At 73.2% G+C, this 223676-nt stretch carries 207 protein-coding genes, 1 tRNA gene, 1 pseudogene and 4 CRISPR repeat arrays (1 of these 213 running past the window's edge); of the genes and pseudogenes, 104 read left to right on the top strand and 105 right to left on the bottom strand.

Annotated features, from left to right (window positions below; all coding sequences use genetic code 11):
- The 6 genes in view from hisB to hisF are tightly spaced (at most 34 nt apart) and all read left to right on the top strand, a layout consistent with a single transcriptional unit that may run on beyond the window.
- On the top strand, positions 1–29 hold the 3' portion of the coding sequence (hisB, locus tag ACIQ9P_RS01825; protein ID WP_402348066.1) for an imidazoleglycerol-phosphate dehydratase HisB. The gene continues 565 nt to the left of window position 1, outside the view; the window shows 29 of its 594 coding nt (coding positions 566–594); its start codon lies off the left edge, out of view; its stop codon occupies positions 27–29.
- Positions 26–178, top strand: coding sequence for a hypothetical protein (locus ACIQ9P_RS01820; protein ID WP_266268853.1), 153 nt, complete (start codon positions 26–28; stop codon positions 176–178). Before hisB ends, ACIQ9P_RS01820 begins: the two co-directional genes overlap by 4 nt.
- Positions 179–212: 34 nt before the next feature.
- Positions 213–848, top strand: a complete 636-nt coding sequence (gene hisH, locus ACIQ9P_RS01815; protein WP_402348062.1) for an imidazole glycerol phosphate synthase subunit HisH — start codon at positions 213–215, stop codon at positions 846–848.
- A gap of 20 nt (positions 849–868) precedes the next feature.
- Positions 869–1594 carry a bifunctional 1-(5-phosphoribosyl)-5-((5-phosphoribosylamino)methylideneamino)imidazole-4-carboxamide isomerase/phosphoribosylanthranilate isomerase PriA gene (priA, locus tag ACIQ9P_RS01810; RefSeq protein WP_402348059.1) on the top strand — a complete coding sequence of 242 codons (726 nt, stop codon included), beginning with the start codon at positions 869–871 and terminating at the stop codon, positions 1592–1594.
- Positions 1591–2031: a Rid family hydrolase gene (locus tag ACIQ9P_RS01805; protein WP_402348056.1), complete on the top strand. Its 441-nt coding sequence runs from the start codon at positions 1591–1593 to the stop codon at positions 2029–2031. Before priA ends, ACIQ9P_RS01805 begins: the two co-directional genes overlap by 4 nt.
- Positions 2028–2798 carry an imidazole glycerol phosphate synthase subunit HisF gene (gene hisF / locus ACIQ9P_RS01800; RefSeq protein ID WP_402348053.1) on the top strand — a complete coding sequence of 257 codons (771 nt, stop codon included), beginning with the start codon at positions 2028–2030 and terminating at the stop codon, positions 2796–2798. Before ACIQ9P_RS01805 ends, hisF begins: the two co-directional genes overlap by 4 nt.
- Here the strand turns inward: hisF and ACIQ9P_RS01795 are convergent.
- The 4 genes from ACIQ9P_RS01795 to ACIQ9P_RS01780 form a co-directional block, all read right to left on the bottom strand.
- Positions 2758–3672, bottom strand: coding sequence for a Crp/Fnr family transcriptional regulator (locus tag ACIQ9P_RS01795; RefSeq protein WP_402348050.1), 915 nt, complete (start codon positions 3670–3672; stop codon positions 2758–2760). The genes hisF and ACIQ9P_RS01795 overlap by 41 nt on opposite strands.
- Positions 3673–3828: 156 nt before the next feature.
- Complete coding sequence (locus ACIQ9P_RS01790) at positions 3829–4614, bottom strand: VOC family protein (protein WP_402348047.1); 786 nt, start codon at positions 4612–4614, stop codon at positions 3829–3831.
- A 145-nt stretch (positions 4615–4759) separates the two neighbouring features.
- Entirely contained in the window at positions 4760–5407 is a 648-nt protein-coding gene (locus ACIQ9P_RS01785; RefSeq protein WP_402348044.1) for a TIGR03085 family metal-binding protein, read from the bottom strand.
- A 30-nt stretch (positions 5408–5437) separates the two neighbouring features.
- Entirely contained in the window at positions 5438–6073 is a 636-nt protein-coding gene (locus ACIQ9P_RS01780) for a hypothetical protein (RefSeq protein ID WP_402348041.1), read from the bottom strand.
- 256 nt (positions 6074–6329) lie between these two features.
- Here ACIQ9P_RS01780 and hisI point away from each other — a divergent pair, with 256 nt between their 5' ends.
- From hisI to ACIQ9P_RS01695, 17 genes are all read left to right on the top strand, one after another.
- Positions 6330–6701 (top strand): phosphoribosyl-AMP cyclohydrolase, encoded by a 372-nt coding sequence (hisI, locus tag ACIQ9P_RS01775; RefSeq protein WP_402348039.1) that lies wholly within the window; start codon positions 6330–6332, stop codon positions 6699–6701.
- Between the two features lie 38 nt (positions 6702–6739).
- Positions 6740–8254, top strand: coding sequence for an anthranilate synthase component I (locus tag ACIQ9P_RS01770; RefSeq protein ID WP_402348036.1), 1515 nt, complete (start codon positions 6740–6742; stop codon positions 8252–8254).
- A gap of 53 nt (positions 8255–8307) precedes the next feature.
- Positions 8308–8754, top strand: coding sequence for a hypothetical protein (locus tag ACIQ9P_RS01765; RefSeq protein WP_402348033.1), 447 nt, complete (start codon positions 8308–8310; stop codon positions 8752–8754).
- Between the two features lie 20 nt (positions 8755–8774).
- Positions 8775–9407, top strand: a complete 633-nt coding sequence (locus tag ACIQ9P_RS01760; protein WP_402348030.1) for a TIGR02234 family membrane protein — start codon at positions 8775–8777, stop codon at positions 9405–9407.
- 145 nt (positions 9408–9552) lie between these two features.
- Positions 9553–9810: an HGxxPAAW family protein gene (locus ACIQ9P_RS01755; protein WP_402348027.1), complete on the top strand. Its 258-nt coding sequence runs from the start codon at positions 9553–9555 to the stop codon at positions 9808–9810.
- A gap of 89 nt (positions 9811–9899) precedes the next feature.
- Positions 9900–10346 carry a DUF2752 domain-containing protein gene (locus ACIQ9P_RS01750; RefSeq protein WP_402348025.1) on the top strand — a complete coding sequence of 149 codons (447 nt, stop codon included), beginning with the start codon at positions 9900–9902 and terminating at the stop codon, positions 10344–10346.
- Positions 10347–10643: 297 nt separating this feature from the next.
- On the top strand, positions 10644–11450 hold the full coding sequence (gene trpC / locus ACIQ9P_RS01745; RefSeq protein WP_402348022.1) for an indole-3-glycerol phosphate synthase TrpC: 807 nt from the start codon (positions 10644–10646) through the stop codon (positions 11448–11450).
- 10 nt (positions 11451–11460) lie between these two features.
- A complete protein-coding gene (trpM, locus tag ACIQ9P_RS01740; protein WP_402348018.1) occupies positions 11461–11610 on the top strand; it encodes a tryptophan biosynthesis modulator TrpM in 150 nt (49 codons plus the stop codon).
- A gap of 69 nt (positions 11611–11679) precedes the next feature.
- Positions 11680–12957, top strand: a complete 1278-nt coding sequence (trpB, locus tag ACIQ9P_RS01735) for a tryptophan synthase subunit beta (protein ID WP_402348015.1) — start codon at positions 11680–11682, stop codon at positions 12955–12957.
- 2 nt (positions 12958–12959) lie between these two features.
- Entirely contained in the window at positions 12960–13769 is an 810-nt protein-coding gene (gene trpA / locus ACIQ9P_RS01730) for a tryptophan synthase subunit alpha (RefSeq protein WP_402348012.1), read from the top strand.
- Positions 13770–13993: 224 nt separating this feature from the next.
- Positions 13994–14311, top strand: a complete 318-nt coding sequence (locus tag ACIQ9P_RS01725) for a hypothetical protein (protein ID WP_402348009.1) — start codon at positions 13994–13996, stop codon at positions 14309–14311.
- A 136-nt stretch (positions 14312–14447) separates the two neighbouring features.
- Positions 14448–14897, top strand: coding sequence for a MauE/DoxX family redox-associated membrane protein (locus ACIQ9P_RS01720; protein WP_402348006.1), 450 nt, complete (start codon positions 14448–14450; stop codon positions 14895–14897).
- Between the two features lie 54 nt (positions 14898–14951).
- On the top strand, positions 14952–15815 hold the full coding sequence (locus tag ACIQ9P_RS01715) for a DsbA family protein (protein ID WP_402348003.1): 864 nt from the start codon (positions 14952–14954) through the stop codon (positions 15813–15815).
- A 158-nt stretch (positions 15816–15973) separates the two neighbouring features.
- Positions 15974–17023, top strand: coding sequence for a prolipoprotein diacylglyceryl transferase (lgt, locus tag ACIQ9P_RS01710; protein ID WP_402347999.1), 1050 nt, complete (start codon positions 15974–15976; stop codon positions 17021–17023).
- 135 nt (positions 17024–17158) lie between these two features.
- Positions 17159–17917: a VIT1/CCC1 transporter family protein gene (locus ACIQ9P_RS01705; protein WP_402347996.1), complete on the top strand. Its 759-nt coding sequence runs from the start codon at positions 17159–17161 to the stop codon at positions 17915–17917.
- Between the two features lie 432 nt (positions 17918–18349).
- On the top strand, positions 18350–22951 hold the full coding sequence (gene gltB, locus ACIQ9P_RS01700; RefSeq protein WP_402349809.1) for a glutamate synthase large subunit: 4602 nt from the start codon (positions 18350–18352) through the stop codon (positions 22949–22951).
- Entirely contained in the window at positions 22944–24404 is a 1461-nt protein-coding gene (locus ACIQ9P_RS01695; RefSeq protein ID WP_402347993.1) for a glutamate synthase subunit beta, read from the top strand. Before gltB ends, ACIQ9P_RS01695 begins: the two co-directional genes overlap by 8 nt.
- Positions 24405–24549: 145 nt before the next feature.
- Here ACIQ9P_RS01695 and ACIQ9P_RS01690 read toward each other — a convergent pair whose 3' ends face one another.
- A complete protein-coding gene (locus ACIQ9P_RS01690; RefSeq protein WP_402347990.1) occupies positions 24550–25452 on the bottom strand; it encodes a hypothetical protein in 903 nt (300 codons plus the stop codon).
- Between the two features lie 315 nt (positions 25453–25767).
- On the opposite strand from ACIQ9P_RS01690, the gene ACIQ9P_RS01685 reads away from it, so the two are divergent.
- The 3 genes from ACIQ9P_RS01685 to ACIQ9P_RS01675 all read left to right on the top strand — a co-directional run bounded on the left by ACIQ9P_RS01685 (position 25768) and on the right by ACIQ9P_RS01675 (position 29195).
- The gene (locus ACIQ9P_RS01685; RefSeq protein WP_402347987.1) at positions 25768–26634 is read left to right on the top strand and encodes a helix-turn-helix domain-containing protein; all 867 of its coding nucleotides are present in this window, start codon (positions 25768–25770) and stop codon (positions 26632–26634) included.
- Between the two features lie 89 nt (positions 26635–26723).
- Positions 26724–28181: an aldehyde dehydrogenase family protein gene (locus ACIQ9P_RS01680; protein ID WP_402347984.1), complete on the top strand. Its 1458-nt coding sequence runs from the start codon at positions 26724–26726 to the stop codon at positions 28179–28181.
- 141 nt (positions 28182–28322) lie between these two features.
- A complete protein-coding gene (locus ACIQ9P_RS01675; RefSeq protein ID WP_402347981.1) occupies positions 28323–29195 on the top strand; it encodes an SAM-dependent methyltransferase in 873 nt (290 codons plus the stop codon).
- Here ACIQ9P_RS01675 and ACIQ9P_RS01670 read toward each other — a convergent pair.
- Positions 29189–29359, bottom strand: a complete 171-nt coding sequence (locus ACIQ9P_RS01670) for a hypothetical protein (protein WP_402347979.1) — start codon at positions 29357–29359, stop codon at positions 29189–29191. The two genes, ACIQ9P_RS01675 and ACIQ9P_RS01670, sit on opposite strands and share 7 nt — an antisense overlap.
- Positions 29360–29435: 76 nt before the next feature.
- Between ACIQ9P_RS01670 and ACIQ9P_RS01665 the strand changes: the two genes are divergently transcribed.
- Together ACIQ9P_RS01665 and ACIQ9P_RS01660 are read left to right on the top strand one after the other, a co-directional pair.
- Positions 29436–29903, top strand: a complete 468-nt coding sequence (locus ACIQ9P_RS01665; RefSeq protein WP_402347976.1) for a MarR family winged helix-turn-helix transcriptional regulator — start codon at positions 29436–29438, stop codon at positions 29901–29903.
- 74 nt (positions 29904–29977) lie between these two features.
- Positions 29978–30904: an LLM class flavin-dependent oxidoreductase gene (locus tag ACIQ9P_RS01660; protein WP_402347973.1), complete on the top strand. Its 927-nt coding sequence runs from the start codon at positions 29978–29980 to the stop codon at positions 30902–30904.
- Between the two features lie 8 nt (positions 30905–30912).
- Here ACIQ9P_RS01660 and ACIQ9P_RS01655 read toward each other — a convergent pair whose 3' ends face one another.
- The 5 genes from ACIQ9P_RS01655 to ACIQ9P_RS01635 all read right to left on the bottom strand — a co-directional run bounded on the left by ACIQ9P_RS01655 (position 30913) and on the right by ACIQ9P_RS01635 (position 36261).
- The gene (locus tag ACIQ9P_RS01655; RefSeq protein ID WP_402347970.1) at positions 30913–31845 is read right to left on the bottom strand and encodes an AraC family transcriptional regulator; all 933 of its coding nucleotides are present in this window, start codon (positions 31843–31845) and stop codon (positions 30913–30915) included.
- 44 nt (positions 31846–31889) lie between these two features.
- Positions 31890–32816 carry an NADP-dependent oxidoreductase gene (locus ACIQ9P_RS01650; protein WP_402347967.1) on the bottom strand — a complete coding sequence of 309 codons (927 nt, stop codon included), beginning with the start codon at positions 32814–32816 and terminating at the stop codon, positions 31890–31892.
- A 219-nt stretch (positions 32817–33035) separates the two neighbouring features.
- A complete protein-coding gene (locus ACIQ9P_RS01645) occupies positions 33036–33224 on the bottom strand; it encodes a hypothetical protein (protein WP_402347964.1) in 189 nt (62 codons plus the stop codon).
- Between the two features lie 228 nt (positions 33225–33452).
- On the bottom strand, positions 33453–35279 hold the full coding sequence (locus ACIQ9P_RS01640) for a bifunctional metallophosphatase/5'-nucleotidase (protein WP_402347961.1): 1827 nt from the start codon (positions 35277–35279) through the stop codon (positions 33453–33455).
- 364 nt (positions 35280–35643) lie between these two features.
- Positions 35644–36261, bottom strand: a complete 618-nt coding sequence (locus ACIQ9P_RS01635; RefSeq protein ID WP_051742222.1) for a response regulator transcription factor — start codon at positions 36259–36261, stop codon at positions 35644–35646.
- A gap of 704 nt (positions 36262–36965) precedes the next feature.
- Between ACIQ9P_RS01635 and ACIQ9P_RS01630 the strand changes: the two genes are divergently transcribed.
- A complete protein-coding gene (locus tag ACIQ9P_RS01630) occupies positions 36966–40112 on the top strand; it encodes an AAA family ATPase (RefSeq protein WP_402347958.1) in 3147 nt (1048 codons plus the stop codon).
- Between the two features lie 130 nt (positions 40113–40242).
- Here the strand turns inward: ACIQ9P_RS01630 and ACIQ9P_RS01625 are convergent, their stop codons facing one another.
- From ACIQ9P_RS01625 to ACIQ9P_RS01615, 3 genes are all read right to left on the bottom strand, one after another.
- The gene (locus ACIQ9P_RS01625; RefSeq protein WP_402347955.1) at positions 40243–40839 is read right to left on the bottom strand and encodes a hypothetical protein; all 597 of its coding nucleotides are present in this window, start codon (positions 40837–40839) and stop codon (positions 40243–40245) included.
- Positions 40840–40927: 88 nt separating this feature from the next.
- Positions 40928–42571, bottom strand: a complete 1644-nt coding sequence (locus ACIQ9P_RS01620) for a VWA domain-containing protein (protein ID WP_402347952.1) — start codon at positions 42569–42571, stop codon at positions 40928–40930.
- Positions 42572–42600: 29 nt separating this feature from the next.
- Positions 42601–43731 carry a substrate-binding domain-containing protein gene (locus ACIQ9P_RS01615; protein ID WP_402347949.1) on the bottom strand — a complete coding sequence of 377 codons (1131 nt, stop codon included), beginning with the start codon at positions 43729–43731 and terminating at the stop codon, positions 42601–42603.
- 274 nt (positions 43732–44005) lie between these two features.
- On the opposite strand from ACIQ9P_RS01615, the gene pyk reads away from it, so the two are divergent.
- Positions 44006–45436: a pyruvate kinase gene (pyk, locus tag ACIQ9P_RS01610; protein ID WP_402347946.1), complete on the top strand. Its 1431-nt coding sequence runs from the start codon at positions 44006–44008 to the stop codon at positions 45434–45436.
- Positions 45437–45479: 43 nt separating this feature from the next.
- On the opposite strand, the gene ACIQ9P_RS01605 is transcribed toward pyk, so the two are convergent.
- Positions 45480–46250, bottom strand: coding sequence for a transcriptional regulator (locus ACIQ9P_RS01605; protein ID WP_402347943.1), 771 nt, complete (start codon positions 46248–46250; stop codon positions 45480–45482).
- Between the two features lie 119 nt (positions 46251–46369).
- A tRNA-Leu gene (locus ACIQ9P_RS01600) sits at positions 46370–46442 on the bottom strand.
- Between the two features lie 100 nt (positions 46443–46542).
- On the opposite strand from ACIQ9P_RS01600, the gene ACIQ9P_RS01595 reads away from it, so the two are divergent.
- Positions 46543–47247, top strand: coding sequence for an ANTAR domain-containing response regulator (locus tag ACIQ9P_RS01595; RefSeq protein WP_402347940.1), 705 nt, complete (start codon positions 46543–46545; stop codon positions 47245–47247).
- An 80-nt stretch (positions 47248–47327) separates the two neighbouring features.
- On the opposite strand, the gene ACIQ9P_RS01590 is transcribed toward ACIQ9P_RS01595, so the two are convergent.
- The 6 genes from ACIQ9P_RS01590 to ACIQ9P_RS01565 form a co-directional block, all read right to left on the bottom strand.
- Positions 47328–48044 (bottom strand): ABC transporter ATP-binding protein, encoded by a 717-nt coding sequence (locus tag ACIQ9P_RS01590; RefSeq protein ID WP_093862446.1) that lies wholly within the window; start codon positions 48042–48044, stop codon positions 47328–47330.
- Complete coding sequence (locus ACIQ9P_RS01585) at positions 48041–48886, bottom strand: ABC transporter ATP-binding protein (protein WP_402347936.1); 846 nt, start codon at positions 48884–48886, stop codon at positions 48041–48043. The genes ACIQ9P_RS01590 and ACIQ9P_RS01585 overlap by 4 nt, the downstream gene beginning before the upstream one ends.
- Positions 48887–48893: 7 nt before the next feature.
- Entirely contained in the window at positions 48894–50825 is a 1932-nt protein-coding gene (locus ACIQ9P_RS01580; protein WP_402347933.1) for a branched-chain amino acid ABC transporter permease, read from the bottom strand.
- A gap of 5 nt (positions 50826–50830) precedes the next feature.
- A complete protein-coding gene (locus tag ACIQ9P_RS01575; protein WP_402347930.1) occupies positions 50831–51760 on the bottom strand; it encodes a branched-chain amino acid ABC transporter permease in 930 nt (309 codons plus the stop codon).
- Between the two features lie 132 nt (positions 51761–51892).
- Positions 51893–53125: a branched-chain amino acid ABC transporter substrate-binding protein gene (locus ACIQ9P_RS01570; RefSeq protein WP_375969910.1), complete on the bottom strand. Its 1233-nt coding sequence runs from the start codon at positions 53123–53125 to the stop codon at positions 51893–51895.
- A gap of 547 nt (positions 53126–53672) precedes the next feature.
- Positions 53673–54086, bottom strand: a complete 414-nt coding sequence (locus ACIQ9P_RS01565; protein ID WP_045940274.1) for a PaaI family thioesterase — start codon at positions 54084–54086, stop codon at positions 53673–53675.
- A gap of 389 nt (positions 54087–54475) precedes the next feature.
- Here ACIQ9P_RS01565 and polA point away from each other — a divergent pair, with 389 nt between their 5' ends.
- The 6 genes from polA to ACIQ9P_RS01535 all read left to right on the top strand — a co-directional run bounded on the left by polA (position 54476) and on the right by ACIQ9P_RS01535 (position 62150).
- Positions 54476–57157 carry a DNA polymerase I gene (gene polA, locus ACIQ9P_RS01560; protein WP_402349803.1) on the top strand — a complete coding sequence of 894 codons (2682 nt, stop codon included), beginning with the start codon at positions 54476–54478 and terminating at the stop codon, positions 57155–57157.
- Positions 57158–57245: 88 nt separating this feature from the next.
- A complete protein-coding gene (locus ACIQ9P_RS01555; protein WP_402347926.1) occupies positions 57246–57929 on the top strand; it encodes a hypothetical protein in 684 nt (227 codons plus the stop codon).
- A 165-nt stretch (positions 57930–58094) separates the two neighbouring features.
- Complete coding sequence (locus tag ACIQ9P_RS01550; protein ID WP_402347924.1) at positions 58095–58838, top strand: hypothetical protein; 744 nt, start codon at positions 58095–58097, stop codon at positions 58836–58838.
- 258 nt (positions 58839–59096) lie between these two features.
- Positions 59097–60260, top strand: coding sequence for a DUF3103 family protein (locus tag ACIQ9P_RS01545; protein ID WP_402347921.1), 1164 nt, complete (start codon positions 59097–59099; stop codon positions 60258–60260).
- Positions 60261–60373: 113 nt separating this feature from the next.
- Positions 60374–61147: a GNAT family N-acetyltransferase gene (locus tag ACIQ9P_RS01540; protein WP_402347918.1), complete on the top strand. Its 774-nt coding sequence runs from the start codon at positions 60374–60376 to the stop codon at positions 61145–61147.
- A gap of 220 nt (positions 61148–61367) precedes the next feature.
- Positions 61368–62150 carry a hypothetical protein gene (locus ACIQ9P_RS01535; protein WP_402347915.1) on the top strand — a complete coding sequence of 261 codons (783 nt, stop codon included), beginning with the start codon at positions 61368–61370 and terminating at the stop codon, positions 62148–62150.
- Between the two features lie 178 nt (positions 62151–62328).
- Here ACIQ9P_RS01535 and hrpB read toward each other — a convergent pair whose 3' ends face one another.
- Together hrpB and ACIQ9P_RS01525 are read right to left on the bottom strand one after the other, a co-directional pair.
- Entirely contained in the window at positions 62329–64842 is a 2514-nt protein-coding gene (hrpB, locus tag ACIQ9P_RS01530) for an ATP-dependent helicase HrpB (RefSeq protein ID WP_402347912.1), read from the bottom strand.
- 3 nt (positions 64843–64845) lie between these two features.
- On the bottom strand, positions 64846–65700 hold the full coding sequence (locus tag ACIQ9P_RS01525) for a class I SAM-dependent methyltransferase (protein WP_402347909.1): 855 nt from the start codon (positions 65698–65700) through the stop codon (positions 64846–64848).
- A 414-nt stretch (positions 65701–66114) separates the two neighbouring features.
- On the opposite strand from ACIQ9P_RS01525, the gene rpsA reads away from it, so the two are divergent.
- Positions 66115–67605, top strand: coding sequence for a 30S ribosomal protein S1 (gene rpsA / locus ACIQ9P_RS01520; protein ID WP_402347906.1), 1491 nt, complete (start codon positions 66115–66117; stop codon positions 67603–67605).
- A gap of 250 nt (positions 67606–67855) precedes the next feature.
- A complete protein-coding gene (locus ACIQ9P_RS01515) occupies positions 67856–70096 on the top strand; it encodes an MMPL family transporter (RefSeq protein ID WP_402347903.1) in 2241 nt (746 codons plus the stop codon).
- A gap of 67 nt (positions 70097–70163) precedes the next feature.
- Here the strand turns inward: ACIQ9P_RS01515 and ACIQ9P_RS01510 are convergent, their stop codons facing one another.
- Positions 70164–70589, bottom strand: coding sequence for a MarR family winged helix-turn-helix transcriptional regulator (locus tag ACIQ9P_RS01510; RefSeq protein WP_402347900.1), 426 nt, complete (start codon positions 70587–70589; stop codon positions 70164–70166).
- Between the two features lie 61 nt (positions 70590–70650).
- On the opposite strand from ACIQ9P_RS01510, the gene ACIQ9P_RS01505 reads away from it, so the two are divergent.
- Both ACIQ9P_RS01505 and coaE read left to right on the top strand, forming a co-directional pair.
- Positions 70651–71289 carry an MBL fold metallo-hydrolase gene (locus tag ACIQ9P_RS01505; RefSeq protein ID WP_402347897.1) on the top strand — a complete coding sequence of 213 codons (639 nt, stop codon included), beginning with the start codon at positions 70651–70653 and terminating at the stop codon, positions 71287–71289.
- A gap of 79 nt (positions 71290–71368) precedes the next feature.
- Complete coding sequence (coaE, locus tag ACIQ9P_RS01500) at positions 71369–71962, top strand: dephospho-CoA kinase (RefSeq protein ID WP_402347895.1); 594 nt, start codon at positions 71369–71371, stop codon at positions 71960–71962.
- A gap of 59 nt (positions 71963–72021) precedes the next feature.
- Here the strand turns inward: coaE and ACIQ9P_RS01495 are convergent, their stop codons facing one another.
- The gene (locus tag ACIQ9P_RS01495) at positions 72022–72741 is read right to left on the bottom strand and encodes a hypothetical protein (RefSeq protein ID WP_402347892.1); all 720 of its coding nucleotides are present in this window, start codon (positions 72739–72741) and stop codon (positions 72022–72024) included.
- 77 nt (positions 72742–72818) lie between these two features.
- Here ACIQ9P_RS01495 and ACIQ9P_RS01490 point away from each other — a divergent pair, with 77 nt between their 5' ends.
- On the top strand, positions 72819–73700 hold the full coding sequence (locus ACIQ9P_RS01490) for a LysR family transcriptional regulator (protein ID WP_402347889.1): 882 nt from the start codon (positions 72819–72821) through the stop codon (positions 73698–73700).
- A 98-nt stretch (positions 73701–73798) separates the two neighbouring features.
- Here the strand turns inward: ACIQ9P_RS01490 and ACIQ9P_RS01485 are convergent, their stop codons facing one another.
- Both ACIQ9P_RS01485 and ACIQ9P_RS01480 read right to left on the bottom strand, forming a co-directional pair.
- On the bottom strand, positions 73799–74206 hold the full coding sequence (locus tag ACIQ9P_RS01485) for a hypothetical protein (protein WP_402347885.1): 408 nt from the start codon (positions 74204–74206) through the stop codon (positions 73799–73801).
- 165 nt (positions 74207–74371) lie between these two features.
- Complete coding sequence (locus tag ACIQ9P_RS01480) at positions 74372–76012, bottom strand: alpha/beta fold hydrolase (protein ID WP_402347882.1); 1641 nt, start codon at positions 76010–76012, stop codon at positions 74372–74374.
- Positions 76013–76376: 364 nt separating this feature from the next.
- Here ACIQ9P_RS01480 and ACIQ9P_RS01475 point away from each other — a divergent pair, with 364 nt between their 5' ends.
- Positions 76377–76847, top strand: a complete 471-nt coding sequence (locus tag ACIQ9P_RS01475) for an SsgA family sporulation/cell division regulator (RefSeq protein WP_402347879.1) — start codon at positions 76377–76379, stop codon at positions 76845–76847.
- A 34-nt stretch (positions 76848–76881) separates the two neighbouring features.
- On the opposite strand, the gene ACIQ9P_RS01470 is transcribed toward ACIQ9P_RS01475, so the two are convergent.
- The 4 genes from ACIQ9P_RS01470 to ACIQ9P_RS01455 all read right to left on the bottom strand — a co-directional run bounded on the left by ACIQ9P_RS01470 (position 76882) and on the right by ACIQ9P_RS01455 (position 80374).
- Entirely contained in the window at positions 76882–77049 is a 168-nt protein-coding gene (locus tag ACIQ9P_RS01470) for a hypothetical protein (protein WP_402347876.1), read from the bottom strand.
- Positions 77050–77859: 810 nt separating this feature from the next.
- Positions 77860–78876, bottom strand: coding sequence for a hypothetical protein (locus ACIQ9P_RS01465; protein ID WP_402347874.1), 1017 nt, complete (start codon positions 78874–78876; stop codon positions 77860–77862).
- A 95-nt stretch (positions 78877–78971) separates the two neighbouring features.
- On the bottom strand, positions 78972–79706 hold the full coding sequence (locus ACIQ9P_RS01460; RefSeq protein WP_402347872.1) for a class I SAM-dependent methyltransferase: 735 nt from the start codon (positions 79704–79706) through the stop codon (positions 78972–78974).
- Positions 79707–79978: 272 nt separating this feature from the next.
- The gene (locus ACIQ9P_RS01455; protein ID WP_402347869.1) at positions 79979–80374 is read right to left on the bottom strand and encodes a MerR family transcriptional regulator; all 396 of its coding nucleotides are present in this window, start codon (positions 80372–80374) and stop codon (positions 79979–79981) included.
- 63 nt (positions 80375–80437) lie between these two features.
- Here ACIQ9P_RS01455 and ACIQ9P_RS01450 point away from each other — a divergent pair.
- A pseudogene (locus ACIQ9P_RS01450) lies at positions 80438–81646 on the top strand (MFS transporter); the annotation flags it as partial.
- A gap of 219 nt (positions 81647–81865) precedes the next feature.
- Here the strand turns inward: ACIQ9P_RS01450 and ACIQ9P_RS01445 are convergent.
- Positions 81866–82444: a Uma2 family endonuclease gene (locus ACIQ9P_RS01445; RefSeq protein WP_402349800.1), complete on the bottom strand. Its 579-nt coding sequence runs from the start codon at positions 82442–82444 to the stop codon at positions 81866–81868.
- Positions 82445–83034: 590 nt separating this feature from the next.
- A complete protein-coding gene (locus ACIQ9P_RS01440; RefSeq protein WP_402347866.1) occupies positions 83035–84120 on the bottom strand; it encodes a DNA alkylation repair protein in 1086 nt (361 codons plus the stop codon).
- Between the two features lie 396 nt (positions 84121–84516).
- On the opposite strand from ACIQ9P_RS01440, the gene ACIQ9P_RS01435 reads away from it, so the two are divergent.
- Positions 84517–84975 (top strand): RICIN domain-containing protein, encoded by a 459-nt coding sequence (locus ACIQ9P_RS01435; protein ID WP_402347863.1) that lies wholly within the window; start codon positions 84517–84519, stop codon positions 84973–84975.
- A gap of 594 nt (positions 84976–85569) precedes the next feature.
- Complete coding sequence (locus ACIQ9P_RS01430; protein ID WP_402347860.1) at positions 85570–86238, top strand: DUF1963 domain-containing protein; 669 nt, start codon at positions 85570–85572, stop codon at positions 86236–86238.
- Between the two features lie 131 nt (positions 86239–86369).
- On the opposite strand, the gene ACIQ9P_RS01425 is transcribed toward ACIQ9P_RS01430, so the two are convergent.
- Both ACIQ9P_RS01425 and ACIQ9P_RS01420 read right to left on the bottom strand, forming a co-directional pair.
- Entirely contained in the window at positions 86370–86561 is a 192-nt protein-coding gene (locus tag ACIQ9P_RS01425; RefSeq protein ID WP_402347858.1) for a DUF397 domain-containing protein, read from the bottom strand.
- Complete coding sequence (locus ACIQ9P_RS01420) at positions 86558–87412, bottom strand: helix-turn-helix domain-containing protein (RefSeq protein ID WP_402347855.1); 855 nt, start codon at positions 87410–87412, stop codon at positions 86558–86560. The genes ACIQ9P_RS01425 and ACIQ9P_RS01420 overlap by 4 nt, the downstream gene beginning before the upstream one ends.
- 225 nt (positions 87413–87637) lie before the next feature.
- Here ACIQ9P_RS01420 and ACIQ9P_RS01415 point away from each other — a divergent pair, with 225 nt between their 5' ends.
- Complete coding sequence (locus ACIQ9P_RS01415; protein WP_402347852.1) at positions 87638–88054, top strand: ATP-binding protein; 417 nt, start codon at positions 87638–87640, stop codon at positions 88052–88054.
- Between the two features lie 263 nt (positions 88055–88317).
- Positions 88318–88656 (top strand): hypothetical protein, encoded by a 339-nt coding sequence (locus ACIQ9P_RS01410; RefSeq protein ID WP_402347849.1) that lies wholly within the window; start codon positions 88318–88320, stop codon positions 88654–88656.
- Positions 88657–88724: 68 nt separating this feature from the next.
- On the opposite strand, the gene ACIQ9P_RS01405 is transcribed toward ACIQ9P_RS01410, so the two are convergent.
- Positions 88725–89393, bottom strand: a complete 669-nt coding sequence (locus ACIQ9P_RS01405) for a DNA-binding response regulator (RefSeq protein WP_402347846.1) — start codon at positions 89391–89393, stop codon at positions 88725–88727.
- Positions 89394–89460: 67 nt separating this feature from the next.
- Here ACIQ9P_RS01405 and ACIQ9P_RS01400 point away from each other — a divergent pair, with 67 nt between their 5' ends.
- Positions 89461–90351, top strand: coding sequence for an oxidoreductase (locus ACIQ9P_RS01400; protein ID WP_402347843.1), 891 nt, complete (start codon positions 89461–89463; stop codon positions 90349–90351).
- Positions 90352–90582: 231 nt separating this feature from the next.
- Here the strand turns inward: ACIQ9P_RS01400 and ACIQ9P_RS01395 are convergent, their stop codons facing one another.
- The 6 genes from ACIQ9P_RS01395 to soxR form a co-directional block, all read right to left on the bottom strand.
- Complete coding sequence (locus tag ACIQ9P_RS01395; RefSeq protein ID WP_402347840.1) at positions 90583–91191, bottom strand: RICIN domain-containing protein; 609 nt, start codon at positions 91189–91191, stop codon at positions 90583–90585.
- A 37-nt stretch (positions 91192–91228) separates the two neighbouring features.
- The gene (locus ACIQ9P_RS01390; RefSeq protein ID WP_402347837.1) at positions 91229–91810 is read right to left on the bottom strand and encodes a hypothetical protein; all 582 of its coding nucleotides are present in this window, start codon (positions 91808–91810) and stop codon (positions 91229–91231) included.
- 311 nt (positions 91811–92121) lie between these two features.
- Positions 92122–92859, bottom strand: a complete 738-nt coding sequence (locus ACIQ9P_RS01385; protein ID WP_402347834.1) for an AAA family ATPase — start codon at positions 92857–92859, stop codon at positions 92122–92124.
- Between the two features lie 62 nt (positions 92860–92921).
- Positions 92922–93398: a cupredoxin domain-containing protein gene (locus tag ACIQ9P_RS01380; protein WP_402347831.1), complete on the bottom strand. Its 477-nt coding sequence runs from the start codon at positions 93396–93398 to the stop codon at positions 92922–92924.
- 40 nt (positions 93399–93438) lie between these two features.
- Entirely contained in the window at positions 93439–94290 is an 852-nt protein-coding gene (locus ACIQ9P_RS01375) for a M23 family metallopeptidase (RefSeq protein ID WP_402347828.1), read from the bottom strand.
- A 95-nt stretch (positions 94291–94385) separates the two neighbouring features.
- Entirely contained in the window at positions 94386–94895 is a 510-nt protein-coding gene (gene soxR, locus ACIQ9P_RS01370; RefSeq protein WP_402347825.1) for a redox-sensitive transcriptional activator SoxR, read from the bottom strand.
- A 54-nt stretch (positions 94896–94949) separates the two neighbouring features.
- Between soxR and ACIQ9P_RS01365 the strand changes: the two genes are divergently transcribed.
- Both ACIQ9P_RS01365 and ACIQ9P_RS01360 read left to right on the top strand, forming a co-directional pair.
- A complete protein-coding gene (locus ACIQ9P_RS01365; protein WP_402347822.1) occupies positions 94950–95654 on the top strand; it encodes a transketolase in 705 nt (234 codons plus the stop codon).
- A 22-nt stretch (positions 95655–95676) separates the two neighbouring features.
- The gene (locus ACIQ9P_RS01360) at positions 95677–96570 is read left to right on the top strand and encodes a transketolase family protein (protein ID WP_402347819.1); all 894 of its coding nucleotides are present in this window, start codon (positions 95677–95679) and stop codon (positions 96568–96570) included.
- Between the two features lie 37 nt (positions 96571–96607).
- Here ACIQ9P_RS01360 and treZ read toward each other — a convergent pair whose 3' ends face one another.
- From treZ to glgX, 4 genes are all read right to left on the bottom strand, one after another.
- Positions 96608–98326 carry a malto-oligosyltrehalose trehalohydrolase gene (gene treZ / locus ACIQ9P_RS01355; protein WP_402347816.1) on the bottom strand — a complete coding sequence of 573 codons (1719 nt, stop codon included), beginning with the start codon at positions 98324–98326 and terminating at the stop codon, positions 96608–96610.
- A complete protein-coding gene (locus ACIQ9P_RS01350; RefSeq protein WP_402347812.1) occupies positions 98323–100875 on the bottom strand; it encodes an alpha-amylase family glycosyl hydrolase in 2553 nt (850 codons plus the stop codon). The genes treZ and ACIQ9P_RS01350 overlap by 4 nt, the downstream gene beginning before the upstream one ends.
- Positions 100876–100992: 117 nt before the next feature.
- Positions 100993–101739, bottom strand: coding sequence for a hypothetical protein (locus ACIQ9P_RS01345; RefSeq protein ID WP_402347809.1), 747 nt, complete (start codon positions 101737–101739; stop codon positions 100993–100995).
- Between the two features lie 134 nt (positions 101740–101873).
- Complete coding sequence (gene glgX / locus ACIQ9P_RS01340) at positions 101874–104021, bottom strand: glycogen debranching protein GlgX (RefSeq protein WP_402347806.1); 2148 nt, start codon at positions 104019–104021, stop codon at positions 101874–101876.
- A 551-nt stretch (positions 104022–104572) separates the two neighbouring features.
- Between glgX and ACIQ9P_RS01335 the strand changes: the two genes are divergently transcribed.
- From ACIQ9P_RS01335 to ACIQ9P_RS01320, 4 genes are all read left to right on the top strand, one after another.
- Positions 104573–105853, top strand: a complete 1281-nt coding sequence (locus tag ACIQ9P_RS01335) for an SAV2148 family HEPN domain-containing protein (RefSeq protein ID WP_402347803.1) — start codon at positions 104573–104575, stop codon at positions 105851–105853.
- A 164-nt stretch (positions 105854–106017) separates the two neighbouring features.
- Positions 106018–107265 carry a Dyp-type peroxidase gene (locus ACIQ9P_RS01330; RefSeq protein ID WP_402347800.1) on the top strand — a complete coding sequence of 416 codons (1248 nt, stop codon included), beginning with the start codon at positions 106018–106020 and terminating at the stop codon, positions 107263–107265.
- 192 nt (positions 107266–107457) lie between these two features.
- Complete coding sequence (locus tag ACIQ9P_RS01325; RefSeq protein ID WP_402347797.1) at positions 107458–108078, top strand: RICIN domain-containing protein; 621 nt, start codon at positions 107458–107460, stop codon at positions 108076–108078.
- Between the two features lie 273 nt (positions 108079–108351).
- Complete coding sequence (locus ACIQ9P_RS01320; protein ID WP_402347794.1) at positions 108352–109053, top strand: exonuclease domain-containing protein; 702 nt, start codon at positions 108352–108354, stop codon at positions 109051–109053.
- On the opposite strand, the gene ACIQ9P_RS01315 is transcribed toward ACIQ9P_RS01320, so the two are convergent.
- The 3 genes from ACIQ9P_RS01315 to ACIQ9P_RS01305 all read right to left on the bottom strand — a co-directional run bounded on the left by ACIQ9P_RS01315 (position 109025) and on the right by ACIQ9P_RS01305 (position 113101).
- Positions 109025–109675 (bottom strand): hypothetical protein, encoded by a 651-nt coding sequence (locus tag ACIQ9P_RS01315; RefSeq protein ID WP_402347791.1) that lies wholly within the window; start codon positions 109673–109675, stop codon positions 109025–109027. The genes ACIQ9P_RS01320 and ACIQ9P_RS01315 overlap by 29 nt on opposite strands.
- Before the next feature lie 101 nt (positions 109676–109776).
- A complete protein-coding gene (locus ACIQ9P_RS01310) occupies positions 109777–110670 on the bottom strand; it encodes a phosphotransferase enzyme family protein (protein WP_402347789.1) in 894 nt (297 codons plus the stop codon).
- 175 nt (positions 110671–110845) lie between these two features.
- Positions 110846–113101, bottom strand: a complete 2256-nt coding sequence (locus ACIQ9P_RS01305) for an MMPL family transporter (protein ID WP_402349797.1) — start codon at positions 113099–113101, stop codon at positions 110846–110848.
- Positions 113102–113659: 558 nt separating this feature from the next.
- Here ACIQ9P_RS01305 and ACIQ9P_RS01300 point away from each other — a divergent pair.
- The 9 genes from ACIQ9P_RS01300 to ACIQ9P_RS01260 all read left to right on the top strand — a co-directional run bounded on the left by ACIQ9P_RS01300 (position 113660) and on the right by ACIQ9P_RS01260 (position 123294).
- Complete coding sequence (locus ACIQ9P_RS01300) at positions 113660–115849, top strand: MMPL family transporter (protein WP_402347786.1); 2190 nt, start codon at positions 113660–113662, stop codon at positions 115847–115849.
- A gap of 300 nt (positions 115850–116149) precedes the next feature.
- Positions 116150–116356, top strand: a complete 207-nt coding sequence (locus ACIQ9P_RS01295; protein ID WP_030312377.1) for a cold-shock protein — start codon at positions 116150–116152, stop codon at positions 116354–116356.
- 157 nt (positions 116357–116513) lie between these two features.
- Positions 116514–118190, top strand: a complete 1677-nt coding sequence (locus ACIQ9P_RS01290) for a DEAD/DEAH box helicase (protein WP_402347783.1) — start codon at positions 116514–116516, stop codon at positions 118188–118190.
- Positions 118191–118394: 204 nt separating this feature from the next.
- Positions 118395–119126, top strand: a complete 732-nt coding sequence (locus tag ACIQ9P_RS01285) for a ricin-type beta-trefoil lectin domain protein (RefSeq protein ID WP_402347780.1) — start codon at positions 118395–118397, stop codon at positions 119124–119126.
- Positions 119127–119384: 258 nt separating this feature from the next.
- Entirely contained in the window at positions 119385–120110 is a 726-nt protein-coding gene (locus tag ACIQ9P_RS01280) for a ricin-type beta-trefoil lectin domain protein (RefSeq protein ID WP_402347777.1), read from the top strand.
- Positions 120111–120154: 44 nt separating this feature from the next.
- Positions 120155–120901 (top strand): ricin-type beta-trefoil lectin domain protein, encoded by a 747-nt coding sequence (locus ACIQ9P_RS01275; RefSeq protein WP_402347774.1) that lies wholly within the window; start codon positions 120155–120157, stop codon positions 120899–120901.
- 41 nt (positions 120902–120942) lie between these two features.
- Positions 120943–121701: a ricin-type beta-trefoil lectin domain protein gene (locus tag ACIQ9P_RS01270; protein WP_402347772.1), complete on the top strand. Its 759-nt coding sequence runs from the start codon at positions 120943–120945 to the stop codon at positions 121699–121701.
- 42 nt (positions 121702–121743) lie between these two features.
- Positions 121744–122499 carry a ricin-type beta-trefoil lectin domain protein gene (locus ACIQ9P_RS01265; RefSeq protein ID WP_402347770.1) on the top strand — a complete coding sequence of 252 codons (756 nt, stop codon included), beginning with the start codon at positions 121744–121746 and terminating at the stop codon, positions 122497–122499.
- A 42-nt stretch (positions 122500–122541) separates the two neighbouring features.
- Complete coding sequence (locus ACIQ9P_RS01260; protein ID WP_402347767.1) at positions 122542–123294, top strand: ricin-type beta-trefoil lectin domain protein; 753 nt, start codon at positions 122542–122544, stop codon at positions 123292–123294.
- Positions 123295–123300: 6 nt separating this feature from the next.
- Here the strand turns inward: ACIQ9P_RS01260 and ACIQ9P_RS01255 are convergent, their stop codons facing one another.
- Positions 123301–123948: a TetR/AcrR family transcriptional regulator gene (locus tag ACIQ9P_RS01255; RefSeq protein ID WP_402347764.1), complete on the bottom strand. Its 648-nt coding sequence runs from the start codon at positions 123946–123948 to the stop codon at positions 123301–123303.
- A 145-nt stretch (positions 123949–124093) separates the two neighbouring features.
- On the opposite strand from ACIQ9P_RS01255, the gene ACIQ9P_RS01250 reads away from it, so the two are divergent.
- From ACIQ9P_RS01250 to ACIQ9P_RS01230, 5 genes are all read left to right on the top strand, one after another.
- Complete coding sequence (locus ACIQ9P_RS01250) at positions 124094–124762, top strand: FMN-dependent NADH-azoreductase (protein WP_402347761.1); 669 nt, start codon at positions 124094–124096, stop codon at positions 124760–124762.
- 5 nt (positions 124763–124767) lie between these two features.
- Positions 124768–125088 (top strand): DMT family transporter, encoded by a 321-nt coding sequence (locus tag ACIQ9P_RS01245; RefSeq protein ID WP_402347758.1) that lies wholly within the window; start codon positions 124768–124770, stop codon positions 125086–125088.
- Between the two features lie 75 nt (positions 125089–125163).
- Positions 125164–125394 carry a type II toxin-antitoxin system VapB family antitoxin gene (locus ACIQ9P_RS01240; RefSeq protein ID WP_402347756.1) on the top strand — a complete coding sequence of 77 codons (231 nt, stop codon included), beginning with the start codon at positions 125164–125166 and terminating at the stop codon, positions 125392–125394.
- 228 nt (positions 125395–125622) lie between these two features.
- Positions 125623–125898 (top strand): hypothetical protein, encoded by a 276-nt coding sequence (locus ACIQ9P_RS01235; RefSeq protein ID WP_402347753.1) that lies wholly within the window; start codon positions 125623–125625, stop codon positions 125896–125898.
- Between the two features lie 8 nt (positions 125899–125906).
- Positions 125907–126218, top strand: coding sequence for a hypothetical protein (locus ACIQ9P_RS01230; RefSeq protein WP_402347750.1), 312 nt, complete (start codon positions 125907–125909; stop codon positions 126216–126218).
- Between the two features lie 3 nt (positions 126219–126221).
- Here ACIQ9P_RS01230 and ACIQ9P_RS01225 read toward each other — a convergent pair whose 3' ends face one another.
- The 11 genes from ACIQ9P_RS01225 to ACIQ9P_RS01175 all read right to left on the bottom strand — a co-directional run bounded on the left by ACIQ9P_RS01225 (position 126222) and on the right by ACIQ9P_RS01175 (position 136130).
- Entirely contained in the window at positions 126222–127013 is a 792-nt protein-coding gene (locus ACIQ9P_RS01225) for a sirohydrochlorin chelatase (protein ID WP_402347747.1), read from the bottom strand.
- A 10-nt stretch (positions 127014–127023) separates the two neighbouring features.
- On the bottom strand, positions 127024–127935 hold the full coding sequence (locus ACIQ9P_RS01220; RefSeq protein ID WP_402347745.1) for an ABC transporter permease: 912 nt from the start codon (positions 127933–127935) through the stop codon (positions 127024–127026).
- The gene (locus ACIQ9P_RS01215; RefSeq protein ID WP_402347742.1) at positions 127922–128725 is read right to left on the bottom strand and encodes an ABC transporter ATP-binding protein; all 804 of its coding nucleotides are present in this window, start codon (positions 128723–128725) and stop codon (positions 127922–127924) included. The genes ACIQ9P_RS01220 and ACIQ9P_RS01215 overlap by 14 nt, the downstream gene beginning before the upstream one ends.
- A gap of 161 nt (positions 128726–128886) precedes the next feature.
- Positions 128887–130065 carry an aliphatic sulfonate ABC transporter substrate-binding protein gene (locus tag ACIQ9P_RS01210; protein WP_402347739.1) on the bottom strand — a complete coding sequence of 393 codons (1179 nt, stop codon included), beginning with the start codon at positions 130063–130065 and terminating at the stop codon, positions 128887–128889.
- Positions 130066–130320: 255 nt separating this feature from the next.
- Positions 130321–131661 carry a sulfate adenylyltransferase subunit 1 gene (locus tag ACIQ9P_RS01205; RefSeq protein ID WP_402347736.1) on the bottom strand — a complete coding sequence of 447 codons (1341 nt, stop codon included), beginning with the start codon at positions 131659–131661 and terminating at the stop codon, positions 130321–130323.
- Positions 131661–132599, bottom strand: a complete 939-nt coding sequence (gene cysD, locus ACIQ9P_RS01200; RefSeq protein ID WP_402347733.1) for a sulfate adenylyltransferase subunit CysD — start codon at positions 132597–132599, stop codon at positions 131661–131663. The genes ACIQ9P_RS01205 and cysD overlap by 1 nt, the downstream gene beginning before the upstream one ends.
- Positions 132596–133195 (bottom strand): adenylyl-sulfate kinase, encoded by a 600-nt coding sequence (cysC, locus tag ACIQ9P_RS01195; protein ID WP_402347731.1) that lies wholly within the window; start codon positions 133193–133195, stop codon positions 132596–132598. The genes cysD and cysC overlap by 4 nt, the downstream gene beginning before the upstream one ends.
- A gap of 69 nt (positions 133196–133264) precedes the next feature.
- The gene (locus tag ACIQ9P_RS01190) at positions 133265–133966 is read right to left on the bottom strand and encodes a phosphoadenylyl-sulfate reductase (protein ID WP_402347728.1); all 702 of its coding nucleotides are present in this window, start codon (positions 133964–133966) and stop codon (positions 133265–133267) included.
- Positions 133947–134126, bottom strand: coding sequence for a hypothetical protein (locus ACIQ9P_RS01185; RefSeq protein ID WP_030391290.1), 180 nt, complete (start codon positions 134124–134126; stop codon positions 133947–133949). Before ACIQ9P_RS01185 ends, ACIQ9P_RS01190 begins: the two co-directional genes overlap by 20 nt.
- Entirely contained in the window at positions 134123–135847 is a 1725-nt protein-coding gene (locus ACIQ9P_RS01180) for a nitrite/sulfite reductase (RefSeq protein ID WP_402347724.1), read from the bottom strand. Before ACIQ9P_RS01180 ends, ACIQ9P_RS01185 begins: the two co-directional genes overlap by 4 nt.
- Positions 135848–136046: 199 nt before the next feature.
- Positions 136047–136130: a putative leader peptide gene (locus ACIQ9P_RS01175; protein WP_310593185.1), complete on the bottom strand. Its 84-nt coding sequence runs from the start codon at positions 136128–136130 to the stop codon at positions 136047–136049.
- Between the two features lie 320 nt (positions 136131–136450).
- Here ACIQ9P_RS01175 and ACIQ9P_RS01170 point away from each other — a divergent pair, with 320 nt between their 5' ends.
- The gene (locus tag ACIQ9P_RS01170) at positions 136451–137746 is read left to right on the top strand and encodes a YihY/virulence factor BrkB family protein (RefSeq protein WP_402347721.1); all 1296 of its coding nucleotides are present in this window, start codon (positions 136451–136453) and stop codon (positions 137744–137746) included.
- 331 nt (positions 137747–138077) lie between these two features.
- Positions 138078–139196 carry a ribosome small subunit-dependent GTPase A gene (rsgA, locus tag ACIQ9P_RS01165; protein ID WP_402349794.1) on the top strand — a complete coding sequence of 373 codons (1119 nt, stop codon included), beginning with the start codon at positions 138078–138080 and terminating at the stop codon, positions 139194–139196.
- Between the two features lie 86 nt (positions 139197–139282).
- Here the strand turns inward: rsgA and ACIQ9P_RS01160 are convergent, their stop codons facing one another.
- Positions 139283–139690: an ASCH domain-containing protein gene (locus ACIQ9P_RS01160; RefSeq protein WP_402349791.1), complete on the bottom strand. Its 408-nt coding sequence runs from the start codon at positions 139688–139690 to the stop codon at positions 139283–139285.
- 148 nt (positions 139691–139838) lie between these two features.
- On the opposite strand from ACIQ9P_RS01160, the gene ACIQ9P_RS01155 reads away from it, so the two are divergent.
- Positions 139839–141410 (top strand): DNA-3-methyladenine glycosylase 2 family protein, encoded by a 1572-nt coding sequence (locus ACIQ9P_RS01155; RefSeq protein ID WP_402347718.1) that lies wholly within the window; start codon positions 139839–139841, stop codon positions 141408–141410.
- Positions 141407–141916, top strand: a complete 510-nt coding sequence (locus ACIQ9P_RS01150) for a methylated-DNA--[protein]-cysteine S-methyltransferase (RefSeq protein WP_402347716.1) — start codon at positions 141407–141409, stop codon at positions 141914–141916. Before ACIQ9P_RS01155 ends, ACIQ9P_RS01150 begins: the two co-directional genes overlap by 4 nt.
- A gap of 49 nt (positions 141917–141965) precedes the next feature.
- On the opposite strand, the gene ACIQ9P_RS01145 is transcribed toward ACIQ9P_RS01150, so the two are convergent.
- Both ACIQ9P_RS01145 and ACIQ9P_RS01140 read right to left on the bottom strand, forming a co-directional pair.
- Positions 141966–142514, bottom strand: a complete 549-nt coding sequence (locus ACIQ9P_RS01145; protein WP_402347713.1) for a GNAT family N-acetyltransferase — start codon at positions 142512–142514, stop codon at positions 141966–141968.
- A gap of 49 nt (positions 142515–142563) precedes the next feature.
- Positions 142564–143079 carry a MarR family winged helix-turn-helix transcriptional regulator gene (locus ACIQ9P_RS01140; protein ID WP_402347710.1) on the bottom strand — a complete coding sequence of 172 codons (516 nt, stop codon included), beginning with the start codon at positions 143077–143079 and terminating at the stop codon, positions 142564–142566.
- Between the two features lie 142 nt (positions 143080–143221).
- Here ACIQ9P_RS01140 and ACIQ9P_RS01135 point away from each other — a divergent pair, with 142 nt between their 5' ends.
- Complete coding sequence (locus ACIQ9P_RS01135; RefSeq protein ID WP_402347707.1) at positions 143222–144778, top strand: MFS transporter; 1557 nt, start codon at positions 143222–143224, stop codon at positions 144776–144778.
- 166 nt (positions 144779–144944) lie between these two features.
- On the opposite strand, the gene ACIQ9P_RS01130 is transcribed toward ACIQ9P_RS01135, so the two are convergent.
- From ACIQ9P_RS01130 to ACIQ9P_RS01120, 3 genes are all read right to left on the bottom strand, one after another.
- Complete coding sequence (locus ACIQ9P_RS01130) at positions 144945–145664, bottom strand: DUF305 domain-containing protein (protein WP_402347704.1); 720 nt, start codon at positions 145662–145664, stop codon at positions 144945–144947.
- Positions 145661–146341 carry a DUF3105 domain-containing protein gene (locus tag ACIQ9P_RS01125; RefSeq protein WP_402347701.1) on the bottom strand — a complete coding sequence of 227 codons (681 nt, stop codon included), beginning with the start codon at positions 146339–146341 and terminating at the stop codon, positions 145661–145663. The genes ACIQ9P_RS01130 and ACIQ9P_RS01125 overlap by 4 nt, the downstream gene beginning before the upstream one ends.
- 137 nt (positions 146342–146478) lie before the next feature.
- Positions 146479–147027, bottom strand: coding sequence for a hypothetical protein (locus ACIQ9P_RS01120; RefSeq protein ID WP_402347698.1), 549 nt, complete (start codon positions 147025–147027; stop codon positions 146479–146481).
- 305 nt (positions 147028–147332) lie between these two features.
- Between ACIQ9P_RS01120 and ACIQ9P_RS01115 the strand changes: the two genes are divergently transcribed.
- Positions 147333–149063 carry a hypothetical protein gene (locus ACIQ9P_RS01115; RefSeq protein WP_402347695.1) on the top strand — a complete coding sequence of 577 codons (1731 nt, stop codon included), beginning with the start codon at positions 147333–147335 and terminating at the stop codon, positions 149061–149063.
- Positions 149064–149136: 73 nt separating this feature from the next.
- Here the strand turns inward: ACIQ9P_RS01115 and ACIQ9P_RS01110 are convergent, their stop codons facing one another.
- Complete coding sequence (locus ACIQ9P_RS01110) at positions 149137–149745, bottom strand: TetR family transcriptional regulator C-terminal domain-containing protein (protein WP_402347692.1); 609 nt, start codon at positions 149743–149745, stop codon at positions 149137–149139.
- Positions 149746–149891: 146 nt separating this feature from the next.
- Between ACIQ9P_RS01110 and ACIQ9P_RS01105 the strand changes: the two genes are divergently transcribed.
- Complete coding sequence (locus ACIQ9P_RS01105; RefSeq protein ID WP_402347689.1) at positions 149892–150116, top strand: hypothetical protein; 225 nt, start codon at positions 149892–149894, stop codon at positions 150114–150116.
- 12 nt (positions 150117–150128) lie between these two features.
- Here the strand turns inward: ACIQ9P_RS01105 and ACIQ9P_RS01100 are convergent, their stop codons facing one another.
- The 3 genes from ACIQ9P_RS01100 to ACIQ9P_RS01090 form a co-directional block, all read right to left on the bottom strand.
- Entirely contained in the window at positions 150129–150686 is a 558-nt protein-coding gene (locus tag ACIQ9P_RS01100) for an NUDIX hydrolase (RefSeq protein WP_402347686.1), read from the bottom strand.
- A gap of 202 nt (positions 150687–150888) precedes the next feature.
- Positions 150889–151356: an NUDIX hydrolase gene (locus ACIQ9P_RS01095; protein ID WP_402347684.1), complete on the bottom strand. Its 468-nt coding sequence runs from the start codon at positions 151354–151356 to the stop codon at positions 150889–150891.
- 320 nt (positions 151357–151676) lie between these two features.
- On the bottom strand, positions 151677–153035 hold the full coding sequence (locus ACIQ9P_RS01090) for a transcriptional regulator (protein WP_402347681.1): 1359 nt from the start codon (positions 153033–153035) through the stop codon (positions 151677–151679).
- Positions 153036–153169: 134 nt separating this feature from the next.
- Here ACIQ9P_RS01090 and ACIQ9P_RS01085 point away from each other — a divergent pair, with 134 nt between their 5' ends.
- Genes ACIQ9P_RS01085 through ACIQ9P_RS01075 form a run of 3 tightly spaced genes read left to right on the top strand, consistent with a single transcriptional unit; the run spans position 153170 to position 154370 of the window.
- Positions 153170–153937 (top strand): hypothetical protein, encoded by a 768-nt coding sequence (locus ACIQ9P_RS01085; protein WP_402347678.1) that lies wholly within the window; start codon positions 153170–153172, stop codon positions 153935–153937.
- Positions 153934–154125 carry a hypothetical protein gene (locus ACIQ9P_RS01080; protein ID WP_402347675.1) on the top strand — a complete coding sequence of 64 codons (192 nt, stop codon included), beginning with the start codon at positions 153934–153936 and terminating at the stop codon, positions 154123–154125. The genes ACIQ9P_RS01085 and ACIQ9P_RS01080 overlap by 4 nt, the downstream gene beginning before the upstream one ends.
- Positions 154122–154370, top strand: a complete 249-nt coding sequence (locus ACIQ9P_RS01075; RefSeq protein WP_402347672.1) for a hypothetical protein — start codon at positions 154122–154124, stop codon at positions 154368–154370. Before ACIQ9P_RS01080 ends, ACIQ9P_RS01075 begins: the two co-directional genes overlap by 4 nt.
- A gap of 346 nt (positions 154371–154716) precedes the next feature.
- On the opposite strand, the gene cyaB is transcribed toward ACIQ9P_RS01075, so the two are convergent.
- From cyaB to ACIQ9P_RS01060, 3 genes are read right to left on the bottom strand one after another with little or no spacing between them, the layout of a single operon-like run.
- Positions 154717–155292, bottom strand: a complete 576-nt coding sequence (gene cyaB / locus ACIQ9P_RS01070; RefSeq protein WP_402347669.1) for a class IV adenylate cyclase — start codon at positions 155290–155292, stop codon at positions 154717–154719.
- 2 nt (positions 155293–155294) lie between these two features.
- Entirely contained in the window at positions 155295–155468 is a 174-nt protein-coding gene (locus ACIQ9P_RS01065; RefSeq protein ID WP_402347667.1) for a hypothetical protein, read from the bottom strand.
- A gap of 3 nt (positions 155469–155471) precedes the next feature.
- The gene (locus ACIQ9P_RS01060; RefSeq protein ID WP_402347664.1) at positions 155472–156224 is read right to left on the bottom strand and encodes a helix-turn-helix domain-containing protein; all 753 of its coding nucleotides are present in this window, start codon (positions 156222–156224) and stop codon (positions 155472–155474) included.
- 64 nt (positions 156225–156288) lie between these two features.
- Between ACIQ9P_RS01060 and ACIQ9P_RS01055 the strand changes: the two genes are divergently transcribed.
- On the top strand, positions 156289–156786 hold the full coding sequence (locus ACIQ9P_RS01055) for a hypothetical protein (protein ID WP_402347661.1): 498 nt from the start codon (positions 156289–156291) through the stop codon (positions 156784–156786).
- 164 nt (positions 156787–156950) lie between these two features.
- On the opposite strand, the gene ACIQ9P_RS01050 is transcribed toward ACIQ9P_RS01055, so the two are convergent.
- From ACIQ9P_RS01050 to ureA, 3 genes are read right to left on the bottom strand one after another with little or no spacing between them, the layout of a single operon-like run.
- On the bottom strand, positions 156951–157994 hold the full coding sequence (locus ACIQ9P_RS01050; RefSeq protein ID WP_402347658.1) for an agmatine/peptidylarginine deiminase: 1044 nt from the start codon (positions 157992–157994) through the stop codon (positions 156951–156953).
- Between the two features lie 58 nt (positions 157995–158052).
- Positions 158053–159756 (bottom strand): urease subunit alpha, encoded by a 1704-nt coding sequence (locus tag ACIQ9P_RS01045; RefSeq protein ID WP_402347655.1) that lies wholly within the window; start codon positions 159754–159756, stop codon positions 158053–158055.
- Entirely contained in the window at positions 159753–160463 is a 711-nt protein-coding gene (gene ureA / locus ACIQ9P_RS01040; RefSeq protein ID WP_402347652.1) for an urease subunit gamma, read from the bottom strand. Before ureA ends, ACIQ9P_RS01045 begins: the two co-directional genes overlap by 4 nt.
- 567 nt (positions 160464–161030) lie before the next feature.
- Here ureA and ACIQ9P_RS01035 point away from each other — a divergent pair.
- Together ACIQ9P_RS01035 and ACIQ9P_RS01030 are read left to right on the top strand one after the other, a co-directional pair.
- Complete coding sequence (locus ACIQ9P_RS01035; protein ID WP_402347649.1) at positions 161031–161474, top strand: ATP-binding protein; 444 nt, start codon at positions 161031–161033, stop codon at positions 161472–161474.
- 282 nt (positions 161475–161756) lie between these two features.
- A complete protein-coding gene (locus ACIQ9P_RS01030) occupies positions 161757–164006 on the top strand; it encodes a SpoIIE family protein phosphatase (protein WP_402347646.1) in 2250 nt (749 codons plus the stop codon).
- A 67-nt stretch (positions 164007–164073) separates the two neighbouring features.
- Here ACIQ9P_RS01030 and ACIQ9P_RS01025 read toward each other — a convergent pair whose 3' ends face one another.
- From ACIQ9P_RS01025 to ACIQ9P_RS01005, 5 genes are all read right to left on the bottom strand, one after another.
- Positions 164074–165162 carry a DUF2637 domain-containing protein gene (locus tag ACIQ9P_RS01025; RefSeq protein WP_402347643.1) on the bottom strand — a complete coding sequence of 363 codons (1089 nt, stop codon included), beginning with the start codon at positions 165160–165162 and terminating at the stop codon, positions 164074–164076.
- A gap of 225 nt (positions 165163–165387) precedes the next feature.
- The gene (locus tag ACIQ9P_RS01020) at positions 165388–166476 is read right to left on the bottom strand and encodes a (2Fe-2S)-binding protein (RefSeq protein ID WP_402347641.1); all 1089 of its coding nucleotides are present in this window, start codon (positions 166474–166476) and stop codon (positions 165388–165390) included.
- A gap of 213 nt (positions 166477–166689) precedes the next feature.
- Complete coding sequence (locus ACIQ9P_RS01015; protein WP_402347638.1) at positions 166690–167532, bottom strand: hypothetical protein; 843 nt, start codon at positions 167530–167532, stop codon at positions 166690–166692.
- 198 nt (positions 167533–167730) lie between these two features.
- A complete protein-coding gene (locus ACIQ9P_RS01010) occupies positions 167731–168603 on the bottom strand; it encodes a hypothetical protein (RefSeq protein ID WP_402347635.1) in 873 nt (290 codons plus the stop codon).
- Between the two features lie 221 nt (positions 168604–168824).
- Positions 168825–169424 carry an NTP transferase domain-containing protein gene (locus ACIQ9P_RS01005; RefSeq protein ID WP_402347632.1) on the bottom strand — a complete coding sequence of 200 codons (600 nt, stop codon included), beginning with the start codon at positions 169422–169424 and terminating at the stop codon, positions 168825–168827.
- 310 nt (positions 169425–169734) lie between these two features.
- Between ACIQ9P_RS01005 and moaA the strand changes: the two genes are divergently transcribed.
- Entirely contained in the window at positions 169735–170739 is a 1005-nt protein-coding gene (gene moaA / locus ACIQ9P_RS01000) for a GTP 3',8-cyclase MoaA (protein WP_402349788.1), read from the top strand.
- 79 nt (positions 170740–170818) lie between these two features.
- Here the strand turns inward: moaA and ACIQ9P_RS00995 are convergent, their stop codons facing one another.
- On the bottom strand, positions 170819–171904 hold the full coding sequence (locus ACIQ9P_RS00995; RefSeq protein WP_402347629.1) for a GlxA family transcriptional regulator: 1086 nt from the start codon (positions 171902–171904) through the stop codon (positions 170819–170821).
- 122 nt (positions 171905–172026) lie between these two features.
- Here ACIQ9P_RS00995 and ACIQ9P_RS00990 point away from each other — a divergent pair, with 122 nt between their 5' ends.
- The 4 genes from ACIQ9P_RS00990 (at position 172027) to ACIQ9P_RS00975 (ending at position 177224) form a co-directional block, all read left to right on the top strand.
- Positions 172027–172941: an NAD-dependent epimerase/dehydratase family protein gene (locus ACIQ9P_RS00990; protein ID WP_402347626.1), complete on the top strand. Its 915-nt coding sequence runs from the start codon at positions 172027–172029 to the stop codon at positions 172939–172941.
- Between the two features lie 164 nt (positions 172942–173105).
- Positions 173106–173846, top strand: coding sequence for an HNH endonuclease family protein (locus ACIQ9P_RS00985; RefSeq protein ID WP_402349785.1), 741 nt, complete (start codon positions 173106–173108; stop codon positions 173844–173846).
- A 69-nt stretch (positions 173847–173915) separates the two neighbouring features.
- The gene (locus ACIQ9P_RS00980; RefSeq protein ID WP_402347623.1) at positions 173916–175556 is read left to right on the top strand and encodes an alpha/beta hydrolase; all 1641 of its coding nucleotides are present in this window, start codon (positions 173916–173918) and stop codon (positions 175554–175556) included.
- 90 nt (positions 175557–175646) lie between these two features.
- Positions 175647–177224, top strand: a complete 1578-nt coding sequence (locus tag ACIQ9P_RS00975) for an alpha/beta hydrolase (protein WP_402349782.1) — start codon at positions 175647–175649, stop codon at positions 177222–177224.
- Positions 177225–177291: 67 nt separating this feature from the next.
- Here the strand turns inward: ACIQ9P_RS00975 and ACIQ9P_RS00970 are convergent, their stop codons facing one another.
- Positions 177292–179841: an ArnT family glycosyltransferase gene (locus ACIQ9P_RS00970; protein WP_402347620.1), complete on the bottom strand. Its 2550-nt coding sequence runs from the start codon at positions 179839–179841 to the stop codon at positions 177292–177294.
- Positions 179842–180032: 191 nt separating this feature from the next.
- Positions 180033–181157 carry an alpha/beta hydrolase gene (locus ACIQ9P_RS00965; protein WP_402347617.1) on the bottom strand — a complete coding sequence of 375 codons (1125 nt, stop codon included), beginning with the start codon at positions 181155–181157 and terminating at the stop codon, positions 180033–180035.
- 150 nt (positions 181158–181307) lie between these two features.
- Here ACIQ9P_RS00965 and ACIQ9P_RS00960 point away from each other — a divergent pair, with 150 nt between their 5' ends.
- Positions 181308–182309: a hypothetical protein gene (locus tag ACIQ9P_RS00960; RefSeq protein ID WP_402347613.1), complete on the top strand. Its 1002-nt coding sequence runs from the start codon at positions 181308–181310 to the stop codon at positions 182307–182309.
- A gap of 293 nt (positions 182310–182602) precedes the next feature.
- A complete protein-coding gene (locus ACIQ9P_RS00955) occupies positions 182603–183412 on the top strand; it encodes a hypothetical protein (protein ID WP_402347610.1) in 810 nt (269 codons plus the stop codon).
- Positions 183413–183459: 47 nt separating this feature from the next.
- On the opposite strand, the gene ACIQ9P_RS00950 is transcribed toward ACIQ9P_RS00955, so the two are convergent.
- Positions 183460–184026 (bottom strand): Uma2 family endonuclease, encoded by a 567-nt coding sequence (locus ACIQ9P_RS00950; protein WP_402347608.1) that lies wholly within the window; start codon positions 184024–184026, stop codon positions 183460–183462.
- A 273-nt stretch (positions 184027–184299) separates the two neighbouring features.
- On the opposite strand from ACIQ9P_RS00950, the gene ACIQ9P_RS00945 reads away from it, so the two are divergent.
- Positions 184300–185850 carry a putative Ig domain-containing protein gene (locus ACIQ9P_RS00945; protein WP_402347605.1) on the top strand — a complete coding sequence of 517 codons (1551 nt, stop codon included), beginning with the start codon at positions 184300–184302 and terminating at the stop codon, positions 185848–185850.
- A 76-nt stretch (positions 185851–185926) separates the two neighbouring features.
- Here the strand turns inward: ACIQ9P_RS00945 and ACIQ9P_RS00940 are convergent, their stop codons facing one another.
- From ACIQ9P_RS00940 to ACIQ9P_RS00925, 4 genes are all read right to left on the bottom strand, one after another.
- Complete coding sequence (locus tag ACIQ9P_RS00940; RefSeq protein ID WP_360013158.1) at positions 185927–186802, bottom strand: ribosome-inactivating family protein; 876 nt, start codon at positions 186800–186802, stop codon at positions 185927–185929.
- Between the two features lie 49 nt (positions 186803–186851).
- Complete coding sequence (locus tag ACIQ9P_RS00935; RefSeq protein ID WP_402347601.1) at positions 186852–187787, bottom strand: Crystal protein ET79; 936 nt, start codon at positions 187785–187787, stop codon at positions 186852–186854.
- A gap of 93 nt (positions 187788–187880) precedes the next feature.
- Entirely contained in the window at positions 187881–188135 is a 255-nt protein-coding gene (locus ACIQ9P_RS00930) for a hypothetical protein (RefSeq protein ID WP_402347598.1), read from the bottom strand.
- Positions 188136–188353: 218 nt separating this feature from the next.
- Entirely contained in the window at positions 188354–188662 is a 309-nt protein-coding gene (locus ACIQ9P_RS00925) for a hypothetical protein (RefSeq protein ID WP_402347595.1), read from the bottom strand.
- Positions 188663–188826: 164 nt separating this feature from the next.
- Here ACIQ9P_RS00925 and ACIQ9P_RS00920 point away from each other — a divergent pair, with 164 nt between their 5' ends.
- The 3 genes from ACIQ9P_RS00920 (at position 188827) to ACIQ9P_RS00910 (ending at position 194768) form a co-directional block, all read left to right on the top strand.
- Positions 188827–190143 carry a LuxR C-terminal-related transcriptional regulator gene (locus tag ACIQ9P_RS00920; protein WP_402347592.1) on the top strand — a complete coding sequence of 439 codons (1317 nt, stop codon included), beginning with the start codon at positions 188827–188829 and terminating at the stop codon, positions 190141–190143.
- A gap of 186 nt (positions 190144–190329) precedes the next feature.
- A CRISPR array of direct repeats spans positions 190330–191210; the repeat unit is 28 nt; unit sequence CTGCTCCCCGCACACGCGGGGATGGTCC.
- Between the two features lie 157 nt (positions 191211–191367).
- Positions 191368–192993: a serine/threonine-protein kinase gene (locus ACIQ9P_RS00915; RefSeq protein WP_402347589.1), complete on the top strand. Its 1626-nt coding sequence runs from the start codon at positions 191368–191370 to the stop codon at positions 192991–192993.
- A gap of 65 nt (positions 192994–193058) precedes the next feature.
- A complete protein-coding gene (locus tag ACIQ9P_RS00910) occupies positions 193059–194768 on the top strand; it encodes a serine/threonine-protein kinase (RefSeq protein WP_402347586.1) in 1710 nt (569 codons plus the stop codon).
- Between the two features lie 80 nt (positions 194769–194848).
- Here the strand turns inward: ACIQ9P_RS00910 and ACIQ9P_RS00905 are convergent, their stop codons facing one another.
- Positions 194849–195745, bottom strand: a complete 897-nt coding sequence (locus ACIQ9P_RS00905; RefSeq protein WP_402347583.1) for a helix-turn-helix transcriptional regulator — start codon at positions 195743–195745, stop codon at positions 194849–194851.
- Between the two features lie 166 nt (positions 195746–195911).
- Between ACIQ9P_RS00905 and ACIQ9P_RS00900 the strand changes: the two genes are divergently transcribed.
- On the top strand, positions 195912–196664 hold the full coding sequence (locus tag ACIQ9P_RS00900) for a dienelactone hydrolase family protein (RefSeq protein ID WP_402347580.1): 753 nt from the start codon (positions 195912–195914) through the stop codon (positions 196662–196664).
- A 191-nt stretch (positions 196665–196855) separates the two neighbouring features.
- Positions 196856–197128: a CRISPR direct-repeat array (repeat unit 29 nt; unit sequence CTGCTCCCCGCGCACGCGGGGATGGTCCC).
- A gap of 167 nt (positions 197129–197295) precedes the next feature.
- Entirely contained in the window at positions 197296–198201 is a 906-nt protein-coding gene (locus tag ACIQ9P_RS00895) for a phosphotransferase (RefSeq protein WP_402347577.1), read from the top strand.
- Between the two features lie 159 nt (positions 198202–198360).
- Here the strand turns inward: ACIQ9P_RS00895 and ACIQ9P_RS00890 are convergent, their stop codons facing one another.
- From ACIQ9P_RS00890 to ACIQ9P_RS00880, 3 genes are all read right to left on the bottom strand, one after another.
- Positions 198361–199026 (bottom strand): DUF4097 family beta strand repeat-containing protein, encoded by a 666-nt coding sequence (locus tag ACIQ9P_RS00890; protein ID WP_402347574.1) that lies wholly within the window; start codon positions 199024–199026, stop codon positions 198361–198363.
- 246 nt (positions 199027–199272) lie between these two features.
- Positions 199273–199620 (bottom strand): DoxX family protein, encoded by a 348-nt coding sequence (locus ACIQ9P_RS00885; RefSeq protein WP_402347571.1) that lies wholly within the window; start codon positions 199618–199620, stop codon positions 199273–199275.
- A gap of 526 nt (positions 199621–200146) precedes the next feature.
- Positions 200147–200542: direct repeats of the CRISPR family, unit length 29 nt; unit sequence CTGCTCCCCGCGCACGCGGGGATGGTCCC.
- A 179-nt stretch (positions 200543–200721) separates the two neighbouring features.
- Positions 200722–201015: a putative quinol monooxygenase gene (locus ACIQ9P_RS00880; RefSeq protein WP_402347568.1), complete on the bottom strand. Its 294-nt coding sequence runs from the start codon at positions 201013–201015 to the stop codon at positions 200722–200724.
- Between the two features lie 364 nt (positions 201016–201379).
- Here ACIQ9P_RS00880 and ACIQ9P_RS00875 point away from each other — a divergent pair, with 364 nt between their 5' ends.
- Entirely contained in the window at positions 201380–201988 is a 609-nt protein-coding gene (locus tag ACIQ9P_RS00875) for a hypothetical protein (protein WP_402347566.1), read from the top strand.
- A 543-nt stretch (positions 201989–202531) separates the two neighbouring features.
- On the opposite strand, the gene ACIQ9P_RS00870 is transcribed toward ACIQ9P_RS00875, so the two are convergent.
- Together ACIQ9P_RS00870 and ACIQ9P_RS00865 are read right to left on the bottom strand one after the other, a co-directional pair.
- Complete coding sequence (locus ACIQ9P_RS00870; RefSeq protein ID WP_402347563.1) at positions 202532–202924, bottom strand: hypothetical protein; 393 nt, start codon at positions 202922–202924, stop codon at positions 202532–202534.
- A 368-nt stretch (positions 202925–203292) separates the two neighbouring features.
- Positions 203293–203932: a CRISPR direct-repeat array (repeat unit 29 nt; unit sequence CTGCTCCCCGCGCACGCGGGGATGGTCCC).
- A gap of 201 nt (positions 203933–204133) precedes the next feature.
- A complete protein-coding gene (locus tag ACIQ9P_RS00865; protein ID WP_402347560.1) occupies positions 204134–204712 on the bottom strand; it encodes a DinB family protein in 579 nt (192 codons plus the stop codon).
- Positions 204713–205130: 418 nt separating this feature from the next.
- Between ACIQ9P_RS00865 and ACIQ9P_RS00860 the strand changes: the two genes are divergently transcribed.
- Positions 205131–205505 carry an RICIN domain-containing protein gene (locus ACIQ9P_RS00860; RefSeq protein ID WP_402347557.1) on the top strand — a complete coding sequence of 125 codons (375 nt, stop codon included), beginning with the start codon at positions 205131–205133 and terminating at the stop codon, positions 205503–205505.
- A 215-nt stretch (positions 205506–205720) separates the two neighbouring features.
- On the opposite strand, the gene ACIQ9P_RS00855 is transcribed toward ACIQ9P_RS00860, so the two are convergent.
- From ACIQ9P_RS00855 to ACIQ9P_RS00845, 3 genes are all read right to left on the bottom strand, one after another.
- Positions 205721–206548, bottom strand: coding sequence for a class I SAM-dependent methyltransferase (locus ACIQ9P_RS00855; protein WP_402347554.1), 828 nt, complete (start codon positions 206546–206548; stop codon positions 205721–205723).
- A 72-nt stretch (positions 206549–206620) separates the two neighbouring features.
- Positions 206621–206851, bottom strand: a complete 231-nt coding sequence (locus ACIQ9P_RS00850) for a DUF397 domain-containing protein (RefSeq protein WP_402347551.1) — start codon at positions 206849–206851, stop codon at positions 206621–206623.
- A complete protein-coding gene (locus tag ACIQ9P_RS00845) occupies positions 206848–207696 on the bottom strand; it encodes a helix-turn-helix transcriptional regulator (protein ID WP_030391243.1) in 849 nt (282 codons plus the stop codon). The genes ACIQ9P_RS00850 and ACIQ9P_RS00845 overlap by 4 nt, the downstream gene beginning before the upstream one ends.
- A 257-nt stretch (positions 207697–207953) precedes the next feature.
- On the opposite strand from ACIQ9P_RS00845, the gene ACIQ9P_RS00840 reads away from it, so the two are divergent.
- From ACIQ9P_RS00840 to ACIQ9P_RS00815, 6 genes are all read left to right on the top strand, one after another.
- A complete protein-coding gene (locus tag ACIQ9P_RS00840) occupies positions 207954–208328 on the top strand; it encodes an ATP-binding protein (protein WP_266310629.1) in 375 nt (124 codons plus the stop codon).
- Positions 208325–208558, top strand: coding sequence for a hypothetical protein (locus ACIQ9P_RS00835; RefSeq protein ID WP_375996319.1), 234 nt, complete (start codon positions 208325–208327; stop codon positions 208556–208558). The genes ACIQ9P_RS00840 and ACIQ9P_RS00835 overlap by 4 nt, the downstream gene beginning before the upstream one ends.
- Positions 208555–208695 (top strand): hypothetical protein, encoded by a 141-nt coding sequence (locus ACIQ9P_RS00830; RefSeq protein WP_402347546.1) that lies wholly within the window; start codon positions 208555–208557, stop codon positions 208693–208695. The genes ACIQ9P_RS00835 and ACIQ9P_RS00830 overlap by 4 nt, the downstream gene beginning before the upstream one ends.
- 132 nt (positions 208696–208827) lie before the next feature.
- Positions 208828–209400, top strand: a complete 573-nt coding sequence (locus ACIQ9P_RS00825; RefSeq protein ID WP_402347544.1) for a SigE family RNA polymerase sigma factor — start codon at positions 208828–208830, stop codon at positions 209398–209400.
- The gene (locus tag ACIQ9P_RS00820; RefSeq protein WP_402347541.1) at positions 209390–210775 is read left to right on the top strand and encodes a hypothetical protein; all 1386 of its coding nucleotides are present in this window, start codon (positions 209390–209392) and stop codon (positions 210773–210775) included. The genes ACIQ9P_RS00825 and ACIQ9P_RS00820 overlap by 11 nt, the downstream gene beginning before the upstream one ends.
- 62 nt (positions 210776–210837) lie before the next feature.
- The gene (locus tag ACIQ9P_RS00815) at positions 210838–211815 is read left to right on the top strand and encodes a phosphotransferase (RefSeq protein WP_402347538.1); all 978 of its coding nucleotides are present in this window, start codon (positions 210838–210840) and stop codon (positions 211813–211815) included.
- A gap of 15 nt (positions 211816–211830) precedes the next feature.
- Here the strand turns inward: ACIQ9P_RS00815 and ACIQ9P_RS00810 are convergent, their stop codons facing one another.
- From ACIQ9P_RS00810 to ACIQ9P_RS00795, 4 genes are all read right to left on the bottom strand, one after another.
- A complete protein-coding gene (locus tag ACIQ9P_RS00810; RefSeq protein ID WP_402347536.1) occupies positions 211831–212184 on the bottom strand; it encodes a hypothetical protein in 354 nt (117 codons plus the stop codon).
- A complete protein-coding gene (locus tag ACIQ9P_RS00805) occupies positions 212181–212654 on the bottom strand; it encodes a hypothetical protein (protein ID WP_402347533.1) in 474 nt (157 codons plus the stop codon). Before ACIQ9P_RS00805 ends, ACIQ9P_RS00810 begins: the two co-directional genes overlap by 4 nt.
- Before the next feature lie 41 nt (positions 212655–212695).
- Positions 212696–214588, bottom strand: coding sequence for a CocE/NonD family hydrolase (locus tag ACIQ9P_RS00800; RefSeq protein ID WP_402347530.1), 1893 nt, complete (start codon positions 214586–214588; stop codon positions 212696–212698).
- Positions 214589–214749: 161 nt separating this feature from the next.
- Positions 214750–215691: a hydrolase gene (locus tag ACIQ9P_RS00795; RefSeq protein WP_402347527.1), complete on the bottom strand. Its 942-nt coding sequence runs from the start codon at positions 215689–215691 to the stop codon at positions 214750–214752.
- A 263-nt stretch (positions 215692–215954) separates the two neighbouring features.
- Here ACIQ9P_RS00795 and ACIQ9P_RS00790 point away from each other — a divergent pair, with 263 nt between their 5' ends.
- Positions 215955–217058: a HoxN/HupN/NixA family nickel/cobalt transporter gene (locus ACIQ9P_RS00790; protein ID WP_402347524.1), complete on the top strand. Its 1104-nt coding sequence runs from the start codon at positions 215955–215957 to the stop codon at positions 217056–217058.
- A 186-nt stretch (positions 217059–217244) separates the two neighbouring features.
- Here ACIQ9P_RS00790 and ACIQ9P_RS00785 read toward each other — a convergent pair whose 3' ends face one another.
- Positions 217245–223457 (bottom strand): DNRLRE domain-containing protein, encoded by a 6213-nt coding sequence (locus tag ACIQ9P_RS00785; RefSeq protein WP_402347521.1) that lies wholly within the window; start codon positions 223455–223457, stop codon positions 217245–217247.
- Positions 223458–223676 lie beyond the last annotated feature (219 nt).

The raw sequence follows: 223676 nt of genomic DNA, 5'->3' as shown, positions 1-223676 counted from the left end.
TCCTCCCGTCGACCAAGGGTGCGCTGTGAGCAACACCGCGATGATCCTCATCTTCGTCGGGCTCTTCCTGGCCGGCGGCGTCATCTCGTTCTGGAAGCAGAAGCAGGCGAAGGGCGTCATCCTCGTCCTCGCGCTGGGCTCGGTCATGTGCCTGGGTGCCGGCCTGATGCGCCTGTGACCGCCCGGCGAACGAAAGAACTGGACACCTGAACATGGGCAAGAACGTCGTGGTGCTCGACTACGGCTCCGGCAACCTCCGCTCGGCGCAGCGCGCCCTGGAACGGACCGGGGCGACCGTCACCGTCACCTCCGACTACCAGCGGGCGATGGACGCCGACGGCCTGCTCGTTCCCGGCGTCGGCGCCTTCGAAGCCTGCATGCGCGGGCTGAAGTCGGTCCGCGGGGACTGGATCGTCGGACGCCGGCTGGCCGGCGGCCGACCGGTCATGGGCATCTGCGTGGGCATGCAGATCCTCTTCGAGAAGGGCGTCGAGCACGGGGTGGAGACCGCCGGCTGCGACGAGTGGCCGGGCACCGTGGAGCCGCTGGAGGCCCCGGTCGTCCCGCACATGGGCTGGAACACCGTGGACGCCCCCGAGGGCAACCGGATGTTCGCCGGCCTCGACGCGGACGCCCGCTTCTACTTCGTCCACTCCTACGGGGTGCGGCACTGGGAACTGGAGACCCACAGCGCGCGGATCAACCCGCCGCTGGTCACCTGGGCCACCCACGGGCAGCCGTTCGTGGCGGCGATCGAGAACGGCCCGCTCTGGGCCACCCAGTTCCACCCCGAGAAGTCCGGCGACGCCGGCGCCGCCCTGCTGACCAACTGGGTCAACACCCTCTGACGACGGAAGACGTGTACCACATGAGCCGCCTCGAACTGCTGCCCGCCGTCGACGTCCGGGACGGGCAGGCCGTCCGCCTGGTCAAGGGTGCCTCCGGCACCGAGACCTCCTTCGGCGAGCCGCTCGCCGCCGCCCTCGCCTGGCAGGACGCCGGCGCCGAGTGGCTGCATCTGGTCGACCTCGACGCCGCCTTCGGCACCGGCTCCAACCGCGAGCTGGTCCGGGGCATCACCGAGACCCTCGACATCAAGGTCGAGCTGTCCGGCGGCATCCGCGACGACGCCTCGCTGGCCGCCGCCCTCGCCACCGGCTGCACCCGGGTCAACCTCGGCACCGCCGCCCTGGAGAGCCCGGACTGGGTCGCCAAGGTCATCGCCGAGCACGGCGACCGGATCGCCGTCGGCCTCGACGTGGTCGGCACCACCCTGCGCGGCCGGGGCTGGACCAGCGAGGGCGGCCAGCTCTTCGAGGTGCTGGCCCGCCTGGACGCCGAGGGCTGCGCCCGCTACGTCGTCACCGACGTCGACCGGGACGGCACCCTGACCGGCCCCAACCTGAAGCTGCTGCGCGACGTGTGCGCCGCCACCGACCGTCCGGTGGTCGCCTCCGGCGGCGTCTCCTCGCTGGACGACCTGGTCGCGATCGCCGGCCTGGTCGGCGAGGGAGTCGAGGGCGCGATCGTCGGCAAGGCACTCTACGAGCAGAAGTTCACCCTCGGAGAGGCGTTGGAGGCGGTTTCGGGATGACGGAACGTCGGATCGTGCGCGGCCGGGTCGACGGGTTCTCCCGCTGGGAGGAAATCCTCGGCGCGTCGCAGGCGGTCGCCGTCGGGGACCACGTCCACGTGGCCGGTGCCAGGCCGCTGGTGGACGGTGTGCTGCAGGGCGAGGGCGACCCCTACGAGCAGGTGCGGGCCGCCGTCGGCAACGCGCTGGCGGCCCTGGCCGCGTACGGTCTGACGGCGGACGACGTGGTCCGCACCCGGGTGTACCTCACCCACTCCCGTGACATCGACGCGGCGGGCCGCGCCCACCAGGAACTCTTCGGGGCCGTGCGCCCGGTCACCACCCTCGTGGTGGTGCAGAGCCTGGTCGACTCCCGGATGCTCGTCGAGGTCGAACTCGACGCCCACCGCGCCGGACTCGCCGCCACCCTGGAAGCTCTGGAAGGCAAGCAGCCGTGACCCTCGCAGTACGTGTCATCCCCTGTCTGGACGTCGACGCCGGCCGCGTGGTCAAGGGCGTCAACTTCCAGAACCTGCGGGACGCCGGGGACCCGGTCGAGATGGCCAGGCTCTACGACGCCGAGGGCGCCGACGAGCTGACCTTCCTCGACATCACCGCGTCCTCCGGCGACCGCGAGACCACCTACGACGTGGTCCGCCGCACCGCCGAGCAGGTGTTCATCCCGCTCACCGTCGGCGGCGGCGTCCGCGCCGTCGAGGACGTCGACAAGCTGCTGCGGGCCGGTGCCGACAAGGTCGGCGTCAACACCGCCGCCATCGCCCGCCCCGAGCTGGTCCGCGAGATCGCCCGGCGGTTCGGCCGCCAGGTGCTGGTGCTGTCGGTGGACGCCCGCCGCTGCCCCGAGGGCACCGAGACCGCGTCCGGCTTCGAGGTCACCACCCACGGCGGCCGCGAGGGCACCGGCCTGGACGCGGTGGAGTGGGCCGGGCGCGCCGCCGAGCTGGGCGCGGGCGAGATCCTGCTCAACTCGATGGACGCCGACGGCACCAAGGACGGCTACGACCTGGAGCTGATCCGGTCCGTGCGGGCGGCCGTGTCCGTCCCGGTGATCGCCTCCGGCGGCGCCGGGAAGCTCGCCGACTTCGCCCCCGCGGTGGCGGCCGGCGCGGACGCGGTGCTGGCGGCGAGCGTCTTCCACTTCGGGGACCTGCGGATCGGCGAGGTCAAGGGCGCGCTGCGGGAGGCCGGGCACCCGGTCCGCTGAGTCCGCGCCGAGGCCGGTCGGCGCCGGGGCCGTCGGGGTCGCGCTCCGGTCCGTCGGGGCCGGTGCCCGGTTCGGCGCCGGCGGCCACCGCCAGCAGGCCCGGCAGCGAGAGCACCGTCGTCCTGCGTCGGCCGAGCCGGATCAGCCCGTGGCCGGCCAGCTCGTGCAGGGCGTGGTGCACCCGTCGTTCCCCGGCGCCGACCAGTGCGGCCAGCTCGGCCTGGGTCAGCCGGGGGCGGACGGTGAGGCCGGCCCCGCGCGGGCCGGCGGTGCCGTACCGGCCGGCCAGGTCGGCGAGGTGGTGGGCGAGCCGGTGCACCACCGGTTCCGACACCAGGCCGACCAGTCGGCGGGTGGTGACCCGGCCCCGGTGCACCAGACAGCGGCTCAGCGCGAGTCCGGCCGCCGCGTGGCCGCCGAGCCAGTGCAGCCAGTCCGCCTGGGAGATCCGGCGCAGGGTGACCGGTCCGGCCGCCGTCACCGTGGCCGAGCGGGGCCGGTCGTCGAGCGCGGCCGCCTCGCCGACGACGTCGCCGTACGCGCGGATGTCCAGCAGCGCGGGGGCCCCACCGGTGTCCTCCACGGTCGCCTTGGCGAAACCGGTCAGCAGCAGCAGGACGAAGCCGCCGAGGTCGCGGTCGAGGATCAGGGTCTCGCCGTGGCCGTGCGCGCGCCGGGTGCCGAGCCGCAGGACGGCCCGCTCGGCGGCCAGCGCGGCCGGGGAGCCGTCGCGGCGCAGCTCGGCGAGCAGCGTCCCCTCGGGCCAGCCGCCCCCGGGCGGGCCCGCGGCGGGCGCGGGCCGCGGCTCTCCGCACTGCCGTCCCGGGTACTGCGGTCCCGGGTGCTGCGGTCCTGTGTGCTGCGCCGGTGCCACCCCGTGCTCCTCCGCTCCGGCGGTGGGGCCGTGCCCCCTGCGGCGGAGAGGCTAGCGCAGCACGGTGGGTGGCGGAAGGCGTGGCGGCGGCCCCGGCGGCGGCCGGTCGGCCGGGCGCCGGGGCGGGCGCGGGTGCTGGTGCTGGTGCGTCACCCGTCAGGTGTCCTCCCGCGGCTCGCCCTTGATCAGGGCGAACGGGGCGCCGAACGGGTCGGCCAGCCAGGCGATCCGGCCGACGTCCGGCAGGTCCTCCGGTCCCATCAGCACCGTCGCCCCGGCAGCGGTGGCCCGGGCGACCACCGCGTCCACGTCGGAGGAGCCGAAGTACGGCGTCCAGGACGGCGGCTGGGACTCGGCCAGCACCGGGGCGAGGCCGCCGAAGGAGGTGGCCCGCAGGTCGCCCCCGGCCGGGGAGAGCACCTTGTACGTCATGCCGGGCGCCGGGAAGTCCTCCTCGCGCCAGCCGAACACCGCCCGGTAGAAGCCGAAGCCGGCGTCCACGGAGCCGGTGTGCAGCTCGACCCAGATCAGCGCGCCGTCCTCGGACACGGCGTCCAGGCCGGTGACGGCGCCCGGCTGCCAGACCGCGAACTCCGCGCCCTGCGGGTCGGTCAGCTGGGCCATCCGCCCGGCGTCCATCACGTCGAAGGCCGGGACCCGGACGGTGCCGCCGGCCCGCTCGACGGCACCGGCGGCGGCCTCGGCGTCGGAGGTGCGGAAGTACGTCGTCCAGGCGGAGTGCGCGCCGTCCTCGGTGAGCGGGCCGACGGCGGCGACCGTCCGGCCGTCCAACTGGAGGAAGCCGTAGCCGCCGGCCTCCGGGCCGGCCGACCGGAAGGTCCAGCCGAACACCGCCCCGTAGAACGCGGCGGCGGCCGCCGGGTCGGGGCTGCCGAGGTCGATCCAGCAGGGGGAGCCGACCGGGTAGTCGGTGGTGATCATGGTGTCGCGTCCCTTCGGGGGAGACGGGTACGACGGGCAGGGGGCCGGGCGGCCGCCACCGTGGGCCCGGCGGCGCCCCTCCCGGCCACCTGCGAGTCTGCCCCCCGCCACTGACATCCGCAGCCGGGGCGGGACCCCGGTGGCGCTACTCGCGCTCGGGGAGCGGGAGGGCGTGCCGCAGGGCCTCGACGGCGTCGTGCGGGCCGTCGACCTCGACCCGGGTCCGGGCGCCCCGGCCGAAGGCGAACAGCACCAGTTCGCCCGGTTCGCCGGTGATCCGCACCGTCTCCGGTCCGGCCGGGCCGACGGCCAGGGTCCGGCCGTCCGGGTGGCACAGCTCCAGCCGCACCGGGGAGCGGCGGCCCGCCTCCAACCGGGCGGGCAGCGACAGGCGGCGCCAGAGCGCCTCGGCCCGCCCGGCCGGCACCGCCGTCGGCACCGGGCCGTCGCCGGCCCGGGCCACGTCCTCGGCGTGCACGTAGTACTCGACGGTGTTGCCCGCCTCGTCCGCGCCGGGCAGGGAGAACAGGGAGAACGCGGGCGGTCCGGCCCGGAACGTCCGGACCAGTTCCTCGTACGGCCGCGCGGCGTAGGACTCCTGCACCCGCTGGGTCCAGCCGGCCAGCGGGCCGCCCCGGATGCCGGCGGCGGCGTCCGGCCGCCGCTCGCGGAGCACCAGGTGGGCGGCGAGGTCCCGGGTGGTCCACCCGGCGCAGAGGGTGGGCGCGTCCGGCCCGGCGGCGGCCAGCAGTTCGGCCAGGCGGTGGCGCTCGGCGAGCGCGTGGTTAGACATGCGGCCCACCCTACGAGTGCCGACGGAGGGTCAGCGCAGGTGCCCGGTGAGCTTGCCGGTGTCCGGCCGGTTGCCCGCCGTCAGGACGCAGGTGTAGTCGCGCCAGCCCTGCTGGTAGAAGGAGTAGTTCGGGCCCACCGGGTAGCTGTAGTACGGTCCGCCGCCGCCCTGCCGGGCCTCGGCGGCGGCCTGGGCCTCCTTGCAGCCGTCCCGCATCGCGTTGCCGATCACGTAGCCGTCGGTCAGTCCCTCGGGCAGCAGCTGGTCGGCGATCGCCTCGCCGTCGTGCTTGCCCTCGCAGGGGCGGGCCTCCGGCTTGGTGACGGTCCTGCTCAGCTGCGGGTGGTCCAGGCAGGTCCCGACGGTGAAGAAAGCGTAGGGGACCACCTTCGTCGGCGTCGGGGTCGGCGTGGGGGTGGGCGTGGCTGTCGGGGTGGGGGTCGGTGTCGCGGTGGTGGGGGAGGGCGGGGGCGGCGCCGGGGCGGGGTCGTCCCCCGGCCACAGCAGGACCGTCGCGACCACCGCGAGCAGCAGCACCAGCACCGCCGCGACGCCGACCCGCAGGCCGCGGGACGGCCGGGCGTCCTCGCCGCCGGGCCGGTCGGCGGCGGGCCGGTCGCGGCCGGGCGGCTCGGCAGGCTCGGCGGCGTGCTGCTCGGAGGTCATGACCACGAGAATGGCGCAGAGCGGGGGTGCCCGGCAGGCGGTTGGCAGAACTCGTTCGATCGGATGGTCCTCCCGGCCGGAGCACCACCCCCCGGTCCCTGCTCCACGCCCCCGGCGCCGAGCCGCCACGCCCCCCGGCGTCGAGCCGCCACGCCCCCCGGCGCCCCGCCCGACGTGCCCCGCGGCCCCGCCCAGGGGCGCGGCCGCGATCCGGACGGCGGACCTGGCGGCCGGACCGGGCTGTCACAATGGCCCCATGTCCACCACACCCGCCGCCCCCGGCTCCACCGCCCTGGCCCCCGCGATCGCCGCCCGGCTCAAGCGGACCGCGGACGGGCTGCTCCCGGCCGTCGCGCAGCAGTACGACACCGGTGAGGTGCTGATGCTGGGCTGGATGGACGACGAGGCGCTGCACCGCACCCTCACCACCGGCCGCTGCACCTACTGGAGCCGCAGCCGCCACGAGTACTGGGTGAAGGGCGACACCTCCGGCCACGTCCAGCTGGTCAAGTCGGTCGCGCTCGACTGCGACGGCGACACCCTGCTGGTCAAGGTCGACCAGACCGGCGCGGCCTGCCACACCGGCGACCGCACCTGCTTCGACGCCGACGTGCTCCCGCTCGGCTGAACCGCCCGCTCCGCCCCTCCCCGTAAGGTGCCGCCCGCATGGACCTCGAAGCCTTCCGCAAGCTCGCCGTCGACACCCGGGTCATCCCGGTCACCCGCAGGCTCCTCGCGGACGGCCTCACCCCGATCGGCCTCTACCGGAGCCTGGCCGCCGAGCGCCCCGGCACCTTCCTGCTGGAGTCCGCCGAACAGGGCCGCAGCTGGTCGCGCTACTCCTTCGTCGGGGTCCGCAGCGCCGCCACCCTGACCGCCGGTCCCGACGGCGACGCCCGCTGGCTCGGCGCCCCGCCGGTCGGCATCCCCACCACCGGCGACCCGCTGGAGGTGCTGCGCGCCGCGCTGCGGACCCTGCACACCCCGCGCCACCCCGACGACGGCCTGCCGCCGCTCACCGGCGGCCTGGTCGGCTACCTGGGCTACGACGTCGTGCGGCGCCTGGAGAAGCTGCCCGACCTCAACCCGGACGACCTGAGGCTGCCCGAGCTCACCATGCTGCTGGCCACCGACCTGGCCGTGCTCGACCACGCCGACGGCACCGTGCTGCTGATCGCCAACGCCGTCAACCACAACGACCTGGAGAGCGGGGTCGACGAGGCGTACGCGGACGCCGTCGCCCGGCTCGACCGGATGGAGGCCGACCTGCTCAAGCCGGTCGACCCCGGTCTGGCGACCTTCACCCCGACCGGCCCCGGCGAGGTCCGCTCGCCGTTCGGCGGGGAGCCCTACCGGGCCGCGGTGGAGGAGATCAAGGAGCGGATCCGGGCCGGCGAGGCGTTCCAGGTGGTGCCCTCGCAGCGGTTCGAGGCGCCCTGCCCCGCCTCCGCGCTGGACGTCTACCGGGTGCTGCGCACCACCAACCCCAGCCCGTACATGTACCTGTTCCGCTTCCCCGGTCCGGACGGCGGCGCCGAGGGCGGTTTCGACGTGGTCGGCTCCAGCCCGGAGGCGCTGGTCAAGGTCACCGACGGGGAGGCGATGCTGCACCCGATCGCCGGCACCCGGCACCGCGGCGCCACCCCGCACGAGGACGCCGGGCTGGCCGCCGAGCTGCTCGCCGACCCCAAGGAGCGGGCCGAGCACCTGATGCTGGTGGACCTCGGCCGCAACGACCTCGGGCGGGTCTGCGAGCCGGGCAGCGTCGAGGTGGTCGACTTCATGCAGATCGAGCGCTACAGCCACGTCATGCACATCGTCTCCACCGTGACCGGGAAGGTCGCCGAGGGGCGGACCGCCTTCGACGTGCTGACCGCGTGCTTCCCGGCCGGCACGCTCTCCGGCGCGCCCAAGCCGAGGGCGATGCGGATCATCGAGGAGCTGGAGCCCACCCGCCGCGGCCTGTACGGCGGCTGCGTCGGCTACCTGGACTTCGCGGGGGACTCGGACACCGCGATCGCGATCCGCACCGCGGTGCTGCGCGACGGCACGGCGTACGTCCAGGCCGGGGCCGGCGTGGTCGCCGACTCCGACCCGCACGGCGAGGACACCGAATGCCGCAACAAGGCCGCCGCCGTCCTGCGGGCGGTCGCCACCGCGAATACGCTGCGTAGGCCGTAGGCCCCAGGGCCCCGCGCGCGTCGCGGGGCCGCCGCAGCGGAAGGGACGACAGCATGCCTGACGTGCAGCGGAGGATCGTGGCCGCCGCCAGGGAGCAGCTGCTGCGGCAGTCGGGCGGCCACGGCGGCGTCCGCCCGGTGGTGGACGGGGACGGGCCGCGGACCCGGCTCCTGGTGCTGGCCCCGGGCGCGTCCTCGGACGCCGCCGGACGGTACCGGACGGCGGACGCGCTGGCGGTGCTGGAGGTCGTGCCGGTGCCGGACCCGGCCGGGGGCCACCGCGCCCACGCGGACGCGCGTGTCCCGCTGTACGTCGTGGTGGATCCGGGCGAGGCGGTCTGCACGGTGCACAGCCGGCCGCTGCCCGGCGTCGGGTACCGGGAGGCGGAGCGGGTGCCGTTCGGGAACGATCTCTTCCTGCCGCTGGGGGAGCGGACGCTGGTGCTGGAGACGGGGGACTTCCCGGTCGAGCCGCCGACCCCGGGTGCGGCGGCGGGGTGAGGGCGGGGGACACTGGTCCGGTGAGCGCTGAAGCCCGAACCGACGCCGTGTCCGCCGACCCCGCCGCCGCACCCGCGCCCGCCGCGCGGGCCGGGCGCCGCACGCTCGGGGTGATGCTGCTGCTGACCGTGCTGGGCGCGGTGCTGGTGCTGACCGCCGCCGGGCGGGTCTGGGCCGAGGGCCTGGCCGGCACCCTGGAGGTGTCCGCCACCGGTGGGAAGATCTCCGAACTGCCCGCCGGGCTGGCCATGGTGGCCCTGGCGGCGGCGGTCGCGGTGTTCGCGGTGCGCGGCGCCGGACGGCTCGCGGTCGGGGCGCTGACGGTGCTGGCCGGGCTCGGCGCGGCGGCGGCCGCCGCGGCGGGCGCGGGGGACACCGCCGCGCTGGACGGCGAGGCGGCCCGCAAGCTGGCGCTGACCGGTTCCGCCGCGACCGGCGTCGGGCACACCGCCTGGCCGTGGGTGGCACTGCTGGGCGGACTGCTGCTGGCACTGGCCGGACTCCTGACCGTCCGGTACGGGCGCGGCTGGCCGGCCATGGGCAGCCGGTACGAGGCGCCGACCGGTCGGGCGCCGGTCCGGCGGGCGGCCGCCGAGACCCCGGCGGACCTGTGGAAGGCGCTGGACCGGGGCGAGGACCCGACCGCGCGCTGAGGCCGGCCGGCCCGGTCGTACTGTGACGCGATAGACCCGCCACCCGCTTTGGGCCGCCGGTGTACGGCCCGGCACAATGGAGACGTCAACCCGCCAGGGGCCCGCAGGCCCGGCCGGGGCCCCGAGAGCGTAGGAGCACCATCAGATGTCTGCAGGAACGAAGGCTGCCAGCGGCCACACCGTCGCCGCCTGGACCGGCGTGACGATCTCCTTCATCGGCTTCGCCATCGCGGGTGTCGCGATGATCCTGCCGTCGGTGCTCCTGGTCTGGGGCGGCCTGGCGGTCGTGGTGGCCGGCGGCGTGGTCGGCAAGGCCATGGCGATGGCCGGCATGGGCGCGCAGCCCAGCGTCCACACCTACACCCCGGAGGAGCAGGCCGCGCTGGCCGGCAGCCCGGCCTGACCCGGCCGGACCTCCCACGTGAACGGCGGGCGGCAGGCCCGCCGTTTCGTTTCTCCCACCGCGCCGCCGGGAGGGGCACAATCATGGGCGTGAACGCCGCCCCCGCCCCCACCGCCGCCGCCCGGCCCTCCGGCCCCCGCCGGCTGGTTCCGCCGCTGGCCGCCGCGGTCGCCGTGGCCGTCCCCGCCGGATACATCGCCGCGGTGGACCCGAACAGCCCCGGTCACTACCCGGACTGTCCCTTCCTCGCGGCCACCGGCTGGTGGTGCCCGGGCTGCGGGGGGCTGCGCTGTGTGCACGCGCTGACCCACGGGGACCTCAACGGTGCCCTGCACGACAACGCGGTGGCGGTGCTGCTGTTCGTGGTGCTGGCGGTGCTCTGGGCGCGCTGGCTCTGGGCGGCGCTGCGCGGACTGCCCGGGCCGCGGCTCGCCCTCGGGTCCCGGCGGTGGGTGCTGGTGGCGCTGTTCGTGCTGGTCTTCACGGTGGTCCGCAATCTGCCGGTCGGTGCCGGGCTGGCCCCGCCGTCGGTCTGAGCGGGGTCCGGGCCGGCGAGTGGCCGGAGTGGCCGGAGTGGCGGGCCGGGGGTGGCCGTTCCCGGCCCCGGTTCGGCGCCGGGCGGCGCGGCGGCACCGCCGCGGTTCGACGGTCGGGCGGGAGGGCGGAGCGGTGAAGGCGCAGGCCGGAGCCCCCGCCAGGTGTCCGGACCACGAGACGCGCGCCGGGTGGATGCGCTGTGCGCCCCCCCGTGCCGATACCATCGAAGGGCCGGAGGCCCATTGGCCGCCGGCTCCTCGCCAGCAGTCACTGGCAAACATGATGGGGGCGCCCGAGTGAGTGTGCTCGACTCGATCGTCGAAGGGGTCCGCGAGGACCTCGCCGAGCGACAGGCCCGGGTCTCGCTGGACCAGCTCAAGGAGCTCGCCGCCAAGGCCCCGGACGCCAAGGACGGCGTGGCCGCGCTGCGCGGCGACGGCATCCGGGTGATCTGCGAGGTCAAGCGCTCCAGCCCGTCCAAGGGCGCGCTGGCCACGATCGCGGACCCGGCCTCCCTGGCGACCGACTACGCGGCCGGCGGTGCCGCCGCGATCAGCGTGCTGACCGAGCAGCGCCGCTTCGGCGGCTCGCTCGCGGACCTGGACGCCGTCCGCGCCGCCGTGGACACCCCGCTGCTCCGCAAGGACTTCATCGTCACCGCCTACCAGCTGTGGGAGGCTCGCGCGCACGGCGCCGACCTCGCGCTGCTGATCGTCGCGGCCCTCGACCAGCCGGCCCTGGTGTCGCTGATCGAGCGCGCCGAGTCGATCGGCCTCACTCCGCTGGTGGAGGTGCACGACGAGGAGGAGATCAAGCGCGCGGTCGACGCCGGGGCGCGGATCATCGGTGTCAACGCCCGCAACCTCAAGACCCTTGAGGTGGACCGCAACACCTTCGGCAACGTCGTCCACGCCATTCCGGACAACGTCGTGAAGATCGCCGAGTCCGGGGTGCGCGGCCCGCTGGACGTGATCTCCTACGCCAACCTGGGCGCGGACGCGGTCCTGGTCGGCGAGTCCCTGGTGACCGGCAAGGACCCGCGGGCCGCCGTGGCCGATCTGGTCGCGGCCGGCGCCCACCCGGCGATCCGGCACAAGGACTGATCCCGCCGCCATGAAGATCGCCACTCGCCTCGCCCCCGGCTGCCGCCCGCGCGGCTGCCGCGCGCCCGCGCGCCGGGTGCTGGGGCGGCGGGTGCGGTACGTCATCGGCTGCGAGCCCGGACAGATCCCCGGGCGGCGATGGCGCACGACGTCCGGCTGACCGCAGCCCGTCGGCTGTCGGCCGTCAGACGTCACGTCACCCGTCGTCATCGTCCCGAGGGATTTCACCATGTCCGAAAAGCCTGAAAAGTCCGACGAGTCCAGTAGGGACCACCTTCCCGGCGCCGAGGTGCCGGACGCGCGCGGGTACTTCGGCGCGTACGGCGGCCGCTTCATCCCGGAGGCGCTCGTCGCCGCCGTCGAGCAGGTCGCCGACGAGTACGAGAAGGCCAAGGCCGACCCGGCCTTCACCGCCGAACTCGACGCGCTGCTCAAGGACTACACCGGCCGCCCCAGCCCGCTGACCGACGTCCGGCGGTTCTCCGCCGAGGCCGGCGGCGCGCGGATCCTGCTCAAGCGCGAGGACCTCAACCACACCGGCTCGCACAAGATCAACAACGTGCTGGGGCAGGCCCTGCTCACCAGGCGGATGGGCAAGACCCGGATCATCGCCGAGACCGGCGCCGGCCAGCACGGCGTGGCCACCGCCACCGCCTGCGCCCTGTTCGGCTTCGACTGCACCATCTACATGGGCGAGGTCGACACTCAGCGGCAGGCGCTCAACGTCGCCCGGATGCGGATGCTGGGCGCCGAGGTGGTCGCCGTGACCTCCGGCAGCCGGACGCTCAAGGACGCCATCAACGAAGCCTTCCGGGACTGGGTCGCCAACGTCGACTCCACCCACTACCTGTTCGGCACCGTGGCCGGCCCGCACCCGTTCCCGATGATGGTCCGGGACTTCCACCGGGTGATCGGGATCGAGGCGCGGCAGCAGGTGCTCGACCGCACCGGCCGACTGCCCGACGCGGTCGTGGCGTGCGTCGGCGGCGGCTCCAACGCGATGGGCATCTTCCACGAGTTCATCCCGGACGCCGGGGTGCGGTTGATCGGCTGCGAGGCGGCCGGCGAGGGCGCCGAGACGCCCAGGCACGCCGCCACCCTCACCAAGGGCGACCCGGGGGTGCTGCACGGCTCCCGGACGTACGTCCTGCAGGACGAGGACGGCCAGACCATCGAGTCGCACTCGATCTCGGCCGGCCTCGACTACCCGGGCGTCGGTCCGGAGCACGCCTGGCTGAAGGACACCGGCCGGGCCGAGTACCGCCCGGTCACCGACGACGCCGCCATGCAGGCGCTGCGGCTGCTGTCCCGCACCGAGGGCATCATCCCGGCCATCGAGAGCGCGCACGCGCTGGCCGGCGCCCTCGAACTGGGCCGCGAGCTCGGCCCCGGGGCCACCGTCCTGGTCTCGCTCTCCGGGCGGGGCGACAAGGACATGCACACCGCCGCCGAGTACTTCGGCCTCTACGACGAGCCGGGCGCCGGCTCCGCCCACGGGGGTAAGTGACCATGGCTTCCAAGCTCAGTGGCATCCTGGCCGGCGCCGAGGCCGAGGGCCGCGCCGCGCTGATCGGCTACCTGCCGGCCGGGTTCCCGACCGTGGACGGCGGCATCCGCGCCGTCGGCGCGCTGCTCGACGGCGGCTGCGACATCGTCGAGATCGGCCTGCCCCACTCCGACCCGGTGCTGGACGGCCCGACCATCCAGACCGCCGACGACATCGCGCTGCGCGGTGGCGTGCGGATCAAGGACGTGCTGCGCACCGTCCAGGAGGTGGCCTCGGCGCATCCCGCCGCGGCGGTGCTGGTCATGACCTACTGGAACCCGGTGGACCGGTACGGCGTCGCGCGGTTCGCCGCCGACCTGGCCGCGGCCGGCGGGGCGGGCTGCATCCTGCCGGACCTGCCGGTGGAGGAGTCCGTCGAGTGGCGCAAGGCGGCCGAGGAACACGGTCTGGACACCGTGTTCGTGGTCGCGCCGAGCAGCCAGGACCGCCGGCTGGCGGAGGTCACGGCGGCCGGCAGCGGATTCGTGTACGCGGCCGCGGTGATGGGTGTGACCGGCAGCCGGGCGCAGGTCGGCGACCTGGCCGAGGACCTGGTCGCCCGGACCAGGGCCACCACCGACCTGCCGGTCTGCGTCGGCCTCGGGGTGTCGACCCGTGAGCAGGCGGCGCAGGTCGCCGGGTTCGCGGACGGCGTCATCGTCGGTTCGGCCTTCGTGCAGCGGATCCTGGACGCGGACGGCGACGAGGCGGCCGCGCTGACGGCGGTCCGCGAGCTGGCCGGCGAGTTGGCGCGGGGCGTCCGCCGGAGCTAGGGCGTTCTTCTTCGACGGCCCGTCATCTCTTCGGAGGTGGCGGGCCGTCGGCGTTCCCGGGGCACGCGTCGGCGGCGCTCCCCGGGCGCGGGCGGTCGGCCGGACCCGAACGGGTGAACAGTGCGGGGCACGCGCATCAGCGGGGGTTGACCGGCGTTGAGTGGAGGGACGAGTGCACGAACCACGTGCCCCGGGGCGCGGGAGCGAGCGGAAGGGGTCGGCCGATGCCCGGTCTTCAGCGAGCCGTGCTGCTGCGGGCGGCCGCGGCCGCGCTGGCCCTCGGCGCCGCGCTCGGGGCGCAGGCGGCGGTCGTCCCGGCCCTGGCCAAGCGGGGGGTGGAGCGGGCCGAGCGGGACGCGTACGTGTGCGCCGAGGCGGTCCGGATGGAGGCGGTGGCGCGGGCCGGCCGCGCGGATCCGCAGGGGCGGCCGGCGCTCCTCGGCGACGGCGGGAGCGAGCCCGGGCGGTACGAGGTCGGCCGGTACGAACCCGGGCGGTACGAACTCGGGTGGCCGCCCGGCTGCGACCAGTCCACTCGTTAGGGTGAAACCGGGTCAACACCTATCAATATTCACTCTTTCGGCTTAAGTCGCGAAACCGGAGGAACCCGGCGTCGCCGTCGGCGGTTCATAGGGCGTGACGGTGTTTCCCGAGGGGGTTGTCCGGATGGTCGGGCCGGTGAAGGAGTGGATCGGCACGGCGGCCCGATTGGGGCTGGCCGTGGTCTGGGGCTGGGCGGGGCTGGCGAAGATCGCCGACCCGGCGGAGGCCGCCCAGGCGGTGCGCGCGTACGAGATCCTGCCCGAGGCCCTGGTCAAACCCGTCGGCCACGGGCTGCCCTTCCTGGAACTGGCGCTCGCGCTGCTGCTGATCGTCGGCCTGGGCACCCGCCTGGTCGCCGCGCTCTCGGCGGGCCTGCTGCTCGCCTTCATCGCCGGGATCGCCTCCGCCTGGGCCCGCGGCATCTCCATCGACTGCGGATGCTTCGGCGGCGGCGGGGCGGTCGACTCCTCGCAGACCGAGTACCTCCAGGAGATCCTGCGCGACACCGGGTTCCTGCTGCTGGCCGGCTGGCTGCTCCGGTGGCCCCGCACCAAGTTCTCGGTGGACGGCTGGCTGGCGCGCTGAGCGCCCCGCCCTCCCACCGCACCCCCGCCCCCGAAACCGGAATGTCCAAGACTGATGAGCGAGAAGAACCGAGAAGGCAAGCGCACCGCCCGTGAGCAAATGCTGGCGGACCGGGCCGCGGACGAGGCCCGCGGCCGCAAGAGGAAGAAGCTGATCATCGGCGGGGTGGCGCTCGCGGTCATCGCCGCCGCCGTGGTCACCGGAGTGGTGGTGCAGGACCAGCGCTCCAAGCCGGAGACCCCCACCGCCGCCCCGGCCGGCGCGATCGGGGACAAGAACCTGGTGATCCCGGTCGGCTCGGACAACTCGCCGGCCGTCCTCACCGTCTACGAGGACGCGCGCTGCCCCGCCTGCGGCACCTTCGAACGGGAGTTCTCGCCCACCATCAGCCAGCTGGAGGACGCGGGCAAGATCTACACCAACTACCACATCGTCTCGTTCATCGACCGGGCCGTGCCGGGCAAGGGCTCCCGCTACGGTGCCAACGCGCTGGCCTGCGCCCAGGACGCCGGACACTTCCGCGACTACCACGACGTGCTCTACCGCAACCAGCCCGACGAGACCAGCGACGCCTTCGGCGACAAGGCCACCCTGATCAACCTCGGCAAGCAGGTCAACGGACTCGACACCCCCGCCTTCGAGTCCTGCGTCAACAACTCCACGTACAGCGGATGGGTGTCGGCGGTCCAGCAGGACTTCGACAAGTCGAGCTACAAGTCCACCCCCACCGTCCTGCTCAACGGACAGCCGATCTACCCGAAGTTCAACAACGAGGAGATCACCCCGGCGAACCTGGTGAAGTGGGTCGACGCCGCCAACCAGGGCAAGACCCTGGGCACTCCGGGCACCCACGGACAGTCGCCGGCCCCCACCGCCACCGCCTCGGAGAGCAACAACCCCTCGCCGAACGCCGGCTGAGCCCGGCGCGCACGCCGCGGGGCGACCGCCGCCCTCCTCCCCGGTCGGAGGAGGGCGGCGGCGGGCCGTGCTCCGGGCCCGCGCGCCGATCTGTGCACCGACTGTGACCCGCCGGGGTGTCCTGGACGGGCCGTCGACCCTGTAGCGTCGGAGCTGCCATGGATATCGCCTACATTCCCAGCCCGTCGCGGGGTGTCCTGTACCTCGGACCGATCCCGCTTCGCGCCTACGCCTTCTGCATCATCCTCGGTGTCGTCGTGGCCGTCTGGCTCGGCAGCAAGCGCTGGGTCGCCCGGGGCGGCGGCAAGCACACCGTCGGCGACATCGCCGTCTGGGCCGTACCGTTCGGCCTGGTCGGCGGTCGGCTGTACCACGTGATCACCGACCACCAGCTGTACTTCGCCGAGGGCAAGAACCCCTGGAACGCCCTCAAGATCTGGGAGGGCGGCCTCGGTATCTGGGGCGCGATCGCGCTGGGCGCGGTCGGCGCCTGGATCGGCGCCCGCCGACGCGGCGTCCCGCTGCCCGCCTACGCCGACGCGATCGCCCCGGGCATCGCGCTCGCCCAGGCGCTGGGCCGCTGGGGCAACTGGTTCAACCAGGAGCTCTACGGCCGGGAGACCACGCTGCCGTGGGGCCTGGAGATCGACAGGACGCTGCCGAACGGCGAGGTCGTCACCGGGACCTACCACCCGACCTTCCTCTACGAGTCCCTCTGGTGCGTGGGCGTCGCGGCGCTGGTGATCTGGGCGGACAAGCGGTTCACCCTGGGTCACGGCCGGGTCTTCGCCCTGTACGTGGCCACGTACACCGTCGGCCGGTTCTGGATCGAGTGGCTGCGGATCGACGACGCGCACCACATCCTCGGCCTGCGGCTGAACGACTGGGTGGCGATCCTCGTCTTCCTCGGCGCCGTCGCGTACTTCGTGATCGCCGGGAAGAAGCACCCCGGCCGCGAGGACCCGGCGAGCATCGACCCGATGGCCGACGCCGACGAGCGGGCGGCGGCCCCGGCCGACCGGACCGCCGACGAGCCCGGTGACAAGCTGCCCGGTGGCAAGGTCGGTGACGAGGCCGGTGACGCGCCGGGCGGGAAGCCGGGCGACGAGTCCGGTCGGAAGTCGGGCGAGAAGCCGGGCGGCAAGGCCCAGGACTCCCTCGCCGAGAAGCTCGACAAGCTGGAGAAGGACGCCAGGAACCCGGCCTGACCTGCGCCGATCCCGGCCCCGGCCGCCTTCCGCACCGTGTGCGGAAGGCGGCCGCCGTCATGTTCGGACAGCCTTGCTTTGCTGGAAATGCCCAGGTCACGAGGGCTACGGTCGATAAGTAAGGCGATCGGACCAATGGACGGAGGGGGAAGAGTCGTGACCGCGACCACTCTGGAGCACGAGGCCGGGCACGCCCCGCGGATACCCGCCGCGGGGCACCACCGGGACGTCAACGGCGGCTGGCTGCGCCCGGCGGTGTTCGGCGCGATGGACGGACTGGTCTCCAACTTCGCGCTGATGACCGGCGTCGTCGGCGGCGCGGCCTCCAGCGGCACGGTGGTGCTCACCGGCCTGGCCGGGCTGGCCGCCGGCGCCTGCTCGATGGCGGCGGGCGAGTACACCTCGGTGGCCTCCCAGCGGGAACTGGTGCAGGCCGAGATCGAGGCGGAGCGGCTGGAACTGCGCCGCAACCCGCACGGGGAGCTGGCCGAGCTGGCCCAGGTGTACGTCGACCGGGGGGTGGACCCGGCGCTGGCCCACGAGGTGGCCCGGCAGCTGTCCGCCGACCCGGACCGGACGCTGGAGGTCCACGCCCGGGAGGAGCTGGGCATCGACCCCAACGACCTGCCCTCGCCGTGGGTGGCGGCCGGGTCCTCCTTCGTCTGCTTCGCGGTGGGCGCGCTGCTCCCGTTGCTGCCGTACCTGCTGGGCGCGACCTCGCTGGTGCCGGCGCTGCTGCTCTCCGCGGCCGGGCTGTTCGCCTGCGGCGCGGTGGTGGCACGGGTGACGGCGCGCAGCTGGTGGTTCAGCGGCCTGCGGCAGCTGCTGCTGGGCGGCGCGGCGGCCGGGGTGACGTACCTGCTCGGACGGCTGATCGGCGGGCAGATCGGCTAGGTGGTGCCGGGCGGTGAGCGGCCAGGTGTGCTGTTGCATGGTTATGCACTCGGATGAGTGAGATTGCACACACGGAGCCCTGGTTCCGCCTGGGTTGTCTCAGCATTCGAGCTGATCGGGCCACGGAATCGCATCTGTCGATCGAGTGTGGGAATGGATTCGCAGGCGGCCTTGATCGACCGTCGTGGCAGGCGGATGTCGCCCCTGTTTCAGGCGGGCGACGGGCGGGCACAATCGTCAGGGCGTGCGGCGCGGCACGCCCTCCCGCGGCACCCGTGACCTGCGGATCCGTCCCGCGATGTGGACGAGATATCCCGCTTCCCGGGATGTTCGGCATCATGTAACTTGCACGAAATCGCATCAGGGCCAACGTCGTCCCTACTGCACCAGCCTCCAAAGACGACGACGGGAGAGCCGATGCTTTCTGCATCCATGCACTCCGCCAACGAGCCCCAGGCCGGCGCCGCCCGCCCGCCGTACGCGCTCGTTCCGGATGCGCGACCTGCTGCTCAGGGCCTGTACGACCCGCGAAACGAGCACGACGCCTGTGGCGTCGGATTCGTCGCCACGCTGACCGGCATCGCCGACCACACCGTCGTCGAGCAGGCACTGACCGTGCTGCGCAACCTGGAGCACCGCGGCGCCACCGGCGCCGAGCCGGACTCCGGTGACGGCGCCGGCATCCTCACCCAGATCCCGGACGCCTTCCTGCGCGCCAAGGTCGGCTTCGAGCTCCCGGCCGTCGGCTCCTACGCGGTCGGCATCGCCTTCCTGCCCGACGCCGACGACCAGGACGCCGCCGCCGTCGCGCGGATCGAGGCCATCGCGGCCGACGAGAACCTGACCGTCCTCGGCTGGCGCGACGTCCCGGTCACCCCGGACCTGCTGGGCGCCACCGCCCGCGGCGTGATGCCCCGCTTCCGCCAGCTGTTCCTCGGCGGCGCGGACAAGAGCGGCATCGAACTCGACCGGGTCGCCTTCGTGGTCCGCAAGCGCTCCGAGCGCGAGGCCGGGGTCTACTTCCCGTCGCTGTCCGCCCGCACCATCGTCTACAAGGGCATGCTGACCACCGGCCAGCTGGAGCCCTTCTTCCCCGACCTGTCGGACCGGCTCTACGCCTCCGCGCTCGGCCTGGTGCACTCGCGGTTCTCCACCAACACCTTCCCGAGCTGGCCGCTCGCCCACCCGTACCGCTTCGTCGCGCACAACGGCGAGATCAACACGGTCAAGGGCAACCGGAACTGGATGACCGCCCGGGAGTCCCAGCTCGCCACCGACCTCATCCCCGCCGACCGCAACGGCCGGGGGCTGGAGCGGATCTTCCCGATCTGCACCCCGGACCACTCCGACTCGGCCTCCTTCGACGAGGTCCTGGAGCTGCTCCACCTCGGCGGCCGTTCACTGCCGCACGCGGTGCTGATGATGATCCCCGAGGCGTGGGAGAACCACGTCACGATGGACCCGGCCCGCCGCGCGTTCTACCAGTACCACTCCAACCTGATGGAGCCCTGGGACGGCCCGGCCTGCGTCACCTTCACCGACGGCACCCGGATCGGCGCCGTGCTGGACCGCAACGGCCTGCGCCCCGCCCGCTACTGGATCACCGAGGACGGCCTGGTCGTCCTCTCCTCCGAGGTCGGCGTGCTCGACATCGAGCAGACCCGGGTGGTCAAGAAGGGCCGGCTGCAGCCCGGCCGGATGTTCCTCGTCGACACCGCCGAGCACCGGATCGTCGAGGACGAGGAGATCAAGTCGGAGCTGGCCGCCGAGCACCCCTACGCGGAGTGGGTCGAGGGCGGGCAGATCGAGCTCGCCGACCTCCCCGAGCGCGAGCACATCGCCCACACCCACGCCTCCGTCACCCGCCGCCAGCAGACCTTCGGCTACACCGAGGAGGAGCTGCGGGTCGTGCTGGCGCCGATGGCGCAGACCGGCGGCGAGGCGCTCGGCTCGATGGGCACGGACTCGCCGATCGCCGCGCTGAGCGAGAAGCCGCGCCTGCTGTTCGACTACTTCGTGCAGCTCTTCGCGCAGGTCACCAACCCGCCGCTGGACGCCATCCGCGAAGAACTCGTCACCTCGCTGCTGTCCAACCTCGGCCCCGAGGGCAACCTGCTGGCCGCCGAGTCCGCGTCCTGCCGCTCGGTCGGCATCACCTTCCCGGTGATCGACAACGACGAGCTGGCCAAGCTGGTCCACATCAACGCGGACGGTGACCAGCCCGGCCTCAAGGCCGTCACGCTGTCCGGCCTGTACCGGGTCGCCACCGGCGGCGAGGGCCTGGCCGCCCGGCTCACCGCCATCGCCGCCGAGGCGGACGCCGCGATCGCCGACGGCGCCCGGATCATCGTGCTCTCCGACCGGCACTCCGACGCCGAGCACGCCCCGATCCCCTCGCTGCTGCTCACCTCGGCCGTCCACCACCACCTGATCCGCACCAAGCAGCGCACCCGGGTGTCCCTGCTGGTCGAGGCCGGTGACGTGCGCGAGGTGCACCACGTCGCGCTGCTGATCGGCTACGGCGCCGGCGCGGTCAACCCGTACCTGGCGATGGAGTCGGTCGAGGACCTCGTGGCCCAGGGCACCTTCCTGACCGGTGTCGAGGCCGAGAAGGCGATCAAGAACCTGATCAAGGCGCTCGGCAAGGGCGTGCTCAAGGTGATGTCCAAGATGGGCATCTCCACCGTCGCCTCCTACCGCGGCGCGCAGGTCTTCGAGGCCATCGGCCTCGCCCAGGAGCTGGTCGACGCCTACTTCGCCGGTACCACCAGCAAGCTCGGCGGCATCGGCCTGGACGAGGTCGCGAGGGAGACCGCAGCCCGGCACGCCAAGGCGTACCCGGCCTCCGGCATCCCGGCCGCGCACCGCGCCCTGGACATCGGCGGCGAGTACCAGTGGCGCCGCGAGGGCGAACCGCACCTGTTCGACCCGGACACCGTCTTCCGGCTGCAGCACTCCACCCGCAACCGCCGGTACGACATCTTCAAGCAGTACACGGACCGGGTGAACGAGCAGTCCGAGCGGCTGATGACGCTGCGCGGCCTGTTCAAGCTGGACGGGCTCGGCCGCACCCCGGTGCCGGTCGACGAGGTCGAGTCGGTCTCCGAGATCGTCAAGCGGTTCTCCACCGGCGCCATGTCGTACGGCTCCATCTCCCTGGAGGCGCACGAGACGCTGGCGATCGCGATGAACCGCCTCGGCGCCAAGTCCAACACCGGTGAGGGCGGCGAGGACCCGGACCGCCTGTACGACCCGGAGCGCCGCTCGGCGATCAAGCAGGTCGCCTCCGGCCGCTTCGGTGTCACCTCCGAGTACCTGGTCAACGCCGACGACATCCAGATCAAGATGGCCCAGGGCGCCAAGCCCGGCGAGGGCGGTCAGCTGCCCGGCCACAAGGTCTACCCGTGGGTCGCCAAGACCCGGCACTCCACCCCGGGTGTCGGTCTGATCTCGCCGCCGCCGCACCACGACATCTACTCGATCGAGGATCTGGCGCAGCTGATCCACGACCTCAAGAACGCCAACCCCGAGGCCCGCATCCACGTGAAGCTGGTCTCCGAGGTCGGCGTGGGCACGGTCGCGGCCGGCGTCTCCAAGGCGCACGCGGACGTGGTGCTGGTCTCCGGCCACGACGGCGGCACCGGCGCCTCGCCGCTCACCTCGCTCAAGCACGCGGGCGGCCCCTGGGAGCTCGGCCTCGCCGAGACCCAGCAGACCCTGCTGCTGAACGGCCTGCGCGACCGGATCGTGGTGCAGACCGACGGCCAGCTGAAGACCGGCCGTGACGTGGTGATCGCGGCGCTGCTGGGCGCCGAGGAGTTCGGCTTCGCGACCGCCCCGCTGGTGGTCTCCGGCTGCATCATGATGCGCGTCTGCCACCTGGACACCTGCCCGGTCGGCGTCGCCACCCAGAACCCGGTGCTGCGCGAGCGCTTCTCCGGCAAGCCGGAGTTCGTGGTCAACTTCTTCGAGTTCATCGCCGAGGAGGTCCGGGAGATCCTGGCCTCGCTGGGCTTCCGCTCGATCGAGGAGGCCGTCGGCCACGCCGAGCACATCGACGCCGAGGCCGCGGTCGACCACTGGAAGGCCGCCGGGCTCGACCTGGCCCCGCTGTTCCACGTGCCCGAGCTGCCCGAGGGCGCGGCCCTGCACCGCACCACGACGCAGGACCACGCGCTCGACAAGGCCCTGGACAACCAGCTGATCGACCTGGCCCAGGACGCGCTGGAGAACGGCGACGCCGTCCGGATCCAGCTGCCGATCCGCAACGTCAACCGGACCGTCGGCACCATGCTCGGCCACCACGTGACCAAGCGGTACCGCGGCGAGGGCCTGCCCGAGGGCACCATCGACGTCACCTTCACGGGCTCGGCCGGCCAGTCCTTCGGCGCCTTCGTGCCGCGCGGCGTGACGCTGCGGCTGGAGGGCGACGCCAACGACTACGTCGGCAAGGGTCTGTCCGGCGGCGTGCTCGTGGTCCGCCCGGCCCGTGACGCGGCGGCGATCGGCAACGACGCGCAGAACCACGTCATCGCCGGCAACACCATCGGCTACGGCGCCACCAGTGGCCGGATCCACCTGCGGGGCAAGGCCGGCGAGCGGTTCGCCGTCCGCAACTCGGGCGCCACCCTGGTCGTCGAGGGCGTGGGCGACCACGCCCTGGAGTACATGACCGGCGGCCGGGTCGTCATCCTCGGCGAGACCGGGCGGAACCTGGCGGCCGGCATGTCCGGCGGCGTCGCCTACGTGCTGGACCTGCGCCCGGCGAACGTCAACAGCGGCATGGTGGGCATCGAGGCCCCCGGCGCCGCCGACCGCGAATGGCTTCGCGAGACCGTGCAGCAGCACTACGAGGAGACCGGCTCCACCGTCGCGGCCGAACTCCTGGCGGACTGGGGCAGCGGGGTCTCCCGCTTCTCCACGATCATGCCGACCGACTACAAGGCAGTGCTCGCCGCCAAGGACGCCGCTGAGCGCGATGGCCTCTCCGAGGCCGAGACCACTCGCAAGATGATGGAGGCGGCACGTGGCTGACCCCAAGGGCTTCCTGACCACGCCCAAGCAGCTCGCCGAGCGGCGTCCGGTGGACGTGCGCATCCGGGACTGGAACGAGGTCTACGTCGAGCGCAGCCTGCTGCCGATCATCACCAAGCAGGCCGGCCGCTGCATGGACTGCGGCATCCCGTTCTGCCACAACGGCTGCCCGCTCGGGAACCTCATCCCGGAGTGGAACGACCTCGCCTACCGGGACGACTGGACGGGCGCGATCGAGCGGCTGCACGCGACCAACAACTTCCCGGAGTTCACCGGGCGGCTCTGCCCGGCGCCCTGCGAGTCGGCCTGCGTGCTCGGCATCAACCAGGACGCGGTGACCATCAAGAACGTCGAGGTCACCATCATCGACAAGGCGTGGGACCGCGGCGGGGTCACCCCGCAGGTCCCGGAGCGGCTGTCCGGCAAGACGGTCGCCGTGGTCGGCTCCGGGCCGGCCGGCCTCGCCGTCGCGCAGCAGCTCACCCGGGCCGGGCACACCGTCGTGGTGTACGAGCGGGCCGACCGGATCGGCGGCCTGCTGCGGTACGGCATCCCCGAGTTCAAGATGGAGAAGCGCCACATCAACCGCCGCGTCGAGCAGATGCGCGCGGAGGGCACCCGGTTCCGCACCGGCGTGCACGTGGGCGAGGACATCACCGGGCAGCAGCTGCGCGAGCGCTTCGACGCGGTCGTCGTCGCGGCCGGCGCCACCACCGCCCGCGACCTGCCGGTGCCCGGGCGGGAGCTCAAGGGCGTCCACCAGGCGATGGAGTACCTGCCGCTGGCCAACAAGGTGCAGGAGGGCGACTTCGTCGAGCCGCCGATCAGCGCCAAGGGCAAGCACGTCGTGGTCATCGGCGGCGGCGACACCGGCGCGGACTGCGTCGGCACCGCCCACCGGCAGGGGGCGGCCTCGGTCACCCAGCTGGAGATCATGCCGCGACCGGGCGAGGAGCGGCCGTCCGGCCAGCCCTGGCCGACCATGCCGATGACCTACAAGGTCACCTCCGCGCACGAGGAGGGCGGCGAGCGGATCTACTCCGTCTCCACCACCCACTTCAGTGGTGACGAGGACGGCAACGTCCAGGAGCTGCACCTCGTCGAGGTGGAGTTCAAGGACGGGAGGTTCGAGCAGGTCCCGGGCAGCGAGCGGGCGATCCCGGCGCAGCTGGTGACGCTGGCGATGGGCTTCACCGGGACGGACGTCCGCAACGGTCTGGTCGAGCAGCTGGGCGTGGACCTCGACGCACGCGGTAATGTGTCCCGGGACGCGAAGTTCGCCACCAATGTCGATGGCGTCTACGTCTGCGGCGACGCCGGCCGTGGCCAGTCGCTGATCGTCTGGGCCATCGCGGAGGGCCGCTCGGCCGCCGCGGCGGTCGACACCTACTTGGGCGGCAGGACCCCGCTGCCCGCACCGATCCGGCCGACGGACCGCCCCCTGGTGGTCTGATCCGGTCCAGGTAGCCCGGCGCCGCATCGCCGGGTCGTACCGAGCCGCACCCCGTCAGCGTCGCCGGGCCACCGCGGTCCCTGGCGCCTGCCCACATCCCCGACCAGTTTGGGGGCAGGCGCCGTTCGCGTGCCCGGGGGTGGGTTCAGCCCTCCGGGAGCAGTTCTGGGAAGAGGACGGGGCGGCCGGCGAGGTTGAGCACCACCCGTTCGCCGAGCGGGCCGCTGAAGGGGAACCGGGCGTACTGGTAGCTGTAGGGGCCGGGGCAGGTCCTCGGGCGGCCGGTGGTGCGGCCGACCAGCACCAGGGCCTCGGAGGTCCCGTACGCCTCGCCCGGCCGCGCGTCGGCGCAGTTCTCCGGCTCGATCATGCCCTCCAGCCCCTGTTCGTCCTCGGAGGCGAGGACGACATCGGTGACTCCGGCGGGCAGGTCCTCGTCCTCGACGCCGTAGTCGACGGACGGCGCCTGGGACTCGACGGCGGCGACCGCGTAGGGATGGTCGACGCCGGCGAACACGAACTCCCAGACCGGCACCGTGACCGTCCCGCGGCTGGTGCGCTGGCGGTGGGTGCCGGGCCGGACGGCGGTGACGGTGAGCCGGGTGTCGCAGGGCTCCCGGGTGCAGCCGTCGCGGTACCTGACGCGGTCCTCGTAGGCGGCGCGCGGGTCGGTCAGGGGCAGGGTCATGGACGTCCCGTCCGGGAAGGAGACCGTCCCGGTGCCCGAGAACGGCGGGAAGTCGGCCGCCAGGTCGATCCGGCCGCCCAGGAACGCCGCGAAGGCGCCGCCGTCGGGAGTGAAGTCCTTCGGCAACCAGGTCTCGCCGGCCAGGTCGGGGTAGTAGCCGGTGCGCCAGATCCGCTCGGCCTCGGAGCCGGGCCAGGACTCCGCCACCCGGCGGGCCCGGTCCAGGACCTCGGCGGCGAGCGGCGGGGCGGCGGCCCGGTCCGGGGCGTCGGCACGGTCCGGGACAACGGCACGGGAGGAGTCACCGGGGACGGCGGTGAGCACGGACAGCGCGGCGAGCAGGAGCGCGGCGGCGGGCAAGCGTCTCAGCACACGGTGGGGGACGTTCGGACGCGCGCTCGGGTTCCGTCAACTGTTGTCGGTTCCGGCCGAGTTGTGGTCATCCGGCGGGTGGTGGCGGGGGTTGGGGATGTGCACGGCGGCAGCGGGGGACTAGAGTGCGTTCCGGGGAGCTACGGTACGGCTACCGCGCGTATCCGGACGCTGCTCGTCCGGCGGCCCCGGCGAGGGTGGAAGATCCCGATGAGGGCGTTCCGAGGACTGTTGTTCGTCGGTCCCTGGTGGAAGACTGCGGCCACGGCCCGGGGGGCTGCGTGACGTGCGGAGGTTGAGGCGATGAGTGCGACTCAGGCGGGTGGTGGTGCCACGGTGCGGCGTCTGCTGCTGGGGTCGCAACTGCGACGGCTCCGGGAGGCCCGCGGGGTCAGCCGGGAGGAGGCCGGGTACTCGATCCGGGCCTCCGAGTCGAAGATCAGCCGGATGGAGCTCGGCCGGGTCGGCTTCAAGGAGCGCGACGTCGCCGATCTGCTGACGCTGTACGGGGTGGACGCGGAGCCGGAACGGGCCTCGGTGCTCGGGCTGGTCCGGGCGGCCAACGCGACCTCCTGGTGGCACGGGTACGGGGACGTCCTGCCGGGCTGGTTCCAGAACTACCTGGGCCTGGAGGAGGCCGCCACCGAGATCCGCAGCTACGAGGTCCAGTTCGTCCACGGGCTGCTGCAGACCGCCGACTACGCGCGGGCGGTGATCACCCACGGCGGCCATGTGACCGAACCGGCCGAGATCGAGCGGCGGGTCGAGGTGCGGCTCAAGCGGCAGCAGGTGCTGGACGCCGAACGGGCGCCGCGGCTGCTCGCGGTGCTGGACGAGGCCGCGCTGCGCCGCCCCTGGGGCGGTCCGGAGCTGATGCGGGCGCAGATCGACCGCCTGCTGGAGCTGACCGAACTCCCGAACGTGGTGCTCCAGGTGATGCCGCTCGGCTTCGGCGGGCTGCGCGCGGAGGGCGGCGCGTTCTCGGTGCTGGCCTTCGACGAGCAGGAGTTGCCGGACATCGTCTACCTGGAGCAGTTCACCACCGCCCTGTACCTCGACCGGCCGGCCGAGGTCGCGGAGTACGCGGGCGCGATGGACGGTCTGGTGGCGGACAGCCTGTCCCCCGAGCGGACACGAGAACTTCTCCGCTCCGTACGCCAAGAGCTGTAGCAGGTAAGTACGATGAGCCCCGATCAGTTCTGATCGCGAACGACCCCCGGAAGATCGCGGGCGTTCCCGAACGGCATGAGAGGGATCGGATGTCGTACCTTTCCGAGTTGGCGCTGCAGTTCATCGACGGCGAGTGGCGCGAGGGCAGCGGCTCCTGGGACATCGTCGACGTCGATCCCTTCACCGGGGACAAGCTCGCGAGCATCACCGTCGCCACCGTCGACGAGGTCGACCAGGCGTACCGGGCCGCGGAGCTGGCGCAGAAGGAGTGGGCGGCCACCAACCCCTACGCCCGCCGGCTGGTCTTCGAGCGCGCGCTGCGGATCCTGGAGGACCGCGAGCAGGAGATCACCCGGGACATCATGGCCGAGCTCGGCGGCACCGCGGTCAAGGCGTGGTTCGAGCTCTCGCTCACCAAGGACATGCTGCGCGAGGCCATGCAGCTCTCCCTGCGGGCCGAGGGGCGGCTGCTGCCCTCGCCGGTGGACGGCAAGGAGAACCGGCTCTACCGGCTGCCGGTGGGCGTCGTCGGGGTGATCAGCCCGTTCAACTTCCCGCTGTTCCTGTCGATGAAGGCCGTCGCCCCGGCGCTGGCGCTCGGCAACGGCGTGGTGCTGAAGCCGCACCAGGAGACCCCGGTGGTCGGCGGCACCCTGATCGCCAAGATCTTCGAGGAGGCGGGCCTGCCGGCCGGCCTGCTGAACGTCGTCATCACCGACATCGCCGAGATCGGTGACGCGTTCATCGAGCACCCGGTCCCCAAGGTGATCTCCTTCACCGGCTCCGACAAGGTCGGTCGGCACGTCGCCACCGTCGCCGCCTCCCACTTCAAGCGGACCGTGCTGGAGCTCGGCGGCAACAGCGCGCTGATCGTGCTGGACGACGCCGACCTGGACTACGCCGTGGACGCGGCCGTGTTCAGCCGCTTCGTGCACCAGGGCCAGGTCTGCATGGCCGCCAACCGGGTGCTCGTCGACCGCGCCGTCGCCGAGGAGTTCACCCGGAAGTTCGTCGCCAAGGTCGCCACCCTGAAGGTCGGCGACCCGAGGGACCCGGCCACCCACATCGGCCCGCTGATCAACCCGGTCCAGGCCGACGCCCTCTCCGCGCAGGTGGACCAGGCCGTCGCCGACGGCGCCACCGCGCTGCTGCGCGGCACCACCGTCGGGAGCCTGATGGACCCGGTCGTGCTCGGCGGCCTGCCGGCCGGCGCTCCGATCCTGCGGCGCGAGCTGTTCGGGCCGGTGGTCCTGGTGGTGGAGTTCGACGGCGAGGACGAGGCGGTGCGGATCGCCAACGACACGCCGTTCGGGCTGAGCGGCGCGGTGCACACGGCCGACGTCGAGCGCGGGGTGCGGGTCGCGCAGCGGATCGAGACCGGCATGATCCACGTCAATGACGGGACCATCGCGGACGAGCCCGTGGTGCCGTTCGGCGGCGAGAAGAACTCGGGCGTGGGCCGGCTGAACGGCGAGTCCACCGTGGACGCCTTCACCACGGTGAAGTGGATCTCGATCCAGCACGGGCGCAGCCGCTTCCCGTTCTGAGCGGCGCCCGGGCGGGGCCCGGCCGACCCCGGGGAGGGGGACGGCCGGGTTCCGTTTGTTGATCATCGTTGCCTATGATGCGGCGGTACCGGAACGCGTGCGGACCGCGTTCGACCGGAACGGACCGAAGGGGTGGCCGGGGTGACCGAGTTTCAGGAGATCGGCCGGGAATGGCTCGTCGGCGACGGTGGCGTCGACCACGACGGTGCCGCCGTCCGGCCGCCCGCCGACCTGCGTCCCGAGATCCCGCACCCCGCGCGGATGTACGACTACTACATCGGCGGCAAGGACAACTTCCCGGCCGATCGCGAGGCCGCCGAGAAGGTGCTCGCGATCAGCCCGATGGTGCGGATCAGCGCCCTCGCCAACCGGGCCTTCCTCGGCCGCGCGGTGCGGCAGCTCGCCGCCGAGGGCATCCGCCGGTTCGTCGACATCGGCACCGGCATCCCCAGTGCCGGCAACACCCACGAGATCGCCCAGCGGGTGCGGCCCGACGCGCGCGTGGTCTACCTCGACAACGACCCGATCGTGCTGGTGCACGGCCGCGCCCTGCTGAGCGGCACCACCCCGGAGAGCACCGCCGTGGTCCAGGCCGACCTGCGCGACCCGGCGGGCATCCTGGCCGCCCCCGAGGTCCGCGGCGCCCTCGACTCCGGCGAGCCGGTCGGGCTGCTGCTCGTCGCCGTCCTGCACTTCATCGACGAACAGGACGACCCGTACGCCATCGTGCGCACCCTGGTGGACGCCCTTCCGCCCGGCAGCCGCCTCGTCCTCTCCCACGGCACCCTCGACTTCACCCCCACCGCCGACGCCGGCCGCGGTCCCGCCGTCTACCGCGGCGCCTCCGCCCAGCTCACCATGCGCGGCCGCGACCAGGTGCTGCGCTTCTTCGACGGCCTGAAGCTCGCCGATCCGGGCCTGGTCACCGCCCCGCTCTGGCGTCCCGACGCCCCCGCGCAGCCCACCGACTCCCAGGTCGGTATCTGGGCGGGCGTGGCGGAGAAGCTTCAGTAGCGGAGCAGTTCGGCGGTCGTCAGCCCGAAGTCGAACGGTGCCGGGACCGGCACCTCGTCGCCGAACTTCCCGCTCCACCGGCGGTGGTAGGTCCCGCCGCCGGGCTCGGAGTGCAGGGCGAGGGTGCACCGGGCATGCCGTTCGGGGATCCGGAACTCGCTCATGGGGCCACGTTCTCGTCCCGTGGTGCTTCTCCGGGAAGTAGTTCGTGGTGCGAATCAATGCTGTTAGGCTGGCCGGATGGTGAAGAGCGAGGGTGGCGGCATCGAGGTCGTGGGGGCGCTGGTGCGGGCGGCGTTCCTGGTGGATGCGGTGTATGCGGAGTCGGCGCGGGAGTTCGGGCTGACGTCGCAGCAGGGGCAGTTGCTCTGCGTGCTGCTGGGGCGGTCGTACGTGATGGGGGAGTTGGGCGGTGTGCTGCGGCTGGCCAAGTCGAGCCTGACCGGCCTGGTCGACCGGAGCGAGCGCAACGGGCTTGTGCGGCGCGAGAGTTGCGAGGGGGATGCGCGGGCTGTCCGGGTGGTGCTGACGGCGGAGGGGGTCGTGCTGGCGGAGCGCTTCTATGCGGAGACGTGTCGCCGGATCGGGGAGCTGCCGGCCGGGCTCGCGCCGGCGGAGCGGGAGCTGCTGGGTGGGCTGCTCGGTCGGGTGGTGCTGGACAACAAGGTGCCCCCGGTGTTCGGGGGGCAGGGGCGGGCGGACGCCTGAGGGGTTGAAGTTCGTGGAACGAACCAATATGTTCGTGCTACGAACTTCAGCTCCTTTTTGCTTCTGGGGGAACGATGAGCATCGGGAACGCGGGCGTTGTTCTCGGATTCGGCGCGCCGGGGGACCTCGCCGACACGGCGAGCCTGCTGGACCTCGTCCAGCAGGCCGACCGGGACGGGCTGGACCACTTCTCGCTGTCCGACCACCCGTACATCGGCGGGCGGGTGGACGCGTACGCCGCGCTCGGCTTCCTGCTCGGGCGGACCGGGCGGATCAGCGGCTTCGCCAACGTCACCAACCTGCCGAGCCGGCCCGCGCCGATGCTGGCACGGACCATCACCTCGCTCTCGGCGCTGTCCGGCGGGCGTGTGGTGCTGGGGATGGGCGCCGGCGGGATCTGGGACCGGATCACCGACCTGGGCGTCGAGCGGCTCGCCCCGGGCGAGGCGGTGGAAGCCTTCGAGGAGGCGATCGTGCTGGTCAAGCGGCTGTCGGGCGGCGGACCGCCGGTCACCCACGAGGGGCGGCACTACCGCGTCCGGGAGATCGAGCCGGCGCCCGTCGCCGCGCCGCCGGTGTGGACTGGCTCCAATGGCCGCAAGTCGCTGGCCGCCACCGGCCGGGTCGCCGACGGTTGGATCCCCGGCCACGCGGCGGACTGGCTCAGCGAGCGCTACCGCACCTCGCGGCCGGTCGTCGACGAGGCGGCCGCCGCCGTCGGACGCGACCCGCGCGAGATCCGCACCGTCTACAACCTGCCCGGCCGGATCACCGACCGGCCGCTCGCCGCGACCCGGGACGCGGAGGGCAGGTGGCTCGGCGGCTCGGTGGGCCAGTGGGTGGAGGAACTGACCGGCGCGGTGCTGGAGCACGGCGCGTCCGGCTTCACCCTCTTCGCCGCCGACCACGGTTCGCCGGACCCGGTCACCCTCGGCCGGTGGGCGCGGGAGGTCGCTCCGGCGGTCCGGGAGGCGGTCGGGGACACGGCCGGGAAGGGCTGAGTCCGCCCTCAGGCGGCCCGGGACTCGCGGCGGTAGCCGCCCGGGGCGAGGCCGAACTCGCGCTTGAACGCCTTGGCGAAGGCGTACTCCGAGCCGTAGCCGGTCTTCGCGGCGACGGTGGTGAGCGGAACCTCGGACTCGCGCAGCAGGCGGGCCGCCGTGGTCATCCGCCAGCGGGTCAGGTAGGCCATCGGCGGCTCGCCGACCAGGGTGGTGAACCGCCGGGCGAACGCCGCCCGGGACAGGCCCGCCCGGGTGGCCAGCGACTCCACGGTCCACGGTGTGGACGGCGCCTCGTGGATCGCCGTCAGCGCCGGGGCCACCGCCGCGTCGCCGAGCGCCGCCGCCCAGCCGGCCGCGGTGGCGGGCGGCTGCTCCTCGAACCACGCCCGCAGGATGTAGAGCAGCAGCGAGTCGATCAGCGCCGGGACGATGCCGGCCGAGCCGATCCGGGGGTTCTCCAGTTCGGCGCCGAGGAGTTGGACGGCCGCGCTCAGCTCGGGGTGGTGGCCGTGCCGGGTCTGCAGGTGGACGATCTCCGGCAGTTGCCGCACCAACGGGTGCGGGCGCGCCTGGTCGAGGTGGTAGTTGCCGCACAGCAGGCTGGTGCGCGGCCCGTCCCCGCCGACCGTGACGGTGCCGATCGGCAGGCTCGGCCGGAACTGCGAGGGCTGCTCGGGGACGGCCGGGGTGTCCGGCCGGTCGGCGAGGACGTGGCCCCGGCCGTCCCGCAGGAAGACCACGTCCCCCGGGCTGAGCGCGATCGGCTCCGCCGCGTCGTCCTCCAGCGGCACCAGCCAGCAGGTCCCGTAGAGGACCACGTGGAAGCCGGCGCCGGCGACCGGGGGCAGCCGCAGTCCCCACGGGGCCCGGCCCTCGGTGCGGACGGAGGCGGGCTGCCCCGTCCGCATCGAACCCAGTGCCTCGGTCAGGATGTCCATGCCGCCTCCCCCGGTCGGTACGTGCTCCACCGGAACCCTACGGCTCAGGCGACGGTCAGGACGATCTTGCCCTGGGTGCGGCCGGTGGCGATCAGCTCGTGCGCCTTGCCGGCCTCCTCCAGCGGGAAGGTCTCGGCGATGTGCGGCCGGATGCGGCCCTCGTCGACGAGCTTCGCGATCGCCTCCAGCGAGGCGTAGTCCGGCTCCACCGAGATGCCGGCGAACCGGCGGCCGGAAGCCTCGATCTCGGCGGCCAGCGCGGTGTTCCAGTGCTCCATGATCGAGACCAGCACGCCGCCCTCGCGCAGCACCTCCAGCGAGGCGGTGCCCTGCGAGGAGGAGTCGAGCACCACGTCCACCCGGCCGACCGCCGCCAGGAAGCCCTCGGTGCGGTGGTCGATCACCTCGTCCGCGCCCAGGCCGCGCACGAACTCGTGCTTGGGCTCGCTGGCCAGGGCGGTCACGTGCGCGCCGCGGGCCTTGGCGATCTGGACGGCGAGGTGGCCGACACCGCCGGCCGCGCGGTGGATCAGCACCCGCTGCCCCTCGGACAGGCCCGCCGCGTCCACCAGGCCCTGCCAGGCCGTGAGCGCGGCCAGCGGCAGCGCGGCGGCCTCGACGTGGTTCAGCGCGGCGGGCTTGCGGGCCACCTGACGGGACGGCACCGCGACGTACTCGGCGTAGCCGGTCGCGGCCCGGGGGAAGAACGGCAGGCCGAACACCTCGTCGCCGGCCTTGAACCGGGCGCCCGGTCCGGCCACCTCGACGACGCCCGAGATGTCCCAGCCGACGCCGAAGGGAGGCTCGCCGAGCAGCGGGTAGGCGCCCGAACGGACCGCCACGTCGACCGGGTTGACGCCGCTGGCGTGGACGCGGACGAGCACCTCGCCGCCGCGCGGGGCCGGCCGGTCGGTCTCGACGACCTCCAGGACCTCGGGGCCGCCGAAGGACTTCTGGACAACTGCGCGCATGGGACCGCTCCTTGTCGGGACGAGCTCTCGGGACGGTGGGCCGCTCCCGGTGACGTGATCAACGGTAGGCAGGCCGAACGCGCGGCTGAATATCCTGCGCGCTCGGGAAGATGTCCCAGCGTCTCGCCGGGCGGTGGTCCCGGCGCGAGGGCGGCCCGTGGAGTCCCCGCGGACCGGGACGGCCGCCCCGGCCGCGGTAGGGCGGCTCCGGCCCGGGGTTCAGGACCCGGCGGCCAGGTCGCCGACGTGGACGAGGGGCTCGCGCGAGCGGCGGCAGTGCCACCAGGCCCGCGTCGGGTCCTCCGGGTCCGCGGCCGGTACCGGCAGGTGGACATGGCCGGGGCAGGTCGGCCACTGGAGGAACTCGTGGCCGACACCGTGGTCCTGCGCCTGCTCGGCGTCCACCACGGTGTCGGCCGGTTCGGCCGGCGGCGCGTGGGCGCGCCGGGGGGAGGGGAACAGCCCCCGGGGTGCGGGCCCCGGGGGCTGTTCCGGCCGTGCGGGCCGTGTTCCGTTCGTGGGAACGGGAGTTCCGGCCGTGGAGCGGCTGTTCCGGTGGTGCCGCCGGTCGGTGCGGGGCGACGACCGGCCGTTCCGGTGCTACGACCGGCCGTTGCGGTGCCGCGGCGGGTCCGGTCAGAAGACCGGCTGGCCGGCCCGGACCAGGCGCCAGGACTCGGCGGCGAAGTCGGCCGGGTCGATGACGCCCTTCTCCTTCACCCAGCCGATCATCGCGTTGCGGATCTCGTCCGAGTTGGCCCACACCTTCTGGGCGGCCGCGACGTGCGGGAAGTTGCCGCCGCCGTTGGCGCGGTAGTTGTTCACCGCGAGGACGAACCGGGCGGCCGGGTCGATCGGCCGGCCCTCGAAGCCGAGGTTGACGATCCGCGAGCCGACCGGCTGGGAGATGTCGATGTCGTACGAAACGCCGTACACCGAGTCGTAGTTGTAGTCCGGGGTGTTCTGCGCGTTGGTCAGGGTGGCCTTGTCGACCGGCGCGCCCGGGGCGAGCTGGTTGTAGTACCTGGCCGAGAACTCCAGGTAGTCCTTGATCTGGGCGCCCGTCAGGATGCGGGCCTCCAGGGTGTTCTCGTAGATGTACAGGCCGGCCGCGTCGCGCAGCTTGACCTGGCCGGCCGGGATGACGGCGGTGCGGTTGAACGGCGCGGCCTGGGCGAGCACCGGGAGCTCGGCGTACTGGCCGCCGGCCAGGGCGGCGCGCACCACGTCGGCCTGGACCCGGCCGATGAGGTCGATGATCGGGGTGTCCTTGAACGGCGCGTCGGCGATGGACAGCGCGGTCTTCGCGGTGCCGATGACCTGGTTGACGTACTCGACGACCTTCTTGTGCTGGTCGGTCATCAGGTCGACGATCTCCGGGTCCTCCGGCACGGTGTTGGAGTTCAGCACCCGGGAGGAGAGCGAGACGACCTTCCACGCGCCGCCGTCGGGCTCGACCTCGAAGTCGAAGCAGGTCAGCCGCTGGCCCCAGCACAGCGGCTCGGACAGCACGACGGTCTTCCCGGTCTCCTTGTTGACGACCAGGCGCTGCGGGATCTCCTTGTGGGCGTGGCCCACCAGGACGGCGTCGATGCCGGGCACCTGCTCGGCCAGCGCCACCGAGGCGTTCTCGGCCCAGGGCAGCTGGTCGCCGTAGGAGGTGGCCTCGTCCATGCCGGAGTGGCAGGCGACCACGACGACGTCCGCGCCGGCGGCCCGCACCTTCGGCACCCAGATCTTCGCCGTCTCCACGATGCCGGGGAAGGTCATCTTCCCGGCGACGTTCGCCTTGTCCCAGATCGCGATGCCCGGGTTGGTCAGGCCGACGATGCCGACCTTGAGGGCCGGGCCGGTGCCCAGCTTCAGCTTGCGGATCACGTAGGGCGGGAAGGCCGGCTTGTCGTTGCGGGCGTTCAGCGCATTGGCGCCGAGCAGCGGGAAGTCCAGCTGCTCCTCGTAGGCGCGCAGGGTGTCGATGCCGTAGTTGAACTCGTGGTTGCCGAGCGCGGCGGCGGTGTACTCCATGGTGTTCATGGCGAGCGCCATCGGGTGCTCGGGCGCGGTGTCGGCCTCGGTGGCGATCGGGTCGACCCGGGCGTAGTAGTAGGTCAGCTGGGTGCCCTGGATGGTGTCGCCGGCGTCGATGAGCAGGCAGCGGTCCCAGCCCTTCTCCTCGCGGACCTGCTTGGCCAGCGTGGAGATCTTGGCGAGGCCGACCTCGTTGTGCGCCTTGTCGGCGTAGACGGCGTCGGTGAAGTAGTCCCAGTTGAGGACCCGGCCGTGGAGGTCGGTGGTGCCCATGACGGTGAAGCTCTGGCGCTTGGTCCGGCCCTTGGCGCGGGTCTCGTCCGGTCCGGCCGCCGCCGCGGGGGTGGCGGCGGCGAAGGCGCCTCCGCTCACGAGGGCGGCGCCGGCGGCGGTGGCGGCGGACCGGGTGACGAAGTCACGGCGGTTCAGGGGCATGGACGACTCTCCCGGTGGGGATGGCGGCAACGGACCGTCAACGACGGCCGGGAGCACCGCCGGTGGCGGCGGGCAGGCGCGTTGACGCGCGTAGAAGTACGCGCGTAGAAGTCTGCCGTGCGCTTCCCTCCGGCGGATAGACCCCGGACCTTTCCAACAGGTGAGATCTTGGCGACTCGTTCGTGACCGCGACTCGTTCGTGACCGCGGCCGTTCGTGACCGCGGCCCGTTCGTGGCCGGGCCCGCCGGCGACCGGGCCCGCCGGCGACCGGGGCCCGTTCGTGATCCGGGCGGGCGGGTACCGCACCCACCCGCCCGGATCACGGCGGAGCACTGCCCCGCCCCTACGGCGTGGCGCCAGGGGCTAGATGTAGCCCTCGCGCACCGCGTGGGCCACCGCGTGCGCCCGGTTGCGCAGTTGCAGCCGGGTCGTCAGACCGTGCAGCACGTTCTTCACCGTGCGCTCGGAGTACGACAACCGGGCCGCGATCTCCCCGGTGTCCCAGCCCTCGGCGACCAGCCGCAGCACGTCCGACTCACGCTCCGACAGACCCGTCGGAGCCTGACCCGGCATGCCCTGGACGGACCGCTGCAGCCGGCCCACCTGGGCGATCAACCGCCCCTGGAGGTCGGCCGGCAGGTCGCCGTCGCCCCGGGCCGCGGCCAGCACCGCCCGGCCGAGCCGCTCCGGTGTCGCCTCCCGCCGCCACAGGATCGCCGCCACCCCGCACTCGACGGCCTCCATCAGCTCGGTCTCGCGCAGCCGCTCGACCACCAGCACCACCCGCTGCCCGGCCCCGCGGACCAGCCGGCGCAGGGCCGCCGTCGCGGCCGCGTCGGCGGACTCGGCGACCAGCACCGTGACCGTGCCCGGCCCGGCCGCACCGCTCGGGTCGACCACCGCCACCCCGGGGAAGCGGCGCAGCTGCGCCTCCGCCCCGGCCCGGGAGAGCGGATCGGCGGCCTGGACGGCGACCGGCACCGTCGAGCTGCGGGCGGTCGCCGCGGCGACCGCCCGCCCGGCCCCGGTCGCACCCCGGACCGCGACGGCGGCCTGGGGATGGACGGACGCCGCGGCGGTGCCGACGGCATGGGTGTTCGTGGTGACCGAGCGGGAGGCCGTCGGGCGCTGCGGCGGAACCGTACGGGTGGCGGATGCCGACCCGGACGACCCCATCGCCGTGCCCCGGCGGTCGTACTCGGTGTGCAGAACAGTCAAATCTGGCCCCCTCCTGGAGAAGCCGGCCCGGCCACCCGGCGGACCCCGAACGTCAGGGCGTGGCGCCCCACCCGGGAAGGCCGACCGTTTCGACGGCGATCCGGGAGCGCTGCCCGTGCCCCGGAATCAACCACCATGCTTCCCGCCCGGGCAGCCCCCCGGCCATCGTGGTCCACCACGAGATCGGACCCGCCGAGAGATCCCCGCCGATCGGCGGAGGCAACGAAAACGGGCCCCCAGGTGGTCAGGGACACTGGAGGAGTGGGTCGAGGATGCTGTCGGGACACCGCAAAACGGTCCAATCGGGCGCCCGGGGCGGGCCGGGCGGGAAAGTCGGTCCGCGGGGCGGAAACCTGACTCGCCAGTAACGCGTGGTTAGGACGTCAAGCCGTTTTCCCGGTAGAACGACTGGCAGTGCCCGTTCGGGCACCGACGAAGACTCGGGAAGGGCAAAGAGGAGCACCTGAATGAGCACCGCCACGTCCACCCGCCTTGTGGACCGCGAACCGCAGCTGCGGCTGATCGCCGACCGGGCCGCCGGCGCCCGCCGCGGCACCGGCCACGTCCTGCTGCTCACCGGCGCCGTCGGCACCGGCCGGACCGCACTCCTCGCCGAGGCCGCCCGCCGGGCCGCCGCCGACGGCACCACCGTGCTGCGCGCCCGCTGCTCCGCCGAGGAGGCCACCACGCCCTACGCGGCCGCCCGCCAGCTCTTCGACACCGGCCCGACCCCGGCCGGGCCCTACGTCCACACCGCCTGGGCCCCCCGGACGGCCGCCGCGGACCCCACCGAGGCCACCGCCACCGGCACCGAGCCCGACACCGCCGAGTCCACCCTCTGGTCCCTGCTCCGGCTGCACGGCACCCACCACCCGCTGCTGCTCGCCATCGACGACATCCACCTCGCCGACGAGCCGTCCCGCCGCTGGCTGCGCCAGGTCGCCCGCCGGATCGACCGCCTGCCCGCCCTGCTGATCGCCACCGAACGCCGGCAGGCCACCCTCACCGGCCGGACCGACCGCTTCGCCCGCGACCTGCCACCCGAACTCGCCACCACCCTGCGGCTCGCCCCGCTCGGCACCCCGGCGGCCGTCCTCCTCGCCGGACAGCGACTCGGACCCGGCACACCCCCCGCGCTGGCCGCCGACTGCGCCCGCGCCACCGGCGGCAACCCGCTCCTGCTCACCGCGCTGCTCGCCGACCTCGCGGCGACGGACACCGAGGACTGCGGCGAATGCGGGCACGGGGAGGACGCGGCGAAAGGCACCGGGCCCGGTCTGCTCCCCGTCGAGCCCGGCACGCCCGCCGCGGCACCCGCCGCGCTCCCCGCCGGGCCCGCCACCACCCTGCCGCAGGCCCTCCCCGAACAGTGCGGCGCCCTCCCCGGCGGCGCCTTCGCCGAAGCCGTCGAAACCTGGCTGCACGGCGCCGGCGAGCGGGCCGTCACCGCCGCCCGGGTCCTCGCCCGGATGCGCGAACACCCCGCCGCCGACGCCGTCCCCGCCCCCGGCACCCCGCCCCTGGACCCCGTCCCCCTGCTCGCCCACCTCGCCGCCGCCGACCCCGGCCGGCTCACCGGCTGGCTCGCCGACCTCACCGCCCACCACCACCTCGACACCCCCGACGCCGGCCACTGGCCCCGCTTCGCCCACCCCCTGCTCGCCGACGCCGTCCTCACCGGCCACGCCCCCGGCCACCGCGCCGACGTCCACCTCGCCGCCGCCGAACACCTCCACCACGCCGGCGCCCCCGACGAACTCGTCGCCGGCCACCTCCTGCTCACCCCCGCCCCCGCCCCCCACTGGGCCGCCGACACCCTGCGCCGCGCCGCCCGCGGCGCCGCCGACACCGACCGCCCCGCCGACGCCGTCGCCCTGCTGCGCCGCGTCCTCGCCGAACCCCTCACCGACCGCCGGCGCGGTCTGCTGCTCTCCGAACTCGGCAGCCTCGAAGTCACCCTCGGCCCCGCCGAACGCACCATCGGCCTGCGCCACCTCGCCGAGGCCGTCCACCTCCAGCAGACCGACGAAGGCGTCTTCCGCGCCGCCGGCACCCTCGGCGCCGTCCTCGCCACCCGCGGCGACACCGCCGCCGCCATCGAACTCATGGACGAGCTGGCGCACCGCTTCGCCGACCAGGAGGACGTCCTGCACGCCGTCCAGGCCGCCACCGCCCAGATCGCCGCCCACGACGGCCGCAGCTGGCTCCAGGTCGTCGAAGGACTCCAGCGCCTCGCCACCCGCACGCCGCACCGCCTCGCCCCGCCCGCCTACGCGCTGCTCACCGAGTTCGACGCCACCAGCGGCCTGCTCGCCGCGACCGAGGTCGGCGAGCGCGTCCGCGAGCTCGAAGCCGCCCCCGTCGACCCGCTCTGCCGCTCCTACCTGCTGATCTCCCTCGCCACCCTCTGCCAGTGGGCCGACCTGCTCGACGAGGCCGACGCCCTCGCCGTCCGCGGCCTCGACTCCTTCCGCGGCGGCCCGCTCGACCCCGGCTACCAGTGCCTGCTCAGCGTCCGCGCCGAGGCCAGGATCATGCGCGGCGAGTACCAGGCCCTGCTGGAGGACTACGCCCTCACCGCCCCCGGCTCCTCGGCCGGGGCCGCGTCCATCGGCCAGGCCCCCGCCCGCACACCCCTCCCGCCCACCCCCTGGGGTCCACCGGGACTGCCCCGGCTGCCCACCTGGAGCGCCCCCGCCGCCCCCGCCCCCGCCGCCGAGCACCGCCCCGCCGCCGAGGACACCGGCCCCGGCCGCTTCGCCGAACTCCTCGGCCAGCAGAACGCCCACCTCGTCGCCCAGGCCGTCATCGCCCTCGTCGAGACCGGCCGGCTCTGGCAGGCCCACGGCCTCGCCCGCGCCGTCGCCGCCGACCGCGCCCGGGACTCCTGGGAATGGAACGAGTACCTCTACTCCCGGGGCCTGCTCCGCCTCGCCTCCGGCGAACCCGCCGAAGCCCTCGCCGACCTCCTGGAATGCGGCCGCCGCCAGGGCGAACGCCAGGTCCACAGCCCCATCGTCACCCCCTGGCGCTCCGCCGCCGCCGAATGCCACCTCCAACTCGGCGCCCCCGGCCCCGCCGTCGTCCTCGCCGAGGAAGAACTCCGCCTCGCCCGGATCTGGGGCACCCCGCGCACCGTCGGCCGCGCCCTGCGCACCCTCGCCGCCGCCACCGGCGGCCGGCACGGCCTCGACCTCGCCGCCGAAGCCGTCCTGATGCTGCGCACCGCCGAGATCGACACCGAACTCGTCCCCGCCCTCATCACCTACGGCCGGCTGCTCGGCGACGGCGGCCGGCGCGGCGCCGCCCGGCGGGCCCTGCGCGAGGCCGCCGGCCGCGCCGAACGCCTCGGCGCCGTCCGGCAGCGGGCCGCCGCGCTGGAGGCGCTGCGGGCCTCCGGCGCGCGCATCGGCCGCGGCGACCACGCCGGGGCGGAGGCGCTCACCGACAGCGAACTGCGGATCTGCCGGCTCGCCGCCGCCGGGCACTCCAACGCCGAGATCGCGGCCATGCTGCACCTCGCGGTGCGGACGGTGGAGACCCACCTCACCAACAGCTTCCGCAAGCTGGGAGTGCGTCGCCGCCTCGAACTGCCCGGCGTGCTGGAAGCCTGACGGGCAGCACGGGCAGCACGGGCAGCACGGGCAGCACGGGCGGGGCGGCACGGGCGGCACGGGAGCAACGACGCGCGAACGGCCCCGGTCCACAGGGGACCGGGGCCGTTCATGTCGTGGCGCGGCGGCGTCAGGAAGCCGGCACCAGCGCCGCCATCTCGTCCACCGCCCGGGCCAGCTCGGCCACCGGATCGGCCCCGTCAGCCGCCCACGGCTGCCAGGTCAGCGCCCGCAGATACCCGTCCACCGCCAGCGGCAGCCGCCGCCGGACGATCGGCTCCGTCGTCGGCCCCGGCCCGGCCGTGCGCAGCCGCTCCAGCAGCCCCGGCACATTCGCGGCCGGCGGCAGCGGCGCCGAGCCGACGAACGCCGCCAGCTCCTCCAACTGCGGCCACGGCCCCGACCCGGCCGGGACCACCGACACGGCCCCCGACGACGGCGCAGGTGCGGCCCGCGCCGCCCGGGGAGCCGGCGGCCGGAAGTTGAGCGAGGCGCCCAACGGCGACCTCCGCCCGGCCGGCTTCGGCCCCGTGCCCCCGGAGTCCGGCTGCCCGGGCGGATCCTCCCCGTCCGGCGGCTCCGGCGGCTCCGGCGGCTCCAGGGGCTCCGGCGGAGGCGGGGGCGGAGGCGGCCACAGCGCCACCACCGCGACGTACGGCCCGACCACCAGCAGCGCCGACAGCACCACCGGGCTCTGCAGCCCGACCGCCGCCCCCGCCCCCGCCACCGACGCCCCACCCGCCACGAAATGCCGGACCGACGTCAAATACCCCCACACCCGGCCACCGAGCCCACCGCGACCACCCCCGCCACCGTTACTGGTAGCCACGGATCTCCTCGAACGCCCCGTCCAGCGAGCCCGTCCCGTCGAACAGCTTGCCACCCGTCAACTCGGCGATCCCCTGCAACTGGTCCTTCGCCGCGTCACCGAACAGGATCGGGAACACCGGCGTCGCCTTCTGCGCGGACGACAACCCCTCGTAGAACGTCCGGAAGTCCTTGTCCGACGCCCCCTCGTTGCTCTGCCCGTCCGTCATCAGCACGATCGAGGTGAACCGGTCGTCCGCCGCCGCCGACTGCTGCCGCTGGATCACCCGGTACGCCTCCTGCAGCGAGGAATACACCGCCGTCCCGCCGTCCGCCGACAACGCCTGCACATCCCCGTTGATCGAGGCCAGCTCCTGCTGCGCCCCCGCACCGGCCGGCACCGAGTGGGTCTTCGTCGACTTCACCTTCGAGGCGAAGGAGATCAGCGTGACCTCCTCCCGGTCCCGGAACCGCCGCACCCCCCGGGTGTCGTCCGCGCCCGTCAGCCGGCCCATCGCCGACTTCAGGGACTCCAACCGCTGCCCGGCCATCGAACCCGAGGTATCCAGCACGTACACCGTGCGGGACGGCCGGCGCAGCTCGTTCTGGTACGAGGCCAGCAACCCGTCCGCCACCGCCCGGGTGCCGGGGAACGGCAGCTCGTGCCGCCGGTCCGTCGGCAGCCCCGCCGCCGGAGCCACCCCCGCCGTCACCGGACGACGCAGCGTCAGCTCGGAGATCCTCTTCTGCACGTCCTCCTTCAGCAGGTAGGAGGTCAGCCGCTGGAACGACTCCCGCTCCCGCTGCTGCGAAGAACTCAGCAGAGTCAGCGGATAGTTCGCGGAAATCACGCCGTCGGTCGGCCGGACCACGGTGAGCTGCTGGTCGGCGCCCAGCGTCTTGTTCAGCGACAGCAGCACCGACTCGTAGTTCACCAGCGCCCCGATCGAACCCCGCTCGGCCCGGCTGTACGCCTGCGCCAGCCAGCCCGAGGAGCCCGAGGTCAGCTTCTGGCCGGCGAAGAACTGCTTGAGCTGCGGCGCCGCCTTCTGCACATCGGCGTCCGTCAGCGCCGAACCCGCGCCCGAGAACGCCGAGGCCACCGCCACCAGCGCGGAGAACCCGGAGTTCGACCGCGACGGGTCCGCCATGCCGTACGACAGCTTGCCGCCGGACGCGGCCTCCGCCAGATTGCCCCAGGTCACCTTCGAACCGTCACCCCAGCCCAGGTCGCCCAGCACCGCCGAGCGGATACCGAAAGCCACCGGCGAGGCCATGATCGGCGTCTCCGAGAGCAGCTTCGCCTTGCTCCCCTCGTCCAGGTGCAGATACTGGTTCGACGGGAACCAGATCGCGTCGTACTTGCCGTCCGTCCGACCCGAGGACACCGCGTCCGCACCGTCCAGCGAACCCGTCCAGGCGAACTGCACCGTCACCCCGGTCGCCTTCTGCGCCTCCTCCAGCACCGGCGCCATGTCCTGGAGTTCACTGCCGGCCAGCACCCGCAGCACCCCCGGCTGCGCGCTCGGCGCGGGCGCGTCGCTCGGCCCGGGCTTCGGCGGCGGCGCCGGCGACGACGTGCACGCCGCCACCGAGGTCGCCACCAGCAGCGCCAGACCGGCCATCAGGCCCCGCACACCACTCCTGCGCATCGTGCCCGCTCCCGTTCCCATGTCCCCCGTCACTTACTCTTCGTGGCGCCGACCAGGCTCTTCATGACCTCCGGCGTCGGCACCGTGGCCTGCGAGATCTTGGCGGCCCCCAGGTCGGGCGCGAACGCGAACGGCGGCTTCGGGCCGTTCTGCTGCGCGGCCTGGATCTTCGCGGAGAATTCGGTCGCGCCCGCCGTGCCGGACGGCCGGAAGCCGTACTGGAGCTCCAGCTCACGCAGCGCCGGATCGTCGGTCAGCGCGTCGGCGAGCCGCTGGCCCTTGTTGTTGAAGGCGACGATCGTGTGGTCGGACACCACGGTGGTGTCCGGGTAGAGCATCACCATGTCCGTCGGGGCCTTCCCCTTCAGGACCAGTTCGAGCACCTGGGATTCGTACGCCAGCACCAGCGGGCGGCCGTTGCCGGACACGAAGTCCATGAACGGCTCCTCGGTGGAGTTCTTCATGACCCCCTGCGGAGTGATGACCGCACGCAGCTTCGCGCCGATCTGCTCCGTCACGCCTCCGGGTTCCGGGATCACCTGCCCGCTGTTCAGCAGGTAGGACACCATGGCGAGGTACAGGGCGCCGGAGGAGGACGTCTCAGGGTTGGTGGTGGTCAGGAAGATGGATCCGACGAGATCGCCCGGCTTCTCCTCCGCAGGCGGCTTCGGGAGCTGCTGCCAGGTCCGCTTGTCGTCGATGCCTTGGAGGAAGTCCTTCATCGAGAACTTGCAGACGTTGCTCTTCTCGTCGCAGGAGGCCAGTTTGTTCGCCTTCAGTACGTCGGCGGTCTGGGTGCGCGTGACGATCACCAGCGGCGAGTAGAACGGCCGGGTCGGGGTGCTCGTCAGTTTGTGGTCGGCCTTGATCGCCTCGGCGGGCTGCTGGCTCGCCGGGAAGACGAAGTCCAGGTTGTCGTTCTTGAGGTCACCCATCTGCCAGGAGCCGGCGCTCTGGGTGTTCACCACCAGCCCGCGGGCCTTCAGGGCGTTCTTGACCCTCTGGTCGTCGAAGAACGCGCCCTTCTCCGATCCGACCATGCCGGTGAGGGTGGTGACCTCGTCCGGACCGGGCGTGGGCTTGTCCTTCTTGTTCAGGACCGCGAACGCCAGACCCCCGAGTACCAGAAGTACCGTCAGTACTCCGATCACGCGCTTCATGCCGGAAGCTTCCCCCCTCGTCACAACGTTCTCTCCCCACCCGGGTGACGAGCGTCCCGCCGGGACGGGAGCGGGCGCGTAAGTCCTGGTGAACCAGGGGTGAACAGCCCTTCACGGAATCGCATCGGGGATCGAGTGCGGCCGGACTTCCGGGAACCTCTCGCACGCCGGTCCGACGTTGTGTCAGATTGTTCAACTCTCCTTACGGCAACGGCCATCCCGTTGTCCGGACCGGCATCGACGTTACGCGCCGGTAATGCCTACTCTCAGCACTATGCGCCGAGCAAAAATCGTCTGTACCCTCGGGCCCGCCACCGACACCTACGACCAGATCAAGTCCCTGGTCGACGCCGGGATGGACATCGCCCGATTCAACCTGAGCCACGGCTCCCACATCGAGCACGAGGAGCGGTACCGCCGGGTCCGCAAGGCCGCCGACGAGAGCGGCCGCAGTATCGGCGTGCTCGCCGACCTTCAAGGCCCGAAGATCCGCCTCGGCACCTTCGCCGAGGGCCCGGTACTTCTCGAACGCGGCGACGAGTTCACCATCTCCACCGACAAAGGCGTCGAAGGGGACCAGAACGGCTGCGGCACCACCTACCCCGGCCTGGCGGAGGACGTCACCGCCGGTGAGCGGATCCTCGTCGACGACGGCCGGGTCACCCTCGAAGTCGTCGGGGTCGACGGTCCCCGGGTCCGTTGCCTCGTCGTCGAGGGCGGCCTCGTCTCCGACCACAAGGGCCTCAACCTCCCCGGGATCGCCGTCTCGGTGCCCGCGCTCAGCGAGAAGGACATCGCGGACCTGCGCTGGGCCCTGCGGACCGGGGCCGACCTGATCGCGCTCTCCTTCGTCCGCAGCGGCCGCGACGTCGAGGACGTCCACCGGGTGATGGACGAGGAGGGACGCCGGGTCCCCGTCATCGCCAAGATCGAGAAGCCGCAGGCGGTGCAGAACCTCGACTCCATCGTCGACCGCTTCGACGGCATCATGGTCGCCCGCGGCGACCTGGGCGTGGAGATGCCGCTGGAGCAGGTGCCGATGGTGCAGAAGCGGGCGGTCAAGCTCGCCCGCCGCAACGCCAAGCCGGTCATCGTCGCCACCCAGATGCTCGACTCGATGATCAACTCCTCGCGGCCCACCCGCGCCGAGGCGTCCGACGTCGCCAACGCCGTCCTCGACGGCACCGACGCGGTGATGCTCTCCGGCGAGACCTCGGTCGGCAAGTACCCGTCCGAGACGGTCCGCACCATGGCCCGGATCATCGAGGCCGCCGAGGAGGACGTCCTGGCCGACGGCCTGCCCGTCCTCACCGCGGGCAGCAAGCCCCGCACCCAGGGCGGCGCCGTAGCCCGGGCGGCCGCCGAGATCGGCGACTTCCTGCACGCCAAGTACCTGATCGCCTTCACCCAGTCCGGCGACACCGCCCGCCGGCTGACCCGCTACCGCTCGCCGATCCCCGTCCTGGCCTTCACCTACGAACCCGCCGTCCGCAGCCAGTTGGCACTCACCTGGGGAGTGGAGACCTTCCTCGGCCCGTTCGTGCCCACCACCGACGAGATGGTCGAGCAGGTCGACGCCGCGCTGCTCTCACTGGGCCGCTGCGAGAAGGGCGACATCGTCGTCATCACCGCCGGCTCCCCGCCCGGCCTCGCCGGCTCCACCAACCTCGTCCGGGTCCACCACGTGGGCGCCCTGGACAACTGACCCGCCCGGTGCGGCTCCGCCTGGGGGCGGAGCCGCACCGGCGTCAGTGCTTCGGGCCGATGTGGGCGTCCATGAGTGCCACGGACTCCTTGCGGGCGACGGAGATGTTGATCTGACCGGTCGCGCGGGGGGCTGATGCCTTCCACTGCACACCGACCGCGTCGAGGGTGTCGGTGAAGAGACGGATGATGTCGGTCGAGGTGTTGGTGAAGAAGTAGCGCGGGTACTCGTAGCGCTTCGGGACGCCACCGACGGTGCGGGTCGTCCAGTTGGTGATCCGGCAGCCGTCGGAGTGGATCAGGCCGCGAAGGAACTCCCAGGGGTGGGCGTCGACGATCCCCTGCTGCCAGGGTTCGAGGGCTATTCGGCGCAGATGCTTCGGGCCGGTGCCGTGCTGGGGGATCAGGCAGGGCCAGTGCTTGCTGGTACCGACCACGCTGGTGCAGCCGGTGGCGCGCACGCGCGTGACTTTGTTTCGTGGCATGACGGCGGCCATCGCTCGCTCGCACTCGTCGATCAGGCCCGGCCAGGCGTCGCCGCAGGCGATGCGGAGGGCATGGACTTTGCGACGGCCCTCGCTGATGCAGCCGTCGCCGAGGTAGAGGCCGAGAAGGTAGGCGTAGTCGGCGCGAGGCACGGACGGGTTCGGGCGGCCGGAGGGGGCCGGGCAGTCGTTCGGCTTCCGGGGGTCGGGCTGTGTGGTCCACTGCCGGACCGCATAGCGGGAGATCCCGGTGGCGCGGCTCACCTGGCTGAAAGTCAGGCCGGACGCATGGAGGTCAAGGGCGTGTTGCCGTGCGGCCGTGTCGTACATGCGCCCGAGCCTGTGCCGTCAGGGCGCGCATCATCGAGAGTAATGCGAATCTTCATTCGAAGTGATGAAGATCGCCAACCGCTGGGCCGATTTTCATGACCTTGGAAATGAAGGATAAGTGCCCCGGGTGGGATTCGAACCCACGCTGTATGGTGTTTGAGACCATGGCCTCTTCCGCTGGGCTACCGGGGCAACCGCTGAATCGAAGGTTAGCTCCGACCCTGCTGAGTCTCAAACATACCGTGTCTAGGTACCCTCGTGCATGCAGTACCCCGCCGGAACGAGGAGCCCCGTGAGCACCGCCGACGAGCAGGCAGAGCCGCTTGAGACCGATTCGCCCCAGATCACCAGGATTGTGATCGCCGAGGACGAGGCGCTGATCCGCCTCGATCTGAAGGAGATGCTGGAGGAGGAGGGGTACACCGTCGTCGGCGAGGCCGGGGACGGGGCCACGGCGGTCCGGTTGGTCCAGGAGCTGAAGCCGGACCTGGCGATCCTCGATGTGAAGATGCCGGTGCTGGACGGGCTGTCCGCGGCCGAGCAGATCCACGAGGCGCACCTGGCGCCGGTGCTGATGCTGACCGCGTTCTCGCAGCGTGAGCTGGTGGACCGGGCGCGGGACGCGGGGGCGATGGCGTACATCGTCAAGCCGTTCTCGAAGAGCGACCTGGTGCCGGCGATCGAGATGGCCGTGTCCCGGTACACGGAGATGCGGACGCTGGAGGAGGAGATCGCGGATCTCACCCAGCGGCTGGAGACCCGGAAGCTGGTGGACCGGGCGAAGAGCGTGCTGCAGACCAAGTTCGGTCTGAACGAGCCGGCCGCGTTCCGGTGGATCCAGAAGACGTCGATGGACCGCCGGATGACGATGGCCGCGGTGGCCGAGGCGGTCATCGAGGAGGGCGCGGCGCAGGACCGGAAGAAGGCCGAGGAGCCCCCGGTCGCGCCGTCCGCCCCCGCGCCGGCCGCCCCCGCCGCGGACACCCCGGAGCAGTAGCGGTACGGCCGTAGCGGCAGGACACGGCGGAGGGCCCGGCGCGTGACGCGCCGGGCCCTCCGCCGTGGGGCGGGGCGGGGTCAGTCCTCGCCGAGGTACGCCTTGCGGACCGACTCGTCGTGCAGGAGGTCGGCGCCGGTGCCCTGGAGGACGATGCTGCCGATCTCCATGACGTAGCCGCGGTCGGAGAGGGAGAGCGCCGCCTGGGCGTTCTGCTCCACCAGCAGGATGGTGGTGCCGTCGGCCTTGAGTTCGACGATGGTGGCCATGATCTTCTGCATCATGAGCGGCGAGAGGCCCATGGACGGCTCGTCGAGCATCAGCAGCTTGGGCCGGGACATCAGGGCGCGTCCCATGGCGAGCATCTGCTGCTCGCCGCCGGAGAGGGTGCCGGCGGCCTGCTTGCGGCGTTCGCCGAGGATGGGGAAGAGGCCGTAGGCCCGTTCGACGTCCTTGGTGATGCCGTCGGTGTCGTTGCGCAGGAAGGCGCCGAGGAGGAGGTTCTCCTCGATGGTCATGCGCGGGAAGATGTGCCGGCCCTCGGGGGAGTGGGCGAGGCCGAGGGCGACGATCTTGTGGGCGGGGACGGCGGCGAGGGGCTGCCCGTCGAAGGTGATGGTGCCGGCGGTGGGCTTGAGCAGGCCGGACAGGGTGCGCAGGGTGGTGGTCTTGCCGGCGCCGTTGGTGCCGATCAGGGTGGTGACCTCGCCCTGGTTGACGGTGAAGCTGATGCCCTTGACGGCTTCGATCTTGCCGTAGGAGACGCGGAGGTCCTGGACTTCGAGGAGTGCGGTCACTGGTCGGTCTCCGTAACGGGGGCGGTGCCTTCGAGCGGGGCGCCGAGGTAGGCGGTGATGACGCGTTCGTCGTTCTGGACCGTCTCTCGGTCGCCCTCGACGATCTTCTGGCCCTGGACGAGCACGGCGGTGCGGTCGCAGAGGTTGAAGATGAAGCGCATGTCGTGCTCGATGACGAGGACGGAGACGCCCCGGTCGCGGATGGCGAAGACGAGTTCCTCGGCGGCGCGGGTCTCCTGCGGGTTCATGCCGGCGGTGGGCTCGTCGAGGAGCAGCAGGCCGGGGTCGGAGGCGAGGGCGCGGGCGATCTCCAGTTTGCGCTGTTCGCCGTAGGGGAGGTTGCGGGCGAGGTGGTCGGCCTTGCCGGCGAGGCCGGTGAACTCGAGGAGTTCCATGGCCTTGTCGCGGCTCTCCTGTTCGGAGCGGCGGTAGCCGGGGCCGCGCAGGACGGCGGAGAGGAGGCCCTGGTGCATGCGGCTGTGGCGGCCGACCTGGACGTTCTCCAGGACGGTCATGTTGGCGAAGAGCCGGATGTTCTGGAAGGTGCGGGCGATGCCGGCCTGGGTGACGAGGTGGGGTTTGGGCGGGAGGACGGCGCCCTGGTAGGTGACGGTGCCCTCGGTGGGGACGTAGAGGCCGGTGAGGCAGTTGAAGAAGGTGGTCTTGCCGGCGCCGTTGGGGCCGATGAGGCCGATGATCTCGCCCCGGCCGACGGTGAGGGAGACGTTGTTGACGGCGGTGAGGCCGCCGAACCGCATGGTGACGCCGGAGACGTCGAGCAGGGTCTCGGCGGGGGCCGGTGCCGGTGCCGGGGTGGGGGCGGGGGCGTCGGTGGTGGTCATTGGAAGGTCACGCCCCTGCCTTGGAGAGGGCGACGGTGTCGCCGGTGGACTGCGCCGGGATGTCGGCCTCGTGGAATTCGAGTTGGCGGCGCCGGTTGGGGATGAGGCCCTCGGGGCGGACCCGCATGAGGACGATGAGGGCGATGCCGAAGGCGAGCAGCTGGTAGTCGGCGAGGAATTCGAGCTTCTTCGGGATGAGGAAGAGCAGGGTGGCGCCGGCCAGGGGGCCGCTGATGGTGCCCATGCCGCCGAGGATGACGGCGGCGAGGAGGAACGCGGAGTTGGGCGGGAGGGCTTCGGCGAAGGTGTACTGGTCGGGGGTGACGGTGTAGCTGACGTGGGCCTGGACGGTGCCGGCGAGGCCGGCCAGGCAGGCGCCGAGGGCGAAGGCGAGGAGCTTGAGGCGGAAGCCGTTGATGCCCATGGCCTCGGCGGCGGTCTCGTCCTCGCGGATGGCGACCCAGGCGCGGCCGATGCGGGAGTTGCCGACGCGGGCGAAGATCAGGACGACGACGGCGGTGACGACGAGCATCAGCAGGTAGTAGTTGGAGAACCGGCCGAGTTCGACGCCGAAGATGGTGGTGGGCTTGCCGAGGTTCCAGCCGAGGATCTCCAGGTCGGGGATCCGGGGGATGCCGTTGGAGCCGTTGGTGATCTTCGGGCCGGTGGTGCCGTTGAGGTTGAGCATGGTGATGCGGAAGATCTCGCCGAAGCCGAGGGTGACGATGGCGAGGTAGTCGCCGCGCAGTCGCAGGGTCGGGGCGCCGATGACGACGCCGAAGACCATGGAGACGACGGCGCCGGTGAGCATGGCGCCCCAGAAGGGGAACTGGACGTGGATCGGCGAGGCGGGGGAGCCGGAGACCAGGGCGGCGCTGTAGGCGCCGACGCCGAGGAAGGCGACGTAGCCGAGGTCGAGCAGGCCGGCCAGGCCGACGACGATGTTCAGGCCGAGGGCGACGGTGGCGAAGATCAGGATGTTGGTGGCGACGGAGGTGTACTGGTCGCTGGTCTGGGTGAACGGGAAGCTGGCGGCGGCGGCGAAGGCGGCGCCGGTGGTGACGGTCTGGTACTTGACGGTCAGGGCGCGCAGCCGGGGCAGCAGGCCGGAGCGGCCGAACGCGGCGACCACGGAGGCGGCGAGCAGCAGGTAGCCGGTGAAGAGTTCGCCGTACTCGGTGTCGATGCCGAAGGTGATGGCGAACAGGGCGACGGCGAAGGCGACCACGATCAGGGCGACCTCGACCCAGGACGGCAGTTCGCGCGGGGCGGGCAGTGGCCGGTGGACGGTGCCGAGCCGCAGCCAGCTGTTGGCGACGTGGCCGAGCTGGACCAGGAGGACGGCGCCGGTGGCGATGGCGAGGCCGCCGGCGAGGGCGGTGAGGACGGGGGCGACCGGCTTGTCCTCGGGGATCGCGTGGGTGGCGAACCAGACCACGGGGGCGATCGGGACGAGCAGGAACAGCCGGCGGTCGAGGATCCGCAGGGGGACGGTGGTGCGCCGGTCGAGCGGCAGGCCGAGGGAGCCGGTGAGGGCGAGCAGGGAGCCGGTGGCGAGGACCCAGCCGCCGGGTTCCAGGTTGGCGAGGCCGCCGAGGTCGGTGGAGATGGAGATCACCGAGAACCAGCCGACGGCGACGGTGCCGGCGGCGGCGAGGAGGACGGCGTTGCCGCTGCGGCGGGGGGCGGCCCAGCGCAGGCCGGGGACGCCCTGGGTGGCGAGGAGGAGGACGAGGGTGGCGAGTCCGGCGGTGAGGGCGAGCCACTGGAGGCCGGCGGGGGAGCCGTAGAAGGTGAGGTCGCCGGGGTACTCGGAGGTCCAGGTCCAGGCCATCAGGGCGGAGGCGGCGGTGGCGGTGGCGCCGAGGCCGGTGAGGAGGACGGCGGTGCGGCCGGGGAGGGCGATGACCGGGGTGGTCTCGGTGCTGCTGGTGGTCATGGTGCTCACACCCTGTCCGCGACGCGCGCGCCCAGCAGGCCCTGGGGCCGGACGAGCAGGACGACGATGAGGAGTACGAAGGCCCAGACGTCCTTCCAGGCGCCGCCTCCGAAGAGGTGCATGCCGGGCAGGTGCTGGATGTAGCCGGTGGCGAGGGCCTCGGCGAGGCCGAGGGTGATGCCGCCGAGCATGGCGCCGTAGATGTTGCCGATGCCGCCGAGGACGGCGGCGGTGAACGCCTTGAGGCCGAGCAGGAAGCCCATCCGGAAGTCGACCTGGCCGCTGCGCAGGCCGTAGGCGACGGCGGCGACGGCGGCGAAGGCGGCGCCGATGGCGAAGGCCATGACGATGATGCGGTCGGTGTCGATGCCCATCAGCTTGGCGGTGTCCGGGTCCTGGCTGGTCGCCTGCATGGCGCGGCCGGAGCGGGTGCGGGTGACGAACCAGCCGAGGGCGAGCATGCAGACCGGGGCGGCGATCAGCAGGAAGATGTCACTGCGCTGGATCGCGACCGAGCCGATCTCGAAGGGGTCGCCGGGGATCTTCGGGAAGACCCGGGCCTTCTTGGCGTCCGGGTAGAAGGCGAAGACCAGTTGCTGGAGGGCGATGGACAGGCCGATCGCGGTGATCAGCGGGGCGAGCCGGGGGGCGGAGCGCAGCGGCCGGTAGGCGAAGCGCTCGGCGGCGACGGCGGTGAGGGTGGAGACCAGGATGCCGGCGATCAGCATCAGCGGTAGGGCCAGCCACAGGGTGGTGCCGCCGGGGAGGGCGAGGTAGGCGGTCAGGGCGCCGAAGCCGCCGACCATGACGATCTCGCCGTGGGCGAAGTTGATGAGCTGGACGATGCCGTAGACCATCGTGTAGCCGATCGCGACGAGGCCGTAGAGGGCGCCGAGGATCAGGCCGTTGGCCAGCTGCTGCGGTAGGTCGTGCACCGCTGGGCCTCCGTTGTGCGTGTGGGGTGTCCGCGTGGGTGGTGGATGTGGGTCCGCGCGGGGGCACTCGTGGCGCCCCCGCGCGGTAACTCCGACGTGCTGTGGCGTTGCTGACTTCGGGTCAGGTGAGGGTCAGCCGCTGAAGGTGCCGGACTTCTCCACGGCCCACTTGCCGTCCTTGACGGTGTAGACGGTGAGCTGCTTGTTGGTGGTGTCGCCGAACTCGTCGAAGGAGACCTTGCCGGTCACGCCCTCGAAGGAGACCTTCTGGACGGCTTCGACGACCTTGGCGCGGGGGCTGTCGGGCAGCTTGCCGTTGTTGGCGGTGACGACGGCCTTGACGCCCTGGATGATGGCCCAGGCGCTGTCGTAGGAGTAGCCGCCGTAGGTCTCGTAGGCGTCCTTGTAGCCGGCGGCCTTGTAGTCGGCGATGAACTTGGCGGCGGTGGGCAGCTGCTCGACGGGCAGGCCGACGGCGGTGGCGAGGTCGCCCTGGCCCTTGGGGTTGAGCTTGATGAAGTCGCCGCTCTGGATGCCGTCGCCGCCCATCAGCGGGATGTTGACGCCGGCGTCCTTGAGCTGGAGCGAGAGCGGGCCGGCGGCGGGGTACTCGCCGCCGTAGTAGACGGCCTCGGCGCCGGAGGACTTGACCTTGGTGACGACGGCGGCGAAGTCGCGGTCGTCGGGGTTGACGTGCTCCTCGCCGACGATCTGGCCGCCGTTCTTGACGAACTGGCCCTTGAAGGTGGCGGCGAGGCCGGCGCCGTAGGTCTTCTGGTCGTCGATGAGGAAGACCTTGGTCTTCTTGGCGTCCTTGACCAGGTAGTCCGCGGCGAAGGGGCCCTGGACGGCGTCGGTGGTGGCGGTGCGGAAGTAGCTCTTGAACGGGCGGGCCTTGACGCCGCTGGCCCACTTCTCGCCCTGGCTGAGGGCGACGCCGGTGTTGGCGGGGGAGATCTGGACGAGGTTGGCGTCGTTGAAGATCTGCTGCATCGACTGGGCGACGCTGGAGTTGAGCGGGCCGACGACGCCGATGACGTCCTTGTCGCCCACCAGCTGGGTGGCGTTCTGCTGGCCGGGGGCGGGCTTGCCGGTGTCGTCGAGGCCCTTGATCTGGAACTTGACGCCGGGGACCTCGTTCTTCTCGTTGGCCTGCTTGACCGCGAGCTCGACGGAGTTGCGGATGCCGAGGCCGAGGGCGGAGAGGTCGCCGGTGAGGGGGGCGTCGACGCCGATGGTCACGGTGGTGGAGCCGCCGGCCTGGCCGCTGTCCCCGGACTTCTTGTCGTCGCGGGAGCCGCACGCGGTGAGGCTGAGGGCGCCGATGACGGCAATGCTCACGACAACTGCTGAACGATGACGCACGGGGGGTCCCCTTCGGTTCAGGAGGGCGCCGCGCCTGAACGGCGGGAGCCTGGATGCGCGGTGGGCCTGGCCCATTCCGGTGGCGCGGTGACTGGCCGTGACTCTAGATGCCGGTCGGCGGCTCTGGCAGTGCTGCGGCGAGGCTGTGATTCTCTTGTTATGAGCACACGGAGAAGTTGTCTCACCATGTGGTCGTTCCGGCTCGACCGGTCCGCGCGGGCCCCAGTATTTCCACGCCAACCGGGGCCATGTAAGGCGTAGAAGGGCAGGTGACTCCTGAACTCACCGATTATCGGACAAGAGCGTCCGCGTCCTTGGGCTCGGGCGTATGCGTCCGAATATCGGACGATCGGTGTCGCCCGGCACTGTTTTCGGGTGGATGCGGCCCCCCGGGGTCCTCAACCGCTCGGATTTCCTAGTTGTTACGCACGGTTACATCGCCGCGAACGGTCGGACATGCCACCGCCCCCTTGTCCAGACCAACGACTTCCCAGCGTTGTCGAAGGTCAAACAAGGGGGCGGGCAAGGGATTTGACGGAGAATCGGCTCAGAGGTCGCGCAGCATGCAGGTGAGGCGGCAGCTGGTGACCCGCTTGCCGGTGTCGTCGGTGATCGCGATCTCGTAGGTGGCGGCGGTGCGGCCCTTGAACACCGCGGTCGCCACGCCGGTGACCAGGCCGGAGGTCGCCGAGCGGTGGTGGGTCGCGTTCAGGTCCACGCCCACCGCGTACCGGCCCGGGCCGGCGTGCAGCATCGCCCCGACCGAGCCGAGGGTCTCGGCCAGCGCCGCCGAGGCGCCGCCGTGCAGCAGCCCGTACGGCTGCTGGTTGCCGTCCACCGGCATGGTGCCGACCACCCGGTCGCCCGATGCCTCGACGATCCTGATGCCCAGCTTGTCGCCCAGCCGGCCGCCGGAGAAGGTGGCCGGGTCCACGCCGAGCTTGGCGAAGTGGTCCAGCATCTCCTGCGGGACGTCGATCAGGGGGGAGACCGCGGCGGTGCCGGGGGCGCCGTCGCCGTCGGCGCCGGGGCCGGTCTCGGAGGCGGTGTCGGGGGCCGGATCGGTCATGGGGGAGCTCCTGCCGCTCGGGGGTCGCGTCGTCGTGCTGCCTGTGATCGTACGACCGTCCTACTCGGCGGTAGTGGCGGTGGTGGCGGAAAACCGGAGTGGCGCCCGGGGCACGAGCGCACCCGCGGGGCGCCCGCCCCCGGCGTGCCCCTTTTGTCAGTGGCGGGCCCTAGGATCGGTGGCCGGTAGTGGAATCGGCAGGAACGGACGTTGACGTGGCTACGCAGAGTACGGACAAGGGCGCGGCGGGTGGTGGCGGAGCCGGATCGCGGCCCCGCCTGATGCTGCTCGACGGGCACTCCATGGCCTACCGGGCGTTCTACGCGCTGCCCGTGGAGAACTTCAACACCTCCACCGGCCAGCCCACCAACGCGGTGTACGGCTTCGCGTCGATGCTCGCCAACACCGTCCGGGACGAGGCGCCCACCCACCTGGCCGTCGCCTTCGACCTCTCCCGCCAGACCTTCCGCTCGGTCGAGTTCCCCGACTACAAGGCCAACCGGGCCAAGACCCCGGACGAGTTCCGCAGCCAGATCGGGCTGATCGGCGAGCTGCTCGACGCGATGCACGTGCCGCGGCTGACCGCCGAGGGCTTCGAGGCGGACGACATCATCGCCACCCTGGCCACCGCCGCCGAGGCGGCCGGCTACGACGTCGACATCGTCACCGGCGACCGCGACTCGCTCCAGCTGGTCACCGAGCACATCACCGTGCTGTACCCGACCAAGGGCGTCTCCGAGCTGACCCGCTACACCCCGGAGAAGGTCGCCGAGAAGTACGGCGTCACCCCCCGCCAGTACCCGGACCTCGCCGCCCTGCGCGGAGACCCGTCCGACAACCTGCCCGGCATCCCCGGCGTCGGCGAGAAGACCGCCGCCAAGTGGGTCAACCAGTTCGGCTCCTTCGACGAACTGGTGGCCCGGGCCGACGAGGTCAAGGGCAAGATCGGCGAGAAGCTCCGCGAGCACCTCGACTCGGTCAAGCGCAACCGCGTCCTGACCGAGCTGGTCCGCGACGTCGAACTCCCGCTCGGCGTGGCCGACCTGGCCCGCGCGCCGTTCGACGCCCCGGCCGTCACCGCGCTGATGGAGACGCTGGAGTTCCGCAACGCCAACTTCCGCGACCGCGTCCACGGCATCGACCCGGCCGCCGCCGAGCCCGAGGCCGCCGAACTCGCCCCCGGCGTCGAGGTCGACGGCGAACTCCTCACCGACCCCGGCACCCTCGCCGCCTGGCTGCGGGAGCACGCCGCGGACAAGAACCCGGTCGCGCTGGCCGCCGTCTACCGGTGGGCGCTCGGGGCCGGCGAGGTCTCGGAGGTCGCGCTGGCCGCCGGGGAGACGGCGGCCTGGTTCGACCCGGCGCTGCTCGCCGAGGAGGACGAGCGCGCCTTCGCCGCCTGGCTGGCCGACCCGGCCGCCCCCAAGGCCCTGCACATCGCCAAGCAGGTCATGCGGGCCTTCGCCGAGCGCGGCTGGACCATCGAGGGCGTCGTCGCCGACACCGCCCTCGCCGCCTACCTGGAGAAGCCCGGCCGCCGCACCTTCACGCTGGAGGTGCTCGCCGAGGAGTACCTGGCCCGCTCGCTCACCCCGGCCCCGGCCGCCGAGTCCGGCCAGCTCGCCTTCGACGCCCCGGAGGAGGACCCGGCCGCCGGCGCCCAGGCGCTGATGCTCCAGGCCCGCGCCGTGCTCGACCTCGCCGCGCTGTTCGACACCCGGCTCGCCGAGGTCGGCGCCACCGGGCTGCTGCGCGACATGGAGCTGCCGATCGCCGCCCTGCTCGCCCGGATGGAGCGCACCGGCATCGCCGCCGACCGCGACTGGCTGACCGGCCTGGAGGCGCAGTTCGCCGCCGAGATCCAGCGCGTGGTCGAGGAGGCGCACGCTGCCGCCGGCCACGAGTTCAACCTCGGCTCGCCCAAGCAGCTCCAGGAGATCCTCTTCGGCGAGCTGGCGCTGCCCAGGACCAAGAAGATCAAGACCGGTTACACCACCGACGCCGACGCGCTCACCTGGCTCGCCACCCAGACCGACAACGAGCTGCCGGTGATCCTGCTGCGCCACCGCGACCAGGCCAAGCTGCGCACCACCGTCGAGGGCCTGCTCAAGACGGTCTCCCCGGCCGGGCGGATCCACACCACCTTCAACCAGATGGTCGCCGCCACCGGCCGGCTCTCCTCGCAGGACCCGAACCTGCAGAACATCCCGGTCCGTACCGAGGAGGGCCGGATGATCCGCCGGGCCTTCGTGGTCGGCGAGGGCTACGAGTCGCTGCTCACCGCCGACTACTCGCAGATCGAGCTGCGGATCATGGCCCACCTCTCCGAGGACGAGGCGCTGCTCGAAGCCTTCGCCAGCGGCGAGGACCTCCACACCACCGTCGCCTCCCAGGTCTTCGAGGTCCCCGGCGAGTCGGTCGACGCCGAGATGCGCCGCAAGATCAAGGCGATGTCCTACGGCCTCGCCTACGGCCTGTCCGCCTACGGGCTCTCCCAGCAGCTCGGCATCAAGCCGGCCGAGGCCCAGGGCCTGATGGACACCTACTTCGAGCGCTTCGGCGGCGTGCGCGACTACCTGCACCGGGTGGTCGAGGAGGCCCGCGCCACCGGCTACACCGAGACCCTGCTCGGCCGCCGCCGCTACCTGCCGGACCTCAACAGCGACAACCGCCAGCGCCGGGAGATGGCCGAGCGGATGGCCCTCAACGCCCCGATCCAGGGCTCGGCCGCCGACATCGTCAAGATCGCCATGCTGCGGGTGGACGAGGCGCTGCGCACGGCCGGACTGGCCTCCCGGATGCTGCTCCAGGTGCACGACGAAATCGTGCTGGAGCTCGCCCCCGGTGAGCGGGAGCCGGTCGAGGCGGTCGTCCGCGAGCAGATGGCCGGCGCCTACCCGCTGCGGGCCCCGCTGGACGTCTCGGTCGGCGTCGGCGTCAACTGGGAGGTCGCCGCGCACTGACGCTTCGTCAAAAGACCCCGGGCGGAGCTTCGTCGAAGCGTCGCCCGGGGTCTTCTCGGTGCCGGGGGGCGGTTCTACCCTGGTGGGTATGCCTGCCGCTGAGGTGCTCCGCCCCGGCCGTGACGGGGCCACCGTCGACCTCGTGTTCGAGGCGGGCGGGGGATCCTGGCCCGCCGCCGTGCTCCTCGTGCTGCGCGCCCTCTTCGTCCTGCCCGCCACGGGCATCGTCTTCCTCCCGGTCGCGATCGTGGTCGTGGTGGTCGCGGTGATCGTCGGCGCCACCCTCGTCGCCGCGGCGACCGTCTGTGCGCTGCTGTGGCTTTCCGGCGCGCTGATCCTGTGGGTCCTCCTCGCGGTCTCCGAGCTGCGCTCGGTCCGCCGGGTGGAATTCGCCCCGGCCGGCACCCCGACCGAACTGCGGTTCGTCCGGGGTGCCCGGGCCGGCGCCTGGGCCCCGATCGCGGACCTGCGGCGCGTCCAACTGCACGAGTCCGTGGAGGAGCCCTACGAGGGCGACCCCGCGCCCGCCGTCCACGCCCTCACCGTCACGGTGGTCACCACGACCGGCGGCGAGGGTCCGCGCAGCGCGCCGAAGGGCACCGACGCCGACGCGCTCCAGCGCTCACTGGAGGACCTGCTCGGCCCGGCCGGCGTGCCGGTGGTGCGCCGCACCGAACGCCGCGTCCGCCGCAAGCCCCACGTCCCCGCCGGCAGCTGGGTGTACGGCGGCTCGGGCTCCGCCAACTCCGGCGGGTTCTCCGGTGGCGGGTGAGCCGGTGGGAGCGGGCCGGCGGGAGTCCGCCGGTGCGGATCCGGGGGCGGGCCGCCCGGGGCGACCCGAGAGCGTCCGGGTCCGCCGTCGCGGGCCCTGCGCCGAGTCCGTGACGGAGCGGGTGACCGTGCGGGTGGGGCCGGAGTCGGCGGGGTGGTGATGCCGGTGCGGATCAGGAAGCGATCGGCGCTGAGCCTGCACGGCACGGTACGTTCCTGGGTGCTGACGGTCCGGCCGGGCGGCGGACGGTGGCTGCGCGCGGGGTGGATCGGCCTCTCGCGGGTGGCCCTCGGGTTCGGCCTCCAGGTGTGGTGGATCCCCGCCTACATCCCGCTGATCCTGGTACTCCCGTTCGTGCTGGAGCTCGACCCCCGCACCAATCTGGCGATCGTCGGCGGCACCTACCTCCTGTGCTCGCTCGGGTGGGGAATCCGGGCGACGGCGGGCCCGCTCCGGGAGCTCCACCACCTGGAGTTCGGCCCGCCCGGCGCCCCCGACCGGTTCCGGACCGTCGGGCCCGGGCCGGCCGGCCGGTGGCGGCCGCTGGCGGAGCTCGAAGGCGTGCGGATCGTCCACCTGGGCACCCGGCCGGTGGCGGGCCGACCGGCACCGGAGGACGGCAGGTGGAAGGTGTCGGTGTCGGTGTCGGGACATCGGCCCCACTCGTCCTCCTGCGAGGGTGTCGGCGACCCCCGGGCCGTGGCGGCGGAACTCGCCCGGCTGCTCGAACCGGCCGGAGTCCCGGTGGAGTTCGTCGACGCCCGGCGAACGGCGCGGAAAATCCCCGCGGCGGCGCGCCCGCCCGCCGCCGCCCGTCCCGGCGGAGCCGCCCCCGTGGACGCCGTGCCCGTGGACGCCGTGCCCGCCGCCGTTCCGCCCGCCGATGCCCCGCCGGAGCAGCGGTCCTGAGCCCTGGGGGTGGGGCGCGGGCGGCCGCGCGGACGTCCTCGCGCCCGGGAGTCCGTGCGTGCCCGCAGGGATCCTCGGGTCCGTCGCGGTGGGTCCGAGGGGTTGATACCGGGTCAGGGAGCCTCTTCACTTGTCATGGCGCCGCCGTCCTTGATCGTGGGCGGTGCCACCCGCTCCGACGCCTCACTGCTCCGATGCTCCGCCGCTCCGATGCTCCGCCGCTCCGACGCCTCACCCGACGAGTCTGGAGATCCCCTCATGTCCCAGTCCCGCCTGCGGCGCGCCGTTGTCGCGCTGACGGCCCTGCCCCTGCTCGCGCTCGGCGCGGGCCAGGCCGTGGCCGCCCCGGCCCCCGTCCCCGCCGCCCCCGCGTCCGCCTCCCCGGTCGCCACGATCGAGGACGAGGCCGCCCGCACCCTGGCCGCCTCCCTCGCCGACCCCGCCCTGCGCGAGCGGCTCCGCTCGGCGACCGCCGCCGCGCCCGCCGGCGCCGAACTCGCCCCGCTGGCCGCCGGCCTGCCCGGCGCCGCCGCCCGGACCCTCGCCTCCACCACCGCCCGCGCCGACCGCGGTGTCGCCGCCGCCAAGGGCCTCGGCGCCGACCTCGGCCCGCTGCTGCGGGTCCAGCTGGCCGACCCGTCGATGCGGGCCGCCCTGGACGCTGGCGCCGCACCGCTGGTGGCCACCGCCGGCACCGACGACCACGCCCGCACCGTCCGCGCCTACGACACCGCCGGCCGGGCCCACACCCTGGACGCCGCCGCCCTGCCCACCCGCCCGGTCTACCTGGTCGACATCGACACGGCCAAGGCGCTGACCGCCGGGATCGACCTGCTCCAGCGGGAGTTGACCGCCCGGGGCGTCGGCTCCGCCGCGCAGACCGCCGCCGCGCAGACCGCCGCCGCGCAGTCCTCCGCCGCCCGGGCCGCGGCCGGCTGGTGGGGCACCAAGATCACCTCCGTCCGGGTGAACGACGACGAGGAGCCCTGGTTCAAGGGCGCCGCCGAGATGTTCAGCCTGGTCTCCGGCTTCGGCCAGGACGGCAAGGTCCGGGTCGACTCGGTCGCCATGCCGTACCTCCAGTACGACGGCACGACCTACTACCCGAACCAGATCCTGGTGAACTGGTCGAACTACAAGTACAACCTGGCCGACGTGGTCCTGATGGAGGACGACGGCGACACCAACTACCTGGCCCTCGCCCAGGCCGTCGCCGCCGTCCTGCTCACCATCGCGGACCAGGGCGCCTACATCCCGCTCGTCAACGCCGTCCTCGCCGCCCTGCCCACCTCCTGGTGGACCGACGACCCGGACTACGTGGAGTCCTGGTACACCCTCGCCCGCACCAGCACCGGGCAGCTCAACGGGGCCCGGGGCAACGGCTGGATGACCGTCGAGCCGTACTGGGTCAGCCAGCTCTGACCGCCGCCGTTCCACGGCCGGTCCGACGGCGCGCGCGGGTGCGTCGTCGGCCCGGCCGGTCCGTCGTTGATCAACAGGTGTCACGGACTCAGTTCCGTACTACCGTGGGCGCGATGACCATGGAATCGACTTCGACCGACCGGCCCGCCACCCCGGCCGGGGCACCTGCGCTCCAGGCCCGCAACTCCGCCGCCTACTGGACCGCGACCGGCGTGTCCCGGGGGCACGAGGTGATCCGCCGCCGCGGATTCGTCGCCGTCGACGGCGACGAGCGCGCGGGGCAGCGGATCCTGATCCAGGAACCCGACCTCGCCCCGGGCGAGGTGGCCGAGTTGAGCGAGCTGGTCCGCCGTTCCGCGGGCCCGGTGACCGTCGAGGACCCGTTCGGCTCGACGGACCTGAGCCGGCTCGGCCTGCGCACCTGGCAGATGCCGATCATGCTGCGCCTGCCCGGCCCCGTCGAGGCCCCGGCGCTGGACGTCACCCGGGTCCGGCGGCCCGAGGACCTCCGGGCGGCCGAGCGGGTCGTCATCGAGGGCTTCGACCTGGACGGCTTCGAGCCCTACCGCCCCGGCGAGCTGTTCCCGGAGGCGCTGATCGAACAGCCGGGCGTGGACGTGTTCATCGCCTCGGTCGACGGCGTCACCGCGGGGGCCGGCGTGAGCGTCGTGGCCGACGGTGTCGCCAGCCACTACTGGATCGCCACTTCCCCGGCCTTCCGCTCCCGCGGCGTGGGCCGGGCCGTCATGCTCGGCGCCCTCGCCCACGTGACCGACTTCCCCGCCACCCTCACCGCCTCCAGGCTGGGCCGCCCGCTCTACGAGTCGCTGGGCTACACCGTGACCTCGCCCTCGACCTGGTGGGCCACGCCGTCCGGCACGGCGTAGCGACGCGACCGCGCCGGTGGCTCACGGTCACCGCAACTGCGTTCCGTCATCGGGACGTTGAGCCTTCAAAGGCATCGCGGTGACGGGCAGAGTGCCTGGTGACACCGGGTGTGCGGGCGCGTAGCGTGGAAGGGAGCGGTCGGCACGGGACCGACCCGACGGTGACCGCGCGCATACGCAGCTGCGACGTGGTCCCGGTCCCTCCGACTGAGGAGGAAGCATGTCCAGGGAGCTGCTCTTCTACCGGGCCGACGACGGCCTGATAGCGACGGGAAGACTGGGTACCGACGGCATCTTCGCCGGCCTGGCCGACGGAAAGCTCTCCCCGCACTGGACGCACATCGTGCCGGTGGGTCGGGAGCTGTTGTTCTACCGCGCGGGTGACGGGGTGATCGCGACCGGTCGGATCGACACGAACGGGATCTTCGCGGAGTTGGCGGAGGGCGGGTTGTCCTCGGGCTGGACGCACATCGTGCCGGTGGGTCGGGAGCTGTTGTTCTACCGCGCGGGTGACGGGGTGATCGCCACTGGCCGGATCGACACGAACGGGATCTTCGCGGAGTTGGCGGAGGGCGGGTTGTCCTCGGGCTGGACGCACATCGTGCCGATCGGCCGGGTGCTGTTGTTCTACCGGCCCGACAACGGTGTGATCGCCACCGGGAGCCTGGGTGTCAACGGCATTTTCACCGGGCTGGCCGAGGGTCGGTTGTCCAACGGGTGGACCCACATCGAACCCCTCGGCGCCGAACTGTTCTACCGGGCCGACAGCGGCGTGATCGCGACCGGTCGGGTCGACACCGACGGGATCTTCACGGGGCTGGCCGAGGGCCGGCTTTCGAATGGGTGGACCCACATCGTGCCGGTGGGGCAGGAAGCGCTGTTCTACCGGGCCGACAACGGCGTGATCGCGACCGGTCGGATCGACACCGAAGGCATCTTCGCCGAGCTGGCCGAAGGCGGCCTGAGTTCCGGCTGGACCACCATCGCCGCCCTGACCGCCTGACCGCCTGACCGCCTGACCGCCTGACCGCCTGAGCACCGGCGCCGATCCGGGGTCGGGCGGCTCGCGGGGGAAGCCGGAGCAGCCGGCTTCCCCCGCGATGCCGCTCCGCCGGTTCGCCCGGCCGGCCGGCGTTCCGGGGAGTTCCCCGTGGTGCGCCGGCCGCGGGGAACCGTCCGGCTCACTTCCGGGCGTTGGTGCGCTTGGTCGGTTCCGCCGTGGTCGGGTCCTCTGGCCAGGGGTGGCGGGGGTAGCGGCCCCGGAGATCCGCTCTGACGGCGTGGTAGCCGTTCTTCCAGAAGCCCTCCAGGTCACCGGTGACGGCGGCGGGGCGGCCGGCGGGCGACAGCAACTGCACGGTGAGCGGGACGCGTCCGCCGGCCAGGGCCGGGGCGGCCTTCCAGCCGAAGAGTTCCTGCAACTTCACCGACAGCACCGGGCGCCCGGTGCTGTAGTCGACCCGGATCTTCGAGCCGGTGGGGACGGTGACGCGTTCGGGGGCCAGCTCGTCGAGGCGGCCGGCCTGGCCGCTCGCCCAGGGGAGCAGGCGTCGCAGGGCGTCGGTCGTGTTGATCCTGGCGAGGTCGGCGCGGCGGCGGGCGCGGGAGAGTTCGGGCTCCAGCCACTCCTCGGAGCGTTCCAGCAGCGCCGTGTCGCTGACGTCGGGCCAGGGGTCACCGATCGCCGCGTGCAGGAACGCCAGGCGCTCGCGCAGGTCGGACGGGAAGGTCAGGAGGGCGCTCACGCCCTCGCGGGTGAGTCCTTCGAGGACGGCGGCGCGGACGAGGGCCCGGTCGGGGCGGGCCAGGGGCTTCTCGGCCAGTTCGATCGCGCCGAGGGATTCCACCCGGCGGGAGACCACTTCGTCGCGCCGGGTGTCCCAGTGGACTTCGTCACGCGTGGTCAGCAGCGGCGCGCCGGCGAGGCGGGCGGTGTCCTCGTCGAGGGCGGCGGCGTGCAGGACCCGGGCCGAGTGCGCGCCCGCCGGACGGTCGGCGGCCGCGACGGCGAGCCAGGGCAGTGCGCCGAGCGAGGTGCCGGGGGCGAGTTCGGCCGCCGTCCCCGAGGCCATCAGGTAAGGGCTGCGCTCGCCCGGGGCGGGCCGGTCCACCCGGGCCCGGGCGATGCGTTCGGGGAAGGCGAGGGCGATGACGCGGCCGACGGCGGTGGCGTCGGACAGCGCGGTGGCGGGTTCGCCGGAGGTGGCGCGCAGCAGGCGGCGGACTTCGTCGCGCCAGCGGCCCGCGTAGGGGTCGTGGGAGGAGCGGACGAGCCGCCACACCGCGCCGAGGTCGTCGCCCAGCGCGCGCGGCGGCTCCTCGGAGAGCAGCGCGACCACCTCGGCCGCCCGCCGGGCCCCCACGGCCGGCGCGCCGTCGACCAGGGCCCGCCCCAGTCGTGGGTGCAGCCCGGTGCGGGCGAGCCGCACGCCGCGCTCGGTCGCCCGGCCGTCGGCGGAGACCGCCCCGAGCGCCCGCAGCGTCTCCCGGGCGGCGGCCATCGCACCGGCGGGCGGGGGGTCGGGCAGGGCGAGGCCGGTGGCGTCGGGGTCGCCCCAGCAGGCGGCCTGGAGGGCGAACGGGGTGAGGTCGGCGAGCGCGATCTCGGGGGTGGGGAAGCGGGCGGCACGGGCGTCCTCGGCCTCGTGCCAGCAGCGGTAGACGGTGCCGGGGGCCTCGCGGCCGGCCCGGCCGGCCCGTTGGCGGGCGGCGGCCAGCGAGGCGCGGACGGTGACGAGGGCGGCGAGGCCGCGGGCGTGGTCGGTGCGCGGTTCGCGGGCGAGTCCGGCGTCGACCACGACCCGCACGCCGGGCACGGTGAGCGAGGATTCGGCGACGGCGGTGGCGAGGACGACGCGGCGCCCCGGCGAGGGGGCGAGGGCCGCGTCCTGGACGGTCTGCGGGGCGCGGCCGTGCAGTTGCAGCACGTCGACCGGGAGGCCGCCCAACTGTCCGGCGACCCGGGCGATCTCGCCGACGCCGGGCAGGAAGCAGAGCACGTCCCCGTCCCGCTCGGCCAGGGCCCGCCGCACCGTCGCCGCGACGTGGTCGAGCAGCGCGAAGTCGACCCGGGTGCCGTGCGCGGGCCGGACGGCGCGCGGCGGTGGCGCCCACACCACCTCGACCGGGTGCGAGACGCCGTGCGCCTCGACCACCGGCGCGCCGTCGAGGAGTTCGGCCCAGGCCGCGGTGTCGGAGGTGGCGGAGGCGCAGACGATCCGCAGTTCGGGCCGCAGATTGGCGCGGACGTCGAGCAGGAAGGCGAGCGCGGTGTCGGCGTCCAGGTGCCGTTCGTGGCACTCGTCGAGCACGACCACGTCGACGCCGGGCAGTTCCTGGTCCCGCTGGAGGCGTTGCAGCAGGACGCCGGTGGTGACGACCTCGACCGCGGTGTCCGGGCCGACGCGGCGCTCGCCGCGCACGGTGTACCCGACCTCGCGGCCGACGGAGGAGTCGAGCAGCCAGGCCATCCGGCGGGCGGCGGCGCGGACGGCGAGCCGGCGCGGTTCGGCGACCAGGACCCGGCGGACGGGCCGGCCGTCGGCGAGCAGTCCGGCCAGGGCGAGCGGTACCAGGGTGGTCTTGCCGGTGCCGGGCGGCGCGGCGAGCACGGCGGTGCCGGGCCCGTCCAGCGCCTCGTGCAGGGCGGGCAGGGCGGTGCGGACCGGCAGGTCGCGCCAGGAGGGGTTCGGCAAAGGTCAGCCCCGTTCGGCGACGAAGATCGCGGTGCCGGGGATCAGCCGTCCGCGCAGCGGCGACCAGCCGCCCCAGTCCTGCTCGTGCCCCTCCGGCCATTCCGGTTCGACGAGGTCGACCAGCCGGAAGCCGGCGGTGACGAGTTCGCGGACCCGGTCGCCGAGGGTGCGGTGGTGCTCGACGTAGGTGGCGCGGCCCTGGTCGTCCTCCTCGACGTAGGGGGTGCGGTCGAAGTACGAGGAGACGGCGGTGAGCCCTTCGACGCCGGGTTCGTCGGGGAAGGCCCAGCGGATCGGGTGGGTGACCGAGAAGACCCAGCGCCCGCCCGGCCGCAGGACCCGGTGCACCTCGCGCATCAGGGCGGAGGTGTCGGCGCTGAACGGCACGGCGCCGTAGGCGGAGCAGGCGAGGTCGAAGGCGGCGTCGGCGAACGGCAGCACGGCGGCGTCGGCCTGGACGACGGGCACGGGGGCGGCGCCGCGGGCGAGGTCGATCCGGCGGGAGTGCTGGAGCTGGCGGTAGGAGATGTCGAGGGCGACCGGGCGGGCGCCGCGGGCGGTCAGCCAGCGGGAGCACTGGGCGGCGCCGGCGCCGATCTCCAGCACGCTGCGGCCGGCGACGTCGCCGAGCAGGCGGGCGTCGGCCTCGTCGAGGCCCTCGGGGCACCAGGTGAAGCGGTCGTCGCCGAGGAACTCGCCGTGTTCGTCCTGGTACTCGTCGGCGTTGCGGTCCCACCAGTGGCGGCTGGCGCGGCTGCTCTCGCCGGTGCCGGCGGACCTCCTTACCGCGTCGTCGCCGTCCTCGTCAAGATCGTCGGGCTCGGGGAGGGGGGTGCCGGTCACGGTGAGAAGGCCCATCGCGTAGGGTGTCGTCTGCGGAAGCGCCGCTGCCGTGATCCGGTCCGAGAGGGCCGGGGTCCTGGCGGTGGCATCCGGGGAAGGGGTCCCTTCGCCCGCCACCCTCGCGGTGCGCAATCGGAGGATATGGCCTGTTCCATGCCGGGCTCCACCGTCTTGCCGTTGTTGGCGTTGACCGTGCCTGGCCGTCCCCGTATGCTACAAGTTGCGCTGCGGGCCTGCGCGCCTCGGACGGAGCAGGTCGCGCTCGCATCTGTCGAAGACCCCACGGTCGCAAGACGGACGCCGATCTCCCGTACCACGGGATCTCCGGTGCTCCGTGTTCTTGGCTGTCCGGCTTTCGGTGGGAGCGATACGGGCCCTCCGCGTGGCATTACCTACGACTTTCATGTCCGCACCGGAGCCCTTTTCCTAATGACGAGCCCCACCGACTCCTCCCTCAGCACCACCCCGCAGGTCGCTGTCAACGACATTGGCGACGCCGAGGCGTTCCTCGCCGCGATTGACGAGACCATCAAGTACTTCAACGATGGCGACATCGTCGAGGGCGTCATCGTGAAGGTCGACCGTGACGAGGTCCTCCTCGACATCGGTTACAAGACCGAGGGCGTCATCCCGTCCCGCGAGCTGTCGATCAAGCACGACGTCGACCCGCACGAGGTCGTCGCCGTCGGCGACAACATCGAGGCCCTGGTTCTCCAGAAGGAGGACAAGGAGGGTCGTCTCATCCTGTCCAAGAAGCGCGCTCAGTACGAGCGTGCCTGGGGCACGATCGAGAAGATCAAGGAAGAGGACGGGATCGTCACCGGTACCGTCATCGAGGTCGTCAAGGGTGGTCTCATCCTCGACATCGGCCTCCGTGGCTTCCTCCCGGCCTCGCTCGTCGAGATGCGCCGTGTCCGCGACCTCCAGCCCTACGTGGGCAAGGAGCTCGAGGCCAAGATCATCGAGCTGGACAAGAACCGCAACAACGTGGTCCTGTCCCGCCGTGCCTGGCTGGAGCAGACCCAGAGCGAGGTCCGCCAGACCTTCCTCACCACCCTCCAGAAGGGTCAGGTGCGCTCCGGCGTCGTCTCCTCGATCGTCAACTTCGGTGCCTTCGTGGACCTGGGTGGCGTCGACGGCCTGGTGCACGTCTCCGAGCTGTCCTGGAAGCACATCGACCACCCGTCCGAGGTTGTCGAGGTCGGCCAGGAGGTCACCGTCGAGGTTCTCGACGTCGACATGGACCGCGAGCGCGTCTCCCTGTCGCTGAAGGCGACCCAGGAGGACCCGTGGCAGCAGTTCGCCCGTACCCACCAGATCGGCCAGGTCGTTCCGGGTAAGGTCACCAAGCTGGTTCCGTTCGGTGCGTTCGTCCGCGTGGACGAGGGCATCGAGGGTCTGGTCCACATCTCCGAGCTGGCCGAGCGCCACGTCGAGATCCCGGAGCAGGTCGTCCAGGTCGGCGACGAGATCTTCGTCAAGGTCATCGACATCGACCTCGAGCGTCGCCGCATCAGCCTCTCGCTGAAGCAGGCCAACGAGGCGCTGGGTGCCAACCCGGCCGAGGTCGAGTTCGACCCGACCCTCTACGGCATGGCCGCGTCGTACGACGACCAGGGCAACTACATCTACCCGGAGGGCTTCGACCCCGAGGCGAACGACTGGCTGTCCGGCTTCGAGAAGCAGCGCGAGGAGTGGGAGCGGCAGTACGCCGAGGCCCAGAGCCGCTTCGAGCAGCACCAGGCCCAGGTCATCAAGAGCCGCGAGGCCGACGCGGAGGCTGCTGCCGAGGGTGGCGACGCCGTCGCCGCCGCGGCCGGTGGCTCCTACTCGTCCAGCAGCGACGAGGGCTCGGGCGCCCTGGCTTCGGACGAGGCCCTGGCCGCCCTGCGCGAGAAGCTGGCCGGTGGCCAGAGCTGAAGCTCTGCCCCTGCCGCTGTGGCTGATTAGTTCCGGCTGATCAGAACCTGGCGTCACCGATGGACCCCGCTCGGTTTTCCGAGCGGGGTCCATTGTTTTTCGGCCTTCATTATTTATTCCTTATACGGTGGATTTTTGTGATTAGGGGCTCATCGGATGCCTATGGGGGATTCGGGACCTAGGGCCTACCTTGGGGGGAGTTGCCCGATGGGCCGCTCACCCGGCCCCACACGCTAGGCACCCCACGCACATGCGCCGTCGCTCTGCCGTGATCCCCGCCTCCCCCCGCGTCCCCGACGAAACCCGCGCCTCCGCCGACCCCCGGGTCGCCGGACGTCTCGCCGCCCTCGGCCGGTTCTGCTACCGGCAGCGGCGCTGGGTGCTCGGCTTCTGGGCGGTCGTCCTGGTCATAGGCGTGCTGATCGGCGGGCGGGTCTTCGAGGGCTCGGTGGCCGGCGCCTCCTCCGCCTCGGCCGAGGCGGACCGGGGCAGCGCCGTCGTCACCGCGGCCGACCCGGCCCGGGGTACCGTCACCGCCGTGGTGGACGGCCGGTCCGTGGAGGACCCGGCCGTCCGGGACGCCGTCACCCGGGCCACCGCCGAGATCGCCGCCCTGCCCGGTGTCTCCTCCGCCGTCGACGCCTACGGCCCCGGCCCGGGCGCCGCCGCGCTCCGCTCGGCCGACGGCAACGCGAGCATCGTCTCGGTGCGGATGGCCGACAGCAGCACGTCCGCGCAGACCACCGCCGTCACCCAGCGACTGGCCGCGATCAAGGCCGACGGCGCGGGCGTGACCGTCGGCGGGGACCTCGTGCTCCAGGACGAGGTCAAGAAGCAGACCGAGAAGGACACCCGCTTCGGCGAGATCGTGACCCTTCCGCTCACCCTGATCGTGATGGTCCTGGTGTTCGGGGGCCTGGCCGCCGCGAGCCTGCCCGTGATCGGGGCCGTCGCCTCGGTGGGCGGGGCGCTGCTGGCCATGTTCGGCTTCAGCAAGATCATGGACATCGACACCAGCGTGCTGCCGATCGCCACCGTGCTGGGGCTCGGCCTGTCGATCGACTACGCGCTGCTCATGGTGAATCGTTTCCGCGAGGAACGCGGCCACGGAGCGTCGATCTCTGCCGCCGTGGAGCGGACCGCCGCCACCGCCGGGCGCACCGTCGCCTTCTCCGGACTGACCGTCGCCGTCGCCCTCTCCGGGCTGTTCGTCTTCACCAGTCCGGTGCTCGGGGCGGTCGCCGCGGCCGGGGTGAGTGTCGTGGTGATCGCGGTGGCCGCCGCGCTGACGCTGGTGCCCGCGCTGCTCGGTTTCGCCGGGCGCCGGATCAGGACGCCCGGCGCGCCCGTCCCCGACGAGGGCTTCTTCAGCCGGACCGTGCGCCGGGTCCGCAAGCGGGCCGTGCTCGTCGCGCTGGTCTGCACCGGGGTACTGCTGGCCGCCGGGGCACCGTTCCTGCACGCCGAGATGCGCAACTCGGGCGCCGCCGTACTGCCCGCCTCCTCGGCCGGCCGACAGGTCGCCGAGACCGTCGACCAGCGCTTCCCGCAGGCCGCGGCCGCCCCGATCACGGTGGTGGTGCAGAGCGGCGCGACCGTCGCCCAGGCGTACGCGGACGACGTGGTGGCGAAGCTGCCCGGCGTCAGCGGGGTGCGGGCCGTCACCCCGGTGAGCGACACCGTCTCCACCATCGACGTCCTGGTGCACGGCGACCCCCAGGGTGCCCAGGCCAAGCAGGTGGTCGAGGAGCTGCGGGCGGACCGGGGCGGGCTGACCACCCAGGTGACCGGTGGCGCGGCCTCGGTGGTCGACTTCCAGGACGAGCTGCTCACCCGGGGGCCGATCGCACTCGGCCTGGTGGCCCTCGGCACGCTGATCCTGCTCTTCCTGATGACCGGCTCGGTGGTGATGCCGGTCAAGGCCCTGCTGATGAACCTGCTCTCGCTGGGCGCCTCGCTCGGCGCGCTGACCCTGGTCTTCCAGGACGGCTGGTTCAGCGGTCTGCTCGGCTTCAGCCCGACCGGGGGACTGGAGACCTTCATCCCGGTCCTGGTGTTCGCCTTCGCCTTCGGGCTGTCGATGGACTACGAGGTCTTCCTGCTCGCCCGGATCAAGGAGCTGCGGGACAAGGGCCACAGCTGTACCCGGGCGGTGGAGCTGGGCGTCCAGCGCAGCGGTCGGATCATCACCTCGGCGGCGCTGCTGATGGTGATCGTCTTCGCCGGCTTCGCCCTCGGCGACATGCTGATGGTCAAGCAGATGGGCATCGCGCTGGCGGTCGCCGTGGCGGTGGACGCGACTCTGGTCCGCTGTCTGCTGGTGCCGGCCGCGATGAGCTTCTTCGGCGAGTTCAACTGGTGGGCGCCGCGCCCGCTGCGGCGGCTGCACGACCGGTTCGGGCTGAGTGAGCACGTCGAGCTGCCGGAGCTGGCTCCGGCCGTGCTGCCGGCGCAGCGTCCGGCGGAGGAACTGGTCGGCACGGCCTCGTAGTCTCCCGGGGCGGGCGCCGGGGCCGGGGCGACGGCCGGGCCCCGGTCGGGTTCGACCCCGGTCGCGGTCAGGGCAGGCGGCGGAGCAGGGCGACGGCGCTGCGCAGGGTCTCGCGCTCCTCGGAGGTGAGGCGGGCCTCGATCGCCGAGGCGATCCGGGCCTCGCGGCGGGCGCGCTGCTCGTGGAGGGCGGCGCGCCCGGCCTCGGTGGCGGTGACCAGCAGCTTGCGGCGGTCGGTGGTGTGCGGCTGCTGGGTGACCAGGCCGGCCTCGGTGAGCAGCGCGACCGTGCGGGCCATCGACTGGTGCCGGACGCGCTGCAGGGTGGCCAGTTCGGCGACGGTGCGGGCGCGGTCGTCGCGGACCAGCAGACCGAGTACGCCGGCCTGGTTCTGCGGAAGCGTGTCGTCGGGTCGCAGTGCGCGGACCAGTTCGCCGATGGCGCCGCGCAGGTCGGCGGCGAGTTCGAGGGTCTCGGGGTGCGGGCTGTTCACGGGAGAAGCCTACCCCGAAGATATACAGCAGAACTGTGCAGCTTTGCTGTATGTTCTTTCCATGCGGATCACCAAGTTCGGACATGCCTGTGTACGCCTCGAACACGGGGGGACGACCGTGGTCGTCGACCCCGGATCGTTCACCGACCCCGCGGCCCTGGCCGGCGCGGACGCCGTCCTGATCACCCACGAGCACATGGACCACTTCGAGGAGGCCCGGCTGCGGGCCGCCCTGGAGGCGGATCCTGGGCTGCGGGTGTGGACCAACGGCGACGTGGCCGGGAAGCTGGACGGGGTCGCCCGGCGGGTGACGGCGGTCGGCGAGGGCGATGCCTTCGACGTCGGCGGGATCCCGGTCACGGTGCACGGCGAGTGGCACGCGGTCATCCACCCGGACATCCCACTGGTGCGGAACATCGGTTTCCTCTTCGACGGGCGGCTGTTCCACCCCGGCGACGCGCTGCTCGTCCCGCCGCACCCGGTGGACACCCTGCTGCTGCCGATCGCCGCGCCGTGGACCAAGGTCGGCGAACTGGTCGACTACGTCCGGGAGGCCGGGGCGCGGCAGGCGGTGCCGGTGCACGACGCGGTGCTCAGTCCGGTCGGCCTCGCCGTGCACACCCGGCTGCTCGGCCCGGGCGGCCCCGGTGGCGCGGAGCTGCGCGCCCTGGGCGAGGGCGAGAGTCTCGATGTGGGGTGAGGGGTGAGGGGTGAGGGGTGGCGGGGTGGCCGAGCGGCCGGGGTGACGGGAGAGCGGTGCGCGCCGGTAGCCTGACGCCATGCTGAAGATCGGACTGACGGGCGGCATCGGCGCGGGCAAGAGCGAGGTCTCGCGGCTGCTCGCCGCCCACGGCGCGGTGATCGTGGACTCCGACGTGATCGCCCGCGAGGTGGTCGCCCCCGGAACGCCCGGCCTCGCGGCGGTGGCCGCCGAGTTCGGCCCGGGCGTGCTCGCGGCGGACGGCTCGCTGGACCGGCCCGCCCTCGGCGCGGTCGTCTTCGCGGACCCGGAGCGGCTGAAGGCGCTGAACGCGATCGTCCACCCGCTGGTCCGGGCGCGGTCCGCCGAACTGGAGTCGGCGGCCGCGCCGGACGCGGTGGTGGTGCACGACGTACCGTTGCTGGCCGAGAACGGGCTCGGCCCGCTGTACGACCTGGTGGTCGTGGTCGACGCGGCGGACGAGGTGCGGATCGACCGGCTGGTCCGGCTGCGCGGTATGACCGAGGACGAGGCCCGGGCCCGGATGGCCGCCCAGGCGAGCCGGGCGGACCGGCTGGCGATCGCCGATCTGGTGATCGACAACGGTGGAGCGCTGACGGAGCTGGCGCCCCGGGTCGCCGAGGCGTGGGAGCGGCTGACCGCGCGGCGCTGACCGTCGGGCGGTCCGGCGACGAGCGTCCGGTCCGTCGGGTCGGTGGGTTGCCGGGCCGCTCAGGCCGCCGCGGCGTGGGCCACGGCCGCGGCGGCGAAGGCCCGCACCATCGGGTGCGCCCGGGTGCCGTCCCCGGCGAGCTCCGGCTGGAACAGCGAGGCCAGGAAGAACGGATGGACCTGCTCCGGCAGCTCCAGGATCCGCAGCTCGCCCGCGTCGTCCGCGCCGGTGAACCGCAGGCCGCCCGCGCGCAGCCGCTCCAGGTACTCGTCGTTCAGCCCGTACGCGCAGTGGTACCGCTCCAGGGTGCGCGGCGCGCCGAGCACCCGCTCGGCCAGCGAACCGGGGGTCGGGCTGACGGCGCCCTCGTGCCCCACCAGGGAACAGCTGAGCGGGACGATCACCCGGTCCGTCTGCTCCGGGTCGCTCTCGCCGTGGGCGGCGCCGTCGATGCCGCAGACGTTCCGGGCGTACTCCAGTACCGCGTGCTGGAATCCCGCGCAGGTGCCGAGGAAGGGGATGCGCCGCTCGCGGGCGGTGCGGACGGCGGCGACCGCGCCGTCCTCGCTCCGGTACGGGCTGCCGGGCAGCAGCCAGATCGCGTCGAAGCCGTCGAGCGCGCCCGGCGCGGCGGCGTCCTCGGTGGGGATCCAGTAGGCGTCCAGGACGAGCTGTTCACGGGTGGCGAGCGCGTCGAGCAGCCCCGGGACGCGGGCGTGCGAGCGGATGGCGGCCGAGCGGTCGCCGACCAGGGCCAGGCGGGGGGTGGGATGTGTCATGCGGCTATCCTGGCCGCCGACGCGGCATCAGCGCCAACGATGATTCCTTACCTCTCGATCAGTGGATGTGATGGCAGATGGAGCCGCAGCAGCTGCGCACCTTCGTCACGGTGGTCCGGCTGGGCTCGTTCTCCGAGGCGGCCCGCGAACTCGGCTACACCCAGTCCGCGGTCTCCCAGCAGATCGCGGCGCTGGAGGCGGACCTCGGCGCGGCGGTGCTCCACCGCCGCCCGGTCGGGCCGACCGGTGCCGGCGCGCGGTTGCTGGAGCACGCCTCGGCGTTGCTGCTGAGGATCGATGCGGCGCGCGCCGACATCGCGCGCCTGATGGGTGCCGCGAGCGCCCGTCTCACGGTCGGGGCCACCCCGCTGGCGGTCGGGACGAAGTTGGGGCGCGCGCTCGCCGAGGTGCGTCGGGCCTACCCGACGGTGGATCTGACGGTGCGGGTGGTCGCCCAGGACGTGCTGCCCGCCGAGGTCGCCACCGGCGCGGTCGACCTGGCGCTCGTCGACGGCCCGGCCGCGCCCAGCGACCCGCTCCCGCTGCCCGACGTCGGTCCGCTCGCCACCGTCGCCGTCGCCGAACAGCCGCTCGTCGTCGCGCTGCCGGCCGACCATCCGCTCGCCGGCCGCTCCGGGCTGGCGCTCGCGGACCTGTCCGCCGCCCACTGGCTGGACGCCCCGGCCCTCGCCCCGACCGCCGACCGGCTGAGCGCCGCCACCGGCGTCGAGGGCTACCGGCCGGTCGCCCGCTACCTGGGCACCGATGTGCGGGGGCTGCTCGCCCTGGTCGCGGCCGGGCACGGGCTGGCGCTGCTGCCCGCCACCGCGCCGGTCGGGGTGCCGGGCGTGGCGGCGGTGCCGGTCCGGGCGCCCCGGCTGGTGCACCGGACGGAGCTGGTGCACGGAGTGCTGCCGGAGGGACCCGCCGCGCTGCTGGCCCGGCTCCTGACGGGGTAACGGCCGGCCGGGCCGGCCGCGGAAGAGCTGCCCGGGGAAGGAACGGGCGGGGAAGGAACGGGCGAAGAGGGAACGCGCGGCGTCGGGGAGGCGGCGGCTCAGCCGACGATGCGGGCGCCGGGGCAGCAGGGCCCCTCGACGCTGTAGCACACGTAGCGCAGGCAGCCGAGGCAGATCGAGATGTTCTCCAGCCGCCAACTCTGCCCGTGGCAGGCGCAGTCGGCCCGTTCGCGCAGCAGCGCCTCCCAGCCGTCGGCGCCACCGTTGGCGGCGAAGGCCGCGGCGATGTAGGCGGCGGTCGCCGGGTCGTCCTCGACGGTGCCGCGCCGGGCGGCGTCCAGGTGCCAGCAGTAGAGGGCGAGCAACGGCCGCCCGTCGACCAGGCGGTAGCCGGCCCGACCGTCGTCCTCCCAGTCCCGGACCAGCCGGGCGACCCGTTCGGGGAACGGTCGCGCGGGGTCGAGGAGGCGGCGGTTTCCCTGCGGCGGTGGCGGCTCGGCGTTCATGTGGTCCCCTTTCCGGGGCCCACGGTAGGGTGCCGCGTTGCGAAGTCACCGTCCGGGGTGGGGCTTTGGTGGGTGAAGGATGCCGCGGGGAACCGGTGGTGCGCCCACGGCGTCACCGTGAGCGGTGCGGGGCAACCGGCGATCGGTCGACCCGACGGTCGCGCCCTAGGAGCAGGTGGTGCCCTCGGCCGGCACCTTGTCGGCCAGCAGGTACTGGTCGACGGCCTGCTTGAGGCAGGTGTTGCCGGAGTCGTAACCGCCGTGGCCCTGCCCCTGGAGGGTGACCTCGACGCCGACGCCCGGGCCGAGTTGCCGCACCATCGCCCCGGCGCCCTCGTACGGGGTGGCCGGATCGCCGGTGTTGCCGATGACGACGATCGGCGCCGAGCCCGGGGCGGACACCTCGGGGAGGTCGGCACCGCCCTGCACCGGCCAGCCGGTGCAGGAGGTCAGGCCCCAGGCGGTGAAGTCGCCGAACACCGGCGAAGCCTGGCGGAACGTGGGCAGCAGTCCCTGGACGTCGGCGGCGGTGTAGCGCGACTTGTCGTCGGCACAGCTGATCGCGCGGTTGGCGGCGGACTGGTTGCTGTAGTGGCCCTGCTGGTCGCGGCCGGTGTAGGCGTCGGCGAGGGCGAGCAGGGTGGTGCCGGTGCCGCCCTGGATCGCCTCCTGGAGGCCGACGGAGAGGGCGTTCCAGGAGTTCGGGTTGTAGAGCGCGGCGGCGATGCCGGTGACCGCGAGGTCCTGGGTCAGCTTGCGGGAGCTGTCGGTGGGCAGCGGGGTGGTGTCGAGGCGGCTCAGCAGGTCGGTGATCCGCCGGGTGCCCTCGTCGCCGCCCTGGCCGGTGGGGCAGGACGGGCCGGCCTGGGCCGCGCACGCCTTCATGAAGTTCTCCAGGGCGAGCTGGAAGCCCTTCGCCTGGCCGAGCGCGCTCTGCTCCGGGTCCTTGGTCGGGTCGACGACGGCGTCCATCACCAGGTGGCCGACGTTGCCCGGGTACTGGTGGGCGTAGACGCCGCCGAGTTCGGTGCCGTAGGAGATGCCGAAGTAGTGCAGCTTCGCGTCGCCGAGCACCTGGCGCATCAGATCGAGGTCGCGGGCGGCCGAGACGGTGTCGACGTGGGGCAGGACGGTGCCGGAGTTCTGCTCGCAGGCGGCGGTGTAGGCGGCGTTGGCCGCGTCCAGCGCGGTGGTCTCGGCCTGGTCGTCGGGCGAACCGTCCACGCCGGCGGAGGCGTCCGTGGCGGCGTCGTCCAGGCACCGCACGCCCGCGCTGTTGCCGACCCCGCGCGGGTCGAAGCTCACCAGGTCGTAGCGGGCGTTGAGGTCGGCGTAGTCCTTGGCGAGGGCGGGCAGGGTGGCCACGCCGGAGCCGCCGGGTCCGCCGAAGTTGTAGATCAGGGAGCCGATCCGGGGCTGCCCGCCGGTGCCGGTGGCCACGGCCCGGATCAGGGCGAGGTCGATGGTCTGCCCGTCGGGCGCGGTGTAGTCCAGCGGGGCCTTGAGGGTGGCGCACTCCCAGGGAGCGCCCGGGGCGGAGCCGTCGCCGCCCTGGGCGGTGGAGGGTGCCGGGCAGGTCTGCCAGGTGAGCTGCTGCCCGGTGAGCGCGGCCGGCAGCGGCGGGACCGTGGCGGTCGCGGAGGCGGAGGCGGAGTCCGGGGTGGTCGGACCGGTGGGTGAGGCGGAGGCGGTGGAGGGTTGGGCCTTCGCGGTGCCGCTGCCGGAGCCGCTCTCGCAGGCGGCCGTGGCGGTGGCCAGGACCGCGGCGAGGCCGAGGGCCCCGGCGCCGCGTACGACAGGGTGCATGGGGGTGGTCCGTTCCTGGGGTCGCGGCCGGGGGTCGGCGGGGCAGCGGCAGGGCGTGCTGGGGTGCCGGGTGCTGAGGTGCCGGGACGGCGGGGTGTCGGGGCTGCGGGGCGGGGGCCTCTGCGGCGTTCACCCTAGGGACGGGGCGGGCCCGGCGCGCGCCTCCGCGCCGCGACGCGCCGTCGACCGGGGCCGTGCGGGTGGTCCGCCGCGGTGGGAGGAGCGGGACGAAGGGGTTGCCGAAGTCCGGGTGGCTCGTTGTTCCTGCCGTGAGCCCTGACTTTTCCGCCTGTAGCGGTTGTGAAGAAACGATTCTGCCTGCCCGCGTCGCCCTTCCGGCGGTGCGCCCCACCCGGAGGCGGCCATGACGTACGACAGCCCGCGCGTCCCCGCGCAGTACGCCCCCGGCGACGGGTGCGCGATCGCGCTCGACCTCCGGGTCGCCGTCTGCCCCGGCCTGACCGTCTCCGTCGCGGCCCGGCTGCGGTACCACACCGCCGACCCCTACGCCGTCTTCCTCGACAACCACACCGACCTCGCCACACCCATCACCTGGGTGTTCGCCCGCGATCTGCTGGCCACCGGCCTGCACGGCTGGTCCGGGATCGGCAGCGTCTCGGTCCACCCCGGCGTGGACGAGCGGCTCGATTCCGTCTTCATCACCCTCACCGGCGAGGGGAGCAGCGTCGTCCTGCGGGCCCCGGCCGAGCGGGTCCGGTCCTTCCTCGCCCGGACCGAGAGCCTGGTCCCGATCGGGCGGGAGCGCACCCATCTCGACCTGGACGGGTTGCTGCGGCGGTTGTACGAGGGCGGCGCCGCCTCACCGGGGCCGTAGGCCGCCTCGCGTCGCGGGCGCTACCGCCGCCCCGCTACCGCCGCCCCGCGCCGTCGACGGGGTGCAGGCGGTCGAAGAGGTCCAGCGGCAGGCCCGGGTAGCGGAGATCGGTCAGGGCGCGGTGCGCGGTGCGGTTGCCGTCGACGAGTTGGCCCAGCAGGGCGGCCAGCTGGCGGTGCCGTCCGGCGGCCGGCATCGCCACCAGCGCGTTGTGGCGGGCGACGGCGGCTTCGACCGCGCCCTCCCGGTCGCCGGTCGCGCGGGCCCGGGCGAGGACGGTGCTGCCGGCCGCCGTGCTCCCTCCGCCCCCGCTCCTCGACGGCGGCCGAGAGCAGGTCGTTGGCCGGGTGCACCACCTCCGCGGTCGCCTCGGGCAGCGGATGGTCGGGCGACCCGGGCACGGGCAGGGGCAGGCCGCGCAGCAGCTGCCAGCACTCGATGTGCGGGCGGACGGCGACGGTCTCCGCCCGTCGTGCGTGCAGGAGGCCGGGCGGTGGCGGTCCGGCGCTCTCCTCGGCGGTGGCCGCGCAGAGCCCGGCGATCAGGGCCGTCGGCCGGTCGGTCGCCAGGCCCCGGCCGTGGCAGCCCTCCAGGAGGACGCGCAGGTGCCGTGCCGGTTCGCTGTCGCCGTACCCCGCCCCGTACCCCGCGCCCGCCCCGTACTCCGCGCCCGCCCCGGTCTCCGCCCCGGACGCTCCGGGCGAGCGCCCGGGCCTCGGCGGGCGGGCCGTCGTCCACCAGGAAGAACAGCGTGATGAACCGGCCGACCGTCAGATGCTCCCCGAAGTCGGCGTCGGTGGGGGAGGCGTGCAGCTCGAACGCCGTCGTCGGCACCGCCTCCCGGGCGTGCCGGGCGGCTCCCCGGTCGCACCCGTAGCCCGCGAGGGCCTCCGCCGGCAGCGCGGCCGCCAGGGCCGGGGAACCCGGGTCCGTCAGGACCTCCCGGTAGGGCGCGAGCAGGGCCGCCACCAAGCCGGTCGAAGCGGCTCCGCCCCCCCGCTCGCGCCGCCGGTCACAGCCGTCCGGTGGTCTCCGGTCGCAGCGCGCGGACGGCGAACAGCGTGGTGAGGTGCGGCGAGCCGAAGTACAGCGGCAGCCGCCCGGTGCGGAAGTAGCCGCCGGCCGGCCAGGAGCCGTCCGGGAGCTGGGCGTCGGCCAGTCGGCGGCGCAGCTCGGGCAGTTCGGCGGTCTCGCCCGCGTACTCGCCGGCGATCACCAGCAGTGCCACCGAGAGCGGTGTGTCGGCGGTCTGGGTGGTCACGTGCCCGACCGCCCGCCGTACCGGCTCGGCGAGCTCGGGCACGACGGTGGACGCCCGGGCGGCGGCGTGCAGGAAGGCTTCCGGGGCGGCGTAGTAGAGGGTGCCGGTGCGAGGGCCCTTGAGGTGTTCGACCACGTAGCGGAGGGTGGCCTCGGCCGCCGGATGCGGCAACCGGCCGACGGCGCCCGGGAGGTGCAGGGCGAACAGGATGTTGGCGGCGGACGCGGCGTCGTAGCGGCGCCCGCGCGCGGGGCTGCTGTCGCTGTCCTCCCAGTAGGCCGGTATCGGACCCTCGTCCGGGCCTATCTGGGTGTCGAGCAACTCGCGGGCCAGGGAGTCCAGTTCATCCGCCCCGAGCAGCCCGTGCCGGGCCAGTCCGGCGGCCGCGACAGCGGTACTGTCGGTGTCGGCGGGGAACGGGCCGCCGGGCGGGAACATGCGGTAGCGCTGCGCCGACGGCTCGCGGTACCGGGCGACCTGCGGAGCCAGTGCGGCGACCAGTTCGCGCTCCTCGGCCCGCCCGGAGTCAGGCCGCAGCAGCGTGAGCCCCCACATCGCGGAGAAGCCCTCGTCGTCCGGGTCGAACCCGAGGTCCTCCCCGTGTGTGACGAGCAGGTGCCGGCGTCCCTCGGCGCCGCTGAGCGGTCTGCGCAGCTCGGGGTCGGCGCCGGGCCGGGCGGACGGCAGTCCGGCGGGCCCCAACGCCCGGTGGAGGAAGCCCAGTCCGCGCCCGACGGCGTCGTCCCACGGAGTTTCGTCGGCGGACATCGCGTCCCGTCCCCTCTCACTGCCGGCCGGCGGGCCGGTGCTCCGGCCCCGCCCTGTGCACCCTTCTTCCTGCCCGGTCGTGGCGCCCGCATGCCTCAGTCGGCGAGCGGCCTGCGGAACAGGCCGGTGAGCAGCACGGGCAGGCCGAAGAGCGGGGACGCGGGTTCCTGCGGGACCATCGGGCGGATCTCCAGCTCGCTGAACCCGGAGAAGATCCAGCGGAGTTCGTCCGGGGCGAAGGCCAGTCCGCCGTCCAGCCGCCCGTTGCGGTACAGCGCGGCGTCCGGCAGTTCCGAGCCCATCGCCCCGGCCGCGAAGCAGGTCAGCCCGAAGTGGCCGCCCGGCGCGAGGACGCGCTCCAGCAGGGCCAGGTAGCTGATCCGGCGGTGCGGCGGCAGGTGGTGCAGACAGCCCGAGTCGTACACCAGGTCGTACTGGGGGAGGGGGAGTTCGGTGCCGAAGATGTTGCCGTGGTGGAAGCGCGGGGCGACGCCCGCGGCGTCCGCGCGTTCGCGTGCCCGGGCGAGGGCGGTCGCGGAGAGGTCGACGGCGTCCACCTCGAAGCCGCGCGAGGCGAGGTGCACCGCGTTGCGGCCGGCCCCGCAGCCGAGGTCCAGCACCCGCGCGCCGGGCGGCAGCAGGCCGTCGTCGAGCAGGGCGACGAGGTTCTCGTCCGGCTTGTCGACGAAGAACGGCCGCCCGGAGGCCCGGTCGGCGTAGAAGTCGTCCCACCAGTCGGCGGCGTGGTCGGTCCAGCGGTCGGCCTCGGGGCGGAAGAGCCCGTCGAGCAGGTCGAGGATGTCGTCGACGGAGCGGACGGCACGGTTCACGGGCGGACCTCTTTCGGTGGGTGGGGTGCCTCCCGGCCTAGGAGTGAGCGGACGTACTTCCACCCCCGATTCCCTGTGCCGAAAGGGCCGTTGAGCCCTGCTGCGGCCCCGGCCGGACGGCCTCCGTGCCCGGCCCCGGAAACCGGGGCGGGCGGTCGGCCGCACCGTGCCGCAGGCCCGGGAAAGGGTGTTCGGGCAGGCCGCCGGAGCCCGCCGGACAGGGGCGCCCGATCACATGTCGATCACGTTCCGGAGGCTGCTCCGCCGTCCGTTCAGCCGTCGTCGGCCGCACCGGTGGAGAGGAGTTCGCAGTCGGCGAAGTTCATGCAGCCACAGGCGAGGCAGGCCGCGACGGCGTCCCGGAGCCGCTGGGTCTGCCGGACCACGAGGTCGAGCTCGGGGAGCTTGCGTTCGGCCAGGGCACGCCACTGGCGGGTGGTGCCGCGCGTGGTGGAGTCGTCCAGCAGTCCCCGGATCTCGGCCAGCGTGAAACCCGCCCGCTGGGACATCCGGATCAGGGCGACCCGGCGCAGCGCGGCGGCCGGCCAGACCCGGCGGCCGCCCTCGCGGCGGGCGGCGGGCAGCAGGCCGAGGCTCTCGTAGTACCGCAGCGCCGAGGGCCGCAGCCCGGTCTGCCGGGCCAGCTCCCCGATACCCACATCCCGCACGTCCGCCCCCGCTCCCCGGTGCCGCTTGACTTCAAGCGCGCGTGAACCGCTTGCCTGACCGGCATGATCTCATCCGCACCACTGCTCCGTCGGCTTCCCCCGGCGTACCGCCCGCTGTTCGCCCCCGGCCCGTTCCGCCGACTGCTGCCCGCGCTGGCGGTGTCCGACCTGGGGGACGGCATGAGCGCCGTCGCCGTGCCGTGGCTCGCGCTGGAACTGGCCCCGCCCGGGCAGGCCGGACTGTTCGTCGGGGCCGCCGTCGCCGCCTATGTCCTGCCCGGTGCGCTCGGTGCGCTGCTGCTCGGCCGATGGCTGCGCGGACTGCCCGCCCGGCGGCTGATCCGGGCGGACGCGTGGACGCGCGCGGTGCTGCTCGGCGCGATCCCCGTCGGATGGGGGTTCGGCGTGCTGGCGCCCTGGCTGCTGCTGGCCCTGCTGGCCGGTTCCTCGCTGCTGCACGGCTGGGGCGCGAGTGCCCGGTACGCCCTGGTGGCCGAGGTGATCCCGGCCGGACACCGGCTGGCGGCCAACGCGCTGCTCAGTACGAGCGGCTGGGTGGCGATGATCGCCGGACCGGCGCTGGCGGGGACGCTGACGGCGGTGGTCGCGCCGGCCTGGGTGCTCGGGCTGGACGCGCTGTCGTTCGCGGTGCTGGCCGTCGGCGCCGGGCGGCTGTCCACCGTCGCCGCCCCCGCCCCCGCCCCCGCCCGGGACCGGGACCGGACGGACCGGGAGGCCGTACCGCGCGGCGAGGGACTGCGGGTGCTGCGGGCCAGGCCGGAGCTGCTCGCCCTGCTCGCGCTGACCTGGCTGTTCAATCTGGCCTGGGGCCCGGTGGAGGTCGCGCTGCCGCTGTTCGTCGGGCAGGAGCTGGCGGCCGGGCCGGGCCTGCTCGGCGCCTACTGGGCGGCCTTCGGGGTCGGGGCGGTGCTGGGTGCGCTGGCCGTCGGCATGCTGCGCGGCGGCGCCGTCCGGCGGGTGCTGCTGGGGATCGTCGCCGCGCACGGCGTCGCCCTGCTGTCGTTCGCGCCGCCCGGCCCGGCCGCGGTCTCGGTGGCCGGGTTCGCCGTGGTCGGGCTGGTGTACGGCCCCTACGGCGCGCTGTCGCTCGGCCTGTTCCAGGACCTCACACCGCCGCCCGCCCTCACCTCCGTCCTCGCCCTGCGGTCCTCCGTGCTGATGACGGCCTCCCCGGCGGGCGCCACCCTGGGCGGTCCGCTGACGGCAGTTCTGGGGCCGCGCGCGGTGCTGGTCGGGGCGGGACTCGCGATGATCGCCGTGGCCGGGTGCGCGGCCGTGGCGCCGTTCCTGGCCGGACGCCTCGCGCTCGGGAAGTCGGCGGGTCCGACTTCCGGTGCGGGGGCGGGACCGGTCCCGTCGGCCGGCCGGCGGACGTCGGCACCCGGCTCGACCGGCAGCAGCCCGTGCCCGCCCGCACGGACGGGCACGGGGACGACGGGACCGTCGGTGGTGCGAGTCGGCTGCCTGCGGCTACCGACGCAGCCGCGCGGGGTCGAGGCTGAGGGCGAAGGGGTGGTCGAGCCGGGCGGTCTCGCCGACCTGGACGAGGCGGTCGACGTAGAGACCGCGTTCGAGGTGCCCGAGGTAGAGGCGTGGCGCGGGTTCGAGCTCGATGCGCCAGTAGTGCGGGATCCCGGCTGCGGCATACAGGGACGGCTTCATCTTCTTGTCGGCGACGCGGGTGGAGGGCGAGGCGATCTCGATGGCCACGGCGATGTCGTGCGCGCCGAGGGTGCTCCCGGCCTCGGTGGCGGCCTCCGCGTCGGCGACGACCAGGTCGGGGATCAGCAGCCCGTCGGGCACGATGACGTTGACGGCCTCCAACACCTCGAAGGGGGCGTTCGAGGCGGTGACGGCGGCGTCCAGGATCGCCCACAGGCGTGAGCTGGCGCGCTGATGCGGAACCCCGGGACTCGGACTCATCAGCAGCGCTCCCCCGACGAGTTCGATCCGGTGGCGGGTGTCCTCGGGCAGGGCGAGGACGTCCGCGACCGTCCACGGCCCACTGTGCTCGGAAACTGCAACGCTCACAAGTCCTTCCTTCCACATGGCGCCTTCCCTCATTGTCCCCGACCGGGACGCCGGGCGGTACCGGTTCACGGCTTCGTACGGCTGACCGGCCCGGCAGACCGGTCAGGACCGGGCAGCGCGAAGCCGCAGGTGGGCGGTGCGAGCCGGTCAGCGCGGTAGTGGGCAGGTTGTGGCTCTCGGCGCACTCCGGGCAGCCTGCGCGCCGGGAGTCGGCGGATCCGACTTCCGGCGCGCGGGCGCGGGCCGGGGTCGGTGGACAGGGTCGGCCGTATGACGGACGACGGTGTGCGGGTGGTGCTGATCGGGGGCACGTCGAACACCGGGAAGTCGGCGCTCGGCCGGCTGCTGGCGGACCGGCTCGGCTTCGAGTACCGGACGACGGACACGCCGGCGCGCCACCCCGGCCGGCCGTGGCCGGTGCCGGGGCGGGAGGTGGTGTCGCACGTGGCCGAGCAATACCGGACCCTCGCCGTCGAGGAGTTGATCGCAGGAACTGCTGCTCGCCGAGCTGCCGCTGCTCGGGTCGGAGCCCCTGGACGCGGGGGACGGCCGGTCCGTCGAGGAGCTGGCGGACGCCGTTCTCGCGGACCTCGCCGGACGAGCGGCCGTCACAGGTGCAGGGTGAACGAACCCTCGCCGTGGCGGCGGCCGTTGACCTGGAGTTCCAGCAGGTGCAGACCGGCGTGGTAGCGCCGGGTGCTGATCGGCTTCACGGCGTGCCGCCGGGTCGCCCGCAGGGTCTCGCCGGGCGCGAGGGTGCGGGTGGTCAGCTTGAAGACCTTGGGTGTCCGGCCGCCGTTGGCCTTCACGTGGTGCACGACGTAGTCGATCACCACGCTGACGCTCCCGTCGTGGGTGTTGGTCACCGCGTACTCGAACACCAGGTCCTCGCCGAGCCGGAGGTCGGGGGTGAGGACGTGCGGACCGTCGACGGTCACCGGAGCGTCCGGGCGGTGGCCGAACAGGGTGAGCGCCTCCGGGTGGCCCGCCTTGATCAGGGTCCGCAGGCCGTGCCGGACCAGCTGCGGCGTCGTCGCCGCCGGGTCGGCGAGCCAGCGCCCGGCGGTTTCGACGGCGACGGCGGGGTGGTCGCGGCTGATGTCGTTGAGGTGGTTGGCGACCGAGCGGCGCACGTACTCGGACTCGTCCCGGTACAGCGCGTCGAGCAGGGGCAGCGCGGGTGTCGGATCGACGATCAGCGCGGGCAGTTGCGGCGCCCACGGCAGCCGGGGCCGGGTGCCCTCGCTCGCGAGCCGCCGGACGTGCGGGTCCGGGTGCCCGGTCCACTGCGTGACGACGGTGAGCGCGCGGGCCTGGTCGGCGTGGAGGAACGGGCGGACGGCGCTCTCGGAGGTGTGCCGGGGGGTGAGCGCGGCGAGCAGCGCGAGCGCGGGCTCGAACGCGTCCTGGCCACGGACGGCGACGGCCTCGCCGACGGGGAAGGTCATCCACCCGGTGAACTCCTCGTCCCGCAGCGCCTCGCGCAGGACCCGCTCGAACTCCGGGTAGCCGGGCGGGAGGTCGGCGAGCACGGCGTCGCGGATCGCGGTCACGCGCTCGCGGAAGCCGAGCCGGTCCAGGGCGGCGCCGCAGCTGTCGAGGGCGTCGGTGGTGACGCCGGGGCCGGTGCGGGCGAGGCAGCGGGCGAGCGCGGCGACGGTGTGCGGGGCGATCATCTCGGCGGCCGTGGGCACGGGTTGCCTCCTGGTGACGTGCGGGTTCGCGGTGGCTGTTGAACGGTACGCGGCGGCTCGGACAACAGCAGGTTCCACCGGATCCGGCCAAGTTCGTGGTCGAAGACTCCGGGCGCCGAATGATCTGGTATGCGCGGATCATCCGCTTTGGGTTGGCCGTGTCATGACATCCCGTATCGGTGCGGTCTGTCCGGCGCGGATCCCGGGAATGTCCGGTCATATCCACCGATCTACCGGCGGGAATTGTTCCGTTCCTGCCCGAGAAATCCGGATCACCCAGTTCCAGGTGGCCGAAGCTGGACATGTCCGGAGATCCGGTCGCCCGATGTGGTGATTCTGCGGATAAGTTCGACGTCGACCGGTCAGACGGGCCGGTCGACATCGGGAGGAAATGCGATGAAGCTCGTCAAGCGCACCGCTGCCCTTGCTGCCTCGACGGCCGTCCTGGCCGGCGGCCTGACGTTCCTGTCCACCGGACCGGCCAGCGCCGCCTCCGGCTACGTCACCCTGACCAACCTCGCCACCAGCCGTGTCCTGGACAGCAACGGCAACGGCAACGTCTACACGCTGGGCGCCAACGGCGGTTCCTACCAGGTCTGGTGGGCCGGCGACGAGGGCAACGAGACCTACACCTTCAAGAACCTGGCCACCGGCCGCTGCCTCGACAGCAACGGTGCCGGCAACGTCTACACGCTGGGCTGCAACGGCGGCAACTACCAGAAGTGGGTCAAGAGCTGGGGCGGCAACGGCGCCTTCTACCGCAACGTCGCGACCGGCCGCTACCTGGACAGCAACGTGAACGGCGACGTCTACGCCATCGGCGGCAACGGCGGCAACTACCAGAAGTGGAACTGATTCCCGATCGGGGCGATTGCCTCGTGAACGGAAGGCCCGTCCAGTAAGGGAATGAAGAACGCCCTCCCCGGCGCCTCAATCTCCGGGGAGGGCGTTTTCGCGCGCGATGCGGCGGGTCCCGGTACGGGAATCACCACATTGCGCGCGGGGCTGCGCTCCTGGCCGGCCGGGCCTGTACCGGTTCCGTTCGGGTTGTCGGTGGGGCGTGATCGAATCGGAGCCATGGACGCCGAGTCGATTCGGCGTCCGGTCGAGTCGGTACGTGATCGGGCTGACCGGTGCCCGGAAAACGGGCTCCGCTCCCGCCGAGCCGGCCACCCGTGGCGACTCCACCGCCCCGCACACCGCACCCCGGAGACGACGATGGCCCGCACGACCCCGCAACGCCCTGTGGATGTGGAGCAGCTCTTCCCCGAGCTGGCGCCGCTGCGCCGCGAAGCGATACGCCTCCACCCCCGAGCCGGAAGCCCGACTCCGGCCGAGAGCTCGGTCGGCGGTCCGCTGCTGTGGCCCGCCGACGAGCCGTGGCCGCTCTGTCCGAGCACGGACCATCCTGGCCACTGGGGCCAACCCGGGACGCAGGGGCCGGTGCCCATGGTGCCCGTGGTCCAGATCCACCGCGGGGACGTCCCCCAGCTCGACTTCCCCGCCGGGACCGATCTGCTCCAGGTGCTCTGGTGCCCGTTCATCGTCGACTCCTGCCCGGAGCCGACGCCCCGGGTGATCTGGCGGAGTTCCGGCGCGGTGGGGCCGGTTCTCGACGCCGCGCCGCCGACCGTCGCCACGGCGCCCAAGGACAGCATCCCGGCCCCGTGCGTGCTGCATCCCGAGCCGGTGACGGACTACCCGAGCTGGGACATGCCGGACGAGGTGGGCGACACGCTGAGTGTCCGGATGGAGGAACTGAAGGCCCGCACCGGCCTGTGGTACAGCTACCACCTGGCCGAGGCCCCGGGGATCAAGCTCGGCGGATACCCGAGCTGGACCCAGGAATCCGGTTGGCCGGACTGCCCGACCTGCGGGCGGACGATGGACCATCTTCTGACGGTGAAGAGCTGGGAGTACGACGGTATGTCGTACCGCACCTGGCTCCCGCTGGAGGACCGGGACAGCGAGACCGGCGAGGAGCGCCGCGACGCCACCGGGGGCCGCAGCGCGCACAGTCCGGCCCAGGTGATGTTCGGCGACGCGGGCGGCGTCTACATCTTCGAGTGCGGGTCGTGCCCGGGCCGCCCGGTCGACCACCACTGGGACTGTTCCTGAGGCAGCGCGACCGGTGACGTCATTGCGGGTGGGCGGGAAGTCGCCGGGCTGCGTTGGCAGGTGCGACGGGGTCCCTCCCGGAGGTCGTGGTGTCGGCGGCTCCTGCGGTGGTCGCAGGAGCCGCCCGGTGTTCACGGCTGGGTGGGGAGTTCGCCGGTGCGGACGGCGGCGAGGAACGACGTCCAGGCAGTGGCGGTGAAGGTGAGGGTAGGTCCGTGAGGGTCCTTGCTGTCACGGATGGGGACTATGTCCGGCAGCTCGTCGGCGACCTCTATGCAGTCGCCCTGACCATTGCTGTAACTGCTCTTGCGCCACTGCTTCATTGCTCGTACTCCTCTGCAACTTTCCTCAACCAAGTGATGGATTTCTCGGGCTGTACTGATGCGGCCATGAGGCGAAGGAATGTGTCGTCGTGTCTTGCGACCTCGGAGGGCCGTTCCGCATAGGTGCTGCTCGTTGTTGCCTCGGAGTAGGCCACGCTGCCGGGAATGTCACTGAATGACAGGACCGAGAACGATGAGCCCATGGCCGCGTGTGCACCTGCCGCGAACGGAAGAATCTGGATGGTGATGTTGGGGCGCTCGTCGGCCATGGTCGCGAGATGGTTCAACTGCTCAGCCATGGACGAGTCGTCGCCCACGGGGCGCCGAATGACAGCCTCGCCGATGATGGCCCAGAACTGGGGCGGATCCTGCCGCTCAAGGATCTGCTGGCGATCCATCCGGAGAGCCACGCGGCGCTCGATCTCGGGAGTGGACTCCGTTGGATTCATGGCTCGGATGACGTGCCTGGCGTATGCCTCCGTCTGCAGGAGTCCCGGGACGAGCTCGCACTGGTACGTGACGATCTTCGTGGCATCCGCCTCGAAGCCGACGTAGGCCCGAAACCAGTCGGGCAGGGCGTCACCGTAGGCGTGCCACCAGCCCTGTTGCCGACTCTGCCTCGTGAGTTTCAGGAACTGCTTCACCTCTTCGGGTGAAGTAATCCCGTAATGCGTCAACAGCTTCGCCGCGTCGCGCTCTTGTAGTGACACGAGGCCACTCTCGATCCGGCTCAGCTTGGAGGCGGACCAGCCGAGGGCGGCGGCCACGTCCTTGGCGCTCATGTCGCGTGACGAGCGCAACTTGCCAAGCTCACCGCCGAGCCTACGCCGCAGCACGGTCGGACTGCTCACTCGTCACACTCCCTGCCTGTTCGGGTTCTTGCATAGTCTGCCACCCCTCTTCGAGCCTCAACCATGATGGCAGAGACTGCAATTGCAGATCAGATGCGCTTGCGCACAATCAGCTGCGAGGTGCACACTACATGAAGTGACGAACCGGGCCCTCTGAGTGATCAAGCGGCCGGTCGCCGGGCATCCCCATGCCCCAACTCCCTGTACGCGGAAGGTGAATCCGCCATGTCCTCCTGCAACTCCTCCCCCTCTCCCTCCTCCTCCCTCTCCGCCTGGCTGCCGCGTAGCCGGCGCTCGCCCGGGGAGGCGCGGCGGCTCCTCGGAAACCTGCTCGCCGCCGCTCCTGGGGGCGAACGCTTCTTCGATGCCGGGCAGTTGCTCGTCAGCGAACTCGTGACGAACGCCGTCCTGCACGGCACACCGCTGGGGCGCCGGGTCCACCTCGTCCTCGATGTCGACCGGCGGCGGCTGCGGATCGAGGTGCACGACGCGCGCGGCGAACGGGGGCCGGTGCTGCGGGCGGTGTCGGGCGAGGACGAGTCCGGGCGCGGTCTGGTGCTCGTCAAGTTGCTGGCGCAGAGATGGGGTTGCTGCCCCCGCGAGGGCGTGGGGAAGATCGTCTGGGTGGAGATCGCGCCGTAGTCCGACAGCGAAGGAACGGCGGATTCCGGCCGTTGGGACGGTGGTTGGTGCACGGCTTCCGCGGAACGGGTGACCCGTCAGGCTCGTGGCACTCCGGGCGCCCCGGGTTGCGGGGGCGAATCGGCAGTACAAGGCAACCCTGACGACAATTCCCCTGTCATATGCGGAACTTCACACTCCCTCCCTATATTCGCCGAGGCACATCCCGGCCGCGGGTCACAGCGGCACGTTCTGCCACCACCGACAACGAGGACGGAACCATCGTGCGCAGGAACACCAAGAGGATCAGCCTGGCCGGCTGTCTGCTGGCCGGCGTCGCCGCGGCCGCGGTCGTCACGGCGCCGGCCGCGAGCGCGCAGAGCGGCTCGCCGACCCGGCTCGACAGCATCAACTGCAGCACCGGGTCGTTCGGCCAGGACGGCACCCAGTGGTACTACAACGTCTCCTGCTCGGCCACCGGCACCACCAAGTGGTGGGTGAACATCAGCTGCTCCGACAACTCCACCCGGACCGTCGGCCCGTACACCACCTTCCTGAACGTCCGCGTGTACTGCCCGCCGAACACCACCCCCAAGCAGGGCTGGGTCAGTTACACCCCGTGACGCCGTGATCGACCGCGCCGCCGCCCTGGCTCAGGGGGCGGCGGCGCGACCGTGCCGCACGCCGGCGGCTACGCCCGGCGCAGTCCCAACTCTCCCGCGCGCAGGCCGGCCTGGAAGCGGGAGCCGGCTTCGAGCCGTGCCATCAGTTCGGACACCCGCCGCCGGTAGGTGCGCAGCGAGACGCCGAGCCGCCGGGCCGCCACCTCGTCGGTGAGCCCGGAGGCGAGGGAGCGGAGGATCGTGCGGCCGTCCGTGTCGAGGTGCGGGGCGTCGCCGGACAGGTAGACGTCGAGGTCGGCGGCGCTGTCCCAGGCGGCCTGGAAGAGCGCGTGCACGCCGTCGATCAGGGCCTGCGACGTGGTCACGGTGTACTCGCGGCCGGCGGGGTTCTCCCGGCCCGCCAGGATCATCACCCGCCGGTCGATGAGGATGGTCTCGTGCGGCAGCGGTGAGCCGCTGATCCGGACGAGGGCTCCCGCGCTCTGCACCAGCCGCAGGTGGACCCGGGCCTCCTCGTCGGCGAGGGCGACCGGGCTGAGGAGCTTGCGGGTGGTGAAGCCGGGCGCGGCGGCGTCCCGCATCCGGGTCCGGATCGCGGCCCTTGCCTCCGGTCGGGACCAGGTGCGGAGGTCCCTGGCCGCGCACAGGAACTCGGTCCGTGCGGACTCGAAGAGATGGCCGGCGCGCGCGGTCAGTTCCGCGTCGCCGTGGACCGTGAACACCTGCTCATTGCTCATCCGTCCAGTCTGGCAGCAACTGGCCACGGTCTCGCCGGGGTTCGCGGTGGCGGACAGCATGGGACGTATGACGACCACGACGACCACGACGACCACGACGACCACGACGACCACGACGACCACGACATTCCTCCTCGGCGGCGACCTCCCCGTCGACCGGCTCGGCCTCGGCGCGATGCGCCTCGCCGCCGGCACCTTCGACGGCCCGCCGCGGGATCCGGCGACCGGCATCGCGGTGCTCCGGCGCGCCGTCGAGCTCGGGGTGAACCACATCGACACGGCCGGCTTCTACAACCGCGGCGCGGTGCGCGCGAACGAACTGATCCGCCGGGCGCTGACCCCGTACCGGGACGACCTGGTGATCGCCACCAAGGTCGGTCCGCTGCCCGGTCCGGACGGTGTGCCGACCGGGCACGCGACGCCGGGTCAGCTGCGCGGACTGGTGGAGGCCGATCTGAGGGCCCTCGGACTGGACCGGCTGGACCTGGTCTACCTGCGGGTGGGCGGGCTGACCGGGCCGGACGCCGAGTCGGTCGCGGACCGGTTCGCGGCGCTCGCCGAGCTCCGCGAGCAGGGACTGATCCGGCACCTGGGCGTGAGCAACGTCAGCGCCGCCCAGCTCGCCGAGGCGCGGTCGGTCGCGCCCGTCGCGGCGGTGCAGAACAACTCGACCGAGAACGGTGCGGGGTTGCTGGCCGACTGCGAGGCGGCGGGTATCGCGTACGTGCCGTACTTCCCGCTCGGCGGGGGCCTGGTCCCGCTGGACCGCGAACGGCTCGGCCGGGTCGCCGCCCGGCTGGGCGCGACCACGTCGCAGGTGGCGCTCGCCGCACTGCTGGCGGAATCGCCGTCGGTGCTGGCGATTCCGGGTACCGGGTCGCTCGTCCACCTGGAGGAGAACCTCGCGGCGGGCGGTCTCGTGCTCGGTGCGGAGGACCTGGCGGAGCTGCGCGCCTGAGCGGGGCGCGGGGCGTGGTCCCGGCCGCGGCCGCGCGGTGCCCCGATCGGGGGCGACCGTTCCCGGGGACCTGCGCCGAGCCGGATCCGCGGGTGGTGGTGGTGGACGACCGGGGGCAGGCGCGCCTCCGGGGTCGAACCGATCGGGCGTGGGGGCCTCGATCCTCCCGAACCGGAGACGCGCCTGCCGTCGTGGCGGCCGTCGACCTCGGCCGCTGTCCGCGGATTCGGGTCAGAGCACCACGAAGGTGAAGGCGGTGGCGCGGTTCGCGTACTGGGCGACGTGCGAGCCGTTGCCGGCGAAGTCGCCCTGGATCGCCATCCACTGCTTGCTGTGCTGGACCTGGAGCGTGATCATGGGGGAGCCCGTGTCCTGGTTGCGCCAGAACTTCTGGTTGTCGCCGATGACGCCGTCGCAGCGGTCGACGGAGAACCAGTGCCCCTCCAACTGGTAGCTGTTCCAGAGGGTGATGCAGCGGCCGTCCGCCTTGGACCTGAAGACGTAGTCGGATTTCGGGTCAACGGCCGTGCGGCAGGCTTCCCACAGCTGGGTGGGCGCGTTCGTCCGCGGGCGCTGGTAGATCGCCTTGTCGGCGGCGGCGATGTCGTACTCCAGCGCCATGCCCGGCGTGGGTGTTTCGATCCGCAGGTAGTACCCGTCGCAGATCAACCCGTTCCAGGGCCGCTCGGTCACGCGCTGGGTGCCGGCGCTCGCGGGGCTCGTCGCCATGGCCGCCGTGACCAGGAGGATCGTGGTGGCGAGGGTGATCCTGACGGCCGTCCGGGCCCGGTGCGGGAAGCGCCGGGCGGCCCGGCGGACGCGGGGTGATGTGCCGGTCATGGTGGGCTCCTTCGTCCGTTCGCGCTTCATCGGGTGATCAGCACCCCAACCGCATCTGGGCGACGCGGCGCAGGGTGGCGGCGGGCTCCGGCACGGTGCAGACGACCGTGCCGATCTCGGGCGTCTCGTAGGTGGTGAACGTGCCGACGCCCTCCCTGAGCGCGTTGACCCACACGCCGGTGTTCGGGCCGGTCTCGGCGCACAGGTACTTCACCCAGGAGCCCTGCACCCGGCGGGTGCCGCGGTAGAGGCCGTAGTAGCCGGGTTTGTTGAAATTCCAGGTGGAGGTGATCTGGGAGGTCGTCGTGCTCGACGTGGTGCTCTGGACGGAGAAGCCGACCTTGGCCTGCACCTTGACGAAGAGCACGGAGAAGCCGGCCGTGATCTCGGTGCTGGTGTTGACCGTGGTCGTGACCGAGTCGACCCGGGTCAGGGTCTCGGTGCGCTGGCCGGTCGTCCCCTCGGCGACGTTCACCGCCAGGAAGTCGGTGACCACGGGGTCGACCTGGGCGGCGGTGACCTCGATCCAGACCGGCTCGGTGGCCGGGTTGCAGGTGGTCGTCGGGGGCCGCCCGATCGGGGTGGCGTCGGCCGTTCCGGTACCGAGCGTGCAGACCATCGTGAGGGCGCTCAGGACCAGAGCGGTGTGGCCGGTGGTGCGGCGGAGGAAACCGGTGCGGTTCAGTGTGAACTCCTCGGGCTCATGGCGGAGAAAGGAATGTCACATACATGACAAGCAATGGCGCGGGGGCGGAGTGCTCCGGTGGTTCCCCCGCGCCCGGAGTCATCGGGAGTCTGTCATCGGGGAACAGGGCCCCGGTATCCCATGACTCTGGGGGGAGAACGGGGCCGTCCGGGGCGTCCCGGTGCGACGGGCCGGCGGTCGGCGCAGGATCCGGCCGGCCGCCGGCCACTGCCCGCGCGTCCGGCTCAGAGCAGGTGCCGCAGGTACGCCTCCGGCCGTTCCAGGTAGCGGCGCCAGTGGTCGACGATCGCGAGGTCCTTCCACGCGGTCTCCGCGATCCCGTGCTCGCCGACCTCCAGGACCGCCGCTCCCGGCACGGACGCCAGGATCGGGGAGTGGGTCGCGCAGACCACCTGGGCGCCGCCGCGGCCCAGCTCGGCGAGCAGGGCGACCAGCCGCAGGCTGGAGGTGAACGACAGCGCCGCTTCCGGCTCGTCCAGCACGTAGAAGCCGGGCCCCCGGAACATCGACTCGAAGACGGTGAGGAAACCCTCGCCGTGGCTCATCAGGTCGGTGCGCTCCTCCCAGTAGCCCGGCCAGCCCTGCTTCTCGTCCATCATCCGCATCGCCGTCTCGGCCCGCAGGAAGAAGCCGCGCCGCTTGGCGCGCGGGCCCGAGGCCATGGCGAGCCCGCGCGGGGTGTAGTCGAGGTGGAGGCGCCCGCCGAGAACGCTCTTCTCGCGCGGCGAGGCGTAGCGGGAGCCGCCGCGCCCGCCGTAGGAGTCCAGGCCGAACGCCTCCGCCACCGCCTCGACCAGGGTCGACTTGCCGCTGCCGTTCTCACCGACCAGGAAGGTCACGGGCGCGGGCAGTGCCACCCCGGCCCCGAGCAGCTCGCCCACGCAGGGCACCGTCCAGGGCCACTCGTCACGTTCCTCGGTACCGACGAGCTGGGGGTGGACGCGGATGCGGTCGACGATCACGGGCGGGCCTTTCCTGCGGGCAGTGCTGTCCCGAGGCTAGGCGGTGGGTCCGACACGAACGGTCACTGGACGACGAGGGTGCCCGTCATGGTCGGGTGGACGTCGCAGTGGAACGGGTACGAGCCGGGGGCGGTGGGGGCGGTGATGGTGGCCGACCGGCCCTGTTCCAGCAGGCCGGTGTCGAACGCCCCGGCGTTGGGCGCGATGGCGGTCAGGGTGTGACCGGTGGAGTCCTGGTTGGTGACCGTGATGCTGGTGCCCGGGGCGACGGTGAGGGTGGCGGGGCCGAACAGGAAGTCCTTGATCGTCACGGTCACCGCCCCGGCCGGCGCGGAGGAGGAGGCGGAGGACGAGGCGGCGGCGGGGGAGGAGGCGGCCGGCGAAGTGGCGGCCGGTGAGGAGACGGCAGGCGAGGAGGAGCCGCCCCCGCCCCCGCTGCCGCTCGAACAGCCGGCGGCCCCGAGCAGCAGCCAGGCCGACATCACGGCGGCCAGGGCGGTCCGGGAAGGACGGGGCGAACGGAACGAACGGCGGATCATCAGCGGCTCCAGCCTCACTACCTGCGGCGACCCGCCCACGCTAGAGCCCGCCGGACGGCTCTCGCAGCGGGCGCGCCGTGAACACCGCGGCGTCCTCCGGCACCCCCGACCGGTCCGCCCCGGCGTCGTCGCGGTAGCTCCACCGGAACGGCACCCCGCGCGCCAGCTCCGGGTCCGGCCCGTCCATCAGCTGGAAGTGCAGGTGCGGTTCGGAGGAGTTGCCCGAGTTGCCGCACTCGCCGAGCCGCTGCCCGGCCCGGACCCGGTCGCCGACCGTGACGCAGGGCGAGCCCCGGCGCAGATGGGCGAGGCCGGCCACCACGCCGTCGCCGAGGTCGAGCAGTACGAAGTTCCCCCACAGGTGCCGGGGCCGGCCGAGGCCGCGGACGAAGCCCTCCAGGTAGAGGTAGCCGAACGCGGGCAGGGATGCCCGCGACCAGTGGTCCCGCATCCGGGTCTCGACGGCGACCACGGTGCCGTCGGCGGGCGCCAGTACCGGCAGCCCGAAGGACGGGTAGCGCTCCGGGCGGTGGCCGAACGGCGCGAGCATCCGGAACGGCGGGCCCTGCGGCTCGCCCTCGGCGGGCGCGAGGACGAGGTCGATGGCGTAGGTCTGGGCGTGGCCGTGGGTGTGGCTGGGGACCTTGGTGGCCGGGCCGTTCCGCGCCGTCCAGCGGCCCTCGACCGGGACGTCGACCGGGCGCGGCTCCCGTTCGCCGCGCGGCCGCTGCCACCGGACCAGGGACCACCGCAGCAGTCCGCCGACGGCCAGCAGGGCGACCCCGGCCAGCCAGAGGGCACCGACGCCGCCGGTGCCGACCAAGGCGTTCAGCAGGATGCAGAGAGTGCCGGCGCCGAAGACCGGGCCGTGGTACTTCCGGAGGGTCGACAACGGCGGTGTCCTTCCGAGAGGGGCGTGTCGAGGGGGGCGTGCGGAGTGGAGCGGTGCCGCGCGGAGTGGTGCCGCACGGCGTCACGGTCCGGTGGTCAGACGCTGTCGGGCCCGTCCGCCGGGGCGGGCTCGGGGCCGGTGGCCGGGTCGCGGGTGAGCAGGTAGCGGGCGCCGGGGCCGGCCGCGCCTGCGCGGTCGGCGGCGTTGTAGAGCCCGCAGCGGGTGAGCGACAGGCAGCCGCAGCCGATGCAGCCGCTGAGCTTGGCCTTGAGCCGCTCCAGCTCGGTGATCTGCTCGTCGATCCGGCTCTGCCAGGACTGCGCGACGCCGTCCCACTCGGTGCCGCTGGGGGCGCGGTGCTCGGGGAGGCGGTCGAGGGCGACCTTGGCCTCGTCCAGGGAGAGTCCGACCCGTTGGGCGGCGCGGACGAAGGCGATCCGGCGCAGGGTGCCGCGGGTGTAGCGGCGCTGGTTGCCGGTGGTGCGGGTGGCGTGGATCAGTCCCAGTCGCTCGTAGTAGCGCAGCGCGGAGGTGGCCAGGCCGCTCCGCTCGGAGAGCTGGCCGATGGTGAGCAGGTCGTGGCGGCTCGGCCGGTTGGCGATCATGGGTGACACTGTAGCGCTTGACTTGAAGCCGACTTCAGGTTGCAGCATCGACGCATGACGAACCGCACCCGAACCACGAGCTCCGGTTTCGGCGAACTGCCGCACCTGATGGCGCTGATGACCGGAGACGAGAAGCACGGCCCGGCCGCGACCTCCACCCTGGACGCCCTCTGGGTGCTCTACGACCGGGTGCTGCGGGTCACCCCGGAGACGGCGCGGGCCCAGGACCGGGACCGCTTCCTGCTCTCCAAGGGCCACGGCCCGATGGCGTACTACGCGGTGCTGGCGGCCAAGGGCTTCCTCGACCGGGAGGTGCTGCCCAGCTTCGGCGCGTACGACTCGCCGCTCGGTCACCACCCGGACCGGCTGCTGGTCCCCGGGGTGGAGATCAGCTCGGGCTCGCTGGGCCACGGACTGCCGATCGGGGTCGGTACCGCGCTGGGCCTGCGCGCCCAGGGACTGGAGGACCCGGCGGTGTGGGTGCTGCTCGGCGACGCGGAGTTCGACGAGGGCTCCAACCACGAGGCGGTGGCCTTCGCCGGGGCCTACGGCCTGGACCGGCTGCACGCCCTGGTGATCGACAACTCCTCCGCCACGCACGGCTGGCGGGGCGGCATCGCGGCGCGCTTCGCCGCCGAGGGCTGGTCGGCGGAGACCGTGGACGGCCGGGACCACGAGGCCCTGTACGCGGCGTACACCGCCGCGCACCCGGGCCGGCCACGGGTCGTGGTCGCCCGCGTCGAACCGAAGAACTCCTGAGCCGGAAAGGGCCCGAACACCCATGGACACCATGCGCGACCGCTTCATCGAGGTCACTTCCGGCCTGCTGGACGAGGACCCCCGGCTCGCCGTCGTCCTCGCGGACATCAGCGCCGCGGCCTTCCAGAAGGCCGCCGAGCGGCACCCGGACCGACTGGTCAACGTCGGCATCCGGGAGCAACTGCTGATCGGCGCCGCCGCCGGACTGGCGCTGAGCGGGATGCGGCCGATCGCCCACACCTTCGCCAGCTTCCTGATCGAGCGGCCGTTCGAGCAGGTCAAGCTGGACCTCAACCACCAGGGCGTCGGCGCGGTGCTGGTGAGCGCGGCCGGCTCCTACGACTGGCCGGCCGGCGGCCGTACCCACATGGCGCCGGGCGACGTCGCCCTGCTGGACACCCTGGCCGACTGGACGGTGCACGTGCCCGGCCACCCGGACGAGGCGGAGCGGCTGCTGCGGCACGCGGTGGCCGACGGCGACCGCAAGGTGTACGTCCGGCTGTCCGCCCACCAGAACGAGCGGGCGGTGAAGGTCGAGCCGGGCCGGTTCGCGGTCGTCCGCGAGGGCGGCCGGGGCACGGTGGTCGCGGTCGGCCCGATGCTTGACGCCGTGCTCGCCGCCACCGCCAACCTGGACGTCACCGTGCTGTACGCGGCCACCGTCCGGCCGTTCGACGGCGCCGCGCTGCGGGCCGCCACCGAACGGCGGGCGGACGTGGTGCTGGTCGAGCCGTACCTGGCCGGGACCTCCGCCAACGCGGCGCACGAGGCGCTCGCCGACCGGCCGCACCGGGTGCTGCCCCTCGGTGTGCCGCAGGCCGAGCACCGGCAGTACGGGTCGATCCCGGAGCACCTGGCCGCCTACGGGCTGGACGCGCACGGTCTGCGGGAGCGGATCGACGGCTTCCTGAAGTAGCGCGGGCCACCGGCGCGCGCCTCCCGCGCGGGGACCGTCAGCGGCGGACCACCGCGACCGAGTCCGGATCGAGGGTCAGCCGGTCCCCGGAGCGGCGGTGGCCCCCGAACGCGGCCACCACCTCGCCGGCCGCCGGCACCGCGGCCGCCGCCGTCCCCAGGTTCACCGCCACCCGGTACGGCCCCCGGTGCACCACCAGCCAGCGGGCCTCCTCGTCGAAATCGGCCCGGACGGCCGCCAGATCGGGATCGGTCAGCTCCGGGTGCTCCCGCCGCAGCCGGATCAGGGTCCGGGTCCACTCCAGCAGCGCCCGGTGCGGTCCGCGCCTGGGCTCGGTCCAGTCGAGCACCGAGCGCAGCACGGTGGCCGGCTCCTGCGGGTCCGGCACCGATTCCGCCGACCAGCCGTGCTCGGCGAACTCCCGCCGCCGGCCCCGGCGGACGGCCTCGGCGAGGTTCGGGTCGGTGTGGTCGGTGAAGTACTGCCACGGCGTGGCCGCGCCCCACTCCTCGCCCATGAACAGCATCGGCGTGAACGGGGAGGTGAGCACCAGCGCGGCCCCGCAGGCGAGCCGGCCGGGGGCGAGGCTGGTGGAGATCCGGTCGCCGAGGGCCCGATTGCCCACCTGGTCGTGGGTCTGGAGGTAGCCGAGCAGCCGGTGGCCGTGGGCGGGCGGGAACGGGCGGCCGTGGTGGCGGCCCCGGAACGAGGACCAGCCGCCGTCGTGGAAGTACCCCCGGGTGAGGGTGCGGGCCACGGCGGCGAGCGGGGCGGCGGCGAAGTCCTCGTAGTAGCCCTGGGACTCGCCGGTCAGGGCGCAGTGCAGGGCGTGGTGGAAGTCGTCGCTCCACTGGGCGGCGAGGCCCTGTCCGCCGGCCTCGCGGGGGGTGGTGGTGCGCGGGTCGTTCAGGTCGGACTCGGCCACCAGGAACAGCGGGCGATTGGTCGCCACCGCCAACCGGTCGACCTCGGTGGCGAGTTCCTCCAGGAAGTGCACCGCCCGGTCGTCGGCCAGGGCGTGCACGGCGTCCAGCCGCAGGCCGTCGATCCGGTAGTCGCGCAGCCAGCCGAGCGCGCTGCCGATCAGATAGGCGCGCACCTCGTCGGAGCCGGGCGCGTCCAGGTTGACCGCCGAGCCCCACGGGGTGTGGTGCCGGTCGGTGAAGTAGGGGCCGAAGGCGGGGAGGTAGTTGCCGGCCGGGCCGAGGTGGTTGTGCACCACGTCGAGGACGACCCCGAGGCCCTTGCGGTGGGCGGCGTCGACGAAGCGCTTGAGGCCCTCGGGGCCGCCGTAGGGCTCGTGCACGGCCCACAGCGACACGCCGTCGTACCCCCAGCCGTGCTTGCCGGGGAACGGGCAGACGGGCATCAGCTCGACGAAGTCGACGCCCAGCTCGACCAGGTGGTCCAGTCGTTCGGCGGCCGCCTCGAAGGTGCCGGCGGCCGTGAAGGTGCCGATGTGCAGTTCGTACAGCACCGCGCCGGGCAGCGGGCGGCCGCGCCAGCCGGTGCGGGACCAGTTGAACGCGGCGTGGTCGACGGCGCGGCTGGGCCCGTCCGGGCCGTGCGGCTGCCGGGGCGAGCGCGGGTCCGGCATCGGGCGCCCGCCGTCGAGGACGAACGCGTAGTCCCCGGTTGGGGCCTCGCCCTGCCACCATCCGGCGCGGACGGCGTCCCGGGCCAGCGGATGGTGCGCGCCGTCGACCGCCACCTCGACCCGGTCGTCGGCGTTCGGTGCCCAGACCCGGTACCTCATGTCGTGCCCCTCCTGGTCAGCAGGACCACCGGCCGGTCGCCGGCCAGCAGTTCGCCCACCGGGACCGGACCCGACGGGAAATGACGATCCGTCAGTTCGTCCGTCCAGCCCTTCCCGGCGGGCAGGTGCAGCACGGTGTCGTGCCAGCCGCCGGTCCGGGCGAGCCGGTACGGCAGCCGGGTGACGGCGGTCAGGACGTCCGGGCCGCGCCCGAAGGCGAGCAGGTGGGCGGCGGCCGGGCCGACGGCGGTGAGCGGGTGGTGCGCGCCCAACTCCCTGGTGCGGCGCAGGTGCAGGGCGGTGGTGGTGAGGTGCAGCTTCTCCCGGGCCAGGTCGCCCGCGCGGGCGGTCGCGGAGTCGGTGAGCCGTACGGCCAGCGCGCCCAGGTCGACCGGGCGCCGGTTGTCCGGGTCGACCAGGGTGTGGAGCGGCTCCTCGCTGCCCTGGTAGAGGTCCGGCACCCCGGGCACGGTGAGGTGCAGCAGGGCGGCGGCGAGCGTGTTGGAGCGGGCGTACGGGGCGAGCGCGGCCACGTAGCCCTCGATCCTGGGCAGCAGCCCTGGATTGCCGAAGACGCCGTGGACGCGGTCGGCGAGGGCGCGTTCGAAGCGGACGTCCTGGGTGGTCCAGGAGGTGCGGAGCTTCGCCTCGCGGGCCGCCTTGAGCACGGCGGTGACCAGGCGCTCCGGGGTCAGCGGCCAGCCGGCGACCAGGGTCTGCCAGAGCAGCCAGTCACTGTCCGGGTCGTGGCCCGGGGCCGCGCCGGGACCGGCGGCGGTGCCGCGCCCGGCCGCCGTCGACCAGGCCGCCGCCTCGGCGGCCCACTCCCGGGGCTGCTCGGCCAGCACGGCCAGCCGGGCCCGGGCGTCGGCGCTGCGCTTGGTGTCGTGGGTGGAGAGCACCGTCATGGTGTGCGGCCAGTGCCGTTCGACGTAGTGGCACCAGGCGTGGAAGTCCTCCGGCCGCACCCCCGGCCGGGCGGGCTCGCCACCGACCTCGTTGAGGGACAGCAGCGCGTTCCAGCGGTAGAAGGCGGTGTCCTCGACCCCCTTCGCGGCCACCGCGGCGGCGGTCTGCCCGAACCGGACGGCGAACTCGTCCTGCTCGGGCCCGCGTCCGAGCGCGCCCGCCGCGAGTTCGGCGACGAACCGGTCGGTGGCGTCGGTGGGGCTCTCGTCGGCCGCGCGGGCGGCGCGCAGCTGCTCGGCGGAGGCCGTCGGCAACGGCTCCCCGGGGCGGACGTAGGGGCGGTACGCGGGGTACCCGGTCAGCAGTCGGCCCAACGCGGCGCGCAGCCGGTCCGGCGGGTGGTCGGCGTGCGCCGGGTGGGCGGCGCCGAGCCGGACGGCCAGCCGGACCAGCCGTTCCACCTCGGCGGACAGCTCGCCGCCGGGCCCGGTCATGTCGGCCCGTCCCCGCCGGGCGGCGGCCAGCGCCGGGTGCGGGTCGGCGCAGGGCTGGCCGGGGTCGGGGTCGGGGGCGGCGCACGGCTCGCCGGGGCCCGGGGCGGCGGCGTTCGGGCCGGCGGAGCCGGCGGCCAGGAAGGTTTCGTAGGCCCCGGCCAGGCGGCAGGCGCCCGCGTGGTCGGTGAGCACGCCGTCGATCCGGCGCAGCGCGTCGTACCCGGTGGTCCCGGCGCACGGCCAGTCGGCGGGCAGCCGCTCGTCGCCGGTGAGGATCTTCTCCACCACCGTGTAGGCCCCGCCGGTGGCCCGGGCCAGCCGTTCCAGGTAACCGCGCGGGTCGGCGAGCCCGTCCGGGTGGTCGATCCGGAAGCCGTCCAGCACGCCGTCGCGGTGCAGCCGCAGCAGCGTGCCGTGGGTCGCCTCGAACACCTCGGGGCGCTCCACCCGGACGGCGATCAGCTCGTTGACGGTGAAGAACCGCCGGTAGTTGAGCTCGGTGCGGGCCAGTCGCCACCAGGCCGGGCGGTACCACTGCCGGGCGAGCAGCTCGTTCAGCGGCAGTGACTCGGTGCCGGGGCGCAGCGGCAGCACGTGGTCGTGGTAGCGGAGGGTGCCGCCGTCCACGGCCAGCTGGTCGAGGACGGCGCCGAGCCGGTCGCCGAGCAGGGGCAGCAGCACCCGGCCGCGTCCGGGGGCGTCCACCGGGCCCGGCTGGGCGGTCCAGTCGATGTCGAACCAGTCGGCGTACGGCGAGTCGGGGCCGTTCCGCAGCACCTCCCAGAGCGGCCGGTTGAGGTGCTCGGGGACGGGGACCGCCATGTGGTTGGGCACCACGTCGGCGATCAGCCGCAGCCGGTGCCGGTGCGCCTCGGCGGCCAGCGCCCGCAGCGCCTCCTCGCCGCCGAGCTGCTCGGATATCCGGCCGTGGTCGACGGTGTCGTAGCCGTGGGTGGAGCCGGGTACGGCGGCCAGCAGCGGGGAGAGGTGCAGGTGGGAGACGCCGAGGGCGGCCAGGTAGGGGACGGCGGCGGTGGCGTCGCGCAGGGTGAAGCCGGGCTGGAGCTGGAGGCGGTAGCTGGCGGACGGCACGCCGACGGGGGCGGCGGCCGGGCGGGACTGCGCGGGCTCGGCGGCGTGGGTCATGACTCCATGCCTACCCGGCGGGGCGCGGGGGCAAGACCCGTTGCTGGCCCGAACAGGTGAGCGTCGGCGGCGGCGGACCTCCCGGCGCCCCGTGCGGGCCCCGCACGGGGCCGGGGGTCAGCGGCCGCGCCGGAGTCGGCCCCGGGGCACGGTGAAGTAGCCGGGACGCTGCGGCCCGCCGGCGCCGGAACGGCCCAGGCGCAGGATCCGCCCGTGCTCGGCCCGCGCGGCCCGGACCGCCCCGGCGGCGGCCGGATCGTCCGCGTACTGGGTGAAGGAGCTGTTGAACATGGTCGGGCTCGGCTCCGCGACCGGCGTCCGGCCCGGCTCGTCCCAGGTCAGGCGCGCGCCCAGGGCGAACAGCGCGGGCTGCTCCCGCGGCGACCCGTCCGGGTGGCGGCCGCCGTCGCGGTAGTACGCCAGCGCGGCGGCGACCGAGCCGGGCGGGTGCGGCAGCCGCGGGTCGGCGCGGCCGTCGGCCCCCCAGTCGGCGACGGCGGCCGCGTCGATCCGGCGCAGCAGCTCCGGCGGGTCCAGCGGGGTGGCGAAGTAGGCGGTCGCGGCGAGCTGGCAGACCAGCTCCAGGCGGTGGCCCGGGTCGAGCCCGAGCTCCGGGACGATCCGGCGGTCGTCCACCTGGGCGACGACGAAGGTGATCCCGTCGACCGCGCCGAGCCGTTCGACCAGTCCCTCGACCAGGGCGCGTTCGGCGGCCCGGGCGGCCTCCGCCGCGGGGGTGCGGGTGCGCGCGAGCACCCGCCGGTACGGGGGTGGGCGGCGGATCGTCGCGTCCGCGACCCGGCCCGGGACGGAGAGCAGCGTCCCGAGCAGGAACTCCGCCGTGGTCGTCCGGTCGCCCGTCATCGTCCCGCCGCCCCTCGTTCCGGTCCCCGGGCAGGCTCCGGCCTCCCCGGGGACCACGGTGGCCCGTGCGGCGGCGGATGCGCAAGGGCCGTCGGCACACCGGTCCACCGTGGGCGCAGGCGGGACGTCCGGGCTCAGGCGGGACGCTGCAGCACCATCAGCGAGCGGTCGGTCAGCCAGAGCACGTCCCCCGCCTTGACCACCGGGCCCGCGCCCGGCGCCGGCAGCCGGGGCTGCGCGGTGTCCACCACGACCTGCCACTCCTGCCCGTGCCCGGCCGGCACGGTGAACCCCAGTGGCTCGAAGTGCGCGTTGAACATCAGCAGGAAGGAGTCGTCGACGATCCTCCCGCCGCGCCGGTCCGGCTCCGAGATGGCGTAGCCGTTGAGGAAGACGGTGAGGGACTTGGCGTAGCTGGCACCCCAGTTGCGCTTGGTCATCTCCTCCCCGGCGGGCGTGAACCAGGCGATGTCGGTGAGGTCCTCGTAGGCGCCGGCCCCGCCGTCCTCCCCGGTGTGCCGCCCCGGGACCGGGCGGCCGTGGAAGAAGCGGCGGCGCCGGAACACCGGGTGGTCGCGGCGCAGCCAGACCATGCCCTGGGTGAACTCCAGCAGCCGGGCGTCCGGCCCGTCGCCGGCCGGCCAGTGCACCCAGCTGAGCGGGTTGTCCTGGCAGTAGGTGTTGTTGTTGCCGTGCTGGGTGCGGCCGAACTCGTCGCCGTGGGCGAGCATCGGCACGCCCTGGGAGAGCATCAGGGTGGCGAGGAAGTTGCGCTGCTGGCGCGCTCGCAGCTCCTCGATGCCCGGGTCCTCGCTGGGGCCCTCGACGCCGCAGTTCCAGGAGCGGTTGAAGGACTCGCCGTCCCGGTTGTTCTCGCCGTTGGCGTCGTTGTGCTTGTCGTTGTAGGAGACCAGGTCGCGCAGGGTGAAGCCGTCGTGGCAGGTGACGAAGTTGATCGAGGCGATCGGGCGGCGGCCGTCGTCCTGGTAGAGGTCGGAGGAGCCGGTGAGCCGGGAGCCGAACTCGGCGAGGGTGGCGTTCTCGCCGCGCCACAGGTCGCGGACGGTGTCCCGGTACATGCCGTTCCACTCGGTCCACAGCGGCGGGAAGTTGCCGACCTGGTAGCCGCCCTCGCCGAGGTCCCAGGGTTCGGCGATCAGCTTGGCCTGGGACACCACCGGGTCCTGCTGGACCAGGTCGAAGAACGAGGACAGCCGGTCCACCTCGTGGAACTGCCGGGCCAGGGTGGCGGCGAGGTCGAAGCGGAAGCCGTCGACGTGCATCTCGGTGACCCAGTACCGCAGCGAGTCCATGATCAGCTGGAGCACGTGCGGACTGCGCATCAGCAGGCTGTTGCCGGTGCCGGTGGTGTCCTCGTAGAACCGCTGGTCCCGGGCGAGGCGGTAGTAGGAGACGTTGTCGAGGCCGCGCATGGAGAGCGTCGGGCCCAGGTGGTTGCCCTCGGCGGTGTGGTTGTAGACCACGTCGAGGATGACCTCGATGCCGGCCGCGTGCAGGGCCTTCACCATCGACTTGAACTCCTGCACCTGCTGGCCCCGGTCGCCGGTGGAGGAGTAGGAGGAGTGCGGGGCGAAGAAGCCGATGGTGTTGTAGCCCCAGTAGTTGGCCAGCCCGAGGTCCCGCAGCCGGTGGTCGCGGACGAACTGGTGCACCGGCATCAGTTCGATCGCGGTGACGCCGAGCTTGGCGAGATGCTCGATCACGGCCGGGTGGGCGACGCCCGCGTAGGTGCCGCGGATCTCCTCGGGGATCCCCGGGTGCAGCTTGGTCAGGCCCTTCACATGGGCCTCGTAGAGCACCGTGCGGTGGTAGTCGGTGCGGGGCGGCCGGTCGGTGCCCCAGTCGAAGTAGGGGTTGATCACCACCGAGTGCATGGTGTGCGGGGCCGAGTCGAGGTCGTTGCGGCGCTCGGGGGCGCCGAAGTGGTAGCCGTAGACCGACTCGTCCCAGTCGATGGTCCCGCTCATCGCCTTGGCGTACGGGTCCAGCAGCAGCTTGGCGCTGTTGTGCCGCTGGCCGAGGCCGGGGTTGTAGGGGCCGTGGACGCGGAATCCGTAGCGCTGGCCCGGCTGGACGCCGGGGAGGTAGGCGTGCCGGACGAAGGCGTCGGTCTCGCGCAGTTCGACGGAGGACTCCGAACCGTCCTCGTCGAGCAGGCAGAGCTCGATCCGGTCGGCGCTCTCCGAGAACACGGCGAAGTTGGTGCCGGCCCCGTCGTAGGTGGCACCGAGGGGGTAGGAGGTCCCTGGCCAGACCTGCATGGTTCCTCGACTTCCTTGCGTAGAGGGAGAACTGACGTGGAGTCCGACGGTCGGGCCCGGACCTCGGAGGCACTCTCTTCCCGGCCTTGCGGCCGGGCATGCGCCGCTCGGGCACCGTGACCCACGGCACACGGCGGCACAGTCCGCATACTCCCCGACGCTCACCCCGACGGCGGGGCCATTTGTGCCGTATTCGCCCGAACGGGTGTCCGCGCGCGTCGTGGCGGCCCGGCGCGGGGGCCTCGCGGGGACGCGGCGGGGTCGTCGCGGGGTCGTCGCGGCTCTTCCGTGGTGAGCGGGGCGGGTGAGACGGTTGGGGTGTCCCGGCGGCCCGGCCGCCGCCGTGCTCCAACCGGCTGCGGGCGGTTCACGGCGGGCAGTACCCTTGATCGTCCGGCCGTTCGGGACTCATGGCGATCCATCAGGCGAACCGTCGGCGAACCGACGGTGCGTCGGCGGTGCGGCCCACCGGTCGACCGGCCGGACGGCAGACAGGCAGACAGCTCCGAGCGGCCCCGGCCGGCTCACGACAGGAACCAGGTGAGGTGCGCATGGTGTTCCCCGCCGGCGGTCGTGGCGGTGGGCCCGGCGGCCCCGACCGGGGCGGCGCCCGCAGCGAGGCGCCGACGGTGGTCATGCGACCCGCCCTCACCGGCGGACGCTCCCTCGTCCCCGCGCAGGGCGGGCCGGTCGAGGTGCCCGCACTCGCCTGGTCCGGCACCGAGTGGGAGGACGCCTACCAGCGGGTCCGGCTCTCCGGCCGCGCCTACGTCTGGCTCAACCTGGTCGAGCAGCGGCTCCGCTCCCTCGTCGACGAGGTGCTGCACCCGATCTACGCGCCCGCCCACGGCGAGGACTGGGTCACCGCCGCGGCCGGGCCGGCCGGCGAGGAATGGGCCCACCGGGCCGGCGCCGTCCGCGAGGTCAGCCGCCGCAAGGGCTACCTGCTCGACCCGGCCGACGACGACCCGCTGGTCTTCCTGACCCTGCCGCAGCTGCGCGAGCTGATGGTCCAGCACTGGCCCTGCTTCGAGCCCTACCTGGCCGACCGGCGGGAGATCGAGCTCGCGCTCGACGAGCTGGAGGTCACCCGGCACGTCGTCTCCCGCAACCGCGTCCTCACCCCGACCGTCCTCGCCCAGGCCGAACGGGCCGCCGCCCGGCTGCTCGCCCTGCTCGACGGCGGTACCGGGGCCGTGCCCGCGGACGTGGTCGAGTCCCTCGTCGCCGGCCGCTACGCCGACGTCGTCGCCGTCCACCCCGACCGGGTCCGGCTCCAGCGCGACCTGCCGGTCGAGGACCTCCTCGACGGCGCCCGGCGGCTGGACGCGCTCGGCATCGGCCTCGGCATGCTCTGCCAGAACTACACCGGCAAGCGGCTGGTCCGGCTCGCCACCGAGGGGTGCCGGGTCCGGCTGCTGTTCCTCAACCCGGCCAGCAGCGCCGTCCGCCGCCGCGAGCGCGAACTCGGACTCGGCCGCGGCGAGCTGGGCCGCTCGATCCAGATGAACATCCTGCACGTCCGCCGGGTCCGCGCCGCGCTGCGCGACCAGGGCGGCTTCGAGATCCGGGTGTTCGACGAGACCCCGAGGTTCACCGCCTACCTGGTCGAGGGCACGCCGGCCGGGGCGACGGCCCCCGGCGGGCGGCGGCAGACCCGCGACCTCGGCGTCGTCCAGCCGTACCTGCGCCGCGCCCGGGGCATGGAATCGCCCGCCCTGGTGCTGCGCGGCGGCGCCGGGCAGGAGCCGGGCGGCACCGACGCCGGACTGCTGGAGGTCTACCGCGAGGAGTTCGAGGGCATCTGGGCGGACTCCCGCCCGGTGTCCTGAGCCCGCCCCTCCCGGGCGCCGTCCCGGGGCCCCTCCCGCGTCCCCCTTCCGGTCGGTGAGCGGAGGCGGGCCGCGGCGGGCGTTGCTAGCGTCGATTCCATGATCAGCGGCCCGGTCCAGGGCCCGCCCGCGCTCATGAACCCGCCGCTCCGGAAGGCCCGCAGTTGACCAGTCAGCACACGACCGAGCCGGACGCCCCCGCCGCCTCGCGCCGCGCCTTCGTCCGCACCGCCCTCGGCGCCGGAGCCGCCGGAGCCCTCGCCCTCGGCACCGCCGGCCCCGCCCCGGCCGCCCCCGCCGCCACCACCGGGCGGATCCCCTTCCACGGCGTCCACCAGGCCGGCATCCTCAACCCGCCCCCCGGCTACGGCACCTTCCTCGCCCTCGACGTCCACGTCACCGACCGGGCCGCACTCGCCACCCTGCTGCGCACCCTCACCGACCGGATCCGCTTCCTCACCGACGGCGGCACCCCGCCCGACCTCGGCCCCGGCGCCGCGCCCTCCGACAGCGGCACCCTCGGTCCGGCCGCCCTGCCCACCGACGACCTCACCGTCACCGTCGGCGTCGGCGCCTCCCTCTTCGACGCCCGCTACGGCCTCGCCGACGCCCGCCCCGCCGGGCTCACCGCCATGCGCGCCTTCCCCAACGACGGCCTGCGCCCCGCCGAGTGCCACGGCGACCTCTCCCTCCAGGTCTGCGCCACCAGCCGGGACACCGTCCAGCACGCGATCCGCGACCTGCTCCGCGCCACCAGCCGCTCGCTCAGCCCCCGCTGGCAGCTCGACGGCTACCAGAACCGCGCCCGTCCCACCGGCGCGGCCCGCAACCTGCTCGGCTTCAAGGACGGCATCCAGAACCCCGACACCGGCTCCGCCCCGCAGATGGACGCCCTGGTCTGGGTGGGCGCCGACGCCGGCGGCCCGGACTGGGCCGTCGGCGGCACCTACCAGGTGATCCGCGCCATCCGCACCCTGGTCGTCCCCTGGGACGGACTGCCCCTGCGCGACCAGGAGCGGATCATCGGCCGCCGCAAGTCCGACGGCGCCCCGCTCGGCCGCGCCAAGGAGGGCGACACTCCCGACTACACCCAGGACCCGAACGGCGCCGTGATCGCCCTGGACTCCCACATCCGGCTCGCCAACCCCCGCACCGACGCCACCCGCGCCGACCGCATCCTGCGCCGCGCCTTCAACTACGACCGCGGCCTCGACGCGGGCGGCGTCCCCGAGCTGGGCCTCGCCTTCTGCTGCTACCAGCGCGACATCGCCCGCCAGTTCGAGACCGTCCAGACCCGCCTGATCGACGAACCCCTCGCCCGCTTCCTCCGCCCCACCGGCGGCGGCTACTTCTACGTCCTCCCCGGCGCCCAGGACCCCACCGACTGGCTCGGCCGGACCCTGCTCGGCTAGGGCGTGGCGCGCGGGCGGGGGCACGCCGGGCCCGGTTCGGAAGTCGCTTGTCCGCATGGGGTTCTATCTCCGCAACAGGATTGGCGTCCTCCCGTGGCGCGGGCCGAGTGCCGCTGTGCAAGCTGGCCACGTTGCGCAGCGGCATCAGGACCGCCGGACCGGCGGTCCCCGCTCCGCGTTCGGGGGATTCCCATGCGTGTACGCAAGACCCTCCTCGGCCTGTCCGCCGCCTCGCTCACGGCCGTGCTGTGCGCCGTGGCGGCCCCGGGCGTCGCGTCCGCGCAGGCGGCCCCGCCCGCCTCCGCGCTCACCCTGGGCGGAGCGGTCGCCGACACCCACGCCGACGGTCCGCAGCGCTCGGTCGGTGCGCGGCAGGCCGTCACCGGTAGCTACATCCGGATCAACAGCCTCTATTCGGTGACGCCGGGCCAGTGTCTGGACGCCGACGCCAACAACGGCGGCAACGGGACCAAGGTGCAGACCTGGGGGTGCAACGGGTCCACCCAGCAGGAGTGGATCTCGTGGAGCGACTACAGCATCGAGAGCGTGCGGTTCCCGGGCATGTGCCTGGACGCGGACACCAACGGCAACGGCGGCAACGGGACCCGGGTCCAGCTGTGGCAGTGCAACGGCTCCACGCAGCAGAAGTGGTTCGTGCGGGCCAATGACGTCGCGATCTACAACACGCGGTACAACAACGGGTACAACACCGTGCTGGACCGGGACACGAACGTGTCCGGCAACGGCGCCCAGGCGCAGCTGTGGCAGAAGAACTTCCAGTCGCAGCAGTGGTGGAGGATCGTCGGCGCGTAGTACCGATCACCGGACGGCCGGTCACCGCGTGCGGCGGCCGGTCCTCCGGGCGGACGACGGCTGGGGACCCCGCGCCCTCGGCCCGCCGGTCACGGCGGGCCGAGGGCGCGTCCGCGTCCGCGGCGGGTCCGCTGCCGGGGCCGCCCGCGATCGGTCCGCCGGCGGGTGCCGCGGGGCTCCGGCGGCCGGACGTGCGGGCCCCAGCGGCCGGATTGTCGGAGGGGCGGGTGATGATAGGGGCTGTTCGAGTGGAGGACGGAAGGACACATTCCTATGAGCTGGTGGCAGCGGCCACTGGTCGGCTTCGACCTGGAGACCACGGGTACCGACCCGGCCGTGGACCGGATCGTCACGGCCGCCCTCGTGGACACCGTCGGGGACCGCCGGCTGGATGCCACCGGGTGGCTGCTCGACCCGGGGGTGCCGATCCCCGCCGAGGCGGCGGCGATCCACGGGATCGGGGACGACCTGGCGCGGGCCAAGGGCCGGCCCGCCAAGGAGGCGGTGGACGAGATAGCCGCCGCGCTGTGCGGGCGGCTCGCCGAGGGGCGGGCGGTGGTGGCCTTCAACGCCCCGTTCGACCTGTCGATGCTCGACGCCGAGCTGCGCCGGCACGGGCTGCCGACGCTGGCCGAGCGGCTCGGCGGGCCGGTCGTGCCGGTGCTCGACGCCCTGGTGATCGACCGCGCGGTGGACAAGTACCGCAAGGGCTCGCGGACCCTGCAGCGGGTCTGCGAGGTGTACGGCGTCGAGCTGACCGACGCCCACGAGGCGGGCAGCGACGCCCTCGCCGCCGTCCGGGTCGCGGTCGCCCTCGCCGAGCGCTACCCCGACCAGGTCGGGGTCGTCCCGGTGGCCGAGCTCCACGCCCGCCAGGTCGACTGGCACCGGGCCTGGGCCGAGGACCTCCAGGCGTGGCTGCGCCGCGGCAAGGACCCGGAGGCGGTCATAGACCCCCGTTGGCCCCTGCGCTGATCCCGGTTCCGAGCAGCCGGGCCTTGGCGGCGGCGAACTCGGCCGCGTCGAGGGCGCCCTCGCGGTGCAGGGCGGTGAGGCGTTCGAGGGCGAGGACGAACTCGGGCGTCGAGGGGGCCGCGTCGGCGGGTGGATCGGCGAGTGGATCGGCGGGGGAGCCGGTGGGCGACGGGGGCGCCGACCGGTGGGCGTGCCATCGGCGGGCGCCGCGGCGGTCCAGGGCGGCGGTGAGCAGGGCGAGCGGGAGGACGGGCGCGAGCAGCCAGGGGCGCGGGGTGCCGTCGGCGAGGGCCGCGCCGAGCAGGCCGAGGGCGAGGCAACCGGCCAGGACGCCCCGGTCGGAGGTGGCCGAGGGTTCGGTGGTGGGGGCGTCGCCGTGGGCGGTGGTGGCGGCGGCCACCAGGGCCAGCAGCCAGAGCGGGATGCCCGCGGTCAGGCAGGCCGCCACGGACAGCGACCCGCAGGAGTGCTCGGGGCCGCACGCGCCGGTGGCGTAGGCGCGGACGAAGCCGGTGGCGACGAGCCAGCCCGCGGCGGCGGTGAAGGGTGCGATCACCAGGAGTCCGACGACCCGTCCGCGGCCGAGGCGGGGACCGGGGGCGGGGCGGCTGTCGATGGCCATGGCTCGGAGTCTAGGGCGTGCCGGTGAACCGGTGAACACATGAACCGGTGAACGGTGAAAGGGAGTTCGGGCGGCCGCCGGAACGGCCGCCCGGCGCGCGGTCAGAACGGGTACCAGCGCACCTCGGTGGCGCCGGTCCGCAGCGAGTCCACCCGGCGCCGGAACTCGGCCAGCGCCGCCGGGTTGCCCGGGGCCTGCTGGGCGACCCAGGAGGCGCTGGCGGTCTCCCTGGCCCCGCGCAGCACCGCGAAGCCGGGCCACTCGCGCACGTCCCAGCCGTACGCCCCGGTGAACTCCCGGTAGTCCGCGTCCGGCACGCCGTACCGGTCGTGGCTGAGCGCGAGCACCACCAGGTCGTGCTCCCGCAGGTCGTTCGCGACGAACTCCAGGTCGAGCAGGACGGGCCCGTCCGGGCCGACGTGGACGTTGCGCGGCAGCGCGTCGCCGTGGATCACCCCGGTCGGCAGGTGCGGGGCGAGCCCGGCCGCCGCGGCGGCGAAGGAGTCCCGGCGGTCGCGCAGGAAGTCGACGTCGGCCGGGTCGACGTGGCCCTCGGCGGAGGCGAGCCAGCGTTCGACGGGGGCGAGCAGGTCGCGGCGGCCGAGGGCGAACGGCGGGTCGGGCAGCCGGTGCAGGGCGTGCAGCAGCGGGGCGAGGTCGACCGGGCGGGCGGGCCGCTCGGCGGGGGCGAGCCGGTGCCAGAAGGTGACCGGGTGGCCGTCGGCGAGCCGGGGTCCGGCGGCCACCGCGTCGTGGGGGCGGACCACCGGGACGTCGTGGCCGGCCAGCCAGTCGGCGACGGCGAGTTCGCGGCGGGCCCGGTCGTGGAGTTCGGGCGCGCGGCCGACCTTGGCGACCACGGCCAGGTCGCCGAGGTCGAAGACGGCGTTCTCGCCGAGGGCGAGCAGCCGGGCGCCGGCGGGGTCGGGCAGGCCGGCGGACTCGCAGGCACGGGCGAGCAGCAGCCGCGCCCGCCCCTCGTCGAAGGTGAGCATGAGGGTGTCGGTTTCCTTCGTGACAGCCGGGTGAGGGTGGGCGATCATTCTGGCAAACGGGTGCCGGGCCCCGCGCGACGCGGGGCCCGGCGGTTGTCCGGGGTCTGCGGGCCCGGGGGCCCGGCGGTTGTCCGGGGTCTGCGGGCCCGGGGGCCCGGGGGCCCGTGGGGAAGGCTCAGACCCCGATCCGGCGGTGCCGGGTCTGGGGGACGGGCGGCGCGGCCGGGGCGGTGGCGGGGGCGAGCGGGGCGCCGGTGCCGAGCGGCGGGACGGTCTCGCCGTGGGAGAGGTCGGGCAGCCAGGCGAGCCAGCGCGGCAGGTACCAGTTGCGCTCGTCGAGCAGGGTCATCACCGAGGGCAGCAGCACCGCGCGGATGATCGTCGCGTCGATCAGCACCGCGACCGCGAGGCCGACGCCCATCTGCTTCATGGCCTGCATGGAGAGGGTGCCGAAGACCGCGAAGACCGCCACCATGATCACGGCCGCGCTGGTGACCACCCCGGCCGTGGAGCGGATGCCGTGGGCGATCGCGGCCCGGGTGGGCAGGCCCCGGTCGCGGCCCTCCTTGATCCGGGAGACCACGAACACGTGGTAGTCCATCGAGAGGCCGAAGAGGATCACGAAGAGGAACAGCGGCACCCAGGTCTCCACGGCGCCGACCCCCGCGGTGCCGAGCAGCGAGGCCCCGACCCCGTGCTGGAAGACCAGGGTCAGCACCCCGTACGCGGCGCCGACCGAGAGCAGATTGAGCACCACGGCGGTGCCGGCGACGGCCAGCGAGCGGAAGGAGGTGAGCATCAGCAGGAAGGCGAAGGCCACCACGAAGCCGAAGACCACCGGCATCGAACCGGTCATCTTGGCGTTGAAGTCGTACGAGCCGGCGGTGCGGCCGGTGACCGGGGCCTCGGTGCCGGGCACCGCGAGCACGGTGGCGGGCACCAGTTCCTCGCGCAGGGTGCGCAGGGCGGCGTTGCTGACCGCGTCGTTGCCGCTGCCGTTGAGCGGGATGTCGACGGTGGCGACGTTCTGCTCGGGGTGGACGGTGACGTCGACCGGTCCGTGCATCCGGTCGGAGGCCAGGGCCCGGGCCTTGAGGTCGGCGATCGCGGCGGTCATCGCGGGGGAGTCGATGTCGGTGGCCCTGATCACCACGGAGGCGGGCGCGGGGCTGCCCGGGAAGGCGGCCTCGATCTTCTGCGAGACGGCGACCAGCTCGTTGCCCTTCGGCAGTTGCTGCTGGAAGGTGAGGTTCGCGGTGTGCATGGTGAGCAGCGGAGCGGCGAGGCCGATCAGGACGGCGCCGGACAGGGCGGCGGCGGCCAGCGGGCGGCGCAGCACCGGGGTGAGCACGGCGTTCCAGAACCGGCCGCCGGTGGTGACGGCGTCGGGGCGGCGGAGCCGGCGCAGGAAGGGCAGCCGGCCCTTGTCGACCCGGTCGCCGAGCATCGAGAGCAGCGCGGGCAGCACGGTGAGCGAGCCGAGCACGGCGGTGACGACGACCACGATGGTGGCGTAGGCCATGGCCCTGAACTCGGCGATGCCGGTGAGGAACATGCCGGCCATGGCGATCACCACGGTGACGCCGGAGACCAGCACGGCCCGGCCGCTGGTGGCGGCGGCGATCCGCAGCGAGGTGTCGAGGTCGCGTCCGGCGGCCCGCTCCTCGCGTTCGCGGCGCAGGTAGAAGAGGCAGTAGTCGACGCCGACGGCGAGGCCGACCAGCAGCATCACCGAACTGGCGCTGTTGCTGGTGTGCAGGAGTCCGCTGCTGAGGGCGACGAGCCCGCCGGCCGCGATGAACGCGGTGAGCGCGAGCACCACCGGCAGGACGGCGGCGACCAGGGCGCCGAAGGCGACCAGCAGGATGCCGAGGGCGAGCGGGACGGCGGTCCACTCGGCGCGGGCGAAGTCGTCGGCGAACTGCTCGTCCATCCACTTGCCGGAGCTGGCGTCGCCGAGTTCGACCACGGTGAGGTCGGGGTGCCGCTTCTGGACGGCGGCGACGGCGTCGACCACGGCGCCGACGTTGGCGGTGGCCTCGTCGTGGTCGCCCCGCACGGTGAGCTGGACGAGCGCGGAGCGGCCGTCGGCGGAGACGGCCCTGGTGTCGTAGGGGGAGCGGACGTCGGTGGCCCTGCCGGTGCTGTCGACCGCGGCGATCACCTGGTCGACGACGGCGCGGAAGGCGGGGCTGTCGGCGGTCCGGTCGGTGCTCTGGATCAGCACGGTCTCGGTGGAGGGCGACTTGAGTCCGGCCCGGTCGAGGATCTCGGCGGCCCGGGAGACCTGGCCGGGCATCGCCTCGGACTCGTCGACCTGGGTGCTGCCGTGGAGGCCGCCGAGGAAGGTGGCGAGGACGACGAACAGCAGCCAGCCGAAGACGGCGGCCTTTCTGTGCCGGGCGCTCCAGGCGCCCATGGCGGCGGCCATGCCGGGCTTGGTCTTCACGGTTCCCCCAGGAAGAGCGGCCGGCGCCGGTGGCGGGGCGCGGGCCGGGTGTACGGCGGTGGTAGGCCGCCGGAGTCGGGCGCCGGGGTGCGTTGCGGCGCCGTGATCGACAGTAGGGAAGCGGGCGTTGACGGGGTATCCGGCTGGCGGGGGAGCGTGCCCTATGGTCTTCCTGGGGGGTGGGGTGGGGTTTTCCCTACCCGGGAACCCTGATATCTCCTCCTGGGGTCAGGGGAGGAAGCTCCACCCTGAGGGGGAGTCGTCTCCACCCCGAGTACGAGGTCAAAGCACTCGTCCGCACGCGAAAATGGTGCGGGGCCGCTTCGCGGCGTCCCCGAGGGGGTCGGACTGCGGCAACGGGGTCACGGGGAAAACTGCTTGCCGGTCGGCTAGCAAGTGACCGTAGGATGAGTCCCTCCGAGTACTTACCTGCCGACCGGCTAGACCTGTGCCCCGCACGGGTCGGGCCGATCCGATCCGTCGCCCGACGTCCCGTCCCCCAAGGGCTGCGGTGAACCATGCCCAGGAGGCATCACGAGCATGTTCCACCGACTAGGACATTTTGTCGTCCGTCGCGCCTGGTGGGTGATCGCGGCGTGGGTCGTCGCGATGATCGCCATCGCCGTTTCGGCCCCGAAGATCACGGCCCAGACCGACGAGGCCGCGTTCCTCCCGAAGCACTACGAGTCCATCCAGGCCGCGCAGTTGCAGGAGAAGGCGTTCCCGTCGAGCTTCACGCCCTCCGCGCTCGCGCTGTTCGAGCGCAACGACGGCGCTCCGCTGACGGCCGCCGACAAGGCCGCCGTGGCCAAGATCGTCCAGGGCCTGACCGACAAGAAGATCGAGCACGTCGAGCAGATCGTCCCGGTCAGCGACCAGACGACCTCCAAGGACGGCAAGTACGCGCTGGCGCCGATCGCCATCGACAAGACCACCCAGAACTCGGAGAAGTTCGGCGAGGTCGCCAAGAAGGTGCGTGACGAGGGCAAGGCGCTCGCCCAGGGCACCGATCTGAAGTACCAGCTCGGCGGCCAGGCGGCCCAGCAGCTGGACCAGCAGGAGTCCTCCGGCGCGGCCGACGCCGTCATCGGCATCAGCAGTGTCGTCCTGGTCGCGATCATCGTCGGTCTGATCTTCCGCAGCGTGCTGGCCGGCCTCCTGCCGGTGCTGCTCTCGCTGATGATCGCCATGCCGACCGCGAACGGCCTGATCGCCTACGCCACCAAGGCGTTCGACCTGAAGTCCACCCCGGTGCTGTCGGCGATCCTCATCGTCGTCGTGCTCGGTGTCGGCACCGACTACTTCCTGTTCCTCGCCTTCCGCTACCGCGAGCGGCTGCGGGCGGGCGACACCCGGCAGGAAGCCGTGGTCAACGCCGTCTCCCGGGTCGGCGAGGCGATCGCCTCCGCGGCCGGTGCGGTCACCGTCGCCTTCGCGGTGCTGATCCTCTCCAGCCTCGGCATGTTCAAGGCGCTCGGCCCGGCGCTGGCCATCGCGGTCGTCGTCACCGCCTTCGCCTCGCTCACCCTGGCCCCGGCCGTGCTCACGGTCATCCCGGCCCGCGGGGTGTTCTGGCCCGGCAAGAAGTGGATGCGCGAGCCGAGCGACGCCCGGTTCGCCGCGCTCGGCCGCGTGGTCGAGCGGAAGCCGGCCCTGGTGGCCGTCGCCTCCGGCGGTGTGCTGCTGGCCCTGACCGCCGGCGCCCTCGGTTACAACGGCACCTTCGACCTCGCCGGCAGCTCCATGCCCAAGACCGCGGAGTCGATGGTCGTCCAGGACAAGCTGGTCAACGGCTTCTCCGCCGGTGCCGCGGACCCGACCCACGTCTACCTGACGGCGGACGGCGGCGCGAAGCTCGACCAGGGCGCGTTCGCCGGCTACGCCGCCAAGCTCGGCGCCGTCCCCGGCGTCTCCGACGCGCCCGCGACGCCGCAGCTCAGCAAGGACGGCGCGACGGCGGACTTCACCGTGCTGCTCAAGCACGAGCCGTCCAGCAACGACGCGATCGACACCGTCACCGAGCTGCGCGAGGTCGCCCACGCCCAGGCGCCGTCCGGTACCGACGCCAAGGTCGGCGGTATCACCGCGATCTACAAGGACATCAACCTGGCGATGTCCCACGACTACAAGCTGGTGTTCCCGATCGCGGGTCTGCTGATCCTGCTGATCCTGGCCCTCCAGCTGCGCAGCGTGGTCGCCCCCTGGTACCTGATGGCCTCGGTGGGCCTCGGCTTCACCGCGACCCTCGGCTCCTCGACCCTGCTGTTCCAGAACATCAAGGGCGAGCACGGCATGATGTTCATGCTGCCGATCCTGATCTACCTCTTCGTGGTCGCGATCGGTACCGACTACAACATCCTGATCATCGCCCGTCTGCGCGAGGAGGCCCGGGCGGGCCGCAGCCCGCGCGAGGCGGCCCGCGAGGCGGTGCGCCACGGCGGCCCGACCGTCGCGGCGGCCGGCTTCATCCTGGCGGTGTCGTTCGCGACCTTCATGCTCGCGGGCAACATCTTCATGCTGGAGTTCGGCTTCGGCATGGCCTTCGGCATCGCGCTGGCGGCCTTCGTGATGGCGATGTTCTTCACCCCGGCGCTCACCGCGCTGGTCGGCAAGGCCGCCTGGTGGCCGGGCCACGGTGGCGACGTCACTCCGGGCCACGGCGACGCGGCCGTGCCGCCGGCGGGCGCGCCCAGCGCCCACGGTCTGCCGGAGTCGGCGGGACGGCGCTGACCGCCCGTTCCGACCGGTAGCGACACGGACGGCGCCCGCCTCATGGCGGGCGCCGTCTGCCCGTTCCGCGGATCCGGCAAACGTGATCTGTGCGGCAGAAACTCCCCGGTCAATCGGGGTGCGGACGTGCTAGAGTCGAAGCAGTTGCAGTTTTGGTTCCCATGAACGTATGTGTGCGCCTGCTGGTTCCAACCAACAGGCGCATTTGTTTTGTCCGGTGTTTCAGCCTCCGGATGGGGATCGCGGCTACTTGGGGTCCACGAGGTGTGGGCTCCGATGCCCCAGTTAGAGGAGACGGTTATGGCTACCGGCACCGTGAAGTGGTTCAACAGCGAAAAGGGCTTCGGCTTCATCGAGCAGGAGACTGGCGGCCCGGACGTGTTCGCCCACTACTCGAACATCGCCGCTCAGGGTTTCCGTGAGCTGCTCGAGGGCCAGAAGGTCGAGTTCGACGTCACGCAGGGCCAGAAGGGCCCGCAGGCCGAGAACATCCGCGTCATCGGCTGACGTCAGCCTCCGCTGACGCGCGATTTCGCGTAGCGAGGGCCCGCACCGCACGGTGCGGGCCCTCGTTCATGCCGCCGAACGGCCGGGGCGGCGAACTCCTTTCCTACGGCCGAACCAGCCCCTCACCCGGGGCTGTCACGCTACGGACGGAGATCCCGTGACCACCCCTGCCCAGCCGCACCGCGACGGCGGTCGTTCCCGCAAGCCCCGCACCGGCGCCCCCCGCACCGGCGGCGCCCCGCGTACGGGTGCCCCGCGCACCGGTGCCTCCTCCCGGCCGCCGCGCCGGAGCGCCCCCCGGGCCGCCGAGCCCGCCGACTTCACCGTGGTCGAGGGCACCCCGGCCCGTCCGCCGGTGGCGAGCTTCGCCGAGCTGGACCTGCCCAAGGCCCTGCTGAGCACGCTGACCCGTGAGGGTGTCACCGAGCCGTTCCCGATCCAGGCAGCGACCCTCCCCGACTCGATCGCCGGGCGCGACGTGCTCGGCCGGGGCCGCACCGGCTCCGGCAAGACCCTCGCCTTCGGCCTGTCGGTACTGGCGCGCACCGCCGGTCGCCGGGCCGACGCCCGCCACCCGCTGGCGCTGGTGCTGACGCCCACCCGTGAGCTGGCCCAGCAGGTCACCGAGGCCCTCACCCCGTACGCCACCGCCGTCAACCTGCGGATCGCCACCGTCGTCGGCGGCATGTCGATCACCCGGCAGGCCAACGCGGTGCGCCGCGGCGCCGAGGTCCTGGTCGCCACCCCCGGCCGACTGGACGACCTGATCGGTCGCGGCGACGTCAACCTCTCCGACGTCGCGATCACCGTGCTCGACGAGGCCGACCAGATGGCCGACATGGGCTTCCTGCCGCAGGTCACCAAGCTGCTGGAGCAGGTCGCCGAGGGCGGGCAGCGGATGCTCTTCTCCGCCACCCTGGACCGCAACGTCGACCGGCTGGTCAAGCGCTTCCTGACCGACCCGGTGACCCACTCGGTGGACCCCTCGGCCGGCGCGGTCACCACCATGGACCACCACCTGCTCCAGCTGGAGCCGGCGGACAAGGCGTCCACCACCGCCCACATCGCCTCCCGCGAGGGGCGCGTGATCATGTTCGTGCACACCAAGCACGGCGCGGACCGGCTCGCCAAGCAGCTGCTGGCCAACGGCGTGAAGGCCGCCGCCCTGCACGGCGGCAAGTCCCAGCCGCAGCGCAACCGGGTGCTCGACCAGTTCCGCGACGGCCTGGTGACGGCGCTGATCGCCACCAACGTCGCCGCCCGCGGCATCCACATCGACGGTCTCGACCTGGTCGTCAACGTCGACCCGCCGATCGACCACAAGGACTACCTGCACCGCGGCGGCCGCACCGCCCGGGCCGGCGAGTCCGGCACCGTGGTCACGCTCGTCCTGCCGGACCAGCGGCGCGAGGTCAGCCGGCTGCTGACCGTGGCCGGGATCCGTCCCACCACCACGAAGATCCGCCCGGGCGACGTCGAGCTCAGCCGGATCACCGGCGCCCGCACCCCGAGCGGCGTGCCGGTCACCGTGGCCGTGCCCGCCCCGGCGACGCCGCCGGCCCAGGGCGGTGGCGAGGGCGCCGGGAAGAACTCCTCCCCGCGCCGACGCTCCGGCAAGCGCTCCGGGCTGCCGACCGACGTCGACATGAACGGCAACCCGCGCCGGCCCCGGCCCAAGCAGCGCACCGGCGCCGCGGGCGGCGGCCAGGGCGGCGGCGCGTCGCGCCAGGCGGCCGGCTTCATCGGCCGTTCCGCCGGCCGCCCGGCGCCCGGCAGCGGCTCCAAGTCCGGCTCCAACTACGGCACCGGCCGCCAGCGCCGCAAGAGCGACTGACCCCACCCGGCTCCCGAACGGCCCGGCTCCCCTCCACGGGGGGCCGGGCCGTTCGCGTTCGTCCACGGGGCGGCTGCGGGAGGCGTGCTTGACGGCGGTCGGCCGGTGCCGGAGCGTGGGCGGCGGCCCGCTCGCGTCCATGTCAATGCCGTTGCCCCGACGCCGAGTTGGCCGTCCACGCCCTCAGCTCCGGAAGGACCTCCGATGCGCCGTACCTCCGTCCTGCTGACCGCCGCCGCCGTTCTCGGCGCCGCCGCCTCGCTCTCCGCACCCGCCACCGGGGCCACCGCGGCTCCGGCCGCGGCCGGCTGCCAGGCTTACTTCGCCCCCTCGCTCTACAGCGCCGCGGGCACCTGTTCCGGGATCGATCCGCGGCAGACCTGGGCCGTGCTCGCCACCTGCGAGTACTGGAACCCCTCGCACACCGAGCGGACCGTCCGGGGGACGTCCAGCCGCCTGATGACCGGCGACGGCACCGCGTACGCCCCGTGCGCGCTCACCGAGGACGTCGTGAACCCCTTCATCCACTACGGGGAGCTCGTCCCCAACGGCCCGGTCGGGCCGATCAGCGGCTACGCGGGCAAGTGCGTGGACGTGCGGAACGGCAGCACCGCCGACCGGACCCCGGTGCAGATCTTCGCCTGCAACGGCACCGCCGCCCAGCAGTGGAGGATCTCCGAGGACGGCACGATCCGCGCCCTCGGCAAGTGCCTGGACGTCGCCGCGGCCGGGACGGCGAACGGCACCTTCGCCCAGCTGTACACCTGCAACCGCACCGGGGCGCAGCAGTGGAAGGTGCGGGCGGACGGTTCGATCCTCAACCCGTCCTCCGGTCGCTGCCTGGACAACCTGGGCTTCTCCAGCACCGACGGCAACCAGCTCGGCATCTGGGACTGCAACGGCCTGGAGAACCAGGTCTGGCACGTCCCCGCCTGACCCCCTCCGCGGGTGCGCGGCGGTAGGCCGGTCGTTTCCGGACGGATCGTCCGGGGCCCCGGCCTGCCGTCGCTTCCGCGCGTCCGTTCGTACCGCTGCCCGTCCGTGGACGGACCGTTGGCGTGATCATCTCCCCCTGTTATTGACCGTGGGCACACATTCCCCCGAGGCTTCACGCGGCCCGCACAACCGGTACACCGTCATCACGGTTCCCGGACCGCGGGTTGACCGGTTCATCGTCTTCGGAAGGACCTCCCGATGCGTCGTACCGCCGCACTCCTCGGCACCGCAGCCCTGCTGGGCGGAGCCGCCCTGCTCGCCTCGCCCGCCACCGCCGCCCCGGCCGCGGGGAACTGTTACGCCTACACCGGCGCCTGGAACGCCTACGGCGTCTGCAACGGCAGCGACCCGCTCCAGGGCTGGTACGTCGCCGCCACCTGCCAGTCCTGGAACGCCGACCACACCGTGCCGTTCTACCGCACCGCCATCGGCGGCCTGGTGTTCGGCGACGGCACCTCGGTCGCCCCCTGCGGGATCAACGACACCCTGAGCTTCCCGCACATCGTCTACGCCGGCCGCCTCCCCACCCAGCCCGCCGGTCCGGTCGGTCCGATCACCGGCTACGCCGACAAGTGCGTGGACGTGAAGGGGGCCAGCAGCGCCGACCGCACGCCGGTGCAGATCTACGACTGCAACGGCACCAACGCCCAGCAGTGGAAGATCGCCGTGGACGGCACCGTCCGCGCCTTCAACAAGTGCCTGGACGTCACTGGCGCGGCCACGGGCAACGGCACCAAGGTCCAGCTGTACACCTGCAACGGGACCGGGGCCCAGCAGTGGCAGGTCCGCGCGGACGGCTCGATCCTCAACCCGGTCTCCGGCCGCTGCCTCGACGACCTGGGCTTCTCCACGGAGAACGGCAACCAGCTCGGCATCTGGGACTGCAACGGCGCCGCCAACCAGGTCTGGCACGTCCCCGCCTGACACGCGTCGTCCCCCCACCCCCGCGACCTCCCAGGAGCTTCCCCGTGCGCCGTACCACCTCCGTGTTCGCCACCGCCCTGCTCGCCGCCGCTGCCGCGCTCACCGCGCCCGCCGCCGCCGGTGCCGCCGAGAACGCCCCGAGCGCCGCCCCCGCAGCCTTGACCGCCGGCAGCTGTACCGTCACCCGGGCCGGCCTCGGCTTCCTCGGCACCTGTACGGACATCGACCCGATGCAGACCTGGCGGGTCGCGGGCACCTGCCAGACCATCGGCACCAACGGGATCCCCGTGTACTCGGCGGCCAACGGCAGCTGGGTCACCGGCAACACCCGCGCCACCGCGACCTGCTTCGGCACCGCGATGCCGCTCTCCGGCTGGATCGTCTCCGGCCCCGCCGTCCCGGCCGGCCCGGTCGGCCGGATCAGCGGCTACGCCGACAAGTGCGTGGACGTGCGCGGCGGCACCAACGGCAACAACACCCCCGTGCAGATCTGGGACTGCCTCGGCAACGCCGCCCAGACCTGGAAGGTCGGCACCGACGGCACCGTCCGGGCGCTGGGCAAGTGCCTGGACGTCCAGGGCGGCAACACCGGCAACGCCACCCTGGTGCAGATCTACGACTGCAACGGCAGCGGCGCCCAGCAGTGGCAGGCCCGGCCCGACGGCTCGCTGCTCAACCCGCAGTCCGGCCGCTGCCTGGACGACCTGGGGTACTCGACCACGAACGGCAACCAGCTCGGCATCTGGGACTGCAACGGCGCCGCCAACCAGGTCTGGCACCTGCCGGTCTGACGCGTCGTTCCCCTGACCTCACTACCTCTGGGAGTTTCCCCGTGCGTCGAATCGCCGCCCTGTTCGCCACCGCCCTGCTCGCGGGCGCCGCCGCGCTCACCGCGCCCGCCGCCCACGCCGCTGCGAGCACCGCCCCGCAGGCCACCCCGCCCGCACCGGTCGCGAACGCCACGGCCGCGCAGAACTGTTCCATCACCGGCTTGGTCTACGGTGCCACCGGGACCTGTACCGGCCTCGACCCGAACCAGACCTGGAGCGTCGGCGGCTGGTGCCAGGCATGGGAGAACGGCTTCCCGGTCACGAAGCCGCTCTTCGGTCCGACTGCCGTCGGTGACGGTACGGTCGGCGCGTCCTGTGTCATGGGCGGGACGGTGGCGTTCGTCCAGATCGTGTTCGGCCCCACGCCCCCGGCCGGTCCGACCGGCCGGATCACCGGGTACGCGGACAAGTGCGTGGACGTGCGCGGCGGCACCAACGGCAACAGCACCCCGGTCCAGATCTGGGACTGCACCGGCGCCGCCGGCCAGCAGTGGAAGGTGGCGGCGGACGGGACGATCCGGGCCCTCGGCAAGTGCCTGGACGTGCAGGGCGGCCGGACCGGCCAGGGCACCCTGGTGCAGATCTACGACTGCAACGGCACCGGGGCCCAGCAGTGGCAGGCCCGGCCCGACGGTTCGCTGCTCAACCCGCAGTCCGGCCGCTGCCTGGACGACCTGGGCTTCTCCACCACGAACGGCAACCAGCTCGGTATCTGGGACTGCAACGGCGCCGCCAACCAGGTCTGGCACCTGCCCGTCTGACGCGTCGTTCCCCTGACCTCACCACTTCTTGGGAGTTCCCTCGTGCGTCGAATCGCCGCCCTGTTCGCCACCGCCCTGCTGGCCGGGGCCGCCGCGCTGACCGCTCCGGCCGCCAATGCCGTCGGGAGCGGTCCGCAGGCCGCGCCGCCCGCGCCGGTCGCCGCTGCCTCGCCCGCCGAGAACTGCTCGCTCGCCTACCGGGGTACGTCCGTCACCGGGACCTGTTCAGGGCTCGACCCGCAGCAGACCTGGACCGTTTCGGGCTACTGCCAGGAGATCGTGAACGGCTTCCCCGACATCGAGCCGCTCTGGGTCGCGTCGCCGGGGAGCGGTGACGGCACCATCTTCGCGTCCTGCATCTACGGCGGGACGGTGGCCGCCGCCAAGGTCGTCTTCGGGCCCACGCCCCCGGCCGGGCCGTTCGGTCGGATCACCGGCTACGGGAACAAGTGCGTCACCGTGAAGGACAGCACCGCCAATGGCACGCCGGTGCAGATGTGGGACTGCGTGGGCAGCACCACCCAGACCTGGAAGGTCGCCGCCGACGGCACCCTCCGCACCCTCGGCAAGTGCCTGGACGTGCGGGGCGGTGTGACCGACATGGGCACCCCGGTGCAGCTCTACGACTGCAACGGCGGTGGCGCCCAGCAGTGGCGGGCCCGGGCGGACGGTTCGCTGTTCAACCCGATGTCCGGCCGGTGCCTGGACGACTTCGCGTACTCCACCACCAACGGCAGCTCGATCGTCATCTGGGACTGCAACGGCGCCGCCAACCAGGTCTGGCACCTGCCCGTCTGACGCGTCGTTCCCCTGCCCTCACTACCTCTTGGGAGTTTCACCGTGCGTCGAATCGCCGCCCTGTTCGCCACCGCCCTGCTCGCCGGGGCCGCGGCGCTGACCGCGCCCGCCGCCAACGCCGCCGGGAGCGGCTCGGCCGCAGGGGCACCTGCCGCCGGCTCGGCCGCCGACAACTGCTCCGTCTCCACCGTCCCCGGGGGCTTCTCCGCCAGCTGTTCGGGGATCGACCCGATGCAGACCTGGGTCATCGCGGGTACCTGTATACGGTATGACTGGAACCTCGAGGAGATGCTCTACTCGCCTGCTTCGACGTCCCTGGCCACTGGTAGTACCACCAGCACGGCTCAGTGCCTCGCCGGGTGGAATCCCTGGCGGGTGAGCGTCGTGTTCGGGCCCACGCCCCCGGCCGGGCCGTTCGGTCGGATCACCGGCTACGGGAACAAGTGCGTCACCGTGAAGGACGGCAGCACCGCCAACAGCACGCCGGTGCAGATGTGGGACTGCGGGGGCAACACCGCCCAGACCTGGAAGGTGCTCGCCGACGGCACCGTCCGCACCCTCGGCAAGTGCCTGGACGTGCGGGGCGGCGTGACCGACATCGGCACCCCGGTGCAGCTCTACGACTGCAACGGCGGCGGCGCCCAGAAGTGGCAGGCCCGGGCGGACGGTTCGCTGTTCAACCCGATGTCCGGCCGGTGCCTGGACGACTTCGCGTACTCCACCACCAACGGCAGCTCGATCGTCATCTGGGACTGCAACGGCTACGCCAACCAGGTCTGGCACCTGCCCGTCTGATTCCGCTCAGCCCCCGTCCGCGGTGCTCCGGCCCAGCACACCGTGGGCCAGGGCGGCGAGGCCGGCCGTGATCCGCTCCGGGGTGACGCCGGCCGCGCGCTGGTGGCGGAACAGCTCCGGGGCGAGCGGGGCGAGCAGCTGGTCGGCCAGGACCTCCGGGTCCGGCCGGCCGGCCTCGCGCACCAGGTGGGTCACGTGCAGCCGCCAGAACGCGTGGGCGCCGGTCCGGTAGCGGGCCTCGCCGGTCTCGGCGCCGAGCACCAGGTGGACGTGGGTCTCCAGCAGCTCGACCATCGCGGCGTAGAAGGCGGCCAGCCGGTCGGCGGGGGCGGGGGTCTCCCCGGCGGCCGGGTCGCCCGGGCCGAGCGGGGGCGTGCCGCGCAGCAGCCGCTCCTGGAGGGCGCGCTCGTGCTCGTCGAGCAGGGCGCGGGCGATCGAGGCGCGGTCGGGGTAGCGGCGGTAGAGCGTGCCGCGGCCGATGCCGGCGGCCCGGGCGATGTCGTCCATGGTGACGGCGGCTGGGTCGCCCGAGGCGAACAGCCGCTCGGCGGCGGCCAGCACCTTGGCCCGGTTGCGGGCGGCGTCGGCCCGTTCGCGGGGCGGCGGGCCGTCGGCCAGGGGGAGCGCGGTCGGCTCGGTCGGCTCGGTGGTCATGGGGAGCAACGGTAGAGCGAAGGCACGCCCAAGGGAAGTGGACACACTGTCCGCTTCCCTTTATCGTTGGAGCCGTCGGCAAGTGGACGTTGTGTCCGCTTATTTCGGCGGCATCGTCCCGCCCAGACCGTTCCAGGGGTTCACCGTGTCCCACCTCCTGCACCTCGACAGCAGCGCGCGCACCGACTCCTTCACCCGCCGCCTCGGCGCCGCCTTCGCCGACGCCTGGCGGGCCGGCGGCGGCGAGGTCACCCACCGCGACCTCGCCGCCGACCCGGTCCCGCCGATCCGCGAGGGCTGGACCACGATCTGCGACACCCTCCAGCGCGAGGAGATCACCGAGATCGCCCGCTACTCCGAAGCGGTCCGCACCGAACAGGAGCGCGAAGCCTGGGCCGTGGTCCGGCCGCTGCTCGACGAACTCGTCGCCGCCGACGCCGTCCTGGTCGGCGCGCCGATGTACAACTTCGGCATCCCGTCCGTGCTCAAGGCGTGGATCGACCAGGTCACCTTCCCGAGGATGGTGCTCACGCCGCGCAAGTTCGTGGTGGTCGCGGCCCGCGGCGGCGCCTACGGCCCGGGCACCCCGCGCGCGCCCTACGACCACAACGGCCGCTACCTGACCGACTTCTTCCGCGGCCACTACGCGGTCGAGGACGCCGAGGTGATCGCCGCCGAACTCGTCAACTCCCTGGTCGACCCGGCCCTGGCCGGGCGGCTCGGCCAGCACCGGGAGTCCTTGGCCGACGCGCTGTACCGGGCCGGTGAACTCGGCACCAAGCTGGTCGGCTACCGCGTCCCGAGGGAGGACTGAGCGCCGTGCCGTGGCTCTGGCTGCTGCTCGCGGGGGTGGTGGAGGTCGCCTGGGCGCAGTCGATCGAACCGACCCGGGGTTTCACCCGTCTCCCGCAGAGCCTCCTCTGCCTCGCGCTCATGCTGGCCGCGGTGTTCCTGCTCTCCCGCGCGATGCGGGACCTCCCGGTCGGCACCGGCTACGCCGTCTTCACCGGCATCGGCACCGTCGGCACCGTCCTGACGGGCCTCGCCCTCCGCCACGAGGTCCCGTCCCCGACCACCTTCGCCGGCCTCGGCCTGATCACGGCCGGCCTGGTCACGGTGCACCTGGGGGCGGCCGGCTGAGGGCTGTCCGCCGGGGGTGTGGGTGGAATACGTCGGCGTGGCCATCGCCGACACATCGGCCGCCGGAGGCGCGGGATGTCCGTGACGCAGATCGACATCGACGAAATCGACGAAGAGGCGCTGGAACGCGTCATGACACGGGCAGGGGCCCGGACCAAGAAGGAGGCGGTGGATCCGGCGCTCCGGTTCCATGTCGAGCAGCAGGAGCGCACGGCGTCCATCGGCCGCCACTTCGAACGGGCCCGCCGCCGGGGGGCAATGGAGGACGCCGAGCGCCTGCACCGGGCGGCGAAGGGCGCACAGTGATCCGGCTGCTCGACGCGGTTCCCGTTCAGGCCGAGGGCAGAGCATCCTGGGGCGCCGTTGACCTGGCCCGCTCGAGCGATGCTGCCCAGGGGTGCGGGTTGCGGTGCGGGTGAGCGATCGACCGGCGCGCGGAGCCTTCCGCGCGCCGGTCGAGTGCTATTACGAGCACCCCTCGATCGGGTGAAGATGATTGGCTCATCGCAATGCGTTTGCAACACGCTCTCTGTCGTGCAAACTGAGATCTACTGGACCGACCGGTCCGAGGAGCACATTGCCAGGCACGGTGTGACTCCCGACGAGGTGGAGCAGGTCGTGTTCACCCGGCCGAGGTGGTTCTCCTCGGGACGCGAGGGGACGACGCTCTGCCTCGGCGTTACGGATGCCGGGCGCCATCTGTTGGTGGTGCTGGTGGTGAGCACGGCGGCGAGGTCGAGCTGGTACTGCGCCACAGCGCGGGACATGACCGGCTCCGAGCGGCGCTTGTTCCTCAAGCGGACGAGTTGAGGTGGCACATGACTGACAACGGCGCGGATGTCGAAGCACTGGCCGAGTACTACGAGACGCACGAGCTGACCGAGGAAGAGATCATGGCAGCCGAACCGGCCGAACCTGTGCCGGTGGAGTCGGTGATGATCACGACCTCGCTGCGGCTGCCGAAGCCCGTGATGGACGAGGTCCGGCGGAGGGCGGGCCTCCGGGGAATCAAGCCGACCGCGATCATGAGGGAGTGGATCGAGGCGGCGGTCGCCGACCAGGAGGCCGTCGTCCCACTCAGCGTGATCACCGCGGCGGTGGCGGAGTACCAGCACCGGAAGGTGTCGTGAACGTCAGGCGGTCAGGGCCCGGGTGATGCCGGCCGCCGCGCGGGCCTCGTCGTAGCGGAGCAGGAGGAGGCGGGCGAGTTCCGGGGTGGGGGCGAGCACGTCGGCCAGCACGTCGGCGGCGGCCTCGGTGGAAGCCCCGGCGATGCGGTCGGGGAGCAGGCCGGGGGCGAGCAGGTAGGGGGAGACGGCGACCCGGTCGACGGCCGGGTCGCGGCGCAGGGCGGCGACGGCGTCGGGGACGCGGGGGCCGCCCGCGGAGGCGTAGGCGACCTCGACGGCGGCCCAGCCGCGGCTGCGGCGCCACTCGGTGGCGACCGCCCTGGTGGCGGCGTCGGCGGCCGGGTCGGAGGAGCCGGCGGCGGCGAGGACGACGCCGGTGCGGGCGCGCGCGGCGGGGGAGGCGAGTTCCGGCGCGGCCTCGCCGAGCCGGCGGTCGAGCGCGGCGAGCAGCAGCGGTGACGGCCCCAGCACGTCCGCGAGCGGCAGGTCGGCGCCGGCCGCGCGCAGGGCGGCGGGGATGTCGTGCTTGGCGTGGAAGGCCCGGTTGAGCAGCAGCGGGACGGCGATCGTGGCGCGGTCGAGCCGGCCCACCACCTGCGGAATGCGCGGCGCGCAGTGGTCCAGGTAGGCGGTGGCGACGTCGAGGCCGGGGCGCAGCCGGTGCAACTGGGAGACCAGGGCGGCCACCGCGGCGGCGTGCCGGGGGTCGCGGCTGCCGTGGGCGATCAGCAGCAGGGCGGGGCCGCCCGCCGCCACCGGGGTGGCGGGGGCGGCGGACAGCCGTCGTTCGGTCATGCGAGGGGCCTCACTTGACGGCGGCCAGCAGGCCGCGGTTGCGCAGGACCCGGCGCTCGACCGGGGTGAAGACCAGCAGTTCGATGGCGATGCCGACGAACAGGATCAGGATGATGCCGAGCAGGACGCCCGCCATGTCGGAGAACTCGCGCTGGTTCTCCAGGAACCGGCCGAGGCCGAGGCCCAGGTCGGGGGAGGAGGCGACGAGTTCGGCGGCCATCAGCGAGCGCCAGGAGAAGGCCCAGCCCTGCTTGAGTCCGGCGAGGTAGCCGGGCAGCGCGGCCGGCAGCAGGATGTGCCGGGCCCCGGCCAGGCCGGTGGCGCCGATGGTGCGGCCGGCCCGCAGGAACAGCGGCGGCACCTGGTCGATGCCGGCGACGAGCCCGTTGGCGATCGAGGGGACGGCGCCGAGCAGGATGACGGCGTACATCATCGAGTCGTTGATGCCGAGCCAGATGACGGCGGCGGGCACCCAGGCGACCGAGGGCAGCGACTGGAGGCCGGAGAGGACCGGGCCGACCGCGGCGCGCACCGGCCTGACCCGGGAGACCAGCAGGCCGATCGGGGTGCCGATGAGGAGCGCGACCACGAAGCCGGACAGGCCGCGCCAGACGCTGGTCCAGATGATCGAGAACAGCGTGCCCTGGTACCAGAGGTCCTCGGCGGCGTGCCAGACGTCCAGCGGGCTGGGCAGCTTGTACGCGGTGGTGACGTGCAGGCTGTAGGCGGCCTGCCAGAGCGCGAGCACCAGGAGGACGCCGAGCAGGGGCGGCAGGACCTTCTGCCGGAAGGTCTCGGCGGTGGAGCTGCGCTGGGTGACGACCGCGTCCAGCGCGTCCAGCCCGGCCTCGACGCCGGCGAGGTCGGCGACGGTACCGCCCTGGCCCGGCCCGGCCTTGGTGGTGGTGTCAGTGCTGGCCATGGCGGCGGATCTCCCCACGCAGTTCTTCGGTGATCTCGATGGACAGGTCCGCCACGCCGGTGGACTCGATCCGGCGGGGCTGCGGGAGGTCGATCGTCCACTCCCGGGCGACCCGGCCGGGGCGGGAGGAGAGCAGGACCACGCGCTGGGCGAGCCGGACGGCCTCGCGCACGTTGTGGGTGACGAAGAGGACGGACAGCTTCTGTTCGGCCCAGATCCGGGTGATCTCGTTGTGCAGGACGTCGCGGGTGATGGCGTCGAGGGCGGCGAACGGCTCGTCCATGAGCAGTACCTGGCTGCCCTGGGCGAGGGCGCGGGCCATCGCGACGCGCTGGCGCATGCCGCCGGACAGCTCGTGCACCCGCTTGCCGTAGGAGCCCTGGAGCCGGACGAGTTCGAGCAGTCGCTCGGCCTCCGGGCGGCGTTCGGCGCGGGGCACGCCGGCGAGCTTGAGGGCGAGTTCGATGTTCTTGCCGGCGGTGAGCCAGGGGAAGAGCGCGTGCTCCTGGAACATCAGCGCGGGGCGTCCGCCGGGGACCTCGATGCTGCCCGCGGTGGGCTTGTCGAGGCCGGCGACCAGGTTGAGCAGGGTGGACTTGCCGCAGCCCGAGGCGCCGAGCAGCGTGACGAACTCGCCCGGGGCGACGTCGAGGGTGATGTCGTCCAGGACGTGGGTCTGCGCGCCGGGGCGGCCGAAGGTCTTGTGCACGTTCGAGATCCGGACGGCGGGGGCACCGTCGAGGGTGCCGACGCCGGTGGCGTCGTTCGAGGTGGTCAGTGCCGGGCTCATTCCGGACACCTCCTGCGTGGTGTGGTCTGGCATCTGGCGTCGAGGGAGCGGGGCCGGGGCCGGGCCCCGCCCGACCGTGCTCGGGGCATCGAGCGGGTTCCGTACGGACGGGCGGGGGCCGGACCTCGGGGTTCGGGCGCGGTACTGCGGTACGGCGGGCGCTACTTGGCGCCGAGGCCGGCGTCCGCGACGGGGCTCTGCCCCTTCTCCTTCAGCACCTTGTTGAGCAGGGTGAGGTCGTAGATGCCGTTCAGGTTCGGCTTCTTGAGCAGGCCCGCGGTGACCGCGTTGTCCGCCTCGGTCTGCAGGGTGGAGGCCAGCGGGTCGTCCAGGAAGTCGATGTCGGCCCAGGCCGGGTCGAGGATGGCGGGCTCCAGGGCGTTGCCGGCCTCCTTCTTGATCGCCTCGTTGGCGGTGGCCTTGGCCTTGGCCGGGTCGGCCTTGATGGCGGCGTTGGTGTTCACCGAGCCGCGCAGGACGGCCTCGACCACGTCGGGGTGCTCGGTGAGGAACTTCTGCGAGACGATGATGTTGGTGATCACGAACTTCTTGTCGGGCCAGATGTCCTTCTCGTTGAGGAGGACCTTCGCCCCGAGGGTGACCAGCTTGGAGGCGGTCGGCTCGGGCACCCAGGCGGCGTCGATGGAGCCCTGCTTGTAGGCGTCCGGGGTGACCTTGTTGTCGGAGCGGACCACGCTGACGTCGCCGGCGCCGGACTGGGCGTCGACCTTGAAGCCCTTGCCGGCCAGGTAGTTGAGCAGTGCCACGTCCTGGGTGTTGCCCAGCTGCGGGGTGGCGATCTTCTTGCCCTTGAGGTCGTCCAGCGAGGTGACCTTGTCCGGGTTGGCGACCAGCTTGACCCCGCCGGAGGCCGAACCGCCGATGATCTTCAGCGACTTGCCCTCGGACTTGGTGAAGCCGTTGATCGCCGGGGAGGGGCCGATCCAGCCGATGTCGATCGAGCCGGCGTTGAGCGCCTCGATCTCGGCCGGTCCCGCGTTGAAGACCTGGGTCTTGATCTGGGTGGCGCCCAGTTCCTTCTGGAATATGCCGTCCTGGAGGCCGACCAGCGGAGTGCCGTGGGTCAGGTTGGCGAAGTAGCCGATCCGCACGGTGTCGGCGGAGAGCTTGGCGGCCCCGGTGGAGGCGGAACCGGCGGCCGGGGCCGCGGTGCCGGTCTTCTTGTCGTTGCTGTCGGAGCCGTAGCCGCAGGCGGAGAGCAGCGTGACGGCGGTGAGGCCGGCCACGGCGGCCGCGGCGGTGCGTCTGATCCGGCCGGCGCGGGGGCGGGTGGTCGGATGCGGGTCGTGGCCGTGCGACAGTGCCAGGTTCGGTGCCATGGTGGGTCCTGTTCGCGGACGGACCGTCAGGAGGCGGTCTCGGGGCGGACGTTCGGTCAAGGTTGGTGCTTGCGGCACCGCGTGGGTGCCGGGCAAGCCGGGCCGGCCCGCGGTCGTGGCGGTCGGCCCGGTGACAGGGCGCTTCTCAGCCCTGTCGGCCCGCACATCGCGTCAAGCCGCCCTGGCCGCTGCCGAGGACGCCGCTGCCGATGCGGCCGCCTTCCTTGTCCATGCCCGAGAACGCCTCGCTGGGCATCAGACCCAGTCCTCCTCGTCGGGTTCGTTGGCGTCGGTGGTGCGTACAGTGGCGAAGGACTCGCCCGCCATGCCGGCGGTGAGAGTGGTGCCGTCGGCCGGGTCGATCAGCAGGAAGGACCCGGTCCGGCGGTTGTGGGCGTAGTCGTCGAGCGCCAGCGGCTCGGCGGTGCGCAGCACCACGTGGCCGATGTCGTTGACGTTCAGGCCGTCGGCGCCGGAGCGCCGCTCCAGCGTGTCGATGTCGATCCGGTAGCCGATCTCCTTGACCAGCGCCCGGACGGTGCGGGTGGTGTGCTTGAGCAGCACCTTGTCGCCGGCGCGCAGCGGCCGCTCGTTGAGGTGGCTGACGGTGGCCTCGATGTCCTTGGTGGGGACAGGGGCCGGGCCGGCCGCGATGAGGTCGCCGCGGGAGATGTCGATGTCGTCCGTGAGCCGCACGGTGACCGACTGGGGGGACCAGGCGATGTCGGTGGCGCGGCCGAGCACGTCGATCCCGGCGACGGTGGTGGTGTGGCCGGAGGGCAGCACGGTGACCGGGTCGCCGACCCGCAGCACGCCGGAGGCCAGCTGGCCCGCGTAACCGCGGTAGTCCGGGTGCTCCTCGGTCTGCGGGCGGATCACGTACTGGACCGGGAAGCGGGTCGGTTCGGCGCTCGGGTCGCTGCCCACCGGCACCGTCTCCAGGTGCTCCAGCAGGGTCGGGCCGCCGTACCAGTCCATGTGCGCGGAGGGTTCGACGACGTTGTCCCCGGCCAGCGCGGAGATCGGGACGGCGAGCACGTCCCCGATGCCGAGCGAGGTGGCGTAGGAGGTGAACTCGGCGGCGATGGCGGCGAAGGCGGGCTCCGCGTAGTCGACCAGGTCCATCTTGTTGACCGCGAGCACGACGTGCGGGACGCGCAGCAGGGCGGCGACGGCGGCGTGGCGGCGGGTCTGCTCGACCACGCCGTTGCGGGCGTCGACCAGGACGACGGCGAGTTCGGCGGTGGAGGCGCCGGTGACCATGTTGCGGGTGTACTGCACGTGGCCGGGGGTGTCGGCGAGGATGAACCGCCGCCGGGGGGTGGCGAAGTAGCGGTAGGCGACGTCGATGGTGATGCCCTGCTCGCGCTCGGCGCGCAGGCCGTCGGTGAGCAGCGCCAGGTCGGGCGCCTCCTGGCCGCGGCTGAGGGAGACCCGCTCGACGGCCTCCAGCTGGTCGGCGAGCACGGACTTGGAGTCGTGCAGCAGCCGGCCGACCAGGGTGGACTTGCCGTCGTCGACGGATCCGGCGGTGGCGAAGCGCAGCAGCGAGGTGGCGGTGCCGGTCTGGGTCATGCCGGTCGGGGTGGTGCTCATTAGAAGTATCCCTCGCGCTTGCGGTCTTCCATCGCGGCCTCGGAGAGCTTGTCGTCGGCGCGGGTGGCGCCGCGCTCGGTGAGGCGGCTGGCGGCGATCTCGGTGATGACGGCCCGGATGGTGGCGGCGTCGGAGTCGACGGCGCCGGTGCAGGACATGTCGCCGACGGTGCGGTAGCGGATCAGCCGCCGCTCGACGGGCTCGTCGTCCCTGGGCCCGCCCCACTCGCCGGCGGTCAGCCACATGCCGCCGCGGGCGAAGACGTCGCGCTCGTGGGCGTAGTAGATCGCGGGGAGTTCGATGTTCTCGCGCTCGATGTACTGCCAGACGTCCAGCTCGGTCCAGTTGGAGAGCGGGAAGACGCGCACGTGCTCGCCGACGGCGTGCCGGCCGTTGTAGAGCGACCACAGCTCGGGGCGCTGGCGGCGCGGGTCCCAGGCGCCGAACTCGTCGCGGAGGGAGAAGACGCGCTCCTTGGCGCGGGCCTTCTCCTCGTCGCGGCGGCCGCCGCCGAAGACGGCGTCGAAGCGGCCCTTCTCGATCGCGTCGAGCAGGGGGACGGTCTGCAGCGGGTTGCGGGTGCCGTCCGGCCGCTCGCGCAGCACACCCCGGTCGATGAAGTCCTGCACCGAGGCGACGTGCAGCCGCAGGTTGTGCTCGGCCGCCACCCGGTCGCGGTACTCGATGACCTCGGGGAAGTTGTGGCCGGTGTCGACGTGCAGCAGTGCGAACGGCACGGCGGCGGGCGCGAACGCCTTGAGCGCCAGGTGCAGCATGACGATGGAGTCCTTGCCGCCGGAGAACAGGATCACCGGGCGCTCGAACTCCCCCGCGACCTCGCGGAAGATGTGCACCGACTCGGCCTCCAGCGCGTCCAGATGGGACAGTGCGAAGGGGTTGTCGTCGGTACGGAGCAGGCTGTCCGTCGCGGTGGTCATGCCAGGCCCCTCTCGGTCAGGAAGACGTGCAGTTCGGCGGCGGAGTCGGCGACCTCGCGGCCCTGGGTCTGCAACCGCAGCTCCGGGTCCTCCGGGGCCTCGTACGGGTCGTCGACGCCGGTGAGGCCGGAGATCTCGCCGGCCGCCTGCTTCGCGTACAGCCCCTTGACGTCGCGCTCGGCGCACAGCTCGACCGGGGTGGCGACGTGGATCTCCAGGAACGCGGTGCCGTTGGCGGCGTGGCGCTCGCGGACCGCCGCCCGGGAGTCCGCGAACGGGGCGATCACCGGGGCGAGCACCTTGACGCCGTTGGCGGCGAGCTTCTCGGCGACGAAGCCGATCCGGGTGACGTTGGTGTGGCGGTCCTCGCGGCTGAAACCGAGGCCCTTGGAGAGGAACTCGCGGATCTCGTCGCCGTCCAGGACCTCGACCTTGTGGCCCTCGGCGCGCAGCCGCTCGGCCAGGGCGAAGGCGAGCGTGGTCTTGCCCGCGCTCGGGAGCCCGGTCAGCCACACGGTGGCGCCGCGCTCGCGGGGGCCGGCCGCGGGGGCCGCCTCTGCGGCTCCGGCGGCGGCCGGGGTGTCGGCTGTGGTCACGGTGAAGTCCTTAGAACGGGGGGTCGACGGGGATCGGTGGTGGTCCGTGCCGGTCCACGGGGACCGGGCCTAGAGGTGGATGCCGCACTCGGTCTTGCCGGAGCCGGACCAGCGGCCGGACCTGGCGTCCTCGCCCTCGCCCGGCTTGCGGGTGCAGGAGAGCGGCGAGCAGCCGATCGAGGTGTAGCCCTCCCACAGCAGCGGGTTGAGCAGCACGCCGTTGGCGTTGACGTAGGCGTCCACGTCCTCCTGGGTCCAGCGGGCGATCGGGGCGATCTTGACCTTGCGGCGCCGGGGGTCCCAGGAGACCACGGGGGTGTTCGCGCGGGTCGGCGACTCGTCGCGGCGCAGTCCGGTGGCCCAGGCGTCGTAGCCGGCCAGGCCGCGGTTGAGCGGCTCGACCTTCCGCAGCGCGCAGCACTGGTCCGGGTCGCGGTCGTGCAGCTCCGGCCCGTACCGCTCGTCCTGCTCGGCCACGGTCAGCGCCGGGGTGAGCGTGATGACGTTGACCCGCATGGTCGCGGCCACGGCGTCCCGGGTGCCGATGGTCTCCGGGAAGTGGTAGCCGGTGTCCAGGAACACCACGTCCACGCCGGGGAACACCGAGGAGGCGAGGTGGGCGACCACCGCGTCCTCCATCGAGGAGGTGACGCAGAAGCGCTTCCCGAAGGTGTCGGCGGCCCAGCGCAGCACCTCCTGCGGGGCGGCCTCCTCCAGCTCGTGGCCGGCCCGGGTGGCCAGCGCCTCGAAGTCAGTCGTCGTGCCGGTCACTCCGGTTACCCCCATTGCTCGGTGACAGCAGGCCGAGGAACTTCAACTGGAAGGCCCGGCGGCACCCGTGGCATTCCCAGGCGCCGTGCCCGGCCTCGGACGGGCGCAGGTCCTCGTCCCCGCAGTAGGGGCAGAAGAAGGGGGCGGCACGCTCGCTCACGACAACTGCTCCTCGCCGGCCCGCGCCGCCCACTGGGCGAAGCGCTCGCCTTCGGCGCGGTCCTCCTGGTACCGGGTCAGGACGCGCTCGACGTAGTCGGGCAGGCCGTCCTTGGTGACCTTGAGGCCGCGGACCTTGCGGCCGAAGCCGGCCTCCAGCCCGAGCGCGCCGCCCAGGTGCACCTGGTAGCCCTCGACCTGGTTGCCCTGCTCGTCCGTCACCAGCTGGCCCTTGAGACCGATGTCCGCGACCTGGATGCGGGCGCAGGCGTTCGGGCAGCCGTTGATGTTGATGGTCAGCGGCTCGGCGAAGTCGGGCAGCCGCTGCTCCAGCTCGTCGATCAGGGTGCGGCCGCGCTCCTTGGTCTCGACGATGGCGAGCTTGCAGTACTCGATGCCGGTGCAGGCCATGGTGCCGCGGCGGAACGGCGAGGGGGTGACCCGCAGGTCCAGTGCCTCCAGGCCGGCCACCAGGGACTCGACCCGGTCCTCGGCGATGTCGAGCACGATCATCTTCTGTTCGGCGGTGGTCCGCAGCCGGTCGCTGCCGTGGGCCTCGGCGAGGTCGGCGATCTGCCCGAGCAGTTTGCCGTCGACCCGGCCGACCCGGGGCGCGAAGCCGACGTAGTAGCGGCCGTCCTTCTGCCGGTGCACGCCGACGTGGTCGCGCCAGCGGCCGCTCGGCTCCGCCGGGGCGGGGCCGTCGACCAGCTTGTACTTGAGGTACTCGTCCTCCAGCACCTGGCGGAACTTCTCGGTGCCCCAGTCGGCGACCAGGAACTTCAGCCGGGCGCGGTTGCGCAGCCGGCGGTAGCCGTAGTCGCGGAAGATGCCGATCACGCCGCCGTAGACGTCGGCGACCTCGTCGAGCGGGACCCAGGCGCCGAGCCGGACGCCGAGCTTGGGGTTGGTGGACAGGCCGCCGCCGACCCAGAGGTCGAAGCCGGGGCCGTGCTCGGGGTGGACCACGCCGACGAACGCGATGTCGTTGATCTCGTGGGCGACGTCCAGGAGCGGGGAGCCGGAGACCGCGGACTTGAACTTGCGCGGCAGGTTGGAGAAGTCCTTGTTGCCGATGAAGCGGCGCTGGATCTCGTCGATGGCGGAGGTGCCGTCGATGATCTCGTCCTCGGCGATGCCGGCCACCGGGGAGCCGAGGATGACGCGCGGGGTGTCGCCGCACGCCTCGGTGGTGGACAGGCCGACGGCCTCCAGCTTCTGCCAGATCGCCGGGACGTCCTCGATCCGGATCCAGTGGTACTGGACGTTCTGCCGGTCGGTCAGGTCGGCGGTGTTGCGGCCGTACTCCTCGGAGACCTCGGCGACGGCGCGCAGCTGGGCGACCGTCAGCCGGCCGCCGTCGATCCGGACCCGGAGCATGAAGTACTCGGCGTCGAGCTCGTGCGGGTCCAGGATCGCGGTCTTGCCGCCGTCGATGCCCTCCTTGCGCTGGGTGTACAGCCCCCACCAGCGCATCCGCCCGCGCAGGTCGGCCGGGTCGATCGAGTCGAAGCCCCGCTGCGCGTAGATCGTCTCAATACGTGTCCGTACGTTGAGACCGTCGTCATCCTTCTTGAACTGCTCGTTGGCGTTCAGAGGAGTGAAGTGGCCCATGCCCCACTGGCCCTCGCCGCGGTGACGGGTCACCTTGCGGACCGCGGCGGGGCGGGGCGCGGGGGCGCTCTCGGCCGTTGGCTCGGCGGTCTCGGGGGTGGTGGCCATGGTGAAGTCCTTCGGGGCAGGTGGCTCTGACGCCGGGTTGGTCGCGGGGCGTACCCGTCCGGGCGAAGCTGCTGTGACCTGCGGGTTTCTCAGGACCGGGTGAGCATTCGCGGCGGCCGGGCGGGGCGCCTGCGCATCCGCTTCGACGGGGACGGCAGTGAGGTGGCGCCGGGTGCGGTGGGAGGCGGCGGGGTTGGGCTCAGGTCACCGGACAGATGGCGCTGGACACGCGAAGGAGATCGACGTGCAGTCGACCTACTAGGGTGGTTCCGGCGCTCGGCATGGCAAGAGATTCGCACGGAGCACGACTCGCGGTCCACTAACGTCCGTATTCTGGACCTCATAGTTTCGGATGGCGAGATGCCGGAGCGTTCCCGCCGCTCCCGCCGATCGGGCCCCCGAGCGCCTCCCGTTCCGCCCCGCCGTCGGGCCGGCGGCGTCCCCGCGCACCGCTCGGACGCCTCCCGGACACCGCTCGGGCACGGCTCGGGCATCGCTCGGGCGCCGCTCGGGCACTGATCACGCGGCTTCCGACGGGCGTCCGTGCCGCGTCCCCGCCCCGGGAGAGCGGCCGACCGGTCCGGGCCCGATAACGTTGGCCCTGTGCAAGCAGCAGGCGAAACGACCCGGTCGAACCCCGAGCGCCCCTCCCGTCGTCGGGGCAAGGGATCCCGGCGGGCGGCCAAGCAGGCCACCTGGCGGACGACCGTCTGGGCGCTGGTCAAGGACACCACCAACACCTGCGTCGAGTACCGGGTCACCGGGCTCGCCGCGGAGGCGGCGTTCTTCACCCTCCTCTCCATCCCCCCGCTGCTGCTCTGCCTGGCCGGCACGCTCGGCTACCTCGACGACTTCCTCGGCGCGGGCACCATCGACAAGCTGAAGGCCGACATCGTCAAGGCGGCCGGCACGGTGCTGTCGGACTCCTCCATCACCCAGGTCGTGCAGCCGCTGCTCCGGCAGGTCTTCGACCAGACCAGGCCGGACCTCGTCTCCATCGGCTTCCTGCTGTCGCTCTGGTCCGGATCGCGGGCGCTCTACATCTTCATCGACACCATCACGGTGATGTACGGGCTCGACGGCAAGCGCGGCATCGTCAAGACCCGGCTGATGTCGCTCGGCCTCTACCTGGGCGCGCTGGTGATCGGCTCACTGGTGCTGCCACTGCTGATGGCCGGGCCCGGGCTGGTGACCAACGCCGTGCCGGAGAGCGGCGGCCTGATCGACGCCGCCTACTGGCCGTTCGCGATCCTGCTGCTGATCGTCTCCCTGACGACCCTCTACCACCTGGCGGTGCCGGTCTCCACGCCCTGGCGCGAGGACATCCCGGGCGCCCTGGTCGCCCTGGTGGTGCTGGTCTTCTGCAGTGTCGCGCTGCGTCTCTACCTGGTCAGCTCGATCGAGGGCCACTCGGTGTACGGCTCGCTGGCCGCGCCGGTGGCCGTCCTGCTGTGGATCTTCGTGGTCGCGCTGGCGGTGCTCATCGGCGCCGCCATGAACGCGGCCATAGACCGCCGCTGGCCCACCCTGGAGACCGCCGACGCCCGCGCCGAGAACGAGCGCGCGCACGAGGAGGCCGCCGCCGCCGTGGTCCGCGAGGTGGCCGCCCGGCGCGCCGTCGAACGGGCCCGCCGGGCGCGCGAGCTGGGCCTCGCCGAGGGCGGCGAGGAGGAGTACTGGGAGGAGGAGGGCGAGGACGCCGACGTGCCCTCCGAGTACCCCGAGCGGTGGGCCGACGTGCTCGCCGCCGACAACGTCCGCGGCCGGATCACGGCGCGCGGCGGCGGACCGCACCACCGCCCCGCCCCGCCGCCGCCGGACAGCGACCGGCCCACCGCGCCGCCGCCCGAGTACCCGCTGCCGAGCCGTCCGCCGAGCCCGCCGTGGGACCGGCGCTGAGCCCGCCGCGCGCCCCGGTGCCGAGTCCCGGGGCGCACGGAACCGCAGGTGGAAAACCGGTTGGCAGGGCCGACCGGGCCCGCTAGCGTGTGAGCGTCCGGTTCGGGCGGCGCCGCGCGCCGCCGGAGGAGAGAAAGCAGGAGGTGGGTCCCGTGGCCACGATTGCCGTGACGGCTGCCCTGGGCAGCAACCGCACTCACCTCTTCCTGCCGGCCGCCGGCTGACGTAGCCCTTCGCGCACGCAGCCGCAGCAGCCCGGCGGGATCACTTTCCTCCCGAAGGGCCCACTGCGTTGTTCAACGCTGCCTCCGTTCCGTTCTCCACCTCCTTCCTGTCCGCCGTCGTCGGCGCCGACGGTTCCGAGCCCGCCCGGCCCGCCGCTTCGCTGGCCGGCTACGGCTGGACCACCGCGCTCGACGAGGTCTTCGCCCCGCTGGCCGAGGCCGGCCTGGTCCCGGCCCGGATCGTCCGGATCGACCGGGGCCGGTGCGACGCCGTCCTCGTCGACCCCGGGACGGGCGAGCTCCGCACCGTCCGGGCCGACACCCGGCAGGTCGGCGACGCCGACATGATCAACTGCCCGTGCACCGGGGACTGGGTCGCCGTCGACCTCGCGCCCGGGCTGCCGATGCCCGCCGTCGCGGCCCTGCTGCCGCGTTCCACCGCGATCATCCGCAAGGTCGCCGGCAAGCGCTCCGACGGCCAGGTGCTCGCCGCCAACGTCGACACCGTCGTGATCGCCGCCTCGCTCGCCGCCGAGCCCGACCTCGGCCGGATCGAGCGCTTCCTCGCCCTCGCCTGGGAGTCCGGCGCCGAGCCGCTGGTCGTCCTCACCAAGGCCGACCTGGTCGACGACGCCGACTTCATCCGGTCCGACGTCGAGGCCGCCGCGCCCGGCGTCACCGTCCTGGTGGTCAGCGCCGAGACGGGCGAGGGGATCGACGTGCTGCGCGCCTGCACGCCCGGCACCACGGCCGTGCTCGGTCAGTCCGGCGTCGGCAAGTCCACCCTCACCAACGCGCTCGCCGGGGACGACGTGATGGCCGTCCAGGCCGCCCGGTCGGGCGACCAGAAGGGCCGGCACACCACGACCACCCGGGAGCTCGTCCTGCTGCCCGGCGGTGGGGTGCTGATCGACACCCCCGGCCTTCGCGAGGTCGGCCTCTACGGCGGTGAGGGCGTGGCCCTCGCCTTCGCCGACATCGAGGAGCTGGCCGAGGGGTGCCGCTTCCACGACTGCGGCCACCGGGGCGAGCCCGGCTGCGCCGTCCGGGCCGCGCTGGAGGACGGCTCGCTGCCGGAGCGCCGGATGGAGAGCTACCTCAAGCTCCAGCGGGAGAACGACTGGATCGCCTCCCGCTCGGACGCCCGGCTCGCCTCCGAGCGGCTGAAGAAGTGGAAGGCCATCACCAAGTCGATGCGCGCCGCGGGTGGTCCCGTGAAGAGGTGATCGCGGGCCTGTGCCCGTCCGTCCGTCCGCGCGCTCAGTGCTGCCGGCGGGCGGGCGGGCGGGCGGCGGGCGTTCGGCGGGCGGCGTCAGCGGAAGTCGGCCACCAGCCGGAACCGCTCCAGGATCACCCGGGTGCCGTCGTCCACGGTGAAGTCCGGGTCGCCGAGCGCCGCGCGCAGCTCCTCGCCGTGCCAGAACGTCTCGTGCCCGGCCCGCCACTCGGCCACCGTCGTGTACCCCTCGCCCTCGTCGAGGGCGTGCCGCAGATCGACCTCGTCGAGCCGGACGATCCGGACGTCGGTGACCTCGGTCACCGCGACGATCCGCCCGGCCGAGTCCACCACGGCCCCCCTGGTCCCGGCCCGCGGCAGCGGCTCGTCCTCGGCCTCGTACTCGGTGACCAGCCCGGTGGTGCTGGTCTTGGCCCCGGACAGCACGGCACCGACCAGCCGGTCCCGCAGCGGACCGGGGAACGCGAACTCCTCGACCCGCAGGGCGGCGACCCGGGGGTCGTCCGGACCGGAGTAGGGCTGCTCGGACACGGGATCTCCTGTCGGTCGGGTCGCGGGACCAGCGCAGGCTATCCGGCCGGGACGGGCGCGGGCTCCCGGTTTTCCGCCGGTCCCGGTGCGGCCGACGCCCATGTCCGATTCCCGCCGGTCGACACCCCGCCGGTGCCGCAGACTGGACAGCGTGATCGACGACGACATCCGGTACCGCGCCGTGGACAGCCGGGACGCCCGCTTCGACGGCGTCTTCTTCACGGCCGTCACCTCGACCGGCATCTACTGCCGGCCGAGCTGCCCGGCCGTGACCCCGAAGCGCGTCAACTGCACCTTCTACCCCAGCGCCGCCGCCGCCCAGCACGCCGGCTTCCGGGCCTGCCGCCGCTGCCGCCCCGACTCCGTCCCCGGTTCGCCCGAGTGGAACCACCGCGCCGACCTGGTCGGCCGGGCCATGCGGCTGATCGGCGACGGTGTGGTGGACCGCGAGGGCGTGGCCGGACTGGCCGACCGCCTCGGCTACAGCTCCCGCCAGCTCCAGCGCCAGCTCACCGCCGAACTCGGCGCCGGCCCGATCGCGCTGGCCCGCGCCCGTCGCGCCCAGACCGCCCGGCTGCTGCTCCAGACCACCGAGCTGCCGGTCACCGAGATCGCCTTCGCGGCCGGCTTCGCCTCCGTCCGGCAGTTCAACGACACCGTGCGGGAGATCTACGACCGCACCCCGAGCGGGCTGCGCGCCGAGGTCGCGGCCGGCCGGCGCGGCGCCACCCCGGCCGGCGGCCTCGCCCTGCGGCTCGCCTACCGGGGCGCCCTGGACAGCGACCACCTGATCGACTTCCTCGCCCTGCGGGCCGTCCCCGGCGTGGAGGAGGTCGTACCCGGCCGGGGCCCCGGGGTGCGGACCTACCGCCGCACCCTCGCCCTCCCCTACGGAACCGGCATCGCCGAGGTGGACGGTCTGGGCACCGACCGGCCGGCCACCCGGGGGTGGCTCGACTGCCGGCTCTTCCTCACCGACCTGCGCGACCTGCCGACCGCCGTCCAGCGCCTGCGGGTCCTGTTCGACCTGGACGCCGACCCGCTCGCGGTCGACGAGCAGCTCGGCGCCGACCCGCTGCTCGGCCCGCTGGTCCGGGCCCGCCCCGGACTGCGCTCACCGGGCCACGTCGACCCGCACGAGCTGGCCGTGCGCGCCGTCCTCGGCCAGCAGGTCACCGTCGGCGCGGCCCGCACCCTGGCCGGCCGGCTGGCCGAGAAGTACGGCACCGCGCTGCCCGAACCCAGCGGCGGACTGCGGCTGCTCTTCCCGACCGCCGCCGCCCTGGCCGGCGCCGACCCGGAGGACTTCGCGATGCCGGCCGCCCGGCGCCGCGCGCTCACCGGCCTGTGCGCCGCGCTCGCGGACGGCACCGTCCGGCTGGACGGCGGCGTCGACCGGGAGGAGGCGGCCGACCGGTTGCTCTCCTTGCCCGGCATCGGCCCGTGGACCGTCGGCTACCTGCGGATGCGCGCGCTCGCCGACCCCGACGTCTTCCTCCCGAGCGACATCGGCGTCAAGCACGGACTGCTCCGGCTCGGCGCCGCGGGGGACCCGAAGTCCGCCGCTCTCGCGGCCGGGTCCTGGGCCCCTTGGCGCTCCTACGCCGTGCACCGCCTCTGGGCGGCCCCGGCCGACGACCTCAGCACCCGAACGGAGAACACCCCCGCATGAGCACCACCGTCTTCACCTTCCTGGAGAGCCCCTTCGGCCGGCTGATGCTCAGCGGCGTCCTGCCGGAGGACGGCGGGCCGGCCGGGCTCGCCACCGTCACCGTCCCCGGCCAGAAGTACGCGCTCGCCGAGCCGGCCGACGACTGGGCCCACGACCCGGACGCGCTCGCGGCGCCGGTCGCCCAGCTCACCGAGTACTTCGCGGGCGAGCGCACCACCTTCGACCTGCCGCTCGCCCCGGTCGGTACCGACTTCCGCAAGCGGATCTGGGAGGCGCTGGACCGGATCCCGTACGGGGAGACCGTCACCTACGGCCAGCTCGCGGACCTGGCGGGCGAGTCCCCGCGGGCCGTCCGCGCGGTCGGTGGCGCGGTCGGTGCCAACCCGCTGCTCATCGTCCGCCCTTGCCACCGCGTCCTCGGAGCCAACGGCGCCCTCACCGGCTTCGCCGCCGGGACGGACCGCAAGCGCTGGCTGCTGGACCTGGAGAGCGGCTCCCTGTTCTGACACCCGGGGAGGCGTGGGGCCGACAGTCGGGCCGGACGGGACGGCACCCTCAGCCGGCGACCGCGGCCAGATCCACCCGCCAGTCGTTGCTGCGCATCCACCGGCCGGGCGGGAACTCGAAGTCGGTCTCGCCGACGAGGGTGAAGCCGGCCCTGCGACAGACGGCGTTGGAGGCGGGATGGTCCACCGAGGGGAAGGCGTGCAGGTGACGGTGGCGCGCGGTGCGGGCGGCGGCCTCGACGGCGGCCCGCGCCGCGGCGGCGGCGATGCCCCGGCCCCGGTACGGCGCGAGCACGTTCCAGCCCATCTCGTAGACGGTGCCGCCCCGCCATGCGCGCTCGGCGTAGCCGACACTGCCGACGTCCGTTCCCCCGGTCGCCGAGCCATCGCTCTCCGGAACCACGCTCTCCAGCACCACGCGGTACATGCAGCCGACCCCGGAGGGGACGAAGTCGAGGTAGCGGCGGTGGCGGACGAGCATCCGCTCCTCGCTCTCCGGACCGCCGACGTGCCGGCGCATCTCCGGGGTGTTGATCAGCCGCAGCAGCGCGAGGTCGGCGTCGGTCCAGGGTTCGAGGCGCAGCGCGGGGGTGTCCATGGCCGGACGATAGTGGCGCCGCCGACCGGGTGGTAGCGGTTTTCGCAGCTCAGGCCGGGGGGTCGGCGAGAGCGAGGGCGAGGTTCTCCAGGGCGGGCAGCGCGTGCATCACGGCGTCGCGGTCGGCGGCGGAGAGGGTGTCGAGGGCGCCGGCGATCCGGCGTTCGTGGGCGCGCTGCCAGTCGTCGAGCTGGCGGCGGCCGGCCGGGGTGAGGGCGATCCGGGCGGTGCGGCGGTCCCCGGGGTCGGCCTGGCGGTCGACGAAGCCGGCCTCCAGCAGCTTGCCGACGAGTCCGCTCACGGTGTTCGGGGCGAGCCGCTGCCGGGCGGCCAGTTCGCCGACCCGCAGCGGGGCGGCGGCGAGCGTCTGGAGGAGTTCGACCTGCGCCATCGGCAGGGACTCCCACGGGTAGTCGGTCCGGATGCTGCTGCGCAGGGCGCGGCGGAGCCGGGTGACCGCGTCGGTGAGCCGGCGGGCGCGTTCGATCGTCGTCGGCTCCGTGTCCTGCGGCTCGATGACCTGCGGGCCTGTGGTGGATTCGGGAACGGATGGTGACGACGGCATGGCCGACAGCGTAGCGCCTGGTACCGGGGCCCTCGGACGGCTGCGGGTCGGTCGGGGGCGACCGGTCGCCTTCGGTGCCTGACCGGTCGCACTCGGAACAGATCGTAGAACGAACATGTCTGCATCCGATATATTTCTCCGTATGAACGCCGCGTCAACGCTCACCGCCCGGCTGCTCGCCGAGCGCCCCCGGCCGCGTGGCATAGCAGGCCGCCGGTGCGCCCCCTGGCTCGCCGTCGGGACCGTCTGCCTGGGCGCGTTCCTCGGCCAGCTGACGGCCAGCGTCACCGCGCTCGTCTACCCCGAGCTCCAGCGCCGGTTCGACACCGGGTTCGCGGCCGTCGAATGGGTCGCCCTCGCCTATCTGCTGGTCCTGGTCGCGCTGCTGGCACCGATCGGCCGGCTCTCCGACCTGGTCGGCCGCAAGACCATGTACCTCGGCGGGTTCGCCGTCTTCGGTCTCGCCTCGCTGGGGGCCGGGTTCGCCGGTGGCCTCGGCGCCCTGGTCGCCTGCCGGGCGGTCCAGGCGGTCGGCGGCGCGATGATGCAGGCCAACAGCGTCGCCCTGGTCGCGCGCGGTGTCCCGGGGCACGCGATGCGCCGGGCGCTCGGCGTGCAGGCGGCGGCGCAGGGCCTCGGCCTGGCGCTGGGTCCGAGCCTCGGCGGGCTGCTGGTGGCGCACGCCTCCTGGCGCTGGGTGTTCTGGATCAACGTGCCGGTCGCCCTGGTGGGCATCGTGGCCGGCTGGTTCCTGCTGCCCCGGACGCGGACAGAGGCGGACCCGGTGCCCCCGTACGCGGATTCCCCGTTCGCTGATTCCCCGTACCCGTCGACGGCGCCGCACCCGCTGTCGCGTCCGCGCGCCGCCGCCGGACCCGACGGATCCGCCGGATCCGTCGTCCGGACCGCCGCCGGGCCCGAGCCGGACGGCGGGCGCTTCGACCTGGCCGGCCTGCTGCTGCTCGGCGGCTCCACCACCGCGCTGCTGCTCGCCCTGTCCGCCGCCTCCGGCCTGCCGCTGTCCGGGTGGGCGGTCGCCGCCCTGCTGGCCGCCGCCGTCCTGTGCACGCTCGGACTGGTCCGCCAGGAACGCCGCGCCACCCGGCCGATCCTCGCCCCCGGACTGGTCAACACCCCCGGTGTCCGCCCCGGCCTCGCGGTCGCGCTGATCGGCTACCTGCTGCTGTTCTGCCCCCTGGTCCTCGGCCCGGTGCTGCTCGCCGAGGCGGGACTCCCGACCGCGCGCTCCGGTCTGGTGATCACCGCGCTCCCGGCCGCGTTCGCGCTGGCCGCGACGGTCGGCGGCGCGCTGCTGCCGCGCGGCTGGTGCGATGTCGCCCGCTGCCGCTGCGGTGCCGCCCTGGCCGGGGCCGGACTGCTCGCCTGCGCGCTGCTGCCCGCGCTGGGCGCGCCCGCGGTGCTGCTGGCGGGCCCACTGCTGGTGGTCGGCGGCGGTCTCGGCCTGTTGCTGCCCGCCAACAACGCGCTGGTGATGCGGGCGATCCCGGCGGCGTGCTCGGCGGTCGGCGGCGGCATGGTCAACATGGCCCGCAGCCTCGGTACGGCGCTCGGCACCGCGCTGCCGGTGCTCGGCGTCCACCTGGCCGGTCCGGCGATGGGCGGTCGGTCGGTCCTGCTGGTGCTCGCCGTCGTCGCGGGCCTCGCCGTCGTGCTCACCCGGCCGGTGCGGCGGCGCTGAGCGGCGGCGCTGTGCGGCGGTGCTGTGCGGCCCGATCCGGAAGCGGCCCGGACACGGCAACGGCCGGGGCGGTGGACGGGTTTCCCGTCCACCGCCCCGGCCGTGCTGTGCCGTCCGTGGTGCTGTCGCGCCGTGGTGCGGTGCCGCTCGTACCGCCGTCGGCGGTTCAGGAGGCGGGCACCCCCGGGGCGGCGCCGCGATCCTTGAGCATGTCGGTGATCAGGCCGATCTCCGAGGTCTGGCCGATCACCATCGACTGCGCGAGCCGCTTCTCCGACTCATTGCGCGCCATGTCGACGTAACCCTGGGCCATCTCCACGCCGCCCTTGTGGTGCTCCAGCATCAGCTGCAGGTAGAACACCTCGGCCTCGCGCCCGCTGAGCGAGCGGAGCTCGGCGAGCTGGGTGGTGGTGGCCATGCCGGGCATCAGCGAACCGTCGTGCGCCTGGTAGTCGGCGCCGTGGCCGTGCCCGCCCATCGCCATCCAGGCCATCGGCTTGGCCGGCGAGTGCTGGGTGAGCCCCCACTGGTCCAGCCAGCCCATCATCATGCCGCGCTGGTTGGCCTGGGTGTTGATGATGTCGAAGGCCAGCGTGCGGGTGGGCTCGTCCGTGGTCCGGTCCCGGACGATGAAGGACAGGTCCACCGCCTGCTGGTGGTGCGTCGCCATGTCGCGGGCGAACCCGGCCTCCGGGGAGTCGTCCGCCGGCACGCTGAGCGAGGAGGTGCCGGAGGCCGACGTCCCGCCGGCCACCAGGGCCGGCACCCCGAGCGCGAGGGCGAGCGCGGCGGCCAGCGCGGCCGGCCACCAGATCCGCCGCCGCGAGGCCGCCGGGGCGTCCTCGGCGACGGCGTCCTCGTGGCCGCCCGCCTCGGCGGCGGTCACATCTGCCCCATCGAGCAGGAGGCACCCGGCTCCTGGGTCTGCTTGCCCTGGACGTACTTGGTGAAGAACTGGTTCACCCGGGGGTCACTGGCGCTGTCCACGACGAGCTGGGTCGACCAGGCGTTCAGGGTGATGGTGCCCTGCTCGTCCGGGTACGGGCTCATCAGCGAGTACGGGGTGGCCTTCACCTTGTCGGAGAGGGCCTTGATGTCGTCGGGGGTGGCCTTGCCGTTGTAGGTCACCCAGACCGCGCCGTGCTCCAGCGAGTGCACGGCCCGCTCGTTCTCGACCGGCTGGTCGTAGACGGTCCCCATGCAGTCCAGCCAGACCGCGTTGTGGTCACCGCCGACCGGCGGGGTCTGCGGGTAGGTGACCTTCTCCTTGACGTGGTTGCGGCTCAGGTCGCCGAAGGTCTGGACGCCCTCGATCGGGGCGGCGGCAGCGGCGGCCTTGTCCTTCTTGTCCTTGTTGGCGTCGACCACGATCCAGGTGCCGGTGGCTATCGCGGCGATCACCAGGACACCGGCGACCGAGCTCGCGAGGATCTTGTTGCGGCGGTCGCGGCGCTGCTCGACGGCGCGCAGCTCGGCGATCCGGGCGCGGCGGTCGGTGCTCGCCTGCTTGGCGCTCGGCTTGTTGCCCTGGGCCTTGTTCGACTGCTTGGAGGCGGAACCCATGACTTGTCCTTGTCCCCACCGCGCATCGGGCGCGGCGGTCTGAAGAGGTGGCGGGAGGGGGCGGATCCGTCGGTCCGGCCCGCCCGGCGCGCGCGGTGGGCGGCGGGGGAGGGCCGGGGGCCGGCGGCGGGTTCCGCTCAGGACCGGTGTACTTGGAGTTCGTGCAGGTCGGGCACGGGGTGCGGCCCGACCAGCAGTCCGGCGGGCACCACCCGGGGCGGCATCTCGGCGGTCTCCGGCCGGGGTGCCGCGGCGGGTTGGGGGTGCGGCGGCGGGTTGGGGAGCTGGGCGTCCTGGGCGCAGTACGGGTGGCTGGAGCAGCCGTTGTTGCGGTGCGGCGGGTCGCCGTCGACCGAGCACCAGGTCCAGTGCCGGTGGCTCTCCGCGCGGAGCCGGTCGCCGAGGGTCTGCGGCGTGGTGGCCGGACCGGTGGCGGCGGTGCCGAGCAGGTGCGGGGAGGCGTCGCCCCCGGGAGCGGCGGCGAGTCCGGTCGGCGGTCCCACCGGGGGGTCGGCCGGGACGGTCACCGGGAAGCCGGACCGTTCGGCCGTGGCCGCCTTGGCGTGTGCCGCGCACGGGAGCGCCGTCAGCAGCCCGACCAGCAGCAGGATCCACAGCGCGCCCACCGGGCGGACCGCGCGGGCGGTCCTCCCCGGCCGGGGTGTGCTGGGGGCCGACGCGGTCATGCGCACATTTAATCAGCCGAACGAGTGAAGCGAGCCCCCTCCCCGGTTCTGATTTTCGGGCCCGGGGTCCCCGGAACACCCCGGAAACATCCTGGTCCGGGCGGTTCGGTCGACTGCGGGAGGAACGGAAGCGAAACGGGCACCGAACCCGGTGATCGGTATCGGCCGATGTGTGCGTGGTTGTCGCCGAAACCCGGACAGCGTCGTTGCACTTGGGGACAATGACGTCGAGCCCGGCCCGCCCGGGGGCGGCGCCAGAAGCAGCGAGCAACGAGCGACGAGCAGCAGCGACCAGGAGCCGCCAGATGACCGAACAGGGCGCACCCGCGCAGCAGCAGCTCCGGCCGGACGACGGCTGGTGGGACACGGTCTACGCGGGCCCGGCCGGCACCCTTCCCGACACCCCGGACGCCGGGCCGGGGGAGGGCAGCGTCGACGACTGGTTCGCGACGGCGGCGGGGCTCATCGGGCAGCAGCGGGGGGCGGTCGCGGACGCCGGGGAGGCTGCCGAGGCCGGGGACGCCAGGGAGGTTGTCGACGCCGTACCGGAGGCGGCGGCCGGGGCGGTGCGGGCCGACCAGGAGGTGCTGGAACGGGAGGTGCTGGAACGGGATGTGCTGGAACGGGACAGCATCGACGACTGGTTCGACACCGCCGTCGGCGTGATCGCCCCGCAGCGCCCGGCGGACGGGCCTCCGGGCGCCGACGACACCCGTCGCTTCCCCGCTCCCGCCTGGGCGGACGCCGGGCCGGTCGGCGCGACCCCGGCCGAGCCGCCGGAGGCCGTGGACACGACCGCCGAACCGGCTCCCCGGGTGCCCGAGCCCCGGCCCAGGCCCGGTGGCGTGGCCGACTCCGTTCCGGCTCCGGCTCCGGCTCCCGTTCCGGCTCCGCCTTTCGTCCCCGGCCCCGTTCGCGTCCCGGAGCCGGTGGCCGAGGCGGCTGCCGATCCCGATCCCGAGCCTGATCCCGATCCCGAGCCCGTACTCGCACCTGAACCCGCACCTGAACCCGCACCTGAAGCCTTCGTCCCGGAGCCCGAAGCCCCCACGTCCGCGCCGGATCCCGAACCCGCCGCCGCGCCGCCCGCCCTCCGGTCCGACCCCCGCCCCGGCCGGGCCGCGTCCGCGCCCGCCGTGCCGCACGTCGGCGAACGCCCGCCCACGTACGGCCCCGAGCCGACCGCCGTCCCCGAGGCCGACCCCGGCGCGCTGGGCGGCGTCGTCGCCGACACCGTGCTGGAGGGGGCCCAGTACGGCGCCACCGCCCTGCGGGCGGCCTCCGTGCGCGGCGACTCCGCCCGTTACCGGGGCGAGCCCCGGCGGGACTCGCTGTTGGTGACCCGGTTCGGCGAGGGCGCGGACGGGCTGCTGCTCGCGGTGCTCGGCGGGTTCGACCACTCCGGCCCGGCCGCCGGGGCGGTCGCCACCGCGAGCGCCGAAGCCTGCCGCCAGCTCGCGGGCGCGGTCGGCCGCAGCCGCGAGGGCCTCGCCGCGGACCTGCGCGACGGCGCCCGCGACCGCCTCCGCTACGGCCTCCAGCGCCTCGCGCTCAGCGCCGTCGCCCCGCTCCGCGCCCTGGCCCCGGTCGGCGCGGAGGACGGGGAGGACGGGCCGCCTTCCCCCGCCTCGCTGCACTGCCTGCTCACCTCGCTGGACCCGGAGGCCGGGTACCGGGCGGCGTTCGGTGTCGGCCCCGGCGGGCTGTACCTGCTGCGTTCCGGCCACTGGATCGACGCGTACGCGGCCCGGCTGCTGCACCACCCCGACGGCCAGCCGCCGGTGCCCGAGTCCCCGGCGCCGGGCCCGCGTCCGTTCCGCTTCCGGATGGTCCCGGCGACGCCGGGGGACATCCTGCTGCTCTGCACCCCCGGTCTGGCCCGCCCGGTCGCGGACGAGCCCGCCGTCGCGCACTTCCTGGCCTCGCACTGGGCGCACCCGCATCCGCCCGGCACGGTGGACTTCCTCCGCCAGGTCCAGGTCCGCGCCAAGGGCTACACCGACGACCGGACCGCCGCCGCGATCTGGACGGAGTGATCGGTGCAGGCCACGCAATCCGTGTGAGCCGCCCGCGGGCGCGGGCCGGCGCGGCCGGGCCCGACGGCGGGGGTCAGGCCGCGACCGGGCCGAGCAGGGCGGCGCAGGCCGTGGCGGCCAGGCGGTGGGCGCGGGCGCGGTCGGCGCCGGGCAGGCCCAGGGCGAGCGGGACGGCGAGGCCGTCGAGGAGGGCGCGGATCTGACTCGCTCGCTCGGCGGCGTCCCCGGGGGCGAAGCGGGCGGTGGCGGTGCCCTCGTCGATCAGGGCGACCAGGTCGGCCTGCCAGGGCCCCTCGATCTCCAACTGCCCCTGCCGCAGCTCCTCGCTGGCGGGGGACCGGCCCCACACCTCCACCCAGAGGATCCAGCGCGGGTCACCGGGGCCCTCGGGCAGGTACAGCGCGGTGTACTCGTCCAAGCGCTCCCGGACGTCGCGGGCGCCGTCGGCGAGCATCTCCCGGCGGCGGGCGCCGAGCTGCTCCTCGCTCCAGCGGAGGGTCTCCAGCAGCAGCTGGTCCTTGCTGCCGAAGTAGTAGAGCAGGTGTCCGGCGCTCATCCGGAGCTGTTTGCCGAGGCCGGCCATGGTGAGCTTGGCGAGCCCGTGCTCGGCGATCGCGGCGCGGGCGGTGGCGAAGACCTCCTCGCGCGGGCGGGCCGGTCGGCGCGGGCGGGCGTCGGCCATCGGTGCTGTTCCTCCGGGGGTCGGTAGGGGTTTCACGATACCGACCGTGCCCGGCGGAGCACGGAGTGGGAGGTCGGCCGGTTCGACTTCCCACTCCCGCGGGTACGTACCGATCGGGGACGTTCCCGACCCGGGGAGGTGGCCCGATGGCCGCGCTTATCCTCCTGTTCGCCGGTTTCGCCGCCCTGGTGGCCGGCCTGGCGGTGTTCCTGCACCGACGCCGCGGCGGCCCGACCGAGAACCTCGACGGCGTGCTGACCGAGCGGGAGCGACTGGCCCAGCTGCGGGCCCTCCGCTCCTCGTACAGTTCGATCGCGATGCACAGCACCCACGGACTCACGACCGACGACCTGGCGAGGTACCACCGGTAGGCCCGGGACGGATCAGCGGTCCCCGTGGGCGATCCGGTGCGGGCCGAGGAAATAGGAGAGCGCCGCGTGCGAGGGCCCGTCCGGGATCTCGCCGCCGATCAGCAGCTCGACCACCTCGGCCTCCGGGAGCCACTCCACCCGGGCCGCCTCGGAGATGTCCGTCGGCTCGCCGATGCGCGTGCAGCCGGTCACGTGGAACGCGTGGAAGCGCGCGTCCGAGATGCCGGACATGGCGTCGTACTCGGTCATCGGCTCGACCCGGCCGGGGCGCCAGCCGGTCTCCTCCTCGACCTCGCGGGCGATCGCCGCAGCAGGTTCCTCGCCGGGGTCGGCCCAGCCGGCCGGGACCTCCCAGCCCCACCTGCCGGTGATGAACCGGTGCCGGTGGATCAGGAGGAAGCGCCCGTCCTCGTCGGTGACAACGGCGGTGGTCGAGGCGCGCGGCATCCGGAGGACGTGGTGCTCGACCCGGCCGGTACCGGGGATGTCGACATCGTCGAGCCACAGCTCGACCCACGAGGAGCCGTAGACCTTCCGCCGCCCGTGGACCTGCCACTCCGATCCCGCCACGGGGGTCTCCTCACGCGCGTGCGAACTGGTGGCCGGACTCTCTCACACGCGTGCACCGCGTGCCGCCGGGCATGCGGCCCGGCGTCCGCCGCTGCGGGTTCTGGTCCTGTCGGACAGCGTGACCTGCGCGGACGTCAGGTGCTCGGCTGCTGGGTGATGCAAGCCATGCCGCCATTGTGAGAGAGGTCCCCGACGGCACAGGTCAGCGCACCGCTGGGATCGCCCCGGACCGCCAGTCCGAGAGCCGCTTGCGGATGCTCGGCACCATCGGCAGCGCGTCCGTCTCGGTCGGGGTGAACCAGGCGACCTCGGTCGACTCGTCGGAGACGGCCAGGTTGCCGCCGGTCGGCCGACCGAGAAGGCAGATGGAGAACTCCTGCCGGACCTCGCCGTCGTCGTAGGCGAAGACGTGGTCGGGGTTGGTGTAGGTGCCGACGATGCCGGTGATCTCGATGTCCAGCCCGGTCTCCTCGCGGGTCTCCCGGATCCCGCACCCGGCCAAGCTCTCGCCGAGATCCATCTTCCCGCCGGGAAGCGCCCACATTCCGTTGTCGGTACGGCGTTGGAGGAGCACACGGCCCGCATCGTCGACCACGACCACGGAAGCGGCCGGGACGAGGGAGTTCGCCTCGGGGGCGTTGGGGTCGTCCTCGTAGTCACGCCTGGGCACGCGCCACCTCCGCGGTCGGGATCGTCCACACGTCGCGCCCGTTCGCCCACAAGTCCTTGATGTGGCCGGCGAATCGGTCGAACACGCCGTCCTCCTGGCACCTGCGGAAGTGCATCATCGGGGCGTCGTGGCCGATCCTACCGGGCAGCAACGGGGTCACGATCATGTCGCCGTCGAAGCGGAAGGCCGAGCGGGAGACGTGCCCGGTCTCGCTCGTCGGGCAGGATGACCTGCGCGGACGTCAGTTCCTCGGCTGCTGCTGGGTGATGTCGGCCGTGCTGCCGTCGTGAGCAGAGGACACCGATGGCCCTTCGGTACGCTCACGCGGCGGCGGTCAGCGCCCTGGCGCGCTCGGCATAGTCGGCCGCGAACCTGTTCTTCCCGAAGGGTTCCATGCGTCGCTGCAGGTCGGTGACGGCTTCCAGGGCCCGGGTGCTCTTGACCTGTCCGGCGAGGGAGATGGTGCGAAGGCCGGCGGCGTGCGCCTGCTCCAGGTCGCCGCGCTGCAGGTAGGCCGACGCGAGCGCGGCCTGCGAGAGTGCGCCGCGACGGGCCCGCTTCTGCTGGCGGGTGTGGTCGATGCTGAGCCGGGCGTGCTCGGCGGCACCCACATGGTCACCGGTGTCCCGCAAGGTCATCGCGTGCTCGCCGTGCAAGTAGGCGCCGTCGATGAAGAGCGCCCACTCCGGCTCCCGCTCATGGTCGATCTGCTCGGCGGCGGCCTCGGACTGCGCGACGGCTCGTACGGCCGCCGCCTTGTCGCCGAGCACGGCGAGTGCGCGGGCTTCCAGGGCCCACAGGTCCGTGAGCGCTGCAGCCGAGGTGCCGCGCAGCCCCTGCCGGCCGGACTGGGCGAGCCGCAGCCCCTCGTCCGGGTGGCCGAGAAGGGTCGCCTGGTCCGCCATGCCCGCCAGCACGTGGGCGCCGAGCGGGGTGTTCCGGGACTCCTCGGCCAGCCGGAGGGACTGGATGAGGTACCGCTGGGCGGTGCCGTGTTCCCCGGAGTCGTATGCCATCCAGCCCAGAAGGTAGGTCTGCTCCGCTGCGGCCTCGCAGAGCGCCCGGCGGACGTCGTCCCGCTGAGGGCGCTTCAGGAGCGGGTAGACGTGGATGTTCATGTACTGGGCAAGCAGGAGCCGGCCGCTGCCGCCGCCCTGGAAGATGTCGACTCGCTGGAACTCCGAGAACATGTTCTTGACCGCGCTGACATCTTCGAAGCGGACGCGGGGGCCGGGCTCGGGTTCTTGGTCGAGGACGCCGAGGAGCCAGTCCCGACTCGGTCCGGTGGCGGCGACGGCGGCGAAGGGTGCGGCGGCAAGGAATCGGCGGCGGTCCACGTCTGCTCTCCCCAGGTCAGCGACTGTTGCCACCGTAACGAGCCAGTCGCGGTTGTACAGCAGCGAGCGGTCCTCGGCCGGGCTCTCCCCGAGCCCGAGTTCGTACGATGTGACCCGGTATCCGAGCGCGTCCGAAATGACGTCGGCGACGATCCCGGGGATGGGCCGACGCGGCTTGTTCCCTTCGCGCCAGCGTCGTACGGCAGTCGCGTCGGGTGATACCTGCGGGTGCCCGGCATGCTGAGCTGCGGCTTTCACCCGGCGGGCAAGTTCGGCGTTGCTCAGGCCCGTTCGGGCCAGCCACTCCACGAGCTCGGCATTCGGCGTCTTCGGCGTCTGCATGTCCCTGTCCTACCCCCGTCTGCCGCCCCGCGCAGAAGTGCCACCCTGTGCCATCCCTCCAGTACTCACAATCCGGTGATCACAGGTCGACCCTTGGTGCTGATGGTAGAGCTCAGGACGCGCAGGAGGGGACTGTGTCGACGGCCGAACGTCCGTTGCGGAACACCGAGCTGTCCGCGTGGACATGGATCGATTCCACGCCCGACGGGCTGGCGAGCATGGTGCTGGTGACACCCCTGGGAGAAGGCTCACCGGCTCTGGGGTCGCTCGCGGAGCGGGCGGGCCTGCTGCCTCCGGAGGCGCCGATGCCCACGCCGGATCTGCGCCTGGTGCTGCACGACAGCTGTGCGGTGGTGATCATGCCTCGTGCGGAGACCGCGCTCCGAATCCCCGCAGACGCGGAGTGGGCTGCCTTCGTGCGTCGCGGCGGCACGGTCGTCGTCATCCTGGGCGAGCGGCCTTTGGAGCCCGGGGCGGGCCGTGCGGCGGTCGATCGGTACCTGATGGACACGATCCCGCCCGGTCGGCTCTGGCTGGGAAAGACGACGCTGGCCACCGCTGGCCACGCTCCCGCCCAGGTGCGAGGAGGGGCGTGCGTCGTATGCGGCCTGGCCGGTGGAGTCCTGGAGCCGGTCGGCTACGCCTACACCCCTACTTCGGGTGCTCCGCTCGGCTGGCCCGTCGTCGCACACGCTGTATGCCCAGCCTTCAAGGGAGGAGCGATGACCGGCCTTCCGCACCAGCCAGGTGTCCGACTCACGCAGGCCCAGCGCGAGGGTCGGGCCTGCGTGTTCTGCGAAGGCTCCTCCGGCCTGAAGGAGGCGGGACACGTCATCGATCGCGGCCTGGGCTACGCGGTGAAGGTCTGCCGGTCCTGCCGCCACGCGGAGCCGGGCCGGTGAGCGCCGTCGGCGGGACGACGCCCGAGCGGGTGCGGACGAAGGGCACCTGCGCCGTCTGCGGCGAGTTCCCCGTCGAGGGCGATCTGCTGGAGACGGTCGACGAGCGCACGGAGCTGGTGACCGGCCACGGATGCACGCCGGTCCGACGCCGGGCCGAGCAGCCGCGCCGGTACCAGGGGAACCGATGACTCCCGGCCGCCGCCGGCGGGACAAGCCGGACACGGCCCGCATCGAACTGGGGACCTGTATCGACTGCGGCGCCCGTGCCTACGGCTTCGTCATCAGGCGTGCGAAGGTCCGCCGCGTGCTGGTGGAGCACTGCACGGGCGACGAGGACCATGGTCGGCCGTGGTTGACGGTGGCTGCGGTGGTCTCGGTCGCGACTGCGGCCGCGGTGATCGTGTGTGTGCTGCTGCTCGTCGTACAGCGCTGATGCCCCGGCCGGCGCCCGGTGGGGCGCCGGCCGGGGCATCAGGAGGCCATCGTGTCGTGGGTGCGGGTGACCTGCGCGGACATCAGGCTGTTGGCTGCCGCTGGGTAGTGCAGCAGATGCCGCCGTCATAGGGGCTGCCGACGTTCCGACCTGGCACTACCCCGCAGAACGAGATGCCGGGTGGACCGTACAACGGCAACGTCAGCTCGGGCCGGCGCGCGGGGAGGCCCATGCCGCCGTACTGCGAGAGGACTCCGACGGCGCGGGTCGGTGGCTCAGGCGCCGGGCACGGAGAGGGTGGCGGCCCCCGTGGGCCGCGCTTCGTGTGGCGGATCTTTGCGAGTAGCTACTGCGCTGGAACCGGCCGAGAGGCCGCGACGGCATCGGTGTACTGCTCGGTCGTCAGGTCCTCCCCGTGGAGGCCGAGTTCAGCGAGGACGGATCGTACGACAGCGAGAGCTGGCGCGAGGTCGGCTTCGGTGGCCGCGATGGTCTCCAGCTCGATGAAGGTTCCGTCGATCTCGGGGACGCGGACGAGGGTGGCGAGGAGCCGTCGGCCGTCGTGTTGGAGGTCGTAGTTGCGGCAGCGCTTCTCGAAGGCGATCCGGGGGACGAACCCGAGCGCGCGGACGATCTCGTGCGCGGCCTCGGCGTCCTCGACGCGGGTCTCCGCCTCGGGCTTCGACCCGGATGCCTCATCGACCCGGGCGCCCTTGTACGTCAGGACGGTGCGGGTGTCCTCCGGGCCGTGAACGGTGCGGATCCGCAGTTCCCTGTCCGCCCCCATCAGCGAACCGTCAGGGGCGTCGTAGTAGGTGTCGCGGTACACCTCCGCGCGGCCCGCTCCGTACTGGTCCTCCAGCAGTCGCAGGAGTGTCTCCGGGTCGCGGACCACGGCCTTGAGCTCTGCCTCGATCGCCACTACTACCCCTCTCGGATCACGCGCTCCGCGTCGTCCACCATGGCGTCGAACATCCTTCGCCATCCCCGGTACAGCGGCCCGTAGGGGGTGGCCAGCACCTTATAGGTTGCCGACTGGTGGCCTTCCCAGTCCGTGTCGAACGCGCTGACGTAGAGGGTCTTGTCGAGCCGGATCACCCGTCATACGGGCAGGGTGCGGTAGTGGTAGACCTCGACGCGGCCGAGCGCTGCGAGCTCACGCAGGCGGGCCTCGGCGAGGCGTACGCCGCCGGCCAGGGACTCGGGTGACTCGCCGATCTCAGCTGCCCGACGGGCCAGTGCGGGTGAGTCCGGGGCGAGGAGGAGGACTCGAAGGCGGGGTGGGTCGTCGCCGTCCCGGTCGAGGTGCGGGCGGAGAAGGGAGTCCCGGAGGGCAAGTAGCCCGAGACCCCGGACGGCGAGGACGTCGAGTTCCGTCGCCGAGCGGGCCGCGCGCTGGATCTCGGCCGCTGCCGACGCCTGGTCGGAGTAGACACGAACGATCTCCGGGAACGCCGCGAGGTCGAATGCCGCGCCGGGCGTTCGACTCTCCCGCTGCGGGGCGAGGCCGAGCAGTCGTCGAGCCTCGGCCGGCATGTTCAGCCCGTCCGCGATGCGCTCGAAGACGTCGAGCCGGACCACCTCCCGCCGCCCGTTGATGATCTCGTTGACCCGGCTCTGGGTCATGCCGACCTGGGCGGCGATCCGGGCTTGGCTGGCGCCGCTGTGGTGTTGGACCCATCGGAAGGTGGCAGCGATGTCGCGGGCCCTCAGGGCAGCGCGGATCTCCGAATTCTGCCACGCGGGGTCAGGAAGCCGGATCGGTTCGAGCGCAGTCACCACAGCGGCAGTCCAGTCTCCGCGAATCCATCTCAGCGTGAGATTACCGGCCGGGTATCGAGGTCGGCGGCCCATTGCCCGAATCTCGTCAGAGGATGATGCGGCTCGGATACCGCCGCCTCGGCACCAAGGAGAGCGCATGGCCTTGACCGCAGACGAGGACTGGACCGTCAGCGTCGATGGGCGCCTGGACCCTACGGCCCTGCCACCGGCGGCGGCACTGACCGCCGTCTGGCAGGCCGTGAAGGATCTGGAGCTCGGGGACCAGCAGCGCGCCGCTGTTCGCATGCTCTTCGGCACCGGGGCCACCGAGACCGTCGAGGCCGCGCTGGACGGAGGCGCGCTGGACTTCCCGGTCACCCTTCCGGCCGGCCGGATCGTCGTCCGTGTCCGGCGTGGTGACGGTCGGACCGCCAGGCAGAGGCATGCCGCGCGGTACCGGCCTGTGCAGGAGCCGCCGCGCGGACGGAACCCCGGGCTGTGGGTGGTGATGGACAGCACGACATGCGAGCCGGTCCGTGAGAAGGGGCACGTTCTGCGGTGGGGCATCGAGTCGAGCGCGTGGTCCTGGATCGGCAGAGAACTGGCCCGTAGCGACTACCAGGGGAAGGCCGGCCATGCTCGGCGCGCCTTCTGAGGAGGAACTCGGCGTCCTGCGCGCCCCGGTCCTCGACGGCCGCGGTGATCGTGTGCGTGCTGCTGCTGACGATCTGGCGCTGTGCCCCGGCCGGTGCCCGGTGGGGCGCCGGCCGGGGCATCAGGAGGCCATCGCGTCGTGGGTGCGGGTGACCTGCGCGGGCATCATGCCTTCGGCTGCTGCTGGGTGATGCAGTGGATACCGCCGCCGTTGGCGAAGATCTCGCGGGCGTCCACCAGTTCGACCGTGCGGCCCGGGTACGCCTCGGCGAGGATGGCGGCGGCCTCCTGGTCGCGGGGGTCGTCGAAGGCGCACAGCACCACGGCGCCGTTGGCGACGTAGTGGTTGATGTACGAGTAGTCGACCGGCTCGCCGTCCTCGTCCAGCAGGACGGTGGGGGCGGGCAGTTCGACGACCTCCAGCGGGCGGCCCTGGGCGTCGGTGGACGCCCGGAGGATCGCCACCAGCTCCTGGCACACCGTGTGGTCGGGGTGGGCCGGGTCCGGCTGGACGTGGGCGACGACGACGCCCGGGCGGACGAAGGAGGCGACGATGTCGATGTGGCCGCGGGTGCCGAACTCGTCGTAGTCGCGGGTGAGTCCGCGCGGGAGCCAGATCGCCTTGGTGGTGCCGAGGAAGGCGTGCAGTTCGGCCTCGACCTCCTCGCGGGTCCAGTCGGCGTTGCGGCCCTCGCCGAGCTGGACGGTGTCGGTGACGAGCACGGTGCCCTCGCCGTCGACGTGGATGCCGCCGCCCTCGTTGATCAGCCGGGAGGCGAAGCGCCGGACGCCGGTCAGCTCGGTGATGTGCTCGGCGATGTGCTGGTCCTTGTCCCAGCGGGCCCAGCCCTGGGCGCCCCAGCCGTTGAAGATCCAGTCGGTGGCGGCGAGACCGCCCTTGCCGTCGATCAGGAAGGAGGGGCCGATGTCGCGCATCCAGGCGTCGTCGAGCGGGCGCTCGACGATCTCGACCTGCTCGGAGACGTACTTGCGGGCCTCCGCCGTCTCCCCGGTGTTGACGACCAGGGTGACCGGCTCGTAGCGGACGATCGTGTTGGCGACCGCGGCCCATGCCTCGCGGCCGGTGTGCAGGTTCTCCGGGGTGTCGAAGGTGGGGTTGGTGGTGGGGAAGGCCATCCAGGTCCGGTCGTGCGGGTGCCACTCGGCGGGCATCCGGTAGCCGAGCGAGGCGGGGGCGGGGGTGGTCATCGGGAGGTCCTTCGGTGGAACGGGCGGGTGACGGTGCGGATAGTGCGGATGGTGCGGGTCAGAGGAAGTAGAGGCGGCTGAGCGAGACGCTGTCGGCCGGTTCGGAGCGCACCGGTTCGCCGTCGAGCGAGACCAGGCCGGTCTCCGTGACGTCGACCCGTCCGGTGCGGGCGTTGCGGACCAGGTCGCGCGGGCCGATGCCGCGGGTGCCGCGGACGCCGACCCGGCGGCGCCGGGTGGGCATACCGTCGGCGGCGCGGTCCAGGTAGGCGCCCTCGGCCGCCGCCCGGGCCACGAAGGCCACCGAGAGGTCGGCGGCGGTCGCGCCGTGGGCGCCGAACTGCGGTCCCAGCACGAGGGGTTCGCAGCGGTCGGTGGAGGCGTTGGGGTCGCCGACCACGCCGTAGGCGGGGAAGCCGGCCTTGAGGACCAGCTGCGGCTTGGCGCCGAAGTGGTCGGGGCGCCAGAGCACGATGTCGGCGAGCTTGCCGGTCTCGATCGAGCCGACCTCGTGCGCGAGGCCGTGGGCGATGGCTGGGTTGATGGTCAGCTTGGCGATGTAGCGCAGCACCCGCTGGTTGTCGTCGTCGGGGCCGTCGCCCTCCATCGGGCCGAGTTCGGCCTTCATCTTCCCGGCCAGGGCGAAGGTGCGGCGCACGGTCTCGCCGGCCCGGCCCATGCCCTGGGCGTCGGAGGAGGTGATGCCGATGACGCCCAGGTCGTGCAGCACGTCCTCGGCGCCCATGGTGCCGGCCCGGATCCGGTCGCGGGCCATCGCGGCGTCGCCGGGCAGGTCGGTCTTGAGGTCGTGGGCGGAGACGATCATGCCGAAGTGCTCGCCCAGGGCGTCCCGGCCGAAGGGCAGGGTGGGATTGGTGGAGGAGCCGATGACGTTCGGCACGCCCGCCATCCTCAGCACGTCGGGCACGTGGCCGCCGCCGCAGCCCTCGATGTGGAAGGCGTGGATCGTCCGGCCGTCGAGTACCCGCAGGGTGTCCTCGACGGACAGGCACTCGTTGAGGCCGTCGGTGTGCAGGGCGACCTGGACGTCGTGCTCCTCCGCCACCCGCAGCGCGGTGTCCAGGGCCCGGGTGTGCGCGCCCATGTCCTCGTGCACCTTGAAGCCGGACGCGCCGCCCTCGACCAGGGCCTCGATCAGTGGGGCCTCGTCGGAGGAGGAGCCGCGGCCGAGGAAGCCGATGTTGACGGGCCAGGCGTCGAAGGCGTTGAAGGCGTGCCGCAGGGCCCAGGGCGAGTTGACGCCGACGCCCCAGACCGGGCCGAACTCCTGGCCGATGATCGTGGTGACGCCGGAGGCGAGCGACGCCTCCATGATCCGCGGCGAGAGCAGGTGGACGTGGGTGTCGACGGCGCCGGCGGTGGCGATCAGGCCCTCGCCGGAGACGATCGTGGTGCCGGTGCCGACCACGACGTCCACGCCGTCGAGGGTGTCGGGGTTGCCGGCCCGGCCGATCGAGGCGATCCGGCCGCCGACGAGGCCGATCGAGGTCTTGCGGACGCCCTGGACGGCGTCGATCACCAGCACGTTGCTGATCACCACGTCACAGGTGTCGCGGACGGCGGCGGGCCTGAGGTGCAGGCCGTCCCGGGCGGTCTTGCCGAATCCGGCCAGGAACTCGTCCCCCGGCCGCTGCGAGTCCGACTCGACCCGGACCACCAGGCCGGAGTCGCCGAGCCGGATCCGGTCCCCGGCGCGGGGGCCGTGGACGGAGATGTAGTCGTGCGGGGTGATGGACGTCATGACTCCGCCTCCGCGTCGTCGAAGCCGGTCAGGTACCCGGTGGCGCGCGCCTTGGCGAGGGCGGCCTCCTTGGCGCCGGGGGCGTCGAGCGGGCCGTCGACCAGGCCGGCGAAGCCGATCGCGACCCGGGCGCCGCCGATCGGGACCAGGCCGACCTCGACCGTGGCACCCGGGTCGAAGCGCACCGAGGAGCCGGCGGGCACGGCCAGGTGGGTGCCGTAGGCGGCGGCGCGGTCGAAGGCCAGCCGGGGGTTGGCCTCGAAGAAGTGGAAGTGCGAGGTGACGGAGATCGGGACGGCGGAGGTGTTGTGGACGGGGACGACGACGGTCTCCTCGACCGGGTCGTAGCCGGCGCCGTCGCCGGGCAGGGCGCCGCCGGGGGCGTGCTCGCCGAGCGAGCCGGCGCCGCGGAACGGGTCGTCGACCACGGCGAGGCGGGTGCCGTCGTCGAAGACCGCCTCGACCTGGACCACGGTGACCACGTCGGGCACGCCGGGCAGCACGTCGGCGGCGGTGAGCACGGAGCGGCCGGCCTCGACGGCCTCGGCGAGGCGGCGGCCGTCGCGGGCGGCCTCGCAGACGGCGTCGGCGATGAGCGCGGTCGCCTCGGGGATGTTGAGCCGCACGCCTCGGGCGCGGCGGGCGCGGGCCAGCTCGGCTGCTGTGAAGATCAGCAGCCGGTCCCGCTCGGTGGGGGTCAGTCGCACGGTTCCTCGCTCGCGGTCGCCGGGGAGGGAGAAGTGAGGTGGGAGTGAGGGTGGGTGGGGGTGAGGGCTTTTAGAACGGCGTTCAAACGACTCCGGCCATTGAACCCGGAGCCGTCCGCCCTGTCCAGCCTTGCCGCTCGCGCGCCGTTCGGCACACGGGACGCGTCCGGTCGCCCGGGTCGGGCGGGTGGTCCGGGGCCGGACGGGCGGCCCGGGAGCGGCCGGGGCCCGCCGTCCGCCGCCCGAGCGCCGCCCGGTGCCCGAAAGTCGCCCACGGGCTTCGCAAACCTGTCCGGCGCGGGCGGCCGGATCACGCGAACCGCCTCGTGCCCCTTTCACCCCAGGTGATCGCCCGCGCACTGTTCCAAATGCCGAAAGGTGGGCATGACGATGATTGGTCAGTACCAAAGGGGGCCGACCGACCGGCGGGGGATCCGGATCCGGGCGGCCAGAGCGAGGGCGGGGGCAGGGGTGATGGACGGTCAGTCGCGATTCCCGCGGCAGCGGACGAGTTCGGGGGGCGCGTTCCGGATCACCGGGACCGGCCAGGGCGCCCCGGCGGGCACGGTGGATACAGCGGGTGTCACCCGGCCGGGCGTACCGGCACCGGGGTGCGCCCTGAACCGCCGGCTCCACCTGGCACTGGAGGCCGCCGACCTGGTCGCCGTCGGCGCGGTCCGCCACCGGCTGCGCGCCGCGCTCGGCCACTGGGGCGTGCCCGAGCTGGCCGACACGGCCGAGCTGCTCACCTCCGAGCTGGTCACCAACGCGCTGCGGCACACCGCCCGGGGGGCGGTCTTCGACGCGGTGCTCACGGGGGACCAGCGGCTGCGGATCGAGGTCCAGGACGGCGAGGCCGGGCTCCCCGGCCGCCGGCGCGATCCGGACGCGGAGTACGCCACCTCCGGCCGGGGGCTGATGCTGGTCGAGGCGCTCGCCGACTCCTGGGGCGTGCACCTGCGCGGCGACGGCAAGGTCACCTGGTTCGAACTGGCCGGCGCCGAACTCTGACACCCGGCCCCGCCGTTTGTCGCAGGAGCACTGTTCGCTGTCGAACGATGCCCGTAAGTGAAGGCGATCGGCAAGATTTCCGGCCCGTTGCCATTGCCGCTCGGCCGAACATTGGCCAGGATGGTGGGAATGTGTGCCCACGAGCGGGAAGCGGCGGGAAACTCCCACCGTCTCGACCGATGACCGCCTGTCGGCACACGACCGTCTAGCACCACCCATCACACCGCCACGCGGCCCGTCCGGACGGTCGGCGCGGTCCGCCACGGCAGCGGCAGGAGCAGCATGCCCACAGAGCCCGAGTCACCGGGGCCGGCCCTCCCGTCCGGTCCGCCCACGACCGGCTCGGGCCGGGCCAGGCCCCCCGCGCAGGCGGCCCGTCGGCACGCGCTGCGCACCGCCCCCGGTCTCGCGGCCGGCCGGCTCGCGCCGATGCTCTCCGGCGGCCTGCCGCTCTCCCCGGGCGATTCCACGCCGGACTGGCTGGAGCCGGCGATGGCGGCCAACGGCATCGGCTCCTTCGACTGGGACATCCGCCGCGACATCCTGGAGGGCGACCAGCGGGCCTGCACCATCGTCGGCCTGGACTCGGCCGAGAAGGGCCGCTTCGACCGCACCTCCGCCTCCTTCCTGGGGCTGCTCCACCCCGAGGACGCCCCGGTGGTGCGCCGCCGGGTCGAGCGCGCCGTCGCCGAGCTCGGCCAGTGCGGCGCCTACTACCGGACGGTCGGCCCGCGCGGCACCACGCGTGCCGTCCGCTTCCGCGGCCGGGTCCTCGCCGACGCCTTCGGCCGGGCCTCCCGGATGGTCGGCTTCGTCTGGGACGCCACCGTCGAGCTGCACAAGCGCGACCGCGCCGACCGGCTCGCCCTGCTGCGCGAGGAGCGTTCCCGCTTCATCAAGGAGGCCGCCCGGGCCCTCTCCGAGGCGGTCACCGTGCGCGACGTGGCCCGGGTCTTCACCGAGCTGCCGCTGCCCGGCCTGCCGCCGGACGGCCTCGTCCTGGCCTCCTTCGAGGCCGGCCGGGTGCAGATCCTCGGCGCCTCCGGCTACCGGCCCGAGGAACTGGCCGGCTACGACCGCTCGGTGCTGCCGCCGAGCCATCCCGCGACCGAGGCGCTGCGGGGCCGGGCCCCGGTGTTCTGCGCCAGCCGCGAGGAGTACCGCGAGCGCTACCCGGACGTCTGGGAGCAGGCCCGCCGCACCAGCCGCAGTTCCTGGGCGTTCCTGCCGCTGGTCGCCAGCGGCCGGGCGATCGGCGTCTGCGTGGTCAGCTTCGACGACGACCGCCAGCTGGACGCCGACGAGCGCACCCTGCTCTCCACCCTCGGCGGTCTGGTCGCCCAGTCCCTGGCCAGGGCCCGGCTGCACGACGCCGAGCACGAGCTGGCGGCGGGCCTCCAGCGGGTCATGCTGCCGCGCACCGTGCCGTCCGTGCCCGGGGTCACCACCGCCGTCCGCTACCTCGCGGCCGGCTCCGGCCTCCAGATCGGCGGCGACTGGTACGACGTGGTGCCGCTGCCCGGCGGCCACGTCGGCCTGGTCATCGGCGACGTCCAGGGCCACGACGTGCACGCGGCCGGGATCATGGGCCAGCTGCGGATCGCCCTGCGCGCCTACGCCGCCGAGGGTCACCCGCCCGCAGCCGTGATGGCCCGGGCCTCCCGCTTCCTCGCCGACCTGGACACCGACCACTTCGCCACCTGCACCTACGCCGAGGTGAACGTCGACTACGGCGTCGTCTACGCGGTGCGGGCCGGGCACCTCGACCCGGTGGTGCGGCGCGCCGACGGCACCGCCGCCAGCGTCCCGGTGGCCGGCGGGCTCCCGCTCGGCATCGCCCCCGACGAGGAGTACCGGGTCACCCGGTTCAGCCTGGACCCGGGCGAGACGGTGCTGCTCTGCACCGACGGCCTGGTCGAGTCGCGGGGCATGGACCTGGACGAGGGCATCGCGCGACTCACCTCGGTGCTCGCCGAGCCGCTCGCGGACCCCGCCCGGACCGGCCGCGACCCGCTGGAGGAGCTGGCCGACCGGATCGCCTCGCAGGCCGCCGACTCCAGCGAGCGCGAGGACGACATAGCGCTGCTGGTGCTGCGCTGGGACGGTCCCGAGGGCGGGCTCGCCGCCCAGCAGCTGCGCCGCCGGATCGGCCAGGCCGACCTGGCCCGGATCGCCGAGGTCCGGGCGGAGCTGCGGGACGCGTTGCGCCGCTGGGGTGTCGCCGAGCTGATCGACACCGCCGAGCTGCTCTCCTCCGAGCTGGTCACCAACGCGATCCGGCACACCGACCGGGACGCGATGTTCACCGCCCGGCTCTACCGGGAACCGGCCGCCGACGGCGGCCGGGCCCGGCTGCGGGTCGAGGTGGAGGACGAGTCGGACCTCTGGCCGACCCGCCGCACGCCGGGGGAGCAGGCTTCCTCGGGGCGCGGGCTGATGCTGGTCGAGGCGCTGGCCGACGGCTGGGGCGTGGAGCCCCGGGGGTCGGGCAAGCGGATGTGGTTCGAGCTCACGGTGGCGACGGCGGAGTGACCCCCGCGCGGCGCCGCCCGGGGAGCGACCCCCGGGCGTGCTGCCCGGGGGCCCCGCGGCGGCGGCCTCAGCCGAACTGCTGCTCAAGGTCCTTCAGCTTGCGCTCCAAGGAGTCGAGCCGGGGCAGCGCGACGGTGTCGTCGTCGAGCGTGAGGTCGATGGTGCGCCGTTCGGGACGGGCCGGCAGGCCCGCCTGCGCGACCGCGCCCTCCACGGCCTCGGCCCGTCCGGGCGGCTCGACCGCGGTCCGGTCGGGACCGCCCGGGCCACCCGGACCGCCGGGACCGTCGGGGCCGCCCGCTATGGCGGACTCCGGGCCGGGCTCCAGCTGCCGGGACGCCGACCCGGACCCGCCGCCGCGCGGACGCCAGGCGCCGTGGGCGCGGTTGATGGCCCTGATCTCGGCCCGCTCCCGGCGCCCCGCGAGCTTGCGGCGCTCCTTCTCCCTGGCGTTCTCGCGCTTGTCCTCGCGGACCTCGTCGACCGCCTCGTCCAGGCTCCGCACGCCCTCCAGCAGCATCAGCGACCAGGCCGCGTAGGTCTCGCGCGGGGCGCGCAGCCAGCGGACGATCCGGATCTGCGGCAGCGGGCGCGGGACCAGGCCCTGTTCGCGCAGTGCGGCCCGGCGGGTCTGCTTGAGGGCCCGGTCGAACAGCACGGCGGCCGAGAGCGACATCCCGGCGAAGAACTGGGGCGCGCCGGCGTGGCCGAAACCGCGCGGGGCGTGCACCCAGTTGAACCAGGCGGAGGCGCCGGCGAACAGCCAGACCAGCAGCCGGGAGCCGAGCGCGGCGTCGCCGTGGCTGGCCTCGCGCACGGCCAGCACGGAGCAGAACATCGCCGCCCCGTCCAGGCCGAACGGCACCAGGTACTCCCAGCCGCCGGACAGGTCGAGGTTCTGCACCCCGAACCCGACCAGGCCGTGGAAGGAGAGCGCGGCGGCGACGGCCGCGCAGCAGAACAGCAGGGTGTACGAGGCCCCGCCGTACAGGGACTCCTTGCGGCGGCGCCGTTCCTCGGACCGCTCCCAGGAATCCGCGGCGGTCCCGCCGCCGCCGGATCCGCGACTCCGGGCCAGGGCCACCAGGAGTGCGCTGACCAGCAGCGCGGCAACGCCGGTGACGGCCCAACCGAGCGGTATGTCGGACAATTTCATCGCCTGGACCAGCCTCGCTTTCCTGCGTCGCACATTCCTTTGCCGTGATGGCGGGGACCATCATGACGGATGCTCGGCCGGAGAATGGCTGATTCGCTGTCAATGCGCTGGCGAGAGGGATTTCTGGCGAGGGATAAGTCGCATTGTCATATTGAAAGCGATGGGGAATTCCCGCATTTCCGGGGGTCGGGGCCCGGCCGGGCCCCGCACCGCCGTCCGCCTTCGTCAACCCCGTGTGACGCGGGGACAGCCGGTGCACATCGCCTCGGCCCGGGCGGTGTAGACGAGGCAGCAACTGGCCCGGCACCGGTCGGAGCGATCGGTGCCGCCGGACGCGGGGGCGGTGAAGCCGGCGCCCGGCGTGAAGGGCGCGCACTCCGGCGCCGGGCGGGCGGCCCGCCGGCCCGGCGGCCCGGACGCCTCCGACGCGCCGGGCGCGAACAGCGCGGCGAGCTCCGTCCGGGCGCGCTCCTCCTCGCCGAGCAGCCCCCCGGTGTACCAGAGGCCCTCGACCACCGCGTCGGTGGCCATCGCCCACAGGGTGCGCGGTCCGCGCCGCACCTCGGGGCGGAAGGCGTCCAGCACCGGGGTGAGGAAGTCCGCCAGCGCCGAGCGGAGTCCGGCGGCCAGGGCCGCCTCGTCGGGCACCGCGCGGGCGTCCGGCGGGGGCGCGGCAAGGGGGAGGGCGGGGGAGCGGAGGCCCGCGCCCGGGGCCGCCGGATCGTCCGGCAGGCAGAGGAAGGCGCCCGGGCGGACCGTCAGCTCACCGGTGCGGCGGCGGACCGCGATGTCGCCGGGCACGAGCAGCGGCACCCGGCGCTCCAGGAACCACGGCAGCGTGAACAGCAGCGCGACCGGCCAGACGAACCGGTGCAGCCCGATGCCCGCCGCCACATCGGGCCGCAGTGGCCGCCCGTAGCGGGCCAGGGCCCGCCGGGCGTCGTGCGAGATCAGCTCGCGCAGTGCCGCCGGCCGGGCCACCAGGTCGGCCCCCGCGAGCCAGCCCCGGCCGCTGCGGGGCGGGGCGCAGCGCACCCGGAGGGCGGGGAGCACCTCGCCGAGCCGCCGGTACGCGGCCGGCCCGGCCGCGGCGGTGGCCGCCGGGCGTACGGCGGTGGCGGTGGCACCGGTGCCGGTGGTGCCGGTGGTGGTGCCGGTCGCGCCGGTGGTGGTGCCGACGGTGGTGGTGCCGACGGTGGTGGCGCGGTGGGCGGAGGGGGTGGCCGGGCCGGTGGGTCCGGCGGGTCCGGTGCCGGGACCGGACCGCCCGACGGCCGGCGCCACGGGGGTGGGGCGGGTGCTGCGCGCGCTCATGGTGGGCCCCATCGGGTCGACCGGGCGCGCCGGTCCGCCCGGACCGCGCCCGGGCCGGGGCCCGCCCGCCGCCGGCGCGCCCGGTGTGGCGGGTGCGCCGTGGCGCCGTCGCGCCGTACGTCCGGACCCGGCCGACCGGGGCCTGGCGGAGCCCGGGAACGGCAAGGCGAACCTGGCCGGGGCACTGCTCGACCCGGCCAGGTTAGGGTCACCTTAGCTGATCGGGCCCCCGGCCTGCCTCCCTATGCGTCCGTCCGGGGGAGCGCCCGGCGCGCGCCCCGCGCCCAGCTGGCGTGCGAGCCAGACCGGTACGCCCCCGAGCGCCTGCACCAGCCGGGTCGCCTCCGCCCGCAGCCGGACGGCCTCCTCGGGTTCGGACACCTCGGCCAGCGCCGCCAGCGCCGGGGCCACCCCGACCGTGAAGCCCAACTGCTCCCGCAGTCGCAGCGAGGCGTCGAAGCCCTCCCGGGCCCGCTCGTGGTCCCCGGCGGCCAGTGCCAGCGCGGCCAGGTGCCGCCAGGTCGAGGAGCGCAGCAGCTCGTCCCCGCGCTCGCCCGCGCCCTCGTGGGCCCGGCGGTAGGCGATCCAGGCCGCCGTCGGGTCGTGCAGCAGGTTCTCCGCCACCAGCCCCCGGCGGAAGTCCAGCAGCGGCCGGCCCGGCGCGTCCGGCGGCAGCAGCGCCGAGGTGCGGCCGAGCGCGGCCTGCGCCTCGTCGAGGCGGTCGCGGGCGCCCAGCACACTGGCCACGTACGCCAGGAAGCCCCGGGCGCAGGCCGCCGCCGCGCGCTGCTCGGTGCCGGCCGCGGTGGCCTCGGCCAGCCGCAGGGCCTGCTCCGCCTGACTCCAGTTCGCGGCGGTGAACAAGCATTGCTCGATCAGGAGTTCGGCCCTGACCAGAGCTGCCGCCGGGTCGCGTTCGGCGGCCGGCCGCAACAGATCGGCGGCCTCCCGCCAGCACGCCCGGGACCGCAGCCGCCACACGGTGTCCCCCGGCTCCGGGGGCGCCGCCCGCCCCGGTGCGTCCAGACCGCTCGGGCCCCATCCGTGCTCCGACAACGCCACCTCCTTGTGTGCGCCATCCAGCAGGACGCGGGCCCTCCCCGTTCGTGGCACGACACACCACAGGCCCGCGCTGTGGCGGCAATTCAACACGGGGGCGAGCTTGTGCACCAGATCACGAGCGGAGGTTGTTGCGCGCGGCCGGGTTTTCGTCTAAACGATCAGTGGCGGATCGGTCCGGGCCCGAACGGGGGCTCAGGACGTCCAGCCGGTCTCCATCAGGGCCTCGGCGGCGCCGTTCGCCGGCTGCGGCACCCCCGCCAGATCCAGGCTGAACAGGGCCACCAACAGCTGCTCCCCGCGCACGGTGGCCTGGTGCGAATAGCCCGCAAGAGTGAACATCGCGGCGGCCATCTCCTCCGCGTGCAGGGTCTGCAGCCACAGGCACTCGACCGACTTCACGTCCGCCGGCTCGGTCCAGGTGTCCACCTGGGCGACCATCCGGCTGCCCAGCAGCGTCACCCCGTCGCGCTCCTGGGCCTCCGTCAGCTCCAGGTCGTCGAAGCCCAGCCACTCCAGGTAGCGGGCGGCGGTGAACACCGCGTCCTGCGAGGTCCGCACCGGATGCGGGCGGAACGGCGCCCGTCGGCGCCACTGCGCGGCCTGCCCGCCGCCCCCGGTGGCCGGTGGCGCCGCGGTGGGCGGGGCGTCCAGGGAGTGCGCGGGGCGGGCCGGGTGCGGGTGGGAGGCGCGCGGCCCGGCGGTGGCGCCCAGCGGGCCGGCCGCCGCCCCGCCGCCGAGCCTGGTCGTCCGGTCGACCGGGAGCCGCACGGTGGCCCCGCAGTTGCAGGTGAACTCGGGCTGCGGCCACTGGTCGGAGCGGCCGCAGTGCGGACAACGCATGCTCAGCCAGGAGTCCTCCCAGGACCGGAAGCGCACCTGCACCGGTACGCCGCCGCGCAGCAGCGGGACCTTGAGCGAGGCGCCGCACGGGCACGGCAGCGAGGGCGGCTCGTAGAGGTGCTCCCGTCGGCAGGCGGGGCAGCGGATCGCCCGGGCGCCACCCGCCGCCCCCGGGCCGCGCCCGGCCGGGTCGTGTCCGGTGAAGTCGTCGGGCAGTCCGGCCATCGCGGGGCACCGTCCGTTCGAATCGGGGGTGGAGTGACGCCTCCCATGCTCCCCGAAACCTGGGAGGTGCGGCGCGGAATGCGGCAATCCTCAGGGACGAATCAGGGGTGCGGGCCCGAATCCTCGCCGGTGAGGAGGAGGGTGGTCCCCCTCCGGCGGGAGTCCCGGCCCGGTGGGCGTCCCGGTCCGGCGGAGGCGGCGGGCGGTGGGGGCGGCGGGCGTCACCCCGCGCCCCAGCGGGCGAGGTCGGCGGGCGTGTCCAGGTCGTCCGGGGAGGCGATGTCGGCGCACTCGACCGGGACCAGCTCGTCGGCGTGCGCCGCCAGCAGGGCCCGGGCCCCGGCGTCCCCGCGCGCGCCCGCGGCCGCCTCGGCGAGGTGCCCGGCCCCGATCAGCACCGGGTGCCCGCGTCGCCCGCCGTACGTCGCCGCGGCCAGGGCGGCCCCGGCCCGGTGCGCGGCCAGCAGCCGGGCCACCGCGGCCGGCCCCACCCCGGGCGTGTCGACCAGCATCACCAGCACCGCCGAGGTGCCCGCGGGCAGCGCGCCCAGGCCGGCCCGCAGCGAGGAGCCCATGCCGCTCTCCCAGCCCGGGTTGGCCACCAGCCGGCACCCCGGCAGATGGGCCGTGGAACGCACCCGCTCCCGGTCCGCGCCCAGCACCACCGTCACCTCCCGGCAGCCGCCCGCCCGGGCCGCCGCCGCGGCGTGCTCCACCAGCGGCCGCCCCCGGTAGGGCAGCAGCGCCTTCGGCCGTCCGCCCAGACGCCGCCCGCCCCCGGCGGCCAGCACCAGCGCGGTGACCGTGTCCCTCTGTTCCATGGGCCCAGCCTGCCGGGCCCGGCGGCCGGGGCACAGTCCCGCCGCCGGGTGTTGGACGATCACACGAGCGGGGGCGGCGGCCGGTGGCCGCGCCCCGGCGGTTCGGCCGCTGGTGCTCCCGCCGCAGGGCCCCTGTACTGGGCGGATGAGCAGCGCGTCGAGGAACAGTGCGTCGGGGGACAGCGGATCGGTGGCCGGTGTGTCGGGCGCCGATGCGTCGGTGGCCGATGCGTGGGTGGCCGGTGCGTCGGGCGCCACCGCGCCGGGAGCGGCCGTCGCCGTACCGGAGCCCGACGTGACGGGCGGCCCCGTGCCGGGCGGCGCCGGGCCGGCGCTCCCCCTGGTGGACCGGTACGGGCGGGTGCACACCGATCTGCGGGTCTCGCTGACCGACCGGTGCAATCTGCGCTGCACCTACTGCATGCCGGCCGAGGGCCTGGACTGGCTGCCCCGGGCGGAGGTGCTGGACGACGACGAGGTGGTCCGCCTGGTGCGGATCGCCGTCCGCCGGCTCGGCATCACGGCGGTCCGCCTCACCGGCGGCGAGCCGCTGCTGCGGCGCGGCCTGCCCGCCCTGGTCGGCCGGATCGCGGCGCTCGGGCCGGAGGTGTCGCTGACCACCAACGGCATCGGCCTGGCCAGGACCGCCGAGGCGCTGCGCGCCGCCGGCCTGCACCGGGTCAACGTCAGCCTGGACACCCTGCGCCCCGAGCGCTACGCCGCGCTGACCCGCCGGGACCGGCTCGCCGACGTGCTGGCCGGGCTGGCCGCCGCCCAGGCGGCCGGGCTCGCGCCGGTGAAGGTGAACGCGGTGCCGGTGCGCGGGGTCAACGACGACGAACTGGCCGAGCTGCTCGGCTTCGCCGTCCGGCACGGCTACCGGATGCGTTTCATCGAGTCGATGCCGCTGGACGCGCAGGGCGCCTGGGACCGGGAGCGGATGGTCACCGCGGACGAGATCCTGGCGCGCCTCGGCGAGCGCTTCGACCTGAATCCGGTCGGCCGGGCCGGGAACGCCCCGGCCGAGGAGTGGCGGATCGCAGGGACGGACGCGGTGGTGGGCGTGATCGCCTCCGTCACCCGCCCGTTCTGCGGTGGCTGCGACCGGGTCCGGCTCACCGCCGACGGGCAGCTGCGCAACTGCCTGTTCGCCACCGAGGAGTCCGACCTGCGCGCGCTGCTGCGCGGCGGCGCCGACGACGGCCGGGTGGAGGCCGCCTGGCGGGCCACCATCGGCCGCAAGGGCCCCGGCCACGCCATCGGCGGCGCGGACTTCGTCCGTCCGGCCCGCCCGATGTCGGCCATCGGCGGCTGACCTGCCAGGTCGCCCGGGCCCGGTCGCCCGGCCCAGGCCCCGGCTGGAACTGCGGCTCCGACTGCGGCTCCGACCGCGACTACGGCCGCGGCGGGGCCGGTCGGGCGAAGTGCGCGCGGTAGGCGCGCGGGGTCATGCCGATCCGCAGCAGCAGGTGGCGGCGCAGCGAATCAGCGGTGACGAAGCCGGTCCGGGCGGCGACCCGGTCCACCGTCAGCTCGGTCGACTCCAGCAACTCGCGTGCCTGCTCAAGTCGTTGGGTGAGCAACCAGTGCAGTGGAGTGGTGCCCGCCTCGGCCCGGAAGCGGCGGTTGAGGGTCCGTACGCTCACCCCCGCGTGCGCGGCCAGGTCGGCCAGGGTGAGCGGCTCCGCCAGCCGGGCCAGCGCCCAGGCCCGGGTGGCGGCGAGCGAACTCCCCGCCGTTGAACCGCTGTCCGCGGCCGTCACCGGCGTCGGCAGGAGCTGCGCCCGGCCGCCCTCGCGGACCTCCGAGAGCGCCGCCAGCCGGGCCACCGCGTTGGCCACCGCCGCGCCGTGGTCGGTCCGCACCATGTGCAGGCACAGGTCGATGCCGGCGGTCAGTCCGGCCGAGGTGAGCACCGGGCCGTCGTCGACGAACAGCGCGTGCGGGAGTACCCGCACCTTGGGGAAGCGGTGCTCCAGGGCGCCCGCCTGCACCCAGTAGGTGGTGGCGCTGTGCCCGTCCAGCAGCCCGGCCTGGGCCAGGACGAAGGCGCCGGTGCAGATCGAGGCCATCCGCGCGCCCCGGTCCGCCGCCGTGCGCAGGGCGGCGAGGATCCGTTCGTCGGCGTCGGCGCGGGAGGCGGACCCGGTGACGAGGACGGTGTCGGCCTCGGCGATCGCCTCCAGGCCGTGCGGGACGACGATCCGGAGGCTGCCGGTGGTGGCGATCGGCCCCGGTTCGGCGGTGCAGATCCGTACCCGGTAGGCCGGGGCGCCGTCGAGTTCGGCCGAGCCGAAGACGAGGTCGGGAATGGTGAGGTCGAAGGCGGTCACCGGCGGCACCGCGACCACCGCGACCCGGTGCACACCGGTGGAGCGGGCGGCCGGCCGGGAGGCGATGGGCCGGACTCCGGCGGGCCGGGAGGCGGCCGCGCCGTCGGCCGGGCTGTCGGCCGGGGCGGAGCGGGTGGTGGGGGGCATGGCCAGAACCTCCGGAACCTTGGCAGCCCGGGCCCTGCCGCGCGGCCGGGTCCCGAAGGAGAGTTGATCACGGCGCCGACGCCCCGGCGCCACCCACCCCAACGGCAGCCCAGGAGCCTCCCATGTCCTTCCACGTTGTCACCGGCGCCGGCCCGACCGGCACCGCGACCGCCCTGCTGCTCGCCGGCTCCGGCGAACGGGTCCGGCTGGTCACCCGGCGCGGCACCGGCCCCGAGCATCCGGGCATCGAGCGGATCGCCGCCGACGCCACCGACGCCGACGCCCTCACCGCGCTGGTCGAGGGCGCGGCCTCGCTGGTCAACTGCGCCGCTCCGCCCTACCACCGCTGGCTCACCGGGTTCCCGCCGCTCGCCGCCGGGCTGCTGACCGCCGCCGAACGCACCGGCGCGGGCTTCGTCATGCTCGGCAACGTGTACGGCTACGGGCCGGTCGACGGCCCGCTCACCGAGGACCTGCCCGCTGCCCCGACCAGCCGCAAGGGCGCGCTGCGGGCGGCCCTGTGGGAGCAGGCGCTCGCCTCGCACCGGGCGGGCCGGGCGCGGGTCACCGAGGTGAGGGCCAGCGACTTCCTCGGTCCGGGTGCCACCTCGCTGTTCGGGTTCACGGTCGTGCCCGCCGTGCTGGTCGGTGAGCCGGTCGGCTACCCCGCCGATCTGGACGCGCCGCACAGCTGGAGCCGTCTCGGCGACGTGGCCGCGACCCTGGTCGCCGCCGCCCGCGCCGAGGCTTCCTGGGGCCGGGCCTGGCACGTGCCCAGCACCAGTGAGGCGTCCGCCCGGGAGGTGGCCCGGCGGCTGGCGGCGGCGGCCGGGGCGCCGGAGCCCGCGCTCACCGCCGTCGAGCCGGCCGAACTGGCCCGCTCGGGGGACGAAGTCCTCGCCGAGGTGGTGGAGATGGCCTATCTGTACGACCGGCCGCTGCGGCTGGACTCGACGCGTACGGAGGAGGTGCTCGGGGTGGCGGCGACGCCGTTCGACGAAGTGGTCGAGGAGATCGTCCGCGACGCGCGGTCGTAGCCGGGGCGGGGCCGGGGACGGTCCGGTGCCCGGTGTGAGCTTCACCATGATCGAAATGCTCCGGGTTGTGGTGGCTTGACCGGATGGGGGCCGGCTGGTCTGCTGGTGCGCCGTCAGCCGCCCACCCATCCGGGGAGTCCACCGTGCCCGCCCGTCGCCCTGTCCTGTCCGTCGCCTCCGTGTTCCTGATATCCACCCTGGCGCTGAGCGGTTGCTCCGGCGCCGGGACGCGCAGTGAGGACGCCGCGCCCGCCGGGGCCGGCGCCGTCGGCCCGGGCACCAGTCCGCTGGACAACCCGGACGGCACCAAGCCCGGTCTGGCGCCGCTGGCTTCGCCCGAGGAGCAGAAGGCGGGCCGGGAGCTGATCGCCAGGGTCGCCACCGCCGCGACCGGCCCCAAGGACGGCTACGACCGCAACGAGTTCGGCCCCGCGTGGACCGACAGCGTGGACGGCGTTCCCGGCGGCCGCAACAACTGCGACACCCGCAACGACCTGCTGGCCCGCGACGGTTCGGCGGTCGAGCGCAAGGACGGCTCGAAGTGCGTGGTCACCGCGATGACCATCCTCGACCCGTACACCGGGAAGACCGTGCGGTGGAGCAAGCAGCAGGCGTCGAAGATCCAGATCGACCATGTGATGCCGCTGTCCTACGACTGGCAGATGGGCGCGCGCGGGTGGGACAAGGCCAAGCGGGTCCAGATCGCCAACGACCCGCTGAACCTCATCCCCGCCGACGGCTCGCAGAACGCCTCCAAGGGCGACTCCGGCCCGTCCGCCTGGCTGCCCGCCGACCCGCGGATACGGTGCGCGTACGCGGTCCGCTTCGCGCAGGTGTCGCTGAAGTACCAACTGCCGGTGACGGAGGCCGACAAGAAGACGATGCTGCAGCAGTGCGGCGGCTGACGCCTGATCGAGGGGAGGGCTGCCGTCGGCGGTGTGATGGTCGGGTGATATTCGTGTGCGGTGCATTCGATGATCACCCGACTCTCGCGACGCGCCCTGCCCGCCGTCGCCGCGGCCGTTCTGCTGGCCGCCTGCGGCGGCACCGGCGGCTCCACCGGCGCGGCCTCCACCGCGCCGACGACCGCCCCGACGACGTCCGCGGACCCGACCGCCCCGGCGGCCGTCCCCACGCCCACCCCGACGCCGACCCCGACCGTGAAGCCGACCGGCCAGGCCGACCCGGCACTCGGCTCCTTCTACGGCCAGCAACTCGCCTGGGCGGCCTGCAAGGACGACCCGAAGACGGCGAAGACCGACGAGTCGGCGGTCCAGTGCGCGACCCTCAAGGTCCCGCTGGACTACGCGAACCCCTCCTCCGGGGAGACGCTGGACATCGGCGTGGCCCGGATCACCGGCTCCAAGCCCGGGGAACGGACCGGTTCGCTCCTGGTCAACCCGGGCGGGCCGGGCGGCAGCGGGGTGTCCATGGTCCAGGGCGGCCAGAAGGACTACGACGGTCCGCTGCGCGACCACTACGACATCGTCGGCTTCGACCCCCGCGGCACCGGCCTCAGCGCCCCGGTCAACTGCCTGGACGACAGGGCCCGGGACACCTGGGCCACCACCGACGCCCTCGGCCCCGAGCACGGCAAGCTGCTCGCGGACGCGTGCCGGGCCAAGTACGGCACCCTGCTGGAGCACCTCGGCACCCGCGACACCGCTCGCGACATGGACGTGCTGCGCGCGGCGCTCGGCGACCGGAAACTCACCTACCTGGGCCTGTCCTACGGCACCTACCTCGGCAGCGTCTACGCGGAGGAGTTCCCGGACCGGGTCGGCCGGCTGGTGCTGGACGGCGCGGTCGACCCCGCCAAGCCGATCGCCCAGAGCAACATCGAGCAGTACGCGGGCTTCGAGCGCTCGCTCCAGGCGTTCGCCGCCCACTGCGCCAAGCAGGCGCAGTGCCCCCTCGGCAAGGATCCGGACCAGGCGGCGGGCAAGCTCGCCGACTTCCTCGACGGGCTCAAGCAGAAGCCGCTCACCACCACCGGCGGCCGGGTGCTCACCTCCGCGGCCGCCTGGACCGGCGTGGTCGAGGGGCTCTACGGGGACGAGAGCGGCTGGGACTCCCTGGCCAACGCCATCGGTTGGGCCATGGTCCGGGGCAAGGGCGACAACCTGTTGGCCTACGCCGACTCGTACAACAAGCGGGACAAGGACGGTCACTACAACGTCTCCGCCGACGCCTACACGGCGATCTACTGCGCGGACGGGGCCACCGACGTCCTCACCGGGGCGGCACTCGACGCCGCCTACGCCGAGATGGCCGCCAAGGCGCCGCTGATCAGCCGGCACGAGCCGGGAGCGGCGCTGTTCGACCCCGACTGCCGCAGCTGGCCGTTCCGTTCGCCGGAGAAGGCGCACCCGATCGTCTCGAAGGCCACGACCCCGATCGTGGTGGTCGGCTCGACCGGCGACGCGGCCACGCCCTACGCCAACTCCGAGAAGCTCGCCACCCAGTTGGGCAACGCCGTGCTGCTCACCCGCGAGGGCGAGGGCCACACCGGTTACGGGCACAGCGCGTGCATCCGGGACGCCGTGCACGCCTACCTGGTCGACGGCACCGTGCCGGCCGCCGGGACCCGCTGCGCGACCGACGCCGCCCGGTGAGCCGGCGCGACCGGCGCGACTGACGTGACGGAGGGGCGGGGCGCCGTCCGCGGGGTGACGGCCGGGTGATATTCGTGTGCGGTGGACTCGATGACGACCCGGCTCTCACGACGTGCCCTGCCCGCCGTCGCCGCGGCGGTGCTGCTGGCGGCCTGCACCGGCACCGGCGGCACCACCACCGGCGCCGCGGGTGAGGCTGTCGGCCCGGCAGTGGCCGCGGCGGACACGCAGTCGGCCCCGGACCCGGCGCTCCGGTCCTACTACGGCCAGCAACTCGCCTGGGCGGCCTGCGAGAACGCTCCCAGGACCGAAGGCGTCGACCCGGCTTCGGTGCGCTGCGCGACCCTCCAGGTGCCGCTGGACTACGCCGACCCGTCCGGCGCCACCATCGGCGTGGCGGTGGCCCGGGTCGCCGCCGCCCGGCCCGGGCAGCGGGCCGGTTCGCTCCTGGTCAACCCGGGCGGGCCGGGCAACAGCGGCGTCGACGCCGTCCTCGGCGGCCAGCGCGACTACGACGGCCCGCTGCGCGACCACTACGACATCGTCGGCTTCGACCCCCGCGGAACCGGCCGCACCGCCCCGGTCAACTGCCTGGACGACAGGGCCCGGGACAGCTGGCTCACCACCGACAACCCCGGGTCCGAGCACGGCAAGCTGCTCGCGGACGCGTGCCGGGCCAAGTACGGCACCCTGCTGGAGCACCTCGGCACCCGCGACACCGCTCGCGACATGGACGTGCTGCGGGCGGCGCTCGGCGACCGGAAGCTGACCTACCTGGGCCTGTCCTACGGCACCTACCTCGGCAGCGTCTACGCGGAGGAGTTCCCGGACCGGGTCGGCCGGCTGGTGCTGGACGGCGCGATCGACCCCGCCAAGTCCATCGCCGAGACCAACATCGAGCAGTACGCGGGCTTCGACCGCTCGCTGCGCGCCTTCGCCGCCCACTGCGCCGAGCAGTCGCCGTGCCCGTTCGGCACCGACCCGGGCAAGGCGGCCGTCCGGGCCGCCGACTTCCTCGACGGGCTCAAGCGGAAGCCGCTCACCACCACCGGCGGCCGGATCCTCACCTCCGCCGCCGCCTGGGCGGGCGTGATGGACTCCCTCTACGGCGACGAGGGCGGCTGGGACGGTCTGGCCTCCGCCATCGGGTGGGCCATGGACCGGGGCAACGGCGACTACCTGCTCGCCTACGCCGACTCCTACAACAAGCGCGGCGGGGACGGCCGTTACGGCGCCGCCGCCGACGCCTACACCGCGATCTACTGCGCCGACGGGGCCACCGACGTCCCGACCGGGGACGCGCTGCGGGACGCCTACGCCCGGCTGGCCGCCAGGGCGCCGCTGATCAGCCGGCACGAGCCGGCGGCGGTGCTGTTCGACCCCGACTGCCGCAGCTGGCCGTTCCGTTCGCCGGAGAAGGCGCACCCGATCGTCTCGAAGGCCACGACGCCGATCCTCGTGGTCGGCTCGACCGGCGACGCGGCGACCTCGTACGCCAACGCCCAGCAGCTGGTCGCCCAACTGGGCAACGCGGTGCTGCTCACCCGGGAGGGCGAGGGGCACACCGGTTACGGGCACAGCGCCTGCGTCCGGGCGGCGGTGGGTGCCTACCTGGTCGACGGCACCCTGCCGGTCGCCGGGACGCGCTGCGCGAGCGACCGGGGATAGCGCGACGGCGGGGCGCCCTCCCGGTGTTCGTCCGGGAGGACGCCCCGTCCGTCGGGGGGCTGCCGGGTCAGGAACTCGGCGGCTGCGTCAGGTCGTAGAAGGTCGACCCGCCGACCGTGCGGGCGGTGTAGTGGCTCGCCACCCACTCCTCGATCTGCGAGGTCATCGAGTCCGAGGACCCGCCGCCGGGGCCGGTCATGGTGGTCATGCCGTTCGCTCCCGCCGCCTCGGCCGAACCGCCGCCGGTGCGGCGCGACTCGCCGCCGATGAACCAGTGCACCTTGCCTTCCTTCACGTACTGCTGGAAGGCGCTCAGGCTGAGCGACGGGTCGCTGCTGTTGAAGCCACCGAGGGCCATCACCGGGACGTCGGAGGCGAGTTGGTAGCTGGCCGCGTTCTGCGAACCGGAGGTCGCGCCGGCCCAGCGGTAGCGGTCGGCGTCCTGCTTCAGCAGGGCGGCCGCCTCCTCGCTCACCCGGGCGCCGTTCAGCAGCCCGTTCATCCCGCCGGGGCCGCCCTGACCGCCCTGACCGCCGAAGCCGCCGGGGCCGCCCTGACCGCCGAAGCCGGTGTAGGGGCCCTGGGCGCCGCCGCCGTCGCCGTTCGGGACCCGGCCGGTGCCCCGGCCGCCGTCCTGCTGCGGGAAGCCGGGGACGGTCTGGTTCCCGCCCTGGCCACCGCCCTGGCCCATGCCCTGGCCGCCGTTCTGAGGAGGCGTCACCATCCGGCCGTTGAGCCACAGTCCCGGCGCACCGCCGCCCGCGCCGCGCCCGCGCATGCCGCCGGGGCCGAAGCCGCCCGCGACCGAGGGCCCGGCCAGCACGATCGAGCCCTGGTGCGCGGTGTTGACCGTCTCCACGGCGTACGCCGCCGGGCCGCCCAGCGCCGCCGCCGCGCCCACCAGGCCCGCCACGGCGGTCACCCGCCCGGCAAGCCGCCGTGCCCCGGCGCGCCCGTCGGCCGGGGCGTCGGCCGGGGCATCCGTCGCAGGACCGCCGGGGGCGGCGGACGCGAGCCGGGCCCCCAGCGGACCGGCCACCAGCAGTGCCACCGCCGCGAGCAGCCCGCCGGCCAGCACCGTCGGCCGCAGCCACGGCAGGAAGTCGGAGCTCCGTCCGAGCAGCACGTACGCCCACACCGCCGTCCCGGCGAGCGTCGCGGCCAGCACCGCCGCGTACGGCAGCCGGTGCCGGGCCCGCCAGAGGCCGTCCACGCCCATGCCGACCAGCGCGGCCACCGCCGGGGCCAGCGCCACCGTGTAGTACTGGTGGAAGATCCCGGACATGAAGCTGAAGGTCAGCGCGGTGCACAGGAGCCAGCCGCCCCAGAGCAGGAACGCCGCGCGGGCGGTGTCCGTCCGCGCGTGCCGCCGGGTGGCCCACAGGCCGAGCAGCAGCAGGACCAGCGCGGCGGGCAGCAGCCAGGCGATCTGCCCGCCGATGTCGCCGTCGAACAGCCGGGTGAGGCCGGTCTCGCCCCAGCCGCCACCGCCGCGCGCACCGCCGGGCGGCCCGCCGGCGGTCGCACCGCCGGGGCCGTTGCCGAGGATCGCCTCGGCCCCGACCGGGAGCCGGCCCCGGCCACCGCCGCCGACGCTGCCGGTCTCGTCGCCGTTGAGCCGCCCCAGGCCGTTGTAGCCGAAGGTGAGGGACAGGAAGCTGTTGTCCTGCGAGCCGCCGATGTAGGGGCGCGCCGACGCCGGCACCAGTTCGACGATCGCGACCCACCAGCCGCCCGCGACCACCATCGCCAGGCCGCCGGCCAGCAGTTGCCGGACCCGCCGCCACAGCCCGGTCGGCGCCACCGCCAGGTAGAGCAGTGCGAAGGCGGGCAGGACCAGGAACGCCTGGAGGGTCTTGGTGAGGAACGCCAGCCCGAGCATCACCCCGGTGAACACCAGCCACCGGGTGCCCGCGGCCTCGATCGCCCGCACCAGCCCGTAGGCGGCCAGGGTCAGCAGCAGGACCAGCAGCGCGTCCGGGTTGTTGAAGCGGAACATCAGCGCCGCCACCGGTGTCAGCGCGAAGGCCAGACCGGCCAGCAGCCCGGCGAGCGGCGAGAAGCGCCGCCGCACCGTCGCGTACAGGGCGCCGACGGTGCCGACGGCCATCAGCGCCTGCGGGGCCAGCACCGACCAGGAGGAGAGCCCGAACACCCGGGCCGAGAGCGCCATCGGCCACAGGGCCAGCGGGGGCTTGTCGACGGTGATGAAGTTCCCGGCGTCCGAGGAGCCGTAGAAGAAGGCTTTCCAGCTCCGGCTGCCCGCCTGGGCGGCGGCGGAGTAGAAGGAGTTGGCCCAGCCGGAGGCGGACAGGCCCCAGAGGTAGAGGACGGCGGTGGCCGCCAGCAGGGCGAGCAGCGAGGGCCGGACCCAGCGCGGGTCCTCCGGGCGGCCTTGCCAGGTCCGGGCGGGGAGGGTGCGCAGCCGTCCGGACCAGGACGCCGGGCCCTTGGGACCGGTGGGCGGCAGCGGGAACTCCGGGAACAGCGGCGGGTGGGCGGGCCGCCCGGGTGCCGCCCCCTCCGGCGCGGAGGCGGGCGGCAGCAGCGGGGGCGGGAAGTCCCCGGCCTCCGGCCAGGGCTCGCCGGCCGGCGGGGTGAGGCTGGTCGTGGTCATGGGCGCTACGCTCGGGCGCCCGGCTGAGAGAACGGTGAGACGCGGGTATGAGCCGTCTGTGATCCTCGTCCTCCCTGCTCGGAGGAGTGGTGCGGTTGCGCCGTTCGGGGTGCCGTCGCGCCGTCGGGGCGCCGCTACGCCGAGGGATGCCGCCGCGCCGTAGGGATGCTGCCGCGCCGTCCGGGGCGCCGCTACGCGGGCTGGGGCACCGTCAGGTGCTTGCCGAGCCACTCCAGCGCGGGCGGGATCTCCCTGGTCCAGGTGTGGAAGTTGTGACCGCCGGTGTCCAGGGTGATGGTGGACAGCTTGGTCGGTGCCTTGAACGAGCCGACCATGGCCTGGGTGCCCTCGTAGTTGTTCTCGTCGTAGCTGGTGGCGAGCAGCAGCGCGACCGGCTCGGCGGGCTTGTTCCGCAGTCGCCAGACCAGGTCGTTCTCCTGCTTCAGCCGGTCGTTGCCGGCGAACAGGTCGCCGGTGGTCTCGTCGATCGGCGCGGTGTAGTAGCCGGAGAGCGAGATCGCGGACCGGTACGCGTCCGGCTTGCGCAGCGCGAACTTGAGGGCACAGTAGCCGCCGGTGGAGTTGCCGATCACGGCCCGGCTGCCCGGGTCGGTGCCGATCCGGTAGCCGGAGGACATCGCCTTGGGCAGGTCGCTGGTGAAGAAGGTCTCGACCTGCGGCCCGCCGGGGACGTCCATGCACTCGGTGTCGCGGTTGCCGACCAGGGTCGGGCGCATCAGCACCAGGACGGTCGGCGGCAGCTTCTTCTCCTCGATGGCGGTGAGGGCGGAGGCGGGGTACTGCATCAGCGTGATGAGCTTCTCCGCCGAGCCCGGGTACCCGGCCAGCACCAGGGCCATCGGGAACCTGCTCTGCGCGTACTCGGGCTGGAAGTACTGCGGCGGCAGGTAGACGAAGGCGTCGCTGCTCAGGCCGCTCTGCGTCCCGCGGACCGAGACCTCCTGGATCAGTCCGGAGCGGTCGCGGGCCGATCCCTGCGCGGAGTACATGTTCTTCTCCCCGGTGACGGAGAGGGTGGAGGCCGCGTTCGGCTGGTGGTCGACGACCGTGCCGGGCTTGCCGTTGGTGCCGAGCAGGTCGCTCCAGGAGCTGTAGAAGCCGAAGTAGCCGTTGGCGATCAGTCCCATCGCGACGAGCACCGCGAGCTGGGTGGCGAGGAAGGCGCCGATCCGCCCGGTCCACGCCTTCCAGCCGTGTCCGCCGAACCTCGGCCAGAGCCACATGGTGGCGGCGAAGACGCCGACCGCGAGCACGGCGGCGATGATCTGGAGCGGGAATCCCGTGAGGCTGAGCACCCGTCGATCGTAGTTGACCCGCCCCGACCCTCCGCGCGCCCCTTTATGCTCCCCATATACGCTTCGACGCGCTGCAAGTGCGCCCTGTTGACCGCCTCTTGTCGGGTCGGGATCATGTCGGCGGGGACGAGCAGACTGCACGGAGTGTGCATGAGAGAGCACCGAGAGAACATCCGGGGGAACGCCATGAGGTCCTTCATCAAGGTCGGCACGGCGGTCGGCGCCGCGATGCTGCTGGCTGCCTGCTCCGGGGGCAGCAGCGGCGGATCGGGCGGCAGCGGCGGCAGTTCGGCGGCGTCGAGTCCGTCGGACGGCTTCAGCGCGCTGCCCGCGCCCACCTATACGCCGACACCCACGCCGACCCCGACGCCGTACGGGCCGGTCCTGGCCGGCTACGTCGACCCGGTCGGCACCGCGCTCGGCAAGATCAACCCCGCCGCCGACCTGACCGGCTTCATGGCCGCGCTCCAGGAGGCGGCCGGCGCCGCCAACTCCGCCAGCAGCGGTCTCGGGCTGAGCGACACCCCGGTCGCCGTCGGCACCACCAAGCGCCAACTGGTGACGGCGTTCTCGCAGCTCGCCACGGACCTGACCAAGATCCGGACGGACATCAAGGCGAAGACCTACTGCACCACCGGCTCCGCCTTCGCCCAGGTCGGTCTCTCGGAGGGCCTCAAGGCCGTCCCCGGCGCCCTCGCCGAGATGACCGCGGCCGGCTACACCACCAACTTCGCCGTCCCGCAGACCCCGCAGCCGCAGACCCGGAGCCTGGACAACGGCGCCTTCGTCACCAAGGGCAAGCTGCGCGGCGAGGGCGAGCTGAACATCGACAACGCGGAGGGCAGCACCGACTCCGTCGTCACGCTCTCCAAGACCGGCAAGGCCGTCCACTCGCTGTACGTCGGCAAGGGCAAGAAGGCGTCGATCAAGGGCATCGAGGACGGCACCTACGACGTGTTCTTCTCCGACGGCATCGACTGGGACCCGACGCTGAAGATGTTCACCCAGGACTGCAGCTACACCAAGTTCGACGAGACGATGGAGTTCGAGACCGGCAAGACCTACTCGATCTGGTCGATCACGCTGACCGCCAAGGTCGGCGGCAACGCGAAGACCAGCGACGTGGACGAGCAGAACTTCCCGCAGCCGTAGCGCGCGGTCGGGGCCGGGCGGCCGTAGTGCCCGGCCCTGGCCTGCGCGCGGGCCCGGTCCGGTGTCCGGACCGGGCCCGACCGCGTTCCGGCCCGGTCCGACCCGCACCCCCGGAACGGCGGCAGCGCGATCGGATGCCCGGGGGGACGGCCCTTCGCTGCCCGGCGGCCGGGCCCCCGCTGCCCGGGAGACCCCGGCGCGGCGTCGGGGTCCGGGTCCGGGTCCGCTGACGGCGGGATTCGGGCGCGGTCCGCTCCCAGTCAATTGTCAGTGGCCCATGCCACACTCCCGCCATGGCACCCGAACCGCTCGCCGCCCTCACCTTCGCCGCCTGGCGCCGGCTCGACCTCGCCGCCGCCACCCGGATCGCCGCCCAGGCCGCCGACGGCGCGGGCGGGCGGCTGGAGCGCGTCGAGACGGTCGAGCACCTGGGGGCGCCGCTGCACCGGGTGCTGGTCGAGCGGGGCGGGCGGATGTTCGCGCTGATACCCGGCGGGCGGGTCGCCGTCGGCTACGACGTGGCGGCCTGGCGGCCGTCCGCCGAACTCCTCGCCGGCTACCGGGAGGAGAGCGCCGATCAGGGCTTCGGTGACGCGGACCCGCGCGCCCACCTCGCCCGGGTGCTCAGTCCGCGCCGGACGGTCACCGTGCCGACCCTGCTGATGGCGGTCGAGGACGAGCCGATCGAGGAGGTGCCCGCCGACATGCCGGCCGTCCTCGCCCGCGAGGGCCTGCGGCTGCCGACGTCCGACGAGTGGGAGCACGCCTGCGGAGCCGGCGCCCGCACCCTCTTCCGCTGGGGCGACGAGTGCCCGCTCGACCGCCTCCCGTACGGCGACGACACCGGCCCGCACGCGGGGCCGAACGCCTTCGGCCTGCTCATCGCGCACGACACCTACCGCTCCGAGATCACCGCCGAGCCCGGCCTGATCCACGGCGGCGACGGTGGCGAGTCCGTCTGCGGCGGCTACGGCACCTTCCTGTCCTGGCTCCCGCTGGCAACCGCCAACCGCCATCCCGACCTCGCGGCCTTCGTCTACGGCGAGGACGGCGAGGACCTCGTCGACTGCCTCTCCACCCGCTCGGTCCTCGATCTGCACTGACTCCCGCTCCGGCAAGGGCGATCAGGCCGTCGGGGTCCTCGGCGCCGTCAGAAGTCGGTCGTGTCCAGCACGACGTCCAGCGGCTCCGGGAGCCGTACCTCCGCCCCGAACGGGTGCGGCCCCTCGACGAGCGTGTACCCGAGTTGTCCCGGCCGGGAGAAAAGCGTGCACGTCCGCTCATGACGGTCCACCAGGAGATGGACCGGGGCCCCGTACTGCGAGTAGCGGCGCCGCTTCGCCGTCCGGTCCGTCTCCGCGCTGGAGGGGGAGGTCACCTCGACCACCAGGAGGGTCTGGTCCGGCACCAGTGCCCCCTCGGTCCTGGCGAGTCCGGCCGGCACCACGGCGAGGTCCGGGACGTAGAAGTTCTCCGTTCCGGGGAGGTCCAGGTTTCCCGATCCGGCCCGGAGCCCCAGCTCCCGGAGGCGAGGTCCGATCTGTTCCCGGATCAGGTCGACGGCGCTCTCGTGGGCCCAGGACGACGCGACCGGTGTGATGACTCCTTCGACGATCTCGGCCCGCTCGCCCGCGATGTGGCGAATGGCGTACTTCAGGGCGTGCTCGGGGTCGGGGACCTGGCTGTAGTCGCTGGGCTCTGCCTGCGCAGCGTTCACGTTCCGCTCCTTTCCCTTCCCGGCGCGGCCGGTCGTCGGACCGTCCGCGGCCGTGGACAGCGTAGGGCGGCGTGCCCGCCCGGGGTCGGAGCATTGCGGTGCCCGGCGCACATTCGTCCAGGACTCGCGGGTGGCCGGTTGATGGTGGCTCGGGCGGATTCGCGCATGTGACTTCTGCCCGATCGGTTGACCGATTGAGGTGACCATGGCACTTTCGTGCGGCGCGGGCGTCCGCAACCGGTCGTACGCCCCGCATCCCCCACAAGGAGAGCCATGCTCAAGAGACTCGCCGCCGCGTCCGCCGCGAGCGCTGTCATCGCCGGGGTCCTCACCTCGGTGGCAGTCGCCCCCGCGCAGGCGGTACAGGCCGGTGACCTGGCGTCCACCATCGCGCTGAGCAACTGCTCGGCCTCGCTGGTGCGTTACCCCTCGTCGGTCGACACCGACCGGGCCCTGATGCTCACCAACGGCCACTGCCTGCCGACCATGCCGCCCGCCGGCCAGGTCATCCAGAACCAGACCGCCAGCCGCAGCGGCACCCTGCTCAACGCCTCCGGTGGCTCGCTGGGTACCGTGCAGGCCGACAAGGTGCTGTACGCGACGATGACCGGCACGGACGTCGCGCTGTACCAGCTCACCGACACCTTCGGGTCGATCACCTCGAAGTTCGGTGCCACCGCGCTGACCATCAACGACACCCACCCGGTCGACGGTTCGGCGATGTACATACCGTCGTCCTACTGGAAGCAGACCTGGAACTGCTCCGTCAACGGCTTCACCGACCTGCGCGAGGACGCCTGGAGCTGGCGCGACTCGATCCGCTACAGCTCCGGCTGCAACACCACGCACGGGACCTCGGGTTCGCCGATCGTCGACGCCGCCACCCGCAAGGTCGTCGGCATCAACAACACCGGCAACGACGACGGCCAGATGTGTACCCTCAACAACCCGTGCGAGGTCGCCGCCGACGGCACCACCACGGTGCACCAGGGCCAGAGCTACGGCCAGGAGACCTACTGGTTCACCACCTGCCTGGGCAACGGCCGGGTCATCGACCTCAACGTCAGCGGCTGCCTGCTGACGAAGCCCGCGGGCAGCGGCTCCGTCTCGGTCGCGAACCCGGGCGACCAGTCCACGACGGTGGGCGGATCGGCGAACGTCCGGATCACGGCGAGCGGCGGTACGACCCCGTACACCTACTCGGCGACGGGCCTGCCGGCCGGTCTGTCGATCAACGCCTCCACCGGTGTCATCAGCGGCACCGCGAGCACGGCGGGCACCTACAACGTCACCGTGACGGCGAAGGACGCGGCGGCCAAGTCCGGTAGCACCAGCTTCACCTGGGTGGTCTCCGGCGGCGGTGGCGGCACCTGCACCCCGGCGCAGCTGCTCGGCAACGCGGGCTTCGAGACCGGCACGGCCGCGCCGTGGACCACCTCCAGCGGCGTCGTCGACAAGTCGGCCTCGCAGGCCCCGCACGGCGGCACCTGGAAGGCGTGGCTGAACGGCTACGGCTCCACCCACACCGACACCCTGTCCCAGACGGTGACCGTGCCGACCGGCTGCAGGGCCACCCTGAGCTTCTACCTGCACATCGACACCGGTGAGTCCGGCACCACGGCGTACGACAAGCTGACGGTCCAGGCCAACGGCACCACCCTGAAGACCTACTCCAACGCCGACGCGGCCGCGGGCTACCAGCTCCGCAGCCTCGACCTGTCGGCCTACGCGGGTCAGTCGGTGACGGTCAAGTTCACCGGTACCGAGGACTCCTCGCTGCAGACCAGCTTCGTGATCGACGACACCTCGGTCGCCACCAGCTGACCCCGGGCCGGGAGCGGAGCACGCGGCGCGGCCCCTCGGAGCGCACTCCGAGGGGCCGCGTCACGGGCGGTGGCGGTCAGTTCATGTTGCTGTTCAGCATCGACATGTAGGTGGCGCCCTGGGCGAAGCTGCGCAGGTCGATGCCGCCGAGTCGGACCGAGGGCGTGGTGTTGTTGTTGCGGGCCCGGTACATGTAGCCGGAGCCGCGGCCCCAGTCGTTCTCCTCGGCGGCCTCCTGGGCGTTCAGCTGGGTGTTGCCGCCGAGGCCGTCGCGGACCCGCGTCTCGATGTTGCGGAAACGGCTGGCCTCGGACACGACGGCGATCGCGGCGACGAGGTCCTCGCGGAAGTTGTTGTAGGTGGTCCCGTTGGAGGCGTAGCCCCACAGCCGGTTCATCGCGCCGACCAGGTTGTTATGGCTGATCGACACCTGACGGGTGCCCTGCGATGCCTCCAGGCTGTGGTTTCCGCCGTAGCGTCCGTTGAAGGGGAGCCGGATGGCGTTGCGGCCCAGCGCCTGGCCCAGGTCGTAGGGCGCGTCGGGCTCGTTGGCGAACTGGACGACCACGCCGGCGTTGCCGGTGGAGAAGCCGCGCAGGTAGAGGTTGTCGGCCGTGAGGTAGAGGGTGAGCGTCCGGGTGCCGTCGTTGGTCGTGAACTGGGCGTTGACGGCGATGACCTCGTTGGTGCGCGGGGTCTCCCAGACCGTGCCCTCGCCGCCGTTGCCGCTGATGATCGGGCCGATGTTGTGGATCGACCGGATCATCTGGGTGTACGAGGCGCGGCGGTTGTCCACGTTGCCGCTCCGCAGGTCCCAGTTGATGGTGTGGACGGGGACCTGGAGGATCGAGACCTGGCCGGCGCCGGGCTGCGGTGCGACGGCCTGGGCGGCGGGTGCCACGCCGGCGAGCAGGGGGAGGCAGAGGAGGGCGGCGGTGAGCGTCCTGCGCATGGGGAACTCCTTCGGGTGGTGAGGGCTTCGAGGGCGGAGAGGCCGGGGATCAGTTGACGGTGAAGGTCACTTCGGCGTTCTTGCCGCCGCCGCCGGAGGTGGTGCAGTTGTGGCCGGACGGGACCTCGCAGCTGTAGCTGTTGGAGCCGGCGAAGGGGTTGCTCCAGCGGAAGGTGACCTTGCCGCCGCCGGAGAGCAGGTACTCGGCACTGCCGGCGGTGCCGGTGGCGAACCCTTCGGACTCGCTCTGCCAGCGGGCCCGGTCGCCGTTGTTGATGGCCGACGGGGGCAGGCTGTTGCCGGTCCAGATGCCGCCGTCCAGGCCGGCGCCGATCCGGCCGAGCAGGGCGCCGGAGTAGTTGTTGACGTTGACCTTGACGCTGCGGACGGGGGTGACGGCAGCGGTCAGGTCGGAGTCGGAGGCGGTCTTCGCCGAGAAGGCGGAGGGGCCGCCGGTGAGGGTGAAGGCCACGTTGGCGTTGTTGCCGCTGCCGCCCGACCAGCTGCACTGGTAGCCCGCGGGGGCGTCGCAGCTGTAGGAGTTGCGGCCGGAGTAGGGGTTGTTCCAGCGGAGGGTCACCGTCTGGTTCCAGTCGCTCGCGAAGCGGTAGACGGTGTAGCCCTCGGTGCCGGTGGCGAAGCCGCAGGACTCGCTCTTCCAGGAGGCGGTGACGGTCTTGGCGATGGCGTCCTGCGGCAGGCCGTCGCGGGACCAGCAGCCGTGGGAGAGACCGGAGTCGGTGCGCTGCAGCTGCTGCTGGGTGCTGTTGCGGAAGGAGACGCCGGTGCTGCGGGCGGCCTCCTGGACGGTGACGGCGCCGGTGGCGGGGGCGGTCGTGACGGTGTCGGGCGAGGGGGCGGCCGTGAGGCTGCTGGGCGTGGGTGCGGCCTGGGCGGCCGGGGCGAGGGCGGCCGCGCCGCCGAGGAGGGTGGTGAGCAGGGCGGCCGAGGCGGCCCAGCGGGTGGAGCTTGAGAGCGTGGGCATGACAAGTAATCCCTTCGAGGATGGGGGGAGGGGCCTGGAGGGGGAGGGGTGGCCGGGGGCGGCCGTCGGGTCAGCGGGCGTGGACTGCTGCGGTCACTCGACGTACCAGAGGTCGAAGCTGCTGCCGGTGTTGTTCGGGTTGCACTCGAAGCGGCTGTACAGGCCCAGTGCGACGCTGAGCGAACCGGCCTGGTTGCACTGGGCGTAGGTGCCGTAGTGGCCGCCGTAGACCCGGTAGTCGTTCGTCTGTGCGCTCGCGACGCCGGTGGCGACCGCGAGGAGGGCGACGGTCGCGCCCAGGGTGGCGGCCAGTCTGCGGACCGGGATCGCGCGCATGCCGAAGGTCATGGTGTTCCTCTCGTCGGACGCTGTCCGGGGCCGTCGTCCTGGGCTCCCGGAGGCGTGCTGGTGGTGTGTGCTGTGCTGTGCTGTGCTGTGCTGTGCTGTGCTGTGCTGTGCCGGGAGCCTGTGCGCCTGGTCGGCGCCGAGACCGGGGTCGGGCCCGCATCCACCCAACCGGCGACGGATGGCACCCGTCGCCCCCTCACCCGGTCTCCCGGGCGGCTCTAGTCGAGCGGCTTGCGGGGGCACCAGGAGTCGCCCCAGGCGGTCGTCACGGAGCACTGCCAGTCGGAGCGACCGCCGTGGTGGTCGCCCCGGCCGTCGAGGTCCAGCAGGTCGCCGAGGTCGCGGGTGCTGCCGGTGCTGCTGGCGCTTCCGGGGGTGCCGGGCCTGGTGCCGTGGCCGTCGGCGGAAGCGGCGACGACCGCCGGTCCGGGGCCGGCGTCGGCCGCGAGGGCGGCGGTCGAGCCGCCCCACCACGCGCCGGTCCCCAGCACCACCGCGACCACTGTCCGCACCACGATTCCGCGCATGACGTCAACTCCCGTGAAATAGCCCTCGGTCCGATGCCGGCCGGTGCTCCGCCACCCTGTGGAGCACCGCCCCGGCCGTGGTCACCACCCTGCCAGTCGGCGGATGGTCCGGTCACCGTTCACCAGGGATCATGAGCCTGCCAGGCACTTTTAGGAGGCATGCGATGGAAGCCGAGACCGAAACGGCGGCGGACGCCGCGGCCGCGATCCCCGGCGTGGACAGCGCGGCCGTCACGCTCTACCGCTGGACGGTCGTGCACGGGCGACTCACCCCGGACACCCTGGCGCAGGCGGCCGTCGAGACGGGGATGGACGAGACGGACTGTCGGCGGGCGCTCGCGGCCCTCACCGAAGCCTGCCTCCTGCAGCCCGTCCCCGGCGTTCCCGGTGGACCTGGCGCTCCCGACGTTCCCGGCGGCTGGCAGCCGGTCAGCCCCCAGGCCGCCACCGCGCAACTGCTGTCGGACCGCGACACCGCCCTCCGCGCCCAGGAGGAGGCGCTGCGTGCCCAGCGCCGTCGCATCCAGCAGGAACGGGACGGCCTGGCGGCGCTGGTGCCCGTCTACCTCCAGGCACGCCAGCACGCCTTCCCTCAGGGCACCATCGACCACCTGCCGGACAAGTTCGTCGTCCGCGCCCTGCTCTGCGACGTCATCGACTCCTGCCGCAGCGAGGTGCTGGTCTCCAAGCACGGCGGCGCCTTCCCGCCCGCCGCCCTGCGCGAGGCACTGCCCCGCGACCTGGCCCTGCTCGGCCGGGGCGTCCGGATGCGCAGCCTCTACCAGCACGCCACCCGCTTCGACCAGCCGACCCGGGTGCACGCGGAGCAGCTCATCGGCGCGGGCGCCGAGATCCGCACCCTGCCCGAGGTGCTGCCCCAGATGATCATCGTGGACGGGGCGCTGGCCCTGCTGCCCGCCCGTTCCGGCGGTGCGCTGGTCATCCGCGAACCCGACCTGCTGGCCTACCTGCTCGACGTCTTCGCGCGCGACTGGGAGAACGCCACCCCCTTCGCGACCGGACCGCAGGCCGCGCACGACATCGCCGTGACCGTCAAGCAGAGCATCCTGGTCCTGCTCTCCAAGGGCCTCAAGGACGAGTCGATCGCGCGCCGGCTCGGGATCTCGCTGCGCACCTGCCGACGGCACGTCTCCGAGATCCTGGAGGTGCTCGGGGCGCACAGCCGGTTCCAGGCCGGCGTCATCGCCGAGCGCCGGGGCCTGACTGCCCACCCGGTTCCGTCGTCGCCGTCACCGTCGCCTTCCCGGGCCGAGCCCGAGTCGGACGGGCCCGAGCCCGACGCCGAATCCGGTTCCGAGGCCCGCTGCCCCGCCTGCGGCACCTCGCTCGTCCAGCAGCAGCGCCCGAACGGCCGGCCGCCCACCTACTGCTCCTCCCGCTGCCGCTCCCGCGCCTACCGCGCCCGGGGCAGGGACCGCGCACCGGACGCCGTCACGAAACCGACCGACACCGTCACGTAATGCGATCGGGCCGGGTTCACGACCCCTACGAGCCCCGATGGAGGCTCGCGCTTACCGTCCGGGGCTGCTGCCGGTAGTCTGCTGGGGCGCCACGATGCGATTCGCAGCAGAGAGTCCGAAATGACTGAATCTGTAGAAGTTGCAGGATTCCACCCTGACGCTGGATAGACCCGCAGGTCACGAACTCTGCTCCCCGCACACGCGGGGATGGTCCCGGATCCGCGCCCGCGTCCGGGTCATGGCGGCACTGCTCCCCGCACACGCGGGGATGGTCCCCGTGCCCGCCGATGCGTTCAAGGCCGCCATGGCTGCTCCCCGCACACGCGGGGATGGTCCCTCTGGCAGGTCGTCGACGGTGGGTGGCAAATCCTGCTCCCCGCACACGCGGGGATGGTCCCAGCCCGTGACGCCAGGACGCTCGGCTTCAAGACTGCTCCCCGCACACGCGGGGATGGTCCCGAAGCCGCGCATCCGGTGATCGAGATCCGGGGCTGCTCCCCGCACACGCGGGGATGGTCCCGCGGCGATCGCGAACTACAAGGGCTTCGGCCTCTGCTCCCCGCACACGCGGGGATGGTCCCAAGGCGGACGACTTCCTCGAAACGATCACCGACTGCTCCCCGCACATGCGGGGATGGTCCCGTCGGGCTGACGTCGGCCGCACAGCCGATCAACTGCTCCCCGCACACGCGGGGATGGTCCCGGCACACGGCCGTGCGATCAGGGAGCCGTAGCCTGCTCCCCGCACCGCGGGGATGGTCCCGACGGGATATCGCAATTCGCCCCGTGCTCTAGCTGCTCCCCGCACACGCTGGGATGGTCCCGAGTGCAAGACCACCCCGGCCAAGAAGGACAAGCTGCTCCCCGCACTGCGGGGATGGTCCCTCGGGGTAGCGCTCCGATCCGCCGACCCGTGCCTGCTCCCCGCACACGCGGGGATGGTCCCTGGCCCGCCTTCAGGCTGGGGCCGACGACGGCCTGCTCCCCGCACGCGCGGGGATGATCCTGAAGGGCGGCGGCGGTGGGAACGCTCTACACCCTGCTCCCCGCACACGCGGGGATCGGCATGCGCTGCTCTGTCGGACGGGGTTGGACGAGGGGGGTCGTGGTGGTGGTCAGGGGCGTCGGTATGATCCGTCGCATGCTGACGGCGGGGGGCATGTCAAGGTGGAGGGTCTAGGGCCGTACGGGCCTGCGCAGGTCGGGCCGTTCAGGGTGTTGGCGGTGCTCGGGCAGGGTGGGATGGGCCGGGTGCTGCTGGGGGTCGGGCCGGACGGGCGGGCGGCGGCGGTGAAGCAGGTGCACGCCGAGTTCGCCGGGGACGACGGGTTCCGGGTGCGCTTCCGGCGGGAGGTGGCGGCCTCGCGGCGGGTCTCGGGTGCGTACACGGCGGCGGTGATCGCCGCCGATCCGGACGCCGAGACGCCTTGGCTGGCCTCGCAGTTCGTGCTGGGGCCGGCGTTGAACGAGGCGTTGCGGGCGGTCGGGGTGCTGCCGGAGGAGTCGGCGCGGCGGTTGGCAGCCGGGTTGGCGCAGGCACTGATCGACGTGCACGGGGCCGGGTTGATCCACCGTGACCTCAAGCCGTCCAATGTGCTGCTCGCCGAGGACGGCGTGCGGGTGATCGATTTCGGGATCGCCCGGGCGGCGGAGGGGCAGGACACCAAGCTGACCCGTACTGGCGCGATGATCGGTTCGCCCGGCTTCATGTCCCCCGAACAGGTGGAGGGCCGTGAACTGACGCCCGCCAGCGACGTGTTCTCCCTCGGTGCGACGCTCGCGGTCGCCTGCGCCGGTCGTCCGGCCTTCGGCGGGGAGTCGTTGCCGCGGATCCTGTTCGCCGTCCTGCACGCCGAACCGGAGCTGAGCGGGGTGCCGTCGGGACTGCGGCCGTTGGTCGCGGCGTGCCTGGCGAAGGACCCGGCGGCCCGGCCGACCCCGCAGGAGGTGCTGGCGGCGGTGGGGCGGATCGAGCCCGCGGCCCGGCCGTGGCCCGAGGCGGTGCACGGCCTGCTCGCGGTGCAACGGGCGCAGGTGGAGCGGCTGTTGCGGGGCGGGGTGCCGTTCGGAGTCGAGTCGGAGCCCACGCGGTCCGCGCCGCCCGCGCCCGTACGGCCCACACAGTCCGCGCCCGTACAGCCCGTACAGCCCGTACGGCCCGTTCGTCGACGCCGACGCGGCGCGCGGATCGCGTTGACGGTGGTTGCGGTGGTGCTGGCGCTCGCCGGGGTGGCGGGCGGGCTGGTCGCCACCGGGGTGGTGGACCTGGAGTCGGTGTTCCCGGAGGCGGTGCCCACGCCCGGGAACGTCCCGCTCGCGCAGGTCAAGGACAAGTACGCGCCGGCGGTGCCGACCTGCGTGGACGCCCGCCGGGTGACCGCGCCGGCGGAGTTCTCGTTGCCGTGGGGCAATCCCGGGACCTGGGAGGCCCAGGACACGTACGGGAAGTACCCGGAGAAGTCCTGCGAGTGGAACTCCCGCAGCGGTGACCAGATCAGCATCGTCTGGGACGTCCACCCGAGCGTCCCCGGCGGTGTGAGCGGCGCCGCGCGGGCGAAGGAGCACTACGAGGGCCTCTACGTCGGCGGTCACACGCGGGTGGCGGACCCCGGCTACGCGGAGGAGGTGTTCTGGCTTCCGGCGAAGTACCTGGACGACGGCAACTGCGTGCTCTACGTCCGGGACGTCAACCTGTTCGTGTTCGTCCTGTTGAAGGGCGCCGGTTATCCGAAGGGGCAGTGCGAGGAGACGACCAGGGCGCTCGCCGCGTCGGCTGTGCAGTTGGCGCAGTACGTGACCGTGAACGGGCCGTCCCCGGACATGTCCGCCACCACCCCGGCCTTCAAGTGACGGGCTCCTGGAACGCTTCAGGGCCCTCGAACGCCTCCGGGCCCTCGAATGCCTCAGGCCCCTCGATGCGGCCGCGCCGGGAGTCCGATCCGGCCGAGGTCGGCCCGTACCGGGTGCTGGCCGAACTCGGCCGCGGCGGGATGGGCCGGGTACTGCTGGGGGCGGGCCCGGACGGGCGGTTGGTGGCGGTCAAGCAGGTGCACGAGCGGTTCGCCGCCGATGCCGCGTTCCGGGCCAGGTTCCGGCGCGAGGTCGCCGCCTCCGGCCGGGTGTCCGGCGCCTACACGGCGGCCGTGATGGACGCCGACGTGGAGGCGGTGACGCCCTGGCTGGCCTCGGTGTTCGTGGTCGGCCCGTCACTGGCGGACGCGGTGGAGTCCGGCGGTCCGCTGCCCTCGGACGCCGTGCACGGGTTGGCGGTCGGCCTGGCGACGGCCCTGGTGGAGATCCACCGGGCGGGGCTGATCCACCGTGACCTCAAGCCGGGGAACGTCCTGCTCGCCGAGGACGGCGTGCGGGTGATCGACTTCGGGATCGCCCGGGCGGCCGAGGAGGACGCCGAACTCACCCGCACCGGCGGGGTGATCGGTTCACCCGCGTTCATGTCCCCCGAGCAGGCGGAGGGACGGGCGCTGACCCCGGCGAGCGACGTGTTCTCGCTCGCCTCCCTGCTGGCGCTGGCCCTGAGCGGACGCAGCCCCTTCGAGGGGGCGTCCGCCCTGCGCACCCTCTACAACGTGGTGCACGGCGAGCCGGACCTGAGCGGCGTCGCGCCGGCCACACGTCCGTTCCTGGAAGCCTGCCTGGTCAAGGACCCGACTGCCCGGCCGACTCCGGCCCGGCTGCTAGAACTCCTCGGCCCGGTCGCCCCGTCCGTCCGGCGGTGGCCGGACACGGTGCACGCGATGATCACCGCGCAGCGGGAGGAGGTCGACCGGCTGCTGGCCGACCCGGGCCGCACTCTGGTGCTGCGCGCCGGAGCGCCCGTGGCGGCCACTGGTCGGCCCGAACCGACCGCGCTGGGCGCCGTCCTGGACGCTGCGCCGGGTGCGGGTGCGGGTGCGGGTGCGGGTGCGGGTGCGGGGCCGGTCGGTGGTTCGGCCACCGGAGGTTCCGCCGACGGCGCCGCCGCCGCCGACGCCGATGTCACGTCGGCACCGACCCGGGTTCGCCGGAGTCCCCGGCGGACGGCCGCCCTGGTGGCCGCTGCCGTCGTCGCGCTGGCCGGGATCGGTGGCGGCGGATATCTGCTGCTGCACGATCCGGACGGCGGGGGAGCGGGCGCCGGCCCGGCCGCTCCGGACAAGTACCTGAAGGCGCCGATCTGTTCGGAAGCGGCTCCCCAACTGCCGCTGCCCGCCGAGCAGCGCCGGACGGAGCAGGACGGTTACTTCGAGCAGACCACCTATGCCGAGACCCGGTGCGCCTGGTACGGCTCGTACCTGGCGGCGGACGGCGCCCGTTACTGGGAGCAGACCGCCGCCGCCGACGTCACCTGGAAGATCCGGCGCACCTCCGGCAGTGACAACGGCACCCGGGTGCAGCGGAAGGACTTCGACGACTTCGCCGAGGGCAAGCGGAAGGCCCCCGGGATCGGCGTGGGGGACAAGGCGTTCTGGGACGCGCCCGGCCAGGGCCAGAGCTGTGTCCTCGCCGTCCGGGACGGCAACGTCTGGCTCTGGGTGGGCCTCGGCGGGCCGGACCACCCGGCGGAGCGCTGCGAGGCGCAGGCGGCCGAGGTCGCGCGCGCGGCGCTGGCGGCGATGCCCCACTGAGCGGCGGCTTCCCCGTACGCGGGCCGGGCCTCCCTGTGCGGCTCGGCCGTCGGCGCGCGGCTCAGGCGTCGGCGCGCGGCTCAGGCGTCCTGGGTCTGGCGCGCGGGCGGGACCGCGGAGTCGGTGGCCCAGGTGGTGAGGAGGTGCAGGGCGGCCTCGGTCGGCCCGTCCGGGACCGGGGTGAGGGTCACCAGCCGCTGGCGTTCCGGGCCGGAGAGGTCCAGCGTCTCGTAGGTGAAGGTGAGCGTTCCCACGGCCGGGTGGCGGAAGCTCTTGGTGCCGTGGGTGCGGACCTCGACGTCCGCGCGGGACCAGAGCCGGTGGAAGGTGTCGCTCTCCGCCCGCAACCGGTCGATCAGCCCGGCGAGCCGACGGTCCTCGGGATGGCGGCCGGCGGTGGCGCGGAGCTGGCCGACGGTGTCGGCGGCGAGCCGGTCCCACTCGACGTAGAACTCCCGGGCCACCGGGTCGAGGAACAGGAACACGGCCAGGTTCCAACTGCCCGGCGCGGCGGCCGCGCCATGGACGAACAGCCGCTTCGCCACCGGGTTCAGGGCGAGGACGTCCAGGCGGTCGCTCAGCACCATCGCCGGGACCCGCACCTGCGCCAGCATCCGCACCAGCTCCGGGCGGACGGTCACCGGCCCCGTCGCGGCGGACGTCGCGGCGGACTTCGGGGCGGCCGCACGCGCCCGCCGCTGACCCGGTCGGGCGAGGAGGTGCAGGTGCTCGCGCTCCACCCGGTCCAGCCGGAGGGCCTCGGCCAGGGCGTCGAGCACCTCGTCGGACGGATGCCGGGCCCGGCCCTGCTCCAGCCGCTGGTAGTACTCCACGCTGATCCCCGCCAACTGCGCCAACTCCTCGCGCCGCAGACCCGGCACCCGGCGCCGCCCACCGCCGCGCAGCCCGGCGCTCTCCGGAGTGACCAGCGCCCGGCGGGCCTGGAGGAACTCCCCGAAACCGTCGTGATCGTCCATGCGGGCCAGTATGACCGGCCGGACGGGTCGGGCCGGTGTCCAGGGTGGCCCTGCCAGTACCCGTAACAGTGGGGCCTGGGCGGCCGGGCGCGACCCGGACAGGCTGGGACGTGTTCGAGGGAGCCGCACCGGCTCCCGCACCGCCTCACATCCCCAGGGACACCCCATGTGCCACCCCACCGACAGCCGCCCGCCCGCCGCCCCCTTCGTCACCGGCACCGTGGCGGAGGAGGGCCGGCTGGAGATCACCGCGGCCGACGGCAACCGCTTCCACGCCTTCCACGCCGCCCCGACCGTCCCCAACGGCCGCAGCATCCTCCTGCTGCCCGACCGCCGCGGCCTGCACCCGTTCTACGAGGACCTCGCCCGACGCTTCGCCGAGGCCGGGTTCCACGTCCTGGCCTTCGACTTCTACGGCCGCTCGGCCGGCCCGTCCCGACGGGACGCCGACTTCGACTGGGCCACGCACATGCCGCTGCTGGAGCCCGCCCACGTCGAGACCGACGCCGCCGCGGCCCTGGACAAGCTGCGGGAACGGAGCGGCGGCGACCCGGTGTACGGCGTCGGCTTCTGCCTCGGCGGCTCCTACTCCTGGCGCCTCGCCGCCACCGGCCTCGGCCTGGCCGGGGCGGCGGGCTTCTACGGGGTGCCGCGCTTCTTCGGCGACCGGACGGAGCAGCTGACGGCACCCCTGCTGATGCTGCTGGCGGGCGAGGACGTGGTGACGACGCGCGAGGAGTTCGCGGCCTTCACGGACGGCCTCGACCGGGCCGGGAAGGAGTATGAACTGAAGGTCTACGAGGGCGCGCCGCACTCGTTCTTCGACGACACCGCCGAGGACTGGAGCGACGCCTGCACGGACGCGTGGCACCGCCTGCTCGCCTTCACGGGCGTCGAGGTGGGCGCACCGGCGGCGTGAGGGGTGCGTTGGCCCGGCCCGGCCCGGCCCGGCCGGGCCTCGCAACGTCAGCCTGCGGTGGGTGAGTTGGGTGGCATAGGCTTCAGTTGATCCTGCGCTTCCAGTTGGTGACGGAGATGTGCCAGATGTCCGAATCTCAAGAAGTTGCGAACTTCGGCTCCCTCGCCGCCTGAACCCGCAGGTCACGAACTCTGCTCCCCGCGCACGCGGGGATGGTCCCCAGTACATCGGCGCGCTCGCCGAGTCGACCTACTGCTCCCCGCGCACGCGGGGATGCTCCCACGCCCGATCCCTGGGTCTTGGCGATCTGCTCCTGCTCCCCGCGCACGCGGGGATGGTCCCGCGGCCTCGACCAGACTCGTCTTGCCGGTGCCCTGCTCCCCGCGCACGCGGGGATGGTCCCGGTGCACGCCAGATTCGTCAAGATGAGTTGATCTGCTCCCCGCGCATGCAGGGATGGCTGCTCCTTCGGGCTCCGGCCTCATGAACTCGACTCAGTAGTGAGGAAGGGTGAGACGCGTCCCACCAAAGCCAGTGTGCCAGCAGGTCAGGCTTGAGGCCGGTGGCCCATCCCCGCAGGACACGGCCACACCGTCCCCGCCCCAACTCGTCCCCGAGGAAAGATCGACGGATGAGCTACTGGGAGTTCGTGAAGGCCAGAACCGCCACCGAAGGCGCGGTGTGGCGGTCGACCGACGGCCTGCTCTACAAGCGGACCGGCGGGGAGGATCTGCGGGCGGAGGGCGAGTTCCAGCAGCTTGCCGCAGGGTCGGGTTACCCGGTGCCGGAGATCGTCGGCACCGGGTGGGAGGACGGAGAGCACTTCGTCGTCGAGCGTTCCCTCGGCGCCTCCTCGCTTCACGAGGAGGCGCTGGCCGATGTCCGCCGAGACGGGCAGATCAGCTCCGGGACGCTCAGTGCGGCGTCCGCCGTGGCTTCGTGCCTCCTGCGCGCTCAGGCGAGACATCCCTTGCCGGCGACGCCCTGGTTCGGGAAGGCGGCCTTCGCCGCCGAAGTCTTCGAGGAGAACCCGGACTTCGAAACTCCGCGCGTCCATGAGGCGGTGGAGCGCGCCCTGGACCGGTTGGCCCGGCTCCCGATGGTGCACGGGCATCTGGACTACGGTCTGCCCAACGTCCTGCGGGGCGGGGTCATCGACTGGCAGCACCACGGACCGGTCCCACTCGGCTACGACGTCTGTCCCGCGCTCGACATCGTTGCGTTCAGGGGCCGCGGCCAGGGGAGTTACAGGATCACCCCGGAACAGCGCGCCGCCTACCTCGACGCCCTCGACGAGACCGCCGCGGCCCTGATCGGCCTTCCGGTGAGCGAGCACCTGGGCGACTTCCTGCTCGTCAAGTGCTTCTTCTTCCTCGCCCGTATGCGGCCCACCGATCCCGCACGGCAGGACAAGTACATCAAGTGGCAGTACCGCCGGGCCCTTTTCGCGAGGGGACTCGATCAGTACGAGTCGGGTGGCGCGATCGACACCGGCGCCTTCCCCGCCTTGGACCGGTTCGCCGCCGAACACCGGTAGGCCGGTGCCGGCCCGGTCCGCGACTGCCTGCTGGACCACACCCGGACGGACGAGAGGGGCGACCGGCGGTTGTTCGGCCGGACCTGCCTCGGCCTCCTGGCCGGTCGCCCTGACTGCTGAGCCTGCTCCCACACCCTCGACTGCGGTGCGGCCGGGCGTTCAGAGGCTGCGGGCGGCGATGTTGCCGTAGGAGGTGGTCGCGGTGACGGCCAGGCCGGCGGCGCCGGTGTTGGTGAGGGCGTTGTGGATACGGCCCCAGGCGGTGGCGGCGTTCAGGGTGGCGGAGGTGCCGCGGGCGGCGCCGACCGTGATGTCGCCGTGTTCGGTGCGCAGGTCGACCGCGCCGCCGGTCGCTTCGGTGACGGTGAGGTCGCCCTTCTGGGTGCTGATCCGGGCGGGGCCGGTGAGGCGGCCGAGGTGGATGTCGCCGGACTGGACGGTGAGGTGGGCGCCGGCGGCCTCGTCGAGCTTGACGGTGCCGTGGGCGCCTTCGAAGGTGACCTCACCCAGGGGGCCGACGCCGCGCAGTTCGGCGAGGGCGGCGGTGACCTGGACCCGGGAACCGGCCGGCAGTTGCACGGTCACCTCCACCTGTCCGGAGTTGCCCAGGATCCGGGTCCTCGCGGGTTCGGCGGAGATGCGCAGGACGCCGTCGGCGCAGCTGACCCGGACCTGTTCGGCGGCCTTCACGTCACGGTTCTTCGTGGCGTCGGCGGGGAGGATCTCGACGGTGGTGTCGGCGCGGTCGGCGGCGATGAAGCGCACCGAGGCGGCGGGGACGTCGACGGCGGCGGTGACCGGGGCAGGGGTGTCGAACTTCAGCATCGTGCTTCTCCTGTGCTTGCGCCTGCTTGTTTCTGACATTGCAAAAGCTACGTTGCTTTACGAATCTGTGCAACGGATTCATTGCTCTTGTTCGTCATATGGGCAGGTCAAAGCTGTTGGATTGTTGCATTGGCCGTGAATCTAACGCAACGACTGCTGGCGCTTGGTTGCAATGGACTGTGGGTGAATGCTCCGCTGGGTGGCCCGGAGGGGCGCTTCGGCATCGGGCCGGCGCCCCACTCCGGGTCAGGCGGCCAGACCCAGGCCGAGGGTGACCGCGGCGGGGACGAGGTAGAGGAGCGGGAAGGCCACGGTCTTGTACGAGCGGGCCCTCAGGCAGGTGATCACGGCGCCGAGGAAGTACAGGATCAGACCGACCGCCGCGGCGACGCCGAGCGCCGGAACCGCAAGCCCGACCAGCAGACCGGCCGCACCCGCGAGCTTCGCCAGCGCCAGCGGGCCCCACCACGAGCGCGGCACCCCGTACTCCACCAGCGGCTGGGTCACGAACTCCGCCCGACGGGCGAGCGAGACGCCCGAGAAGCCGACCCAGAGAGCGCTGACAACGGCGAGGACGACGTAGGCGACAGACATGACGGATGCCCCTGATTTCTTGGGAGGGAGTGGAGGGGTCGGGCGGACCAACTCCGCCGCGCCCCTGCCGCACTTGCTCGAACACTCCACTGACCCGCGGCCCGCACCGGATGTGACAGCACGGCCGAAGAATTCTTTGCCGACCCTCGGAGGTATCGGTGGTCCGGGCCGAGAGCGCGGTCGCCGACCGACCGCGCGACGCTGCGGACCGGGTGACGGTGGCCTGCGGACTCCGCTGAAGGGCCGCACGCGTAGGCCGTGCCAGGTCGATGTCACAACAGGTGGGCAGGCAGAGCCACTTACGGGCTACGGTGACCATCTGAGGAGAGGCCGATGGGCCCGAGGGTTGTTGTCGGGTTGGGAGCAGCCCCGTGCGGAGGGCGTGGGATTTGGACTTGCGGCAGGAGGCCACCGTGCGACAGTCGTCCGGCCTGGTGCTGGAGGTGGTGGAAATATGCCATATGTCCGAACCTCAAGAAGTTGCAAAATTCGGCATCCCCGCCGCCTGAACGCCCAGGTCACGAACCTGCTCCCCACGCACGCGGGGATGGTCCCAACGACGTGCCCTACGACCGGATCAAGTCTCTCTGCTCCCCGCGCACGCGGGGATGGTCCCTGGTCGTCCTCGACACCGTCTCGCGGTTCATCCTGCTCCCCGCGCACGCGGGGATGGTCCCGAAGGGCGGCGGCGGTGGGCACCATCTACACCCTGCTCCCCGCGCACGCGGGGATGGTCCCATGCAGGGCGCGATGCGGCTCCGCAACGATGACTGCTCCCCGCGCACGCGGGGATGGTCCCGCCAGCGGCAGCACCCAGTACAGGACCTTGTACTGCTCCCCGCGCACGCGGGGATGGTCCCCGGCGCACGGTGAAGCTGGCCACCCGCGACGGCCTGCTCCCCGCGCACGCTGGGATGGCTCCCCAGCCCGAACAGCGGCTCGAACCTTCGCGGATCGACAGGATCGAGCCGCGAAGGTCAGGCCCATGATCAAGCTCGACGAAGGGTCCCCGGTGGCGGCGGTGACCTTGGTGCACGGTCCGGCAGGAGTGTTCTCGGACCCGGAACCGACAAGGGGGTCAGCCGGCAGCCGCAGCGCCGCCTACTCCGCAGCGGTGAACACATGCTCGGCAGGCGGGCCGACCAGGATGCCCGGGACGGCGGCGAGAGCCTCGGTCAGGTGAGGACTCGACAGGTGTGCGTCGAATGCGGCGCGGTCCTCCCACTCCTCGAACACCAGCCATGCGCTGGGGTCTTCGGGGTGGACGTATGCCTGGTAGCTGATGTTGCCCGGCTCGGCCCGCGACGGTGCGACCAGGGAAAGGGCCTGCTCGCGGACCATGTCCTCGGCGGCCGGGGCGGCCTTGAGGAGGGCGATAGCGGTGACCTTGGGCATGGGTGCGCTCCGTTCGATGCTTGCTTCCGGGAAACGAAAGTCCAGGTCTGCGGGTGCCGGACGCGACCATGTTCGGCCGTCCCGTTCGCCCCAGCAGACACTACGGTCCGGACATCGTTCCTCCCCGGCCGACCAGCTGACGACCAGCCGGGCGCGCAGCCGTGAACGGCGGCGCGGACGGTGCCGCTGCGCCACCGCCCGCCCGGGACCTGTGCCGCCTCGGTGGTCACCGCCTCCTGTCTCCCGGGCTCGGGAAGAGGGGACTTTCGGCGTTCTGCCGGTAAATGGGTACCCGCTGCGGGATCGTTGCCCACGAGGCACGGCGAACGGCCGTGCCGAGCGGGCCGACGATGGAGGGCCGTCGATGGCTGAACGGGAAACGTGGACCACCGACGAGTTCGGTTCCTCGCACGAGGGATCCGTCGGCGTGCTGCTGGCTGACGGGACGGTCCCCGGACCTGCGTTCTTTCCCATGTCGTCCGGAGGGGAAGGACAGAGCACCTCGCAGTGGAGCGTCTACGACGGCTTCTTCGGCCTCACCCCCAAGGCGCACGCCCTGCGCGCGGAGTGCTCGTGCGGCTGGACCGGAACCGAGCACCCGCTCGACTGGGAGCAGATCGGGGAGCAGGAACTCCGAGTGGCCGCCCGAGATCTCGCGGAGGAGTGCGAGACGGAATGGTGGGACGGACACACCATCACCGTGGAGAAGTCGGCCATTGCCGTCCCGGAGGAGATCACCGACCTGGTGCGCCTCGTCGCGGAGAAGATCGAGAAGCTGGCACAGCGGTCGCCGCTGGCGGCGGTGAGAGCCGCCCGACTGCTTGAGGTGGCCGCTGTCCGCACCGGGTACTGGCCGGCCCACGACGCGCGGGCGAAGGCGAGCCCCGAAGAGGCCGCCGCCGCACTCGGCCTGAACGAGGACGACACCCGGCACCTCCTCGCCCGATTCGGCAACTGGAGTCCGTACGGCTGAGGTTCGGCTGCTTCCGGCCCGGCCCGTGGCGTCCATCGGCTCGGCGGCCCTGGGCGCCGAGCCGACTGCGGTGGGGTTGTGGCCATGAGTGCTCCTGCGCAGGAAGTCGGATGCGCCGACTTCCTGCGCAGGGTGAAACGGCCCTGCCGAGTAGGCAGGGCCCGCTTTGTCGACCACTGATTCCCGAGGGCAACTGACACGGTCATCGGTGTCGTGGTGTGTCGGACGGTGGGCGTTGACGGCGTTGAACCTGCGGTCCGCGTGGGTGCTGGCCCGTTCCGGCAGAGCGGCAGGCTGTGGGTGAACTGCGCAGGAAGTCGGAGGTTCCGACTTCCTGCGCAGTTCGGTGCCTGGGCAGGGGGAGGCCGGAGCGATGCGAGCCTCGACGGGCACCGGTTTCTCGTAGGGGCGGCCTTCGGAGTGGCGGGGTGGAGGCAATGCGGGAACCTTGAGGGCGCGCCGCTGGACAACCTGCTCCCCGCGTGCGGGGACGAACCCCTGCTCGTCGGGAACCGCGCCCACACGTGACCGGGCTGCCTGAGGTCACGTCCTGGCGGAGTTCTGGCACCACCAGGAGAGGTCCCGCTCAAGCTCTTCCAGGGTTTCAAGCCTCTGTTGGATGTGAACGCCGAACTCGGCAGGCAGCCTCACGCTGTGGTCGAGGACATAGTGGGCCAGCCCTTCCGGCCAGAGGTAGTAGCCGTCGGTGAGGTCACGGGAGCCGTTGGACTGCGAGCACAACCTGCACGTCGATACCCCCATCCAGGAGGCAGCGACTTGGCCGTGTACCAGGTAGTCCGCGACCCAATGCCGTTCCGACTCCTCCCAATCGGGATCGATGAGATCGGAGGGGTTCGGCAGCGTCCGGTTCGAGGGCGTCCTCCAGAAGCCCAGCTGCCGGACGGGACGGTTGGCAGGTTCCCTCGGTTCAGGCATGCCCAGAGACTGCCATGGCGAGGGTTGTCGCGGCCCTGAACGAGTTCAGCTGCCGCAAGCGCTGGAACTCGGATCCAACCGGTTGCCGGCCGAAGCCGGTTTGGACGAGCCTGCGGCGTGAGAGCGGTGGACCGGGCGGCCGCGTGAAGGTTCGCTGTGTGAGGGAGGGGCCCGCGTGGGAGGTGCGGTACCAGCGACCTGGCCGTCAAGGTGCTGGGCTGTGTAAGGAGGCCGGTGCGGCGTAGGCTTCGGTCGATCCTGACGATTCCTCGTCGATGCTGGCGGTGGTTGAGATGTACCAGATGTCCGAATCTCAAGAAGTTGCGAAATTCGGCTCCCTCGCCGCCTGAAGGCGCAGGTCACGAACTCTGCTCCCCGCGCACGCGGGGATGGTCCCGTGCGGGCGAGGGAAAGTGCTTGGCTGTAGCGCTGCTCCCCGCGCACGCGGGGATGGTCCCCACGGTGCCGTCGGCGGTGCGGAGGATCGAGACTGCTCCCCGCGCACGCGGGGATGGTCCCCCCGGCACGGTGGCGTCCCAGCTGGGCGGGGTCTGCTCCCCGCGCACGCGGGGATGGTCCCGTCACCACCCCGATCGGCGGCGGCAGCCCCGGCTGCTCCCCGCGCACGCGGGGATGGTCCCAAGGCCGCCAACGACGCCTACACGGTGACGATCTGCTCCCCGCGCACGCGGGGATGGTCCCTCACCGGGGTCGTGGAGGTCACGAGGTGGTTGCTGCTCCCCGCGCACGCGGGGATGGTCCCGCGCTTCCGCCTGGTGTGCCTCGCTGTGCGTCCTGCTCCCCGCGCACGCGGGGATGGTCCCCGAACCCCGCACCAGCCTTTGTGCAGGCGATCACTGCTCCCCGCGCACGCGGGGATGGCCCCCCGACAGCACGTCAGGCCGAGCTAGGCGGCCTCTGCTCCCCGCGCACGCGGGGATGGTCCCGCTGGGCCCAGCAACTGCTGGAACGGACTGCCCTGCTCCCCGTGTACGTGGGGATGGTCCGTTCGGTTGTCTGCCCGACTTCGACTTGCCAACCTGTGTGACCTCAATGGATGGATTGCGAGTCCGCCGTCTGCGACCTTGGGCTTCGACCTATAGTTTGCGAGCCATTGCAGGGGGTGCTTCGCGAGGCGCCCGGTCGGCAAGGGTGGTCATGGCGCGACGCGTCGTCGCACCGGGCGGTCCCCTGGCACCCCGCGGACGGCTAAGCCTTGATTGACGCGGCCGCCCTCGCGACTCGCTCGATCCTTGCGCGGTGGGTCGCGCGGGCTTCCTCGTCGATCTGCTGCTCGTGTTCGGCGCGCAGCCCGGTCCGGCCGTCGAGGCCCTCGCGGAGGATGTCGGCGTGCCCGGCATGCCGGACGGACTCGCTGAGAACGTGGACCATGATGGCGAACAGGTTCGTGTTGGGGTCGGCCCCCGGCCACCAGGGCGCTTGGCCTGGGGCGTCGAGGGGAAGCTCGTCGATCGTCGCGTCCGAGTGTTCCCACGTGCGCTGGTAGAACCCGATGATCCGAGCGCGGGTCTCGTCCTCGGTCGCCCACTGATCGCTGCCGTCGGAGTCCTGCCACCGGGGCAGCGGTTCCGGGGACGGCCGGTCGAAGACCTCGCCGAAGTACCTGGCCTCGACAGTGGCCAGGTGTTTGACCAGGCCGAGGAGGTTGGTCGCGGTCAGCGGTAGGCGGGCGTCGTACTCGGACAAGCCGTCGAGCTTCCAGAGCAGCGCCTCGCGGTCTCGCCGCAGTCGCCCGTGCAGGTCGGTCTTCGCGAATCCATCGATCATGCAGTATGAGCCTGCCATGGTCTGATCGAAGCCCCAAGGTGACGTACGGACGCACACCTCGGCGCCGCCGGACAGCGCATCTGCCCGCTGGCCGACGTGGCTGTGACTCAGCACGCCACTTGTCGCCGCCTTCGAAGACGTCCTCCCGCCGAGGCGAGCCGGCTACTTCGATGGTGGGGGGTGGACAGGCCACGCAGGACTCTTCCGTCACCGTCGCCTGTCGGCGGCCCTACCGTGGGTCGGCCCGGTGGCTCCCGAATGCGTCGTTGGCCCAACTCGCGCCCGGCGTAGGCGCTTTACTGTTCAGTGCCAGTGGTAGCACCGGGCGAGGTCGATGAAGAGAGTTCTCACAGTGGGCGCGGCCGCTGTGCTCGCGTCCGGCTTGGGTACGACGTCGGCAAACGCGGCCTCGGAGTACGTGCACTTCAAGAACGTGGCCACGGGCCGCTGTCTGGACTACCGGGCCGACTACGGGCCCTATGCGACCGACTGCAACGGCGGCGGCTATAAGACCTGGCTGGTGAACAGCGCCGCGTTCGAGCTCTCCGCCATGCGGCAGAACGCGGCCGGCCGGCTGTGCCTGGTCGCCCGTAGTGGTGAGGCCACGATGAAGCCGTGCCTGTCCAACGACCCGGCGGCCCTGTGGCTCTTCGGCCCCACGGCGGCCGGGTTCACGCTGATCAACCACGTGACCGGCACCTGTCTGGGCGAGGGGGCGACCGCCAGGCACGCCGTGAAACTCGTCGAGTGTTCGGGCGGCAAGTCCCAGCTCTGGGTGTGGCAGAGCGCCTGACTTCCTGCACGGCCGGACCAGTGCCGAACGGGCACCCCGTCCGCAAGCCCGTGAGCAGCGGTGCCGTGCGCTCGGCGCGGGCCGCGACGCACGGACGGATCACTCGCTGCCGCTGTCGTGCAGTGCCGCAGGCCACTGCCTGCTGAGCGGGCCCATCCATCGGTCGGAGCCACAGCCCGCTCCCCGCGCACGAGCGGCCCGGGCCGGTGCGGGGGTCAGGCGCGGCGGGTGAGGAAGAGGTCGTGGATGCGTTCGACGTGGGCGCCGTTGCCGTTGGTGTCGAGGACGGCGGCGGTGTCGGTGAGGGCCTGGGTGCGGTGGTCGGTGGGGAGGGCGGCGTACATCGAGAGGGAGGAGAGGTAGGCGAGGTAGTCCGCCGTCTCGTAGTGGGCCTCCTCGCGGAAGCGCAGTGAGCGGAGGTCGGTGAAGCGGGCGTCCTTCGCGCAGTCGACGGCCGGCCAGTGGCCGAGCATGTCGGGCCAGTGGCCCGGGGTGTCGCCGAAGGCGGAGGCGAGAACGGCGTGGGGTGTGTGGGTGAGCCCGTGGCGCCGGTCGACCTCGGCGAGGGCGGCGTGGAGGTCCGGGTCGCTGATGCCCAGGGGGTTCCAGAAGAGGGCGACCGTTCCGCCCGGGGCGAGGACGTCGTGGGCGAGGTCCCAGCGGTGGGCCGGGTCGATCCAGTGCCAGGAGGTCGCGGCGAAGAGCAGCCCGAAGCGGGTGTCGCCGGGCTGCCTGTCCTCGAAGTTGCGCACCTCGATGCGGACGTTGGGGTGGGCCGCGGTGTTGCGGCGCAGGACCTCGGCCATGCGGGGGTCGGGTTCGACGCAGGTGAGCGGGCTGGTGAGGGCGGCGGCGAACGGGACGGTGGCCTTGCCCGTGCCGGCTCCGACTTCGAGGGCGGGGCGGTCGCCGAGGGCGGCGTAGTCCAGGACGGTGGAGACGAGGACCTCGGGGTAGCCGGGGCGGACGGCGTCGTATGTCTCGGCGACGCTGCCGAAGACCTGGCGGCGGGTCATGTCGAGGGGGTTGGGGGAGGAGGACATGAGGTCCCTTCGGAGCAGGGGCGGCCCGCGCACCGGTTGCGGTGCGCGGGCCGGAGGGAGGTGGGGGGACCTTCAGAGAAGGTCGAAGTCGAACTCGCCGTTCGCGACTGCGGTGATGAAGGAGGTGTGGGCCTCGGCCGTGAAGGAGAGCGAAGGTCCCGAGCGGTCCTTGGAATCACGGAAGAAGGCGGCAGGGAGGCTCAGCAGTGCGGCGACCTCGACGCAGTTGTCATCGCCGCCGCTGTAGCTCGACTTCCTGAAGATCGGCCCGGTGGTGGAAGCGTCGGGGGAGGGATGGGTCACTTGATTTTGTCTCTCTGTGCGGTGATGAAGTCGAGCGACGAGTCGACGGGCAGGGCCTCTGCCGTGATCGCCTGGAACTTGCCCCGATACAACTCCACATCGGCAGGTTCCTCGACCCAGAGGCTGCTCATCAGACCTTCGACGAGCACCACATCGAGGTCCTGGCGCTGAGGGAAGCCCATGAGTGCCATCGCCCCGCTCATCCCTGGGTGAATAGCCGCACCTGTAGGCATGACCTGGATATTGACGTTCGCAAGCCGACTCAGAGTCAAGAGGCGGTCGAGCTGCGGCGCCATGATGTCCGGGCGGTTGGCATTCGCGCAGAGCGCGGCTTCATGGATGACCGCCCACACCTGAACCGGATTCGGGCGGGTCAGGATGTGTTGGCGGGCCATCCGAACCTGAACCAGGTCGTCGACAGTGCCGCCGGACCGAACACGCAGCCGCTCAATGACGATGCGGGCGTACTCCGGCGTTTGGAAAAGACCCGGGATGAAGGCCGGTTCGTAGGTCTTGTAGGTCGATGCGTCGGTCTCCAGGAGGATCAAGTCGTTCGCGGTGGCGTTGATGACATCGCGGTAACTCAGCCACCAGCCGCGCTTACTGCCGTCCTTGGTGATGGCGATGAGACCGGCGCGGAAGTCCTGGTCGTCGCAGCCGTAGAAGTCGAGGAGTTTGTTGACGTCCTCGATCTTGGCTGCGGTGTGGGCGGTCTCGATCCGGGTCAGTTTGGGCTGACTCATCCCGGTGGCCTCGGCGACCACTTCCGCTGTGAGCTTGCGCTGCTCCCGTAGCTTCCGCAGTTCGCCGCCAAGCCTCCGTCGACGAACGGTCGAGACCGCCATATGGACCCCTCCTGAGCTGTCAGTTGACCAGTCTGCCCGCGTCCTGGGCATCCGCGCTACCGGCAACAGGCAGTCTAGGCAGCCGAATTCAGGTTCGATATGCATAGATGCGAGTTGTGGCGAATGAGTTGCGCTTCATGCCGCATGGGCCCCATGCTGAGCGTAGCGAACCGGATGCTCTGCGTAGGCACCGATTGCGCAATGTGCTGCCGGGGTTCGCCGTCAGAGACTCATTCGCCCCCTACGGAGGTCTCCGTATGTCCACGCTCCCCCTGCCCCCCGACTGGTCCGTCGCCCGCGAGGAGTTGCGCGAGGTGCTCGTGCGCGCCGGGTGGCCCGGTGGCACCGCGGACGACGCCGAGTTGGCGTTGTGTGAACTCTTCGTCAATGCCTGGAAGCACGGCGGCTCGCCGGCTCCGCTGGTCGTCGTCGTGCTCCTGGAGGGGGTGCTTCGGGTGTCGGTCGCGGACGGCTGTCCGAAGCTGCCCGAGCAGAGAACGGCGGAGCCGGCCGGGTCGTACGCGCTCTCCGGGCGCGGCCTGCACCTCGTCCGCTCGCTCACGGACCGCTTCGGGGCGGACCCGCGCAGGTCCGGCAAGTCCGTCTGGTTCGAGCTGGACGCCGCCGCGTGAGCGCCGCCGACGGGCCGATCGAGCCCCACGACCCGCGCGTCCGTACGTACTCCGAGGCCGAGGTGGAAGCGCTCCTGCTCGAACTCCACGAGCGCGGAAAGGCCCTGGGCATCGTCTGGCCCTCCGCCACCACCGAGGGCGTGGTCGACGGCCGGGTGCTGGTCCGGTTCGGCAACGCCCCGACCGCCACCCTCCTCAACCTCCTCGCCCTGCTGAAGGGCCGGCCGTGACCGCGACCCGGCTGCTCGTCGGGGTCGCGCTCTCCTTCCTCGCCCTCCTCGCCCTGGCGACCGTCGTCCTCGGCGTCGTCCTCGTCCGGCGAATGCCCGGACAGCCGGAGGAGGAGGGCGACAGGTCGTCGGACTGAACCGGCGCACTCGTGACAGAGGTCGTCCGGGAGTGGCTCCCGGACGGCCTCGGGGGTCACGGTGCACGTGCGAGGATCGGCCACCGGAAAGTCCGGTGCCACAGGACCACCGCGTGATCGCGTTAGTAGGGCATGGAGCAAATACAGGGGGCGGAGGCACCGGCCGTCGAGCCGGGAGCGCCGCCCGACTTTCCGGCCTTCGTGGCGTCACGGGGGCGCCAGTTACTGCGGACGGCGTTCCTCCTCACCGGTGGTGACGCGCATCTGGCCGAGGACCTCGTGCAGGAGGCGCTCGGCCGCGTCTTCGTGAAGTGGCGTCGGATCTCGCGCCTGGACAATCCCAGCGGCTACGCGCAGACCGTCCTCGTCAACACCTTCCTCTCGCACCGGCGTCGGCGCAGCAGTACCGAACGCGTCACCGACGTCCTGCCGGACGTCGCGGTCGCGGACCCCGATCCCGCCCTGCGGCTCACCCTCCTCCGGGCGCTCGGCGAACTGCCGCCGCAGGACCGGGCGGTGCTGGTGCTCCGCTTCTGGGAGGACCGCAGCGTGGAGGAGACGGCGACGGCGATGCGGCTGAGCAGTACGGCCGTCCGTTCCCGCAGCAGCCGGGCGCTGGCCCGGATGCGGGACAAGTTGGGGGCCGCCGAGTCGGCGGAGTCCGCGGGGTCGATGGGGAAGGCGGTGCTGCGCCATGTCGGTTGAGAGCGATCGCGAGAGCAGCTTCGAGGACGAGTTCGCCGGGATGTTGCGCGGGGCGGCCATGTCGGCCCCCGCCGACGGGCTGTTCGGGCTGGCCGCCGGGGCCGAGCGGGTCGGACGGCGGCGGCGGAACCGGCGGCGGGCTGTACTGGCCGCCGGTCTGGTGGCGGCCATGGTGGTGGCCGGCAGCGTCGGCGTGTTGACCGGTGAGCCGGGTCAGGACGTCTTCGGCCCGGCCGGCGGGCCGGTGCGCCCGATGACCGAGGACGAGGTGGTGCGGCTGGTCACCGGTCTGCTGCCGCCGGGCTCGGTGAAGAAGATCACCGCGGAGGCGCCCGGCAGTGACCACCCGTCCAGGGGCCCGAACCGGACACTCGGTGTGCTCAGCTATGACGACGGCGCGGGTGCGACCACGGTCGCCTACTTCGTCGAACGCGGTACGCAGCCGCCCGAGCAGGCCGTGGTCTGCGTCGACCCTTCGATGGGGCCGAAGGAGTACTGCGACCGCACCGTCCGTTCGGACGGATCGGTGCTGATGGTCGACAAGTCCCGGGACGGTGCCTCCTCCGACACGCGGATATGGCGGGGCGTCTACGCGACACCGGACGGCACGGTGATCACGATTGTCGAGTACAACGGGGAGCAGACGAACCCGACCAGGGAGTTCCCGGCGCTGGACGAGCGGCAGCTGGCCGCCATGGCGACCGCGCCCGTGTGGGGGAAGGTCGTCGCGGAGATCAGGCCGAACCCGAACGCGCCGAAGGACGGCGGGCCGAAGCGGGAGGGAACGGCCGAGTCGGCGCCTGCATCCTCACCGCCCACGCCCGCCTCCACGTCCCCGGCGCCCGTGCCCACCGCTCCCGTGCCCACCGCTCCCGTGCCCACCGCTCCCGTGTCCCCCCTCACGCCCTCGCCCTACATCCCCACGCCCGCGCCCGGGGAATCGCTCCCCGAGCTGGCCGCCGTGCTCGCGCGCGTGCTGCCGGCGGGCGCGCAGGAGGTGGGACGGGACGAGGCGGGCGGCGCGGTGACGGTCGGGTACGAGGGACGCACCAGCCGGGTGTCCGTCCGCGTCGAGCCCGCCGGGCAGGGCGGGATCCTGACCAAGAAGACCGCCGAGGAGGGCACGCCGACGCCGCTGGAGGTCAGGCAGACGCTGCCCGACGGCACGTTCGTCGTGATGAACCGCTTCGGCAACGGCAAGGGCGCCGTCGATCCGGTGCTCCACTGGGTGGCGCGGGTGTACTACCCGGACGGGCGGAACGTCGTGATCAGCGAGGGGAACGGCGAGGACGACCGGACCTACCGGCCGGGTGAGCCCGCGTTGTCCGTCGAGCAGCTGAAGGCGATGGTCCTGGCGCCCGACTGGCGGAAGTGACTCTCCCCTAAGCTGTCCTGTCGCTCCGCACGGGGGAGCGACAGGACAGCGGGGGGCGAGCGGTGGAACTGACCGAGGTGGCGCGGGCGGCATTCGGGCGAGGGCGACGGTTGGCCGGGGTCGAGCGGTTGCGCGGGGGCAGCAAGAAGGGCGTCCACCGGCTGCGGTTCGACGACGGCGGGACGGCGGTCGTGTATGTGTGGAGCGCGGCCGAGAACCACTGGCCGGGTGCGGAGCAACCGGCGGACGACGCCGACCCGTTGGCGCACGCCTCCGGGCTCGCGCTGTTCGAGGCGGCGCACCGGCGGCTGGTCGCGCTGGGGGTGCGGATGCCGCACCCGTACCTGATGGACGGGAGCCGCAGCCGGTTCCCGGCGGACGTCGCGGTGGTCGAGGACGTGACCGGGCCGGGCGGGGAGAGCCTGGAGGCGCTGCTGGAGCGGGACCCGCAGGCCGCGGCGCCGGTGCTGGAGCGGCTCGCGGCCACCCTGCGGGCGCTGGACGGGCACCGCGCACCCGCCTGGGGGAGGCTCGCACTGCTGGACAACGGCGGCGTTTCGAAGGGGAGTTCGCCCGATCGGCTGGTGCTGGAGCGGGCGGTCGCGGACCTGGCGGAGGCGGCCGGTCGGGAGGAGCGGATCGCGACCGCCCGGGGACGCCTGGAGGAGGGCCTGCACATCCGGGCGGCCGCCGTCGCCCCCCGCGACGGCGGCTACGGGCTCGTGCACGGCGAACTCGGCCCGGACCACGTCCTGGTGGACGCCGCCGGCGAACCGGTGCTGATCGACATCGAGGGGCTGATGCACTTCGACGCGGAGTGGGAGCACGTCTTCCTGCGGATCCGCTTCGGGGAGCACTACCCGAGCCTCGGCGGCACCGACAACCTCGACGGCCCCCGGCTGGACCTCTACGGACTGGCGATCCGCCTGTCCCTGGTCGCCGGCCCGCTGCGCCTGCTCGAAGGCGGCTTCCCGCACCGGGCCGCGATGCGGGCGATCGCCGAGTACAACCTGGCGGCGGCGCTGGCCCTGGTGGAGTGAGTGAACCGGCCGGCGTCAGGCTGTTTCCTTGGGGTGACCCGGGCCGGCGTGGACGATCCAGGCGATGCTGTTCTCGGCGTCGACCAGGTACCGGATGCGTCCACCACCGGTGACCTCGTACTGCCGGCGCTCCAGTTGGCGGTCCTTGAACATGCCGGTTGCGAGCCCGCCCTTCAACCGGTGCTGCCGGGCCGGGTTGTCGATGGCCCGGGGAGCGGCGCGGATGCGGTCGTAGGCGCGGCGGAGGCCGGTCGGTGCGTGGCGGGCCAGGTGCTCCCATCCGTCGGCAGCAGCGGAGTCGGCGAACCGGAGATCGTACTCGTCCCCGGCCGGAGGGGGTGCGGCGCGATCGCCGCGCTTGGGGCTCACCCGGATTCCCCGGGGAGTGGCGCGGGGCCGAGGTCGCCCTCGGGCTCCTGGGTCAGGGCGGCGTACAGGGTGGGGTCGGCGTGGACCTCGGCGGTGTGGCGCCACTGTGTGAGCAGCATGGCGATCGGGGCGAGGTTGTCCAGCGACACCGCGCCGCGGGCCACGTCCACCAGCTCGCCGATGAGCAGGTCCACGTCCTCCGAGGGGAGGAATGTCACCCAGGGCAGGGCGTCGGGCAGGGCGGCCCGGAGCGCGGCGGTATTGCCGGTCCGGACCAGTCCGCCCAGCAGGCGGGAGGTGAAGTCGATGACGGTGCTGTCCTGTTCCAGCTGGTCGACCCGCATCAGCGCGAGGTCGCCGGCGTCGCGGCGGCGGAGCCGGAGCGCGCGGACAGCGTCGAGTCTGCTGGTGGTGGCAGCGGGCCGGTGGAGCAGCTCGCTGAACGGGATCTCCTCGTAGGCCGCAGTCATGACATCCACAGTAGCTTGGATGTCTGCCCGGCGGGGTCGAATCAGCTGCCGTCGCGCCGGATCCGCTGGTGCCACTCCTTCGTGAAGACCACGTTGCCGGCCTCTTCCGCCCGGAGCTGGGTGTGAGCGAGCAGGTGGGTGGCGTCGCAGCGGAGTTCGGTGCGGGTGTGGACGGTGATGTCCCAGCCGAGGGCGGGGCGTTCGAGGCGGAGGGTGCGGTCGGTGCGGGCCTGGGCGCTGAGGGGGGTGGCGGTGAGGACGCGGTAGGCGGTGACGGTGTGCTCGGCGCGGACCAGGCCGTCGGGGTGGGTGCGGGTGCCGTCGGTGGCGGGGGAGAGTTCGGTGCGCCACTCGCGGCGGCCGATGTCGTGGACGGTGACCCGTTCGGGGCGGGCGGTGAGCGGTTCGGTGAGGTGCAGCGGGGGCGGCAGGGGGAGGGTGGGGGAGCGGAACGGGGCCGCGTCGGTGCGGGCGGCCGGGTCGCGGACCGGGAGGGCGAGGGCGGAGCGGGAGGGGTCGACGGCGAAGCCGTCGGGGTCGGCGCCGGGCCACAGCCAGGGCCAGTAGGTGGAGGAGAGGGCGAGCCGCAGCCGGTGTCCGGGCGGGACGGTGGCGCCGACCGGGGCGAGCGTGAGCACCGGGTCGGAGTCGGTGGCGTCGGCCGGTTCGGCCGGTTCGGGCGGGAGGGTGAGGACGCCCCGGGTGAGCAGGGTCGAGGTGCCGTCCGGGGCGACCGCGCAGAGTCGGGCGACCACCAGGGCACCGGTGCCCACCGGGTCGGTGCGCAGGGTCAGGGCCGGGGCGCCGTGGAGTTCCAGCGGTTCGGGCAGTGGCCGGGAGTCGAAGCAGACCGAGCGCCCGTCCTCCTCGCGCTGGTCCGGCGGCCGGTCGGCGGGGCGGCCGTGCGGGACGTAGGCGCCGGCGTCGAGGCCGGTGTGCTGGGGCGAGCGGACGCGTACCCAGCGGTCCTCGGAGGCGGTGCCGGCGGCGCGCAGCGGGCCGTCGAGGCCGTAGTCGACCGCGCGGACGCCGGGGGACGGCCAGGGGTCGTCGGCGGACCAGCGGGTGCCGAGCCAGCTGCGCAGGGCGGGGGTGGCGGGGGCGCCGGTGTCGATGTCGCGCAGCCAGTGGTCGTACCAGCGCAGGGCCTCGGGGAGGAGTTCGTCGGGGAGCCCGTGCGGCCAGGGGCCGAGGACGGCGCGGACGGGGACGGCGGCGGTGGATGCTTCGGCGAGCGCGAGCGCCGCCGCCGCCGAGGGGTCGGACCAGCCGGCGACGGCGAGGGTGGGGACGGCCGCGGCCGGTGCGGGGGCGGCCGGGGCGGCGAGCCGGTCGGCGAGCGGCGGTTCGAGGGCGTCGAGCCGGGCCAGCCACAGGGCCCGCCAGTCGTCGCCGACGTACAGCGGGTCCGGTGGGCGGGCGGCGTCGGCGAGCTCGGCGGTGGCGCGGGTGTGGCCGTCGGCGGCGAGGACGGCGCCGCCGAGGCGGTGGGGGCCGTCGGGGCAGGCGGTGACGACGGCGCGCACGGCGTCCGGCGCGCGGGCGGCGATCCGCAGGGCGAGGGCGCCCGCCGCGCCGGTGCCGAGCAGGCCGATCCGTCCGTCGCACCAGGGCCGGCCGGCGAGCCACCGGACCAGTTCGACGCCGTCCTCGACGAGGAGGCCGGAGGCGGCGGCGGTGGGCGGCAGGCCGCCGGAGTTGCCGTGGCCCCGGGCGTCGACCCGGACGGCGGCGTGGCCGTGGCCGGCGAACCAGGGGTGGCGGCGGGCGTCCTCGGTGGCGGTCCAGTCGGTGAGGCGGCCGGTGGAGTACTCCAGGACGACGGGGACCGGGGCGTCGGTCGCGGGGCGCCAGAGGCGGGCGTACAGCTCGGTGCCGTCGGGGAGGGGGACGCGCAGGTCCTCGCGGGTGGTGCGGTGCGGGTACGAGGGCATGGCCGCTCCCATCGGGTCCCGGTCGGTGCGGATCGGTGCGGATCATTCCGACACTAGGGGAGGAAGCGGACGCCCGCCCGACGGGAGCGGTCGCGCCCGGACGCCCGGACGCCCGGACGCCCGACGGCCGGGCCGAGGGCGCCGGGCGCGACCGGGGCCGGTCAGCCCTTGCTCAGCCAGGCGGTGGCGTTGAGGGCGAGCGCGGCGTTGGTGCCGGCCGGGTCGTCCCAGCCGTTGAACAGGTTGTTGCCGGACTGCCCGGTGCCGTCGTCGGCGGGGGAGCTGTCGCCCCAGGCGGCGACCCGGCCGGTGCCGTAGCCGCTGGTGACGAAGAAGGCGCCGGTGTTCCCGGACGAGCCGGTGCGGTAGACGATGCCCTTGACCTCGGGGTTGTCGGCCGGCTTGAGGGTGAAGGTGGTGCCGGAGCGCAGGATCGAGCCGGTGACGGTGCCGAAGGGGCCGTGCAGCACCGGGTCGGCGGCGTCGTTGACGGCGCGCGGGTTGTCGGTGGAGATGTTCTTGACGTCGACCGAGAAGCCGAAGGGGTCGTTGTTGTTCACGCCGTTGTTGGTGAACAGGTCGTTGATGATCGCCGGGGAGTCCCAGCCGTCGTTGTTGCGGTCGCTCCGGTCGTGGTCGGAGATGAGGAACAGCCCGCCGCCGTTCTGGACGAAGCGGATGATCGCGGACTTCTCCGCCGCGGAGAAGCGGATGTTCGGCTCGGGGATCACGAAGGTGTCGAAGTTGGCGAGGTCGAGCGCGGCGCCGGTGCCGTAGCCGATGGTGGAGCCGGCCGGGAGGGTCTTCAGGCTGTACTGGCCGGTCTTCTGGAGGGCGACGCCCCAGGCGGAGAGGGCGCCGGTCCAGCTCTTCTCGGTGGTGGGGTTCGCGTTCTGGGTGCGCGGGTCGGGCTGGGCGGTGGAGATGATCCAGTCCGCGTTGCCCGCGGTCTCGCCCTTGCTGTTGTCGAACAGGACGCGGTGGGGGAGCGCCGTGGTCGCGGCGGCGGCGGCCGCCGCCGGGGCGGGGGTCGTGAGCGCGAGCGGGCCGGTGGCGAGCAGGGCGGACGCGGCCAGTGCGAGCGTGCTTCGACGGAGCATCATGTGCCGTCCCTCCAGAGGGGGTTGGGGTGCGGGACGACCGAGTATCCGCGCGTAGAACGGCGTCCGCCGGGCGGGTCGGGTTACAGCCGCTTGTACGGTTCATGACCATTTCTGGCTGCGGACAACTCCGTGGGCGCCCGGTCCGTGCGCCATCCGGTGACCAGGTCGTAACTGCGCATGACTTGCAACTAATTACGAGCAGAAGGAAGGATGGCCCAGCTCCGGCGCCCCGGAGCCGTTACGGCCCCACGAAAGGACCCCCGATGACCGGCCCCCGCTGGCGCGACCGGCTCACCCGTGAGGAGTGGATCCGCCTGGCAGGAATGGGTGGTTTCATCCTCGCGCTGCACGTGATCGGCTGGTTCACCCTGCTCGCGGTCATCGCGCCCGAGCACTACACCGTCGGCGGCCAGGTCTTCGGCGCCGGCATGGGGCTCACCGCGTACACGCTCGGCATGCGGCACGCCTTCGACGCCGACCACATCGCCGCCATCGACAACACCACCCGCAAGCTGATGGGCCAGGGCAAGCGTCCGCTGTCGGTCGGCTTCTGGTTCTCGCTCGGCCACTCGTCCATCGTGTTCGGCCTCTGCGCCCTGCTCGCCCTCGGCATCCGCTCGCTGGCCGGCCAGGTCGAGGAGGACGGCTCCACCCTGCACGAGACGACCGGCCTGATCGGCGTCACCGTCTCCGGCACCTTCCTGCTGGCGCTCGGCCTGATCAACCTGGGCGCGTTCAACGGCATCCTCAAGGTCTTCCGGCGGATGCGCGAGGGCGAGTACGACGAGGCCGAGCTGGAGGCGCAGCTGGAGAAGCGCGGCTTCATGAACCGCATCCTCGGCCGGGTGACCAGGGCCGTCACCAAGCCCTGGCACATGTACCCGGTCGGGCTGCTGTTCGGCCTCGGCTTCGACACCGCCACCGAGGTGTCGCTGCTGGTGCTGGCCGGCGGCGCGGCGGCGTTCCAGCTGCCCTGGTACGCGCTGCTGGTGCTGCCGGTCCTGTTCGCCGCCGGGATGAGCCTGCTGGACACCATCGACGGCTCGTTCATGAACTTCGCCTACGAGTGGGCGTTCTCCAAGCCGGTCCGGAAGATCTACTACAACCTCACCGTCACCGGGCTCTCGGTGCTGGTGGCGCTGGTCATCGGCTCGATCGAGCTGATCGGGCTGCTCGGCGAGAAGCTGGACGTCACCAGCGGCCCGGTCGCCTGGATCGGCGAGCTGGACCTCAACTTCGTCGGCTACGCCATCGTCGGCCTGTTCGTGCTGACCTGGGCGGCGGCGATCGCCTACTGGAAGCTCGGCAACGTCGAGGAGAAGTGGTCCGCCGGGCTCGCCGCCGCGGCCGCCGAGAAGGGCGAGTAGCCGACCCGGGCGAGCGGCGGCGCCCGGAGCGCGGTGACGCGAACGCGCACGGGAACGCGAACGGGAAGCGGCCGGGCCCCGGGGGAGAACCTCCGGGGCCCGGCCTTACCTGTCTTCCACTGGAACAACGGCCGAGCACCGGTCAGCGGTTCCATCGGAACCGGAACTGCTGCCGGCCCGCGCGGATCAGTACCGCGGGTCCACCCGGTAGATCGGACGGTCCGGCACCCACCAGTGGCTGGAGCGCCAGATCCCGAAGGTGAACCGCACCCCGTGGCTGCCCCGCTTGTTGGCGGCCTTGATGAACTGCTTGCCGACCTTCTTCATCAGGTAGGCCAGCGCCCACAGCACGTAGCCGGCGGCCCGGGCGGCCCAGTGCGGGAGCTTCCGCAGGATCTTCGAGATGCCCTGGCTGATCCGGCCGGAGACGTAGAGCAGAACGCCGATGGTGTTGCCCTCGGCGCGGCTGAAGTAGGCGACCCACTTCTTGCGCCAGGACATGCCGGTCAGGTCGTCCATGGTGATCGGGTCGACCGGGTAGCCGTAGGCGTTCGGCGAGCCCTCCAGGACCGGGTCGGTCTGCAGGAACCGGCCGGTGGCCGGGTCGTACAGCCGGACGCCCATCAGGGTGAGGCCGGAGAGGCTGTCGCCCTCGCGCTGCGCCCCGCCGAGCCAGCCGTACTCGGTCGAGCCGGTGGCGTCGACGACGTTGCCGTACTCGTCGTAGTGGTAGACGGCGAGGTCCTGGGTGCCGTCGGGGGACATCTGCACCGAGACGTCGCCGTGCAGGTTGGTCAGCAGCAGGACCGCGCCGCCGTCGGTGCCGGTGGCGGCGGTGAGCCGGCCGGTCAGGTCCAGGACGTTGCGGGTGAGCTTGCCGGCCGCGTCCTCGGACCAGGACGGGCTGTCGGTGCCGCCGTCGAAGTGCTTGGTGTCCCGGCCGGTGACGGCCCAGGTGCCGTCGGTGCCCCGGCTCTCGGTGGTGCCCACCGCGAGGCGGCCGGAGGCGTCGAGGTCCCAGGTCTTCCGGGTGTCGCCGAGGGTCTCGGTGCGCACCAGGTCGTTGGCGTAGTAGCCGAGCCGGGTGCCCTTCGGCAGGGCGGTGGTGCGGCCGTAGGCGTCGTACGCGTAGCCGGCGTCGGTGAGGCGGTCGGCGGTGTCGTAGCCGTGGGTCTCGGACTTGGTGACGGCGTCCTGGGTGGCCGGGTCGCAGTCGTCGGTGACGGTGGTGCGGTCGGTCCGGTTGCTGCTCCGGTCGAACGTGTAGGTCCGGGTCGCGCAGGCCAGGCCGGTGCTGTCGGCGGCCCTGGTCAGGCGGCCGGTGGCGTCGTAGGTGTAGCCGCCGGTGGTGCTGTTGCCGTCGGACTGGGTGCGGCCGGCCTGCTGCCCGTGGACGGTGTGGTCCGCGTTGTCGGCCAGCAGGACGGTGCCCGCCTGGTTGGTGTAGGTCCTGCCGGTCTGGAGGCCCCGGCTGTCGTAGCTGTTGGTCAGGGTGTTGCCGCCGGGCATGCTCTGGGTGACCAGCCGCCCCTCGACGTCGTAGGTGGCGGTGAAGGTGCCCGCGACCGAGTCGGTCAGCGTGGTGGGCAGGCCGCGCGGGTCCTTGGCGGTGTCGTAGGCGTAGACGGTGCTGGACGGCACCGAGTCGGACTTCTTCACCGGCCGGTCGAGCTTGTCGTACTCGGTGGTGGTGACGTTGCCGGCGCCGTCGTCGTAGGAGACCTGGCGGCCGAGGCGGTCGTAGCCCTGGGTGATGGTGGCGCTGCCGTTGGCGATGGTGGCGAGCTCGCCGGTGGCCGGGTCGTAGCCGAGCAGGGTGTCGGCGACGGCGGTGCCGGTGCCGCCGGTGACCGAGACCTTCACCGGCCGGCCGGCCGGGTCGTAGTCGCGGGTGGTGGTGCGGGTGACGCCGTTGGCGGTCTCGGTGAGCACCGAGACGTTGCCCCAGCGGTCGTACTGGAAGGTCTTCGTCGGCAGCTGGGCCGGGTTGGCGCCGCCGCCGGTGATCTGCGCGGCCGGGGCGATCGAGCAGACCAGGTCGGCCCACTCCGGGTGGCCGGCGCAGGCGCCGGTGCCGTTCGGGCCGTAGTACGAGGTGACGGTGGTGGCCGCGTCGGTACCGGTGGAGTTCGGGCGGCTCTGCGAGGTCACCCGGCCGTTGGTGTCGTAGCCGGTGGTGGTGGTGATCCTCAGGCCGGCCGGGTCCTGGACGGCCTGGGTGGGCAGGCCCTGGGCCCAGTCGTAGCCGGTCGCGGTCTTCCGGGTGTCGGCGTCGGCGGCGTAGCCGTCGATCCGGGCCCCGACCGTGACCGAGGTGGCCTGGTCGCTGACCGCGGCGGTGGCCGGGCGGCCCTCGTCGTAGCCGCTGACGGTGTGGGCGCGGGCGGCGACCTCGGCACCGGCGGTGAGCGCCGGGGAGGCGCCGGAGGCGGCCAGGTCGTGTTCCAGGGTGACCAGTTGCAGCGGGTCGTACTGCTCGACCAGCCGCCTGCCGTCGGGGGAGTGGACCGAGGTGGAGGAGAGCACCTGGGCGCGGTCGGCGGTGGAGCGGCCGGCGATGCCCAGGGCGCGCAGCTTGTTCAGGCCGTCACCGGTGGTGGCCAGGGCGAGGACGCGGTTCTCCGCGGAGAGGGTCCGCACCTGGCTGCCGAAGGCGTTGTACTCGGTGGTGGTGATGCCGCCGCCGGGGGTGGCGGTGTTGACCTCGCGGCCGGAGGCGTTGGTGTACGTCACCGAGGCGCGGTTGTAGCCGGCGGTGCCGAGCGCCTTGCCGTCGTGGGTGGGCGGGACGGCGTCGGGCGGCAGGACGGCGGTGGCGTCGGTCGGGGCGTCGGTCTGGCCCCAGGCCGCGACGTCGGACGGCGCCAGCGGGTACGGCGCGTTGGCGCCGCTCAGCGGGACGTCGTAGACCACCGAGGTGGTCGCGGTGCCGTCGGTGACGTCCTTGCTGCCCTGCTTGAGGGTGGGCCGGGAGGCGGCGAGCAGCATGCCCTCGCCGGCGGTGGCGGCGTTGCCGGCCCTGCCGTACTCCAGGGTCCACGGCAGTTCGCCGGGCTCGGTCACCGAGGTGACCCGGCCGGCCGCGTCGTAGCCGTACGCGGTCCTCGGCGCCGGCGAGGTGCGCGGGTCCGACACCTCGCGCAGCCGGCCCTGCTCGTCGTACGCGTACTGCGAGAGGGCGACCGGGGTGGCGGCGGAGGCGCCCGGGGCGGTGGACCAGAGCCGGATCTGCTTCACCTGGCCGGCCACGTCGCCGAGGGCGGACGCGGTGGCGGTGGTGGTGTCGGCGTAGACGTACTCCAGCACCCGGCAGCCGACGGTGGACGGCACGGCGGCGCAGTTGACGGAGGCGGTCGCCGAGGTGGGCGCGACCACGTACTTCGGGCGGGCCAGGGTCCTTCCGCCGGAGACGACCTTCTCCGCGACCACGGAGGTGGTGGAGTTGTCGCTGGGCAGCGAGGAGCCGGTGGCCTGCCAGGTGGTGGCGGCCGGGTCGACCTTGGCGAAGGTGACGGTGGTGCCCTCGGTGTCCTTCAGGGTGAAGGAGCCGGTGAGGCCGCCGGTCAGGGTGAGGCTCTCGGCGCCGGGTTCGGGCTTCCAGCCGCCCGCGCCGGTGGCGGTGAAGCCGGTCTCGGAGCCGTCGGCGGAGACCACCGAGAGCGAGGTCGCCGAGGTCTGCCGGACGTAGGAGTAGTCGGTGTCGGTGATCCCGGCGGTGGTGCCGGAGCTCCACTGGGGGCCGAAGATGGCCGCCTGGCCCTCCTGGGCCGCGCCGTTGGCGGGCCGGCGGGAGGAGAAGGAGCGCTCGGCGTGCAGGCCGAAGACCTCGGCGTCGGTCTCGGAGAGGGTGAGGTCACCGGTGAGGGTGTTGACCTCGCCCGGGCCGACCCCGGTCTCGGGGGCGGTGCCCGCGTTGCGGTCCACGGTGACGGTGTTGGGCTCGGTGGCGTCGGTGGCGGTGCCGTCGGTGAAGACCGCGCGGACGTCGACCGGGCCGTTCTCGGTCAGGGTGTCGGTGATGTTCCAGGTCAGCGCGGCCGGCTTGCCGCCGGGCGCGGCGAACGGCCAGGCGGTCACCGGCTGGCCGCCGGTGGTGGTGACGTTGGCGGTCGGGACGTCCTTCCAGGCGTCCGTCTCGCCGCGGCGGTACTGGTAGCGCACACCGGTGTAGGTGCTGTTGCCCTCGGCCTGCAGCGAGGTGCGCCGGGCCGGGCGCTCGCCCGCGGCGGGGGCGACCAGGGCGGAGCCCTTGCCGGCGTAGAAGGTGTACGTCCGGTCGGCGGAGACGTTGCCCGCGGCGTCCCGGCTGTGCGCGGTGACGGTGTGGGCGCCCGCCTTGAAGGCGAGCTTCGCGGCGACCGGGGTGCCGGTGGTGGCCGCGGTGACCCAGGCGCCGCCGTCCAGCTTGTACTGGACGTCCTTCACGTCACCGGTCGGTGGGGTGAGGGTGAAGGTGCCGCTGTAGTCGCCGTTGGCGTCCGGGGTGCCGGCCCACTGGCCGGCCGGGAAGTCCCCGGAGGCGATCGTGGCGACGCCGGGCGCGGTGGTGTCCACGGTGAAGGTGCGGAACGCGGACCAGGCGCTGTTGGCGGTGCCGTCCCAGGAACGGGAGCGCCACTTGTAGCCGCCGGCGGGCAGCGCGGTGCCCGGGGTCCAGGTGAAGGTGGAGCCGGAGGCCGCGTAGGAGGTGTGGCCGGACTGCAGCGCGGCGGTGCCGTTGGCCGCCCAGACCTCGAAGTCCAGCAGGACGTTGCCGCCGTCGGGGTCGGTCGCCTTGGCGGACAGGGTCGGGGTGGCGTCGCCGGTGAGGGCGCCGTTGGCCGGGGCGAGCAGGGTGGAGACGGCCGGCGGGGTGTTGTAGGTCACCGACAGGTAGGGCGTGTTGGCGGACGCGTTGCCGGAGTTGAACTTCTTCCAGCCGTACGGGTCGCTCTCGTCGGTGGCGCGGATGCCCAGGGTGTTGTTGGCGTTGCCGTTGCCGGCCCACGCCTGCACCAGGGAGGTGATGTCCTGGTTCACCCAGCCGTCGTTGCAGGAGCTGGAGTAGCCCTTGGTCGAGGTGGAGGTGGCCCACTTGCGGTTCCAGCCGGGCTGCGCGGTCCACCGGGTGGCGGTGGTGGCGCTGCCGGTGTCCCAGACGTCCCAGCCCTTGGCGGTGCAGGACCAGCTGTGGAAGTTCCACAGGTTGAGCTTGCCGCTGGTGATCTGCTTCCCGCTGATCCTGGCCATCGGGAACTGCAGGAAGGAGCGGGCGATCTGGCCGGAGCCGTTGTTGCCCAGCTTCAGCTCGGTCTGCGAGGAGACGTCGGTGGCGTAGCCCTGCTGGACGAAGGTGTCGAAGCCGACGCCGATGTTGACCGCCGGGTCGACGGTGACCGGGTACTGGGTCGCCGGGTCGTTGAGGAAGGCGGCGTCCGGGGTGAGGGTGAGGTCGACGGCGTTGCCGTTCTGGGTGACCTTCAGACCGACCGGTGCGGTGCGGGTGTGGTCGCCGCTGCGCTCGTCGACCTTGGCGTCCCACATCACCGGGGCGGGCAGCTGGCCCTTCTCCTCGCCGGTGGCCGGGTCGAGGAAGGAGACCGAGTCGTCGGCGTTGTGGCGGGCCCGCAGACCGGCCGCGTCCAGGGTCATGGTGACGGTGCCGTTGGCGGCGACCGCGCCGCGGTCCTTGAGTTCGAGGAACTGCTCGAAGCCGGTCCGGGTGGACTCGACGACCAGGTCGGTCGAGGTGAGCGCGTTCGGGTACCGGGCCCTGGTGCCGTCGACCACGGGGGCCGGGAGGGTGCCGCGCCAGGACAGCGACATGCTGGTGCCGTTGCCGTTGTCCAGCGAGACCAGGGGGACGGCGGGGGCCTGCTGGTCCCCGGCCGGGGCGCCGGCGGCCCTGAACTTCGACGCGGCGGCGGGTGCGGTGGCGCCGGCCAGGGTGAGGCCGAGCGGGTGGCCCTTGGCCTTGACCGAACCGTCGGCCTGCTGGGCCAGGTTCACGTCGATCGGCCGGAGGGTGCCGTCCTTGTCCTTGAAGCGGACGGGGCCGGAGGCGAGGTCGAGGGTGGTGGTGCCGTCCGGGTTGATCCAGGTGGTGGTGGACTCGCCGCGTTCGTCGGTCACCTCGATCCGGCGGTTCTCCAGCCGGGCCTTGAGGTGGGCGGTGGCGATGTCCTTGGCCTCGGCCGGGCCGAGGGCCTTGCCGGGCGCGGGCGCGGGCGCGGGGGCCTCGGGGGCGACCGCGACGGCCTGACCGGTCGTCATGACGACGACGGCGGCCTGGGTGGAGAGTACGACGGCGAGGGCGACGGCGGTGTTGCGCAGGACGCCGTCGCGGCGGCGTGCGGCGGGGGCGGCTGGCACGGTGGTCCCGGCGCGGCGCCGGGGTGGTGTGCCGGTCGGCTGTGACATGGAGCTCCTGACGATCTGCGGTGTGAGGGTTCGACGGCGACACGCGTCCGCGTTCGGGCACGGCCGTGGGGGGGGGGGGGGGGGGGGGGGGGCCGGGGGGCGGGGGGGGGGGGGGGGGGGGGGGGGGGGGGGGCCCGGGGGGGCGGGGCGCCCCCCGGGGCCTGCGCCGGAATCAGGGTCGGGGCCGGGGACGTGGCCGGGGACGTGCTGGGGCGCGAC

It is taken from the genome of Kitasatospora sp. NPDC094019 (genome assembly GCF_044764505.1).
Lineage (GTDB): Bacteria > Actinomycetota > Actinomycetes > Streptomycetales > Streptomycetaceae > Kitasatospora.
The sequence above is the reverse complement of the archived record's forward strand: the minus strand, read 5'-3'. Positions and strand labels throughout refer to the sequence as shown.

Bases quoted from the DNA above. Each gene is read 5' to 3' on its own strand.
- ACIQ9P_RS01615 (WP_402347949.1), bottom strand. From the start codon at position 43,731: ATGAAGCGCGTGATCGGAGTACTGACGGTACTTCTGGTACTCGGGGGT.
- ACIQ9P_RS01150 (WP_402347716.1), top strand. From the start codon at position 141,407: ATGAGCACCACCGTCTTCACCTTCCTGGAGAGCCCCTTCGGCCGGCTG.
- ACIQ9P_RS00890 (WP_402347574.1), bottom strand. From the start codon at position 199,026: ATGCTGAAGTTCGACACCCCTGCCCCGGTCACCGCCGCCGTCGACGTC.
- ACIQ9P_RS01140 (WP_402347710.1), bottom strand. From the start codon at position 143,079: ATGCCGTCGTCACCATCCGTTCCCGAATCCACCACAGGCCCGCAGGTC.
- hisI (WP_402348039.1), top strand. From the start codon at position 6,330: ATGTCCACCACACCCGCCGCCCCCGGCTCCACCGCCCTGGCCCCCGCG.
- ACIQ9P_RS00955 (WP_402347610.1), top strand. From the start codon at position 182,603: ATGGCACCCGAACCGCTCGCCGCCCTCACCTTCGCCGCCTGGCGCCGG.
- ACIQ9P_RS01110 (WP_402347692.1), bottom strand. From the start codon at position 149,745: ATGGCCGACGCCCGCCCGCGCCGACCGGCCCGCCCGCGCGAGGAGGTC.
- ACIQ9P_RS00795 (WP_402347527.1), bottom strand. From the start codon at position 215,691: ATGATGCTCCGTCGAAGCACGCTCGCACTGGCCGCGTCCGCCCTGCTC.
- ACIQ9P_RS01345 (WP_402347809.1), bottom strand. From the start codon at position 101,739: ATGACGGGCGACCGGACGACCACGGCGGAGTTCCTGCTCGGGACGCTG.
- ACIQ9P_RS01650 (WP_402347967.1), bottom strand. From the start codon at position 32,816: ATGCGCGCAGTTGTCCAGAAGTCCTTCGGCGGCCCCGAGGTCCTGGAG.
- ACIQ9P_RS01670 (WP_402347979.1), bottom strand. From the start codon at position 29,359: ATGAGCGAGTTCCGGATCCCCGAACGGCATGCCCGGTGCACCCTCGCC.
- trpB (WP_402348015.1), top strand. From the start codon at position 11,680: ATGTCCGAAAAGCCTGAAAAGTCCGACGAGTCCAGTAGGGACCACCTT.
- ACIQ9P_RS01215 (WP_402347742.1), bottom strand. From the start codon at position 128,725: ATGAGCCCGGCACTGACCACCTCGAACGACGCCACCGGCGTCGGCACC.
- gltB (WP_402349809.1), top strand. From the start codon at position 18,350: ATGCACTCCGCCAACGAGCCCCAGGCCGGCGCCGCCCGCCCGCCGTAC.
- ACIQ9P_RS01075 (WP_402347672.1), top strand. From the start codon at position 154,122: ATGACTCCCGGCCGCCGCCGGCGGGACAAGCCGGACACGGCCCGCATC.
- polA (WP_402349803.1), top strand. From the start codon at position 54,476: ATGCTGCTCGACGGGCACTCCATGGCCTACCGGGCGTTCTACGCGCTG.
- ACIQ9P_RS01490 (WP_402347889.1), top strand. From the start codon at position 72,819: ATGGAGCCGCAGCAGCTGCGCACCTTCGTCACGGTGGTCCGGCTGGGC.
- cysD (WP_402347733.1), bottom strand. From the start codon at position 132,599: ATGACCACCGCGACGGACAGCCTGCTCCGTACCGACGACAACCCCTTC.
- ACIQ9P_RS00905 (WP_402347583.1), bottom strand. From the start codon at position 195,745: ATGGACGATCACGACGGTTTCGGGGAGTTCCTCCAGGCCCGCCGGGCG.
- ACIQ9P_RS01715 (WP_402348003.1), top strand. From the start codon at position 14,952: ATGAGCGAGAAGAACCGAGAAGGCAAGCGCACCGCCCGTGAGCAAATG.
- ACIQ9P_RS01725 (WP_402348009.1), top strand. From the start codon at position 13,994: ATGCCCGGTCTTCAGCGAGCCGTGCTGCTGCGGGCGGCCGCGGCCGCG.
- ACIQ9P_RS01545 (WP_402347921.1), top strand. From the start codon at position 59,097: ATGTCCCAGTCCCGCCTGCGGCGCGCCGTTGTCGCGCTGACGGCCCTG.
- ACIQ9P_RS01390 (WP_402347837.1), bottom strand. From the start codon at position 91,810: ATGGTCTGCACGCTCGGTACCGGAACGGCCGACGCCACCCCGATCGGG.
- ACIQ9P_RS01475 (WP_402347879.1), top strand. From the start codon at position 76,377: ATGACGTACGACAGCCCGCGCGTCCCCGCGCAGTACGCCCCCGGCGAC.
- ACIQ9P_RS01605 (WP_402347943.1), bottom strand. From the start codon at position 46,250: ATGTACGACACGGCCGCACGGCAACACGCCCTTGACCTCCATGCGTCC.
- ACIQ9P_RS00800 (WP_402347530.1), bottom strand. From the start codon at position 214,588: ATGCCCTCGTACCCGCACCGCACCACCCGCGAGGACCTGCGCGTCCCC.
- ACIQ9P_RS01295 (WP_030312377.1), top strand. From the start codon at position 116,150: ATGGCTACCGGCACCGTGAAGTGGTTCAACAGCGAAAAGGGCTTCGGC.
- ACIQ9P_RS01630 (WP_402347958.1), top strand. From the start codon at position 36,966: ATGAGCACCGCCACGTCCACCCGCCTTGTGGACCGCGAACCGCAGCTG.
- ACIQ9P_RS01780 (WP_402348041.1), bottom strand. From the start codon at position 6,073: ATGACCTCCGAGCAGCACGCCGCCGAGCCTGCCGAGCCGCCCGGCCGC.
- ACIQ9P_RS00995 (WP_402347629.1), bottom strand. From the start codon at position 171,904: ATGCCCCCCACCACCCGCTCCGCCCCGGCCGACAGCCCGGCCGACGGC.
- ACIQ9P_RS01790 (WP_402348047.1), bottom strand. From the start codon at position 4,614: ATGATCACCACCGACTACCCGGTCGGCTCCCCCTGCTGGATCGACCTC.
- ACIQ9P_RS01285 (WP_402347780.1), top strand. From the start codon at position 118,395: ATGCGCCGTACCTCCGTCCTGCTGACCGCCGCCGCCGTTCTCGGCGCC.
- ACIQ9P_RS01805 (WP_402348056.1), top strand. From the start codon at position 1,591: ATGACGGAACGTCGGATCGTGCGCGGCCGGGTCGACGGGTTCTCCCGC.
- ACIQ9P_RS00945 (WP_402347605.1), top strand. From the start codon at position 184,300: ATGCTCAAGAGACTCGCCGCCGCGTCCGCCGCGAGCGCTGTCATCGCC.
- ACIQ9P_RS01380 (WP_402347831.1), bottom strand. From the start codon at position 93,398: ATGATCCGCCGTTCGTTCCGTTCGCCCCGTCCTTCCCGGACCGCCCTG.
- ACIQ9P_RS00990 (WP_402347626.1), top strand. From the start codon at position 172,027: ATGTCCTTCCACGTTGTCACCGGCGCCGGCCCGACCGGCACCGCGACC.
- ACIQ9P_RS01175 (WP_310593185.1), bottom strand. From the start codon at position 136,130: ATGCCGAGCGCCGGAACCACCCTAGTAGGTCGACTGCACGTCGATCTC.
- ACIQ9P_RS01515 (WP_402347903.1), top strand. From the start codon at position 67,856: ATGCGCCGTCGCTCTGCCGTGATCCCCGCCTCCCCCCGCGTCCCCGAC.
- ACIQ9P_RS01755 (WP_402348027.1), top strand. From the start codon at position 9,553: ATGTCTGCAGGAACGAAGGCTGCCAGCGGCCACACCGTCGCCGCCTGG.
- ACIQ9P_RS00875 (WP_402347566.1), top strand. From the start codon at position 201,380: ATGGCTGAACGGGAAACGTGGACCACCGACGAGTTCGGTTCCTCGCAC.
- ACIQ9P_RS01445 (WP_402349800.1), bottom strand. From the start codon at position 82,444: ATGTGGAAGGAAGGACTTGTGAGCGTTGCAGTTTCCGAGCACAGTGGG.
- hisH (WP_402348062.1), top strand. From the start codon at position 213: ATGGGCAAGAACGTCGTGGTGCTCGACTACGGCTCCGGCAACCTCCGC.
- glgX (WP_402347806.1), bottom strand. From the start codon at position 104,021: ATGCAGGTCTGGCCAGGGACCTCCTACCCCCTCGGTGCCACCTACGAC.
- ACIQ9P_RS01060 (WP_402347664.1), bottom strand. From the start codon at position 156,224: ATGGGCCGCCGACCTCGATACCCGGCCGGTAATCTCACGCTGAGATGG.
- ACIQ9P_RS01300 (WP_402347786.1), top strand. From the start codon at position 113,660: ATGTTCCACCGACTAGGACATTTTGTCGTCCGTCGCGCCTGGTGGGTG.
- ACIQ9P_RS01030 (WP_402347646.1), top strand. From the start codon at position 161,757: ATGCCCACAGAGCCCGAGTCACCGGGGCCGGCCCTCCCGTCCGGTCCG.
- ACIQ9P_RS00940 (WP_360013158.1), bottom strand. From the start codon at position 186,802: ATGCGCAGGACGCTCACCGCCGCCCTCCTCTGCCTCCCCCTGCTCGCC.
- ACIQ9P_RS00840 (WP_266310629.1), top strand. From the start codon at position 207,954: ATGTCCACGCTCCCCCTGCCCCCCGACTGGTCCGTCGCCCGCGAGGAG.
- ACIQ9P_RS01505 (WP_402347897.1), top strand. From the start codon at position 70,651: ATGCGGATCACCAAGTTCGGACATGCCTGTGTACGCCTCGAACACGGG.
- ACIQ9P_RS00870 (WP_402347563.1), bottom strand. From the start codon at position 202,924: ATGCCTGAACCGAGGGAACCTGCCAACCGTCCCGTCCGGCAGCTGGGC.
- ACIQ9P_RS01005 (WP_402347632.1), bottom strand. From the start codon at position 169,424: ATGGAACAGAGGGACACGGTCACCGCGCTGGTGCTGGCCGCCGGGGGC.
- priA (WP_402348059.1), top strand. From the start codon at position 869: ATGAGCCGCCTCGAACTGCTGCCCGCCGTCGACGTCCGGGACGGGCAG.
- trpM (WP_402348018.1), top strand. From the start codon at position 11,461: ATGAAGATCGCCACTCGCCTCGCCCCCGGCTGCCGCCCGCGCGGCTGC.
- ACIQ9P_RS00910 (WP_402347586.1), top strand. From the start codon at position 193,059: ATGCGGCCGCGCCGGGAGTCCGATCCGGCCGAGGTCGGCCCGTACCGG.
- ACIQ9P_RS01120 (WP_402347698.1), bottom strand. From the start codon at position 147,027: ATGACCGCGTCGGCCCCCAGCACACCCCGGCCGGGGAGGACCGCCCGC.
- ACIQ9P_RS01025 (WP_402347643.1), bottom strand. From the start codon at position 165,162: ATGAAATTGTCCGACATACCGCTCGGTTGGGCCGTCACCGGCGTTGCC.
- ACIQ9P_RS01665 (WP_402347976.1), top strand. From the start codon at position 29,436: ATGGTGAAGAGCGAGGGTGGCGGCATCGAGGTCGTGGGGGCGCTGGTG.
- lgt (WP_402347999.1), top strand. From the start codon at position 15,974: ATGGATATCGCCTACATTCCCAGCCCGTCGCGGGGTGTCCTGTACCTC.
- ACIQ9P_RS01660 (WP_402347973.1), top strand. From the start codon at position 29,978: ATGAGCATCGGGAACGCGGGCGTTGTTCTCGGATTCGGCGCGCCGGGG.
- ACIQ9P_RS01395 (WP_402347840.1), bottom strand. From the start codon at position 91,191: ATGACCGGCACATCACCCCGCGTCCGCCGGGCCGCCCGGCGCTTCCCG.
- ACIQ9P_RS01480 (WP_402347882.1), bottom strand. From the start codon at position 76,012: ATGCACCCTGTCGTACGCGGCGCCGGGGCCCTCGGCCTCGCCGCGGTC.
- ACIQ9P_RS01680 (WP_402347984.1), top strand. From the start codon at position 26,724: ATGTCGTACCTTTCCGAGTTGGCGCTGCAGTTCATCGACGGCGAGTGG.
- ACIQ9P_RS01580 (WP_402347933.1), bottom strand. From the start codon at position 50,825: ATGACCACCAGCAGCACCGAGACCACCCCGGTCATCGCCCTCCCCGGC.
- ACIQ9P_RS01350 (WP_402347812.1), bottom strand. From the start codon at position 100,875: ATGACCCACGCCGCCGAGCCCGCGCAGTCCCGCCCGGCCGCCGCCCCC.
- ACIQ9P_RS01565 (WP_045940274.1), bottom strand. From the start codon at position 54,086: ATGCTGGACCACTTCGCCAAGCTCGGCGTGGACCCGGCCACCTTCTCC.
- ACIQ9P_RS00930 (WP_402347598.1), bottom strand. From the start codon at position 188,135: ATGACCTTCGGCATGCGCGCGATCCCGGTCCGCAGACTGGCCGCCACC.
- ACIQ9P_RS01425 (WP_402347858.1), bottom strand. From the start codon at position 86,561: ATGAAGCAGTGGCGCAAGAGCAGTTACAGCAATGGTCAGGGCGACTGC.
- ACIQ9P_RS01465 (WP_402347874.1), bottom strand. From the start codon at position 78,876: ATGTCCGCCGACGAAACTCCGTGGGACGACGCCGTCGGGCGCGGACTG.
- ACIQ9P_RS01155 (WP_402347718.1), top strand. From the start codon at position 139,839: ATGTCCGATTCCCGCCGGTCGACACCCCGCCGGTGCCGCAGACTGGAC.
- ACIQ9P_RS01540 (WP_402347918.1), top strand. From the start codon at position 60,374: ATGACCATGGAATCGACTTCGACCGACCGGCCCGCCACCCCGGCCGGG.
- ACIQ9P_RS01405 (WP_402347846.1), bottom strand. From the start codon at position 89,393: ATGAGCAATGAGCAGGTGTTCACGGTCCACGGCGACGCGGAACTGACC.
- ACIQ9P_RS01785 (WP_402348044.1), bottom strand. From the start codon at position 5,407: ATGTCTAACCACGCGCTCGCCGAGCGCCACCGCCTGGCCGAACTGCTG.
- treZ (WP_402347816.1), bottom strand. From the start codon at position 98,326: ATGAGGTACCGGGTCTGGGCACCGAACGCCGACGACCGGGTCGAGGTG.
- ACIQ9P_RS01555 (WP_402347926.1), top strand. From the start codon at position 57,246: ATGCCTGCCGCTGAGGTGCTCCGCCCCGGCCGTGACGGGGCCACCGTC.
- pyk (WP_402347946.1), top strand. From the start codon at position 44,006: ATGCGCCGAGCAAAAATCGTCTGTACCCTCGGGCCCGCCACCGACACC.
- ACIQ9P_RS00790 (WP_402347524.1), top strand. From the start codon at position 215,955: ATGACCGGCCCCCGCTGGCGCGACCGGCTCACCCGTGAGGAGTGGATC.
- ACIQ9P_RS01620 (WP_402347952.1), bottom strand. From the start codon at position 42,571: ATGCGCAGGAGTGGTGTGCGGGGCCTGATGGCCGGTCTGGCGCTGCTG.
- ACIQ9P_RS01280 (WP_402347777.1), top strand. From the start codon at position 119,385: ATGCGTCGTACCGCCGCACTCCTCGGCACCGCAGCCCTGCTGGGCGGA.
- ACIQ9P_RS01485 (WP_402347885.1), bottom strand. From the start codon at position 74,206: ATGAACGCCGAGCCGCCACCGCCGCAGGGAAACCGCCGCCTCCTCGAC.
- ACIQ9P_RS01115 (WP_402347695.1), top strand. From the start codon at position 147,333: ATGACCGAACAGGGCGCACCCGCGCAGCAGCAGCTCCGGCCGGACGAC.
- ACIQ9P_RS00865 (WP_402347560.1), bottom strand. From the start codon at position 204,712: ATGATCGATGGATTCGCGAAGACCGACCTGCACGGGCGACTGCGGCGA.
- ACIQ9P_RS00925 (WP_402347595.1), bottom strand. From the start codon at position 188,662: ATGCGCGGAATCGTGGTGCGGACAGTGGTCGCGGTGGTGCTGGGGACC.
- ACIQ9P_RS01205 (WP_402347736.1), bottom strand. From the start codon at position 131,661: ATGAGCACCACCCCGACCGGCATGACCCAGACCGGCACCGCCACCTCG.
- ACIQ9P_RS00880 (WP_402347568.1), bottom strand. From the start codon at position 201,015: ATGCCCAAGGTCACCGCTATCGCCCTCCTCAAGGCCGCCCCGGCCGCC.
- ACIQ9P_RS01320 (WP_402347794.1), top strand. From the start codon at position 108,352: ATGAGCTGGTGGCAGCGGCCACTGGTCGGCTTCGACCTGGAGACCACG.
- ACIQ9P_RS01360 (WP_402347819.1), top strand. From the start codon at position 95,677: ATGGACACCATGCGCGACCGCTTCATCGAGGTCACTTCCGGCCTGCTG.
- ACIQ9P_RS01105 (WP_402347689.1), top strand. From the start codon at position 149,892: ATGGCCGCGCTTATCCTCCTGTTCGCCGGTTTCGCCGCCCTGGTGGCC.
- ACIQ9P_RS01145 (WP_402347713.1), bottom strand. From the start codon at position 142,514: ATGGACACCCCCGCGCTGCGCCTCGAACCCTGGACCGACGCCGACCTC.
- ACIQ9P_RS00970 (WP_402347620.1), bottom strand. From the start codon at position 179,841: ATGACCACGACCAGCCTCACCCCGCCGGCCGGCGAGCCCTGGCCGGAG.
- ACIQ9P_RS01020 (WP_402347641.1), bottom strand. From the start codon at position 166,476: ATGAGCGCGCGCAGCACCCGCCCCACCCCCGTGGCGCCGGCCGTCGGG.
- ACIQ9P_RS01255 (WP_402347764.1), bottom strand. From the start codon at position 123,948: ATGACCACCGAGCCGACCGAGCCGACCGCGCTCCCCCTGGCCGACGGC.
- rpsA (WP_402347906.1), top strand. From the start codon at position 66,115: ATGACGAGCCCCACCGACTCCTCCCTCAGCACCACCCCGCAGGTCGCT.
- ACIQ9P_RS01365 (WP_402347822.1), top strand. From the start codon at position 94,950: ATGACGAACCGCACCCGAACCACGAGCTCCGGTTTCGGCGAACTGCCG.
- ACIQ9P_RS01430 (WP_402347860.1), top strand. From the start codon at position 85,570: ATGGTGCCCGTGGTCCAGATCCACCGCGGGGACGTCCCCCAGCTCGAC.
- ACIQ9P_RS00845 (WP_030391243.1), bottom strand. From the start codon at position 207,696: ATGGCGGTCTCGACCGTTCGTCGACGGAGGCTTGGCGGCGAACTGCGG.
- ACIQ9P_RS00920 (WP_402347592.1), top strand. From the start codon at position 188,827: ATGGAAGCCGAGACCGAAACGGCGGCGGACGCCGCGGCCGCGATCCCC.
- ACIQ9P_RS01685 (WP_402347987.1), top strand. From the start codon at position 25,768: ATGAGTGCGACTCAGGCGGGTGGTGGTGCCACGGTGCGGCGTCTGCTG.
- ACIQ9P_RS00805 (WP_402347533.1), bottom strand. From the start codon at position 212,654: ATGACTGCGGCCTACGAGGAGATCCCGTTCAGCGAGCTGCTCCACCGG.
- ACIQ9P_RS01315 (WP_402347791.1), bottom strand. From the start codon at position 109,675: ATGGCCATCGACAGCCGCCCCGCCCCCGGTCCCCGCCTCGGCCGCGGA.
- ACIQ9P_RS00885 (WP_402347571.1), bottom strand. From the start codon at position 199,620: ATGTCTGTCGCCTACGTCGTCCTCGCCGTTGTCAGCGCTCTCTGGGTC.
- ACIQ9P_RS01010 (WP_402347635.1), bottom strand. From the start codon at position 168,603: ATGGCCGGACTGCCCGACGACTTCACCGGACACGACCCGGCCGGGCGC.
- ACIQ9P_RS00980 (WP_402347623.1), top strand. From the start codon at position 173,916: ATGATCACCCGACTCTCGCGACGCGCCCTGCCCGCCGTCGCCGCGGCC.
- ACIQ9P_RS00785 (WP_402347521.1), bottom strand. From the start codon at position 223,457: ATGTCACAGCCGACCGGCACACCACCCCGGCGCCGCGCCGGGACCACC.
- ACIQ9P_RS01495 (WP_402347892.1), bottom strand. From the start codon at position 72,741: ATGACACATCCCACCCCCCGCCTGGCCCTGGTCGGCGACCGCTCGGCC.
- ACIQ9P_RS01125 (WP_402347701.1), bottom strand. From the start codon at position 146,341: ATGGGTTCCGCCTCCAAGCAGTCGAACAAGGCCCAGGGCAACAAGCCG.
- ACIQ9P_RS01415 (WP_402347852.1), top strand. From the start codon at position 87,638: ATGTCCTCCTGCAACTCCTCCCCCTCTCCCTCCTCCTCCCTCTCCGCC.
- ACIQ9P_RS01310 (WP_402347789.1), bottom strand. From the start codon at position 110,670: ATGCTCACCTTCGACGAGGGGCGGGCGCGGCTGCTGCTCGCCCGTGCC.
- ACIQ9P_RS01770 (WP_402348036.1), top strand. From the start codon at position 6,740: ATGGACCTCGAAGCCTTCCGCAAGCTCGCCGTCGACACCCGGGTCATC.
- ACIQ9P_RS01240 (WP_402347756.1), top strand. From the start codon at position 125,164: ATGTCCGTGACGCAGATCGACATCGACGAAATCGACGAAGAGGCGCTG.
- ACIQ9P_RS01305 (WP_402349797.1), bottom strand. From the start codon at position 113,101: ATGGCCGCCGCCATGGGCGCCTGGAGCGCCCGGCACAGAAAGGCCGCC.
- ACIQ9P_RS01435 (WP_402347863.1), top strand. From the start codon at position 84,517: ATGAAGCTCGTCAAGCGCACCGCTGCCCTTGCTGCCTCGACGGCCGTC.
- ACIQ9P_RS01640 (WP_402347961.1), bottom strand. From the start codon at position 35,279: ATGCCCCTGAACCGCCGTGACTTCGTCACCCGGTCCGCCGCCACCGCC.
- ACIQ9P_RS01090 (WP_402347681.1), bottom strand. From the start codon at position 153,035: ATGCAGACGCCGAAGACGCCGAATGCCGAGCTCGTGGAGTGGCTGGCC.
- ACIQ9P_RS01655 (WP_402347970.1), bottom strand. From the start codon at position 31,845: ATGGACATCCTGACCGAGGCACTGGGTTCGATGCGGACGGGGCAGCCC.
- ACIQ9P_RS01400 (WP_402347843.1), top strand. From the start codon at position 89,461: ATGACGACCACGACGACCACGACGACCACGACGACCACGACGACCACG.
- ACIQ9P_RS00825 (WP_402347544.1), top strand. From the start codon at position 208,828: ATGGAGCAAATACAGGGGGCGGAGGCACCGGCCGTCGAGCCGGGAGCG.
- ACIQ9P_RS01705 (WP_402347996.1), top strand. From the start codon at position 17,159: ATGGACGGAGGGGGAAGAGTCGTGACCGCGACCACTCTGGAGCACGAG.
- trpA (WP_402348012.1), top strand. From the start codon at position 12,960: ATGGCTTCCAAGCTCAGTGGCATCCTGGCCGGCGCCGAGGCCGAGGGC.
- ACIQ9P_RS00820 (WP_402347541.1), top strand. From the start codon at position 209,390: ATGTCGGTTGAGAGCGATCGCGAGAGCAGCTTCGAGGACGAGTTCGCC.
- ACIQ9P_RS01210 (WP_402347739.1), bottom strand. From the start codon at position 130,065: ATGGCACCGAACCTGGCACTGTCGCACGGCCACGACCCGCATCCGACC.
- ACIQ9P_RS01135 (WP_402347707.1), top strand. From the start codon at position 143,222: ATGAACGCCGCGTCAACGCTCACCGCCCGGCTGCTCGCCGAGCGCCCC.
- ACIQ9P_RS01220 (WP_402347745.1), bottom strand. From the start codon at position 127,935: ATGGCCAGCACTGACACCACCACCAAGGCCGGGCCGGGCCAGGGCGGT.
- coaE (WP_402347895.1), top strand. From the start codon at position 71,369: ATGCTGAAGATCGGACTGACGGGCGGCATCGGCGCGGGCAAGAGCGAG.
- ACIQ9P_RS00895 (WP_402347577.1), top strand. From the start codon at position 197,296: ATGAGCTACTGGGAGTTCGTGAAGGCCAGAACCGCCACCGAAGGCGCG.
- ACIQ9P_RS00935 (WP_402347601.1), bottom strand. From the start codon at position 187,787: ATGCCCACGCTCTCAAGCTCCACCCGCTGGGCCGCCTCGGCCGCCCTG.
- ACIQ9P_RS01535 (WP_402347915.1), top strand. From the start codon at position 61,368: ATGTCCAGGGAGCTGCTCTTCTACCGGGCCGACGACGGCCTGATAGCG.
- soxR (WP_402347825.1), bottom strand. From the start codon at position 94,895: ATGATCGCCAACCGGCCGAGCCGCCACGACCTGCTCACCATCGGCCAG.
- ACIQ9P_RS00975 (WP_402349782.1), top strand. From the start codon at position 175,647: ATGACGACCCGGCTCTCACGACGTGCCCTGCCCGCCGTCGCCGCGGCG.
- ACIQ9P_RS01055 (WP_402347661.1), top strand. From the start codon at position 156,289: ATGGCCTTGACCGCAGACGAGGACTGGACCGTCAGCGTCGATGGGCGC.
- ACIQ9P_RS01325 (WP_402347797.1), top strand. From the start codon at position 107,458: ATGCGTGTACGCAAGACCCTCCTCGGCCTGTCCGCCGCCTCGCTCACG.
- ACIQ9P_RS00855 (WP_402347554.1), bottom strand. From the start codon at position 206,548: ATGTCCTCCTCCCCCAACCCCCTCGACATGACCCGCCGCCAGGTCTTC.
- ACIQ9P_RS00900 (WP_402347580.1), top strand. From the start codon at position 195,912: ATGTGCCACCCCACCGACAGCCGCCCGCCCGCCGCCCCCTTCGTCACC.
- ACIQ9P_RS01225 (WP_402347747.1), bottom strand. From the start codon at position 127,013: ATGACCGAACGACGGCTGTCCGCCGCCCCCGCCACCCCGGTGGCGGCG.
- ACIQ9P_RS01230 (WP_402347750.1), top strand. From the start codon at position 125,907: ATGACTGACAACGGCGCGGATGTCGAAGCACTGGCCGAGTACTACGAG.
- ACIQ9P_RS01045 (WP_402347655.1), bottom strand. From the start codon at position 159,756: ATGACGTCCATCACCCCGCACGACTACATCTCCGTCCACGGCCCCCGC.
- ACIQ9P_RS01585 (WP_402347936.1), bottom strand. From the start codon at position 48,886: ATGACCACCACCGACGCCCCCGCCCCCACCCCGGCACCGGCACCGGCC.
- ACIQ9P_RS01765 (WP_402348033.1), top strand. From the start codon at position 8,308: ATGCCTGACGTGCAGCGGAGGATCGTGGCCGCCGCCAGGGAGCAGCTG.
- ACIQ9P_RS00960 (WP_402347613.1), top strand. From the start codon at position 181,308: ATGAGAGAGCACCGAGAGAACATCCGGGGGAACGCCATGAGGTCCTTC.
- ACIQ9P_RS01335 (WP_402347803.1), top strand. From the start codon at position 104,573: ATGGTGTTCCCCGCCGGCGGTCGTGGCGGTGGGCCCGGCGGCCCCGAC.
- ACIQ9P_RS01050 (WP_402347658.1), bottom strand. From the start codon at position 157,994: ATGACCACCCCCGCCCCCGCCTCGCTCGGCTACCGGATGCCCGCCGAG.
- ACIQ9P_RS01525 (WP_402347909.1), bottom strand. From the start codon at position 65,700: ATGGGCCTTCTCACCGTGACCGGCACCCCCCTCCCCGAGCCCGACGAT.
- ACIQ9P_RS01180 (WP_402347724.1), bottom strand. From the start codon at position 135,847: ATGGCCACCACCCCCGAGACCGCCGAGCCAACGGCCGAGAGCGCCCCC.